This window comes from Pseudomonas sp. TWR1-1-3, assembly GCF_049896805.1.
GTDB lineage: Bacteria > Pseudomonadota > Gammaproteobacteria > Pseudomonadales > Pseudomonadaceae > Aquipseudomonas > Aquipseudomonas bubulae.
Genome location: NZ_JAFCUZ010000002.1, coordinates 793710 through 1024395, shown reverse-complemented (window position 1 = coordinate 1024395; position 230686 = coordinate 793710). Strand labels below are relative to the sequence as shown.

203 protein-coding genes, 7 tRNA genes and 1 pseudogene (2 of these 211 only partly in view) are annotated in these 230686 nt (G+C 58.4%); 120 read left to right on the top strand and 91 right to left on the bottom strand.

The genetic code is table 11. The features are described 5' to 3' along the window. The 10 genes and pseudogenes from ACP7BE_RS12215 to exaC form a co-directional block, all read right to left on the bottom strand. Positions 1–1435, bottom strand: partial view of a type I restriction-modification system subunit M gene (locus ACP7BE_RS12215; RefSeq protein WP_426105978.1) — the 5' portion only. 1058 nt of this gene lie to the left of the window's left edge; only the first 1435 of its 2493 coding nucleotides appear in the window; it begins with the start codon at positions 1433–1435; the stop codon falls past the left edge of the window. Positions 1436–1824: 389 nt separating this feature from the next. Next, positions 1825–2631, bottom strand: a pseudogene (locus tag ACP7BE_RS12210) (integrase domain-containing protein); the annotation flags it as partial. Positions 2632–3039: 408 nt separating this feature from the next. Further along, positions 3040–3774 (bottom strand): LexA family transcriptional regulator, encoded by a 735-nt coding sequence (locus ACP7BE_RS12205; protein ID WP_095019059.1) that lies wholly within the window; start codon positions 3772–3774, stop codon positions 3040–3042. Positions 3775–3981: 207 nt separating this feature from the next. Next, positions 3982–4509 carry an inorganic diphosphatase gene (ppa, locus tag ACP7BE_RS12200; RefSeq protein ID WP_016779241.1) on the bottom strand — a complete coding sequence of 176 codons (528 nt, stop codon included), beginning with the start codon at positions 4507–4509 and terminating at the stop codon, positions 3982–3984. Positions 4510–4610: 101 nt separating this feature from the next. Continuing rightward, positions 4611–5423 carry a zinc-dependent peptidase gene (locus ACP7BE_RS12195; RefSeq protein WP_094999456.1) on the bottom strand — a complete coding sequence of 271 codons (813 nt, stop codon included), beginning with the start codon at positions 5421–5423 and terminating at the stop codon, positions 4611–4613. Between the two features lie 15 nt (positions 5424–5438). Then, positions 5439–6092, bottom strand: a complete 654-nt coding sequence (locus tag ACP7BE_RS12190; RefSeq protein ID WP_094999455.1) for a DedA family protein — start codon at positions 6090–6092, stop codon at positions 5439–5441. A 212-nt stretch (positions 6093–6304) separates the two neighbouring features. After that, on the bottom strand, positions 6305–7102 hold the full coding sequence (gene eutC / locus ACP7BE_RS12185; protein ID WP_094999454.1) for an ethanolamine ammonia-lyase subunit EutC: 798 nt from the start codon (positions 7100–7102) through the stop codon (positions 6305–6307). 2 nt (positions 7103–7104) lie between these two features. Beyond that, a complete protein-coding gene (locus ACP7BE_RS12180; RefSeq protein WP_094999453.1) occupies positions 7105–8505 on the bottom strand; it encodes an ethanolamine ammonia-lyase subunit EutB in 1401 nt (466 codons plus the stop codon). A 52-nt stretch (positions 8506–8557) separates the two neighbouring features. Beyond that, on the bottom strand, positions 8558–10003 hold the full coding sequence (gene eat / locus ACP7BE_RS12175) for an ethanolamine permease (RefSeq protein WP_094999452.1): 1446 nt from the start codon (positions 10001–10003) through the stop codon (positions 8558–8560). Positions 10004–10196: 193 nt separating this feature from the next. Further along, entirely contained in the window at positions 10197–11717 is a 1521-nt protein-coding gene (gene exaC / locus ACP7BE_RS12170; RefSeq protein WP_095020958.1) for an acetaldehyde dehydrogenase ExaC, read from the bottom strand. 346 nt (positions 11718–12063) lie between these two features. Here exaC and ACP7BE_RS12165 point away from each other — a divergent pair, with 346 nt between their 5' ends. From ACP7BE_RS12165 to ACP7BE_RS12150, 4 genes are all read left to right on the top strand, one after another. After that, positions 12064–13944, top strand: coding sequence for a sigma-54-dependent Fis family transcriptional regulator (locus ACP7BE_RS12165; protein ID WP_426105973.1), 1881 nt, complete (start codon positions 12064–12066; stop codon positions 13942–13944). A 189-nt stretch (positions 13945–14133) separates the two neighbouring features. Next, a complete protein-coding gene (gene mpl / locus ACP7BE_RS12160; RefSeq protein WP_271350547.1) occupies positions 14134–15483 on the top strand; it encodes a UDP-N-acetylmuramate:L-alanyl-gamma-D-glutamyl-meso-diaminopimelate ligase in 1350 nt (449 codons plus the stop codon). Continuing rightward, positions 15480–16109 carry a flavin prenyltransferase UbiX gene (ubiX, locus tag ACP7BE_RS12155; RefSeq protein ID WP_094999448.1) on the top strand — a complete coding sequence of 210 codons (630 nt, stop codon included), beginning with the start codon at positions 15480–15482 and terminating at the stop codon, positions 16107–16109. The genes mpl and ubiX overlap by 4 nt, the downstream gene beginning before the upstream one ends. Beyond that, complete coding sequence (locus ACP7BE_RS12150; protein WP_094999447.1) at positions 16102–16389, top strand: YceK/YidQ family lipoprotein; 288 nt, start codon at positions 16102–16104, stop codon at positions 16387–16389. The genes ubiX and ACP7BE_RS12150 overlap by 8 nt, the downstream gene beginning before the upstream one ends. A 16-nt stretch (positions 16390–16405) precedes the next feature. Here ACP7BE_RS12150 and ACP7BE_RS12145 read toward each other — a convergent pair whose 3' ends face one another. Both ACP7BE_RS12145 and ACP7BE_RS12140 read right to left on the bottom strand, forming a co-directional pair. After that, positions 16406–17047, bottom strand: a complete 642-nt coding sequence (locus ACP7BE_RS12145; RefSeq protein ID WP_094999446.1) for an oxidoreductase — start codon at positions 17045–17047, stop codon at positions 16406–16408. 49 nt (positions 17048–17096) lie between these two features. Continuing rightward, a complete protein-coding gene (locus ACP7BE_RS12140; RefSeq protein WP_271350546.1) occupies positions 17097–18779 on the bottom strand; it encodes a C13 family peptidase in 1683 nt (560 codons plus the stop codon). Between the two features lie 166 nt (positions 18780–18945). Between ACP7BE_RS12140 and ACP7BE_RS12135 the strand changes: the two genes are divergently transcribed. From ACP7BE_RS12135 to ACP7BE_RS12125, 3 genes are read left to right on the top strand one after another with little or no spacing between them, the layout of a single operon-like run. Beyond that, positions 18946–19308, top strand: a complete 363-nt coding sequence (locus ACP7BE_RS12135; protein WP_094999444.1) for a CidA/LrgA family protein — start codon at positions 18946–18948, stop codon at positions 19306–19308. After that, positions 19305–20021, top strand: a complete 717-nt coding sequence (locus ACP7BE_RS12130) for an LrgB family protein (RefSeq protein WP_271350545.1) — start codon at positions 19305–19307, stop codon at positions 20019–20021. The genes ACP7BE_RS12135 and ACP7BE_RS12130 overlap by 4 nt, the downstream gene beginning before the upstream one ends. Before the next feature lie 10 nt (positions 20022–20031). Next, positions 20032–20622 (top strand): LON peptidase substrate-binding domain-containing protein, encoded by a 591-nt coding sequence (locus tag ACP7BE_RS12125; protein WP_094999442.1) that lies wholly within the window; start codon positions 20032–20034, stop codon positions 20620–20622. A 2-nt stretch (positions 20623–20624) separates the two neighbouring features. On the opposite strand, the gene ACP7BE_RS12120 is transcribed toward ACP7BE_RS12125, so the two are convergent. Together ACP7BE_RS12120 and ACP7BE_RS12115 are read right to left on the bottom strand one after the other, a co-directional pair. Further along, complete coding sequence (locus ACP7BE_RS12120; protein WP_095020956.1) at positions 20625–21941, bottom strand: bifunctional DedA family/phosphatase PAP2 family protein; 1317 nt, start codon at positions 21939–21941, stop codon at positions 20625–20627. A gap of 161 nt (positions 21942–22102) precedes the next feature. After that, positions 22103–22771: a DNA-3-methyladenine glycosylase gene (locus ACP7BE_RS12115; protein WP_095031804.1), complete on the bottom strand. Its 669-nt coding sequence runs from the start codon at positions 22769–22771 to the stop codon at positions 22103–22105. A 176-nt stretch (positions 22772–22947) separates the two neighbouring features. Between ACP7BE_RS12115 and ACP7BE_RS12110 the strand changes: the two genes are divergently transcribed. The 13 genes from ACP7BE_RS12110 to ACP7BE_RS12050 all read left to right on the top strand — a co-directional run bounded on the left by ACP7BE_RS12110 (position 22948) and on the right by ACP7BE_RS12050 (position 35353). Then, a complete protein-coding gene (locus ACP7BE_RS12110) occupies positions 22948–24219 on the top strand; it encodes a glutamate-5-semialdehyde dehydrogenase (protein WP_271350544.1) in 1272 nt (423 codons plus the stop codon). Beyond that, the gene (nadD, locus tag ACP7BE_RS12105; RefSeq protein WP_232527619.1) at positions 24188–24910 is read left to right on the top strand and encodes a nicotinate-nucleotide adenylyltransferase; all 723 of its coding nucleotides are present in this window, start codon (positions 24188–24190) and stop codon (positions 24908–24910) included. Before ACP7BE_RS12110 ends, nadD begins: the two co-directional genes overlap by 32 nt. Before the next feature lie 72 nt (positions 24911–24982). Next, positions 24983–25477 carry a ribosome silencing factor gene (gene rsfS, locus ACP7BE_RS12100; protein ID WP_016779261.1) on the top strand — a complete coding sequence of 165 codons (495 nt, stop codon included), beginning with the start codon at positions 24983–24985 and terminating at the stop codon, positions 25475–25477. Between the two features lie 9 nt (positions 25478–25486). Next, positions 25487–25954 carry a 23S rRNA (pseudouridine(1915)-N(3))-methyltransferase RlmH gene (gene rlmH, locus ACP7BE_RS12095; RefSeq protein ID WP_003444191.1) on the top strand — a complete coding sequence of 156 codons (468 nt, stop codon included), beginning with the start codon at positions 25487–25489 and terminating at the stop codon, positions 25952–25954. A 12-nt stretch (positions 25955–25966) separates the two neighbouring features. Then, entirely contained in the window at positions 25967–27862 is a 1896-nt protein-coding gene (gene mrdA / locus ACP7BE_RS12090) for a penicillin-binding protein 2 (protein ID WP_426105966.1), read from the top strand. A gap of 31 nt (positions 27863–27893) precedes the next feature. Further along, on the top strand, positions 27894–28997 hold the full coding sequence (gene rodA / locus ACP7BE_RS12085) for a rod shape-determining protein RodA (RefSeq protein ID WP_165484550.1): 1104 nt from the start codon (positions 27894–27896) through the stop codon (positions 28995–28997). 17 nt (positions 28998–29014) lie between these two features. Further along, positions 29015–30025: a lytic murein transglycosylase B gene (gene mltB / locus ACP7BE_RS12080; RefSeq protein ID WP_094999436.1), complete on the top strand. Its 1011-nt coding sequence runs from the start codon at positions 29015–29017 to the stop codon at positions 30023–30025. Next, on the top strand, positions 30025–31014 hold the full coding sequence (locus ACP7BE_RS12075; protein ID WP_094999435.1) for a septal ring lytic transglycosylase RlpA family protein: 990 nt from the start codon (positions 30025–30027) through the stop codon (positions 31012–31014). The genes mltB and ACP7BE_RS12075 overlap by 1 nt, the downstream gene beginning before the upstream one ends. Positions 31015–31190: 176 nt before the next feature. Beyond that, on the top strand, positions 31191–32348 hold the full coding sequence (locus ACP7BE_RS12070; RefSeq protein WP_094999434.1) for a D-alanyl-D-alanine carboxypeptidase family protein: 1158 nt from the start codon (positions 31191–31193) through the stop codon (positions 32346–32348). 79 nt (positions 32349–32427) lie between these two features. Next, positions 32428–32703, top strand: coding sequence for a DUF493 domain-containing protein (locus ACP7BE_RS12065; RefSeq protein WP_016779266.1), 276 nt, complete (start codon positions 32428–32430; stop codon positions 32701–32703). After that, positions 32703–33356 carry a lipoyl(octanoyl) transferase LipB gene (gene lipB / locus ACP7BE_RS12060; protein ID WP_094999433.1) on the top strand — a complete coding sequence of 218 codons (654 nt, stop codon included), beginning with the start codon at positions 32703–32705 and terminating at the stop codon, positions 33354–33356. Before ACP7BE_RS12065 ends, lipB begins: the two co-directional genes overlap by 1 nt. A gap of 1 nt (position 33357) precedes the next feature. Beyond that, positions 33358–34398, top strand: a complete 1041-nt coding sequence (gene lipA / locus ACP7BE_RS12055; protein ID WP_094999432.1) for a lipoyl synthase — start codon at positions 33358–33360, stop codon at positions 34396–34398. 4 nt (positions 34399–34402) lie between these two features. After that, positions 34403–35353: a S66 peptidase family protein gene (locus ACP7BE_RS12050; RefSeq protein WP_153380259.1), complete on the top strand. Its 951-nt coding sequence runs from the start codon at positions 34403–34405 to the stop codon at positions 35351–35353. A 38-nt stretch (positions 35354–35391) separates the two neighbouring features. On the opposite strand, the gene ACP7BE_RS12045 is transcribed toward ACP7BE_RS12050, so the two are convergent. From ACP7BE_RS12045 to leuS, 5 genes are all read right to left on the bottom strand, one after another. Continuing rightward, entirely contained in the window at positions 35392–36702 is a 1311-nt protein-coding gene (locus ACP7BE_RS12045) for a lytic murein transglycosylase (RefSeq protein ID WP_426105961.1), read from the bottom strand. A gap of 50 nt (positions 36703–36752) precedes the next feature. After that, positions 36753–36902: an alternative ribosome rescue factor ArfA gene (gene arfA / locus ACP7BE_RS12040; protein WP_003444166.1), complete on the bottom strand. Its 150-nt coding sequence runs from the start codon at positions 36900–36902 to the stop codon at positions 36753–36755. A gap of 174 nt (positions 36903–37076) precedes the next feature. Continuing rightward, positions 37077–38114 carry a DNA polymerase III subunit delta gene (gene holA / locus ACP7BE_RS12035; protein ID WP_426105959.1) on the bottom strand — a complete coding sequence of 346 codons (1038 nt, stop codon included), beginning with the start codon at positions 38112–38114 and terminating at the stop codon, positions 37077–37079. 42 nt (positions 38115–38156) lie between these two features. Then, on the bottom strand, positions 38157–38762 hold the full coding sequence (gene lptE, locus ACP7BE_RS12030) for an LPS assembly lipoprotein LptE (protein ID WP_094999428.1): 606 nt from the start codon (positions 38760–38762) through the stop codon (positions 38157–38159). A gap of 89 nt (positions 38763–38851) precedes the next feature. Beyond that, entirely contained in the window at positions 38852–41458 is a 2607-nt protein-coding gene (gene leuS / locus ACP7BE_RS12025) for a leucine--tRNA ligase (RefSeq protein WP_094999427.1), read from the bottom strand. Positions 41459–41693: 235 nt separating this feature from the next. Here leuS and ACP7BE_RS12020 point away from each other — a divergent pair, with 235 nt between their 5' ends. Together ACP7BE_RS12020 and ACP7BE_RS12015 are read left to right on the top strand one after the other, a co-directional pair. Next, positions 41694–41978: a hypothetical protein gene (locus ACP7BE_RS12020; RefSeq protein ID WP_094999426.1), complete on the top strand. Its 285-nt coding sequence runs from the start codon at positions 41694–41696 to the stop codon at positions 41976–41978. 157 nt (positions 41979–42135) lie between these two features. Next, complete coding sequence (locus ACP7BE_RS12015; RefSeq protein WP_095019046.1) at positions 42136–42897, top strand: YdcF family protein; 762 nt, start codon at positions 42136–42138, stop codon at positions 42895–42897. Between the two features lie 147 nt (positions 42898–43044). Here ACP7BE_RS12015 and lnt read toward each other — a convergent pair whose 3' ends face one another. The 5 genes from lnt to miaB all read right to left on the bottom strand — a co-directional run bounded on the left by lnt (position 43045) and on the right by miaB (position 48464). Beyond that, on the bottom strand, positions 43045–44568 hold the full coding sequence (gene lnt, locus ACP7BE_RS12010; protein ID WP_094999424.1) for an apolipoprotein N-acyltransferase: 1524 nt from the start codon (positions 44566–44568) through the stop codon (positions 43045–43047). Between the two features lie 21 nt (positions 44569–44589). After that, positions 44590–45429, bottom strand: coding sequence for an HlyC/CorC family transporter (locus ACP7BE_RS12005; RefSeq protein WP_016779277.1), 840 nt, complete (start codon positions 45427–45429; stop codon positions 44590–44592). Between the two features lie 38 nt (positions 45430–45467). Next, the gene (gene ybeY / locus ACP7BE_RS12000; protein ID WP_016779278.1) at positions 45468–45929 is read right to left on the bottom strand and encodes an rRNA maturation RNase YbeY; all 462 of its coding nucleotides are present in this window, start codon (positions 45927–45929) and stop codon (positions 45468–45470) included. Further along, on the bottom strand, positions 45922–46941 hold the full coding sequence (locus ACP7BE_RS11995) for a PhoH family protein (protein ID WP_094999423.1): 1020 nt from the start codon (positions 46939–46941) through the stop codon (positions 45922–45924). Before ACP7BE_RS11995 ends, ybeY begins: the two co-directional genes overlap by 8 nt. A gap of 194 nt (positions 46942–47135) precedes the next feature. After that, positions 47136–48464, bottom strand: coding sequence for a tRNA (N6-isopentenyl adenosine(37)-C2)-methylthiotransferase MiaB (gene miaB / locus ACP7BE_RS11990; RefSeq protein WP_094999422.1), 1329 nt, complete (start codon positions 48462–48464; stop codon positions 47136–47138). Positions 48465–48596: 132 nt separating this feature from the next. Here miaB and ACP7BE_RS11985 point away from each other — a divergent pair, with 132 nt between their 5' ends. Next, positions 48597–48923 (top strand): DUF1820 family protein, encoded by a 327-nt coding sequence (locus ACP7BE_RS11985; RefSeq protein WP_016779282.1) that lies wholly within the window; start codon positions 48597–48599, stop codon positions 48921–48923. Between the two features lie 35 nt (positions 48924–48958). On the opposite strand, the gene ACP7BE_RS11980 is transcribed toward ACP7BE_RS11985, so the two are convergent. From ACP7BE_RS11980 to ACP7BE_RS11940, 9 genes are all read right to left on the bottom strand, one after another. Beyond that, entirely contained in the window at positions 48959–50077 is a 1119-nt protein-coding gene (locus ACP7BE_RS11980; RefSeq protein WP_150628951.1) for a succinylglutamate desuccinylase/aspartoacylase family protein, read from the bottom strand. Between the two features lie 10 nt (positions 50078–50087). Then, positions 50088–50798 (bottom strand): ABC transporter permease, encoded by a 711-nt coding sequence (locus tag ACP7BE_RS11975; protein ID WP_426105952.1) that lies wholly within the window; start codon positions 50796–50798, stop codon positions 50088–50090. Next, positions 50795–51487, bottom strand: a complete 693-nt coding sequence (locus tag ACP7BE_RS11970; RefSeq protein ID WP_153327101.1) for an ABC transporter permease — start codon at positions 51485–51487, stop codon at positions 50795–50797. Before ACP7BE_RS11970 ends, ACP7BE_RS11975 begins: the two co-directional genes overlap by 4 nt. Next, positions 51484–52281 (bottom strand): transporter substrate-binding domain-containing protein, encoded by a 798-nt coding sequence (locus ACP7BE_RS11965; RefSeq protein WP_426105949.1) that lies wholly within the window; start codon positions 52279–52281, stop codon positions 51484–51486. Before ACP7BE_RS11965 ends, ACP7BE_RS11970 begins: the two co-directional genes overlap by 4 nt. 86 nt (positions 52282–52367) lie before the next feature. After that, a complete protein-coding gene (locus tag ACP7BE_RS11960; protein ID WP_095024984.1) occupies positions 52368–54422 on the bottom strand; it encodes an FAD-dependent oxidoreductase in 2055 nt (684 codons plus the stop codon). Between the two features lie 800 nt (positions 54423–55222). Continuing rightward, positions 55223–55771: a tetratricopeptide repeat protein gene (locus tag ACP7BE_RS11955; RefSeq protein ID WP_094999416.1), complete on the bottom strand. Its 549-nt coding sequence runs from the start codon at positions 55769–55771 to the stop codon at positions 55223–55225. 223 nt (positions 55772–55994) lie between these two features. Beyond that, a complete protein-coding gene (hemL, locus tag ACP7BE_RS11950) occupies positions 55995–57278 on the bottom strand; it encodes a glutamate-1-semialdehyde 2,1-aminomutase (RefSeq protein WP_095019041.1) in 1284 nt (427 codons plus the stop codon). A 31-nt stretch (positions 57279–57309) separates the two neighbouring features. Next, positions 57310–57933 carry a thiamine phosphate synthase gene (gene thiE / locus ACP7BE_RS11945; protein ID WP_094999414.1) on the bottom strand — a complete coding sequence of 208 codons (624 nt, stop codon included), beginning with the start codon at positions 57931–57933 and terminating at the stop codon, positions 57310–57312. 17 nt (positions 57934–57950) lie between these two features. Then, positions 57951–58748: a hydroxymethylpyrimidine/phosphomethylpyrimidine kinase gene (locus tag ACP7BE_RS11940; protein ID WP_094999413.1), complete on the bottom strand. Its 798-nt coding sequence runs from the start codon at positions 58746–58748 to the stop codon at positions 57951–57953. A 285-nt stretch (positions 58749–59033) separates the two neighbouring features. On the opposite strand from ACP7BE_RS11940, the gene ACP7BE_RS11935 reads away from it, so the two are divergent. The 4 genes from ACP7BE_RS11935 (at position 59034) to ACP7BE_RS11920 (ending at position 65542) form a co-directional block, all read left to right on the top strand. Next, positions 59034–61412: a hybrid sensor histidine kinase/response regulator gene (locus ACP7BE_RS11935; RefSeq protein WP_426105945.1), complete on the top strand. Its 2379-nt coding sequence runs from the start codon at positions 59034–59036 to the stop codon at positions 61410–61412. A gap of 74 nt (positions 61413–61486) precedes the next feature. Then, positions 61487–63136: an acyl-CoA dehydrogenase family protein gene (locus ACP7BE_RS11930; RefSeq protein ID WP_095039141.1), complete on the top strand. Its 1650-nt coding sequence runs from the start codon at positions 61487–61489 to the stop codon at positions 63134–63136. 230 nt (positions 63137–63366) lie between these two features. Continuing rightward, positions 63367–64839 (top strand): AMP nucleosidase, encoded by a 1473-nt coding sequence (gene amn / locus ACP7BE_RS11925; RefSeq protein ID WP_153327098.1) that lies wholly within the window; start codon positions 63367–63369, stop codon positions 64837–64839. A 136-nt stretch (positions 64840–64975) separates the two neighbouring features. Then, the gene (locus tag ACP7BE_RS11920; RefSeq protein WP_426106085.1) at positions 64976–65542 is read left to right on the top strand and encodes an rRNA large subunit pseudouridine synthase E; all 567 of its coding nucleotides are present in this window, start codon (positions 64976–64978) and stop codon (positions 65540–65542) included. Here the strand turns inward: ACP7BE_RS11920 and ACP7BE_RS11915 are convergent. Together ACP7BE_RS11915 and ACP7BE_RS11910 are read right to left on the bottom strand one after the other, a co-directional pair. Next, positions 65537–65746 (bottom strand): DUF2788 domain-containing protein, encoded by a 210-nt coding sequence (locus ACP7BE_RS11915; protein ID WP_016779292.1) that lies wholly within the window; start codon positions 65744–65746, stop codon positions 65537–65539. The genes ACP7BE_RS11920 and ACP7BE_RS11915 overlap by 6 nt on opposite strands. 349 nt (positions 65747–66095) lie before the next feature. Beyond that, positions 66096–66593, bottom strand: a complete 498-nt coding sequence (locus tag ACP7BE_RS11910; RefSeq protein WP_016779293.1) for an Lrp/AsnC family transcriptional regulator — start codon at positions 66591–66593, stop codon at positions 66096–66098. Between the two features lie 397 nt (positions 66594–66990). On the opposite strand from ACP7BE_RS11910, the gene ACP7BE_RS11905 reads away from it, so the two are divergent. Next, entirely contained in the window at positions 66991–67827 is an 837-nt protein-coding gene (locus ACP7BE_RS11905; RefSeq protein ID WP_094999408.1) for a DUF6515 family protein, read from the top strand. A gap of 11 nt (positions 67828–67838) precedes the next feature. On the opposite strand, the gene ACP7BE_RS11900 is transcribed toward ACP7BE_RS11905, so the two are convergent. Together ACP7BE_RS11900 and ACP7BE_RS11895 are read right to left on the bottom strand one after the other, a co-directional pair. Next, entirely contained in the window at positions 67839–68741 is a 903-nt protein-coding gene (locus ACP7BE_RS11900) for a cation diffusion facilitator family transporter (protein WP_094999407.1), read from the bottom strand. Positions 68742–68770: 29 nt separating this feature from the next. Then, positions 68771–69190 carry a polyribonucleotide nucleotidyltransferase gene (locus ACP7BE_RS11895; protein ID WP_094999406.1) on the bottom strand — a complete coding sequence of 140 codons (420 nt, stop codon included), beginning with the start codon at positions 69188–69190 and terminating at the stop codon, positions 68771–68773. A gap of 79 nt (positions 69191–69269) precedes the next feature. On the opposite strand from ACP7BE_RS11895, the gene hrpB reads away from it, so the two are divergent. Beyond that, positions 69270–71789, top strand: a complete 2520-nt coding sequence (hrpB, locus tag ACP7BE_RS11890; RefSeq protein ID WP_426105940.1) for an ATP-dependent helicase HrpB — start codon at positions 69270–69272, stop codon at positions 71787–71789. Positions 71790–71892: 103 nt separating this feature from the next. Here the strand turns inward: hrpB and ACP7BE_RS11885 are convergent, their stop codons facing one another. The 3 genes from ACP7BE_RS11885 to ACP7BE_RS11875 all read right to left on the bottom strand — a co-directional run bounded on the left by ACP7BE_RS11885 (position 71893) and on the right by ACP7BE_RS11875 (position 75355). Then, positions 71893–73338 carry an aldehyde dehydrogenase family protein gene (locus ACP7BE_RS11885; RefSeq protein ID WP_426105938.1) on the bottom strand — a complete coding sequence of 482 codons (1446 nt, stop codon included), beginning with the start codon at positions 73336–73338 and terminating at the stop codon, positions 71893–71895. Positions 73339–73521: 183 nt separating this feature from the next. After that, complete coding sequence (locus tag ACP7BE_RS11880; protein ID WP_426105936.1) at positions 73522–74604, bottom strand: endonuclease/exonuclease/phosphatase family protein; 1083 nt, start codon at positions 74602–74604, stop codon at positions 73522–73524. Between the two features lie 91 nt (positions 74605–74695). Beyond that, positions 74696–75355: a YciC family protein gene (locus ACP7BE_RS11875; RefSeq protein ID WP_094999402.1), complete on the bottom strand. Its 660-nt coding sequence runs from the start codon at positions 75353–75355 to the stop codon at positions 74696–74698. Between the two features lie 175 nt (positions 75356–75530). Here ACP7BE_RS11875 and ACP7BE_RS11870 point away from each other — a divergent pair, with 175 nt between their 5' ends. The 5 genes from ACP7BE_RS11870 (at position 75531) to ACP7BE_RS11850 (ending at position 79879) form a co-directional block, all read left to right on the top strand. After that, positions 75531–76199 (top strand): DUF2076 domain-containing protein, encoded by a 669-nt coding sequence (locus ACP7BE_RS11870; RefSeq protein ID WP_094999401.1) that lies wholly within the window; start codon positions 75531–75533, stop codon positions 76197–76199. Positions 76200–76323: 124 nt separating this feature from the next. Continuing rightward, positions 76324–76800, top strand: coding sequence for an NYN domain-containing protein (locus ACP7BE_RS11865; protein ID WP_094999400.1), 477 nt, complete (start codon positions 76324–76326; stop codon positions 76798–76800). Positions 76801–76828: 28 nt separating this feature from the next. Then, entirely contained in the window at positions 76829–77440 is a 612-nt protein-coding gene (locus tag ACP7BE_RS11860) for a 3'-5' exonuclease (protein WP_095018408.1), read from the top strand. Between the two features lie 143 nt (positions 77441–77583). After that, complete coding sequence (yedA, locus tag ACP7BE_RS11855; protein ID WP_094999398.1) at positions 77584–78474, top strand: drug/metabolite exporter YedA; 891 nt, start codon at positions 77584–77586, stop codon at positions 78472–78474. 67 nt (positions 78475–78541) lie between these two features. Continuing rightward, a complete protein-coding gene (locus ACP7BE_RS11850; protein WP_094999397.1) occupies positions 78542–79879 on the top strand; it encodes a DEAD/DEAH box helicase in 1338 nt (445 codons plus the stop codon). Positions 79880–79965: 86 nt separating this feature from the next. On the opposite strand, the gene ACP7BE_RS11845 is transcribed toward ACP7BE_RS11850, so the two are convergent. Then, the gene (locus ACP7BE_RS11845) at positions 79966–81207 is read right to left on the bottom strand and encodes a TIGR03862 family flavoprotein (protein WP_426105931.1); all 1242 of its coding nucleotides are present in this window, start codon (positions 81205–81207) and stop codon (positions 79966–79968) included. Between the two features lie 223 nt (positions 81208–81430). Continuing rightward, positions 81431–82351, bottom strand: a complete 921-nt coding sequence (locus tag ACP7BE_RS11840; protein ID WP_095018406.1) for a histone deacetylase family protein — start codon at positions 82349–82351, stop codon at positions 81431–81433. A 91-nt stretch (positions 82352–82442) separates the two neighbouring features. On the opposite strand from ACP7BE_RS11840, the gene ACP7BE_RS11835 reads away from it, so the two are divergent. The 3 genes from ACP7BE_RS11835 to ACP7BE_RS11825 all read left to right on the top strand — a co-directional run bounded on the left by ACP7BE_RS11835 (position 82443) and on the right by ACP7BE_RS11825 (position 84554). Next, complete coding sequence (locus ACP7BE_RS11835; protein WP_095031771.1) at positions 82443–83012, top strand: GNAT family N-acetyltransferase; 570 nt, start codon at positions 82443–82445, stop codon at positions 83010–83012. 85 nt (positions 83013–83097) lie between these two features. Continuing rightward, a complete protein-coding gene (tesB, locus tag ACP7BE_RS11830; protein ID WP_094999393.1) occupies positions 83098–83967 on the top strand; it encodes an acyl-CoA thioesterase II in 870 nt (289 codons plus the stop codon). Further along, complete coding sequence (locus ACP7BE_RS11825; RefSeq protein ID WP_095018403.1) at positions 83964–84554, top strand: HAD family hydrolase; 591 nt, start codon at positions 83964–83966, stop codon at positions 84552–84554. Before tesB ends, ACP7BE_RS11825 begins: the two co-directional genes overlap by 4 nt. 166 nt (positions 84555–84720) lie before the next feature. Here the strand turns inward: ACP7BE_RS11825 and ACP7BE_RS11820 are convergent, their stop codons facing one another. After that, the gene (locus tag ACP7BE_RS11820; RefSeq protein ID WP_095021301.1) at positions 84721–85707 is read right to left on the bottom strand and encodes an alpha/beta fold hydrolase; all 987 of its coding nucleotides are present in this window, start codon (positions 85705–85707) and stop codon (positions 84721–84723) included. Continuing rightward, positions 85708–86601, bottom strand: a complete 894-nt coding sequence (gene ypfJ / locus ACP7BE_RS11815; protein WP_094999390.1) for a KPN_02809 family neutral zinc metallopeptidase — start codon at positions 86599–86601, stop codon at positions 85708–85710. 201 nt (positions 86602–86802) lie between these two features. Here ypfJ and pcaQ point away from each other — a divergent pair, with 201 nt between their 5' ends. From pcaQ to pcaG, 3 genes are all read left to right on the top strand, one after another. Beyond that, entirely contained in the window at positions 86803–87732 is a 930-nt protein-coding gene (gene pcaQ / locus ACP7BE_RS11810) for a pca operon transcription factor PcaQ (protein WP_094999389.1), read from the top strand. A 98-nt stretch (positions 87733–87830) separates the two neighbouring features. Then, positions 87831–88550 (top strand): protocatechuate 3,4-dioxygenase subunit beta, encoded by a 720-nt coding sequence (pcaH, locus tag ACP7BE_RS11805; protein ID WP_094999388.1) that lies wholly within the window; start codon positions 87831–87833, stop codon positions 88548–88550. An 11-nt stretch (positions 88551–88561) separates the two neighbouring features. Next, positions 88562–89167 (top strand): protocatechuate 3,4-dioxygenase subunit alpha, encoded by a 606-nt coding sequence (pcaG, locus tag ACP7BE_RS11800; RefSeq protein WP_426105926.1) that lies wholly within the window; start codon positions 88562–88564, stop codon positions 89165–89167. Between the two features lie 65 nt (positions 89168–89232). Here pcaG and ACP7BE_RS11795 read toward each other — a convergent pair whose 3' ends face one another. Both ACP7BE_RS11795 and ACP7BE_RS11790 read right to left on the bottom strand, forming a co-directional pair. After that, the gene (locus tag ACP7BE_RS11795; RefSeq protein WP_083369763.1) at positions 89233–90117 is read right to left on the bottom strand and encodes a DMT family transporter; all 885 of its coding nucleotides are present in this window, start codon (positions 90115–90117) and stop codon (positions 89233–89235) included. A gap of 23 nt (positions 90118–90140) precedes the next feature. Continuing rightward, positions 90141–91469: an MFS transporter gene (locus ACP7BE_RS11790; protein WP_094999385.1), complete on the bottom strand. Its 1329-nt coding sequence runs from the start codon at positions 91467–91469 to the stop codon at positions 90141–90143. Positions 91470–91713: 244 nt separating this feature from the next. Here ACP7BE_RS11790 and quiC point away from each other — a divergent pair, with 244 nt between their 5' ends. The 9 genes from quiC to ACP7BE_RS11745 all read left to right on the top strand — a co-directional run bounded on the left by quiC (position 91714) and on the right by ACP7BE_RS11745 (position 104248). Next, positions 91714–93624 carry a 3-dehydroshikimate dehydratase QuiC gene (gene quiC, locus ACP7BE_RS11785; protein ID WP_095023436.1) on the top strand — a complete coding sequence of 637 codons (1911 nt, stop codon included), beginning with the start codon at positions 91714–91716 and terminating at the stop codon, positions 93622–93624. Positions 93625–93691: 67 nt separating this feature from the next. Then, complete coding sequence (locus ACP7BE_RS11780) at positions 93692–94369, top strand: TetR/AcrR family transcriptional regulator (protein ID WP_095021298.1); 678 nt, start codon at positions 93692–93694, stop codon at positions 94367–94369. A gap of 103 nt (positions 94370–94472) precedes the next feature. Beyond that, positions 94473–94979 (top strand): RNA polymerase sigma factor, encoded by a 507-nt coding sequence (locus tag ACP7BE_RS11775; RefSeq protein WP_094999382.1) that lies wholly within the window; start codon positions 94473–94475, stop codon positions 94977–94979. Positions 94980–95068: 89 nt separating this feature from the next. After that, positions 95069–96067: a FecR family protein gene (locus ACP7BE_RS11770; protein ID WP_426105922.1), complete on the top strand. Its 999-nt coding sequence runs from the start codon at positions 95069–95071 to the stop codon at positions 96065–96067. A gap of 128 nt (positions 96068–96195) precedes the next feature. Beyond that, complete coding sequence (locus ACP7BE_RS11765) at positions 96196–98976, top strand: TonB-dependent receptor (RefSeq protein WP_094999380.1); 2781 nt, start codon at positions 96196–96198, stop codon at positions 98974–98976. A 106-nt stretch (positions 98977–99082) separates the two neighbouring features. Then, positions 99083–99712, top strand: a complete 630-nt coding sequence (locus ACP7BE_RS11760) for a heme acquisition protein HasA (RefSeq protein ID WP_150628301.1) — start codon at positions 99083–99085, stop codon at positions 99710–99712. 149 nt (positions 99713–99861) lie between these two features. Then, positions 99862–101607: a type I secretion system permease/ATPase gene (locus ACP7BE_RS11755; protein WP_426105919.1), complete on the top strand. Its 1746-nt coding sequence runs from the start codon at positions 99862–99864 to the stop codon at positions 101605–101607. Next, complete coding sequence (locus ACP7BE_RS11750; RefSeq protein WP_426105917.1) at positions 101604–102932, top strand: HlyD family type I secretion periplasmic adaptor subunit; 1329 nt, start codon at positions 101604–101606, stop codon at positions 102930–102932. Before ACP7BE_RS11755 ends, ACP7BE_RS11750 begins: the two co-directional genes overlap by 4 nt. Before the next feature lie 29 nt (positions 102933–102961). Next, entirely contained in the window at positions 102962–104248 is a 1287-nt protein-coding gene (locus ACP7BE_RS11745; RefSeq protein WP_426106083.1) for a TolC family outer membrane protein, read from the top strand. A gap of 118 nt (positions 104249–104366) precedes the next feature. Here ACP7BE_RS11745 and trmA read toward each other — a convergent pair whose 3' ends face one another. Both trmA and ACP7BE_RS11735 read right to left on the bottom strand, forming a co-directional pair. Next, positions 104367–105455, bottom strand: coding sequence for a tRNA (uridine(54)-C5)-methyltransferase TrmA (gene trmA, locus ACP7BE_RS11740; protein WP_094999375.1), 1089 nt, complete (start codon positions 105453–105455; stop codon positions 104367–104369). Next, positions 105452–106747 carry an NCS2 family permease gene (locus ACP7BE_RS11735; RefSeq protein WP_094999374.1) on the bottom strand — a complete coding sequence of 432 codons (1296 nt, stop codon included), beginning with the start codon at positions 106745–106747 and terminating at the stop codon, positions 105452–105454. The genes trmA and ACP7BE_RS11735 overlap by 4 nt, the downstream gene beginning before the upstream one ends. Before the next feature lie 210 nt (positions 106748–106957). Here ACP7BE_RS11735 and ACP7BE_RS11730 point away from each other — a divergent pair, with 210 nt between their 5' ends. Further along, a complete protein-coding gene (locus ACP7BE_RS11730; protein WP_094999373.1) occupies positions 106958–107395 on the top strand; it encodes a DUF4879 domain-containing protein in 438 nt (145 codons plus the stop codon). Positions 107396–107497: 102 nt separating this feature from the next. On the opposite strand, the gene ACP7BE_RS11725 is transcribed toward ACP7BE_RS11730, so the two are convergent. After that, a complete protein-coding gene (locus ACP7BE_RS11725; RefSeq protein WP_095018390.1) occupies positions 107498–108727 on the bottom strand; it encodes an MFS transporter in 1230 nt (409 codons plus the stop codon). A 392-nt stretch (positions 108728–109119) separates the two neighbouring features. On the opposite strand from ACP7BE_RS11725, the gene ACP7BE_RS11720 reads away from it, so the two are divergent. From ACP7BE_RS11720 to ACP7BE_RS11710, 3 genes are read left to right on the top strand one after another with little or no spacing between them, the layout of a single operon-like run. After that, positions 109120–110559, top strand: coding sequence for a cytochrome ubiquinol oxidase subunit I (locus tag ACP7BE_RS11720; RefSeq protein WP_094999371.1), 1440 nt, complete (start codon positions 109120–109122; stop codon positions 110557–110559). 3 nt (positions 110560–110562) lie between these two features. Then, positions 110563–111570 (top strand): cytochrome d ubiquinol oxidase subunit II, encoded by a 1008-nt coding sequence (gene cydB / locus ACP7BE_RS11715; RefSeq protein ID WP_095018389.1) that lies wholly within the window; start codon positions 110563–110565, stop codon positions 111568–111570. A gap of 57 nt (positions 111571–111627) precedes the next feature. After that, positions 111628–111795: a DUF2474 domain-containing protein gene (locus ACP7BE_RS11710; protein WP_016779358.1), complete on the top strand. Its 168-nt coding sequence runs from the start codon at positions 111628–111630 to the stop codon at positions 111793–111795. Positions 111796–111974: 179 nt separating this feature from the next. On the opposite strand, the gene ACP7BE_RS11705 is transcribed toward ACP7BE_RS11710, so the two are convergent. Together ACP7BE_RS11705 and ACP7BE_RS11700 are read right to left on the bottom strand one after the other, a co-directional pair. Then, positions 111975–113099 (bottom strand): methyltransferase, encoded by a 1125-nt coding sequence (locus ACP7BE_RS11705; protein ID WP_426105913.1) that lies wholly within the window; start codon positions 113097–113099, stop codon positions 111975–111977. A 152-nt stretch (positions 113100–113251) separates the two neighbouring features. After that, positions 113252–113965 (bottom strand): helix-turn-helix transcriptional regulator, encoded by a 714-nt coding sequence (locus ACP7BE_RS11700; protein ID WP_426105911.1) that lies wholly within the window; start codon positions 113963–113965, stop codon positions 113252–113254. 367 nt (positions 113966–114332) lie between these two features. Between ACP7BE_RS11700 and ACP7BE_RS11695 the strand changes: the two genes are divergently transcribed. Further along, positions 114333–115109, top strand: coding sequence for a ferredoxin--NADP reductase (locus ACP7BE_RS11695; protein ID WP_094999367.1), 777 nt, complete (start codon positions 114333–114335; stop codon positions 115107–115109). A 70-nt stretch (positions 115110–115179) separates the two neighbouring features. Here ACP7BE_RS11695 and mscL read toward each other — a convergent pair whose 3' ends face one another. Then, on the bottom strand, positions 115180–115593 hold the full coding sequence (gene mscL / locus ACP7BE_RS11690) for a large-conductance mechanosensitive channel protein MscL (RefSeq protein ID WP_094999366.1): 414 nt from the start codon (positions 115591–115593) through the stop codon (positions 115180–115182). A 266-nt stretch (positions 115594–115859) separates the two neighbouring features. Here mscL and katB point away from each other — a divergent pair, with 266 nt between their 5' ends. The 6 genes from katB (at position 115860) to yjiA (ending at position 123026) form a co-directional block, all read left to right on the top strand. Then, positions 115860–117401, top strand: a complete 1542-nt coding sequence (gene katB / locus ACP7BE_RS11685; protein ID WP_095018387.1) for a catalase KatB — start codon at positions 115860–115862, stop codon at positions 117399–117401. A 71-nt stretch (positions 117402–117472) separates the two neighbouring features. Beyond that, positions 117473–118003 carry an ankyrin repeat domain-containing protein gene (locus ACP7BE_RS11680; RefSeq protein ID WP_150628297.1) on the top strand — a complete coding sequence of 177 codons (531 nt, stop codon included), beginning with the start codon at positions 117473–117475 and terminating at the stop codon, positions 118001–118003. A 45-nt stretch (positions 118004–118048) separates the two neighbouring features. Continuing rightward, the gene (gene radA, locus ACP7BE_RS11675) at positions 118049–119416 is read left to right on the top strand and encodes a DNA repair protein RadA (RefSeq protein WP_083369766.1); all 1368 of its coding nucleotides are present in this window, start codon (positions 118049–118051) and stop codon (positions 119414–119416) included. 215 nt (positions 119417–119631) lie between these two features. Continuing rightward, on the top strand, positions 119632–121698 hold the full coding sequence (locus ACP7BE_RS11670; RefSeq protein ID WP_094999363.1) for a carbon starvation CstA family protein: 2067 nt from the start codon (positions 119632–119634) through the stop codon (positions 121696–121698). Between the two features lie 15 nt (positions 121699–121713). Continuing rightward, positions 121714–121911: a YbdD/YjiX family protein gene (locus ACP7BE_RS11665; RefSeq protein WP_007937254.1), complete on the top strand. Its 198-nt coding sequence runs from the start codon at positions 121714–121716 to the stop codon at positions 121909–121911. A gap of 146 nt (positions 121912–122057) precedes the next feature. Beyond that, entirely contained in the window at positions 122058–123026 is a 969-nt protein-coding gene (gene yjiA, locus ACP7BE_RS11660) for a GTPase (RefSeq protein ID WP_153400103.1), read from the top strand. Between the two features lie 100 nt (positions 123027–123126). Here the strand turns inward: yjiA and ACP7BE_RS11655 are convergent, their stop codons facing one another. From ACP7BE_RS11655 to ACP7BE_RS11645, 3 genes are all read right to left on the bottom strand, one after another. Then, on the bottom strand, positions 123127–123681 hold the full coding sequence (locus tag ACP7BE_RS11655) for a hypothetical protein (RefSeq protein ID WP_426105906.1): 555 nt from the start codon (positions 123679–123681) through the stop codon (positions 123127–123129). Positions 123682–123823: 142 nt separating this feature from the next. Continuing rightward, positions 123824–125077 (bottom strand): serine hydroxymethyltransferase, encoded by a 1254-nt coding sequence (gene glyA, locus ACP7BE_RS11650; RefSeq protein WP_088378929.1) that lies wholly within the window; start codon positions 125075–125077, stop codon positions 123824–123826. Positions 125078–125175: 98 nt separating this feature from the next. Beyond that, positions 125176–129039 carry a sensor domain-containing protein gene (locus tag ACP7BE_RS11645; protein WP_094999966.1) on the bottom strand — a complete coding sequence of 1288 codons (3864 nt, stop codon included), beginning with the start codon at positions 129037–129039 and terminating at the stop codon, positions 125176–125178. A 256-nt stretch (positions 129040–129295) separates the two neighbouring features. On the opposite strand from ACP7BE_RS11645, the gene ettA reads away from it, so the two are divergent. After that, positions 129296–130963, top strand: coding sequence for an energy-dependent translational throttle protein EttA (gene ettA, locus ACP7BE_RS11640; RefSeq protein ID WP_094999360.1), 1668 nt, complete (start codon positions 129296–129298; stop codon positions 130961–130963). A gap of 283 nt (positions 130964–131246) precedes the next feature. Continuing rightward, on the top strand, positions 131247–132584 hold the full coding sequence (gdhA, locus tag ACP7BE_RS11635) for an NADP-specific glutamate dehydrogenase (RefSeq protein ID WP_095024965.1): 1338 nt from the start codon (positions 131247–131249) through the stop codon (positions 132582–132584). A gap of 46 nt (positions 132585–132630) precedes the next feature. Here gdhA and ACP7BE_RS11630 read toward each other — a convergent pair whose 3' ends face one another. The 3 genes from ACP7BE_RS11630 to ACP7BE_RS11620 form a co-directional block, all read right to left on the bottom strand. Continuing rightward, positions 132631–132924 (bottom strand): chorismate mutase, encoded by a 294-nt coding sequence (locus tag ACP7BE_RS11630; RefSeq protein ID WP_095021253.1) that lies wholly within the window; start codon positions 132922–132924, stop codon positions 132631–132633. Positions 132925–132938: 14 nt separating this feature from the next. Beyond that, the gene (locus ACP7BE_RS11625) at positions 132939–134792 is read right to left on the bottom strand and encodes a DUF4105 domain-containing protein (protein WP_095021254.1); all 1854 of its coding nucleotides are present in this window, start codon (positions 134790–134792) and stop codon (positions 132939–132941) included. A gap of 79 nt (positions 134793–134871) precedes the next feature. Continuing rightward, complete coding sequence (locus tag ACP7BE_RS11620; RefSeq protein WP_029611228.1) at positions 134872–135360, bottom strand: DUF3015 domain-containing protein; 489 nt, start codon at positions 135358–135360, stop codon at positions 134872–134874. A 273-nt stretch (positions 135361–135633) separates the two neighbouring features. Here ACP7BE_RS11620 and ACP7BE_RS11615 point away from each other — a divergent pair, with 273 nt between their 5' ends. Together ACP7BE_RS11615 and ACP7BE_RS11610 are read left to right on the top strand one after the other, a co-directional pair. Then, positions 135634–138072: a Lon protease family protein gene (locus tag ACP7BE_RS11615; RefSeq protein WP_271350656.1), complete on the top strand. Its 2439-nt coding sequence runs from the start codon at positions 135634–135636 to the stop codon at positions 138070–138072. Between the two features lie 258 nt (positions 138073–138330). Continuing rightward, entirely contained in the window at positions 138331–138642 is a 312-nt protein-coding gene (locus ACP7BE_RS11610; RefSeq protein WP_094999355.1) for a hypothetical protein, read from the top strand. A gap of 8 nt (positions 138643–138650) precedes the next feature. On the opposite strand, the gene ACP7BE_RS11605 is transcribed toward ACP7BE_RS11610, so the two are convergent. Beyond that, entirely contained in the window at positions 138651–140483 is a 1833-nt protein-coding gene (locus tag ACP7BE_RS11605) for a hypothetical protein (protein WP_095023420.1), read from the bottom strand. Positions 140484–140625: 142 nt separating this feature from the next. Here ACP7BE_RS11605 and ACP7BE_RS11600 point away from each other — a divergent pair, with 142 nt between their 5' ends. Together ACP7BE_RS11600 and ACP7BE_RS11595 are read left to right on the top strand one after the other, a co-directional pair. Further along, complete coding sequence (locus ACP7BE_RS11600) at positions 140626–141114, top strand: TIGR00645 family protein (protein ID WP_016779412.1); 489 nt, start codon at positions 140626–140628, stop codon at positions 141112–141114. 124 nt (positions 141115–141238) lie between these two features. Next, on the top strand, positions 141239–141856 hold the full coding sequence (locus ACP7BE_RS11595; RefSeq protein WP_016779413.1) for an FKBP-type peptidyl-prolyl cis-trans isomerase: 618 nt from the start codon (positions 141239–141241) through the stop codon (positions 141854–141856). A 62-nt stretch (positions 141857–141918) separates the two neighbouring features. On the opposite strand, the gene ACP7BE_RS11590 is transcribed toward ACP7BE_RS11595, so the two are convergent. From ACP7BE_RS11590 to ACP7BE_RS11580, 3 genes are all read right to left on the bottom strand, one after another. Continuing rightward, complete coding sequence (locus tag ACP7BE_RS11590) at positions 141919–142191, bottom strand: hypothetical protein (protein WP_426105901.1); 273 nt, start codon at positions 142189–142191, stop codon at positions 141919–141921. A gap of 190 nt (positions 142192–142381) precedes the next feature. Then, on the bottom strand, positions 142382–142723 hold the full coding sequence (locus ACP7BE_RS11585) for a zinc ribbon domain-containing protein YjdM (RefSeq protein WP_094999352.1): 342 nt from the start codon (positions 142721–142723) through the stop codon (positions 142382–142384). Positions 142724–142845: 122 nt separating this feature from the next. Beyond that, entirely contained in the window at positions 142846–143814 is a 969-nt protein-coding gene (locus tag ACP7BE_RS11580) for a polyprenyl synthetase family protein (protein ID WP_094999351.1), read from the bottom strand. Positions 143815–144054: 240 nt separating this feature from the next. Here ACP7BE_RS11580 and rplU point away from each other — a divergent pair, with 240 nt between their 5' ends. The 5 genes from rplU to ACP7BE_RS11555 all read left to right on the top strand — a co-directional run bounded on the left by rplU (position 144055) and on the right by ACP7BE_RS11555 (position 147821). Further along, entirely contained in the window at positions 144055–144369 is a 315-nt protein-coding gene (rplU, locus tag ACP7BE_RS11575) for a 50S ribosomal protein L21 (protein ID WP_007901869.1), read from the top strand. 34 nt (positions 144370–144403) lie between these two features. After that, positions 144404–144679: a 50S ribosomal protein L27 gene (gene rpmA / locus ACP7BE_RS11570; protein WP_003443913.1), complete on the top strand. Its 276-nt coding sequence runs from the start codon at positions 144404–144406 to the stop codon at positions 144677–144679. 197 nt (positions 144680–144876) lie between these two features. After that, on the top strand, positions 144877–146103 hold the full coding sequence (gene cgtA, locus ACP7BE_RS11565; protein ID WP_094999350.1) for an Obg family GTPase CgtA: 1227 nt from the start codon (positions 144877–144879) through the stop codon (positions 146101–146103). Between the two features lie 123 nt (positions 146104–146226). Beyond that, a complete protein-coding gene (gene proB, locus ACP7BE_RS11560; RefSeq protein WP_019824017.1) occupies positions 146227–147345 on the top strand; it encodes a glutamate 5-kinase in 1119 nt (372 codons plus the stop codon). Between the two features lie 14 nt (positions 147346–147359). Next, the gene (locus tag ACP7BE_RS11555; protein ID WP_094999349.1) at positions 147360–147821 is read left to right on the top strand and encodes a CreA family protein; all 462 of its coding nucleotides are present in this window, start codon (positions 147360–147362) and stop codon (positions 147819–147821) included. Between the two features lie 323 nt (positions 147822–148144). Here ACP7BE_RS11555 and rpsT read toward each other — a convergent pair whose 3' ends face one another. Then, positions 148145–148423, bottom strand: coding sequence for a 30S ribosomal protein S20 (gene rpsT / locus ACP7BE_RS11550; protein ID WP_003443902.1), 279 nt, complete (start codon positions 148421–148423; stop codon positions 148145–148147). A gap of 250 nt (positions 148424–148673) precedes the next feature. Here rpsT and murJ point away from each other — a divergent pair, with 250 nt between their 5' ends. The 6 genes from murJ (at position 148674) to ispH (ending at position 156063) form a co-directional block, all read left to right on the top strand. Continuing rightward, positions 148674–150212, top strand: a complete 1539-nt coding sequence (gene murJ, locus ACP7BE_RS11545; RefSeq protein WP_426105897.1) for a murein biosynthesis integral membrane protein MurJ — start codon at positions 148674–148676, stop codon at positions 150210–150212. A 118-nt stretch (positions 150213–150330) separates the two neighbouring features. After that, positions 150331–151281, top strand: a complete 951-nt coding sequence (gene ribF, locus ACP7BE_RS11540; protein WP_094999347.1) for a bifunctional riboflavin kinase/FAD synthetase — start codon at positions 150331–150333, stop codon at positions 151279–151281. Then, positions 151278–154109 (top strand): isoleucine--tRNA ligase, encoded by a 2832-nt coding sequence (ileS, locus tag ACP7BE_RS11535; protein WP_094999346.1) that lies wholly within the window; start codon positions 151278–151280, stop codon positions 154107–154109. The genes ribF and ileS overlap by 4 nt, the downstream gene beginning before the upstream one ends. Then, a complete protein-coding gene (gene lspA, locus ACP7BE_RS11530) occupies positions 154102–154620 on the top strand; it encodes a signal peptidase II (protein WP_094999345.1) in 519 nt (172 codons plus the stop codon). Before ileS ends, lspA begins: the two co-directional genes overlap by 8 nt. Continuing rightward, positions 154613–155050 (top strand): FKBP-type peptidyl-prolyl cis-trans isomerase, encoded by a 438-nt coding sequence (gene fkpB / locus ACP7BE_RS11525; protein WP_086795845.1) that lies wholly within the window; start codon positions 154613–154615, stop codon positions 155048–155050. The genes lspA and fkpB overlap by 8 nt, the downstream gene beginning before the upstream one ends. A gap of 65 nt (positions 155051–155115) precedes the next feature. After that, positions 155116–156063: a 4-hydroxy-3-methylbut-2-enyl diphosphate reductase gene (ispH, locus tag ACP7BE_RS11520; protein WP_094999344.1), complete on the top strand. Its 948-nt coding sequence runs from the start codon at positions 155116–155118 to the stop codon at positions 156061–156063. Here ispH and ACP7BE_RS11515 read toward each other — a convergent pair. Continuing rightward, positions 156060–156581: a GspH/FimT family pseudopilin gene (locus ACP7BE_RS11515; protein ID WP_426105893.1), complete on the bottom strand. Its 522-nt coding sequence runs from the start codon at positions 156579–156581 to the stop codon at positions 156060–156062. The two genes, ispH and ACP7BE_RS11515, sit on opposite strands and share 4 nt — an antisense overlap. Positions 156582–156815: 234 nt before the next feature. Here ACP7BE_RS11515 and pilV point away from each other — a divergent pair, with 234 nt between their 5' ends. The 5 genes from pilV to thiO are packed head-to-tail and all read left to right on the top strand — an operon-like array spanning position 156816 to position 159837. After that, positions 156816–157058, top strand: a complete 243-nt coding sequence (gene pilV / locus ACP7BE_RS11510; protein ID WP_094999343.1) for a type IV pilus modification protein PilV — start codon at positions 156816–156818, stop codon at positions 157056–157058. Beyond that, complete coding sequence (locus ACP7BE_RS11505; RefSeq protein ID WP_150628294.1) at positions 157055–157738, top strand: PilW family protein; 684 nt, start codon at positions 157055–157057, stop codon at positions 157736–157738. Before pilV ends, ACP7BE_RS11505 begins: the two co-directional genes overlap by 4 nt. 10 nt (positions 157739–157748) lie before the next feature. Continuing rightward, complete coding sequence (locus ACP7BE_RS11500) at positions 157749–158291, top strand: pilus assembly PilX family protein (protein ID WP_426105891.1); 543 nt, start codon at positions 157749–157751, stop codon at positions 158289–158291. 10 nt (positions 158292–158301) lie between these two features. After that, positions 158302–158703: a type IV pilin protein gene (locus ACP7BE_RS11495; RefSeq protein ID WP_095018373.1), complete on the top strand. Its 402-nt coding sequence runs from the start codon at positions 158302–158304 to the stop codon at positions 158701–158703. Positions 158704–158736: 33 nt separating this feature from the next. After that, a complete protein-coding gene (gene thiO, locus ACP7BE_RS11490) occupies positions 158737–159837 on the top strand; it encodes a glycine oxidase ThiO (protein ID WP_094999339.1) in 1101 nt (366 codons plus the stop codon). 154 nt (positions 159838–159991) lie between these two features. Here thiO and ACP7BE_RS11485 read toward each other — a convergent pair whose 3' ends face one another. Then, entirely contained in the window at positions 159992–160222 is a 231-nt protein-coding gene (locus ACP7BE_RS11485) for a PP0621 family protein (RefSeq protein WP_094999338.1), read from the bottom strand. 118 nt (positions 160223–160340) lie between these two features. Then, positions 160341–161354: an outer membrane protein assembly factor BamD gene (locus ACP7BE_RS11480; protein ID WP_094999337.1), complete on the bottom strand. Its 1014-nt coding sequence runs from the start codon at positions 161352–161354 to the stop codon at positions 160341–160343. A gap of 148 nt (positions 161355–161502) precedes the next feature. On the opposite strand from ACP7BE_RS11480, the gene rluD reads away from it, so the two are divergent. The 9 genes from rluD (at position 161503) to ACP7BE_RS11435 (ending at position 166889) form a co-directional block, all read left to right on the top strand. Continuing rightward, positions 161503–162465 carry a 23S rRNA pseudouridine(1911/1915/1917) synthase RluD gene (gene rluD, locus ACP7BE_RS11475; RefSeq protein WP_094999964.1) on the top strand — a complete coding sequence of 321 codons (963 nt, stop codon included), beginning with the start codon at positions 161503–161505 and terminating at the stop codon, positions 162463–162465. Further along, positions 162462–163196, top strand: coding sequence for a peptidoglycan editing factor PgeF (gene pgeF, locus ACP7BE_RS11470; protein ID WP_094999336.1), 735 nt, complete (start codon positions 162462–162464; stop codon positions 163194–163196). The genes rluD and pgeF overlap by 4 nt, the downstream gene beginning before the upstream one ends. A 120-nt stretch (positions 163197–163316) precedes the next feature. Further along, complete coding sequence (clpB, locus tag ACP7BE_RS11465; protein WP_094999335.1) at positions 163317–165884, top strand: ATP-dependent chaperone ClpB; 2568 nt, start codon at positions 163317–163319, stop codon at positions 165882–165884. Between the two features lie 306 nt (positions 165885–166190). After that, positions 166191–166266, top strand: a tRNA-Asn gene (locus tag ACP7BE_RS11460). 9 nt (positions 166267–166275) lie between these two features. After that, positions 166276–166352, top strand: a tRNA-Pro gene (locus tag ACP7BE_RS11455). Between the two features lie 5 nt (positions 166353–166357). Then, positions 166358–166433, top strand: a tRNA-Lys gene (locus ACP7BE_RS11450). A gap of 92 nt (positions 166434–166525) precedes the next feature. Then, positions 166526–166602, top strand: a tRNA-Pro gene (locus tag ACP7BE_RS11445). Between the two features lie 119 nt (positions 166603–166721). Then, positions 166722–166797, top strand: a tRNA-Asn gene (locus ACP7BE_RS11440). 16 nt (positions 166798–166813) lie between these two features. Next, positions 166814–166889, top strand: a tRNA-Lys gene (locus ACP7BE_RS11435). A gap of 118 nt (positions 166890–167007) precedes the next feature. On the opposite strand, the gene ACP7BE_RS11430 is transcribed toward ACP7BE_RS11435, so the two are convergent. Then, complete coding sequence (locus tag ACP7BE_RS11430) at positions 167008–168540, bottom strand: amino acid permease (RefSeq protein WP_095001626.1); 1533 nt, start codon at positions 168538–168540, stop codon at positions 167008–167010. Positions 168541–168555: 15 nt separating this feature from the next. Beyond that, positions 168556–169509: a glutaminase A gene (glsA, locus tag ACP7BE_RS11425; protein WP_095001625.1), complete on the bottom strand. Its 954-nt coding sequence runs from the start codon at positions 169507–169509 to the stop codon at positions 168556–168558. A gap of 171 nt (positions 169510–169680) precedes the next feature. Between glsA and ACP7BE_RS11420 the strand changes: the two genes are divergently transcribed. Further along, entirely contained in the window at positions 169681–171078 is a 1398-nt protein-coding gene (locus ACP7BE_RS11420) for a glutamate decarboxylase (protein ID WP_095001624.1), read from the top strand. Between the two features lie 147 nt (positions 171079–171225). Here the strand turns inward: ACP7BE_RS11420 and ACP7BE_RS11415 are convergent, their stop codons facing one another. The 4 genes from ACP7BE_RS11415 to ACP7BE_RS11400 form a co-directional block, all read right to left on the bottom strand. Beyond that, complete coding sequence (locus ACP7BE_RS11415; RefSeq protein WP_095001623.1) at positions 171226–172527, bottom strand: NAD(P)/FAD-dependent oxidoreductase; 1302 nt, start codon at positions 172525–172527, stop codon at positions 171226–171228. 66 nt (positions 172528–172593) lie between these two features. Continuing rightward, entirely contained in the window at positions 172594–172767 is a 174-nt protein-coding gene (locus ACP7BE_RS11410; protein ID WP_095001622.1) for a DUF3094 family protein, read from the bottom strand. Between the two features lie 54 nt (positions 172768–172821). After that, positions 172822–173349 carry an MOSC domain-containing protein gene (locus ACP7BE_RS11405; RefSeq protein ID WP_095001621.1) on the bottom strand — a complete coding sequence of 176 codons (528 nt, stop codon included), beginning with the start codon at positions 173347–173349 and terminating at the stop codon, positions 172822–172824. After that, positions 173346–173975, bottom strand: a complete 630-nt coding sequence (locus ACP7BE_RS11400; RefSeq protein ID WP_426105884.1) for a DUF1780 domain-containing protein — start codon at positions 173973–173975, stop codon at positions 173346–173348. The genes ACP7BE_RS11405 and ACP7BE_RS11400 overlap by 4 nt, the downstream gene beginning before the upstream one ends. A 109-nt stretch (positions 173976–174084) precedes the next feature. Here ACP7BE_RS11400 and ACP7BE_RS11395 point away from each other — a divergent pair, with 109 nt between their 5' ends. Further along, a complete protein-coding gene (locus ACP7BE_RS11395) occupies positions 174085–174774 on the top strand; it encodes an energy-coupling factor ABC transporter permease (protein WP_095001619.1) in 690 nt (229 codons plus the stop codon). Positions 174775–174886: 112 nt separating this feature from the next. Here ACP7BE_RS11395 and yacG read toward each other — a convergent pair whose 3' ends face one another. From yacG to ACP7BE_RS11375, 4 genes are read right to left on the bottom strand one after another with little or no spacing between them, the layout of a single operon-like run. Further along, positions 174887–175090: a DNA gyrase inhibitor YacG gene (gene yacG, locus ACP7BE_RS11390; RefSeq protein ID WP_016779444.1), complete on the bottom strand. Its 204-nt coding sequence runs from the start codon at positions 175088–175090 to the stop codon at positions 174887–174889. Further along, positions 175087–175710 carry a dephospho-CoA kinase gene (gene coaE / locus ACP7BE_RS11385; RefSeq protein WP_095018262.1) on the bottom strand — a complete coding sequence of 208 codons (624 nt, stop codon included), beginning with the start codon at positions 175708–175710 and terminating at the stop codon, positions 175087–175089. Before coaE ends, yacG begins: the two co-directional genes overlap by 4 nt. Before the next feature lies 1 nt (position 175711). Continuing rightward, the gene (locus tag ACP7BE_RS11380; RefSeq protein ID WP_426105881.1) at positions 175712–176578 is read right to left on the bottom strand and encodes a prepilin peptidase; all 867 of its coding nucleotides are present in this window, start codon (positions 176576–176578) and stop codon (positions 175712–175714) included. Next, positions 176575–177792 (bottom strand): type II secretion system F family protein, encoded by a 1218-nt coding sequence (locus ACP7BE_RS11375; RefSeq protein WP_095020321.1) that lies wholly within the window; start codon positions 177790–177792, stop codon positions 176575–176577. Before ACP7BE_RS11375 ends, ACP7BE_RS11380 begins: the two co-directional genes overlap by 4 nt. A 211-nt stretch (positions 177793–178003) precedes the next feature. Between ACP7BE_RS11375 and ACP7BE_RS11370 the strand changes: the two genes are divergently transcribed. The 6 genes from ACP7BE_RS11370 (at position 178004) to trfA (ending at position 181981) form a co-directional block, all read left to right on the top strand. Next, positions 178004–178411, top strand: coding sequence for a pilin (locus tag ACP7BE_RS11370; protein WP_095001615.1), 408 nt, complete (start codon positions 178004–178006; stop codon positions 178409–178411). A 157-nt stretch (positions 178412–178568) separates the two neighbouring features. Further along, a tRNA-Thr gene (locus tag ACP7BE_RS11365) sits at positions 178569–178644 on the top strand. Between the two features lie 164 nt (positions 178645–178808). Next, complete coding sequence (locus tag ACP7BE_RS11360; protein WP_047292065.1) at positions 178809–180026, top strand: tyrosine-type recombinase/integrase; 1218 nt, start codon at positions 178809–178811, stop codon at positions 180024–180026. Beyond that, the gene (locus ACP7BE_RS11355; protein ID WP_133144168.1) at positions 180023–180772 is read left to right on the top strand and encodes a hypothetical protein; all 750 of its coding nucleotides are present in this window, start codon (positions 180023–180025) and stop codon (positions 180770–180772) included. Before ACP7BE_RS11360 ends, ACP7BE_RS11355 begins: the two co-directional genes overlap by 4 nt. A 118-nt stretch (positions 180773–180890) precedes the next feature. After that, the gene (locus ACP7BE_RS11350) at positions 180891–181094 is read left to right on the top strand and encodes a helix-turn-helix transcriptional regulator (protein ID WP_047292068.1); all 204 of its coding nucleotides are present in this window, start codon (positions 180891–180893) and stop codon (positions 181092–181094) included. After that, positions 181094–181981, top strand: coding sequence for a plasmid replication initiator TrfA (trfA, locus tag ACP7BE_RS11345; RefSeq protein ID WP_426105878.1), 888 nt, complete (start codon positions 181094–181096; stop codon positions 181979–181981). Before ACP7BE_RS11350 ends, trfA begins: the two co-directional genes overlap by 1 nt. Before the next feature lie 224 nt (positions 181982–182205). Here the strand turns inward: trfA and ACP7BE_RS11340 are convergent, their stop codons facing one another. Then, entirely contained in the window at positions 182206–183129 is a 924-nt protein-coding gene (locus ACP7BE_RS11340; RefSeq protein WP_426105876.1) for a phage integrase N-terminal domain-containing protein, read from the bottom strand. A 2053-nt stretch (positions 183130–185182) separates the two neighbouring features. On the opposite strand from ACP7BE_RS11340, the gene ACP7BE_RS11335 reads away from it, so the two are divergent. Then, the gene (locus ACP7BE_RS11335; protein WP_133144167.1) at positions 185183–186001 is read left to right on the top strand and encodes a hypothetical protein; all 819 of its coding nucleotides are present in this window, start codon (positions 185183–185185) and stop codon (positions 185999–186001) included. Positions 186002–186294: 293 nt separating this feature from the next. Beyond that, a complete protein-coding gene (locus ACP7BE_RS11330; RefSeq protein WP_133144166.1) occupies positions 186295–186726 on the top strand; it encodes a hypothetical protein in 432 nt (143 codons plus the stop codon). A gap of 375 nt (positions 186727–187101) precedes the next feature. Here the strand turns inward: ACP7BE_RS11330 and ACP7BE_RS11325 are convergent, their stop codons facing one another. Further along, complete coding sequence (locus ACP7BE_RS11325) at positions 187102–188394, bottom strand: carbohydrate porin (RefSeq protein WP_133144165.1); 1293 nt, start codon at positions 188392–188394, stop codon at positions 187102–187104. Between the two features lie 671 nt (positions 188395–189065). On the opposite strand from ACP7BE_RS11325, the gene ACP7BE_RS11320 reads away from it, so the two are divergent. Further along, on the top strand, positions 189066–191465 hold the full coding sequence (locus ACP7BE_RS11320) for a membrane-bound PQQ-dependent dehydrogenase, glucose/quinate/shikimate family (protein ID WP_088500413.1): 2400 nt from the start codon (positions 189066–189068) through the stop codon (positions 191463–191465). 496 nt (positions 191466–191961) lie between these two features. Here ACP7BE_RS11320 and ACP7BE_RS11315 read toward each other — a convergent pair whose 3' ends face one another. Beyond that, positions 191962–192873 carry an AraC family transcriptional regulator gene (locus tag ACP7BE_RS11315; protein ID WP_017735116.1) on the bottom strand — a complete coding sequence of 304 codons (912 nt, stop codon included), beginning with the start codon at positions 192871–192873 and terminating at the stop codon, positions 191962–191964. A 110-nt stretch (positions 192874–192983) separates the two neighbouring features. Here ACP7BE_RS11315 and ACP7BE_RS11310 point away from each other — a divergent pair, with 110 nt between their 5' ends. From ACP7BE_RS11310 to ACP7BE_RS11295, 4 genes are all read left to right on the top strand, one after another. Next, positions 192984–193325 carry a carboxymuconolactone decarboxylase family protein gene (locus ACP7BE_RS11310; RefSeq protein WP_016779377.1) on the top strand — a complete coding sequence of 114 codons (342 nt, stop codon included), beginning with the start codon at positions 192984–192986 and terminating at the stop codon, positions 193323–193325. A gap of 177 nt (positions 193326–193502) precedes the next feature. Further along, entirely contained in the window at positions 193503–194078 is a 576-nt protein-coding gene (rclC, locus tag ACP7BE_RS11305; RefSeq protein ID WP_017735115.1) for a reactive chlorine resistance membrane protein RclC, read from the top strand. Positions 194079–194792: 714 nt separating this feature from the next. Beyond that, positions 194793–196283 carry an AlkA N-terminal domain-containing protein gene (locus ACP7BE_RS11300; protein ID WP_426105872.1) on the top strand — a complete coding sequence of 497 codons (1491 nt, stop codon included), beginning with the start codon at positions 194793–194795 and terminating at the stop codon, positions 196281–196283. Between the two features lie 2 nt (positions 196284–196285). Next, positions 196286–196777, top strand: a complete 492-nt coding sequence (locus ACP7BE_RS11295) for a methylated-DNA--[protein]-cysteine S-methyltransferase (protein WP_426105870.1) — start codon at positions 196286–196288, stop codon at positions 196775–196777. A 122-nt stretch (positions 196778–196899) separates the two neighbouring features. Here ACP7BE_RS11295 and nadC read toward each other — a convergent pair whose 3' ends face one another. Further along, positions 196900–197748: a carboxylating nicotinate-nucleotide diphosphorylase gene (gene nadC, locus ACP7BE_RS11290; protein WP_095001607.1), complete on the bottom strand. Its 849-nt coding sequence runs from the start codon at positions 197746–197748 to the stop codon at positions 196900–196902. Positions 197749–198150: 402 nt separating this feature from the next. On the opposite strand from nadC, the gene ACP7BE_RS11285 reads away from it, so the two are divergent. From ACP7BE_RS11285 to ampE, 3 genes are all read left to right on the top strand, one after another. Further along, the gene (locus tag ACP7BE_RS11285; protein ID WP_370824315.1) at positions 198151–199593 is read left to right on the top strand and encodes a DUF1631 family protein; all 1443 of its coding nucleotides are present in this window, start codon (positions 198151–198153) and stop codon (positions 199591–199593) included. 83 nt (positions 199594–199676) lie between these two features. Next, entirely contained in the window at positions 199677–200240 is a 564-nt protein-coding gene (gene ampD, locus ACP7BE_RS11280; RefSeq protein ID WP_095001605.1) for a 1,6-anhydro-N-acetylmuramyl-L-alanine amidase AmpD, read from the top strand. Next, the gene (gene ampE / locus ACP7BE_RS11275) at positions 200237–201073 is read left to right on the top strand and encodes a regulatory signaling modulator protein AmpE (RefSeq protein ID WP_095001604.1); all 837 of its coding nucleotides are present in this window, start codon (positions 200237–200239) and stop codon (positions 201071–201073) included. Before ampD ends, ampE begins: the two co-directional genes overlap by 4 nt. 57 nt (positions 201074–201130) lie before the next feature. Here ampE and ACP7BE_RS11270 read toward each other — a convergent pair whose 3' ends face one another. Both ACP7BE_RS11270 and cra read right to left on the bottom strand, forming a co-directional pair. Continuing rightward, on the bottom strand, positions 201131–201913 hold the full coding sequence (locus tag ACP7BE_RS11270) for a TatD family hydrolase (RefSeq protein WP_426105866.1): 783 nt from the start codon (positions 201911–201913) through the stop codon (positions 201131–201133). Between the two features lie 2 nt (positions 201914–201915). Beyond that, the gene (gene cra, locus ACP7BE_RS11265; protein WP_095001602.1) at positions 201916–202911 is read right to left on the bottom strand and encodes a catabolite repressor/activator; all 996 of its coding nucleotides are present in this window, start codon (positions 202909–202911) and stop codon (positions 201916–201918) included. Between the two features lie 339 nt (positions 202912–203250). Between cra and ptsP the strand changes: the two genes are divergently transcribed. Genes ptsP through ACP7BE_RS11250 form a run of 3 tightly spaced genes read left to right on the top strand, consistent with a single transcriptional unit; the run spans position 203251 to position 208801 of the window. Then, complete coding sequence (gene ptsP, locus ACP7BE_RS11260; protein ID WP_426105864.1) at positions 203251–206112, top strand: phosphoenolpyruvate--protein phosphotransferase; 2862 nt, start codon at positions 203251–203253, stop codon at positions 206110–206112. Beyond that, positions 206112–207053 (top strand): 1-phosphofructokinase, encoded by a 942-nt coding sequence (gene pfkB / locus ACP7BE_RS11255; protein ID WP_426105862.1) that lies wholly within the window; start codon positions 206112–206114, stop codon positions 207051–207053. Before ptsP ends, pfkB begins: the two co-directional genes overlap by 1 nt. 11 nt (positions 207054–207064) lie before the next feature. After that, entirely contained in the window at positions 207065–208801 is a 1737-nt protein-coding gene (locus ACP7BE_RS11250; protein ID WP_095018269.1) for a PTS fructose-like transporter subunit IIB, read from the top strand. Between the two features lie 454 nt (positions 208802–209255). Here the strand turns inward: ACP7BE_RS11250 and ACP7BE_RS11245 are convergent, their stop codons facing one another. Further along, the gene (locus ACP7BE_RS11245; RefSeq protein WP_426105860.1) at positions 209256–211802 is read right to left on the bottom strand and encodes a PepSY domain-containing protein; all 2547 of its coding nucleotides are present in this window, start codon (positions 211800–211802) and stop codon (positions 209256–209258) included. A 118-nt stretch (positions 211803–211920) separates the two neighbouring features. Further along, positions 211921–214221 (bottom strand): TonB-dependent receptor, encoded by a 2301-nt coding sequence (locus ACP7BE_RS11240; RefSeq protein ID WP_095001597.1) that lies wholly within the window; start codon positions 214219–214221, stop codon positions 211921–211923. Positions 214222–214439: 218 nt separating this feature from the next. On the opposite strand from ACP7BE_RS11240, the gene ACP7BE_RS11235 reads away from it, so the two are divergent. The 4 genes from ACP7BE_RS11235 (at position 214440) to ACP7BE_RS11220 (ending at position 218335) form a co-directional block, all read left to right on the top strand. Further along, positions 214440–215120, top strand: coding sequence for a Fe2+-dependent dioxygenase (locus ACP7BE_RS11235; protein ID WP_095001596.1), 681 nt, complete (start codon positions 214440–214442; stop codon positions 215118–215120). Positions 215121–215123: 3 nt separating this feature from the next. Then, complete coding sequence (locus ACP7BE_RS11230; RefSeq protein WP_426105857.1) at positions 215124–215885, top strand: tetratricopeptide repeat protein; 762 nt, start codon at positions 215124–215126, stop codon at positions 215883–215885. A 155-nt stretch (positions 215886–216040) separates the two neighbouring features. Continuing rightward, positions 216041–217306, top strand: coding sequence for an alpha-xenorhabdolysin family binary toxin subunit A (locus tag ACP7BE_RS11225; protein WP_340068245.1), 1266 nt, complete (start codon positions 216041–216043; stop codon positions 217304–217306). A 15-nt stretch (positions 217307–217321) separates the two neighbouring features. Then, positions 217322–218335, top strand: coding sequence for an alpha-xenorhabdolysin family binary toxin subunit B (locus tag ACP7BE_RS11220; protein WP_426105855.1), 1014 nt, complete (start codon positions 217322–217324; stop codon positions 218333–218335). 37 nt (positions 218336–218372) lie between these two features. Here ACP7BE_RS11220 and ACP7BE_RS11215 read toward each other — a convergent pair whose 3' ends face one another. Further along, positions 218373–219536 carry a type III PLP-dependent enzyme gene (locus ACP7BE_RS11215; protein WP_095001593.1) on the bottom strand — a complete coding sequence of 388 codons (1164 nt, stop codon included), beginning with the start codon at positions 219534–219536 and terminating at the stop codon, positions 218373–218375. 413 nt (positions 219537–219949) lie between these two features. Continuing rightward, positions 219950–222184 (bottom strand): TonB-dependent siderophore receptor, encoded by a 2235-nt coding sequence (locus tag ACP7BE_RS11210; protein ID WP_095018274.1) that lies wholly within the window; start codon positions 222182–222184, stop codon positions 219950–219952. A 184-nt stretch (positions 222185–222368) separates the two neighbouring features. On the opposite strand from ACP7BE_RS11210, the gene ACP7BE_RS11205 reads away from it, so the two are divergent. From ACP7BE_RS11205 to ACP7BE_RS11190, 4 genes are all read left to right on the top strand, one after another. Further along, positions 222369–223127, top strand: coding sequence for a response regulator (locus tag ACP7BE_RS11205; RefSeq protein ID WP_095001591.1), 759 nt, complete (start codon positions 222369–222371; stop codon positions 223125–223127). Positions 223128–223146: 19 nt separating this feature from the next. Then, the gene (locus ACP7BE_RS11200) at positions 223147–224553 is read left to right on the top strand and encodes an ATP-binding protein (RefSeq protein WP_169916833.1); all 1407 of its coding nucleotides are present in this window, start codon (positions 223147–223149) and stop codon (positions 224551–224553) included. A 181-nt stretch (positions 224554–224734) separates the two neighbouring features. After that, complete coding sequence (locus ACP7BE_RS11195) at positions 224735–225610, top strand: alpha/beta fold hydrolase (RefSeq protein WP_095001589.1); 876 nt, start codon at positions 224735–224737, stop codon at positions 225608–225610. Between the two features lie 39 nt (positions 225611–225649). Further along, positions 225650–226558 carry a LysR substrate-binding domain-containing protein gene (locus ACP7BE_RS11190; protein WP_204936311.1) on the top strand — a complete coding sequence of 303 codons (909 nt, stop codon included), beginning with the start codon at positions 225650–225652 and terminating at the stop codon, positions 226556–226558. A gap of 21 nt (positions 226559–226579) precedes the next feature. Here the strand turns inward: ACP7BE_RS11190 and leuD are convergent, their stop codons facing one another. The 5 genes from leuD to ACP7BE_RS11165 all read right to left on the bottom strand — a co-directional run. Continuing rightward, entirely contained in the window at positions 226580–227194 is a 615-nt protein-coding gene (gene leuD / locus ACP7BE_RS11185) for a 3-isopropylmalate dehydratase small subunit (protein WP_150628283.1), read from the bottom strand. Beyond that, positions 227191–228612, bottom strand: coding sequence for a 3-isopropylmalate dehydratase large subunit (gene leuC / locus ACP7BE_RS11180; protein WP_095018277.1), 1422 nt, complete (start codon positions 228610–228612; stop codon positions 227191–227193). Before leuC ends, leuD begins: the two co-directional genes overlap by 4 nt. Before the next feature lie 167 nt (positions 228613–228779). Next, positions 228780–229937 (bottom strand): betaine/proline/choline family ABC transporter ATP-binding protein, encoded by a 1158-nt coding sequence (locus ACP7BE_RS11175; RefSeq protein ID WP_095001585.1) that lies wholly within the window; start codon positions 229935–229937, stop codon positions 228780–228782. After that, on the bottom strand, positions 229934–230587 hold the full coding sequence (locus tag ACP7BE_RS11170; RefSeq protein WP_095001584.1) for an ABC transporter permease: 654 nt from the start codon (positions 230585–230587) through the stop codon (positions 229934–229936). Before ACP7BE_RS11170 ends, ACP7BE_RS11175 begins: the two co-directional genes overlap by 4 nt. 14 nt (positions 230588–230601) lie before the next feature. After that, positions 230602–230686, bottom strand: partial view of a glycine betaine ABC transporter substrate-binding protein gene (locus ACP7BE_RS11165; protein ID WP_095001583.1) — the 3' end only. Its footprint extends 809 nt past the window's final position; only the last 85 of its 894 coding nucleotides appear in the window; its start codon lies beyond the right edge, outside the window — the gene reads right to left on this strand; its stop codon occupies positions 230602–230604.

Here is a 230686-nt window from a genome sequence, read left to right as displayed (position 1 = left end):
TCAGGTTGTAGCCATTATCGCGCAGGGTGGCGATGTCGACGATATCGGACAGGCCGTCGATCTGACGGAACTCATCGAAGGCGGTGGCAATCTTCTCGATATGCTCTGGCAGCAAGAAACTCTGTGCACGCCCCTCGAAATACTCCCGGTCGGCATTGATAAACAGCACTTTGCCTTGGCGTTCGGCTGGCTTGCCGCTGACGCGATTGGCCCCGTCCTGCCTCTGTTGGCGCAGAATCAGGATACAGGCAGGGATGCCGGTGCCGTAGAACAGGTTGGCTGGCAGGCCGATCACCGCTTCGAGCAGATCATCCTCGATGATACCTGCGCGTATACCTTTCTCCTCTCCGCCACGGAACAGCACTCCGTGGGGCAAAACTGTGGCGACCATACCTTCGTCGCGGCAGACGCCGAGCATGTGCTGAAGGAACATCAAATCGGCCTTCTTGGCACCCAACGGCACTTGTCCGTACTTGAAACGTTCCGGGTGCAGCGGATTCCAGGCTGGCTGGTCGTTGGCATCTTTCTCGGTATGGCCCCAGTTGATGGAGAACGGTGGGTTGGTGAGGATGCGGTCAAAGCGCAGCAGTTCGCCGCCTTCCAAATGTCGCGGATCGCTCAAGGTGTCTTCGTTCTCCAGCCAGGCCGTACTAATACCGTGCAGCAACATGTTCATCTTGGCGATGGACCAGACCGTACCGTTGAACTCCTGACCAAATAGGTTGGCCTTGCGACCATCCTCGCCATGCTCGTCGATATATTCCTTGGCGGCGATCAACATGCCGCCCGAGCCGCAGCAAGGGTCGTAGATGTCGTGTGCCAGCGTAGGCTTGAGCAGACGCACCATCAAGCGTACCACCGAACGCGGGGTGTAGAACTCGCCGCCCTTTTTGCCGGCAGAGTCCGCGAACTCGCCGATCAGGTATTCGTAGGCGGCGCCAAGCAGGTCGGGAAACTCGAAGTCAGAGTTGCGCAGGCGTACCTGGCCGAAGTGGCTGATTAACTGACGCAGCTTGAGGTCGGGAATCTTGCTCTGGCCGACCTTGCGGGTGAAGTCGATATGCTCCAGTACCCCATCAAGAGAGGTGTTGTTTTCCTCAATACCACCTAGCGCCTTATTGAGCAGATTGCCGACATTGATGTGCGCCTCGTTGAGCAGGTGCTTGAAGCGCGAGGCGCTGGGCACCCAAAAACCGCCATCGCGCTTGTACCAGCGGGGATTTTCGGCGGAGACAAAGGCTTCAGATTGGCTCTTTCCAGCCTTAAGTTCCTGTGCCACGACCTCGTCGTAACGCTCCTCGAACACATCAGAGCAGCGTTTGAGGAACAACATGCCGAAGATGTACTCCTTAAACTCCGAGGCATCCATCTTGCCGCGCAGAATATCGGCGGCCTTGAACAGGTGACGTTCCAGTTGCTGAAGCGTTAGGGGCATTACGGTTTTCCTTTTCGTCGCCTGCGAACGACGTATTTCCAGAGGATATAAATGATGGATGGGATTCTAACTCAGGATGCCTCAGCAAGCTGTCTGGCAGTACTGGAGGCGGTGTGTGCGGAAATGGCGGGCGGCTATCCACGATCAGCGGTCGGGCCTCACTGGCCGTCGTATAGTGTCGATGTTCGTTCAGGGAGGGCGGACTAGGCTTCGCTGCATTTCTCCAAGTGATGGTCAAAGAACCACATGAGGTGTTTTCGTCGCCACGTCCAAGGGTTATCGCGCTGCCAGTGGTTGTAGATCACCATATGGATAATCTTGGCTTGGCGGATATAGCGTAGGCGACTGGCATGTGAGCCATTGAGTTCGCCGCTAAGGAACAGCTCTGCTCATGCTCGACCGCCAATGTAAGCCGATACCACGTCGATACGGCCGTGCCCGAGCTCATAGCTGATTAGCACTCGGGCCTCCCGATCTAGATGTCGGTCGAGTTGATAGCAATGGCCACCGTTAATAGGCGCAGGATGATGGGTGATTTGCTCATAGCGCTCGCACGCATAGGCGGCTCGTAACTCGTGGAAGCCTTTGAGCTTGTGCTGATGGAGGATGGCTCGTGCGGGACGAACGATTCCCCGTTGGAAATCGAGGTAGCGTTCATCCGGTGCAAGCAGGTTGCGGCTGCCATCGGGTGAGACCTGTTCGGCAAACCTCAGCGCGTTTCGAATGTGTTCATCCACCTTGAGCCAGCGAGGTGCCGACGCACCGGAGCGGCCACCTTTCGTGCCGTCCTGGATGTTGATCTTGCCGTAGTGTTCGGCCTCACGTTTTAGACGTGGTAGGTCGGCCAAAATGGCCTCGCGTAAGCGCATGCCAGTGGCTCGAGCTAACTGCGCGATGGCCGCGGCGCGCGGCATTGGGTGTTCGCACAGCACCTCGACGATCCGCTTCACGTGTTCGCGGTCTTGGCCTTGCGGCACCGAGCGACGAACACTGGTGCGGCGCATTCCCAACGCCTTGCTCGGACTCGGCACTTTCACATATTGATCACCGCGAAGCGCCGCCATCGTTCGGTTCACGCTGGACAACCGATTTTGCGCGGTGGCGATGCAGATAGCCCCTTGTTCAACTTGCTGGCGCAGATGTCCGGCATAGTCCAACAAGCTCTGCCGATCTATCTGCCGCGAATCGTTATACCCAAATGCTCGACTTGCTTCGCGGTCAGCTTGCCCATTTTTCTACCCTCAGTTCCCCCACCGGTTCCCCCACTTCGCCGTGGAAGAGGGTGGATCAAAACGGAAGTCACAAGAACGAAAATAGGCCGAAACCCTTGATCTAGCAAGGTTGCAGAGGAGTTCAGTAGCTGAGAATGGCTTTCAGAAAGGCATTAAAAAGCCGGCTTGTGGCCGGCTTCTCGGGGGCGGGTTTGGCTTATTTTTGGTAAGCCGTACTCGCCTTCAATCGGGACATCCAGCGCGTTGTGGCTGGGTGTGGGGCGTAGCGGCTTTTTGCTGCCTGGCCCTGCATTCCGGCTCGCGTGCCGCGAGGGGGAGTGCACAAGTGCGACGAATCATACTGGGGTTTGAGTACTTTTCCCAGACCTAAGGTTATTCGTCCAGTTTGTAAGGCACTGGCGGGCGTCGCTGGCTAAGCGTGGACCACCAGAATACCCAGCCCAGTATCCGTATCTGCTGCGCATGGACTTCTGTTGCGTCAAAGACTTCGTCCGGATACTCCAGGCAGTTGTGGCTGCGGATGCGCAGGCCGTTGTTGGGCAGGCGGTAGAGGTATTTGATGCGCAGCATGCCATCCTGCTCGAGCGCGTAGATTTCACCGTCGACGATTTGGGTCAGGCTGCGGTCGATGGCGACTGTGGAACCATCCTGGATCCTGTGCGCCATGCTGTTGCCAATCATGGGTGCGCAAATGGCCTGGTCGGGGCTGACATCCAGGGCCTGCAGGGTCGAGCAACTGAGCCGCACGGTGCAATCAGGAATTTTCACCACATGGGTTTTGCCTGATCCGTCGGGGTGCAAGGTTTCGTTGTAGAAGGGCGCGTCAATATCGCAGGCATTAGCCGGTTTGGGCTGTCCGGTCTGGGCAGGCGATTTTTCATCGTTGCTGCTGACAAGGCCCGGATGCTTGACGCCCTCGCCGGTACGTAGCCAGCGGCTGTTGACGCACAGCAGTTCGGCGATTTCGTCCAGGCGAGCCATCGGAATGCCCCGTTTGAACCAGTTGTTGACGTGCTGCGGCGTAACGCGGCGATTGGCTGCGAAGTCCGAAGCGGTTAAATGGCACTCCCGCAGGAGGGCTTTCAGGCGATCACCGGATGTATTCATGAACACAGAGTCTACGGGCAAGCCAAGCCTGTTTAAATAAACTAAGCGTTCAAAAAAAAACGGTAAAACCAGAAAATTCCTAGGCTTGCAGCGATATTTCCTACTGGCATTGACTGGGCATTTTGCGCGCCGTAAACAGGCTGTTTTATTGCGTTTATGCAGGCATAAAAAAACCCCGGCGAGCCGAGGTTTTTTTTAACCGCTTGCTTAGCCTTTGTAGGCCGCAACCGATTTGGTGATTTCGGCACGGGCAGCTTCAGCATCGCCCCAACCTTCGATCTTCACCCATTTGCCTTTTTCGAGATCTTTGTAGTTCTCGAAGAAGTGCTGGATCTGCTGGATCAGCAGGGGTGGCAGGTCGGTGTACTCTTTCACGTCAACGTACAGCTGGGACAGCTTGTCGTGAGGCACTGCAACCACTTTGGCATCGCCGCCGCCGTCGTCAGTCATGTGCAGGATGCCAACCGGGCGAGCACGGATAACCGAGCCTGGAGCTACCGGGTAAGGGGTAACCACCAGCACGTCCAGCGGATCACCGTCGTCAGCCAGGGTGTTAGGGATAAAACCGTAGTTGGCCGGGTAGAACATCGGGGTGGCCATGAAGCGGTCAACGAACAGGCAATCGCTGTCTTTGTCGATTTCATATTTGATCGGCGCGTGGTTAGCCGGAATCTCGATAGCGACGTAGATGTCATTCGGCAGGTCTTTGCCAGCCGGAATCTTGCTGTAGCTCATTGGGCGGTGCCCCCGTTAGTAGGCCAGTTTGTTTGGCCGATTTGGCCAAAAAGTGGCGGCGATTATAGGCGTATTCCTATAAGGACGTCACCCTTGGGCGATCAGTGCTGCGCGCGGTATTCGGGGTGTTCGCTTTGCAGCTGCTTGAGGCGTGCCAGCGTGTCCTGACGATAAAACAGGCTCAGTTGTTGATAGACCAGCGGGTAGGCATGGTTCAACAGGTCGGGTGCGCTGAAAAAGTACTCGCTGGTGACCGCAAAGAACTCCGCCGGGTTTTCGGCGGCATAGGGGTCGATAGGCGCGTGGTCGGGGTTGTGGTGGTCGAGGTAGTGATTGAGATGGTCGTAGGCCTGTTGCATGGCCTGGGTCCAGTCACTGACATGCATGCTGCTGTGCAAGGGCGGCATGCCATTCGCGGCACCATTGAGCATGTCCAGCTTGTGCGCCAGTTCGTGGATGACCAGGTTGTAGCCTTCCCAGCCACCGCTAGCCAGAACGCCCGGCCATGCCAGAACGACCGGCCCATGCTGCCAGGCTTCACCGCTGTGATGGCCTTCCCATTCATGCTCTACACCGCTGGAATCGCGATGGCGCTGGGGGCTGACGAAGTCGTCGGGATAGAGCACGATTTCGTGAAAGCCCTGGTACCAGTCCAGGTCACCCAGGTTGAGCAGCGGCAATTGCGCCTGAGCGGCCAGCAACAGCCGGCCCTCTTCGGTCAGCTCAACCCCGGGCATGGGGGTGAGGTGCTTGGCTTGCAGAAACAATACGCTGCTGTCGCGCAGCCATTTGTCCTGCTCGTCATTCAGCCCGTCGAGAATGCTCAGATGCTGGCGCACGTTGTGCCATACGTCAGGCGTTACCGGGTGCTGCGCAAGGATTCGCTGGCGCCGCCATTCACTTAGAGACCACATGGTGGTGTCTCCCGATCAGGCTTTGGCTTTGGCTGGAGTACGGCCCAGACGGCTGCGGATCACGCCAATAATCATCGGTACCAGCGACAGTAGAATGATGCCCACCACCAGCAGCGACAGGTTCTTCTTGATAAATGGCACATTGCCGAAGAAATAACCCAGAGTGACCAGGCCGCCAACCCACAGGATGGTGCCGAATACGCTGAACATAAAGAAGCGCGGGTAGAACATGCGCGCCACACCGGCAACAAACGGAGCGAAGGTGCGGAAAATCGGCAGGAAACGGGCCATGGTTACGGTTTTACCGCCATGACGCTCATAGAAGTCGTGGGTTTTTTCCAGGTAGTCGCGACGGAAGATTTTCGAATTCGGGTTGCTGAACAAGCGCTCGCCTGCCGTTCGTCCAATAACGTAGTTGGTGCTGTCGCCCATGATCGCAGCCAGCATCAGCAAGCCTGCGAGCAGTACCGGGTCCATGCCGCCGCCGGCAGCTACGGCGCCCGCGATAAAGAGCAGCGAATCACCCGGCAAAAACGGCATGACCACCAGACCGGTTTCGCAAAAAATCACCAGAAACAGGATGGCGTAGATCCATGGCCCGTAATTGTTTACCAGCATGTCGAGGTACACATCGAGGTGCAGGATAATGTCGATCGGGTTGAAATCCATGTGAAGCACCTGTGTTGATGACCCGGCTCTGCAGGTCTGTGCGGGTAGGGATGCGTAGTTAACTACAACAATTGTAGTTTTTTCGTACTTTTTTGAAGAACCGGATTATACGGATTGAGACGAATTCTGCAGTGTGAGTTTGTAGCGAAGCGTGTATTGGTAGTCAAAAGCCGTAGCAGCAGCCTCGTTCCTTCGGCAGCTACTACGCAGAGTTAATCGCCCTTGAGCAGAAAGTTTTCGCTGGGCGCCTCGACATCCAGGGTCTGCACCTGGGCTTCATCCTTCAGATTCACTCCCGATAATTGCCGCCGGCAGGCTTCGCGCATCAGGTACGCCAGCCGATGAGCGGCCATGCCGTAGCTCAGGCCTTCAAGCCGTACATTGGAAATACAGTTGCGATACGCATCGGTCAGGCCGATTTTCGGCGCGTAGGTGAAGTACAGCCCCAGGCTGTCGGGGGAGCTGAGCCCGGGGCGTTCGCCGATCAACATCACCACCATGCGTGCGCCCAGCAGTTCGCCAATTTCATCGGCCACGGCAACTCGCCCCTGCTCTACCAGAATCACCGGCGACAGCGACCAGCCTTCAGTCGCCGTGTGCTCTTCCATGCGCGCCAGGAAGGGCAAGGTGTGGCGATGCACGGCCAGTGCCGACAAGCCATCCGCTACCACCACGGCGACATCGATGCCGCCGGGGTTGGCCGCTGCGTAGTCGCGCAATTGCTGCGCAGAGTCGTCGTTGAGCTTGCGTCCCAGATCCGGGCGTTGCAGGTAGCTGTGGCGGTCAGCCGCGGCACTGTGCAGCAGCAGGCTCTCGCGCCCGCGCTCGGTTAACTGTGCACTCAGGCCGGGGTGATCAAACGGCAAATGCACCGCATCCCGGGCTTGGGCATGGGCGAATTGAAAGTCGAGCTGGGCCTGGGTCGGCATGCTGGTGCCGGTGCGTCCCAGGGCAATACGTGCGGGGGTCAGGCGGCGCAGTTCCAGCCACGGGTTAAGGTTGTCGGCCATGCCTAGCGTCCTCCCAAATGAGCCAGCGCCTGGCGAAATGCAGGTGGCAGCTGATGGCCGAACTCGATGCGGCCATCGTTCTGAGTAAAAATGCCCACCTTGCTGAGCCACTGTTCAAACTCCGGGGCGGGTTTTAACCCCAGGGTTTTGCGGGCATACAGGGCGTCATGGAACGACGTGGTCTGATAGTTGAGCATGATGTCGTCCGACCCCGGAATGCCCATGATGAAGTTGATCCCGGCCACCCCCAGCAATGTCAGCAGGGTGTCCATGTCGTCCTGGTCCGCTTCGGCATGGTTGGTGTAGCAGATATCACAGCCCATGGGCACACCCAGCAGCTTGCCGCAGAAGTGGTCCTCAAGGCCGGCGCGGATGATCTGCTTGCCGTTGTACAGGTACTCGGGGCCGATAAAACCGACCACGGTATTGACCAGAAACGGCTTGAAATGCCGTGCCACGGCGTAGGCGCGGGTTTCACAGGTTTGTTGATCCACGCCGAAATGGGCGTTGGCCGACAGCGCGCTGCCCTGACCTGTTTCGAAATACATCAGGTTATTGCCCAGAGTCCCGCGATTAAGGCTCAAGCCTGCGTCATAGCCTTCCTGCAGCACATTCAGGTTGATGCCAAAACTGGCGTTGGCGGCCTCGGTGCCGGCAATGGACTGAAATACCAGATCCAGCGGCACGCCGCGATTGATGGCTTCGATCGAGGTGGTGACGTGGGTCAGTACGCAGGACTGGGTGGGGATTTCATAGCGCTGGATGATGGCGTCGAGCATGTTCAGCAGGTCGCAGATCGAGGCAATGCTGTCAGTGGCCGGGTTGATGCCGATCATGGCATCGCCGTTGCCGTAGAGCAGCCCGTCGAGAATGCTGGCGGCAATGCCGGCCGGGTCATCGGTGGGGTGGTTGGGTTGCAGGCGTGTCGAAAGTCGGCCGCGCAGGCCCATGGTGCCGCGAAACCGGGTAACCACACGGATCTTTTGCGCGACCAGAATCAGGTCCTGTACGCGCATGATCTTCGACACGGCGGCGGCCATTTCCGGGGTCAGGCCCGGCGCCAGGGCCCGCAGGCTGTCCTCGCTGGCTGCGTCGCTGAGCAGCCAGTCGCGAAAGCCACCGACGGTCAGGTGGCTGACCGGAGCGAAGGCTTGAAGATCATGGCTGTCGATAATCAGCCGGGTGACCTCATCGGTCTCGTAGGGGATCAGAACTTCTTGCAGAAAATAGGCGAGCGGGATGTCAGCCAGCGCCATTTGCGCGGCCACCCGTTCGCCGTCGTTTTGCGCAGCCACGCCGGCCAGAAAATCCCCGGAACGGGCCGGGCCAGCCTTGGCCATTACATCTTTAAGGCTATCGAAACGGTAGGTCTGAGTGCCAACCGCATGTGAGAACGTTGCCATACAGGGTGCTCCATGACGCCAGACGCAAGGCGTCTGGCGGGATTCTCAGCGGTCAGTGCAAGGCTTTTTCGGCCTGTTGAATAGCCGCGAATTCCTCTTCCGGCGTACCGGCCACCAAATGGTGCCGACTGTAAAAAGCGAAGTAGGCAATTAATACTCCATAGATCACCGCAGCGCCAATCACCACCCGCGGGTCAACCAGGAAGCCGGCCACCACCGCGACACAGGCAAGCACCAAAGCAGTGCCCGAAGTGAAAATCCCGCCCGGCGTGCGATACGGGCGCTCCATTTTAGGGCGGCGAATACGCAGGGTGATATGCGCGGCCATCATCAGCACATAGGAAATGGTCGCGCCAAATACCGCCACCAGAATCAGCAAGTCGCCCTGGCCGGTCAGTGACAGACCAAAACCGATAATGCCGGGGATGATCAAGGCCAGCACCGGCGCCTTGCTCTTGTTGGTTTCGGACAGTTTGCGCGGCAAATAGCCGGCGCGGGACAAGGCGAAGATCTGACGTGAATAGGCGTAAATGATCGAGAAGAAGCTGGCAATCAAACCGGCCAGGCCCACCAGGTTCACAAAGCCGCCCATCCAGGTCGAGCCGCCATACGCCTTGCTCAGTGCTTCGACCAGCGGATTACCCGATGCCATCAAGTGGTGCGCGCCGGCGCCGCCCGGGCCGATCACCAGAATCAGCAGGGCAAAGGTGGCCAGAACCAGCATGGCGCCAATCAGGCCGCGAGGCAGGTCACGCTTGGGGTTCTTGGTTTCTTCAGCAGCCAGCGGCACGCCTTCGACAGCGAGGAAAAACCAGATCGCATAAGGGATGGCTGCCCAGACACCGACATAACCGAAGGGCAGAAATGCGCTGGCGCCCTTGGCCTCGGTGACCGGGATATCCAGCAGGTTGGCGACGCTGAAGTGCGGCACCATCGCGACCAGAAACACCCCCAGGGCAATGGCCGCCACGGCGGTGATGATGAACATCAGCTTGAGCGCTTCCCCGACCCCGAAAATATGGATGCCGATAAAGATGATGTAGAACGCCAGGTAGATCATCCAGCCGCCAATACCGAACAGCGACTCGCAATAGGCGCCGATAAAACAGGCAATCGCGGCAGGGGCGATGGCATATTCAATCAGGATCGCCGTACCAGTGAGGAACCCGCCCCACGGCCCGAAAGCACTGCGGGCAAAGCCGTAGCCGCCACCGGCGGTGGGGATCATCGAGGACAATTCGGCCAGTGAAAAGCACATGCACAAGTACATGGTGGCCATCAGCAATGTGGCGATAAACATTCCGCCCCAGCCGCCCTGGGCCAGGCCGAAGTTCCAGCCGGCGTAGTCGCCGGAAATCACATAGGCCACGCCCAGGCCCACCAGCAGGACCCAGCCGGCAGCGCCTTTTTTCAGTTCACGTTGTTGGAAATAATCGGAGCCGACTTTTTCAAAATCGACAGAGGACGCCGCCGCAGCGGCAGTAGGTTCGCTAGGCATGGGAATTCACCTGTTCTTTTATAGTTTGAGAAAATATGACAGGGAGATAAGCAAGAGCTAGGCCAGAAGGCCCGGTGTAGAGCTATTGATGCCAGTTTGTGGGAGCGGGCTTGCTCGCGATGCAGGCGCTGCGGTCGTTCAGTACAGCGCAGCGATCCTTTCGCGAACAAGCCCGCTCCTACAGGGTTCTGGGTTAGAAGAAACCCAGCGGGTTGATGTCGTAGCTCACCAGCAGGTTTTTGGTCTGTTGGTAGTGGTCGAGCATCATTTTGTGGGTTTCACGGCCGACGCCGGATTTTTTGTACCCGCCGAACGCGGCGTGTGCCGGGTAGAGGTGGTAACAGTTGGTCCACACGCGACCCGCCTTGATGGCACGGCCCATGCGATAGGCGCGGTTGATGTCGCGGGTCCACAGGCCGGCGCCGAGGCCAAACTCGGTGTCGTTGGCAATCGCCAGCGCTTCGGCTTCGTCCTTGAAGGTGGTGATGCTGACCACCGGGCCAAAGATTTCTTCCTGGAAGACGCGCATTTTGTTGGTGCCCTTGAGCAGGGTCGGCTGGATGTAATAGCCGGTTGCCAGATCGCCTTCGAGCTTGGCTACGGCACCGCCGGTCAGCAGTTCAGCGCCTTCGTTCCTGGCAATTTCAAGGTAGGACAGGATCTTGTCGAATTGCTGTTCGGAGGCCTGGGCGCCGACCATGGTGTCGGTGTCCAGCGGGTCTCCACGCTTGATTGCCTCGACCTTGCGCATCACCACTTTCATAAAGTCGTCGTAGATCGACTCCTGCACCAGCGCCCGCGACGGGCAGGTGCACACTTCGCCCTGGTTGAAGAATGCCAGCACCAGACCTTCAGCGGCTTTTTCAATAAAGGCCGGCTCGGCCTGCATGATGTCTTCGAAGAAGATGTTTGGCGACTTGCCACCCAGTTCCACGGTCGACGGGATGATGTTCTCGGCGGCACATTTCATGATGTGAGCGCCTACAGGTGTGGAGCCAGTAAAGGCGATCTTGGCAATGCGTTTGCTGGTAGCCAGCGCTTCGCCTGCTTCTTTACCGAACCCCTGCACGACGTTGAGGACGCCCGGTGGCAGCAGGTCGCCGATCAGTTCCATAAAAACGGTGATGCTCAGCGGCGTTTGTTCAGCCGGTTTGAGCACGATGCAGTTGCCCGCCGCCAGTGCAGGGGCAAGTTTCCAGGCGGCCATCAGCAGCGGGAAGTTCCACGGAATGATCTGCCCGACCACGCCCAGCGGTTCGTGGATGTGATACGCCACGGTATTGCCGTCAATTTCGGCGGCGCTGCCTTCTTGAGCGCGGATGCAGCCGGCGTAGTAACGGAAATGATCCGCGGCCAGCGGCACGTCGGCGTTCAGGGTTTCGCGTACGGCTTTGCCGTTGTCCCAGGTTTCGGTAATGGCCAGCAGTTCGAGGTTTTGCTCAATGCGGTCAGCAATCTTCAGCAACACCAGCGAACGTGCCTGCACTGAGGTCGCGCCCCAGGCATCAGCAGCGGCGTGGGCAGCGTCGAGGGCTTTTTCGATGTCTTCGGCAGTAGAACGCGGGAATTCGGCAATGGCTTTGCCGTTGACCGGCGAGGTGTTGGTGAAATACTGGCCTTTGACCGGTGCCACGAATTCGCCGCCGATGTAGTTACCGTAACGGCTCTTGAACGAAACAATCGAGCCTTCAGTACCGGGTTGTGCGTAACGCATGGTGAGTGTCTCCTGGCTTTATTGTGCTTATGGGAGGACGCGCTGTGGCGCTGGCAAAAGTATGAGCAAGGGCTGGGCCATCTTTGTGCAGGCCTTGTCTTCCAAGGCTTTGCGGGTTTTACCCGGTCGTTGGGGAGAGGGGCTTGTGGCACACCTGATACAGCTGTGGTGACAATTTGTACCAGTCCTGGCACAACCGATGACCGGCCGGTCAGTTCGCGATTGCAAAGGCCGGTGAGCAAGAGGATGCTGGGCGTTCGGTTTGGACTGGATCTTTGTTGCCGCTGAGGGCGAGTTGCCTCTGTTGAGCACGGGACCACCGAGACAGAGCGGAGAACAATAAGAAATGCACAGCACCGATTTGCGCCGTCACGCACGGCAAGTCATTGATGTCACCCGCGGTCGCCCGCAAGGGTGTGACCCGTCCATCGTCCGTTCCTGGCAGCGTTGCCTGGAGGACTATCACCTCGATCCTGCGCAAACCGTAGCCCCGACCGTACTTGAGCAAGGCCGTATCCTTGAAGGCCGCGAGCGTTTGCAGCAGGTGCTGAAAATCGCCGGTCACGAAATGAACAGCCTGCATCAGCAACTCTCCGGTGCCGGGCACGCGGTGCTATTGACTGATGCCCGTGGCGTGATCCTCAACTGTGTCACTGCCCCCTCCGAACGCAAGGTGTTCGAGCAGGCGGGGCTGTGGCTGGGAGCCGACTGGAGCGAAGCCAGGGAGGGTACCAACGGCATCGGTACCTGCCTGGTCGAGCGTCAGGCACTGACCATCCATCAGGATGAACACTTTCGTGGCCGGCACACCGGGCTGACCTGCTCGGCCAGCCCGGTGTTCGATCCGCAGGGCGAGTTGCTGGCGGTGCTCGACGTGTCTTCGGCCCGCCATGAGGCTTCCCGTCAGAGCCAGTTTCATACGATGGCGCTGGTTAATCTGTCAGCGAAAATCATCGAAAACAGCTACTTCCTCGGGCACTTTCAGAATCAGTGGCTGCTGCGTTTTCATCTGCACGCCGAGTCTATCGGATTGTTCAGCGAAGGCATGCTGGCGTTTGATGGCGACGGAGTTATAGGCGCGGTTAACCAGAGTGCCCTGAACCTGCTAGGGCATGTGCGTGGCAGTTTGCTCGGGCAATCGGTCGACAGTGTTTTCGATTGCCCGCGGGATGAGCTTTTCAGTCGGGCCACCCTCCAGGCGAATGCCAGTTGGCCGCTGCATACCCGCGACGGGCGTCGATTATTTGCGGCACTGCGCGGCCAACCACGGAACGGGCCTGCCCCGGTCATGGTGCAAGCCGAACCACCGCGCCCGAGCAGCATCTGCCTGGGTGATGAGGCCCTGCAGACGGATTTTCGCCGGTCATTACGGGTGTTTGAGCGCGATGTGCCGCTGTTGGTCAATGGTGAAACCGGCTCCGGCAAAGAAGCCTTTGCCAAGGCTGTGCATCAAGCCAGCTTGCGCAGCAGCAAGCCGTTTGTGGCGCTCAACTGCGCGTCGATCCCCGAAAGCCTGATCGAGAGCGAACTGTTCGGCTATCGCGGTGGTAGTTTTACCGGGGCACGCAAGGAAGGCATGCAGGGCAAGTTGCAGCAGGCCGATGGCGGCACCCTGTTTCTGGATGAAATTGGCGATATGCCGCTGGCGTTGCAAACCCGGTTGTTAAGAGTGCTGGAGGACCGTGTGGTGGTGCCCATTGGTGGCGAGCCGATGGCGGTCAACGTGCGCATTATCAGCGCCACCCACCGTAACTTGCAGGAGCGCGTGGCGGACGGCAGTTTTCGTGAAGACCTGTATTACCGCCTTAATGGACTGGAAATCGGTTTGCCAGCGTTGCGCGAGCGCACGGACAAATCGCAGTTGCTGGACTTCTTGCTGGCCGAAGAGGCGGGAGGGCAGCGCCTGTTTATCAGCCCGGCGGCACGTGAGGCGTTGCTGGATTTTGCCTGGCCAGGCAACGTGCGTCAGCTGCGCAATGTGCTGCGAACCCTGGCTGCACTCTGCGAAAACGACGTGATCCAGTACGAAGATCTGCCGGCCACTATTCGCCTGGCTCCGCCCAAAGCCCCTGAAGCATGTGAATACCCGCTTGAGGATGCCGAAAAGCAGGCCTTGTTGCTGGCGCTCGAACTGCACCGCTGGCATATGACCCATACCGCGCTGCAACTGGGGGTGAGCCGCAACACCCTGTATAGAAAGCTGCGCAAGCATGGGATTGAGCGGTAATGCTTAAAAGCCCCTCACCCCAACCGTCTCCCGGAGAGTGAGGGGGCTGACCTGAGGCGTTGCGCAAATCCGCTTTTGCTTTTAGTCCCCTCTCCCTCAGGGAGAGGGCTAGGGTGAGGGTTTCAGAATCATCAGGTGCGAAAAGAACCTTGCTACGCTACCCTTCGCCGATGGTTTACGAGGTCAACTATGCACATTCATATTTTGGGTATTTGCGGCACTTTCATGGGGTCGCTGGCGGTTCTGGCCAAAGAACTGGGCCATCACGTTACTGGCTCAGACGCCAACGTCTATCCGCCGATGAGCACCCAGCTGCAGGCTCAAGGTATTGAACTAACCCAGGGCTATGACCCGGTTCAGCTCGATCCGGCGCCAGATGTAGTGGTGATCGGCAATGCGCTGTCCCGTGGCAACCCCGCAGTTGAGTACGTGCTCAACAAGGGCCTGCCTTACGTGTCCGGCCCGCAATGGCTGGCTGACCATGTGCTGCAAGGCCGCTGGGTACTGGCCGTGGCAGGTACCCACGGTAAAACCACGACCAGCAGCATGCTGGCCTGGGTGCTGGAGTACGCGGGCATGGCCCCGGGTTTCCTGATTGGCGGTGTGCCGCAGAACTTTGCCGTGTCGGCCCGTCTGGGTGATACGCCGTTCTTTGTGGTAGAAGCCGATGAATATGACAGCGCCTTTTTCGACAAGCGCTCGAAGTTTGTCCACTACCGTCCGCGCACGGCAATCCTCAACAATCTCGAGTTCGATCACGCTGATATCTTCCCGGACTTGCCGGCCATTGAGCGGCAATTCCACCATTTGGTGCGCACTATCCCGAGTGAAGGGCTGGTTATCCACCCGACCACCGAGCCTGCATTGCAGCGTGTAATCGAAATGGGCTGCTGGACGCCGGTACAAACCACGGGCGTCGATGGTCAATGGCAAGCCAGGCTGCTCAGTGATGACGGCTCTCGCTTTGAGGTGCTGTTTGACGGCGCGCTGCAAGGTACCGTCGATTGGAATATGACCGGCCAGCATAACGTGGCCAACGCCCTGGCGACCCTGGCCGCAGCGCGCCATGTCGGCGTGGTGTCGAGCATGGCGATAGATGGGTTGAGCGCTTTCAAAAGCGTGAAACGACGTATGGAGAAAGTCGCCGAAGTCCACGGCATTACCCTCTACGACGACTTTGCCCACCATCCGACTGCGATCGCGACCACCCTCGATGGCCTGCGCAAGCACATTGGTGACGCGCCCTTGATCGCGGTGATTGAGCCGCGCTCCAACTCCATGAAGCTCGGAGCCCACCGTGATGGCCTGCCGCAAAGCGTGGTGCAGGCGGATCATGTGGTCTGGTATGCCCCGGCCAATCTGGGTTGGGATCTGGCCGCGACGGTGGCATCGAGCCCGGTGCCGACCAAGGTGTGCGATTCGCTGGACGCCATCATTGCCGAGGTCAAGGCCCAGGTTAAGCCCGGTACCCATGTGGTGATCATGAGCAATGGCGGCTTCGGCGGGCTGCATGGCAAGCTGGCGGAAGCGCTGCAATGAGTGGCCCGGAACGCATAACCCTGGCGGTCACCGGTGCTTCCGGCATGCCGTACGCCTTGCGCCTGCTCGATTGCCTGGTGCGCGAAGACCGCGAAGTCCACTTCCTGATCTCCAAGGCCGCACAATTGGTCATGGCAACCGAAACGGATGTCAGCCTGCCGCCAAAGCCACAAGCAATGCAGGCTTTTCTGACTGAATACACGGGCGCTGCCGCAGGGCAGATTCGCGTATACGGCAAGGAGGACTGGATGTCGCCCGTGGCTTCGGGGTCGGGAGCACCCGCTGCGATGGTGGTGGTGCCGTGTTCCACCGGCACCCTGTCGGGGATTGCCACCGGCGCTTGCAACAACCTGATCGAGCGCGCCGCAGACGTGACGCTCAAGGAGCGTCGCCAGCTGATTCTGGTGCCGCGTGAGGCGCCGTATTCCAGTATCCATCTGGAGAACATGCTCAAGCTGTCCAATATGGGCGCGGTAATAGTGCCTGCATCGCCCGGCTTTTATCATCAACCGCAGACTATCGATGACCTGGTGGATTTTGTGGTGGCGCGCATTCTCAACCTGCTCAATATCCCCCAGGACATGCTCCCGCGCTGGGGCGAGTACCATGTGGGCGGCGATGAGTAAGGCGCTATTGGCCCTGCTGGTGGCGGCTCTGGTTTGTGGTTGCGCCAGCGTGCGAACGCTGGATGCGGCCAAACCGGGCGCTCCCGTTGTGTACTCGGGTACGCGGCTGGACGTGTATGCCCTTGAGGGCGGGTGCTGTGCCAAGGATCGCTTTGGCGCCGAGGCTCCGCGCTATCCGGGCCTGGACCTGCCCGCCAGCGCGTTGCTCGATACCGTGCTGTTGCCGTTGTCCGTGCTGACGGTGCTGGGTGTCGGGTTTCAGGCCAGCGGTGGTTTGTAGCCAGCAGGGCGGGTGACTATTTACCCAGCTTGCGCAACTCATCGGATTCGATCACCCGCACGCCGTCCTGTTCTTCCAGTGCCAGGCGCCACAGCGCACGGGCCAGCTGGCAGGCTTCGATACCGTGGTACTTGCCCGGAATCAGTTTGGACAGTGGCCCGGCGATCTGTTCGGCCAGACGTGGCTCGACGCGATCGCCCAGTAGCAGGGAAGGACGGGCAATGGTCAGTTGCGGCCAGTTTTGCGCGCGCAGCGACTGCTCCATTTCACCCTTGACCCGGTTATAGAACACCGAGGACTTGGGGTCGGCGCCGATGGCACTGACCACCACCAGATGGCGTGCGCCCATCTCCCGCGCGCGTTTGGCGAAAGCCACCACCATGTCGTGATCCACCGCGCGGAAGGCTGCCTCGGAACCTGCCTGCTTGATCGTGGTGCCCAGGCAGCAGAAGGCGACATCGACCCGGCCACTGAGTTGAGGCAGGAACACGGCGGGGTCACCTACCGGGTTTTCCAGGTGCGGATGCGCCGCCAGAGGCTTGCGTGAAGGGGCGAGCACGCGGGTGATGGTGGGCTCGTTGAGCAGGCGGTCAAGTAGCAGTTCGCCGGTAAGGCCGGTAGCGCCTGCGAGCAAAATATGTGAAGGCGTCAAGTGCATAATGTTTCTCCCTTGATACAACCAGCTTAGCCATTCCAGGGTTATTTGCTTACTGCAAAGCCTGTTTCGCTTGTTGTTGACGCAAGCGTTGCCAGTGGTTCAGAACGCCTTTTGGCGCCCAGATTTGCGGTTCGGATGGCTCGTAGCCATCCGCTTGTTCGCGTTCGGCCACGTACTGCCTGGCCAGTTTGAAGGCTTTTTGCAGGTCGTCGGTCTGGTTCAGCGCCTGAGCAAACAAGGCATTGCCGAAGTAGGTAAAGTCGGCTTCTTCAGAGCAGCCAAAAGACACGCGGTCAGCCTGGGATGCGGTCATGATCAGGGTTTTTTCATCCTTGAGCGCGGGGATAAAACCGCCTGAGTAGCAAGATGAAATTACGATAATCTTGTCGCGGTTTTTCAGTGGGGCCAAGGCTGCAGCCAGTTCGTCGGCGGGCAGGTCTGCCAGCTCCATGCGCGGTTGATCGAGTACCAGCTCGTGTTCCTGGGTGCCGTGGCTGGTCAGATAAATGAAAATCAGGTCTTCAGGGCCGGTGCGCCCGGCCAGGGTTTTTGCCGCGCGGTACAGGTTTTCGCGGGTGGCCATGGGGCGATCGAGCAGATGGTCGCGGTGGTTCACCAGGGTGATCCGGCCACGGCTGCCAAAACGGCTGGCCAGCATGTCGCTGACGTAATCGGCTTCGCGCTTGAACACGCTCTGCTTGCCGTCGCCCGCTAGCACCAGGCTGTACAGCTCGATTGCCGGGGTGGATGGGGCAACGCCGTCCAGTGCCTTGTTGAGCAATGTGCCCTGGTTGAGCAGCCCCAGCTCCAGCGGGTCGGGCAAGACTGTCCCTTTGGCATCGCGCACTCGCTGGCCGTTGAGCCAGTAGCCGCTTTGTACGGTACCGTCGCTCAGGGTCAGGGTGCCCTGGCCCTGATAGGTGTCTGCGGCGAACTCGCCAACATAGGTGCTGCCGTCGGGCAGGCTCAAATGGCCGGGACCATTGAAGCGCCACTCGTTGAACATGCCGCTGTAGTGGCTGCCGTCGATGCCTGTCAGTTCGCCCTTGCCGGTTAAAGCGCCGTCCTTGAAGTCGCCGCTCCACACATCGCCGTCGGCATTCTCATAGCGGCCCTTGCCGTTGAGCTGGTTGTGCTTGAACGCGCCCTCGTACTGGTCGCCGTCGGCGCTGTTGAAGATGCCGTTGCCTTCAAGTTCGCCATTGACGAACTCGCCGACGAACTCATTGCCGCTGGCATCGCTGCGCCTGCCGGTGCCGTGGGGTTTGCCGTGGGCAAACTGGCCCTGGTACTGGCTGCCGTCTTCCAGCTCCAGATGGCCATCGCCCGAGAACTGGTCATCCTTGAAGTCGCCGCGATAGTTCAGGGTGCCTTGCTTGAGCGTGCCCTCGCCCTCGCGGTTGCCCAGCTTGAACCCGCCCTCGTAGGTGCTGTCGTGGGTGGTCAGGCGGCCATGGCCGCTGTACAGGCCTTGCGCGAAACCGCCGCGATAGCTATCGCCATTGCTGGCGTGCCACTCGCCCTGGCCGTGCCACTGGCCATTTTTGAACTCCCCTGCGTACCAATTGCCATTCGGATAGTCGATACGGCCCTGGCCCTGCAGCAACCCGTTGACCACTTCGCCTCGATAGCGCCCGCCATCGGGCAGGCGTGCGTCGGGCGGTAACAGTGATTCACCGTCTCCACAGGCCGTCAGCAGCAGGGTCAAAGCAAGGGGGGCAAATGGGCGCATAACGGGATCCGGATAATTAAGCCACCGAGTATGCCGCAGCAATGGAAGCTGTCTATAGGCCCGGATGAAACATCGGCAGTTATTGTATGCCAAGGTGCAAGCCTGGGCCGTTGGTCGGTAGGACGTGCTTATAATGCGGCACAAAAATATTCGCTGGAGAGGTGAAATGTTGCTACGCGGCTTGACTTGGCTGGTGCTGTTTCAATTGCTCGGTACCGCCCTCAATCACTTGTTCGTCCCCGTATTGCCCGGGCCCATTATCGGATTGCTGCTGTTGTTGGGCTTCTTGATGGTGCGCGGTCAAGTCAGCGAGCCATTGAGTCAGGCTGCCGGCGGGTTGTTGCGTTATTTACCCTTGCTGTTGGTGCCGCCCGCAGTGGGCGTGATGGTGTACGCCGCCGATATTGCCGCTGACTTCTGGGCGATTGTCGGGGCGCTGGTGCTGTCGCTATTGATCTCGATGGCATTCGTCGGCGTACTGATGCAGCGTCTGCTCAAGAATCACAGCCATCCCGAGGAGCGGCCATGAGTCTGCAATGGCAGGGCGCCTGGGAGTCAGTCATCCATCATCCGTTGTTTGGTATCGGTATCACCCTGGGCGCCTATCAACTGGTGCTCGCCGCTTACGAGAAAACCCGCTGGCTCTTCCTGCAGCCGGTGCTGGCCTCGATGCTGCTGGTGATCGGTGTGTTGCTCAGTTGCGGCTTGAGCTACGCGGAATACCGCAAAAGCACCGATATTCTGAGTATTTTGCTGGGCCCCGCAACGGTGGCGCTGGCGGTGCCGCTGTACTTGAACCTGCGGCGGATCCGGCAGTTGTTCTGGCCCATTTTTACTACGCTGGTAATTGGCGGCGTGTTCGCCACTGCGTTGGTAGTGGGCCTGGCCTGGTGGTTCGGGGCCGAGCACATGATGCTGATGACCCTGGCGCCCAAGTCGGTGACCTCACCGATTGCCATGCTGGTGGCCGAGCAGATTGGTGGTGTGGCGGCGCTGGCAGCAGTGTTTGTGCTGATTACCGGGGTGATCGGCGCAATTTGCGGGCCGGGCCTGTTGCGCCTGCTCGGGGTTCACAGCCCGGAGGCCCGAGGTATGGCCCTGGGCATGACGGCGCACGCGGTTGGCACTTCGGTGGCCCTGCAGGAAAGTGAAGAGTGTGGCGCCTTCGCGGCGCTGGCGATGAGTCTGATGGGTCTGGGTACGGCGGTGTTCCTGCCGTTGGCCGTGACCCTCATGGTGTAAGGGTGAAGCTATGACATTGCCGCTGTTTCCTTTGAATACCGTGCTGTTTCCAGGTTGTGTGCTGGACTTGCAGATATTTGAGGCGCGCTACCTGGACATGGTTGCCCGCTGCATGAAGCAGGGCACAGGCTTTGGTGTGGTGTGCATCCTGGATGGCCGTGAGGTCGGCAATGCACCCCAAGGTATCGCCGGGATTGGCTGTGAAGCCCTGATTCGCGATTTTCAGCAGCAGGACAACGGCCTGCTGGGCATTCGCGTCGAGGGCGGGCGGCGCTTTGAAGTGCTGGGCACTGAGTTGCAGCGCGATCAGCTACTGCTGGCGCAAGTCGAGTGGCTGGATGACGCCCCCGAGCAGCCCCTGCAGGAAGAAGACCAGGACCTGCTGGCCTTGCTCAAGGCGCTGGCCGAGCACCCGATGGTGGCGGCCCTGAACATGAACACCGAGGTGGCGGGGCAACAGTCGCTGTCCAATCAACTGGCGTACCTGTTGCCCTTTGCCGAGGCAGACAAGATCGAACTGCTGCAGGTCAATGACCCGCAGCAGCGTCTGGACGGGATACAAGTGCTGCTCGATGAGATCCAGGGCGAAGCCCTCAACTGATCTCAGTAGGCGTAGCGCAGCAGTTCCCTGGACAAGTGCCCGAGCATGAAAAACCCGTAGAGCGCAGTGACTGACGGCAAGATCAGCCACCAGATTTTCTGCGGGACCGGCTCAAGGGGCATGTATCGCTGGCTTAACGCCAGAGCGAATGCGTTGACAGTGATGGCGAGCAGGGCCCCAGCGGTGATGTCCGTTGGCCAGTGAGCGCCCAGGTACACCCGCGACATCGCCACGGTGATCGCCAGCAGGCAACCCAGCAATACCCAGGTGACGCGCATGCGTTGTGGCTGGTTGCGCCCGGCCAGAATGGCCAGGGCGACAAAAAACGCAAACGCCCCCGAACTGTGGCCGCTGGGCATGCTGTAGCTGGTCAGCGGGTCCACCAGCACTTCGGGGCGCACCCGGGCGAAGAAGTGCTTGGTCGCGGTATTGGCCAGCGCGGTAAACAGCGTGATCCCGCCAAAGAACCACATTGCCCGCCATTGCCGGGTAAACAGCAGAATGACGCACACCAGGGCTGCCGCCAGAAACTGGGTACGGAAGTTGCCGATTTGCGTCACCAGCACGGCGGCGCTGTCCATGGCACTGCTGCGATGCTCTTGTACCAGGGCCGTGATGCCCTGGTCGAAGGCGGTCATGTGTGGATAACCGATAAAGACGGCCAGTAGCAGGGCGAAGCTGAGTGTGCCGATCAGCAGCGTGGCCCGGGGTTGGCGACGGATACTGGCATTGATGCTCAGGCCCAGCAGGGCGGCGAGGCCTGCGGCAACAATGGCGGCCTGTAGCCAGAAGCCTTCGGGCAGTGGCAGGCGAATGGCAGCACCGGTGGCCCAGCCCGGTAGCAGGTACGCCACCGACCAGCCTGCTCCGGCCAGCAGGCTGACGCCGATAAAGCGCGGGATCGGCATGTCGCACATCCCGGCCACCATCGGCAGCATGGGCCGCAGCGGGCCGATAAAGCGCCCGACCAACAGGCTGACAATACCGTAGCGATGGAAGTAGCTCTCGGCCCCGTTCATCCATTCGGGATGAGTGCGCAAGAGGGGTAAGCGGCGAATGTTCTGGTGGAAGCGCCTGCCCAGGGCGTAGGACACAGCGTCGCCGAGCAACCCGCCGAGAAAGCCCAGCAGCAGGGTTTGGCCCAGGGACAGGGCGCCGCTGCCGGCCATGACGGCAATGGCGAACAACAATACGGTGCCGGGAACAATGATGCCGGCAATTGCCAGACACTCCACGCAAGCCACAATAAACACCGCGAGGCCCAGCCACTGCGGGTTGGCTGTCAGCCAGCCGGTGATGCTATCGAGCCATGGGCCCATGTTCCGATTTCCTTGTCTGCTTATTAGGTTGTTTGTAGGCGCTACAGTCTTGAAGCTGGCCCGGCTCTAGTTATGGGAGTGGGTTTGCACGCGATGCAGGCCCCGCGGTCTGTCAGGACTATTGCGGCGATGCCATCGCGAGCAAACCCGCTCCCACAGGATCAGTTGTGCTCCAGGGTGATGAAATCCCGCCCCTCAACCTGCCCGCGACGCAGCGGATTACGCGTGCAATACGCAGCGTAGTCAGCATCGACAAAGCGGTACATCAAATGCTCGTCGCGCCCGTGGGGGATGCCCAGACGGGTGGTCTGGATAATTTTCGAAGGTTGTTCTCTGACGTCATCGACCCACAAGCGTTCGGGGTCGAAACATTTTGCATCCCATTCGCGCACCTTCAACCCCAGCGCTTTGCACAGCAGGGTTTGCCCCGCACACAGTTTGTGTTCGGGCCGGGGGTTGCCTTTGGCGTCCGGGTTGTTGCGTTGCATCTGCGCCAGGCTGTCCGGGCCCGCCAGCTCATCAAGCCAGGGATGGGCCGATTTGATCAGCACTGCGTTGCCGGGGCCGTGGGCGCTGAAATTCAGCGAGTCGCCGCCGCGGGCGTAATACATGTAGATATGCCCGCCATCGAGAAACAGCGCCTTGCGCTTGTCGGTATAGCCCAGCGAGGCGTGGCTGCCTTTGTCGGTGAGGTAATAGGCTTCGGTTTCGATAATCCGGGCGCTGAGCCACAGCCCGTTGACCCGATGGCGAATGACTTTGCCCAGCAGTTGGCAAGCAACAAGCTGGGCATCTCGATCGAAAAAGGCATCAGGCAGCATCATGGGCATGTGCAGGACGGTCAGTGGATAGCTGAAAAGGTGCAGATCATAGCAAGTCATGCTTAATCGGGGCTGAACGCAGTGTATTTGTGGTCCATTTCGACCATCCGCCTGCCACCGCTGTGCGTGAGGCGGCGGGACCGCTATAATCGGCCGCTTTCCTCCCTGCCAAGACCCTTGAGACCATGACTGAGTCCGTTCTTGACTACATGACCCGCCTGGGTCGCGCTGCTCGCGAAGCCTCCCGCGTGATCGGCCGTGCCAGTACGGCGCAGAAAAACCGTGCCCTGCACGGCGCTGCTGCTGCATTGGATGCCGCACGTCTGGAGCTGGTTGCTGCCAACGAACTGGACCTGGCCGCCGGCCGGGCCAACGGCCTTGAGCCGGCCATGCTGGAGCGCCTGGCGCTGACCCCTGCACGCATCGACAGCATGATTGTCGGTTTGCGTCAGGTGGCAAGCCTGCCAGACCCCATCGGCGCGATTCGCGACATGAGCTACCGCCCTTCGGGTATTCAGGTCGGCAAGATGCGTGTACCGCTGGGTGTAGTCGGAATCATCTACGAGTCGCGTCCTAACGTGACCATTGATGCTGCCAGCCTGTGCTTGAAGTCGGGCAACGCAACCATCCTGCGCGGTGGCTCCGAGGCGATTCACTCCAACCGTGCCATTGCAGTGTGCATCCAGCGCGGCCTGGCCGAAGCCGGTTTGCCGCCCGCCGTGGTGCAAGTGGTTGAAGTGACCGATCGTGCCGCTGTCGGCGCGCTGATCACCATGCCCGAGTACGTTGATGTCATCGTGCCTCGCGGCGGCAAGGGGCTGATCGAACGGGTCAGCCGTGATGCCAAGGTGCCGGTGATCAAACACCTGGACGGCATCTGCCATGTATACGTCAGTCCCCATGCCGATCTTGCCAAGGCGCAGCGCATTGCGTTCAACGCCAAGACCTACCGTTATGGCATTTGCGGCGCGATGGAAACCCTGCTGGTGGATCAGGCCGTCGCGGCAGAATTTTTGCCGGCAATGGCTGAACAATTTCGCGCCAAGGGCGTCGAACTGCGCGGTTGCGAGCGTACCCGGGAGTTGATCGACGTGGTTGCCGCCACTGAAGACGACTGGAACACCGAGTACCTGGACGCCATCCTGTCGATTCGTATCGTGGAGGGTCTGGACCAGGCGATTGAGCATATCAATCACTATGGCTCCCATCACACCGACTCGATCGTCACCGAACACCAGGGCGATGCCCGGCGTTTTATGGCCGAAGTGGACTCCAGTTCCGTGATGCTCAACACACCAACCTGCTTTGCCGATGGATTTGAATACGGATTGGGTGCGGAGATTGGCATTTCTACTGATAAGCTGCACGCCCGCGGCCCGGTGGGTCTCGAAGGTCTGACCTGCGAGAAGTACATTGTGGTCGGCGATGGCCAGTTGCGCGGTCAGGAGCCAGTCTGACTTGGTCAAGCTGAAAGCGTCAGCGCCGGCACCTGTGATCGACGTGTTACCCCAGCGCATAGGCGTACTGGGCGGAACCTTCGATCCGGTGCATATCGGTCATCTGCGTGGCGGGCTGGAAGTGGCGGAGATGATGGGGCTCGACGAGCTGCGTCTTACCCCCAATGCCAGGCCACCGCACCGTGACACCCCCCAGGTGTCAGCCCACGACCGTTTGGCGATGGTCGAGTGCGCTGTCGCAGGAGTGGCTACGCTGGTAGTGGACGCCCGGGAGCTGCAAAGGGACAAACCGTCCTACACGATCGATACACTGGAATTGATGCGGGCCGAGATGGCCGCGTATGACCAGTTGTTTTTACTGTTGGGTTGGGACGCGTTTTGCGGCCTGCCCACATGGCATCGCTGGGAAGAGTTGCTCCAGCATTGCCATATCCTGGTGCTACAGCGCCCGGATGCCGACAGCGAACCGCCGGATGCCTTGCGCAACCTGCTGGCAGCGCGCTCGGTAAGCGACCCGCTGGCCCTGAAGGGGGCAAGCGGACAGATTGCATTCGTTTGGCAGACGCCGCTCGCGGTATCCGCCACCCAGATCCGCCAACTGCTGGCCAGCGGTAAGTCGGTACGTTACCTGGTGCCCGACGCGGTCCTGGCCTACATCGATGCGCACGGGCTTTACCGTGCGTCGAACTGAAAAAGGGTGTGTTTCAAGGCGCCAATTGTCGTGTATTGAAACACCCGAACATACGAGCAAAACGAGTTTTATATGACTGACAAAGATGTAAGCAAAGTAAAGCGCAAAGGCACCTTCAAAAGCGCGCCATTGCCGGAAAAAACCTTCAGCGCCGAGCCTCTCAAGGGTGAAGAGCTGGTCAAGGTTGCTGTTGCCGCCCTGGAAGACGTCAAGGCCCAGGATATCCAGGTCATCGACGTGCGTGACAAGCACAGCATCACTGACTTCATGATCATCGCTACCGGTACTTCGAACCGTCAGATCGGTGCGATGCTCGACAAGATCCGCGAAGCGGTGAAGGCTCTGGGCGTCAAGCCGCTGGGCGAAGAAGGCAAGGGCGACAGCGACTGGGTTCTGCTGGACATGGACGACGTGATCGTTCACATGATGACCGCCAGTGCCCGTCAGTTCTACGACCTGGAGCGTCTGTGGGCCGGTGCTGAACAAAGCCGTGCAGGCAGCGCTGCTCACCACAGCCCGGAAAACACCCATGAGCACTTCCTGAAGCTCAACAAAGACCAAGAGTAAGGGTTCGCTGTGCGTCTGCGTTTGATCGCTGTCGGTTCGCGTATGCCCAAGTGGGTGGAAGAAGGCTGGCATGAATATGCCAAGCGTCTGCCATCCGAGCTGGCACTTGAACTGGTGGAAATACCGCTCAACACCCGTGGCAAGAATGCTGACGTGGCCCGCTTCATCCGCCAGGAAGGCGAAGCCATGCTGGCCAAGGTAGGCCCGGGCGAGCGCATCGTAACCCTCGAAGTGCACGGCAAACCGTGGAGTACCGAGCAGCTGGCGGTTGAGCTTGACCGCTGGCGCCTGGATTCGCGCACGGTGAACTTTATGGTCGGTGGCCCGGAAGGGCTGGCGCCGGAAGTCTGTGCCCGCGCTGACCAGCGCTGGTCGCTGTCGCCATTGACGCTGCCGCACCCGTTGGTGAGGATTCTGATCGGTGAGCAGTTGTATCGCGCCTGGACAGTGCTGTCCGGGCACCCGTATCACAAATAGTCAGCGCTCTGAATGACTCAGCCGATCCGCCTTAAAGACCACGAGAAAGACGCACGCCTTGTGCGCGGACGAGTCGTGGTCGGTGCGATTGTGGTCGTGACGCTGATTTGTGTGCTGCTCGCGCGGCTTTATTATCTGCAGGTGGTGCAGTACGACTACCACTCCACCTTGTCAGAGAACAACCGGGTGCATGTGCAGCCGATCCCGCCTACCCGCGGTCTGATTTTTGACCGTAATGGCGTGGTGATCGCAGACAACCGCCCCAGCTTCAGCCTGAGCATGACCCGCGAACGTTCTGGTGACTGGCAGCAAGTGCTCGACGTTATTGTTGAAGTGTTGCAGCTTGCGCCCGAGGATCGCGCCCTGTTCGAAAAGCGCATGAAGCAGGGGCGGCGGCCGTTTGAGCCGGTGCCCATTCTGTTTGAGCTCAACGAAGAACAGATCGCCCGGATTGCCGTAAACCAGTTCCGCCTGCCCGGGGTTGAAGTGGTTGCGCAACTGGTGCGGCATTACCCTCAAGGCGCGCATTTTGCGCACTCGGTGGGTTACATGGGGCGGATCAACGAAAAAGAGCTTAAAACCCTCGATCCGGTCAATTACAGCGGCACCCACCATATCGGCAAAACCGGCATCGAGCGTTTCTACGAAGCCGAGCTGCATGGCCAGGTGGGTTACGAAGAAGTCGAAACCAATGCCCGTGGCCGCGTGTTGCGAGTACTCAAGCGCACCGACCCGATCCCTGGCAAGGACATCGTGCTCAGCCTCGATATCAAACTGCAGGAAGCAGCTGAAGAGGCGCTGGCAGGGCGTCGTGGCGCAGTGGTGGCACTCAACCCGATGACGGGGGAAGTGCTGGCCATGGTCAGCCAGCCGAGTTTTGACCCCAATCTGTTCGTGACCGGCATCAGCTTCAAGGCGTATGCCGAGCTGCGTGATTCGATTGACCGACCATTGTTCAACCGCATCCTGCGCGGCCTGTATCCGCCGGGCTCGACGATCAAGCCTGCAGTGGCGATTGCCGGCCTGGACAGCGGCGTGATCACCGGCTCCTCGCGGGTGTATGACCCCGGCTATTACCAGTTGCCCAATTACGATCACAAATACCGTAACTGGAACCGTAGCGGTGATGGCTACGTCGATCTGGATACCGCAATCATGCGCTCCAACGACACCTATTTTTATGATCTGGCCCACAAGCTGGGGATTGACCGTCTGTCGAGCTACATGAACCAGTTCGGTATCGGCCGCAAGGTCTCGCTGGACATGTTCGAAGAGTCCGCCGGGCTGATGCCGTCCCGCGAGTGGAAACGTGCCACCCGACGCCAGGCCTGGTTCCCGGGCGAGACGCTGATTCTGGGGATTGGCCAGGGCTATATGCAGTCCACCCCCTTGCAACTGGCCCAGGCCACCGCGTTGATCGCCAGCAAAGGCAAGTGGATCCGTCCGCACCTGGCCAAGACCATCGAGGGCGTACCGCCGGTGGACCCGGACCCGGTGCCGGATATTGTCCTGCGTGACCCGTCCAGCTGGGCCAAGGTCAACCACGGCATGCAGCAAGTGGTGCATGGCGCTCGCGGCACGGCGCGGGTGGCGGGCGTTGGCGCGCAATACCTGATTGCCGGCAAGAGCGGTACGGCCCAGGTGGTGGCGATCAAGCAGGGCGAAAAATACGACCGTTCCAAGGTGCAGGAGCGTCACCGCGACCACGCCTTGTTCGTCGGCTTCGCGCCGGCCAACAACCCGCAGATCACCGTCTCGGTGATGATTGAAAACGGCGAAGCCGGCAGTCGTGTCGCCTCGCCCGTGGTGCGCAAGGTCATGGATGCCTGGTTGCTGGGTGAAGACGGCAAACTCAAACCCGAGTACGGCGGCCCCGTAAAGGCAGAGGTTCCGGCCAATGATGAGTAATTTTGACCGCATCCTCTCCAGTGAGGACGTGATGCGTCGCCGTGCCACGCTGCTTCAGCGTTTGCATATCGATGGCCCGCTGCTGATTCTGCTGCTGACCCTGGCGGCTGGCAGCCTGTTTGTACTGTATTCGGCCAGCGGCAAAAGCTGGGACTTGCTGAGCAAACAGGCGACTTCGTTCGGTATCGGGCTGGTATCGATGTTTATCATCGCCCAGCTGGAACCGCGATTCATGGCGCGCTGGGTACCGATCGGCTATCTGATCGGGGTGATGTTGCTGGTGGTGGTGGATGTCATGGGCCACAACGCCATGGGCGCCACTCGCTGGATCAATATCCCCGGGGTGATTCGCTTTCAGCCCTCCGAGTTCATGAAAATCCTGATGCCCGCGACCATCGCCTGGTACCTGTCCAAGCGAACCTTGCCGCCGCAACTCAAGCATGTGGCGGTCAGCCTGATGCTTATCGGGGTGCCTTTTGCCCTGATTGTGCGCCAGCCCGACCTGGGTACGGCGCTGCTGGTACTGGCAGGCGGTGCATTTGTATTGTTCATGGGCGGTCTGCGCTGGCGCTGGATCCTCAGCGTACTGGCAGCGACGGTTCCAGTGGCGGTGGCCATGTGGATCTTCGTGATGCACGACTATCAGAAGCAGCGCGTGCTGACCTTCCTCGACCCTGAAAGCGACCCGCTGGGCACTGGCTGGAACATTATCCAGTCCAAGGCCGCGATTGGTTCGGGCGGGGTGTTCGGCAAGGGCTGGCTACTGGGTACCCAATCGCACCTGGACTTCCTGCCCGAGAGCCATACCGATTTCATCATCGCGGTGATGGGCGAAGAGTTCGGTCTGGTCGGCATTTGCGCGCTGCTGCTTATTTATCTGTTGTTGATTGGTCGTGGCCTGGTGATCACTGCCCAGGCCCAGACCCTGTTCGGAAAATTGCTGGCAGGCAGTCTGACCATGACGTTTTTTGTTTATGTTTTCGTCAACATCGGTATGGTCAGTGGCCTGCTGCCGGTGGTGGGCGTGCCATTGCCCTTTATCAGTTACGGCGGCACTTCGCTCGTGACGCTGTTGTCAGCGTTCGGGGTTTTGATGTCGATCCACACACATCGCAAGTGGATCGCACAAGTTTGATTAAGGTGAATTATTCAATGCAAGCAATGCGTGGCTGGGCTGCTCGATACGCGTCGTGGGTAGGCCTGCTGGGTCTGTTCGGGACCGCACAGGGTGCGCTGGCCGGTGACTACGAAGGCTCGCCCCAGGTGGCTGAGTTCGTAGGCGAAATGACCCGTGATTACGGATTTGCCGGCGAGCAGCTGATGGGCGTGTTCCGCGAAGCCGAGCGCAAGCAAAGCATCCTCGATGCCATTTCGCGCCCGGCCGAACGGGTCAAGCAGTGGAAAGAGTACGGTCCGATGTTCTTGACCGACGCCCGCGTCGCCCGCGGTGTCGATTTCTGGCGCGAGCACGAAGCCGTTCTGGCCCGTGCCGAGCAGGAGTATGGCGTTCCGGCCCAGGTGATTGTGTCGATTATCGGCGTCGAAACCTTTTATGGTCGCAACACCGGTAACTACCGCGTGATCGATGCATTGTCGACCCTGGGTTTCGATTACCCGCCCCGCGCCGAGTTTTTCCGCAAGGAACTGCGAGAGTTCCTGTTGCTGAGCCGCGAAGAACAGGTTGACCCGCTGACCCTGAAGGGTTCCTATGCCGGAGCCATGGGCTTGCCGCAGTTTATGCCGAGCAGCTTTCGCGCCTATGCCGTGGATTTCGACGGTGATGGCCATATCAATATCTGGAGCAACCCGGACGATGCCATCGGTAGCGTTGCCAGCTACTTCAAACGTCATGGCTGGGTAGCCGGTGAGCCGGTGGTGATTCGCGCCGATGTGACCGGTGATCGCGCCGATGAAGGCCTGACCCAGGGCATTGAACCGGTCAAGACCGTCGGGGAGTTGCGAGCGCTGGGCTGGTCGAGTCATGATGCGTTGCGCGACGATATGCCGGTCACGGCGTTTCGTCTGGAAGGCGCCGACGGCCCTGAATACTGGATGGGCCTGAAAAACTTTTATGCGATCACACGCTATAACCGAAGCGTGATGTACGCCATGGCAGTGCATCAACTGTCCGATCTGCTGGTTCAAGCACGGGGCAACAAGTAATGCCGTTTCTAGCGACCCGTACACCTTTGAAACTCGCCGCCTGCGCCGCTGTTGCGTTGCTGCTGGTGAGCTGCTCGAGCAGTCGCTCGACGCCCCCGCAAACATCGACCGCGGTCAGTTCCAAGCCGGGCCTGGATATCAACCGTGCCCACAAGGACGGTGCGCCGTGGTGGGATGTTGACGTTTCGCGCATTCCCGACGCCACGCCGACCCTGCACACCGGGCCTTACAAGGCGGCGCCGTACTCGGTACTGGGCAAGACCTATTTCCCGATGCAAGAGTCCAAGACCTATGTGGCCTCGGGCACCGCGTCCTGGTACGGCACCAAGTTTCACGGCCAGAACACCGCCAATGGCGAGGTCTATGACCTGTACGGCATGAGCGCGGCGCACAAGACGTTGCCGCTGCCCAGCTACGTCAAGGTGACCAACCTGGATAACGGCAAGGCCGTGATCCTGCGCGTCAACGACCGTGGCCCGTTTTATTCGGATCGTATTATCGACTTGTCCTACGCTGCTGCCAAAAAGCTAGGCTATGCCGAAACCGGTACGGCCCGGGTCAAGGTTGAAGGTATTGACCCTCAGGCCTGGTGGGCTCAGCGCGGTCGCCCTGCGCCACTGATGCTCAACGAACCGAAAGTGGCCCAGAACACCGCCCCGACCGTGTCCACCGGCAAGGTTGAACAATGGACTCCGCCCGCACAGCAGCATGCTGCCGATGTGGTTCCGGTCAGTCCAATGGCCAAGGGCCAGGGTACCTACCTTCAGGTCGGTGCCTTTGCCAATCCGGACGCTGCCGAGTTGCTTCGTTCCAAACTCAGTGGCATGGTCAGTACCCCCGTGTTTATCAGTTCGATTGTGCGCAATCAGCAAACCTTGCACCGTGTACGCATGGGGCCAATAGCTTCGGCGGGTGAGGTGGCACAAACACAAAACAGCGTGCGCCTGGCCAATCTGGGCCAGCCGAGCGTTGTGACGTCGGATCAGTAACACCGAACAAAGCGTTGGGCCCTGAGCAGTCGGGGCCCAAACGCAGTTGCAGAGGTCAAGAATAAAAGCCCTTCCAGGGGCCGGGACTGCAACTGAATACGCGGCAGTCAGTCAAACGACTGCCTGTACAGTTTTGCCCGCGAGGGTAAGTTTCCATTAACAACTTCGAGAGACGGATGAACATCACCACCTTTGCCAAACGCCTGTGCCTGCTAGTACCGCTGATCGTCACTCCTGCCGCCTGGGCAGTCGAGATGATGCCGTCGCCACCACAACTTGCAGCCAAGTCCTATGTTCTGATGGATGCCAGCAGCGGTAACGTGCTGGTCGAGAACAACGGCGACCAGCGTCTGCCGCCAGCCAGCCTGACCAAGCTGATGACCGCTTACATCGCGACTCTGGAAATCCGTCGTGGCCAGATCGGCGAAAACGACCCGGTAACTGTCAGCGAAAACGCATGGCGCACCGGTGGTTCGCGGATGTTCATCAAGGTTGGCACCCAGGTGTCGGTCAGCGACCTGCTGCATGGCATCATCATCCAGTCGGGTAACGACGCCAGCGTCGCCCTGTCCGAGCACATTGCCGGCAGCGAAGACGCTTTTGCCGACATGATGAACAAGACCGCCGGTGAGCTGGGCATGTCCAACAGCCACTTCATGAACCCGACCGGCCTGCCGAACCCGGATCACTACTCGTCGGCTCACGACATGTCGTTGCTGGCTCGCGCCATCATCCACGAAGACCCGACTCACTACGCGATCTACTCGCAGAAAGAGTTCTTCTGGAACGGTATCAAGCAGCCTAACCGCAACCTGTTGTTGTGGCGCGACAAAACCGTTGATGGTCTGAAAACCGGTCACACCGACGAAGCCGGCTATTGCATGGTGTCTTCGGCCGTACGTGATGGCATGCGCCTGATCGCCGTGGTGTTCGGCACCAACAGTGAAGCGGCCCGTGCTGCAGAGACCCAGAAGCTGCTGACCTACGGTTTCCGTTTCTTCGAAACCCAGACCTTCTACCAGAAGGGCACCGAGCTGGCTCAGGCTCCGGTCTGGAAAGGCACCACCAACCAGGTCAAGGCTGGCCTGGCGGATGACCTGACCATGACCCTGCCAAAAGGCCAACTGAAAAAGCTGGCTGCAAGCATGACCATGAACCCGCAACTGATGGCCCCTATCGCCAAAGGCGATGTGATCGGCAAGGTTGAGGTCAAACTTGACGACAAGGTTGTGCACAGTGCTGACCTGATCGCCCTTGAGCCCGTCGAGGAAGGTGGTATTTTCCGACGCGTGTGGGATAGCATCCGTCTATTCTTCTACGGGCTGTTCAACTGATTGCACCCACCTGTGTGACCCCGCGCCTACCCTGCGCGGGGCCACCTTTGTTGTTCCGGGCTTACGAGGCCAATACGCCATGAGCGATACCGAAGTAAAGGCGCCAAAGATCGAATTCCCCAACGTGGATTACCCGGTTAAGGTGATCAGCGACACGGGTGTGGGCAATAAGGACAAAATCATCGATATCGTCAAGAAACACGCGACGGTCAACGATGATCGTGTCGATGAGCGCCAGAGCACCAACGGCAAGTACACGACGATCCAGCTGCATATCGTGGCAACTGATCAGGATCAGCTCTACAACATCAACAGCGAATTGCGAGCCACCGGCTTCGTACATATGGTGTTGTGATGTCGCAGGTCTTGGGTATTCGTGAGCTGGGCCAGCTTGATTACGAGCGCACCTGGCTGGCGATGCAGCGTTTCACCGATGAGCGCAAGCTTGTGCCGGACACGCAAGACGAAGTCTGGCTGGTGCAGCACCCGCCGGTGTTTACCCAAGGCCAGGCAGGCAAGGCCGAGCATCTGCTGCTACCGGGAGATATCCCGGTGGTGAAGTCGGATCGCGGTGGCCAGGTAACCTACCACGGCCCCGGCCAATTGGTTGCCTACCTGATGCTCGATGTGCGCCGGCTGGGCTATGGCGTACGTGAGCTGGTCACGCGGATGGAACAGTGCCTGATCGACTTGCTCGCCAGCTATGGCGTGAGCGCTGCAGCCAAGGCCGATGCGCCGGGCGTGTATGTCGATGGCGCGAAAATCGCCTCTTTGGGCCTGCGGATCCGCAATGGCTGCTCCTTCCACGGTCTGGCCCTGAATGTGGACATGGACCTGGAACCGTTTCGACGGATTAACCCCTGTGGCTATGCGGGGCTGGCGATGACCCAGCTGCGTGACCATGCAGGGCCGATTGAATTTGCCGAGGTTGGTGCCCGGCTGCGCTCGCAGCTCGTCAAACACCTCGACTATGCTGAGCAGACGACCCTGACGGGCGGAATCGATTGATATGACTACTGCGCAAGACGCTGTTCAAACCCTGATCCCAACGCTGGATATCTCAGAACGTGCGGCCCGCGCCAGCGAGGCCCGTTCCAAGGTTGAGACCGGCGTCAAGTTGCGCGGTGCCGAGAAGGTTGCGCGTATCCCGGTAAAGATCATTCCGACCACCGAACTGCCGAAGAAGCCTGACTGGATTCGCGTACGCATTCCGGTTTCTCCGGAAGTCGACCGTATCAAGTCCCTGCTGCGCAAGCACAAGCTGCACAGCGTGTGCGAAGAAGCCTCCTGCCCGAACCTGGGCGAATGCTTCTCGGGCGGTACCGCGACCTTCATGATCATGGGTGACATCTGCACCCGTCGTTGCCCGTTCTGTGACGTGGGCCACGGCCGACCGAAGCCACTGGACACCAATGAGCCGGAAAGCCTGGCGATTGCCATCGCTGATCTGCGCCTGAAGTACGTGGTGATCACCTCGGTAGACCGCGATGACCTGCGTGACGGTGGTGCCCAGCACTTTGCCGACTGCATTCGCGAAATCCGCAAACTGTCGCCGGGCGTGCTGCTCGAAACACTTGTTCCGGACTACCGTGGGCGCATGGATGTTGCACTTGAAATCACCGCAGCCGAGCCGCCAGACGTGTTCAACCACAACCTCGAAACTGTGCCGCGCCTGTACAAGGCTGCGCGTCCGGGCTCCGATTACCAGTGGTCGCTGACCCTGCTGCAACGCTTCAAGCAGATGATGCCGCACATTCCGACCAAGTCGGGCCTGATGCTGGGGCTGGGCGAGACAGACGAGGAAGTGATCGAAGTGATGAAGCGCATGCGCGAACATGACATCGACATGCTGACCTTGGGTCAGTACCTGCAACCGTCGCGCAACCACTTGCCGGTTCAGCGTTTCGTACACCCGGATACCTTCGCGTGGTTTGCCGAGGAAGGCTACAAGATGGGCTTTAAAAACGTGGCATCCGGTCCGCTGGTACGTTCTTCGTACCACGCTGATGAACAAGCCAAGCTGGTCAAATCCATGCTGGTGAGTGCCTGACTCCATGACTAACCGGCTCACCGCGCAAGTGTCCTTCAAGGCCCATAGCGCGGTGCCCGCGTTGCCCGCTGGCGGGGTGATCGCCCTGATCGCCCCGGCAGGCCCTGCCGAACTTGACCTGAACCTCGCGACCCAATGGATGCATGCACGCGGCTACCAGCTGCGGGTCTATCCGGGGGTGTGGCAGCGGGAGGGTTATCTTGCCGGTTCTGATGCAGAGCGTTTACGCGACCTGCATGAGGCTTTTGCCGATGACAGCATTGATGCCATTTTCTGCCTGCGCGGCGGCTATGGCAGCCCGCGCTTGCTCGATGGCATCGACTTTGAGCTGTTGCGTCGTCATCCCAAGCCGTTTGTCGGCTACAGCGATATCACCGCGTTGCATCTGGCGATCACTCGTTACGCGGGCTTTGTGACGTTTCACGGGCCAATGGTGAACGCTGATCTGCTGGGCAACAAACAACCGCCTACCGAAACTTCATTGCTGCGTATGCTCGGCGGGCAACAGCCGCCCGTGCTGGAGCATCCCGCGGCCTGGCCGTTGACGACCATTGCCCCGGGCTGCGCCAGTGGCCGTTTGCTGGGTGGCAATCTGTCGATGATCTGCGCGGTGATGGGCACGGCGTTTGAACTGGACAGCGAAGACATCATCCTGTTTATCGAAGACGTCAACGAACCGTTGTACCGGGTCGACCGTCTGCTGACGCATTTGCGCCTGGCGGGCAAGCTCGACAGGTTGCGCGGAGTGCTGGTGGGGGACGTGGCCGGAGTTGATGTTGCGGCGCTGGAACGGTTGCTGGCTCAGGAACTGGGCGGGCTGGGCATTCCGGTACTGTCTGGCTGGCGCAGCGGTCATTGCGACCCGAACCTGACCTTGCCGATGGGGGCGCAGGTCAGGCTGGATGCTGATCAGCAGTTGCTGGTGCTTGAGCAGGATGTAGTTGTAAGCGCCTGAACCTGAAGCCCCTCTCCCATAGGGAGAGGGTAGCAACCTCACCGATTACGCAAACTCTCCAGCAGCTTGTGGCTCGGATAGCCGTCTGCTGGCCAACCCATGGCCTGCTGCGCGCTGCGAATAGCCTTGCGGGTATTGGCGCCGATAATGCCGTCTGCATTACCCGCATCATAATTGCGCTGGCTCAGCAGCATTTGCAGTTCGACGCGCTCGGAACGGCTCAGCGGTCGGTCGTCTTTTGGCCAGTCGGCCAAAATGGTCCCGCCACCGTTGAAACGTTGCGACAACAAGCCCACGGCCAGTGCATAGGATGATGAGTTGTTGTAACGCAGGATGGCGCGGAAGTTATCCAGTACCAGAAACGCCGGGCCACGATAGCCTGCAGGGAGCAGCAGGGCAGCGCTTAACTGCTCTGAGCCTGCGGCGCTGGCAGGTACCTTGACTCCCAGTTTTTGCCATTCGGCAACGCTCTTTTTGATTGCGCCATCAGCCAGGGCGTAGTCGAACCCGGCAGGCAGCGTCACTTCAAAGCCCCACGGCTGGCCTTGCTTCCAGCCCGAGCTTTGCAGGTAGTGGGCAGTCGAGGCCAGGGCATCTGCCGAGCTGTTCCATATATCACGACGGCCATCACCATCGAAATCCACCGCGTGGGTTTCATAGGTGGTGGGGATAAACTGGGTCTGGCCCATTGCGCCCGCCCACGAGCCGAGCATTTTCTCGGGGCTTATATCGCCTTCCTGAATGATCTTCAGTGCAGCGATCAATTGGCTTTGAGCAAACTCCGGGCGCCGCCCTTCATAGGCCAGGGTCGCGAGGGAGCGAATGACTGACTTGTTGCCCTGGAACGAGCCAAAATTGCTTTCCATGCCCCAGACCGAAACCAGCGCCTGGCGATCAACGCCATAACGCTGCTCGATGCGGCCCAGCAGTTCGGCATTCTGCTCCAGCAAACGCTGGCCATTACGTACACGCAAAGGCGACAGGGCACCGTCCAGGTACTCCCAGACCGGGCGGCTGAATTCGGGCTGGCTGCGGTCGGCCTTGATCACGCTCATGTCTGGCGTAATGCCGGTAAAGGCGTTATCGAATACCAGCGGGTTGATTCCGGCTTTAAGCGCTTGGGCGCGGAAATCGGCTTGCCACTCGCTGAAGCTTTGAGTGGGCTGAACAAGAGGGGTGTCGGTGCCTGGCACTGGCACGCTGCTGATGACCGCAGGTGCCGGAGGTACCACAGGCAAGGTTTGAGCATCGGCTGCGGTCGGTTTCTCTACGCAGGCGACTAAAAGGATGACGCTGGAAGCAGCGATCAGTTGGCGCATCGGCCAACGGCGTGTATGACGTGAGAGCATGCGCAGGTCCAGGTAATGCAAAACAGAAGCAGACCTTATCATCCCCGCCGTCAGGCAGCCAGAAAGTAAAAAGCCTCCCGGTCTCTCGACTGGAAGGCTTCGCGGCGGTAGCTGCCTTTGCCTTTGGCGGGGCGTTCCTGGCGGCTGCGGAACAGGGGTTGGGCAACAATGGATTTGGCCTTGTTGGGGCGCTTGCTCATGGCATGTGCTCTCGCTTGAGTTGAACAAGCGCAAATCATCGGCCGGTTTTTTCGTATTGTCCACAGGATAGTGATCGGTGGGGGCGGGCTTGCTCGCGTTAGCATCAACGCTATCAGCCTGTCAGGCCGCGACGCCCGTATCGCGAGCAAGCCCGCTCCCACAGAAAGCAGTGTTTATTCAGCTGGCAGATTCAGGCGTTGCCCGCACATCAGCAGCACCAGACGACTCAGGCTGCTCCAGGCAGATCCTGCTGCCTGGCCCTTGATCTGGGCATCGATACGCTGCGCGTCCAACAACAATTGTGCCCAGCGCTGCGCCGAATAACGCTGCAAGGCTTTGCTCATCAACGGTTTGCGCTTGTCCCACACCGGTGGTCGCGCCTGGATGAAGGCCTTGTCCAATGGCGTGCCCTGGCTGTACTGCAGGGCAATATTGGCCAGTACCCGCAGCTCACGCGCCAGGGCCCACAAGATCACAGGAGGCTCTACGCCTTCACCGCGCAAGCCTTCGAGCATACGCAGGGCATGGGCAGCTTCGCCGTTAAGTACCGCATCCACCAGGCCAAACACATCAAACCGCGCACTGTCAGCCACTGCGGCTTGCACGGTTTCGACAGTGATTTGCCCGTCCTCAGCCATTAACTTGAGCTTTTCGATTTCCTGCGCAGCAGCCAGAAGATTGCCTTCGACCCGGGCTGCTATCAGTTCCACCGCATCATGGGTGGCCGACAGCCCGGCCTGCGACAAGCGCTGGCGAATCCATTGCGGCAACTGGTTGGCGTCCACCGGCCAGATCTGCACGAACTGGGTTTGCGCCCCTTCAATCAGCGCCTTGCCCCACTTGGTCTTTTGCGCACTGCCGTCGAGTTTGGGCAGGCTGATCAGCAGCAGGGTGTCTTCGGCAGGGCGCGAGCAGTATTCGATCAACGCCGCAGCACCCTTGTCGCCAGGTTTGCCCGAAGGCAGGCGCAGTTCCAGCAGGCGCTTTTCGGCAAACAGCGACATGCTGGCACCGGCTTGCAGCAGCGTGCCCCAGTCAAAGCTGGCGTCGGCGCTGAACACCTGGCGCTCATCGAAACCCTGCTTGCGGGCGGTACTGCGGATGGCGTCGGCGGTTTCCTGGCACAACAACGGGTCATCGCCGCTGATGATGTAGACGGGAGAAAGGGGGCCTTGCAGATGCTTGGCGAGTTGGGCGGGAGCGAGTTTCATAGGACCATAACGATAGCGGGGCGCTTGAGCGCCCCGTATGCCTTACTGGTTTTGCAGTTCGAGAGGCGACTGTTGAGGAGTTTCCTCTTGAGCCTTGCGTGCAGCTTCGATGGCATCGGCTTCAGCCTTGGCCTTCGCTTCGGCTTGCTGTTGCAGTACTTCCAGCTGGGCCGGGGTCAATTGCTCCAGGCGCAGAACCAGTTGCTGGATCAGGTCGCGGCGCATTTCCTTACGGATCATGTCGCCTTCCTGGGTGCTGCCTGCCACGTTACTGCCATCCTGCAGGTAGACTTTGTAGGCTTCAACCTTGTCGCTCAGCAGCGTCAGATGGCTCGGCCCCTGAATTTCGTATTTCACTACGTTGTTCAACTGATACTCGGCGGTACCCGAATTGCCGGTGTAGCTGGCAGAACGCTGGGTTTCCTTCTCGTCGGTCAGAACCAGTTTGTATGGTGCGTTGGCAGTGATTTTCACGCCGCTGTTTTCCAGCACCTGACGCAGCTGGCGCACAGTGTCGCCATAGGCGTTGCGCGCGCTGACATCGAGTTCGGTGATCGTCAGCTGGTTGGTGCCGGTACCGCGCAGTTGAAAGCCGCAGGCGCTCAACAGAACTGCGAGACCCATCACCAGCAAGTTGCGTTTGATCATGTGTTGCTCCCCTTGAAACCAGATGGGCCGACCACGCGGCCCTGAAGGTCTTGTTGGGCGCCCGCGCATGACGCGGGCGCCTGTTCCAGTTAGCTGGCGACGATATTGACCAATTTGCCTGGTACCACGATCACTTTGCGAATCGTCAGGCCTTCTGTAAAGCGCAGTACGTTTTCGTTGGTGCGGGCAGCAGCTTCAACCTCTTCACGGCTGGCAGCAGCTGGCATTTCAATATGCCCGCGCAGCTTGCCGTTGACCTGGATAACCAGTTGCAGGGTGTCTTGAACCAGCGCGCTTTCATCCAGGGTTGGCCATGCAGCGTCGATGATTGCACCTGCATGCCCCAACCGGTTCCACAGCTCATGGCTGATGTGCGGTGTGATCGGCGCCAGTACCAGAGCTACAGTCTCGAGACCTTCCTGCAGCAGGGCGCGGTCTTGTTCAGTCGCTTGCGGTGCTTTTTCGAGCACGTTCATCACGGTCATCACCTGGGCGACGGCGGTGTTGAACTTGTGGTGCTGGCCGACGTCCTGGCTGGCTTGCTTGATAGCCTGGTGGATGGCACGGCGAATGACTTTTTGCTCATCGTTCAGGCTGGCGATATCCAGCGCGCCCGGCAGGCCTTGGCCTACATGGGCATGGGCCAGGCGCCATACACGCTTGAGGAAGCGGTGGGAGCCTTCAACACCCGAGTCGGACCATTCCAGGCTTGCGTCAGGCGGTGAAGCAAACATCATGAACAGGCGGCAGGTGTCTGCGCCGTACTGTTCGATCATGTATTGCGGGTCAACACCGTTGTTGAGCGACTTGGACATTTTCTGCGTGCCGCCGATTTCCACCGGCAGGCCGTCACTCTTCAGCGTGGCGCCGATGATCTTGGCCTTGGCATCACGTTCGATTTCCACGTCGTCCGGGTTGAAGTAATCCTTGCCGCCGTTGTCCAGCGTACGGAAGTAGGTCTCGGCGATTACCATGCCCTGGGTCAACAGGTTCTTGAACGGCTCGTTGGAGCTGACCAGGCCTTCGTCACGCATCAGCTTGTGGAAGAAGCGCGCGTACAGCAGGTGCAAAATGGCGTGTTCGATACCGCCGATGTACTGGTCCACCGGTAGCCAGTGGTCTGCTGCCGATTTCTCGACCAGACCGCCTTCATAGTGCGGCGAGGCGTAACGTGCGTAGTACCACGACGACTCGACGAAGGTGTCCATCGTGTCGGTTTCGCGTTTGGCCGGTGCGCCACATTTAGGGCAGCTGCACTCGTAGAATTCAGGCATGCGTGCCAGTGGCGAACCGGCACCATCGGGTACGACATCTTCTGGCAAGACCACTGGCAACTGGGCTTCAGGTACTGGTACGTCACCGCAGGTATCGCAATGCACGATCGGGATCGGGCAGCCCCAGTAGCGCTGGCGGCTGATGCCCCAGTCACGCAGGCGGAACTGGGTGCGCGCCTGGCCCAGGCCTTTGGCAGTCAGGGCGGCTTCGATGGCGGCGAATGCGGCGTCGAAATCCAGGCCGTCAAATTCGCCGGAGTTGATCAGCGGGCCGTGCTCGTTGTAAGCGTCCTGCCACGGTGCCGGTGACTCGTCGCCAGCACTGGTACGCACAACCGGCTTGATCGGCAGGTTGTACTTGGTGGCGAATTCGAAATCACGCTCGTCGTGTGCTGGTACAGCCATCACCGCGCCGTCGCCGTAATGCATCAGTACATAGTTGGCGACCCATACAGGAAGCTTTTCGCCGGTCAGCGGGTGCTCGACGAACAGCGAGGTTGGCAGGCCCATTTTTTCCTGGGTTGCCATGTCGGCTTCTGCCACGCTGCCGCCTTTGCACTGAGCGATAAACGCTTGCAGCTCGGGGTTTCCCTGCGCTGCCTGGGTGGCGAGCGGGTGCTCGGCAGCCACAGCGACATAGGTCGCGCCCATCAAGGTATCAGGGCGGGTGGTGAAAACCTTGAGCGCGCCTGCTGAGCCGATGGACTCGACGTTGTAAGGGAACTGCACTTCCATGCCGCGGGATTTGCCAATCCAGTTGCGCTGCATGGTTTTAACCTGCTCGGGCCAGCCCGGCATGTCGTCGAGGCTTTCCAGCAGCTCATCCGCGTAAGCGGTGATCTTGAAGTAGTACATCGGGATTTCGCGTTTTTCGATTACCGCGCCCGAACGCCAGCCACGGCCGTCGATCACTTGCTCGTTGGCCAGAACGGTCTGGTCCACCGGGTCCCAGTTCACGGTGCCGTTTTTACGGTAGATCACACCTTTTTCGAACAGGCGGGTGAACAGCCATTGTTCCCAACGGTAGTAATCCGGCTTGCAGGTCGTGATTTCGCGCGACCAGTCAACGGCTAGACCCAGGCTGCGCAGCTGGGTTTTCATGTAGGCGATGTTTTCGTACGTCCATTTGGCCGGCGCGACCTTGTTTTTCATCGCGGCGTTTTCGGCCGGCATGCCAAAGGCGTCCCAACCCATGGGTTGCAGGACGTTTTTGCCGAGCATGCGCTGGTAACGGGAGATCACGTCACCGATGGTGTAGTTGCGCACGTGCCCCATGTGTAGCTTGCCGCTTGGGTACGGGAACATCGATAGGCAGTAGAACGTCTCTTTGCCTAGATCTTCGCTGACTTCGAAGGACTTTTGGTTGTCCCAGAATGATTGGGCGGCGGCTTCTATTTCACGGGGCTGATATTGTTCGTGCATGGCTACTTGTACTGATAAAGGGTGGCCTAATCCTCTTCAACATAGACCGGCGACAGTGTTGCCCGGTCAGGTTGGAGCAGGGGTTACAGGAAGTCCCGTAGCATACATGACCCCGCTCTATCGAGGGAAACCCTGATTGCCTCATCACTCCGTTGGTCGCAGCAGCACGCCGCTTTTACAAGCGCAGCTAAGCTCTCCTGTGGGGGAGATTCATTTCCTTAAATGAGGTGGACGGATGGCAGAGTTGCAACGCAGCGTAGCAACATCGCAAGTGTATGAGCGGCTGATTGATCGTTTGAGTGTGGCTCTTGATTCAGCAAAGACGGCTGTCCAATTACGTGATGAACGCCCAGTCGAGTTGGAATTGCGAGGCTTGAGTCATGCCGAGCTGGAGTTGATCAACCTCTATTTGAACCGGATCGGGCGTGAGGCAATTAAACGCTCGCAAGGCAGCGTGAACATGCAGGATGCCCCCAGGGCCAAGGTTATCTGGCTTAAAGACAGGGTGCAGGGAGCTTAGGCCATACGGCGATTCAAGCCCGGCCTTCAACAAAGCCGCATCAAGAAAGTTGTACCTCCGGGTTGATGCATTACACGTTTGTGTTTGGGTTTCTCACCTGCGTTGTTGATGCGCTCAATCAACCCCCTTAGGCTTCGGGCATCTTTGGAGATGCTCGATGCCTATTCGATACTTTTTAAAACAGCTTCTATTACCCCCTGGCATTTTTCTGTTGCTCCTGGCGCTTGCCTGGTGGCTACGGCGTTCGCGCCCGCGAGTGGCGGGTGTGTTGTTTGCCCTGGGGCTGGGCGGCTTCTGGCTGATGAGTTTGCCAATAATGGTGGAGTGGGGCGCCCGTGTGCTGGAGCGCGAACCACCGCTGGCGCAGAGCGAGTGGTCGACGCTGGCCGCGCGTGCCGATGCCATTGTGGTGCTGGGCTCGGGGCGTGAGCGGGGGGATCCGGCCTGGGGCAGCGATCAGCCCACCGGCATCGGTCTGGAGCGCCAGCGCTATGCCGCCCGACTGGCGAAGGCTTCGGGCTTGCCGGTGTTGACCACTGGCGGTTTGCACTACGGCTCGCCGCCCAGTGAGGCGCAGTTGATGGCGGATTCATTGCGTGATGATTTCGGCGTGCAAGTACGGTGGAAAGAAGAGCAAAGCCGCACAACGTGGGAAAACGCCAAAATGACCGCAGACATTCTGCTGCCGCTGGGGGTCAAGCGGGTGGTCGTGGTGACGCACGGCTGGCATATGTCGCGTTCGGTGTGGAGTTTTGAAAAGGCTGGTTTTGACGTGGTGCCTGCGCCGGTCGGTTTTTTCAGTGCCGACAATGCGCGGCCGCTGGGGGGCTGGATGCCTGAGTACAAAGCGTTCTGGCAGTCCGGGCTATTGATCAATGAAGCGGTAGGGCAGGTTGCCTATCCGTTGTTTTATCGCTGACCCATTAAGCAAAAGCCCCTCACCCTGGCCCTCTCCCGGAGGGAGAGGGGATTAAAGGCAAAAGCAGCTCTACGCAACACTACCTGTCAGCTCCCTCTCCCTCCGGGAGAGGGTTGGGGTGAGGGTAGAAGACGCAGAAGCACAAGGTTAGACCGTCTTGGCAATCCGGCTGGTGACCAGGGCCCAGCCAATCAGCAGGCTGCACAGGATGATCAGTGGCCATGAGCGCCATTGCAGGTAAGGCGTGAGGTTGTGCATGGGCACCACTTCGCCGTACATGATGCCTTGCTCGAACTGCGGAATTTGCGTGGTGATTTGCCCAAACGGGTTAATCAATGCCGTGACGCCATTGTTGGTGGCCCGAATCATCCAGCGCCCGGCTTCCAGGGCACGCATCTGCGCCATTTGCAGGTGTTGCAGCGGCCCAATCGAGGTGCCGAACCAGGTGTCATTGCTGATGGTCAGCAGGATATCGCTCTGGGCAGCAAGCCCGGCCACGAAGTCCGGATACACCACTTCATAGCAAATCAATGGCGCTATTTGATAACCCTTGGCCTGCAACATGGCCTGGTCCGCCGGGCCGCGGGCAAAGTCCGACATTGGCAGATCAAAAAATGCGATCAGGCCGCGCAGTACATCCTGCAGCGGCACATATTCGCCAAATGGCACCAGCTTCTGTTTCAGGTAAACACCATCGCCCTCGCCCACAGCGGTGATGCCGTTGAAGTAGCGCGGTTCATGTCGCACTTCCTGGCGGATCGGCACGCCGGTAATCAGCGCTGAGTTACGATCGGCGGCAAACCGGCCCATCATGCTCAAAAAGCCTTCAGCGTTCTCTTTGAGGACAGGGACAGCGGTTTCCGGCCAAACGATCAGGTCGACACGTTTGGAACTGAAGGTCATGTCACGGTAAAGGGCCAGCTGTGCATTGACCTGGGCCGGGTCCCATTTCATGCTTTGTTCGATATTGCCCTGGATCGCCGCCACGCTCAGCGGGTCACCTGAAGGGCTGGTCCAGGCGTGGTGCTTGAGGGCCTGGCCGACGGCCCAGGGGCCGATCAGCAAGACCACCCCTGCGGCGACAAAAGCCTTGCGTCTGGCCTTGATCAGGCGTGGCAAATTGCACAGCAGGGCAGCGGTCAGGGCCAGAGTGAAAGACACCAGCCACATGCCGCCCAACGGTGCGAGCCCGGCCAAAGGGCCGTCCAGCTGGCTGTAACCGGAATACAGCCATGGGAAACCGGTGAGGAACCAGCCGCGGAACGCCTCTTGAGCAACCCATAGCGCGGCAAATGCCAGGGTATCGGCCAACGGCGCTTCATTGCGACGGATCCAGCGCGCCCACACCCAGGCGGGCAGGGCAAAGAACCAGGCGATGGCTGCCGTGAACAACAACATCAGGAAACCGGCCAGCAGCACCGAAGCGCCGCCGAAGTGGTGGATGCTGTAGTAGATCCAGCTGGTGCCCGCGCCAAACAGGCCAAAACCGAAACACCAGCCTCGGCCCAGCGCCTGTTTTGGCGACAGGTCGCGCAAACCGAGATAGAACAGGGCCAGGGCAACCAGTGCCAATGGCCAGATATCGAAGGGGGCCAACGCCAGGGTTGTCAGTGCGCCGGCCACCACGGCCAGCAAGTTACCGGGCCAGCCGGGGGAGGTTATCCAGCGCATTTCAATCCTTGGTATTGAGATTTAGCGGGCAATAGGCGTGAGACGAATCAGATGGATCCGGCGGCTGTCAGCATTGAGGATGCGGAAGCGGTAGGGGCCGATTTCAGTGGTTTCGTTGCGTTTGGGCAAGTGCCCGAATGCGCTCATGACCAGGCCGCCCACGGTGTCGAACTCGTCGTCGGAGAATTCGGTGTCGAAGAACTCGTTGAAGTTCTCGATCGGGGTCAGGGCCTTGATCAGGAAGTCACCGCTGGGCAACGGCTTGATGTAGCTGTCTTCTTCGACGTCGTGCTCGTCTTCGATGTCGCCGACGATCTGCTCGAGAACGTCTTCAATCGTCACCAGACCCGCAACGCCGCCGTATTCGTCAATCACGATGGCCATGTGGTTGTGGTTGGCGCGGAACTCGCGCAACAACACGTTAAGGCGCTTGGACTCGGGGACAAATGTCGCCGGACGCAGCAAATCCTTGATGTTGTACTTGTCGCCGTTCTCTTGAAGGATCAGCGGCAGCAGGTCTTTGGCCAGGAGGACGCCAAGGACGTCGTCGTGGCTTTCGCCGATCACCGGGTAGCGCGAGTGCGCCGCGTCAATGATCGCCGGGAGAAATTCGCGGGGGGTCTGGGTTGCCTTGATGCTGATCATCTGCGAGCGAGGAACCATGATGTCCCGTACCTGCAGGTCAGCCACTTGAATGGCACCTTCGACGATGGCCAGCGCTTCACTGTCCAACAGTTTGTTCTGGTGTGCTTCGCGCAGCAGCTCAAGCAGCTCCTGGCGGTTTTTCGGCTCATGGGCAAAGGCCTGGGTCAGCTTACCTAACCATGACTTTTGCCCGTTGCTCGATCGGTCTTCGCTCATAGCGATTTACTCGTATCCCTTGGTAGTTTCAGTGGGTGTTATTCGGTTTCGTCGTCTGCATACGGGTCAGGATGACCCAGTTCTGCAAGCAACGTTCGTTCCAGTGCTTCCATTTCTTCGGCTTCTTCGTCTTCTATATGGTCGTAACCCAGAAGATGCAAGCAACCGTGTATCACCAGATGGGCCCAGTGGGCCTCAAGGCTTTTGCCTTGTTCGGCGGCTTCGCGCTCGACCACGGCCACGCAAATCACCAGATCGCCCAGTAGCGGGATATCGAGGAACTCATCAGGCACGTCTGCGGGGAAGGACAGCACATTGGTGGCGTAGTCTTTTTGGCGCCAGGTGTGGTTCAGTTCACGACCTTCGGGTTCGTCTACCAGACGAATGGTCATTTCCGAATCGGCGCTGCGCTGGCGCAAAGCCAGTTCACACCATTGGCGGAACTGGGCTTCGCTGGGGGCACTGGCGTCAGTCGCCAGTTGCAGGTCAAGCTCAAGCATCGTGGCGGTAATCCTTTGCAGCGGGCAGCGCGGCCAGCTTGTCGGCGGCTTCCTGTTCGTAGCGACCGTAGGCCTCGACGATGCGCTGCACCAGCGGGTGGCGCACGACGTCCTTGGACTGGAAGTGGGTAAAGCTGATGCCCGGCACGTCCTTGAGCACTTCAATGACATGGTTCAGCCCCGATTTCGTGCCTTTGGGCAGGTCGATCTGGGTGATGTCACCGGTGATCACGGCGGTCGAGCCGAAGCCGATGCGGGTCAGGAACATTTTCATCTGCTCGACCGTGGTGTTCTGGCTTTCGTCGAGAATGATGAAACTGTTGTTCAGCGTGCGGCCGCGCATGTAGGCCAGTGGCGCGACTTCGATCACCTGGCGCTCGATCAGCTTGGCCACGTATTCAAAACCAAGCATTTCGTACAGTGCGTCGTAGAGCGGGCGCAGGTACGGGTCTATTTTTTGCGACAGGTCACCCGGCAGGAAACCGAGCTTCTCACCGGCCTCAACCGCCGGGCGCACCAGCAGGATGCGGCGGATCTGCTCGCGTTCCAGGGCATCAACTGCGCAGGCCACAGCCAGATAGGTTTTACCCGTACCCGCCGGGCCAATGCCGAAGTTGATGTCGTTGCCCAGGATCTCTTTGACGTAACGCTGCTGGTTGATCCCGCGAGGGCGGATCATGCCCTTTTTGGTGCGCAGCGAAACACTGGCTTCAGCCACCGGGTTGCTGGCGAGGTCTTGTACCGCAGACTCTTGCAGGAACAGGTGAACCATGTCCGGCGAAAGCTCGGTGGCCTTGGTTTCGCGGTACAGGCGGCGCAGCAGGTTTTCTGCCGAAGAAGTGATTTTCGGGTCGCCGATCAGCTCGAACTGGTTACCGCGATTGCGGATTTCGATCGTCAGGCGTTGCTCGATCAAGCGCAGATGCTCGTCGAATTGCCCGCACAGATTGGCGAAACGGCGGGCCTCAAAGGGCTCGAGAAGGAAGCGATGTGGTTCGATGGGTGCGTTCAAGGTCGTATTTAGCCGCCCTTAGGCAATTGATATGAAATTAAGGATAACGCTAGCAGGTCAAGCGTGAAAGGACTTCACCAAATGTTTGATGTGGGAGCGGGTTTGCTCGCGATTGCACCACCGCACTCATCCAGTCGGACCGTGTTGCGTGCATCGCGAGCAAGCCCGCTCCCACAAGGGACGATGGCGTGTGGTCAGTTCAGCAGCGAGCCCCGCAACGAGTGCGGCTGGGCCGCATCAATATGCACATCGGCGAATTGCCCGATCAACTGCGGGTTGTCGCAGCGGAAGTTGACGATGCGGTTGTTCTCGGTCCGGCCCTGCAACTCGCCCGGGTCTTTTTTCGAGTAGTCGGTTACCAGGATCCGCTGGGTCGACCCTACCATCTGGCGGCTGATCTCGAAGCCCTGTTGGTTGAGACGATGTTGCAGCGCGTTCAGACGCTCTTTCTTGCGCTCTTCCGGGGTATCGTCCGTCAGGTCTGCTGCCGGGGTGCCCGGGCGCTGGCTGTAGACAAAAGAGTAGGAAAAGTCGAAACCCACGTCTTCGATCAGCTTCATGGTCTGTTCAAAGTCTTTTTCGGTTTCGCCCGGGAAGCCGACAATAAAGTCGGAGCTGATGCAGATCCCCGGTACGGCAGCGCGCAGTTTGCGCAGCTTGGACTTGTACTCCAGCGCCGTGTGATTGCGTTTCATCGCCGACAGAATGCGGTCGGAGCCCGATTGCACCGGCAGATGCAGGTGTTTGACCAGTTCCGGGACTTCGGCGTGGGCCTGGATCAGGCTGTCGGAAAACTCCAGCGGGTGGGAGGTGGTGTAGCGGATACGCTCGATACCGTCGATCGCCGCAACCACACGGATCAGCTCGGCAAGGTCGGCGAGGCGGCCACCTTCGGTCAGGCCGCGATAGCCGTTGACGTTCTGGCCAAGCAGGGTCACTTCACGCACGCCGTTTTCAGCCAGGTGGATCACCTCGGCCAATACATCATCGAAGGGCCGGCTGACTTCTTCGCCGCGGGTGTAAGGCACCACGCAGAACGTGCAGTACTTGCTGCAACCTTCCATGACCGACACGTAGGCGCTTGGGCCGTCGATGCGAGGCTCTGGCAGGTGATCGAATTTCTCGATTTCAGGGAATGACACATCAACCTGCGGCAGTTTGGTGATGCGCGCGGCGTCAATCATTTCCGGCAGGCGGTGCAGGGTTTGCGGGCCGAATACCACGTCCACATACGGGGCGCGATCGCGGATCGCCGCGCCTTCCTGGCTGGCCACGCAACCGCCCACGGCGATAACCATGTCGGGGTTGGCCAGTTTCAGTTCGCGCCAGCGACCCAGTTGGGAGTACACGCGGTCCTGGGCACGTTCACGGATTGAACAGGTATTCAGCAGGATGACATCAGCGTCTTCGGCGCGCGCTGTGACTTCCAGGGCCTGATGTTCACCCAGCAGGTCGACCATGCGCGAGCTGTCGTACTCATTCATCTGGCAACCGTGGGTTTCGATGTAAAGCTTCTTGGCCATGGGTGTTCATCAAGTGGTTCAAAGAACCGCACATTATAGGGGTCATAGCCGTTGCTTCCTAGCGTTGTGCGTCTGATGGCTATGCTATAGTTCGCGCCCTCTTTTTTACCTTCAGATGCTTACCCGCCCACCATGACCAAACGTGAAGCTCCAATCTACAAGGTGATTTTCCTCAACCAGGGCCAGGTGTTCGAAATGTACGCCAAGCAGATCTATCAAAGTGATCTGTGGGGGTTTCTGGAAGTAGAGGAATTCGTCTTCGGTGAGCGCACACAAATGGTTGTCGACCCCAGCGAAGAAAAGCTCAAGGCTCAGTTTGAAGGTGTGGTGCGCAGCTTTGTGCCGATGCACTCGATTGTCCGTATCGATGAGGTTGAGCGGCTGGGCACGCCTAAAATCAGTGAAGCCCGTGGTGTCAGCAATGTGATGCCGTTTCCGTTTCCGATGCCGGACAAGTAGGGGCTTTTCTTTCCCTTCCCGCGCTCGCAATCCCTTCATGGCGACAGCAAGTCCCCTTGTCGATACGCCTGCGCCCCGGCGACATGGGCAATGGTCATTCCCGCAGTCGCCATGCGCCGCAATGAGCGGACATAGAGCAAGCCTTCGCGTTGACAGACCACTGGAGTAATACGGTCCGTGATGGGGTCAATGATGTCTGCCACCACAGCCCCCGCCTGCAGGTAGTCACCCACTTGCGCATAAAACACCAGCAAACCCCCCGTGGGGCTGTTCAACGGCTCGACGCCCGCTAGCGGGGTCGGCGGGTTGAGCAATGCCGGAAGTGCTTTTGGCTGCCCTTCGACTGCACCCGCATGGATCAAGTAGTCGATCAGCGCCTGGCTATCGTCACGCGCCAGTTCGTGGGTCACATCCGCCACCCCTCGCAGCTCAACGGTCACGGCAAAGCTGCAGCACGCCAGGGGGAAACGTGGCGCAAAGCGCGCTTGCATCTGCGCCCAGAACAGGGTGAACCATTCATCGAAGGACTGCCCGCCCGACTCGGTGGCCATAAAGCAGGCTCGGGCCCCCAGGTAACGGGCCAGGGGCTCTACCTGCGGCCAGAAGGCCGGGGCCAGGTACAGGTGTTGTACAGCTTCGAAGTCGCAGTGCAGGTCCAGGACCATATCGGCATCGCACGCCAGGATCTGCAGGGTCTGACGCAGGGCCTGCACGTGGGTCAGCGGCTGCGTGGCGACCAGAACACGGCGCAAGGCCGAGCGAATCAGTTGCGTATTGTGCTCTGGATCCTGGGTCAACTGGCCCTCGACACTATCGCCCACCTCCTGACTGACATCCACAAAGAAGCGGTTGAAATTCTGTCGGCTTTCGTTATCAAAACGCCCCTGGGGCACGTCCATAAGCACCTGCTCCAGCCCCGCCGGGTTGGCCACGGGCACCAGCACTATGTGCTTGCGCAACAGGCCGGCCTGCTCGAGCTCCAGCATGCGCTGCTTGAGATGCCAGATCACCAGCATTCCCGGCAGCTCGTCCGCGTGCAGCGACGCCTGGATATAGATTTTCCCGTGCTCTGGCGCTGGTCCGTAATGAAAACTATGGATTTGCCGACAGGTGCCCGGTACGGCGGCCAGCACATCATGACGTTGGTGGTGCATGGGGGTTCTCCTATCGGCGCGGGCCGAGAAATGCCAGCCAGCGCCGCTCGGCCAGGCGAAACAGTCCCACCAGGGCAAAGGTGGCGATAAGGTACAGCCCGGCAGCGATGACAAACGAAGGGAAGGTCTGAAGGGTGGCCGCGTTGGCATCCCGGGCGACTTTGAGAATGTCAGGGATCGTGGCGGTGAAGGCCAGGGTGGTGGAGTGCAGCAACAGGATCACTTCGTTGCTGTAAACCGGCAAGGCGCGGCGCAGTGCCTGGGGCATGACGACGCGGCGGTAGAGCTTCCAGCCATTGAAGCCATACGCCCGGGCAGCTTGTACCTCCCCCCTGGCGATTGAACGGATCGCACCGGCGAAGATTTCCGTGGTGTAGGCGCACGTATTGAGGGTGAAGGCCAGCAGGGTGCAGTTGATGGCATCGCGAAAAAATGCGCCCAGCAACGGCTGCGACTGAACGGCGGCAAGGCTGTAGATGCCCGAGTAGCAGATCAACAGCTGGATATACAGCGGCGTGCCGCGAAACAGGTAAGTAAAGCCATGCACCGGCCAGCGCACCCAGCGGTTTTCAGAAACCCGGGCAATGGCCAGCGGGATCGAGAGTACAAAACCCATGCCGATGGAAGCAGTGGTCAGCCACAAGGTCATGGCCAGACCGCTGATCTGCTGGCCATCGCTATACAAAAAAGGCTGCCAATACGACAGCAATACTTCGATCATCGCGCACCCCGCTCGAACCCCACGGCGAAGCGCCGCTCAAGCCTGTGCAATACGCTGTTGGAGGCAACGGCTATCAGCAGGTAGATCACTGCCGCCAGCACCAGGAAGTTAAACAGTTGAAAACTGCTTTTTCCCGCGTCGCTGGCTGCCTTTACCAGCTCGGCCAGGCCGATGATCGACACCAGCGAGGTTGCCTTGAGCAGCACCAGCCAGTTGTTGCCCAACCCCGGCAGCGCAAAGCGCATCATCTGCGGGAACAGCACACGACAAAAACACTGCATCGGGCTCAGGCCGTAGGCCCTGGCAGCCTCAATCTGCCCAAAGGGCACTGCGAGAATGGCGCCGCGCAAGGTTTCGGTGAAGTAAGCGCCGTAGATAAAGCCCAGGGTCATCACCCCGGCAGTGAAGGCATCTATCTCTAAATAGGCCCAGCCCAGCCTGTCCGTGAGTTGGCCGAGCCAGGTTTGCAGGCCGTAGAAGATCAGCAGCATCAGCACAAGGTCGGGCACGCCGCGGATCAGGGTGGTGTAAAGCCGGGCCATCCATCGCGCCGCACGGCTTGTGGATAACTTGGCTCCTGCGCCCAGCAGCCCCAGAAACAGGCTCAGCAGCAGTGATATCAGCGCCAGCTTGATCGTCATCCAGGTGCCCAGTGCCAGCAATGGCGCGTAAACCTGAAGGCCGCTCATTTATTGCTGTACAGAACAAGATCCCCGAAATACTGCTTTTGCAGCCGTGCGTAGGTGCCATCGGCATGCAGTTGGGCGAGGCCTTTATCGAGCAGAGCCTTGAGTGCTTGATTGCCCTTGAGGATGCCAATGGCGCTGGTGCCCGGCATCAGGTCGCTTTCAATCGCCTTGCCGGCCTCAAAGGCAGCGCCCTGGGGAGAGCGCAAAAAGCCCAGCTCGGCTTGAACCAGATCCTGGAGGGCCGCGTCCAGTCGCCCGACTTGCAGATCAGCGTAGGCCCGATCCTGATCCGGGTATGCCACGAGTTTCGCCCCGGCCTTGGCCAGCACCGCTTTGGCATAGACCTCCTGGGTGCTGCCCTGCAGGTAGCCGATGGCTTTGCCTTTTACCGCCTGCAGGCTGGCATCCAGGCCAGCGCCTTTTTTGAACACCAGCGCATTGGGCGTGGTCATCACCTCGGACGAGAAATCAATGACCCTTTGCCGCGCCGCCGTCACCGCCATAGTGGCCAGAATGCCGTCGATCTTGCGAGCATTGAGGCTGGGGATCATGCCGTCAAAATCGATTTCGACCCACTTGCAGCTCGCCTGCACGCGCTCGCACAGGGCGTTGCCCAGGTCAATTTCAAAGCCCACCAGTGAGCTGTCGGCACTTTTCGAGGCAAAGGGCGGGTAGGTCGGGTCGGTGCCAAAACGTATGACTTGGTAATCCTTGGCCAGCGCCGGGGCAATGACTACGACACACGCCAGCACGGCCACCACCAGCAGTGCCAGCATCCACAGTATCTTTTTCATGGGTTGATTCCTTATTGTTGTTGTAATAACCGCCCGTCGGGTCGCTATTGCCCGTCGGGCGACAGGTTGACCACTCAAGAAAGAATTCAAGGCGCCGGCCAGTCTTCCAGCGCCACCAACTCCCGGCGCATGCGAAGCAACCCGGGGGGGGCGTCGAACTCCCGGGCAAAGCGATGCCCGGAGTACACCGCGGCAGCAATTGTGCCCGGAGCCAGGCAATCACCGATCTGGATCACCTGCTGCACACCCCGGGACTCGGCCTGCAGGGCGTCGAACAGACCCTGCTCAGGCTCGCGGGAGGTCACCAGCAGCACCCCTGCGGCAGGAATGAAACGCGGGCGCCCGGTGTAGGTGCACGCTGCCTGTACACCGTACGGCGTGAGGCTGCACAGCGTATGGGAGGTGATGATGGTGACATCCAGTTCCAGCAAGCGGCGCTGGATCCGGTGCTGTTCAAGGGTATTGTGGGTCCAGGGGGCAACATCTGCGGCCGGGGTGACATACAGCACCTCGACTCCCCGGGCAATCAGGCTCTCGGCCAGTACGCTGCCCATGTAGTAGTGGTCATCGTCGAACACCACCACGGGCGAAGGCAGCACAGCGCCTGCCATCACATCATCCGGCGTGAATACGGGCAGGTTTTCCAGCCCAGGGAGAGGCTGGCGCAACACACGGCCCAGGCCATCGTTGCGCCAACGCGAACCGGTGGCGACAAACACGTGGCTGGCTTCAATGTCGAGAACGTCCTGCACTTCAAGGCGGCTTTCACGGTAGATCTCGACATTGCCCAGACGGCTCAAGGCATCCACCCTGTAATCGACCACCCGCGACCAGCTCGCCAGCCCCGGTAGCCGGGACTCGCTGGCCACGCGTCCGCCCAGGGTGCGAGTGGCTTCAGCCAGCATCACTTCCAGGCCGCGAGCGCCGAGAACCCGGGCACACTCAAGACCGGCAGGGCCTGCGCCGATTACCAGCGCTCGCCCCTCGGCACGCCGGACCGGAACCTGCTCCGGATGCCAGCCGCGTCGCCATTCCTCGCCCATAGTCGGATTTTGTGTGCAGCGCATTGGCGTGCTGGTGTGATCGCCGCTGACGCAAACATTGCAGCCGATGCACTCGCGAATTTCGTCGGTGCGCCCCTGGTCGATTTTGTTGGGCAGGAAAGGATCGGCTATAGAAGGGCGGGCCGCGCCGATCAGGTCCAACACCCCGCGGCGCACCAGCGAGGCCATGGTATCGGGCGAGGTGAAACGTCCTACACCCACCACCGGCTTGCTGGTCAAGGCCTTGAGCCCGGTGAGGAATGCCTCCTGATAACCCTCTGGGGCAAACCGCGAGGTCACGCTGTCATTGGCCCAGTCGGCAACATTGATATCCCAAAGATCCGGCAGCTCGGCCAGCATGGAAAACACTTCGACGCCTTCGCTGTCCCGGGTCAGGCCGGCGCTGCCCTGCTGCTCGTCAACGGCCAGGCGCACGGCAACGGCGCAGCGGTCACCGACGGCATCCCGGGTGTCTTCAATCAACTCGCGCAGCAGGCGCACACGATTGAACAGCGCTCCGCCATATTCATCCGTGCGGCGATTGTTGCGTTGCGTCAGAAAGTGGAACGGCAAGCCCAGATCATGGCCAGCGTATACATAAATGATGTCAAACCCTGCATCACGGGCACGCAAGGCCGCAGCCCTGTGCAACTCGCGCAGTTGCTTGATGTCGGCGCGGCTCATGGCGCGGGCCTGCACCGGGTCGTAGCCGCGCACGGGGGTATTGGAGGGGGCCCAGGGGATTTCGCGGCTGGTGCGATTGGGCGCGGAATAGCCATTGAAGGCCAGTTCCACACCCGCCAGGCTACCGTGCCGGTGAACCGCGTCACACATGCGAGCCAGCGCCGGTATGTCGCGCTTGTCCCACAGGCGTGCTTCGATATAAGGCGAGAATTCGCTCAAGGGGCTGATTTCGCACTCTTCCGTGCAGACAACACCCCACCCGCCCTCGGCCTTTATTGCGCGCATACGTGCCATAGCCGAAGGATGTACATGCCCCATGCCATTACAGTGCGGTACCTGGTAAAAACGATTGCGCGTACGCACGGGCCCTATCTGGACCGGCTCAAACAAAATGTCATATCTCGGATCACGCACAGGTATTCCCCCGTGCCCAAATAGATCGACGCATTTGATACAAAAACAAAGAACAGCGCGTCAATCAAATGAGCACACTATTGCCACGTTTAAAGAGTGAACTGCGTGATGACACGCCAATAGCTACTGCGCAGCGCAAGACCGTGGGCAGCGAGAGGAAATCATGAGTTGTTTCTTGTAACGGGTCAAACCCGTTAAATCGAGGGTCGCGGCCTATCATCATATTCTGTTCAAGGCTCTAAAACAGGGCTTTGAACAATGATGGGCATAATAATCATGGGTGAAAACAACGTAATCAAGTTAACTTAAGCTTAAGTAAGGTTAATCTTTATTTGGCGTAAGAATAATTACCTAGATATATATTTAACAGCTTCAAGCTGCAGCGCTCAGCCCATGAATCACCCCGTGTGCATAATGCATAAGACGAGGTTGGTCTTCACGTAGCGTTTGAGGTTGTGCAGGCGCAGCATTAAGTTGAGTTGGGTAAAAAATGTTTTCGGTGCAGGGTTAAGTGATGCGCTATGAAAAATTCATGCGTCGCTCTATTAGTGCCACTCACCATCAGTCGAGTCATGCCCTATTACGGAATAACATTCTTGCGGACTTTGGTGGCTCACAAGCACGCGAGTGACCTGGCGTTGATTTCGTATGTGCTGGCGATTTTTTCTGTAGTGGCCGTGATGCTTTCAATGTCATTGGGGGCGACGGGTAATTTAATCGCTGAACATTCGGATGACATCCAGGAAAAGCCGTATCCGGCACAGGCACGTTGTCGCCAGCAAACCAGTAAGGGTTTGAAATCAGGGCAATGGTGAAAACGGCGAGCGGGCGTCGGTAGATTGCAGCTCCTGCAAATACTTGCGGAAGATCTGTCCGAGTATCTGGGTAGCCGTTTCGAGCTGGTCGCGCGGCATTTGCTCGGCCACCATGTCGGCGGTGTCCAGGGCGTCTTCGGCGCCGTTGACCGCAGCCATTTTCAGCACGATATAGGCCTGAATGTTGTTGGCCGGCACGCCTTCGCCTTTGAAAAACATGGTGCCGAGCTGGAACTGGGCCATGGCGTGGCCTTGCAGCGAGGCTTTTTCGAAGTAGCTCAGCGCCTTGTTGAAGTCTTGCGGGGTGTTTTTACCGTCGTAATAGAACTCGCCCAACTCGTATTCGGCTTCTGCATCCCCGGCTTTGGCCGCCTCTTCACAGGCTGCAAGCGCCTCGGCGAGGTCCTCAGGCTGAGTATTGAGGGTGCAGCGACCCATCGCTGGGATCAACAACGAGTTACCGCCTGCCTGGGCAAGCAACGGCTGTAGGAGCAACAGGCAGCCCAGTGCAAGGGCGCGGCCGGTGCGGTTCATGGGAATCGACGTACCTCTGGATGACGGGTTAACCCGATCATGGGATGTATAGGCGCGCATTATGAAATAAGCAGAGGCAACCTTACAAAGTCTTTACTCGTTTTTCTGCTGCCTGAGCGCGATATCCATTGATTTAAGACGATTATGGACGGGTGGGCTAAAAGATCTGCTCATTACTGGCATAAAAAAACGGCAAGGGCGCTCGCCCTTGCCGTTTCTTGGATTATTTCAGTGCAGCAAATGCGCGTTCTGCGGCGTCCAGGGTCAGTTGCAACTCGGCTTCGCCGTGGGCGATCGAGGTGAAACCGGCTTCGAAGGCGCTGGGTGCCAGGTATACGCCTCCTTCGAGCATCAAATGGAAGAAGCGCTTGAACAGGTCGGCATCGCTGGCCATGACGTCGTCAAAGGTGACAATGTCATCGGCGCCGCTGAAGTACAGGCCAAACATACCGCCGGCCTGTGTGGTCACGAAGGGGATGCCGGCCGCGTCGGCGCGCTGTTGCAGGCCATCGAGCAGGCGGGTGGTGTAATCGCTCAGCTCGGCGTGGAAGCCCGGGCGGCTGATCAGGCGCAAAGTGGTCAGGCCGGCGGCCATGGCCAGCGGGTTGCCGGACAGGGTGCCCGCCTGGTAAACCGGGCCCAGCGGCGCGATGTGCTGCATGATCTCGCGTTTGCCGCCAAAGCAGCCGACGGGCATGCCGCCACCGATGATCTTGCCGAAGGTACTCAGGTCCGGAGTCACGCCGTAGTGGGCTTGGGCACCGCCGAGGGCGACGCGGAAGCCGGTCATCACTTCGTCAAAGATCAGAACCACGCCGTGCTGGTCGCACAGGCTGCGCAGACCTTCAAGGAAGCCTGGCGCAGGCGGCACGCAGTTCATGTTGCCGGCAACCGGTTCGACGATGATGCAGGCCACGGTGTCGCCGACTTCGCTCAGCAGCTGTGCAACCGCGTCGATATTGTTGAACTCGGTGGTCAGGGTGTGCTTGGCGAAATCTGCCGGCACGCCAGCCGAGCTTGGCACGCCCTGGGTCAGCAGGCCGGAACCGGCTTTTACCAGCAGGCTGTCGGAGTGACCGTGGTAGCAGCCTTCAAACTTGAGGATATTGTCGCGGCCAGTGAAGCCACGGGCCAGACGGATCGCGCTCATGGTCGCTTCAGTGCCGGAGCTGACCATGCGCACCATTTCCATTGACGGTACGATGGAGCACACCAGATCGGCCATTTCGGTTTCCATGGCGGTCGGGGCGCCGTACGACAGGCCGTGCTCCAGTTGCGCACGTACTGCGTCCAGCACGTCAGGGTGGCTGTGCCCAAGAATCATCGGGCCCCACGAGCCGACGTAATCGACATAACGCTTGTCGTCCTCGTCAGTCACGTAGGCGCCTTCGGCGTGTTTGAAGAACAACGGCGTGCCGCCCACGCTTTTGAAGGCACGCACTGGCGAGTTCACGCCACCGGGAATGTGTTTCTGGGCGTTGGCAAACAGGGTTTCGGAACGAGACATGGTGGGCTCTCTCAGAATCAGGATTCGGTATTTAAATAGACAACAAGGTGTTGAAGGCCTTGGCGCGCAGGGTGACTTCCCGGGCACTTTCGGCGCCAAACAGGCCATGCACCACGGCCAGCAGGTCGGCACCGTGGGCCACCAGCGGCGCGGCATTGTCCAGGGTAATTCCGCCTATCACACAGATCGGCAGGCTGAGGCGGGCGCGGGCCTGGTCCAGGGTCTCAAGGGTAGCGGTTGGCGCCCCGGGTTTGGTGCTGGAATTGAAAAAGCGGCCAAAGGCGACATAACTCGCACCTTCTTTAGCGGCTTGCTCGGCCAGTTCGACCTGGCTGTGGCAGGTCGAACCGATAATTGCCTGTGGCCCCAGCAGGGCGCGGGCAGGGGTCAGCGGGCCGTCGGTCTGCCCCAGGTGCACGCCGACCCCCAGGCGGGCGGCCAGCTCGCCATCATCGTTGATGATCAGGTGTGCCTTGTAGCGTTCGCACAACCCGCGCAAGGCTTCGGCCTCGCGCAGTCGGCGGGCGTCGTCAGTGCTTTTGTCGCGATATTGCAACAGGGTCAGGCCGCCATCGAGGGCCGCCTCCACATAGGGCAGCAGTTTGCCAGCCAGCAACTGGCTATCAGTGATCGCATACAGGCCGCGAAGCGTCATGGGGTGAGCCTCATTGGTTACGAGCAAAAATCCAGCGGCAAGCGGCGCGGTACAAATTGCCCTTGCCCCAGTTGCTCTGCATCACGCAGGGTGCGCCATGTGTAATTGAGCGCGGTTTGCACGGCGCTGACCAGTTCTTCACCGATGGCCAGGCGCCCGGCCAACGTGCTGGCCAGGGTGCAACCCGAGCCGTGGTAACTGCCCGGCAAGCGATGGCAGGTAAAGGTGTGGCGGCTGCCGTCGCGGCTGTACAGGCGGTTATGCACTTCGTGCTCATCACCGTGACCGCCGGTGATCAGCAGGTGCCGACAAAATGGCAGGAGTTTTTCAGCGCACTCATCGGCGCTGCCATCGGGCAGTTCGGCCAGGATGCGGGCTTCGGGAAGGTTGGGGGTGGCAATGGTGGCCAGGGGGAGCAGGCGTTCGCGCATGGCGTAACCCACTTCGTCCTTGCCCAGTCGTCCGCCACCGCCTGCACGCAGCACAGGGTCACAGACCATCGGCAGATGCGGATTGGCCTGAAGCAGTTCGACTACGGTATCGACCATCTCCAGTGAACCGAGCATGCCCAGCTTGACCGCCGCAACGGTGGAGTCGCCGAGCACGGCATCGGCTTGCGCCAGTACCCACTCGCGATCCAGCACGCGGAAGTCGCGGACATTGACAGTGTTCTGCACAGTCAGGGCGGTCACTACCGGGGCGGCGTGACAGCCTTGAGCCAGCAGGGCTTCGATATCTGCCTGCAAGCCGGCACCACCACTGGGGTCATGGCCGGAGAGACAGAGGACAACGGGGCGAGAACTGTAGATATTCATGGTGCGCGAGCTTACCACCAAACAGTTTTTGCGGGCGCTTGCTCGGTGTCAGGTTAGTGGAAGTTTGTAAGCCGTTGCCTGGCCTTAAGAATCTTCGGCCTCAGCGCTTATTTAGCTCTGTAATGCCCGTACTAGAGCCTTTGTGATGAATTGTTAGATGGTGTGTATGTGCCATTAATGGCTATGTTAAAGTGCCTTCAAATTATTAACCGGTCATTCGGTCGACGCGATCTCAAAGGGAATATGGGGTTGCCCGCGTCTTCGAGTGAGCTACGTTGGGGCTGTATGCGCTATTTGCTGATGATGTTGTTGGGCTGGCTACCGATGCTGGCCAGCGCAGTCGCTTTTGACGAATCCACACAAAGCCTGCCCTTGGGCCGCGTGATGCAGGTGTTCGAAGACGCGGGCGGCGAAGCGACTCTGGCAGATGTCACCGCACACGGCGAACTGTTCGAGCCCCATACCAAAGACACGCTGAACAAGGGCTACTCGCACTCGGCCTTCTGGATCAAAGTGGATTTGCACTATCAGCCACAAGACCCGCAGGTGCATCGCACCTGGCTGCTGGAGCTGGCATACCCGCCGCTTGATTCCATCGAGCTTTACCTGGCAGACGCCGCGGGCAATTACCGGCTGGCCGAGCGAACGGGTGATGCACTGCCCTTCGACAGTCGTCAGATCAAAGAAAATAATTACCTGTTTGAGCTCAACTTCAGCCCGGGGCAAAGCCAGACGGTGTACCTGCGTCTGGCCAGCCAGGGTTCGGTTCAGGCGCCGCTGACGCTATGGTCGGCCCAGGCCTATCTTGAAGAGCAGCCCGTGCGGATTTACATCCTGGGCCTGATTTATGGCGTGTTGCTGGGGATGCTGGTCTACAACCTGTTTATTTACCTCAGCGTGCGTGACACCAGCTACCTCTACTACATCTTTTATATTGCCTCGTTCGGCCTTTACCAGCTGTCGGTCAACGGTGCGGCAGTGCAGTACTTCTGGCCTGACAGCCCGTGGTGGGCCAATGCCTCCACCCCGTTCCTGATTGGTGCATCGGCGTTTTTTGGTTGCCAGTTCGCCCGCTCCTTCTTGCACACCGCCTCCCACAGCCGCTGGCTTGACCGGGCACTGATGTTGCTGATGGGCGTGGGTGCTCTGGTGATGGTGCTCGCACTGACCACCAGCTATGCCGTGTCGTTGCGCCTGGCCACCGGCCTGGCGCTGGCGTTTATTGTCACCATTTTTACCGCTGGTGTGGTGGCATGGGTACGTGGCCTGCGGGTCGCGCGTTATTTTGTGATCGCCTGGTCGGCCTTCCTGCTCGGGGGGCTGGTCAATACGCTGATGGTGCTGGGTTACCTGCCGAACGTTTTCCTGACCATGTACGCCAGCCAGATAGGTTCGGCAATCGAGGTGGGGCTGCTGTCGCTGGCGCTTGCCGACCGGATCAACGCCATGCGTGACCTGCAGGCGCGTACGCTGCAGGAATCGGGACAGAAACTGGCCGCCATGAACCAGCAACTGGCCCGTACCAACCAGCTCAAAGACGAGTTTCTGGCAACCGTTACCCATGAATTGCGCACGCCCATGAACGGTGTCATAGGCTCGCTGGAATTGATCAAAACCCTGGACATGAGCCCTGAGCTGGAGCAGTACACCAAGACTGCGCAAGGTTCAGCACGAGAAATGATGCACATGGTCAATGGCATCCTGACCCTGACCGAACTGCAGGCCGGACGACTGGTCGCGCAACCCCGGCCCTTCAGCCTGAATGAACTGCTGCAGGGGCTGAGCGATCAGTTCAGGCCGGCGGCACGCAGTAAAGGGCTGGAGTTTTCGTACGAAGTGGGCCGCAACCTGCCGGATCAATGGGTAGGTGATGCGGATAAAATTCGCCAGTGCATGGAGTGCCTGCTGGATAACGCGATCAAGTTCACCCGTGAGGGCGGGGTGATTTTGCGTGTTACCGGTAAACCCGCAGAGACCGGGCGCTGGGCGCTGGCGTTCAATGTAATCGACAGCGGCATTGGTTTTGTTCACCAGGAAGAGGCCGAACTTTATCAGCACTTCTTTCAGGTTGATGGCTCCATGACCCGTGAATATGGCGGCCTGGGTATCGGCCTGGCGATTTGCCGGCGCCTTGTGGAACTGCTCGGCGGGCGCCTGACCCACCATTCCCAGCCGGGGCAAGGCTCACAGTTCCAGCTGTTGCTGGAGCTCGAACCCTCGGTGCAAACCCCGTCGCACACGACTCCTTCGGCGTTGCAGCTGAGGGCGCCCGGGGAGTGTGTGGTCTTGCTGGTAGAAGGCCCGGAAAACCCTGTGGTAGTGCGCGCCATGTTGCTCAAACTGGGTTATCGCGTGCTCGGCGTTGACACGGGGCAGGCGGCCATAGAAGCGTTGCGCCGCGAACGAGTCGATGCGGTGCTGCTGGCGTGCCCGTTGGCCCAGGTCTGTGCTACGTCGATGGGCAGCCAGCTGCTGACATTGGCCGCCTGTGCGCAGTTGCCCGTGCTGGCGCTGTTCGAGTCGCAAGCTCAGGCGCAGCAAGCTCGCGAGCAGGTCGACGGGATCACGGATTATCTGCTGAAACCGCTGCGTTTTGAGGACTTGCAACAGACCTTGGCGCAACGCCTGCTGATCGACAATAACGATAAAAACGCCGAGTTTTAGGCGTTTATGCCCCTTGTTTAGCCGCAGATGCGTGCTTCACTGGCTCATTGGTACGATCCCAAGGAGCCCGCGCAATGAACTTGCATCAATACGCAGAAACCCATCAGGTGACCAATCAACCGCCGTCAATGGACGGCGTGAACCTGTACCGCATTGACCTGCCGTTGCAGTATTGGAGCCAGCATTTCGGCGCGGGATGGGCGCAGGCGCGGATTGACGAGTACGGTGCCCTGGCGGGCGGCCCGCTGATGGCTGCGGGTTTTCTGGCCAATGAAAACAAACCGCAGTTTGTCAGTCATGACCGTTTTGGGCATCGTATTGATCTGGTGGAGTTTCACCCGGCTTACCACGAACTGATGCGCACGGCGATTGAGCATGGTTTGCCGTCCTTGCCCTGGGCCCACCCGCAACCCGGTGCCCATGTGGCCCGCGCATCCATGACCTACCTGCACAGCCAGGCCGAAGCGGGCAGCGGCTGCCCCTTGACCATGACCTTCGCCAGCGTGCCGGCCTTGCGTCTGCAACCGGACCTGGCTGCCATCTGGCTGCCCAAAGTGCTGGCCACTGAATATGACCCGCGTAATGTCGATATCAGCCAAAAGGCCGGCGTGACCCTGGGCATGGCCATGACTGAAAAACAGGGCGGCACCGATGTGCGTGCCAATACCACGCGGGCTTACCCCGTAGGGGCCAAAGGGCCGGGGCAGGCCTATGAACTGCTGGGGCACAAATGGTTCTGCTCGGCACCCATGTGTGACGGCTTTCTGACCCTGGCCCAAACCGAAAAAGGCCTGAGCTGCTTTTTGCTGCCGCGCCATCGTCCGGATGGCAGCCGCAACCAATTCTATATTCAGCGCCTGAAGAACAAACTGGGCAATAGCTCCAACGCCTCCAGTGAAGTTGAGTTTCGTGGGGCATTGGCCTGGATGATCGGCGAAGAAGGTCGTGGCGTGCCGACCATTATTGAAATGGTCGCCATGACCCGGTTCGACTGCATGGTCGGCTCCAGTGCCTTGATGCGTCAGGCGCTGACCCAGGCCAGCCATCATTGCGCCCATCGACTGGTGGGCGGTCGGGTGTTGGCAGACCAGCCACTGATGCAGAACGTATTGGCTGACCTGGCGCTGGAAAGCGAGGCGGCACTGGCCCTGAGCCTGCGCATGGGGCGGGCGCTGGACAATCCGGATGACCCGCATGAGGCCAGGTTTTCCCGGTTGGTCACAGCGGTGGGCAAGTACTGGATCTGCAAGCGGGCTCCAGCCATGATCAACGAAGCGGCCGAATGCATGGGGGGCGCAGGTTATGTCGAAGACAGCATCCTGCCGCGCCTGTATCGCGAGGCCCCGGTCAATTCGACGTGGGAAGGGTCGGGTAATGTGCAGTGCCTGGACGTGTTGCGAGCCTTGTCCAAAGAGCCGGGCGTGCTCGATGCGCTGTTTGCCGAGTTGGGCGACGGGCATGGCGATGTGCGCCTGGGGCAGCACATTGTGCAGCTTAAGGCGGCGCTCAACGACACTGACGATATCCAGTATCGCGCTCGCCAACTGACAGAAGACATCGCCCTTGGCCTACAGGCAAAACTGCTGCTTGAGGCTGGTAACAGCGATGTCAGCGACGCCTTTATCGCCAGCCGGCTACAGGGCAGCGGCCGGGTTTACGGCACATTGCCGCGGGGTTTGAATGTGGCAGCCATCGTTGCCCGCGCCACCCCGCAGGTTGCCTGAATATCCCCAACCCTGTGGGAGCTGGCTTGCCTGCGATGCAGACGACGGGTTTTATCTGCCAGACCCGGTCGATGCCATCGCGGGCAGGCCCGCTCCCACACGGATTTGCGTGAGGCAGCCGATATTCTGTTTATCCCCAGCAGCCACAGGAAATCTTCGGCAGGCAATTTTGTAGCTGCCTTTAGCCATCGATACAGGCAAGATAAAGGCCTGCCCGCTCAGAAGACAGGATGCTTATCGTGACCGAAGCTTTTATTGTCGTTTCCACCGCTGAAGAGGCCGTTGACCGGCTTGCTGCCTTGCACGAGCGCGCAACCACGGCCTTGAGTCAGGCACTCAAGCGTTATCTCAAGGATCGGGTTGAACCCTCTGCGCAAGAACGCGCGCTGTTTCGCTACCCCGAACTGCGTTTGACCTACCGTATCAACGGTGAAGTGCCGACCACCACCCGTGCTTATGCCAAGGTCCAGTTACCGGGCACCTACAGTGTGACCGTCACCCATCCCGCCTCTTTCCGTAACTACCTGCTGGAACAGCTGGTGCCCTTGATGCGCGACTTCACCGTTGAAGTAGAAGTCGGCGTCAGTGAGCAAAATATTCCTTACCCTTATGTGGTCGAGCAAGGTGATGAACTGGCCGGCTCCGGCGTTACCGCTGCTGCGCTGGCGCGGGTGTTTCCGAGCACCGACCTGTCTGCTGCCACCGACGGCATCGCCGATGGCCTGTACGACTGGGAAAACACCGATCCGTTGCCCCTGGCGCTGTTCGACGCCGCGCGGGTCGACTTCTCCCTGCGCCGCCTGGTGCACTACACCGGCAGCGACTGGCGCCATGTGCAGCCGTGGATTCTGCTGACCAACTACCATCGCTATGTTGACCAGTTCATCCTCCATGGCCTTGAGCAATTGCGCGACAACCCGCGCTTTGTACGCATGGTGATGCCGGGCAATGTGATCATCGAAAAATCAATGGACTACGGCGAGGCCCAGGCCATCGCGGCGGGGGTGGTGTGGCATCGCTACCAGATGCCGGCGTATCACTTGCAGGCCAGTGATGGTCATGGCGTGACGCTGGTCAATATTGGTGTCGGCCCGTCCAATGCGAAAAACATTACCGACCACCTGGCCGTGCTGCGTCCGCATTGCTGGCTGATGATTGGTCACTGCGGCGGTCTGCGCCAGTCGCAGACCATTGGCGATTATGTGTTGGCCCATGCCTACATGCGTCGTGACGGCATTCTTGACCGGGTCGTGCCGCCGAACATTCCGATTCCGGCCCTGGCTGAAGTCCAGCTGGCACTGCAGGAGGCTGCCGCACAGGTTACCGGTGAGCGCGGCGATGAGCTGAAAAAACGCCTGCGTACCGGCACCGTACTGACCTATGACGATCGCAACTGGGAGCTGCGCTGGGCTCAGGAACGTCCGCTGATCAACCTGTCCCGTGCTGTTGCCGTGGACATGGAAAGCGGCACCATTGCTGCCCAGGGTTATCGCTTGCGCGTCCCGTATGGCACGCTGTTGTGTGTGTCGGACAAGCCGCTGCACAGTGAAATCAAACTGCCAGGTTCGGCCAATGCCTTCTATGAGCGCGCGGTCAGCCAGCATTTGAAAATCGGTATTGCTGCCGTGGACTTGATGCGCAGCCAGCTCAACTCCCTGCATTCGCGCAAGCTGCGCAGCTTTGATGAACCGCCGTTCCGTTGATCGGTGATGGTCATTTAGCGATCGGGGGACTAGCATTGCCAGCCCTGATCGCTAGATAGCCTTTTTTGTCATGTCTCGTCCCGCCCCACGCCGCCCGGCCTCGAAAAGCCTCACCGCGCCAGCTGCCAATCGCCGCGTGGCCAAAGCGCCGCCGTCTGATCCCAAGCTGTACCTGTTCAATAAACCCTTCGATGTGCTGACCCAGTTCAGCGACGAAGGCGGGCGCGCCACGCTCAAGGACTTTATCCCGATTCCGGGCATCTACCCGGCCGGGCGACTGGACAGGGACAGTGAAGGTTTGCTGCTGTTGACCAATGATGGCCAGTTGCAGGCGCGGATAGCCGACCCCAAGCACAAATTACCCAAGACCTACTGGGTTCAAGTTGAAGGCGAGCCCACTGAGGAGCAACTGCAGCAGTTGCGTGATGGCGTTGAACTCAATGACGGCAAGACCCTGCCTGCCGAAGCGCGTGCCCTGGACGAGCCGCAGCTATGGCCGCGCAACCCGCCGGTACGCTTTCGCAAAAGTATCCCGACCGCCTGGCTGGAACTGGTGATCCGTGAAGGTCGCAACCGTCAGGTGCGGCGCATGACGGCTGCAGTGGGCTTGCCGACCTTGCGCCTGGTGCGGGTACGCATTGGTGACTGGAGCATTGAAGGGCTGGAGCAGGGGCAGTACCGGGAAGTTCCGGCGCGGCTATAGGGCTCCGGATTCGATCAGGCCGATGACCACGCTTTTGATGATAAACGCGGCAACGCCCAGGCCGAGGACGAAAAACAGGATCATGGAGCCGAAGCGTCCAGCTTTGGACTTCTTCGCCAGATCCCAGACGATAAAGGCCATGAAAATGATCAGCACGCTGACCAGAATCGTCATCATCCATTCTTCAAGTACGGCAGGATCCATCGGTATTCTCCGGCGACATCGTGGGAAAAAGCCGTAGGAGTATACGCCAGGGGAGCGGGGGGATATTGATCTGGGTAGTGAGAGGATGTCGCTATACCCGTAGCAGTTGCTGAAGGCACGAAGCTGCGTTCGATTGTGAAGCAATCGCAAGATCAGAGTGCGCGTTACAACTGAAGAATCGCGTGTGCTGATTTTACGACTGCTTCGCAGCCGAACGCAGCCTTCGTTCCTCGGCAGCTGCAGGAACACTGCAACTGTGGGAGCGAGCCTGCTCGCGAAGGTCGTTCGCGAGCAGGCTCGCTCTCACAATAGGGCTTGACCTGCAACAGAGTATCTACAGGTTCTATTTTTACGTGCGCAAATGGGTCAGCGGCAGCTCGGTGCTGTTGAGCACCTGATTGAGCACAAAGCTCGAACGCACGCTGGTTACGCCTTCGATACGGGTCAATTCACCCAGCAGCAGCTTCTGGTAGTGGTCCATGTCGGCAACCACCACTTTCAGTTGGTAGTCGGCGTCCATGCCGGTCACCAGGCTGCATTCCAGCACCTGCGGCAGGGCGCGGATGCAGGCTTCGAAGTTCTCGAAACGCTCTGGTGTATGTCGGTCCATTCCGATAAGCACGTAGGCTGTAAGGCTCAAGCCCAGCAGTTTGCGGTCGAGCAGCGCCACCTGACGGCTGATGTAGCCGTCATCCTCAAGCTGTTTAACGCGGCGCGAGCAAGGAGATGGCGACAGGCCAATACGTTCGGCCAGTTCCTGGTTAGAGATGCGTGCGTCACGCTGCAATTCCGCCAAAATGCTCAGGTCATACCGGTCGAGTTTGCTCACGAAGTTACCCTTTGTCATAACTATTGCGTGAAAGTATCCACCTTAAGTCAAAAATTGCGCAAGTAATGTTTTATCGAGCAATCTTCGCAATCGCCTGCCGCGGCCAAACGCCTATTCTTTAAACCAGAATCACTGCCCGGACATAGAGTCCACTGCGGCCCGCCGAATCAGGCCAGCCGCGGCCGCCAACCCCACAGGGTTGCCCCGGCCCCCGGGCTACGCACTGTCCAGAAGACGGAGCGAGGTGAGCCAACATCACAAGTGTTGAGCCAGGACAGAAAATTCAAGGGGCGACCGACGGGTCGCCCTTTTTTCGTCTGGCAAAAAATAAGTTGCGTTATGCACTGCCTGGCGTAGAACCGCTTCCTGAAACCCCAGTCTTATCTATAAGCCCTGTCCTTCAGTGAGAAACAGCATGAAATCGCGTATCTGGCGTTTGGCTACAGTTGGCGTGCTCTTTGTGAGCGTCAGCGGCCAGGTGTTGGCCGATGAGCGTGGTGATGGCGGCTGGCAAGGTCGGCCACAGGGTGCAGACAATCATCAGCCGCGGCCGAATCAACAAGGTAATAACCTGCCGATCCAGCCGCGCCCCGACAGGGTTCAGCAGACTCAGTCGCCGAACCGGGGCGGCAATCAGAATTGGTATGGCGGCGGTTACGCTCCTGGCCCGAATAACCGTCATCCCAACGACCAGCGCTGGGCCGGTCGCCCGTCCGGGCATGGCAATGGCTGGGGCCCGGGGCCGCAATATCGCCCGGGTAATGTGGTAGAGCGGTTCCCCGGTCAGCACTGGCAAGTGCCGTATCGCGGCCAGAATTACTACTTTTCAGGCGGCTACTGGTATCGCCCTCAAGGCCCGCGTTACATCGTGGTGCAGCCACCTTATGGACTGCGCGTAGGGTTTTTGCCTGATTACGCTAGGGAAGTGTGGTTTGGCAGTACCTTGATGTTTCTCGCGGCGGGGGCGTATTACGCCTATCAACCTGCAACTCGCGATTACATCGTGGTCCAGCCGCCGACGGTCTACCAACAGCCCGCGAGCAACAACTATGAGATGGTGGCTTACCCGATGAACGGTCAAAGCCCGGCCCAAATCGGTCAGGACCGTTATGACTGCTATCGCTGGGCTGTGGAGCAAAGCGGCTTCGACCCTGCCAAGGCGACATACGCCCCAGCGGCGCAAGTGGTGCAAGCCTATCGGCAGGCGCAGGGCAGTTGCCTGAGCAGTCGTGGTTATCAAGTGACGTATTGATCTGAAGCCTGCTAAGGAGCCTTGCTCAGCCTCGGTTTGACCACTTCCTTCGGGTCTGCATGCACCAGCACTTCGGCCCGCGGATAGACCTGTTCAATGGCTTCAGCCGCGCGGTCACAGATGCTATGGGCTGCGGACAACGTCAGTTCACCCGGCAGCTCCAGGTGAAACTGCACAAACCAGGTATTGCCCGAGATCCGTGTGCGCAGGTCGTGGGCGCCGAGCACGCCGGGCACGCTGCAGGCCAGATTCAGCATGTTTTCACTGACATCCGTGGGTAACTCCTGATCCATCAACACGGCAAAACTCTCACGGGCGATCTGCAGTGCGCTCCACAGGATATACACCGCAATCCCCAGGCCAAACCAGGCGTCCAGCTGCGGGAAACCCACACTGGCCAGCACCAGCGCCAGCAAAATACTGCCATTGAGCATCAGGTCCGAGCGGTAATGCAGCGAGTCGGCGCGCACCGCGTTGGACCCCGTGGCCTTGATCACCCGGTGTTGCAGCACCAGCAGTGCCACGGTCATCAGCAACGAAAAGACAATGACGCCAATTCCGATCCACGGTGCGCCTACCGGCTCCGGGTTTTTCAGCCGTTCCACCGCCTGAAAGGCAATCAGCACTGCACTCACGCCAATAAACAGCGCTTGCGCCATGCCCGCCAGGGACTCGGCTTTGCCGTGACCATATCGGTGATCCTCATCGGCGGGACGCAGCGCGTAATGCACGGCCAGCAAATTGAGAAACGAAGTTACGCCATCGAGCAGCGAGTCGGTCAGGCCGGCGAGCATGCTGATCGAGCCACTGAGCCACCACGCGATGGCCTTGGTTACGATCAACAGGCTGGCCACCGCCACTGATGCGCGGGTAGCCAGACGTAACAGGCGGGCGTGTTCCGGGCTGCTGGTCATGGTGCTTTCCTGATGAATGATGACGTGCTTCAGGCTGCTGGCTGCAAACCATACATAGCCAGTTGCTGGGCGCTGCCCCGGTGCTGGATCAGGCGTGGATCGTTCAGCGGGAAGCTGCGGCCCAGTTCGCTTTCAAGGATGGCCTGGAGCTTGGCGTTATCCACCTTGCCGTCTGCGCCGATGGCTTCGCGCAGTTTTTCCGGAGCGATTTGTGCGGTCTTGCCCGGCGGGAAATAAATTGCGCCGGTGGCGAAGTCGACACCGAAGGCGATCAGCCCCGGGATCACATAAAACAGCAGGCCCACGGCATCCAGTACGACGATCATGGGGTCGATCTTGCCGTCGATCTGGCCGCGGCGGTCTGGAAAGAAAATACTGCCGCAAGCAGTCAATTGGGTGAACAGTGCCGCAACCACGACACCGCCGATTACTCGCGAAGGCATACGCATACTTAAAACCTCAAACATGTTCAAAGGACTGGATCATTACTGTTCGCCGTTATACTCGCCGCTCTGTTCTGGAGCCACCATGATTTCTTTGCCGATTGATGAAGTTTTACCTGCGCTGCGCCTGGCCCTGGCCGAGCGCCATGAAACCGTGCTCGAAGCGCCGCCCGGCGCCGGTAAAACCACCCGTGTGCCGCTGGCCCTGCTCAACGAGCCCTGGCTGGCCGGGCAGAAGATCCTGATGCTCGAACCCCGGCGCCTGGCGGCCCGTGCGGCGGCCGAGCGGCTGGCCAGTGAACTGGGTGAAAAAGTCGGCGAAACCGTAGGTTACCGTATACGCCTCGACAGCAAGGTCGGCCCCAACACCCGTATCGAAGTGGTCACCGAGGGCATCCTTACTCGCCGTCTGCAGCACGATCCGTCGCTGGAAGGGGTGGGCCTGCTGATTTTTGACGAGTTCCATGAGCGTAGTCTGGATGCCGATCTGGCGTTGGCCTTGAGCCTCAATGGGCGTGAGCTGTTTCGGGATGAACAGCCGCTGAAAATTCTGCTGATGTCCGCCACTCTTGAGGGCGAACGACTGGCGAGCATTCTCGACGATGCGCCGATCTTGCGCAGTGAGGGCCGCATGTACCCGGTGGCGATGCGCTGGGGGCGGCCGTTTGTGCCCGGTGAATTTATCGAGCCGCGAGTGGTGCAGACCGTACTTGATGCCATCAACGATGAAAGCGGCAGCCTGCTGGTGTTCCTGCCCGGGCAGGCGGAGATTCGCCGGGTCAATCAGCAACTGGCCGACGCGCTGGGTTCGCGCAGCGATATTCTGCTGTGCCCTTTGCATGGAGAACTGGATCTGACGGCCCAGCGTGCGGCCATCGAGCCTGCGCCAAAAGGCCTGCGCAAGGTGGTGCTGGCCACCAATATTGCCGAGACCAGCCTGACTATCGACGGCGTGCGCGTGGTGATCGATGCCGGGCTGGCGCGTGTTCCGCGGTTTGACCCGGGCAGCGGCATGACCCGCCTTGATACCCAGCGCATTTCCCGCGCCAGTGCCACCCAGCGTGCCGGCCGCGCCGGGCGTCTGGAACCGGGTGTGTGTTATCGGCTGTGGTCCGAGGACCAGCACGCGCAGTTGGCGGCCTATGGCAGTGCGGAGATCCTGCAGGCTGATCTGGCCGGGTTGGCGCTGCAACTGGCACGCTGGGGTGTCACTCCCGAGCAACTGATCTGGCTCGATATGCCGCCCTCGGCCAGTTATGCACAGGCCCGACAATTGCTCGATCGGCTGGGTGCCTTGCACGGAGCAAAACTCACCCCCCACGGCGAAGCGATGGCTGAACTGCCTGCACATCCGCGGATTGCCCATCTATTGCTGCGCGGTCAGGACCTTGGGCTGGCCGACATGGCCTGTGATATCGCGGCGTTGTTGGGGGAGCGCGATATCCTGCGCGGCGTCGGAGCGGACCTGCATAGCCGGCTGGCCCTGCTGTCAGGCGTAAGCCGCGCCGCACGGGGCGGGCAGGGCGGTGTGCAGCGGACCAAACAACTGGCCCGGCAGTATCGCGGGTACTTGCGTGGCAAGGCCAGGCAGCTGGTCGCCGACCCCGACCACCCGCGCTGGGTGGGTGCCTTGCTGGCGCTGGCCTACCCCGATCGGGTCGCCCAACAGCGTAAACCCGGTGGGGCGGAATATCGTCTGGCCAATGGCCGTGCGGCGTTGTTCAGCGAAGTGGATGGCCTGATGAAACAGCCCTGGCTGGTCATCGCCGATTTGGGCAGCCGTCAGGGGCAACGTGAAGAACGCATTTATCTGGCGGCCGAGTTTGATCCTGCCTTGCTCGAGGGTGTCTTGAGCGAGCAGGTCAGCGTTGTTGATCAACTGGACTGGGATGAGCGCGAGGGCGTGCTGCGTGCCGAGCGCCAGCGCAAGGTCGGCGAGCTGGTCCTCAGTCGCGAGCCATTGACCGGGCTCGACGAAGCGGCCCGTACGCAAGCGCTGATCAATCTGGTGCGACGCAAGGGGCTGGAGCTGTTGCCGTGGACGCCCGAGCTGCGCCAGTGGCAGGCGCGGGTAGCGTTGTTGCGTCAACTGGACCTGCAGATCCAGGGGCACAGTGAATGGCCCGACGTCAGCGATGCCGCCTTGCTGGCCGGGCTTGAAGACTGGTTGGGGCCGTATCTGGGGCGTGTGTCGCGGCTCAGTCACTTTGCCAGCCTCGACCTGTCGAGCATTGTGCATAACATGCTCAAATGGCCGTTGCCCCAGCGCCTGGACGAACTGGCGCCCCACCATATCAAGGTGCCTTCAGGGTCTTCGGTGCGGCTGGACTACAGCGAACACCCGCCGATTCTGGCGGTGCGCCTGCAAGAGTTGTTTGGGCTGGCGGACACCCCGCGTATTGCGGGCGGGCGCCAGGTGGTCAAGTTGCACCTGCTTTCTCCGGCAAGGCGTCCGGTGCAAGTAACCCAGGATCTGGCCAACTTCTGGCGAAGTACCTATGCCGAGGTGAAAAAAGATTTGAAGGGGCGCTACCCCAAGCATTACTGGCCCGATGATCCGCTGGTGGCCGAAGCCACGGCGCGGATCAAGCCGCGGAAGCCGTAGCGACCGGGCGTACGCATCGCGAGCAAGCCCGCTCCCACAAAAATTGCGCAGTTCTTGTGGGAGCGGACTTGCTCGCGATGGCATCAACGCGGTGAGTAGAGCTTCACGACCCGATATAGCTGGTCTTGACCACGGTGTAGAATTCTTGCGCATAGCGGCCCTGCTCGCGCGAGCCATAGGACGAGCCTTTGCGCCCGCCAAACGGCACGTGGTAATCCACCCCCGCCGTGGGCAGGTTGACCATCACCATCCCTGCCTGGGAATGACGCTTGAAGTGATTGGCATATTTGAGCGAGGTCGTGGCAATACCCGCCGACAAGCCAAACTCGGTGTCATTGGCCATCGCCAGGGCGGCTTCGTAGTCTGCAACCTTGATGATATTGGCCACCGGGCCGAACACTTCTTCGCGGCTGATGCGCATGTCGGCCGTGCTGTCGGCAAACAAGGCCGGGGCCAGGAAATAACCCTCGGTATCGCAGGTCACCAGGCTGCCTCCGGCAACCAGGCGGGCGCCTTCGTTGCGGGCGATGTCGATGTAACCCAAATCCTGGTCGAGCTGCGCTCGGGACACCACCGGGCCGATATCAATCCCGGCCTGCAAGGCATGCCCGACCTTGATCGAACGCATGCGCTCGGCCATCGCCTCGACGAATTTGTCGTGGATGCCCGCGGTAACAATCAGGCGGCTGGAGGCGGTGCAACGCTGGCCGGTGGAGTAAAACGCACTCTGCACCGCCAGTTCGACCGCTTGCTTGAGGTCGGCATCGTCGAGGATGACCTGTGGGTTTTTACCGCCCATTTCCAGCTGCACCTTGGCCTGGCGCGACACACAGCTGATGGCGATCTGGCGACCGACGCTCACCGAGCCGGTAAAGCTTATACCGTCCACTTTCGGGCTGTTGACGATAGCGTCGCCGACCACGCGGCCGCTGCCCATCACCAGGTTGAACACGCCTGCCGGGAAGCCTGCGCGAGCAATGATCTCGGCCAGTGCCCAGGCGCAACCCGGTACCATATCGGCCGGCTTGAACACTACACAGTTGCCATAGGCCAGGGCCGGGGCGATCTTCCAGGCGGGGATGGCGATGGGGAAGTTCCATGGCGTGATCAGGCCAACCACGCCCAGGGCTTCACGGGTGACCTCCACATGCACGCCCGGGCGTACCGAGGGCAGGTAATCGCCCGACAGGCGCAGGCATTCACCGGCGAAAAACTTGAAGATATTGCCGGCACGGCTCACTTCACCGATGGCTTCGGGCAGGGTCTTGCCTTCTTCGCGAGCCAGCAGTGTGCCCAGTTCTTGCTTGCGGGCGAGGATTTCGCTGCCGACCTTGTCCAGCGCATCGCTGCGCGCCTGGATGCCGGAGGTCGACCAGGCAGGGAACGCAGCCCGTGCCGCATCAATGGCAGTCTGGACCTGGGCGACGTCAGCCTTGGCATATTCGCCAATCACATCGCTCAGGTCGGAGGGGTTGATATTGGTGCTGTATTCAGTGGCTGTTACCCACTCGCCACCGATGTAATTGTCGAAACGCTTTGAACCAGTCATCAAATTTCTCCACACGTGGACAGGCATCGATTTCCTGTAGTTATACGTCATCGTACGACTTCAGGCAAAAACAATCGGCGCGGCGAAACTGAGCGAGGGAGGGAACCGTCTGATTGGGTTTCAACTGTGGGAGCGAGCCTGCTCGCGAAGACTGTATTCGCGAGCAGGCTCGCTCCCACAGGGTCAGTCTGCAGGCAGCAGCAATCGGGCCAGCACCGGCAGGTGGTCGGAGATGGTCTGGGTGTCTTCCTGGCGCACATAGCCTTCGATGCGCTGCAGCTTGGGGCTGTGGAAGAGGTAGTCGAGCGTACGGTCGGGCTCGTCCGCGTCGGGGAGATTGGGAAAGTGGGTCAGCCACAGTTCGCAGTCGATGCCGGTAGCTTCAGGGTTGCTGGGGATCATCGGGTACTTTTCCCAGAGCAGGTGCAACTCGCTGTCTTGCGAGTAGCCCTGGCGCAATGGCTCGGGCAGGCGCAAGTACTGGCCGATGGGCAGCAGGTTGAAGTCCCCGCCGATCAACCACGGCGTGCCCTGGCCTTCCAGCTTGTCGGCCAGTTCGGCGACAGTCTGCATTTGCAGGCGCAGGTTGCTGTTGTTGGCGGAGGGCGCATCCAGTTGTGTATTGATTGCTGCCAGTTGCCCGCCATCATTGAGCGGCAGGTAGTTGACCAGCAGCGCGGGCCTTGGCTGGAACTGACGGCTGAGAAAGTTGGTATCGGCCAGGGGCAATTGCAGACGTTCTGCGTGTTCGATCTGGAAGCGGCTGAGGGTGACCAGAGAGCGTCCGACACTGCCGAAAATATGCCAGTCGGGCACAAAGTCGGCCTTCCAGGTAAAGGCCTGGGTGCTGCAGGGGTAGAGGTCGATCAGGCGTTCTTGCAGCAGGGCCAGCTGGTTCTGGTAATCGCTGGCCTTGGCGTTGTCATCGACTTCCTGCAACAGCACGAGATCCGGGCGTTCGTCACGTATGACCCGCGCTACCTCATCAAGGCTGAAGGCCATGTCTTCCCGGGTGGGGCGGGTGTCAGGGCCGCTGCCGTCAGCCAGGTTGTACCAGAACACATAGCGCTTGCCGGCCAGGTACTGGATGTTCCACGTCATTACCTTGAGCGCCTGGCCTGGCACCAGCACCGGGGCGGTGCCAGGGCACGTCAGGGGCAGCACCTCGCGGGCACCGGGCCGCCATGTAACGCTATAAACCAGACATGCCAGCAGCGCTGAGATCAGCAGCAAACCTGATGCGGTGCGGCGTAATAAACGTGACATGAGCTCGACTTAATAACGTTACAGGGAAGGCTCGAACATACCCGACGGCAGTGCGGCCTTCCAAGGTTCTTTGTGTAGGAAATTTCTGTTTTTATAGTTCTGACTTTTCGCTGATCAACATAAATAAACGAAACAGTACGACGGAAACAAACAACTGCAAGAAGCTGTTGGCGCTATCGAGTGCCAGCGATAGCAGTGTGTTGTCGTCCTTGGAAAACAGGGTGTAACTGAATTCCTTGAGCAACATCAGCGGGCCCAGTACGGCCAGTATGCAAACGAAAATCCGCCAGAAATGCCCGCGGGTCAGGGTGAAGCTCGACTTCATGGCCGCCAGCGGAGCATCACCACGCAATACCAGTCGGTACTCGGAGAAGGCCAGTACCACGGTGAGGAAAATGCCCGGAATAAAAAACATCGACAGCCCCAGCACGATCAGCAGCGTGCTGATTGCCGAGAGCAGGGCGAATTTGGGCCAAAGATTAACCGCCGAGGCCAGCAGGTCGCGGTTGCGCGGGCTTTCGCCCTGGCTGCGGGCATCGAGAAACAGGATCAGGGCGGCGGTGTACAGAGGGTACAGCAGCAGTCCGACAACCAGGCCATAACCGGGCGATGCATCCGGGCCTGCGGCGTTGTCGACAATGTGCTGCAGTACAGCTTCAAGGATGACCAGCGGCAGGCACAGCGTCACGATCTGGCTCAGATTGCGCTGGAAGAAGTACAGGGAGTCGCGAAGAACAGTCAGCGGATTCATTGGCAGTTGTCAGCAGTCAAGAGCGGTGCGTCACTTTAACCGATGAGACGCCAAGATGAACAAAAGTTCACGCAGGCCTGATGCTGTTGAAACGGGTTGTAGTGCCCCAATAACGCGTTTGAGCTTCTGCGTAATGCAAGGGGCAGGTTTCTATCTGCAATCGAAAGAGGTTGTCATGAACAGCGAAGAGCAAAGCCTGATTGACGGGTTGTTTACACGGTTGCAGCAGGCCGAGGCAGGATCAGCCCCGCGCGATGCCCAGGCCCAGGCGCGGATCAATGAACATCTGGCGCGTCAGCCTGCGGCAACGTACTACATGGCTCAGGCGCTGCTGGTGCAAGAGGCTGCGCTCAAGCAACTCGACCAGCAGAACAAGCAATTGCAGGCAGAACTGGCTCAGGCGAAGGCTGCTGCGGCACCTGCGCCATCTGGGGGGAGCTTTCTGTCGGGACTTTTTGGCGGTGGCGATCGGGTATCGGCCCCCACGCCCGGCCCAACGTCGGGCACCGGGGGCTGGCGTGATGGCCCGGCAGCGGCTCCTGTCGTGGCCCCTCAACCAGCAGCAGCGGCGCCGGCCCCAGCATTGGGCAGCGGCTTTTTGGGCGGAGCCCTGAAAACGGCAGCGGGTGTGGCGGGCGGCGTGATGCTGGCGCAAGGCATCAGTAGCCTGTTCCACCACAATCAGCAGCCGCAGATTGTCGAGGAGATCATCGAACAACCAGGTTCTGTCAGCGACGCTGGCTGGGGCAGCGGCAACCAGCAGTACGCCAATAGCGGCTCGGGAATTGAAGACGTCGGCCTGGACGATGACGGCTTCTTTTCTGACGACGACTCCTACGTTTGACTTCATCGCCCGGTGCCTTATTGCACGCCGGGCGGTTTATCCGCGCAAACCCCCGGCAGGCTGGCATACTGCAGCCTTGTTTTTCAGTCGCGTGCCCGCTGCCCGGGCGCCATGAGGTTTGCCGGTGAAAAAAATTGCGGTCTTCGCGGATGTGCAGAACCTTTATTACACGGTTCGCCAGGCCTATGGCTGCCATTTCAATTACGCCGCCCTGTGGGCTGATATCAGCAAGCGCGGTGAAATTGTCGAAGCCTATGCCTATGCGATTGACCGGGGTGACAGCAAGCAGCAGCAGTTTCAGCAGATCCTGCGCAACCTCGGTTTTATCGTAAAACTTAAACCCTATATCCAGCGCAGCGATGGCTCGGCCAAGGGCGACTGGGATGTGGGCATTACCATCGATATCATGGACTCGGCAGCCAATGTCGACGAAGTGGTACTGGCCTCGGGTGACGGTGATTTTGACCTGCTCCTGGAGCGTATTGCCAGCAAGCATGGGGTTGAAACCGTGGCCTACGGTGTGCCCGGTCTGACGGCCAATTCATTGATTCGCGCTGCCAGCCGCTATGTGCCGATTGAAGGCAATTTGCTGCTTAAGTAACCCTTATTTTTTACAGGATTGACCAGGTTTGGAACGCATCGCGGTAATTGACTTTGAGACCACCGGCATCTCCCCGAGCAGCACCTGCCGGGCCACTGAAATTGCCGTGGTGATTCTTGAGCGCGGTCGCATTGTCGAGCGTTATCAAAGCCTGATGAATGCCGGTGTGCGGGTGCCTGGGTTTATCGAGCAGTTGACCGGCATCAGCAACGCCATGTTGCGCACCGCGCCGTCGGCTGAGCAGGTGATGAACGAGGTCAACGAGTTCGTCGGCATTACCCCGTTGCTGGCGCACAATGCTGCGTTTGACCAAAAGTTCTGGGATTTTGAAATGGGCCGCATCAAGCGCACCCGTTTACAGAACTTCGCCTGTTCATTGTTGCTGGCGCGTCGCCTGATGCCTGCGGCGCCTAACCACAAGCTGGGCACGCTGACCACCTTTGCCGACTTGCCCCACACCGGCAAAGCTCACCGGGCCATGGCCGATGCGGAAATGGCGGCCAACTTGACGGCTCACCTGGCTGAGCAACTGCGCCAGAAGCACGGGTTACGTGAATTGAACCACGACCTGTTGTGCAGCTTGCAGAAAGTCCCGGCGGCGAAGATCAATGAGCATCTCAAGCGGTATCGCGGGTTTTAAAAGCGACCCTCTCCCTTTGGGAGAGGGCTATTTGATCTCCATCGAAAAGTGTACGGCCCCTTTTGGTGCGTTCTGTTACTTATTATTTCCCGGCGCCCTGTCTAAACTCTCCAGTCCCCTGCCTCTGCCCTTGAGCTGCCTTCATGCCTGCCGCACGTCGTTTTCCGCTACAACTGATCGGTGCTTTTTTTGCCTTGTACATCATTTGGGGCTCGACTTATCTGGCTATCCGCATCGGTATTGAGTCCTGGCCGCCGTTGATGATGGCTGGTGTGCGCTTCCTGATTGCGGGCAGCCTGATGTATGGCTTTATGCGCTGGCGCGGTGCCCCCGCACCCACTGCCGTGCAATGGCGTTCGGCAGCCATGATCGGCTTTCTGTTGCTGGCGTGCGGCAACGGCGGTGTGACCCTGGCCGAACACTCGGGCGTAGCTTCCGGCGTCGCCGCCCTGGCCGTAGCCACCGTGCCCCTGTTCACCCTGCTGTTTGGTTACTTCTGGGGCAACCGCAACACCCGCCTGGAATGGGCCGGGATTGTCCTGGGGCTGATCGGCATCGGCATGCTCAACCTGGGCTCCAACCTGCAGGCCAGTCCAATGGGCGCGGCGATGGTGATCTTTGCCGCCGCGGCCTGGGCCTTTGGTTCGGTGTGGAGCCGCCACTTGCCACTGCCAGCCGGGCCAATGGCCAGCGCTGCGGAAATGCTCACCGCCGGTGCCGTATTGCTGGCGGGCAGCCTGCTCAGTGGCGAGCGCATGACTCAAATGCCCACCGCTGCAGGCTGGGGTGCGCTGCTGTATCTGGTGTTCTTCGGCTCGATCATCGCCTTCAGCGCCTATATGTACCTGCTTAAGAATGTGCGTCCGGCGGCGGCCACCAGCTATGCCTACGTCAATCCGGCGGTGGCGGTCATGCTGGGGATTGCCTTTGCCGGCGAGAGCATCGGTTTTGAGGAGTGCCTGGCCATGGCGGTCATCATCAGCGCGGTGGTGTTGATCGGTTTGCCACAGTGGCGCAAGCAGAAACCGGCCTGAATTAGGGTAAACTGCGCGCCATTGCAACTTATGCACCCACGCGCTGACCTTTTTCGACGGTATCCCCATGACATTCGCCACCCTTGGCCTGATCGAACCCCTGCTGCGCGCCCTTGAGACGCTCGGCTACAAGACCCCAACCCCGGTTCAGGCCCAAGCGATTCCCGCAGTACTGGCTGGTCGCGACCTGATGGCTGCGGCCCAGACCGGTACCGGCAAAACTGGCGGTTTCGCTTTACCGTTGCTGCAGTCGCTGACCATGGAAGGCCCGAAAGTGGCCAGCAACTCGGTGCGTGCACTGGTGCTGGTGCCGACCCGCGAACTGGCCGAACAGGTTCACGAAAGCATTCGCCAGTACGCCGAACACCTGCCGTTGAGCACCTACGCGGTGTACGGCGGTGTCAGCATCAACCCGCAAATGATGAAAATGCGCAAAGGCGTTGATGTACTGGTGGCCACACCGGGCCGTCTGCTGGACCTCTATCGCCAGAAAGCGATCAAGTTCAACCAGCTGCAAACCCTGATCCTCGACGAAGCTGACCGCATGCTCGACCTGGGCTTCTCCGAAGAACTGCGTGATATCTACCGCGCCTTGCCGAAAAAGCGTCAGACCCTGCTGTTCTCGGCGACCTTTTCTGACGCGATCCGCCTGTTGGCCGAGCAGATGCTCGACAACCCGCTGAGCATCGAAGTCAGCCCGCGCAACGTGGCGGCCAGCAGCGTCAAGCAGTGGGTCATCCCGGTCGACAAAAAGCGCAAGGCCGAGCTGTTTTTGCACTTGTTGCGCACCCAGCACTGGAAGCAGGTCCTGGTGTTCGCCAAGACCCGCAACGGTGTCGACGAATTGGTAGGCAAGCTGCAAGGTCTGGGGATCAACGCTGACGGTATTCATGGCGACAAGCCACAGGCCACGCGCCAACGGGCGCTGGACCGCTTCAAGGCCAGCGAAGTGCAGATTCTGGTGGCTACCGATGTGGCTGCCCGTGGCCTGGACATCGAAGACCTGCCGCTGGTGGTCAACTTCGACCTGCCCATCGTGGCCGAAGACTATATTCACCGTATTGGTCGCACCGGTCGTGCCGGTCAGAAGGGCGAAGCCATTTCGCTGGTCTGTGCTGATGAAGTGAACATGCTGTCGGCGATCGAGATGTTGACCCGTCAGACGTTGCCACGCCACGAAGAGCAGGATTTCGAGCCTGAGCACCGAGTGCCTGAAACTGATGCTTCGGGGCAGGTGATCAAAAAGCCGAAGAAGCCGAAAAAACCTAAAACCTCGGGCGGTGGCGGCAAGCGCAATCTGGGCAAATGGGTGGATAGCGGCGAAGCAGCACCCGCCGAGCCATCGGTAAAGCCGGTGCGCAAAGTGCCTGTATTCAACACCGGCCCGCGCAAGCGCAAGCCGTAAGCCCGGTCGAGGCTAAAAACTCCAACTGTGGGAGCGAGCCTGCTCGCGAACGGCCTTCGCGAGCAGGCTCGCTCCCACAGGGACGGTCAGCGTTTAGCCTTCAACCAGCTTAATACCCCTAACCCTGCGGCACGACCACTGGCAAAACAGGCCGTGAGCAGGTAGCCGCCGGTGGGTGCTTCCCAATCCAGCATCTCGCCTGCACAGAACACGCCGGGTAATTGCCTGAGCATCAGATTTTCATCCACAGCCTCGAACCGCACGCCACCGGCGCTGCTGATGGCTTCGTCCAAGGGGCGGGCTTTTATCAGCTTCAACGGTAGCGCCTTGATGGCCTGAGCCAGTTGCGCCGGGTCATTGAAGCATTCTGCAGGCGCCAGCTCGCGCAACAGCGCCGCTTTTACCCCATCAATCCCCAGCTGGCTGTGCAAATGCTTGCTCATCGAACGTGAGCCGCGGGGTTTGGCCAAGGCTGCCTGGATTTTATCCACAGGCTTGCCCGGCAGCAGGTCGATCAGGATCGTCGCTTCACCCTGTTGATTGATCGCTTCACGGATCGGCGCCGACCAGGCGTAAATCAAGCTGCCTTCAATGCCTGTGGCGGTAATCACGCATTCGCCCAAGCGCGGCGTGCTGTGTTCCAGGGCAATGGCGATGTTTTTCAGCGGGGCGCCGGCGAACTTGCTGCGCAGCACCTCGCTCCAGCCCGCCACATCAAACCCGCAATTGCTCGGCTGCAAGGGGGCCAGGTCAACGCCGCGCTCAGCCAGCAAGGGCATCCAGGCACCGTCCGAGCCCAGTCGCGCCCAACTGCCACCGCCCAGGGCCAGCAGCACCGCGTCGGGGTTGAGCTGCTTTTGGCCTTCGGGACTGTCCACCAGCAACTGGCCATCGGCCTGCCAACCCAGCCAGCGGTGGCGGGTGTGGATAACTACACCGGACTCGCGCAGGCGCTTGAGCCATGCGCGCAGCAGCGGCGCGGCTTTCATATCGGTGGGGAACACCCGGCCGGAACTGCCGACAAAGGTTTCGATCCCCAACTCATGAATCCACTGGCACAACGCATCGGCATCGAAGGCGCGCAGCAACGGTGCCATCTGCGGTGCGCGTTCGGCGTAGCGCGACAGGAAAGCCGGGTAGGCTTCGGAATGGGTGATATTCATGCCGCCGACCCCGGCCAGCAGAAACTTGCGGCCCACCGACGGCATGCCATCGTAGAGATCGACCTTCACCCCAGCCTGACTCAACACTTCGGCGGCCATCAAACCGGCGGGGCCACCGCCAATAATGGCGACGTGACGGGAAGGGAGTGTGGAGGGTTCAGTCATGGCAGGGCTGCAAATCGGCGAAATAGGCCGGGCATTCTACCTGACTGGGCGGAGCAGATCCCCTGTAGCAGCAGCCTTCGTCCCTCGGCAGCTGCTACAGAGATAGCGATGGCTGTACGAAAAACATACAGCCTTCTGGAGGCCATGTTCTCTGTGCCCTGCAGGCGCTTTCACTCAGGTTATCCACAGGCAGTTCCACAGGCATTGTGGGTAAAATCACACCTCAGTGACAACCTGATGACAGCCAGACCTTCTGTGCACTGTGATGCAATATCCCGTGGCGGCGCGCCAGGGCCTTGCGATCCTTGCTGTATCCGCCGCCAATCACCCCGACCACCGGTATGTCGCGACCCAGGCAGTGGCGCATCACGCTCTCGTCACGGGCCGCCACACCTTCATCGGTGAGCTTCAAATAGCCCAGGGCGTCGTCTTTATGCACATCGACCCCGGCGTCATACAGCACCAGATCCGGTTGATACAACGGCAGCAGGTAATTGAGCGCCTCGTCCACCACTTGCAAATATTCAGCATCGCCCATACCCATAGGCAGGCCGATGTCCCAGTCGCTTTGCGCCTTGCGTGCCGGAAAGTTTTTTTCGCAGTGCAGGGAAACGGTAATGGCATCCGGCGTATGTTCAAGAATTCGCGCAGTACCGTCGCCCTGATGCACATCGCAGTCAAAAATCAGTACGCGGTTTACCCGGCCGCTTTCCAGCATATAGCGGCTGATGATCGCCAGATCGTTGAAGATGCAAAAACCCGCCGGGTGATCGTAGTGCGCGTGATGAGTGCCGCCCGCCAGATGGCAGGCCAGGCCGTGCTCAAGCGCCTGCTCGGCGGCCAGCAGAGATCCGCCCACGGCGCGAACGGTACGTCGCGCCAGTGCCTCGCTCCAGGGCAGGCCCAGGCGGCGTTGATCTTCGCGGGCCAGCTCGCCTGCCATATAGCGCTCGATATAGCTGCGGTCATGGGCCAGGGCGAGGATATCCACAGGGCATAATTCGGGACGCAGCAGCTCTGCATCAAGGGTCAGCCCGGAGTCGACCAGGTGATCGCGTAACAGGCGGAACTTATCCATAGGAAAACGATGCTCCGCTGGGAACTGCGGGCTGTAGTCATCGTGGTAAATCAGCGGCACTGGCATAGGGATTTTCGCGTCGTAACGAGCGCTGGATATTACCAGCGCTGTACACTCTCATCATATGTAAAGCCCGGTAACAAATCGGAGAGGACGGATGGAGCAGATCAAAGAGCTCGAAAGTGCCCGTTTGCACTTGCGCCCCTGGCGTGACACAGACTTGCCCGAGTTCGCTGCCATGTGCGCCGACCCTCAGGTGATGCGCTATTTTCCGGCGCCCCTGAGCCGCCTTGAAAGCGCCGCGCTGATTGGCCGGGTTCGTGGTCACTTTGCCGAATATGGCTACGGGGTATGGGCATTGGAGCGCAAGGACACCGGTGCCTTTATCGGCTTTACCGGGCTGATGAATGTGTCGTTCGAGGCGCCGTTTACCCCTGCCGTAGAAATCGCCTGGCGTCTGGCTCCCGAACACTGGGGCCTGGGTTACGCCAGTGAGGCGGCCTGGGCCGCGTTGCGCTGCGCCTTTGATCGCCTGGCCCTGGACCAGGTGGTGTCGTTTACCAGCGAGCTGAACCTGCCCTCGCAAAAAGTCATGCAGGCGATTGGCATGCAGCACGATGTCGACGGTGATTTTGAACACCCCTTGCTGCCCGCAGGCGACCCGCTCAGACCCCATGTGCTGTACCGGATCACGCGGGCACAGTGGCTGGAAACCCTGCACGGCTAGGCGGTGTGTTTAGCGGCGCAAGCCGAAAATTTTGACCTGCGTAACGAAGATTACGACGGTAATGCTCTGTGTGAGGAGAATCTGAATGAGCCAAGTGTTGGATGATCTGGTCAATTTGCTGACCCTGGAACCGATCGAAGAGAACCTCTTTCGCGGCAGCAGTCAGGACTTGGGCTTTCGCCAGTTGTTCGGTGGTCAGGTGCTCGGTCAATCGCTGTCGGCCATGAGCCAGACGGTTGAAGACGCCCGCCATGTGCATTCCATGCACGGCTATTTCCTGCGCCCTGGTGATGCCGGTTTGCCCGTGGTGTATCAGGTTGATCGCGTGCGGGACGGCGGCAGCTTCAGCACGCGCCGGGTGACCGCGATCCAGAAGGGCCAGCCGATTTTTACCAGCAGCGCCTCGTTTCAGTACGACGAAGGCGGTTTTGAACATCAGACGACTATGCCCGACGTTGTGGGCCCTGAGAATCTGCCCTCGGAACTGGACATGATGCGCCTGCGTGCGCACCTGATCCCCGAGTCGATGCGGGAAAAACTGCTGTGCGCCAAGCCTATCGAGTTCCGCCCGGTGGTAGGAGAAGACCCGTTCAATCCCAAGGTCACGGATCCGATCAAGTACGTGTGGTTTCGCGCCGACGGCACCTTGCCCGATACCCCGGCGCTGCATAAGTACCTGCTGGCCTACGCCTCGGACTTCGGCTTGTTGACCACGTCCTTGCTGCCCCATGGCAAAGGGGTATGGCAAAACGATATGCAGGTCGCCAGCCTTGATCACGCACTGTGGTTCCATGCCGACCTGCGTGCCGATGACTGGTTGCTCTACGCCATGGACAGTCCATGGGCGGGCAATTCCCGTGGATTCTCCCGTGGCAGTGTCTACAACCGCGCTGGCCAACTGGTGGCTTCGGTCACGCAGGAAGGGTTGATCCGCCATCGCAAGGACTGGGCATGACACTCAAGGACGTCAAACACTGGGTTTTCGACATGGACGGCACCCTGACTGTTGCCGTGCATGACTTTGCCCTGATCCGCCGTGAGCTGGAGATCCCGGCGGATGCCGATATTCTCACTCATCTCAACGGCCTGCCCACCGAGGTGGCGGCGGCCAAACACGCCTGGCTGCTGGAGCATGAACGCGAGCTGGCACAGGCCTCCACCGCCGCGCCGGGCGCGGTTGAGCTGGTGCGCGACCTGGCGGCTCGTGGCTGTCGTCTGGGGATACTGACCCGAAATGCCCAGGAACTGGCGCATATCACCCTCAAGGCCATTGGCCTGGGCGAATGCTTTGCGCCCGAGGATGTACTGGGCCGGGACAACGCGGCGCACAAACCCGACCCGGACGGCCTGCTGCAACTGGCGCGGGCATGGGATGTAGCAGCGGCGAACATGGTAATGGTGGGGGATTACTACTTTGACCTGGCGTGCGGCCGCGCGGCAGGCAGCAAAACCGTACTGGTCAATGTTCCTGAAAACCCGTGGCCGGAACTGACCGACTGGCATGCCAAAGACTGCTACGCGCTGCGCCGGTTGCTCGGTTAACGAAATACGCGTAGCAGCTGCCGAAGGAACGAGGCTGCGTTCGACGGCGAAGCCGTCGTAAATCCAGGCAGCGCGGAGAGTCAGTTAAACCGTGCACTCAGACTTCACGATCGCTTTGCAATCGAACGCAGCCTCGTTCCTTCGGCAGCTGCTACACAGGGTGCTCTTACTCGCCAAACAACGCCTTCTGACCTTCAGGCGAGGTAAACATCTGATCGCCGTTGTGCCCCACCCCGGGCACTTCAATCAACCGTTGATTGAGCCCTTGTGGATGGCGCTGGGTCAAATACTCAAAGTAGTTCTTGCCCCTTACCAGCCTGAACGCCCCCTGGGCCTCGGCTTCGCAGCCTTTATCAAGCGCCGGGTGGTTGGGGTCGATGTCCTTGGCGCCTAGCAGATAGGTAATGTCGCGCTCTATATAGGCCTGTTCCAACTGTCGGTGTTTTTGCCCATCTGCGTAGGCTGGCAGATCCTTGAGCCCGTATTTCCAGGTATTGAAGCCCGGGCAGTTTGCAGCATCAAAGGTCGGAATCGGTCGCTGTGCATTGAAGTAGGCATAAGAAGACGGGTTGGCCACTACATAGCGCACCTTGATCCCGTCTGCCTGCAAGGCCTTGTCGGCCTGGGTGGTCAGGGCATAGCGCTGCACCACTTGGGCGCCGCCGGAGTGCCCGGCAATCACCACCTCGCGCAAGGCCGGGAAGCGCTTGCGGTCATCAAGACGCTCAAGGATCTGATCCAGTGCCGCGTAGGAACTCAGTGCCTGGGGGCTCACAGCAGGGGCACCGGCCATCCATTCATTGGCATGCCAGCGCAGCACATTGTCGGGCAAGGTATGGCGGGAGCCATCGCTTTCATTGAGGAACTGCGGTGCAATGACCAGGGTTGTGGACAGCTGCCCGGCCTGCGTCGCGGCTTGCTCGGCGCTGTGTAAATACGTCTGGGCGTTGCGCAGACGACCATGAATCACGATCAGTGCGCGTTGCACCTGAGGCAGTGGCTGTTTCCAGTCCTGACTCACCCCGACACTCAACTCGCCGGGGCCGATCTTGAGATGTTCGGGGCTGAGTTCTTTAACTCCGTGCTCGGCTGCTTGAACCACAGAGCAGGCCAGCATCAGGCCCATTAATGAAGCGATAGAGCGTATTCCCATTTAAAGCCTCGCTGCCGAGAAGGTATCGCACTGGTTGATATTGCCTTGGGCAAAACCGGTCTTGAACCACTTCACCCGTTGTGCCGATGTGCCGTGGGTAAAAGAGTCCGGCATCACACGGCCCTGGCTTTGCTGCTGCAAGCGATCATCGCCAATGGCATTGGCGGCGTTCAAGGCCGATTCTATATCGCCTGCTTCCAGCCAATTGTGACGTTTTTGCGCAAGGTTGGCCCACACCCCGGCCAGACAATCGGCCTGCAACTCCTGGCGCACCAGCAAGCCACCATCGCCTTCCATACGCTTGCCTTGTTGACGGGCCATCTGCATTTTCGACGACACACCCAGCAAGGTCTGCACATGATGGCCAACTTCGTGAGCGATCACATAAGCCTGGGCAAAATCGCCAGCAGCCTTGAAGCGTTGGGCCATTTCCTGGAAGAAACTCATATCCAGATAGACCTTCTGGTCGGCCGGGCAATAAAACGGCCCGCTGGCAGCTGTTGCAAAGCCGCAGGCCGAATTGATCTGGCCGCGAAACAGCACCAGGGTCGGGTCTTTATAGCTGCGTCCGGCTTGCTGAAACACTTGGCGCCAGGTGTCCTCTGTGTCACCCAGAATCGCCCGTACAAAATCGGCCTGCTCGTCATTGGCCGCCGGTGCGCGACCGGCTGGCTGGGTGACCTGAGGCGAAGACTGTTCGGTGAGCTGGCCGCTTAACTGTCCGAGGATCTGCATGGGGTCCTGCCCGGTCAACAAACCGATGCCAACAATCACCACCACGGCCATCAAACTCAGACCTTTGCCGCCGCCAAACCGCATCCCGCCACCACCACCGGTGCCTTGATCGCGTACGTCTTCGACATTATCGCTACGTCGACCTTTTTTCCAAAGCATGGGGGAGTCCTCTGATAAATCGTGTGTTCAAGTGTTGTTGCTGAGTCGGGACAATGCCAGCCCGGCTGTCAGACGTTTCTTGGGTGGGGGGCGAGTATGGCATTGCCCTAAAAAGACCTGAACGCCTTAATACAGTTCCGGGCATCGGGCTGAAGTGGTTGAATACGCCACGCCAATCCCCGCCCCGGAGTTGTTAGCCCTGTGAATATCGATACCCGTATCAAGTACCGCCACCTCGTATGCTTTTTGGAGATGGCGCGCCAGGGCAGCCTGGCGCGGGCGGCGGATGTGCTGGCGGTAAGCCAGCCAGCGATGTCAAAAACCCTCAAGGAGCTTGAGGAGTTACTGACGGTCAGCCTGTTTGTACGCAGTAAAAGCGGGGTCACCCTGACCGAGGCCGGGGTGGCCTTTCTGCGTTATGCGACACCTTCGGTGCAGGCCTTGCGGGAAGGTGTGAATGCTCTGCGGGGTGGCGAATACGTGGGCGGTACGGTGCGTCTGGGGGTGTTGTCGACGGTAGAAAGCCTGCTGATACCCGAGTTGGTGCAGCGCCTGCACGCCAGGCATTCGTCGCTGGTGGTGAGCGTCGTGACCGGGCCCAGCGCCTATCTGTTATCGCAGTTACGGGTAGGCGATGTCGATTTGGTAGTGGGGCGCATGACCGATAGCCCGGAAATTCAGGGTATGAATTTTGAGCATCTCTACAGCGAATCCATGACCCTGGTGGTGCGCGCAGATCACCCCTTGATCCGGGGACCGCTGGACCGCAGCCAGCTGGAAAACTACCCGCTGGTTTTGCCATTGGCCAACACCACCATTCGCACCTTTGCCGACAGCCTGTTTGTGCAGTGCGGCATCAGCCAGTCCCGCCAGCGCCTGGAAACCCTGTCGATCACCCTCAGCCGGCGTTATGTGCTGCGCAACGATGCGGTGTGGATCGCCCCGCTGGATGCCGTGCGCCTGGACCTGGCCAGTGGCGAGCTGCAAGAAATCGACCTGGGCCAGCGTGAGCCGGGCGGTTCGATCGGTATTTGCAGCAACGCCCATGTGCCGATGTCGGTGGCAGCGCAAGGGTGTGTCGAGGTTTTGCGTGAATTGGGCCAAGCTTACGGCGAAGGCATTTATCCATAACCATTTGGTTATGGATTGGCCTGGCCTTTTCAATAGTCGTTACGCCCCTGTTGGTTAAAACTGGCGCCCAGCCTTTATAAAAACAACAGGAGATCGACATGTCTGATGCAGACAGCCGGCGCTTTATCATCCGTGACCGCAACTGGCACCCCAAAGCTCTGACCCCTGACTACAAGACTTCCATTGCCCGTTCCCCGCGTCAGGCGCTGGTGAGCATCCCGCAATCGGTGAGTGAGACCAGCGGGCCTGACTTTTCCCACCTTAAGTTAGGCAAGTTCGACAACGACTTGCTGCTGAATTTCAATAATGGTGGTTTGCCGATAGGCGAGCGAATCATCCTGGCAGGTCGCGTGCGCGATCAATATGGCAAGCCGATTCCTCATACCTTGGTGGAAATCTGGCAGGCCAACGCAGGCGGTCGGTATCGTCACAAGAACGACCGCTACCTGGCGCCGCTGGACCCAAACTTCGGCGGCGTAGGCCGCACCTTGACCGACAGTGAAGGTTATTACAGCTTTCGCACTGTCAAGCCAGGGCCCTACCCGTGGCGCAACGGGCCAAACGACTGGCGCCCGGCGCATATCCACGTTTCCATCAGTGGCCCCTCGATTGCCACGCGCCTGATTACCCAGCTGTACTTCGAAGGTGATCCGATGATCCCCATGTGCCCGATCGTCAAATCGATTACCAACGCCGATGCCGTGCAGAGCCTGATTGCCCGGTTGGACATGGGCGCGGCCAATCCGATGGATTGTCTGGCCTATCGTTTTGACATTGTGCTGCGCGGTCAGCGCCAGACTCACTTCGAAAACTGCTGAGGAGCCCCGTCATGCCTATCGAACTGCTACCGGAAACCCCATCGCAAACTGCTGGCCCCTACGTGCATATCGGCCTGGCGCTGGCTGCGGCCGGCAACCCGTCGCGTCCAGAGGAAATCTGGAGCGAAATGGCCAGACCCGATGCTGCGGGCGAGCATATTGTGCTGTTTGGCAACGTTTATGACGGTAATGGCCACCTGGTGCGCGACTCTTTTCTGGAGCTTTGGCAAGCCGACCATAAAGGGGTCTATGACGAAAACTTCGACTCGGAAAAAGCCTTCAACAGCTTTGGTCGCACCGCCACCACCTTCGATGCGGGTGAGTGGACACTCAATACCATCAAGCCGGGCGTGGTGAGCAACGCAGCTGGCGTGCCGATGGCGCCGCATATCAACGTGTCGCTGTTTGCCCGGGGTATCAACATCCATTTGCAGACGCGGCTGTACTTTAGCGATGAGCCAGAAGCCAATGCCAAGTGCCCGGTGCTTAACCTGATCGAACAGCCGCAACGGCGTGAAACCCTGATCGCCCAGCGTTGCGAAGTAAATGGCAAAACGGCCTATCGGTTTGACATCCGCATTCAGGGCGAAGGCGAGACGGTGTTCTTCGACTTTTAAAAGGATATGAGGCAAATGCAAAATCTGTAGCAGCTGCCTCGTTCCTTCGGCAGCTGCTACGGGAGTTATGTGCGGCCGCGTCTTTGCTGCCACGCCGCCGCCAACCCGCTGGCACAGATAATCGCAATACCGACCCGGCTGGCCAGATCTGGTGTGTGGTCAAATAGCAACCAGCCCAATATCCCCGAGAATACGATCTGGCAGTAACTGAATGGCGCCAGCAATGCCGGTGCGGCAACGCGAAACGATTGGGTCAGCAGCAAGTGCGCAGTCATGCCCAGGCTGCCCAATGCCAGCATTTGCAGGCCGTGGGTCAGGGTTGGCGTTTGCCAGAAAAAAGGCACCAGCGCACTCATCACCAGCACATTGAACAGCCCGGCAAAAAAGTTGCTGGTGGTAGGGCTGTCGTACGCGCTGAGTTTGCGCGTGAGGATTTGATAGCAGCTAAAGCACAACGCCGCCGCCATCGGCAGTAACACCGCTGGGGTAAACAGTTCGCCACCCGGGTGGATGATGATGACCACGCCGATAAAGCCGCACACCACCGCCAACCATTGCCCGCGCGTGACCGTCTCGCCCAGCAGCGGCCCGGACAAGGCCGCCACCAGCAGCGGTGCCAGAAAGTTGACCGCGGTATTTTCAGCCAGCGGGATAAACAGCAAGCCATAGGTGAAGAACAGGCCCGAGCCCAGCAGGCAGATAGCCCGCAACACCTGAAGCAAAGGCCGTTTGCTGCGCAGTACACGCAACCCCGACTGCGGCAGAAAGATCCCTGCCATCAATACGGTATGCACCAGGTAACGTGCCCACACCACCATCACCACCGGGTAAAAACCACTGAGGTACTTGGACAGCGCATCATGGCTGGAGAACAGCGCTGTGGCCGTCACAATCAGCAAGATGCCCTTCAAGGGTTGGTTCACCCCCGAAAGGGGTGTGGGTAATGTCATCGAATACCTCGGTGTTCTATGCGCTAAACCTGCGGGATTTTTCGCGGTGCCATGAAGTACATCCACACTAACGCAATGAAGTACATCGCTGGAATCATGGTGAACAGCAAGGTGTAATTATTGTTGGTGACCGTCAGCACATAGCCCACGAACTGGGTCATAAACATCCCGCCGATCGCAGCGCACATGCCGCCAAAGCCGAACACGGTGCCCATCATATGTTTGGGCGTGTAGTCCATCACCATGCTCCACACGTTGGCCGTCCAGGCCTGGTGCGCACCCAGGGCCAGGGCAATGGCGCCCACGGCGACCCACAGCTGGCTGGAGCCTGCGGCCATGACCACGCCGATGATGCTGATGGCACACAACAGCATCGACACCAGGCGCGCCTTGACTGCCGCCATGCCGCGTTTGATCAGAACCGATGACAGGATCCCGCCGCCCACACTGCCGAAATCGGCAGTGATGTAGATGATGATCAGCGGGATGCCCATTTGCGTCACGCTGATGCCCAGGTTGTATTGCTGGTTCAGGAACGGCGGCAGCCAGTACAGGTAGAACCAGAACACCGGTGCCGTCATGGCGTAGGACAAGGCGAATGCCCATGTGCCGCGCATCTTGAGGATGGTGCCGAACGAGACGGTGGTTTGCTCAGGCTCTTTCTCTTGTTGGATGTAGTCCAGCTCGGCCTTGGTGACGGTCGGGTGCTCTTCCGGGTTGTAGTACTTCAAACCCCAGAAGATCAGCCAGATACCGCCCAAGGCTGCCATGCACAAAAAGGCCGCCTGCCAGCCCCACACATGCAGTACCAGCGGCAACATCATCGGCGTGAACATGGCGCCTACGTTGGTGCCGGCGTTGAAGATGCCGCTGGCCACGGCGCGCTCGCTGGCCGGGAACCACAGGCGCGTGGTTTTTACGCAGGCCGGGTAATTGGCGGCTTCAGTGATGCCTAAAATAAAGCGGCAGATCATAAAGCCCACCGCCGAAGTGGCCAGGCCATGGGCGCCGGTGGCCAGGCTCCACAGCAACACGGCGCAGAAGAACACGCGCTTGACCCCGACACGGTCGATCAGTCGGCCTTGCAGCACGAAGCCGATGGCGTAGCCCACCTGAAACCAGAAGTTGATGTTGGCGTAATCCATCGCCGTCCAGCTCATCTCCTTGGCCAGGATCGGTTGCATTACGCCCAGGGCAGCACGGTCGATAAAGTTGAGGGTGGTGGCGAAAAACACCAGTGCGAGCATGCCCCAACGGGTTTTGCCAGTCGCCAGGGTGCCGCGAATCTTGTCACCGATTCCTGCGTTTGGAGCATGGGCAGAAGTGGTGCGTGCAGTCGGAGAAGGGACCATGGATGTTTACCCGTTTCTTGGAATTTTTATGTGGTGTTGCACAACAAGTGACGCAGGGAGTACGGGCTTGATGGTGGCGAGTGGACAAAAAGTCGTCAATTCAAGATAGGCCATATTGTTCGATAATCGCACGCAAAACTAACCGGTTGGTACAGATTGGTTGCTCAATAATAGGGCGCCCTTAATAATCAAGCCATTAAGAAATGCCGTCGCCTGCAGGCTGCGCCAATCCTGGGAGTTATAAATGAAGCGTTCGATCGCCACGGTTTCCTTGAGCGGCACCCTGCCGGAGAAGCTCGATGCCATTGCGGCGGCAGGTTTTGACGGGGTCGAAATTTTTGAAAACGACCTGCTGTATTATGACGGCAGCCCCCGAGAGGTGCGTCAGATATGTACCGATCTGGGGTTGGAAATAAGCCTGTTTCAGCCGTTTCGTGATTTTGAAGGCTGCCGCCGCGACCGTTTGGCCCGCAACCTCGACCGCGCCGAACGCAAGTTTGACCTGATGCAGGAGCTGGGCACCGATCTGGTGCTGGTGTGCAGCAATGCCGCAACGGATTCGGTGGGTGACCGGCAGATTCTGCTCGATGACCTGAGCCTGCTCGCCGAGCGCGCCGGGGCGCGCAATCTGCGTATTGGTTACGAAGCCCTGGCCTGGGGCCGTCACGTAAACACCTGGCAACAGGTCTGGGACCTGGTGCGCGAGGTCGATCACCCCAACCTCGGCGTATTGCTCGACAGCTTCCACACCCTGTCCCTCAAGGGTGACCCGAGTGGCATTGCGCAGATTCCCGGTGACAAAATCTTCTTTGTACAGATGGCAGACGCCCCGATTCTGGCGATGGATGTGCTGGAGTGGAGCCGTCACTTCCGCTGTTTCCCGGGGCAGGGCGAGTTCGATCTGCCAGGCTTCCTGGCACCGATCATACAAAGTGGCTACACCGGGCCGCTGTCGCTGGAGATCTTCAACGACGGTTTTCGCGCCGCTCCGCCCCGCGCCAATGCGGCCGATGGCTTGCGTTCTTTGCTGTATCTGGAAGAGAAAACCCGCGAGCGGCTTGCCCTGCAAAATCCCCCGATCGCTACCCTGGAGCCATTGTTCGCCCCGCCCGCTGCCAGCACGTACGACGGCATCGAGTTTCTCGAATTTGCCGTGGATGAAAGCCAGGGCGCGCAACTGACCCACTGGCTTGAGCGCCTGGGTTTCAGCAAGGCCGGGCAGCACCGCTCAAAAAATGTGAGCTTGCTGCGCCAGGGTGATATCAACCTGATCCTCAACGCCGAACCCTATTCTTTTGCCCATAACTTTTTTGAAGCCCACGGTCCGTCTTTATGTGCCACTGCCATTCGGGTGCAAGACAGTGCCAGCGCACTGGCCCGTGCCGTGGCCTACAAGGGGCAGCCTTATCGCGGGCTGGTCGGCCCTAACGAACTGGAGCTGGCGGCAGTGCGTGCGCCCGATGGCAGCCTGATTTATCTGGTGGACAAAGACGCTACCGGCAAGCCGTTGTATGAATCTGACTTCAACCTCACGTCAGCCCCATCACCCCAGGGCGGCCTTAAACGCATCGATCATATGGCGATGGCATTACCCGCCGACAGCCTCGACAGCTGGGTACTGTTCTATAAGAGCCTGCTGGATTTCGAAGCCGATGACGAAGTGGTGCTCCCCGACCCCTATGGTCTGGTAAAGAGCCGCGCGCTGCGTAGTCGTTGCAGCTCGATTCGCTTGCCGCTGAATATCTCCGAGAACAGAAACACCGCCATCTCACATGCTCTGTCGAGTTATCGCGGCTCGGGTGTGCACCATATAGCCTTTGAGTGTGACGACCTGTTCGCCGAAGTCAGTCGCGCCAAAGCCGCAGGCGTGCCGCTGCTGGATATCCCGCTCAATTATTACGACGACCTGGCTGCACGCTTTGATTTTGATGACGAATTCCTGAGCAAACTGGCCTATTTCAACGTGCTGTATGACCGCGATGCCCAGGGTGGCGAGCTGTTTCATGTGTACACCGAGGCGTTTGAAGGACGGTTTTTCTTCGAGTTGCTGCAACGCAAAAATGGCTATGCCGGGTATGGCGCGGCGAACGTTGCGGTGCGCCTGGCGGCGATGGCCAAGTCACGCAGTGGTGCGGTGCGTCAGGCAAAGTTGTAGGGCGACTTCCTTCATGGGGCGGGGCGCCCCATAATCCCGGGCACTCCAACCTGGCCGTGAGCCTTAAATGACCAATACTCCAGAAGTCGATACCGGCGCCACGGCACCGGTAGTCGAACCGCGCAAAAGCCGTAAGAACAACCCTGAAAAGACCCGGGAAAATATCCTGCAAGAAGCCATTGTCGAGTTTGTCGAACAAGGCCTGGCGGGGGCGCGGGTGGATGCGATTGCCGAGCGCACTAAAACCTCCAAGCGCATGATCTATTACTACTTCACCAGCAAGGAGCAACTCTACGTCGAGGTGCTGGAGAAGTTGTACGGCGAAATCCGCAGCATCGAAAGCTGCTTGAATCTGGATCAGCTTGAGCCGGTTCTGGCGATTCAACGACTGGTGGAGTTCACCTTCGACCACCACGACATGAATGCGGATTTTGTGCGTATCGTCAGCATCGAAAATATCCACAAGGGTGAATACATCAAGCGCTCCGAAGGCATCAAGGCCATGAACGACACGATCGTGCAGGCACTTGAAAACATCCTGCAGCGCGGCGTTGAACAACGGGTGTTCCGTGCCGGGCTCAACCCGCTGGATGTGCATTTGCTGGTCAGCTCATTCTGTTTTTACCGCGTATCAAATCGCTACACCCTGGGTGAAATTTTCCAGGTCGACTTCTCTGATCTGCAGGTCAAGCAGCGTCAGCGCGACATGATGTGTGATGCCGTATTGCGCTATTTGCAGGCGTGAACAGGCGGCACACTTTGTACTAATGAAACACAATACCAATTGAAAATCATTCTCGACAAAAAGTAAGATAGCGGCCCCTTTCCTTCATGCTCAGGGAGTCGGTTTGTTGGATACGGATCTCAAGGGCTTGTTCCTCAAGCATGCCAGTACCCTGCGCGGGTATCTGGCGCGCAAGGTACGAGACCCACAGCTGGCCGCGGACCTGGTGCAGGAAAGTTTTCTGCGCATGGCCGAGCGTGGCCGCAAAGAGCACATCGACAACTCCCCCGGTTACCTCTATCGCATTGCTGGCAACCTGCTGGTCGATCATATCCGCCAGGAAACCCGGCGCAAGACCGATACGGTCGCCCATGAAGCACTGGCCGAAATCGAAGACGAAATGGCAGGGCTGGAGGCCCAGGCGATGGCTGAACAACAGCGCATGGCTCTAAAGCAGGCATTGTCCGAGTTGCCCGAAAGGACTCAGGAAATCTTCCGTCTCAACCGCATCGAGGGCATGACCCATGCTCAAGTTGCGCGCCATCTTGAAATTTCCGACAGCTCAGTGCAGAAGCATCTGTCGAAAGCTTTGGCTTACGTCATGCAGCGTCTACAAGAGCCCGAGAAATAACTTTCAAATATGTGGATGAACGGCTTACTGAGTTTTAGCCGGCGAGACGTCACTGCTTATATATAACGAGAAATAGAGATTCACACCTGATGAGCCAAGGCCCCGAACAGCAGAGCATTACTGAAGCGGCCGCCGAGTGGGCGGTGCGTCTGCACGCGGGTGCGTTGAGCGAGGAGGCGCAGGCGCAACTGGAGCAGTGGCTGGCGGCCGATAAGCGCCATCCAGAGGCCTTGCGCTTTGCCGAGCAGACCTGGGCAGCGCTGGGGGATTTGGCGCTGGAGCCGCGGCCTGTAGCCCATCGCCAGCGACCAGCAGAAGCCCGACCCGCGCCGGTGAGCCGACGTCGACGGCCGTTGCGCTGGGCCGGACGTGCGGCAGTGCTGTCGTTGGTAGTCGCAGTTGGCTGGTTTAGCGGCCCGACGATACTGATGCAGATGCAGGCCGACTACCGCACAGGTGCGGGAGAAATCCGCACGGTTCAGCTCGACGACGGCAGCTCGGTACAGCTGGATGCCTCCAGTGCCATCAGCATCGACTACGACACTGGCGAGCGGCGTATCAGCCTGCTGGCGGGTTCGGCGGTGTTTGACGTGGCGCCCATGGGCGAAGCCGAAACCCGGCCTTTTGTGGTGCAAAGTGCGGGCGGGCGCACCCGAGCGCTGGGCACGCAATTTGTGGTGGGCCGCGAAAGCCGCGATCAGGCGTGGGTCGGCGTGCTGCAACACAGCGTTGCCGTGAGCCTGCAAGCGCCGCCGGCCCAAGGCGCAGCGCAGCAAACCCTTGAGGAGGGCCAGAGCGCCCGCTACAGCGCAGCGCAGGGTGTAGAAAAACTGCCCGGTTTCGACTTGAGCGCAGCCACCAGCTGGCGCCGTGGTGTGCTGGTATTTGACCGCCAGCCATTGGGCCATGTGATCGAGCAGCTCAACCGCTATCGCCCCGGCCAGATCATCTTGGCCAACCCGGCCCTGGCCAGTCGACAGGTCAGCGGCGTATTCCGCCTCGAAATGCTCGACAGCGCCCTGCACACCCTCACCCAGGAGTTGCAGGTGCAGCGCGTCGAACTGGCGGGCGTGAGCCTGGTGTATTGAGCCACCACAAAGCTCTGCAGCGCTTTTTGAAAATTAATCGCAAAAACCTTTACTGACTTTTCCCCCATCTTACGTCTTGCTATTGAGATTCATTCGCAAAGCAGCTCGTAAGCCTGGGGAAAATAAAAATGATGGGTAGTCAGCGCAAAGGGGTGCAATCCGCAAGTCGGTTAGCCTTTGCAGTTCATGTCGGGATTTTCGCCCTGTTGGCGGCGCAAATGCCGGTGCAGGCCGCAAATAAGATCAGCAGCGCCGTTCAGCAAGAATTTATTGCTTTCCATATTCCGGCCCAGCCGCTGGACAAGGCCGTACTGATATTTGCCGAGCAGGCCGGCCTGCAAGTGCTGTTTGACAGCCAGATGCTGCGCGGCCTGAACTCCGTAGCGCTGAACGGTGACCTTGGCGTACAGGAAGGCCTGGCGCGCTTGCTGGGCAACAACCCGGTGGAGTATCGCTTTACCGGCGAACGCCAGATCACCCTGACCCGCGTCAGCGGCGAACACAACGGCGCCCTGGCCCTGGGCACTACATCGGTGACGGCCAGTGAGGGTAATACTGCGGATTGGGTGTACCAGACCCCATCCTCCGTCGCTGTCATTACCCGTGAGCAAATCAACAAGCGTGCCCCCCGTCATGCCGCTGACATGCTTGAAGAAACCGCGGGCGTGTACACCGCCGTCAACCAGCGTGACCAGGGCCTGTCGGTCAATATCCGCGGGATTCAGGACTATGGCCGGGTCAACATGAACGTTGACGGCATGCGCCAGAACTTCAATGTCAACGGCCACCAGCAACGCAATGGCGTGATGCTGATCGACCCGGAAATGGTCTCCAGCGTTGAAATCGACAAAGGTGCCCAGTCCGGTATGGGCGGTGCTGGCGTATTGGGAGGCATTGCCAGCTTTAACACCCTGCAAGCCAGCGAGTTCCTGAAAGACGGCAAAGAGTACGGCGGGCGCATCCGGGCTGGCAGCGGTATCGGTAAATTGGGTAATGGCACCTATTTCAATGGCGGTGGCGTCTTCGCATTTGGCAATGATCTTGGCGATGTTTTGGTCGCTTATAGCGAACGCCATTTTGGTGACTACCGTACCGGTCGGCAAAACGCCGATAACCTGGGCGTAAATATTCTCAGCAAGAACAAATATCGCGAAGCCTGGAAAGACTGGCTGTCCAGTGAAGTAGGCGATACCGGCAGTGTGACCCGTTCGCAGATGGTCAAGTTCGGGCTGAACCTGCCCAACGACCAGCGAGCGCAGTTCACTTACCTGGAAACCGACAGCGATAGCGCTGACGCATGGACCAACCTCAATGCGACGAAGGATGGTTATGACTATGTTCGTACCGGTAAAAGCAATATCAATACCGGCAACCTGGCGCTGGACTACAGCTACAACCCGGATAACGAGCTGATCGACTTCAAAAGTAAACTTTATTACGTCAATACGCAGCTTGATCGACGTAATGCCCCCCACAAAGCGTCGGCTGATAGTGGTAATGCATTTGATGGTTACGAAGATGAGTTTCGCACCAGTACATGGGGCTTTCAGGTAGAAAACACGTCCCGGTTTGACTTCAACAACTACGGGCAACTGAGCTGGAACTATGGCCTGGAGAGTTATCAGGACATCTTTAAGTCCAAGAACAATCTGGTGCCTGCAGAGAATGAGACCGATCTGCCCTGGGTTGAGGGTGCTGACCCGGAAGGTAAACGTACCATGGCCAGCCTGTTCAATAACCTGCACTACCAGTACAGCTATTGGCTGACGCTGGATGCCGGGTTGCGTTATGACCGCTATCGTCTGGAAGGCAAGACAGGCATGAGCTTATGGCAAGCGCCAGTCACTCCAGGGGAGAATGGTGGCGAGGTGATGACATCGGGGAGTTCTGTAAGAAATGTTTATTTCTATGATTCCGATCGTGAAGAAGGCAAGTTTTCTCCGACGTTTGGTATAGGGGTAAAACCCGGAGTTGACTGGTTGCAGTTTTATGGGCGGTGGGGTCAGGGCTGGCGCCCGCCGGCGGTGACTGAGGTGTTTATGACCGGGCGGCCCCATGGGGGGAATGCGCCGGAGCGGGTTTACCCCAATCCATACCTGAAAGCTGAGGAAAACCAGGAATGGGAGTTCGGGTTAAATATCTTTAAAGAATCCCTGTTCTTTAATAATGATCGGCTCGGGGTGAAAGTTGCTTACTTTGATAACAACATCAAGAACTTCTCGTTTTTAAATTATGGCGTCTCTCTACCAGGTTCGGACGACATTTCCACGCCGGGTCGTTCGGCATATGTGAATAACCTGGCTGAGACCCGTTTTCGAGGTGTCGAATATCAGTTGAACTACGACATGGGGCGGTTGTATACCAATCTGAGTTATACGCATATGATTGGCAGTAATGACTTTTGCTCAAATGAATTCTATATGGGTGGGGCCAAAAAAAGGGGTGAGGTTATTAAGATAATCAAAGTGCCCTATACCCGGCCTAATGGCACGATTGGCTACACCAATACTCGAGTCTCTGAATGGCTCGATGACCCTGACAGAAACAACGCAATCACTTGCGGGGCTATCATGGGAAATGCGGCGCATATACCCGCAGATCGAGGGTCTCTAACGGTCGGAGCTCGTTTTCTTGAGCGGCGCCTGGACACTGGGATACGCTTGCGCTACAGCCCTGGTAATGACGCGAGCTTGAATGAGTGGAGTTACAACGGTATAGAGCAAGCACTCTGGCCTAAATACAGCGTGTACGACCTGTATGCAAGTTACTGGCCGACGAACACGTTGAATATTACCTTGTCGTTAGAGAACGCTACCGACGAAGCCTACTTTGTGGCCATGGGAGATGCCAGCAACTTGAGCATGGCGCGCGGTCGGACATTGAGCGGCATGCTCGAATATAAATTCTAAATAACGGACTGTTTGCTTCGTTATATAAAAGATTGCTCGTTGTGAGCAAAGGCGTGCATCGCTGTACGCCACTTCACTGAAACTATCTAAGGAAGAAACTCAAGTCATGACTATTTCGATTAACTACAGCTCGTTTATTGGTTCTGATTCGATTGGTGACGTACTCAGCGACTGGGCTCAAGGTTTTAAAACTGCGGGTCACGGTCTAAGTAATACCGGTGGTTTCAACAGTGGTGTTAGCGCTCAAGATGGTGAGCAGTATGCGACGCATGGTGCCAATAAGTCGGACTACGCCTTTATCGCAGGAAGCGATACCAACAATGGCCTGCATTATGTGTATGACCCTAAAGTCTCTGCTGGCGACAACATGAACCACTACCTGTGGGGTGAACTGGACAGCGTGAGTTTGGGTGAAGTGCTGACTGGCGGCTCGGGTAGCGCGTTTGGCCTGGGCGACTACACCGTCTCCTTCAACGGCCTCGACCTGTCTGCCGCCAGCGATGCCGGCCGTGCGGGCAACGCTGTTCAGGACGTGATCTACGGCCTGATGAAAGGCGACGTATCGGGTCTGGAAGGCGTGCTCAACAACCTGCTGAGCGGGTTCGGCCTGTCTACCGATTCGACCTTCGACCAACTGGCTGCGGCCGGCCTGGCTCACGCCGATGCACCACTGGCGGCTGATATCAGCCTGGTGGGCGTGCTGGATGTGGCTCAGGACTGGGCACTGGCGGCGTAACTCCCGCCCACCTCAGTGAACTCCAATCCTGTGGGAGCCGGGCTTGCCCGCGATGGCATCGGCATGGTCTGGCAGTCAGACCGCGCCGCTTGCATCGCAGGCAAGCCAGCTCCCACAGGGTTTTCGGCCCATATCCTCGGAATCTTTCCATGACCCGGCCCAAAGCCAACGAGATGCTGGCTGCCTTGACGGCCTACAAACGTGCTTTTTTCAATATCGGCCTGTTCTCGGCCGTGATCAATTTACTGATGCTGGCCCCGGCCCTGTACATGCTGCAGGTATATGACCGGGTGTTGGCATCGGGCAATCAAATGACCCTGTTGATGCTGACGCTGATGATCCTCGGCCTGTTTGGCCTGATGGGGGCGTTGGAGTGGGTGCGTAGCCAGGTGGTGATCCGCCTCGGCACGCAGATGGACATGCGCTTGAATCAGCGCGTCTACGACGCCGCTTTCGAGGCGCAATTGCGCACCGGCAGTCCGGCAGCAGGGCAGGCGTTGAATGACCTCACCAGCCTGCGCCAGTTCGCGACGGGCAATGCGCTGTTCGCGTTTTTCGACGCGCCGTGGTTTCCGGTGTATCTGTTTGTGATCTTTATGTTCAGCCCCTGGCTGGGGCTGTTGGCCCTGGGCGGCGCGGTGCTGTTGATGCTGCTGGCGTGGGTCAATCAGCGCGTTTCCCAAGCGCCGCTCAAGGCCGCCAGCGAGTTGTCGGTGCAGGCCACCCAGCAGGCCAGCGCGCATCTGCGCAATGCCGAGGCCATTGAAGCCATGGGCATGCTCGACACCTTGCGCGGGCGTTGGCTGGCGCAGCACACGGCCTTTTTGGCGCAGCAGAATCTGGCCAGCGAAAAAACCGCCACCGTCAGTGCCTGGTCCAAGGGCGTGCGTCTGGCCCTGCAATCCCTGGTGCTTGGCCTCGGTGCCTTGCTGGCGGTGCAGGGGCAGATCACGGCCGGGATGATGATTGCCGGCTCCATTCTGATGGGCCGGGTGTTGAGCCCCATCGATCAGTTGATCGGCGTGTGGAAACAGTGGAGTTCGGCGCGGCTGGCCTATCAGCGTCTCGAAGCCTTGCTGCACAGCTATCCGGCTCGGGCGCAACGCATGGCTTTGCCCGCGCCACGGGGCGAGCTGGCGGTGGAGCAATTGAGCGCCAGTGCGCCCGGTACCCGTCGCGCCACCCTGGCCAACCTGAGTTTTACCCTGCCGGCCGGGCAGGTGCTGGGGGTGATCGGGCCTTCTGGTTGCGGCAAGTCAACCCTGGCCCGGCTGCTGATCGGCGTATGGCAGCCGCTGGCGGGCAAGGTGCGGCTGGACGGTGCCGAGCTGTCGCAGTGGGACAAACACCAGCTTGGCCCGCACTTGGGTTATTTGCCCCAGGACATTCAGCTGTTTGCCGGCACCATCGCGCAAAACATCGCACGCTTTGCCGAGGTGGATGCCGATAAGGTACTGGCCGCCGCGCAACTGGCGGGTGTGCATCTACTGATTCTGCAATTGCCCGACGGTTATGAAACGCGCCTGGGCGAGGGTGGCGCTGGTTTGTCCGGCGGGCAGAAGCAGCGCATCGGCCTGGCCCGCGCGCTGTACGGTCTGCCTGCGGTGATCGTGCTCGACGAACCCAACTCCAACCTCGATGAAGCCGGGGAGCAGGCCTTGTTGCAGGCCATTACCCAGCTCAAACAGCACAAGCGAACCCTGATTTTGATCACCCACAAACCCAATGTGCTGACCCTCACCGACCAACTGTTGATCCTGCGCGAAGGCCAGCTACAAGCCTTTGGCCCCACGGCCAAGGTGCTCGGCGCGCCCGCTGCAGCTAAACCTGCGGCGCCCAAGCCGGCGATGAACGTGAGCTACCGACTCGGTACGGCAGAGGCGAACAAGGCATGACGCAGTTAAATGCCAAGGCCGTTGGCGACAGCAATGTGCTGCAACTGGATGACACCCGATATGCGCGCCTGGGCTGGTTGTTGATGCTCGGCGGCTTTCTCGGATTTCTCGGCTGGGCCGCATTGGCACCGCTGGATAAGGGCGTTGCGGTGTCGGGCAAGGTGATGGTTTCGGGCCATCGCAAAGTGGTGCAACACCCCAGCGGCGGGATTGTTGAGCGCATCGATGTGCGCGACGGCGACAAGGTGGTCGCAGGCCAGGTACTGATTCGCTTGAAGGAAACCCCGCTGCTGGGTCAGGCCCAATCCTTGCGCAGCCAGTTTTATGGCTCGCTGGCCAGTGAAGCGCGGCTTAATGCCGAGCGCGACGGTGTGGCCAGTGTGAGCTTTCCCACCGAGTTGACGGCATTGGCGAGCGAGCCGGAGGTGGCGTCCAATCTGGCTTTGCAACGGCAATTGTTCGATAGCCGGCGTCAGGCGTTGCTGCTGGATCAGCAAGGCATCGATGAAAGCATCGCGGGCGCCGAGGCGCAGTTACGTGGGGTGCGTGACTCCCAGGCCAGCAAGGTGCTGCAGCGCACGGCCCTGGCCGAGCAGTTACAAGGTTTGCGTGAGCTGGCCCGTGAAGGCTATATCCCGCGCAATCGCCTGTTGGACAGCGAGCGGGTGTACGCCCAGGTGCTGGGTTCGATCAGTGAAGACTACGGTCGCATCGGCCAATTGCAGCGACAAGTGCTGGAGATGCGTCTGAAAATTCGGCAACTGGCCGAGGAGTATCAAAAGGAAGTGCGTACGCAACTGGCCGATACCCGGATACGAACAGAGGACCTGCGCAATCGGCTGGCGTCGGCCGAGTTTGAACTGGCCAACAGCCAGCTGCGTGCGCCGGTGGCCGGGATTGTGGTGGGCCTGGATGTGTTTACCGAAGGTGGGGTGATCAAGCCCGGTCAGGCGCTGATGGAAATCGTGCCCCAGGGCGAGCCCCTGCTGGTCGAGGCCCGGGTGCCGGTCGAGCTGGCCGACAAGGTGCACGCCGGGTTGCCGGTGGAGCTGATGTTTTCGGCCTTTAGCCAGAGCACCACGCCGCGGGTGGCGGGGGAAGTGATGCTGGTGTCGGCGGATCGCCAGGTCGATGAACGCACGGACGAGCCGTTTTACACACTGCGTGCCCAGGTCACTGAAGCAGGCATGGCCCAGTTGGCAGGGTTGCAGATTCGCCCGGGCATGCCGGTTGAGGCATTTGTGCGCACGGGCGAGCGCTCGATGCTCAATTACCTGTTCAAACCGCTGCTCGACCGTACTCACATGGCATTGGTGGAAGAATGACCGTGCGCCAGTTTGTATGTGGATTATTGATGGTGTGCACGGGGCCGGTGCAGGCATTGGGGTTGCTGGACGCCTACGATCTGGCCGTGCGCAATGACCCGACCTTCCAGGCCGCCATCGAAGAGCGTGCCGCCGGCGAGGAGAACCGTGCCCTGGGCCGCTCCGCCTTGCTGCCGACCCTGTCGTGGAACTACAACAACTCACGCAACGAGTCTGAAGTCACCCAGGCCAGCACCCGGACCGATCGCGACTACCGCAGTTATGCGGCAACCTTGACCTTGCAGCAACCGCTGCTGGACTACGAAGCCTACGCACGATTCCGCCAGGGCGCGGCGCAGGCGTTGTTTTCTGATGAACGCTTTCGCAGCAAAAGCCAGTATCTGGCGGTGCGGCTGCTTAATGCCTATAGCCAGGCCTTGCTGGCACAGGAGCGCATTGAACTGAGCCGTGCGCAAAAGCGTGCTTTTGCCGAGCGTTTGCAGCTTAACCAGCGATTGCTCAAGGGCGGCGAGGGCACCCGCACAGATGTGCTGGAAACCCAGGCGCGCCTGAGCATGGCGGTGGCCGAAGAAATCGAGGCGCAAGACAATCAGGACGCTGCCCTGCGGGAGCTGGAGGCGATGCTTGGCGAGCCGTTGCAGATCGGGCAGCTGGCCCCGCTGGCGGCGCACTTTGTGATTGCGCCGCTGGAGCCGCAGCGCTTTGAAAGCTGGCGCGAACTGGCACTGGCCAATAACCCGGAACTGGCCTCGCAGCAGCATGCGCTGACCTCGGCTGAGTACGAGGTGGAGCGCAAGCGGGCCGGGCACTTACCCAAACTCAGCTTGTATGCCAGCAGCCGTCAGACCAGTTCTGACTCCGAAAGTACCTATAACCAGAAATACGACACCAACAGTGTCGGCATTCAGCTCACCGTGCCGTTGTTTGCGGGGGGATCGGTGTCGGCATCGACCCGCCAGGCCGCGCGGCAATTGTCCCAGGCCCAGTATGAACTGGACGCACAAACAGCCAGCACGCTGGTGGACCTGCGCAAGCAGTACAACCTCAATAGCAGTGCCGCGGCCAAGGTGCGGGCCTATGAAATGGCGGTGGAGTCCGCCGGTGCCCTGGTGCAGGCGACGCAGAAAAGCGTGAGTGGCGGCGAGCGGGTCAATCTGGATGTGCTGGATGCCGAGCAGCAGTTGTTCAGTGCCAAGCGGGATCTGGCCGAGGCACGCTATGCGTATTTATTGGCACGGGTACAGCTCAGGTATTACGCGGGGGTATTAAACGAAGGGGATTTACGGCAGGTGGCAGGGTATTTTCGGGCCCATTAAACATGGCCATATTGCGGCGTTACCATCGCGGGCAAGCCCGCTCCCACAGGTATTGCGCTGATCCTGTGGGAGCGGGCTTGCTCGCGATTCGGTCGACACGGTGTATCAGAACCTGTGTTTACCGACGAACCAGCAACACACCCGATTCCATATGGTGCGTCCACGGAAACTGGTCAAATACCGCGCAGCGCTCGATACGGTGAGTATCGTGCAGTTGGGCGATATTCTCGGCCAATGTCGCCGGGTTGCACGAGATATACAGGATGTTGTCGAAACGGCGGGTCAGCTCACAGGTGTCCGGGTCCATGCCCGCGCGAGGCGGGTCGACGAAGACGCTGCCGAACTCGTAGCTTTTCAGGTCGATGCCCTGCAAGCGACGGAACGGACGTACTTCGTTCAGGGCTTCGGTCAGCTCTTCGGCCGACAAGCGTACCAGCGTGACGTTATCCACAGCGTTGTCGCGCAGGTTGTTCAACGCGGCGTATACCGACGTCTTGCTGATTTCGGTGGCAAGTACCTTACGCACACGGGTAGCCAGCGGCAGGGTGAAGTTGCCGTTGCCGCAATACAGCTCCAGCAGATCATCCGAACGCTCGCCCAGTGCGTCGTATGCCCAATTGAGCATCTTCTGGTTGACCGTACCGTTTGGCTGGGTGAACGCGCCTTCAGGCTGTTGATACGTGAAGGTGCGGCCTGCCACTTCCAGCTTCTCGACTACATGATCGCGGCCAATCACAACACGTTTGCCCTTGGAGCGACCGATCACGCTGATATCCAGGTCTTTGGCCAACTGCTCGGCGGCGGTTTGCCAGTGCTCGTCCAGCGGGCGGTGATAGCACAAGGTGACCATTGCATCGCCTGCCAGGGTGGTCTGGAACTCCACCTGGAACAACTTGTGGCTCAGGGCCGAACTGGCTTGCCAGGCAGCCTTGAGCTGGGGCATCAGTTGGTTGATGCGCAGGCTGGCGATCGGGAAGTCTTCGATCAGGATCGGTGTGCGCTTGTCGTCCTGGGCAAACATGGCGTAGTGCCGCTCACCACCCTCGCGCCACAGACGGAACTCGGCCCGCAGGCGAAAGTGCTTGAGCGGCGAGTCGAACACCTGCGGCTCAGGCGCATCGAAGGGCGCCAGCAGCTCACGCAGACGGTTGGCCTTGGCTTCAAGCTCAACGGCGTAGGTAGCAGAATCAAACGGCAAGGCACTCATGCGTTAAACCAACCCAGCTTGACCACAAACAGAACCGACAAAATGATCAGCGGTGCATTCAACTCGCGGGCACGGCCCGACAGCAGCTTGATCACGGTCCAGGAAATAAAGCCGAAGGCGATGCCATTGGCGATGGAGTAGGTGAACGGCATGGCCAGGGCGGTGATTACCACCGGGGCGGCGACAGTTACGTCGTCCCATTCGATTTCTGCCAGGCCGCTCATCATCAGTACGGCCACGAACATCAGCGCAGGCGCGGTGGCGAAAGCGGGAACGCTGGCTGCCAATGGCGAGAAGAACAGCGCCAGCAGGAACATGATGCCAACCACAATGGCGGTCAGGCCGGTACGGCCACCGGCGCTCACGCCCGCTGCCGACTCGATGTAGCTGGTGGTGGTCGAAGTGCCCAGCAGCGAACCGGCCATGGCCGCGGTGCTGTCGGCGATCAGGGCGCGGCCCATTTTCGGCATGTGGCCGTCCTTGCCCATCAGCCCGGCGCGCTTGGCAACGCCGATCAGGGTGCCGGAGTTGTCGAACAGGTCAACAAACAGGAAGGCAAAGATCACGCTGATCAGGCCGATATCCAGCGCGCCTTTGATATCCAGCTGCAGGAAGGTCGGAGCCAGGGAGGGCGGCATCGACACGACACCACCGAAATCGGTCACGCCCATGGCAATCGAGGCAATGGTCACGGCCAGGATGCCAATCAGCACCGCCCCGCGCACTTTCATCGCTTCAAGGGCCACGATCAGGGCAAAGCCCAGGGAGGCGAGGATCACTTTTGGCTGAGCCAGATCGCCCATACCTACCAGGGTAGCCTTGTTGGCAACCACGATACCGGCGTTGCCCAGGGCGATCAGCGCCAGGAACAGGCCGATACCGGCGGCAATGGCCGAGCGCAGCGGTAGCGGGATGCTGTTGATGATCCATTCGCGGATGCGAAAGATCGACAGCAGGAAGAACAGCACTGCCGAGATAAACACTGCGCCCAGCGCGACCTGCCAGGTATGGCCAAGGTGCAGCACCACGGTGTAGGTGAAAAAGGCGTTCAGGCCCATGCCCGGTGCCAGTGCAATCGGGTAGTTGGCGATAATGCCCATGGTGGCTGAACCGATGGCGGCCGCCAGACAGGTGGCAACAAACACGGCGCCCTTGTCCATGCCCGTTTCACCGAGGATGCTCGGGTTTACGAACAGGATATAGGCCATCGCCAGGAAGGTGGTGATACCCGCAAGTATCTCGGTACGCACATTGGTGTTGTGTGCTTTGAGTTGAAACAGCCTTTCCAGCATGCCAGTCCCCGTGGCGCCAAATGCGCCGTGATTAAATCGTTTTCAACAGCAAAGCACAGACGCGGACCGCCTGAAGATTTTCTGTCTGTCGGAAAAAGCCGCGCATCATACCAGCAGCTCGTGGATATGGCTGCTTTGGTTACCTTGCGAGGCCATGTTTTATAACCTTGATGTGGCAGGCATACTGCGTGCCAGTTTTCGGAGGGACCCATGAAGCACTTCATCAAACCTGTTTCAGCCTGTTTTGGCCTCTTTATAAGTGCCGCTGTCAGCGCTGCGCCTGCCATGCCTTTGAGCACTGTCGAGATCCTCAAGGTAGCGTCTGTTTCCTGTGCGGTGGAGGATGTGTCCGATGGTCGCGAGCAGACCCGCTGCGACCATAACGGCCCCCATATCAAGGTCTATGTGCTGGAACGCGGTTACGGCGGCCAGCCGAATGTGACTCTGGACGGCCAGGAAGTGGATGGCGTACGGGCGCCGGTATGCAATCAGGGCGAGGGGCTGGTGGCCTGTAACGGTTCAGGCACCACCGTGGGGCACTTGTACACCTTTGATCTGGGTAACAAGAACGGTGGCTGGTTCGAGTTCAGTAACAGTTCGCTGGTACCGCCGCACAATCGGCTGGGTGTGAAGCTATATATAAGGTAGCAGCGGCTACAGAAAACCTCCGCCGTGGGAGCGAGCCTGCTCGCGAACGCTTTTCGCGAGCAGGCTCGCTCCCACGGAAGGGCTTGATCGGGAACAGAATATCTAGAGGGTATTGCGCTCTTCCACCATCCGGTCCCGATTGGCCAGCCCCGGGAACAGTTTTATCCACAGCCCGGTAACAATCAGCGTACCGACGCCGCCCAGCACGACAGCAGGCACTGTGCCCAGCCAGTGAGCCGTGGCCCCGGATTCAAACTCCCCCAACTGGTTGGACGCGCCGATAAACAGACCGTTAACCGCGCTCACCCGGCCACGCATCTCGTCCGGGGTCTCCAGTTGCACAAACGAAGCGCGAATCACCATGCTGATCATGTCCGCCGCGCCGAGTACCACCAGTACCGCCAATGAAAACCAGAACGAGGTCGACAGGCCGAAGGCGATGGTCGCAACGCCGAAGACCCCCACAGCGGTGAACATCACGCGCCCCACCTTGCGCTCCACCGGGAATCTGGCCAACCACAGTGACATCAGCAAGGCGCCGATCGCCGGTGCCGAACGCAACATGCCCAGACCCCAGGGGCCGGTCAGCAGAATATCCTTGGCAAACACCGGCAGCAGCGCCGTGGCCCCGCCCAGCAGCACGGCAAACAGGTCCAGGGAGATAGCGCCCAGCACGTCCGGGCGACTGCGAATAAAACGAATGCCCGCCAGCAATGAGTCCAGCGTGGCCTTGGCCTTGTTCAACGGCAACTGACGGGCTGGCAGGTTGCTCATCAGCAGTGCCGCAATCAGGTACAGCGCCACGCTCGGGCCATACACCCACACGCTGCCAAAGGCATACAACAGGCCGCCAAACGCCGGTGCGACGATGGTGGCCGATTGCTGTGCCGCTTGTGCCGCCGCCACGGCCCGGGGAAACAGTTCAACTGGCACGATGGAAGGTAGCAGCGCCTGGGTGGCAGGCATTTCGAAGGAGCGGGCCGCGCCGAGCAAAAACGCGAGGATAAAGATCATTTCCCGGGTGATATGGTCGCTGGCACTGCTAATGGCCAGTGTCAGGGCAATCATCGCCTGCAGTGACTGGCACACGGCGGCCACCCTGCGGCGGTCATAGCGGTCGGCCACATGCCCGGTGTGCAGCATGAACAGCAGGCGTGGAGCGAACTCGATCAAGCCCACCCAACCCAGGTCCATCACGTTGCCGGTGAGCTGATAGAGGTTCCAGCCGATGGCCACTGTCAGCATCTGAAATGCACTGGCGGTGAAGATGCGGGCAAACCAGAAGGCCACAAAGGGTCGGTGATGGCGTAGCAGAAGGGGCTGGCTGGTCATGTGGGAGGATCGTGCTGAAGGGGTGGGGGAGGCCGAGATTATCACTGTTTTGTAACAAATAATGACTCAAAACATCATGATCTCCGGGAGCCTGATAAGGGATTTCTGCGATTCCCTGCACTTCTTGCAACGGTCTATATCAAGGGCTGAGGCATCGTGTCACGCGACAACAAACCACATTAGCCGTGTGTCAGGAATGGACTACTCTTTCCACCATGCTTGATCCAGATCAAAACCTCTCCGGTTTTGTCTGAGTGGCCAGTCGGCCAGATCCCTTTTTGTTGTGGTTAAAAAGCGAGCAGCGATTCGCAGCGGCCATGGCTTGCGGGGAAGTTGGATCCGGGCGCGACGCTCGGGTCCTCAACGACCTGATACCTGATAGAGGAAGACTTATGTTCGGTTTGGAGGCTCTCGATCTCGCCCGAATTCAGTTCGCGTTTACCGTGTCGTTCCACATTCTTTTTCCCGCCATTACCATCGGTCTCGCCAGTTATCTCATGGTGCTCGAAGGCATGTGGCTGAAAACCCGTGACGACACCTACCGCGACCTGTACCACTTTTGGTCGAAGATATTCGCCGTCAACTTTGGGATGGGCGTGGTGTCGGGCCTGGTCATGGCCTATCAGTTCGGTACCAACTGGTCGAGGTTCTCGGACTTCGCCGGTGCTGTTACCGGGCCGCTACTGACCTATGAAGTACTCACCGCATTCTTCCTTGAAGCAGGTTTTCTGGGGGTCATGCTGTTTGGCTGGAACCGCGTCGGTCGCGGGATGCACTTTTTCTCGACCGTCATGGTGGCCATCGGCACACTGATCTCGACCTTCTGGATCCTGGCCTCCAACAGCTGGATGCAGACCCCGCAAGGTTTTGAAATCATCGATGGCCGAGTCATTCCGGTGGACTGGCTGGCGGTGATTTTCAACCCGTCGTTCCCTTACCGTCTGGCGCACATGGCCACGGCCGCCTTTGTTGCCACGGCATTTTTCGTCGGTGCCTCGGCCGCCTGGCACCTGTTGCGCGGTCGCAATACACCGGCCATTCGTCGCATGTTCTCGATGGCGATGTGGATGGCCCTGGTGGTTGCGCCGGTGCAGGCCTTTATTGGTGACGCCCACGGCCTGAATACCCTTGAGTATCAGCCGGTGAAAATCGCCGCGATCGAAGGTCACTGGGAAAACAAGCCGGGTGAACCGACGCCGCTGATTCTGTTCGGCATTCCCAACATGAAAACCGAGACCACGGACTACAAGATCGAGGTGCCATACCTGGGCAGCCTGATCCTGACCCATAGTCTGGACAAGCAGATCCCGGCCATGAAGGACTATCCGGCAGCGGATCGTCCGAACTCGACCATCGTGTTCTTCACCTTCCGCATCATGGTTGCGCTGGGCATGTTGATGATCTTTATCGGCCTGTGGAGCGTGTGGCTGCGTAAACGCGGCACCCTCTACGAGAACCGCTGGTTCTTGCGCCTGGTGCTGTGGATGGGGCCATCGGGCCTGATCGCGATCCTCGCGGGCTGGTTTACTACCGAGATTGGTCGTCAACCGTGGGTGGTCTACGGGCTGATGCGCACGGCTGATGCTTCGTCCAACCACAGCGTCACGCAAATGAGCATCACGCTGGTCATGTTTGTCGTGGTGTATTTCTCGCTGTTCGGTGTAGGTCTGGGCTACATGATGCGTCTGGTACGCAAGGGTCCGATCACCCACGAAGGCGATGACGAAACCCACGGTGGCCCAGGCCAGCAACGCACGCCTGCCCGTCCTCTGTCTGCAGCCCATGAGGGTACAGATGAAGGCCACAGCGACAGCCTGACGAAGGGGAATTGAGTCATGGGTATTGATCTGCCACTTATCTGGGCAATCATCATCATCTTCGGGATCATGATGTATGTGGTCATGGATGGTTTCGATCTGGGGATCGGCATCCTCTTTCCCTTTATCAAGGGCGAGAAAGATCGCGATGTGATGATGAACACGGTCGCCCCTGTCTGGGACGGTAACGAAACCTGGCTGGTACTGGGCGGCGCGGCGCTGTTCGGTGCCTTCCCGCTGGCCTACTCGGTCGTGTTGTCGGCGTTGTACCTGCCACTGATCCTGATGCTGATGGGCCTGATCTTCCGCGGCGTGGCCTTTGAGTTCCGCTTCAAGGCACGCCCGGAAAAACGCCATATCTGGGACAAGTCCTTTATCGGCGGTTCGCTGGTGGCGACGTTCTTTCAGGGCGTGGCATTGGGGGCCTTTATTGATGGCCTGCCGGTCGTCAATCGCCAGTACGCCGGTGGCGGGCTGGACTGGCTGTCACCGTTCACGGTGTTCTGCGGTATTGCCCTGATCGTGGCGTACGCCCTGCTGGGTTGCACCTGGCTGATCATGAAGACCGAAGGCGAACTGCAAGAGCGCATGCACAAACTGGGTCGCCCGCTGGCACTGGCCGTACTGGTGCTGATGGGCATTGTCAGCCTGTGGACGCCGCTGGCCCACACAGACATCGCGGCCCGCTGGTTTACCCTGCCTAACCTGTTCTGGTTCCTGCCGGTGCCGATCCTGGTGCTGGTGACCATGTACGGTCTGCTCAAAGCAATCGCGCGCAAGGCCCACTACACGCCGTTCCTGCTGACCCTGGTGCTGATATTCCTGGGTTACAGCGGCCTGGGCATCAGCCTGTGGCCGAATATCATTCCGCCTTCGATCTCGATCTGGGACGCGGCGGCACCGCCGCAAAGCCAGGGCTTCATGCTGGTGGGCACCCTGTTTATCATCCCGTTCATTCTGGGCTACACCTTCTGGAGCTACTACGTGTTCCGCGGCAAGGTGACCCACGAAGACGGTTATCACTAGTAGCAAGTGCCGCTGTGGCCTGAGGGCCACAGCCTTTTCCCCAAGAGGAGGCCCCACATGGCTGGCAAGGATTATCTACACGACGTGCAAGAATGCGAAAAGAAGCCTTTATGGCAACGCATAGGCTGGCTGCTGGTGATCTGGACCGGCAGTGTGGCCACCCTGGCAGTATTTGCCTGGCTGATCCGCATGTTCATGACGGCGGCAGGCATGAAAAGCCACTGACTTCCCATCCCGTTGCCTTGCGGCTACGGTTTTATGACCCGCTTCGGCGGGTTTTTTTTGTACTGTATTCTGTGGGAGCGAGCCTGCTCGCGATACAGGCGCTGCGCGCTTGTCGGTTCAATCGAGTCGGCGCTTTCGCGGGCACGCCCGCTCCCACAAGGGGCTTGCAAGGATTAGGTTTACTTGCGCGCCTTGAGGACCACGAACTTGGGCGTGGCGGCCACTTGCTCGACGCCACGGAACAGCTTGGCCAGCTTGCTGTGATAGCCCAGGTGGCGATTGCCGACGATATACAGCGCTCCGCCCACCACCAGCGCTTCACGCGCCTGCTGGAACATGCGCCAGGCCAGAAAATCCCCCACCACCTGTTGCTGGTGAAACGGCGGGTTGCACAGCACCACGTCCAGTGAGTCCGGTGCCTGGCTCGCCAGCCCGTCATCGGCCCGCACTGTCACTTCGCGATCACCCAGGGCCGCTTGCCAGTTTTCCCGGGCGGACTGCACGGCCATAAACGACTCGTCGACCAGCGTGTACTGCGCCTGCGGGTTGGCCAGTGCGCTGGCAATGGCGAGCACGCCGTTGCCGCAGCCCAGGTCGGCAACCCGGGCCGAGCCCAGGTTTTTCGGCAGGTGGGGCAGGAACGCCCGGGTACCGATATCCAGGTCTTCGCGGCAGAACACGTTGGCATGGTTGAGCAGCTCGATGGCCGGCTTGTCCAGTCGATAGCGGGTAGGGTAGGGCGAGGTAAATGGTCCCAGGCCCTGTGCTGTGGCGATCAGCAGCCGGGCCTTCTTGACCGCCAGCGAGGCATGCATCGGGCCGATATAACGCTCCAGCAAATCGCCAGCAGCCCGCGGCAGGTGCTTGACCATCGCGCCCGCGATCACTTGGGCACCCGGTGCCAGCTGACCTTGCAGGCGGATCAGTTGTTCTTCAAGCAAGGCCAGGGTCTTCGGCACGCGTACCAGCACGCAGTCGAATGGCCCTGCCAGTGGTTCACTGGCCGGAATGATCGAGACCGCATCGTAGGCATGGCCGTTGCGCACCAGGTTTTTTTCCAGCGCTTGCATGGCCAGGAAGGAGTCACTGCTGCTGGTGACCTGCATTGTGCCCACCAGGCTGATCGCCAGGGCCCCAAAGCTGTCATTGAGCACCAGCACCCGGCTGTTTGCGGGCAGCGCCTGTTCGGCCAAGTGATTAAGCAAATACTCATCCGCCGCATCAAAGGCCTGCAAGGGCTCGTTCTGCTGCTCGGGTTGGCGGATCAGGCGAAGTTGGGCGAAAGGGCTTTCTAGCACGGGCATTTATACAAACTCTGAGGAATCAACTGTTGCATGGCCTGCCCCTGAGGGCGTCTGGCAAGCAGAAGCGTCCGTGGGTTTTACAGGTGGCGGTGATTTTACTTTTATTTACCGAAGATTACCTGATGGGTTTATTGCCGCTGCGCAGGTCAGGCCTACAACAGGCCTGACTTGGCCGCCATGACCACCGCGGAGGTTTTGTTGTTGGCCCCCAGTTTTTTCATGGCGCTGCTGATGTGAAAGTTCACGGTACGGGTGCTCAGGCCCAGAATCATGCCGATGTCGGAAGCGATTTTACCTTCGGCAGTCCATTTCAATATCTCCAGCTCGCGACAAGACAGGCGGATGATATGAATCTCCAGCCGGTGATGAAGGTGGCAGCGCTCGAGCATGGCACTGTGCAGTTGGTTGCAGAGCCACAACACATTGGCAGCCTTATCTGAAAACTCGTCCTCGGTGACTGGCGTGCTTTTTCTGGCGAGGCTCAACATGCTCACAGCGCCATTGGGGTCGTGTACCGATTGCGACCAGCCATAGGTCAGCCCGCAGTTTTGCGTGGCTCTCCACTGGTCAGGCGTCTCACGAAAGACATCAGAACTCCAGATAATGGGCAGGATCGATAACTGGCAGTGGGTCAGCAGAGGGTTTTTTTGCGAGAGGTGACCTTTTTCATATCTATCGACATAATCATTTGGATAGTTTGTAATTACTTTGCTATTCGTTGTGATGTTTCCAAGGCGAGGAATCATTCGAAAGAAGAAAAAGTCAAAGCCGTATTCTTCTATTTGTTTGAGTGTGTTTGAACAGAGTTCAGCCTCGCTTATGCAAGAAAGGTAATGGTTTTTACTGATTGAATGATGTGCGGTCATAAGGCGCTCCTGCGGCCCGGCAGTAAGTAAGCGGTGTTGTGAGATGGCCCGTTAAGAAGATTTTAGGTGCTGTTTCGAATAATGCTAATTATTCGAAAGTAGGGGTTGGTATGTGAAAACTTTGTTAGTTGTAGATGTGGGTGCTCATGTAATAACAGTATCTAATTATACGTTTTCGGGTGTTTCTATATAGCAGTTGCGTGGGGTTAACGGCACCGGATCCAAAAGCTCAATGCAAAGCTATCTTTCCGGCTGCAGTCCGGGCGGTGTTTGCGATGCGGCTGGATGCCGTAAAGCCATCACAAACCATCGGTTTTTCTCAGGCCCTCTTTGCGCGACACTAGGGCATTCGCCATTGGAGTGCCCCATGACTGCCACTGCAGAAAAATTCACCCAACAGACGCTTCTCGACGTCACACCGCTGACGCCCAGCCTGTTCACGTTGCGTACCACACGTGATCCGGGTTTTCGCTTTCGCGCAGGGCAATTCGCCAGGCTGGGGGTGACCAAGGCCGATGGCAGCACGGTGTGGCGCGCCTATTCAATGGTCTCTTCCCCCCATGACGAGTTTCTGGAGTTCTTTTCGATCGTGGTGCCAGGCGGGGAATTTACCAGTGAGCTCAGTCGCCTGGAAGTGGGTGACACCTTGTTGGTGGAGCGTCAGGCCTACGGCTTCCTGACTCTTGACCGCTTTGTCGACGGTCGTGACCTGTGGCTGTTGGCGACCGGCACTGGCATCGCGCCTTTCCTCTCGATCCTGCAGGATTTTGAGGTGTGGGAAAAGTTCGAGCGCATCGTGCTGGTTTACAGCGCCCGCCATGCCTGCGAAATGGCCTATCAGGAACTGATCGCCGGGCTATGCAGCCGTGAATACCTGGCCGACTATGCGCACAAATTTATCTACATACCGGTGGTTACCCGGGAGCAGGTACCCGGTGCATTGAACGGGCGCATTACTGCATTGATCGAAAATGGCGAACTTGAACACGCCGCAGGTATTGAATTGAGCAGTGAGCACTCACGGGCCATGTTGTGCGGTAACCCGCAAATGATCGATGACACGCGCAAGTTGCTCAAGGCACGGGACATGCAGTTGAGTCTGAGCCGCCGGCCAGGTCAAGTTGCTGTTGAGAACTATTGGTAGTTGTTTTGTATTGTGTGTGACATGGAAAAACAAAGGCGCCCCTGAGGGCGCCGTTGTTTTTATTGAGCACTTATGGCCGGTTATTTTGAACTTTGAGCAAGTCGCGAATTTCGCCCAGTAGTTCCTCTTCTTTAGAGGGCAGCGGTGGTACGCTCGGAGCGACCGCCTCTTCGCGTTTCAGGCGGTTGATTGCCTTTACACCCATAAAGATAGCGAACGCGACGATGATAAAGTCGATCACGCTCTGGATGAATTTGCCGTAGGCCACAACCACTGCTGGCGCATCGCCAACGGCGGCTTTCAGCGTAATGGCCAGGTCACTGAAGTCGACTCCGCCAATCAGCAACCCCAGTGGTGGCATGACCACGTCCCCCACAAAGGACGAAACGATTTTGCCGAATGCCGCGCCGATAATGATACCGACGGCCATATCGACCACGTTCCCTTTGACCGCGAAGGCCTTGAACTCACTTATCACGCCCATAGGTTATTCCTTGTTACAGATGAGGTTGGTGGGTGCAGTGTAAATCAGCATGGCTGATCTTGCCCGTACAGCTGTTTGCGGGTAAGCAATCGACCCGTTTGGCCGTGAGAAGTTTTCTATTGGCTTTCACTACGCGATTGAATGGCGCAATACCAGACCTTTTTCTCAATGGCCGGCTTGAGACCTTTCTATTTAGAGTTTGCGTTGCATGCCTCTAGCCTTTGGTCAGCGCTCCATTGCGCAACCAATAACCAGAGGACTTACGCATGACCACCCCCCTAGGCTTCGGCGCGCTTTCACAGCGCCGCCTGCTGTGTGTATTAAGCGCCAGCCTGCTGTCGGTTACAGCCCAGGCCGCCACACTGACCCGTGACAACGGTGCCGCTGTCGGTGACAACCAGAACTCCCAGACGGCAGGGGCCAATGGTCCGGTTCTGCTGCAAGACGTGCAGCTGCTGCAAAAGCTGCAGCGTTTTGATCGCGAGCGTATCCCGGAGCGAGTTGTTCACGCTCGTGGCACAGGCGCACACGGCACGTTTACAGTCACCAATGACTTGAGCGACCTGACCAAGGCCAAAGTATTTGCCAAAGGCGAAACCACCCCGGTGTTTGTGCGTTTCTCGGCCGTGGTACACAGCGCCCACTCACCAGAAACCCTGCGTGACCCACGGGGTTTTGCCACCAAGTTCTACACCGCGGACGGCAACTGGGACCTGGTGGGTAACAACTTCCCCACCTTCTTTATCCGTGATGCGATCAAGTTCCCGGACATGGTTCACGCCTTCAAGCCTGACCCGCGTACCAACCTGGATGACGACTCGCGCCGTTTCGACTTCTTCTCTCACGTACCGGAAGCCACACGCACCCTGACCGAGCTGTACTCCAACGCGGGTACCCCCGCCAGTTACCGGGAAATGGATGGTAACGGTGTACACGCCTACAAACTGGTCAATGCCAAGGGGGACGTGCGCTATGTGAAGTTTCACTGGAAGAGCCTGCAGGGGTTGAAAAACCTTGATCCGAAACAAGTGACGCAGGTTCAGGGCCAAGACTACAGCCACATGACCAACGATCTGGTTACGCATATCAATAAGGGTGACTTCCCCAAGTGGGACTTGTATGTGCAGGTCCTCAAGCCTGAAGACTTGAAAACCTTTGATTTCGACCCGCTGGATGCCACCAAGATCTGGCCTAACGTGGCTGAGCGAAAAGTCGGGCAAATGGTCCTGAACCGCAACCCGGCCAATGTCTTCCAGGAAACCGAGCAGGTCGCCATGGCCCCGGCCAACCTGGTACCAGGTATCGAGCCTTCCGAAGACCGTCTGTTGCAGGGCCGGGTGTTCTCCTATGCCGATACGCAGATGTACCGCCTGGGTGCCAATGCCATGCAATTGCCGATCAACGCCCCCCGGGTCGCGGTAAACAATGGCAACCAGGACGGCGCGATGAACCTGGGCCACACCACGTCGGGGGTGAACTACCAGCCAAGCCGCTTGATGCCGCGTGAAGAGCCGCAAGCTGCGCGCTACAGCGAAATGCCATTGGCGGGTACTACCCAGCAAGCGAAGATTCAGCGTGAGCAGAACTTCAAGCAGGCCGGTGATCTTTACCGTTCATTCAGCCAGAAAGAGCGTCAGGATTTGATTGAAAGCTTCGGTGGTTCGCTGGCAACTACAGACGATGAAAGCAAGCACATCATCCTGTCGTTCCTTTACAAGGCCGACCCTGAGTACGGCACTGGCGTAGCCAAAGTGGCCAAGGGCGATCTGAGTCGGGTCAAGGCGCTGGCTGCCAAGCTGGCGGATTAACCCGCAGCCCTCACCCCGATCCTCTCCCTTTTGGAGGGTCGGGGTGAGGGCTTTTGATTCAGGAGAGAAGCATGCGAACGTTTATTTCCCTGGCCTTGCTGTTTTTCAGCGGCCTGAGCCTGGCCGATGGGGCCGACACCCGGGGCCAGCTTCAGGATTACTTTTTTGATGCCGCCCGTCGTGGCGATGTGCCAATGCTCGAGACCTTTATCGAATCCGGCTACACCCTCGATATTCAAGACAGCAAAGGCTATACCGCGCTGATTCTGGCTGCCTATAACGGCCAGCCCAAGGCGGTGGAGCATTTGCTCAAGGCAGGTGCCAATGCCTGCGTGCAGGACAAACGCGGTAACACGGCCCTGATGGGGGCGATTTTCAAGGGTGAACTCAAGATTGCCCACCGCCTGATGGCAGCCGACTGCAACCCTGATCAGCGCAATGGTGCAGGGCAGACGGCAGCCATGTATGCGGGCCTGTTCCAGCGGGTTGAGCTGCTGGGGGAGTTGTCGCGCAAAGGCGCCGACCTGAATGCTGAAGATGCATCGGGCAACAGTGCCGCCCGGCTGGCCGATGGCGAAATCCGCATGCCGGTGACGCGCTGATCCAGGCTCAGTGGGCTATCATCGCGGTTTTTCCGTGGAGTTCAGATGGCCAAGCCCAAGCGCATTTACGGCTGCACCGAGTGCGGCGCAACTTTCCCCAAGTGGGCCGGGCAGTGCGGCGAGTGCGGCGTCTGGAACACCCTGGTGGAAACCATCGTTGAAAGCGGGGCTGCGGCGCCGCCCAGCGGCCGTACCGGCTGGACCGGACAACAGGCCCAGCTCAAGACCCTGGCCGAAGTCAGCATCGAGGAACTACCGCGCTTCTCCACCGCTTCTGGCGAGCTGGATCGGGTGCTTGGCGGCGGTCTGGTGGATGGCTCGGTGGTGTTGATCGGTGGCGATCCGGGGATCGGCAAATCCACCATCCTGCTGCAAACCTTGTGTCAGATGGCTACACGCATGCCTGCGTTGTACGTCACCGGCGAGGAGTCCCAGCAGCAAGTGGCCATGCGCGCCCGGCGCCTGGGGCTGCCGCAGGATCAGCTCAAGGTGATGACCGAAACCTGCATTGAAAGCATCATCGCCACTGCCAAGCTGGAAAAGCCCAAGGTCATGGTCATCGACTCGATTCAGACCATCTTTACCGAGCAACTGCAATCAGCACCGGGCGGCGTGTCGCAAGTGCGTGAAAGTGCGGCCTTGCTGGTGCGTTATGCCAAGTCCAGCGGCACGGCGATTTTCCTGGTGGGCCATGTGACCAAAGAAGGCGCATTGGCCGGGCCGCGGGTGCTGGAGCATATGGTGGATACCGTACTGTATTTCGAGGGTGAATCCGACGGGCGGCTGCGCTTGCTGCGGGCAGTGAAAAACCGTTTTGGCGCGGTCAACGAGCTGGGCGTATTCGGTATGACCGACAAAGGCCTGAAGGAAGTTTCCAACCCTTCCGCAATTTTCCTTACCCGCGCCCAGGAAGAAGTCCCTGGCAGTGTGGTGATGGCCACCTGGGAAGGGACTCGCCCGATGCTGGTGGAGGTGCAGGCGCTGGTGGACGACAGCCATATGTCTAACCCGCGGCGGGTGACCCTGGGCCTGGACCAGAATCGTCTGGCCATGTTATTGGCCGTATTGCACCGACACGGCGGTATTCCAACCCACGATCAGGATGTTTTCCTGAACGTGGTGGGCGGGGTCAAGGTGCTGGAAACCGCATCGGACCTGGCGCTGATGGCCGCCGTGATGTCCAGCCTGCGTAATCGTCCGTTGCCCCATGATCTGCTGGTGTTCGGTGAAGTCGGCCTGTCGGGTGAGGTGCGCCCTGTGCCAAGCGGCCAGGAGCGGCTCAAGGAAGCGGCCAAGCACGGTTTCAAGCGCGCCATCGTGCCCAAGGGCAATGCGCCCAAGGAGTCGCCGCCGGGGCTGAAAGTCATTGGCGTTACCCGTCTGGAACAGGCGTTGGATGCGTTGTTCGAATAAGCGTTCAAAGGTGTAAAAAATCTGCAAGGGTTGGGCGCGGTATCGGGCTGACAGCCTGGGACAGACAGCGGCGTTGCACGAAAAAAATGTGCAGCACCGCCTGCCAAAAAACCGCAAAAGAAGGCTCTAGACCAATGTTGGGGGCTGGTCTTTAAAGCCAGTAGCGCTAAACTCCGGGTGCAGTCTTTCTTGTCCAACTGGCCGGAATTAAAAAAATGAATAATAAAAATAGCCTGCTCCGCCACATCCCGTGGCTGGTGCTGGCAATTGTAGGAGCCTGCGCCCTTGGCGTAGTGGCATTGCGCCGGGGCGAGGCGATCAACGCCTTGTGGATTGTTGTGGCAGCTGTTGCCATTTATCTGGTTGCTTACCGTTATTACAGCCTGTTTATCGCCACCAAGGTGATGCAACTGGACTCCAGCCGCGCAACACCTGCGGTGCTCAACAACGACGGTCTGGACTATGTGCCGACCAACAAACACATTCTCTTTGGTCACCACTTTGCCGCCATTGCTGGCGCTGGCCCTCTGGTCGGGCCGGTATTGGCCGCGCAAATGGGTTACCTGCCGGGCACACTCTGGCTGATCGCCGGCGTGGTACTGGCCGGTGCGGTGCAGGACTTCATGGTCCTGTTCATGTCCACCCGCCGCAACGGTCGCTCCCTGGGCGATATGGTGCGTGAGGAAATGGGCAAGATCCCGGGCACCATCGCGCTGTTTGGCTGCTTCCTGATCATGATCATCATCCTCGCGGTGCTGGCGCTGATCGTGGTCAAGGCCCTGGCCGAGAGCCCGTGGGGCATGTTCACGGTGATGGCGACCATCCCGATCGCGATGTTCATGGGCATTTACATGCGCTACATCCGCCCGGGCCGCATAGGTGAAATCTCCATCGTCGGTGTGCTGCTGCTACTTGGCTCCATCTGGCTGGGGGGCCAGATTGCGGCGAGCCCCGAGTGGGCGCCGGTGTTCACCTTTACCGGTACGCAAATCACCTGGATGCTCATCGGCTACGGCTTTGTTGCGGCGGTTCTGCCGGTATGGCTGGTACTGGCACCTCGTGACTATCTGTCGACCTTCCTCAAGATCGGCACTATCGTTGCGCTGGCCATCGGCATCCTGGTCACCATGCCCGAGCTGAAAATGCCCGCGCTGACCCAGTTCACCGACGGCACCGGCCCGGTCTGGAAAGGCGGCCTGTTCCCGTTCCTGTTCATCACCATTGCCTGCGGTGCGGTATCGGGCTTCCATGCGCTGATTTCTTCGGGTACTACGCCAAAACTGCTGGATAACGAAAGCAACGCCCGTTATATCGGTTACGGCGGTATGCTGATGGAGTCCTTCGTGGCCATTATGGCGATGGTTGCTGCTTCGGTGATCGAGCCGGGTGTGTACTTCGCCATGAACAGCCCGGCAGCGATTGTCGGCGGTGACGTGGTTACCGTTGCGCAAAACATCACCAACTGGGGCTTTGCCATTACCCCGGATGCGTTGACCGCGCTGGCCAAGGACATCGGTGAAACCACCGTCCTGGCACGTGCCGGCGGTGCACCGACCCTGGCGGTGGGTATCGCGCAGATCCTGCACAACGTGTTGCCGGGTGAAAACACTATGGCGTTCTGGTATCACTTCGCCATTTTGTTCGAAGCCCTGTTTATCCTGACCGCAGTTGACGCCGGTACCCGTGCCGGTCGCTTTATGCTGCAAGACTTGCTGGGCAGCTTTGTGCCTGCACTCAAACGTACCGAGTCCTGGGGCGCCAACTTGCTGGCCACCGGCCTGTGTGTGGCGATGTGGGGCTACCTGCTGTATCAGGGCGTGATCGATCCACTGGGCGGCATCAACACCCTGTGGCCGCTGTTCGGTATCTCCAATCAGATGCTGGCGGGTATCGCGCTGATGCTGGCAACCGTTGTGCTGATCAAAATGAAGCGCCAGCGCTACATTTGGGTGACCATGCTGCCAGCCGTCTGGCTGCTGATCTGCACCACCGTGGCAGGCTTTATCAAGCTGTTCGACGCCAACCCGGCAGTGGGCTTCCTGTCCCTGGCCAACAAATACAGCACTGCGCTGGAAGCCGGCCAAGTGATTGCCCCGGCGAAAAACATCGACCAGATGCAACATGTGATCATCAACGCCTACACCAACGCCGGTCTGACCGTGCTGTTTCTGTTCGTGGTGTTCAGCATTCTGTTCTTTGCGATCAAAGTGGGTGTCGCTGCATGGGGCAGCAAAGAACGTACGGATAAAGAGTCGCCGTACCAAGCCATGCCAGATGCTTGATAGAGGGTTGCAACCATGTTCAATGACCTGAGTCGCCTCGGTAAATACCTCGGTCAGGCCGCACGCCTGATGGTCGGCATGCCCGACTACGACAACTACGTCGAGCATATGCAAACCAAGCACCCGGACAAGCCGGTGATGAGCTACGAGGCGTTCTTTCGTGAACGCCAGGAAGCGCGTTACGGCGGCAAGGGCGGGCCCAAGTGTTGTTAACCCGTCAGGGCTGAGCTGTATCTGACTGTGGGAGCGGGCTTGCTCGCGATAAGAACGGCGCGGTGTGTCAGTGACACCGTGTCGCCTGAATCGCGAGCAAGGCCGCTCCCACATTTGTTTTTGCGTTATGTTTAAGGAGGCACTGCATGACCTCTCCAATCCCCGTCACCATTCTCAGCGGCTTCCTGGGGGCCGGTAAAACCACCTTGTTGCGTTATTTGCTCAAGGCAGAACACGGCCTGAAAATCGCCGTGATCGAAAACGAATTCAGCGATGCCGGGATCGACACCCAACTGTTGGGGGACGAGCCGGTGCAAGTCATGACCCTGGCCAATGGCTGTGTGTGCTGCACCATCCACACCGACCTGACCAAGGCGCTGTTCCTGCTGCTTGAGCGTCTGGACAATGGCGAAATTGCCTTCGACCGCCTGGTGATCGAGTGCACCGGCCTGGCCGACCCGGCACCGGTGGCGCAAACCTTCTTTATCGATGAAGAGCTGCGCGAGCGTTATCTGCTGGACGGCATTATTACCCTGGTGGATGCAGCCCACGCCGATGTGCATTTGAGTCAGACCATTGCCCAGGCGCAGATCGGTTTTGCTGACCGCTTACTGGTGAGCAAGCGCGATCTGGTGGATGACGCCACCTTTGATGCCTTGAGCGAGCGTTTGACCCGTATCAACCGCCGGGCGCCGATCCGCGTGGTTGAGCACGGCAAGATCGATCTGGCCGAATTACTGGATGTGCGCGGGTTTAACCTCAACGCAGACTTGGGGGGTGGCCTGAGCTTGCGCCCGGTACAGCCTGCGGCTTCTATCGATCGTATCTCCAGTCTGGTGCTACGCACCGATAAGCCGCTGGATATCGACAGCCTTAGCGCCTTCATGAACGAGCTGCTGGAAGAGCACGGCAAGCAATTGCTGCGCTACAAAGGCGTGCTGAGCATTGCCGGTGAAGATCGCAGGCTGGTGTTTCAGGGGGTGCTCAAGTTGTATGGCTTTGATTGGGACACCGAGTGGGCCGAAGGTGAAGCCCGTGAAAGTGTGATGGTGTTTATTGCCGATGATTTGCCAGAGGCCAAGATTCGCGAGGGTTTTGCCCGGCTTGGGGTTTGAGTGATAGCTGACCCTCTCCCTCCGGGAGAGGGTCAGGGGCTTTTGATTTTTTTGTCTTACTGCAATAACAGGTGTTTCGCACAACTTCACGGTTGTAAAATCAATAGGGCACATTTCTTTCAATAATATTTAAAAGAAATACCATTTTTTTATGTTCGGCTGTTTCACCAAGATAGTAATGAGGTGAGCCTTTGGCTTTTCTTACGCCGATATACTTGTTGTTATGGGTTTTAAGTGTGATAAGGGTATGGGGTTCACTCAAGTTCCTCTCTGTCACTGTTCGGTTGTTTTGATCGAGTAGTGTGAAGGCAAGTGGATGCTTTAGTGTCGGACTTCTCGCATAGAGTATATCCATATGGTTCATGGCCAGCCGGTGCCGGTCATACTGGCCAGGGTGTTTGATATGTATTTCATAGCCCTTGGCGGTATGCCGGAAATAAAGCTTGAGCGTAGCCTTGATCCCGCCTGTGGCGTGGGCTTGAATGCCCATGGCTGCGGAGTCGTCCCTCCACTGTGGTTTGCCGGAGAAGACACCGCCACTGCCCAGCAAGTCAGTTACTATGACCGACTGGCCATGAAGAGCCCCTAAAAGATGAAGGTTATGGTTCGGTATATGCAAGGTGGCGATAAAGGAGTGTTGCGAATCGTTAGTCATTGTCTGAACTCTGCAGTTGGTAAGAATGCATAAATTCAGACTAGGCTGTTATTGTTCGGGGGGAGCGGCCAAGTGTTTCAAAATAACAGATGCAATAAAAAGCCCGGCTTGAAAGCCGGGCTTTTTATTCAGCTATTTGCGATCAGTTGCCGTATACCGGCAGCTTGGCGCAGATGGCTTTGACTTTCTCGCGAACGGCGTCGATAACGGCTTCGTTGTTGATATCTGCCAGGATGTCGCAGATCCAGCCAGCCAGCTCACGGCACTCTTCAACTTTGAAGCCGCGAGTGGTGACAGCTGGAGTACCGAAACGCAGACCCGAAGTGACGAACGGGGAGCGTGGATCGTTTGGTACGGAGTTTTTGTTTACGGTGATAAAGGCTTTGCCCAGAGCCGCGTCGGCGTCTTTACCGGAGATTTCCTGCTTGATCAGCGACAGCAGGAACAGGTGGTTTTCAGTACCGCCCGAAACCACGTCAAAACCGCGCTCGATAAATACCGAAGCCATGGCCTGAGCGTTTTTTACCACTTGTTGCTGGTAAGCCTTGAACTCTGGTTGCAGAGCTTCTTTGAAGCACACGGCCTTGGCCGCGATAACGTGCTCCAGCGGGCCGCCTTGCGAACCCGGGAAAACAGCCGAGTTCAGCTTTTTCTCGATGTCGGCGTTGGCCTTGGCCAGGATCAGGCCACCACGTGGACCGCGCAGGGTCTTGTGGGTAGTGGTGGTCACTACGTCAGCGAATGGAACCGGGTTCGGGTAAACGCCAGCAGCCACCAGACCGGCTACGTGTGCCATGTCCACGAACAGGTAGGCGCCAACCTTGTCCGCGATAGCGCGGAAACGTGGGAAGTCCAGAACCTGCGAGTAGGCAGAGAAGCCAGCCACGATCATTTTTGGCTTGTGCTCAACGGCCAGGCGCTCAACTTCGTCGTAGTCGATCAGGCCATTGGCGTCGATGCCGTACTGGATGGCGTTGTACAGCTTGCCCGAAGACGAAACGCTGGCACCGTGGGTCAGGTGACCGCCGTGAGCCAGGCTCATGCCCAGGATGGTGTCGCCAGCCGACAGCAGGGCCAGGTAAACGGCGCTGTTGGCCTGGGAACCGGCGTGCGGTTGAACGTTGGCGTAATCGGCGCCGAACAGTTCTTTTGCACGGTCGATAGCCAGTTGCTCTACCACGTCTACGTATTCGCAGCCGCCGTAGTAGCGCTTGCCAGGGTAGCCTTCGGCGTATTTGTTGGTCAGAACCGAGCCTTGAGCTTCCATCACCGCTGGGCTGGTGTAGTTTTCCGAAGCGATCAGCTCAATATGTTCTTCCTGGCGCTGAGCTTCTTGCTCCATGGCGGCAAAAAGGTCGGCGTCGAACTTGGCAAGTGTCAAATCACGGCTGAACATGGCGGTCCTCAAGGATCGGGGGCAGAAAAGGAGGGCATTCTAACTCAATGGGTTTTATCTGGCATATGAATGCGATTCACGGTGAGCAACTATGAGCTTCAAGCTTGTAGATCCGCGCTTGCCGCTTGCAGTTGCTCCACCAATTGGCCCGCCGGCATCGGTCGCCCGAACAGATAGCCTTGCACTTCGTCGCAACCGTGTTCACGCAAGAAATCCAGCTGCTCGTGGGTCTCTACACCTTCGGCGATTACCGCAAGGTTCAGGCTGTGGGCCATGGCGATAATGGCCCTGGCGATTTGCGCGTCCTGCTCGCCGGAGGGCAGGCCGTCGACAAAGGTACGGTCGATTTTCAGTACGTCGATGGGGAATTGCTTGAGGTAGTTGAGCGACGAATAACCGGTGCCAAAGTCGTCCACGGCAATGCTCAGGCCGAGGTTTTTCAGGCTGGCCAGGATATGCAGCGCTTCGCTGACCTCGCGCATGAGGATGCTTTCGGTCAGCTCAAGCTCCAGGCAGGCCGGGGACAGGCCGGTTTCCTTGAGGATATTGGCAATGCGCGTACCCAACTGGCCGTCGGAGAACTGGCGCGCTGATATGTTGACCGAGACTTTGGGCACGCGAACCTTGGCCTGATGCCAGAGCTTGAGCTGGCGACAGGCCTCGGCCAGCACCCAGTCGCCGACTTCGACCACCAGCCCCAGTTCTTCGAGTACCGGGATAAAGTCGCCGGGTGGCACCAGCCCGCGCCTTGAGTGATTCCAGCGCAACAGTGCCTCAACGCCGGTCAGACGTTTGCCGTCGCCGCTGAACTGCGGCTGGTAATAAAGAATGAATTCCTGCTGCTCCAGGGCATGACGCAGGTCGCTTTCCAGTTCAAGGCGCTCAAGAGCGCTGGCGTTCATGTCTGCCTGGTAGAACTGGAAGTTGTTTTTGCCGCGCTCCTTGGCGTGATACATCGCGGTATCGGCGTTTTTCATCAACTGGCTGAGTTCGTTGCCGTCTTGCGGGCTCAAGGCAATACCAATACTGGCGGTTACAAAGAACTCGCGGCTTTCGAGTACAAAGGGCTTTACCAGACTGGCGAGGATCTGTTCGGCCACATTGATAGCGCGGTTCAAGGCCTTCTGACGGGTGGTGCGAGGCTGCAGAAGCAGGGTGAACTCGTCACCGCCCATGCGCGCCACAGTATCGTCGTCACCCACACAGGCAAGCAGGCGGATGGCCATGTCCTTGAGCATGCGGTCGCCGGCTGCGTGGCCCAGGGAGTCGTTGATCGGTTTGAAGCGGTCGAGGTCAAGAAACATCAGCACCACCCACGACTTGTTGCGCTCGGCCTGTTGCAGCGCGGTGTGCAGACGGTCCTGGAACAGGGTGCGATTGGGCAGGTGAGTCAGGGCGTCGTAGTAGGCCAGGCGGTGGATTCGCTGTTCGCTGGCCTTGCGCTCGCTGATATCACTGAAGAAGCACACATAGCTGGCCAGATCGCCTTCATCATCGAGCACTGCCGTGATGCCGACCCAGGCCGGGTAGTGTTCGCCGTTCAGGCGCTTGAGCCAGACTTCACCCTCCCATGTGCCGTGCAAATGCAGTTGCTTGAGCACATAGGCGAGGTGTGCGCGTTGTTGGTCATCGACAGTGAGCATGCTTGGTAGCTGGTCGAGGACTTGTGCGACGGCGTAACCGCTGACCCGGCTGAAAGCCTCGTTGGCTTGCACGATATAGCCTGCAGGGTCGGTAATAAGGATGGCCGAGGTGGAGTGTTCAAAAACCGTGGCGGCCATGCGCAGGTCTTTTTCGGCACGGCGTTGCTGGCTCATGTCGCGACCAACACCCAGAATGCCTTCAAAACCGTCGTCTTCATCCCATACCAGCACCAGGCGCAGTTCGATGGGCACCTTGTGCCCGTCAGCGCGCAGGCAGTCGAACAGAAACAGCTGGGTTTGCACCTGAGCACGCAAAGCCGACAGTTGCTGGGGCTTGTGCAGTGCGCCACGGATACGCTCGATCAGGTTGTAGATACCCTCCAGCTGTTGCGGCGTGGCAATAATAGACTGCCAGCCATTGTCGAATACCCATTGTGCGTCATAGCCCAGTACAGTCTGTATGGAGGGGCTGAGGTAGTTCATGCGCAGCGAGCTGTCAGTGGAGAAAATCACGTCGCTGATGCTTTCGGCCAGCATCCGGTAGCGTTGCTCGCTGTCGCGCAATGACTCGCTGGCTTCAATCTGGTCGGTGATGTCCTTGGCCACCCCTACAATTCGCGAGACTTGATCACCGGTATGACGGGCAAAGGCTTGCTCACGGATGTCAAAGCGCCGCCAGGTACCCTGCTGATGGCGAAACCGCAGTTGGCATTGCATCAGTTGCTTGTAGCCGTTTTCCTGCTGCTCTTTGCGCAACTGGTGATAGCGCTCGGCGTCTTCAGGGTGCAACAGCAACTCCCAGAAGTAAGCGCCCATTTCCTGCAGTTCAACAGCGCTATAGCCCAGGGTCTGGCCAAGGTGATGGTTGCTGAAAATGATCCGCTGGCTGATTACATTTTGTACATAAAGATGGTCGGGAACGGTTCGCACCACATCGGACCAGAAGCTTTCGCGCTCTTGCAGGGACAGTTCGATCAACTTGCGGCTGGTGATATCACTGATGCTCAAAATGACGGCATGGTAGTCCTGCTGATCCACAGGCAGACGCAGCACCAGCCATAAGTGCTGGTCGCGACCGCTGGCATCGGTCAGTTTTATTTCCAGCTCAAGCTGTTGCTGCTGGTCGAGCACGGCCTCGACGACCTGATAGCCAATGGCTGAACTGCTCAGCGGGCAGCCGTTGATCAGCTTGTGCCAGGCACCTTCTCCTGAATCGACCTCCAGCAGCTGCATGGCTACCTGGTTGACTTCGGTGATGCGCAGTTGCTCGAATAACTGGCGACGATGTTCCGGATGATCGCTGAGCCAATGCTTGAGGGCATCAGTGTCATGGAGTTTTTCGCGCTCAAGAAACCCTGGCAGGCTGGACAGGTCGAGCACGCAGAGGGCGACCCCGGTGCCTTCAAAAATATCGTGGTAACGCCGGCGGCCTTCATGCAACTGGCGCTGGCGGCGGCGCATGTTTAACAGCGCCATAATGGGCAGCAACGAAAACACCAAGCCGAGCAGGCATTTGCCGATCAGTCCGGGCAGCAGCTGCTCGATTGCCTGGCGGTCATTGAACAGCCCGCGCAGTTGCCAGTCGCTGTGGCTGATAGCTGCCAGCAGTACGGTGTCGTCTTCATCGCGCTGGCTCAGGGCCGAGGGGGGCGAGACGTTTTTATCCGCGCGGCTGAGTACCTTGCGGGTCTGGCTGTTTTCCACCAGCCACTGCGGCCGGTTGCTGCTGTTGGCGTTCTGATGCGTGAGGTTTTGCAGCAGGTCCGGGCTCATGCGCAGCAGCCAGTAGCCGTCGATGGCGCCGCTGGGCTGGCGCAGCAACAGGTAGATGATGCTGGCATCACTGTTGTTGCTGAAGTAGTAACCTTCAGTGCGGTTGCGCGACGGGCTGCGTTTGACCCAGTCGGCCAGATACGCAGCGTCGGGGCTGGTCCCGGTACTGTCGAGCAACACTTCGCCGGCCGGACTGAGCAGGGCCAGGCTTTGCAGGGATGGCAAGGACTGGCCCAGTTGCTTGACCAGCGCCTGTTGCTGGCGCTGGTTTCTTGGCGACTTGTCTACGGGCAGCAGATTGAGCGCGGTTTCGGCCCGCAAGGCCATGCTCAGGCCGATATGGTCGGCCAGGTCGGCGCTGTAGTTGATGCTGGTCTGGCGCTCTTGCTGCAGGGTTTCCTGAAACTGCTCGACCAACAGCCAGAACAGCATCGCCAGCAGCAGTAAAACCAGGGTCGCCAATGCACTTTTCAACGTTCCGCGCACAGGTGTCCCGAGTAATTGGCTGGACGCTTTGACACGAGTGGGCGGGGTGACATTGGGCAACTTGTGATCCTGCGATTTGGCGGCAATGGCGCGAGGCCCCCTAAAGGCGCCAAGCATGCCTTGGGTTGTGGCAAAGTGCCAGTCCTCTGGTCTGCGCTGGTTTGCCCTGCATCACGCATTCAGGTAGATTCTGGGGTCTACATTTGTGCTTTTTCTGCGAGCAGGCATTGATCTCGATCAGTCCCTGACTTTCTGCTATGGCCTGATCCGGGCATTGCTCGCGCCTTATTCACCCGTCACTGACCCTAGGTTATCCATGGCTCAATACGTTTTCACCATGCATCGGCTGAGCAAAGTTGTTCCGCCGAAGCGGGAAATCCTGAAAAACATCTCCCTGTCGTTTTTCCCGGGGGCCAAAATCGGCGTACTCGGCTTGAACGGTTCGGGTAAATCCACCCTGTTGAAAATCATGGCAGGCGTTGACACCGAGTTCGACGGCGAAGCCCGTCCGATGCCGGACCTGAACATCGGTTACCTGCCGCAGGAACCGCAGCTGGATCCGAGCAAAACCGTACGCGAAGTGGTTGAAGAAGCCGTTAGCGTGATCAAGGACGCTCAGGCGCGTCTTGATCAAGTGTATGCCGAATATGCCGACCCTGATGCCGACTTCGACAAGCTGGCCGCAGAACAGGCCAAGCTCGAAGCGATCCTGCAAGCAAGCGACGGGCACAACCTTGAGCGCCAGCTGGAAGTTGCAGCCGATGCGCTGCGCCTGCCGGCCTGGGATGCCAAGGTAGAGCACCTGTCGGGTGGTGAGAAGCGCCGTGTTGCCCTTTGTCGCCTGCTGCTGTCGGCCCCGGACATGCTGCTGCTCGATGAACCGACCAACCACCTGGATGCCGATTCGGTCGCCTGGCTGGAGCACTTCCTGCACGACTTCCCGGGTACCGTGGTTGCGATTACGCACGACCGTTACTTCCTGGATAACGTAGCGGGCTGGATTCTGGAGCTTGACCGCGGTGCGGGCATTCCTTACGAGGGCAACTATTCGGGCTGGCTGGAAGCCAAGTCCGATCGTCTGGCCCAGGAATCCAAGCAGCAGTCGGCCCATGAAAAGGCCATGAAAGACGAGCTGGAATGGGTTCGCAAAGGTGCCAAGGCGCGTCAGTCCAAGTCCAAGGCCCGTCTGCAACGTTTCGAAGAACTGCAGTCGCAGGAATTCCAGAAGCGCAGCGAAACCAACGAAATCTACATCCCGGCCGGTCCGCGCCTGGGTGACAAGGTTATCGAGTTCAAGAACGTCTCCAAGGGTTACGGCGATCGCGTGCTGATCGACAACCTGTCGTTCGCCATGCCCAAAGGCGCCATTGTTGGCGTGATCGGTGGTAACGGTGCCGGTAAATCGACCCTGTTCCGCATGCTGATGGGCAAGGAACAGCCGGATTCGGGCAGCATCGAAATCGGTGAAACCGTGCAACTGGCGTGCGTTGACCAGAGCCGTGACGACCTGGATGGCAGCAAGACGGTGTTCCAGGCGATTTCTGACGGTTCCGATGTGATCCGTATTGGTAACTATGAAATCCCGTCGCGTACCTATGTAGGTCGTTTCAACTTCAAAGGTGGCGATCAGCAGAAGTTCGTCAAGGATCTGTCCGGTGGTGAGCGTGGTCGCCTGCACCTGGCCCTGACCTTGAAAGAGGGCGCCAACGTGCTGCTGCTCGACGAACCGTCCAACGACCTTGACGTTGAGACATTGCGTTCGCTTGAAGAAGCACTGCTGGACTTCCCTGGCGCCGCCATTGTGATCTCTCACGATCGGTGGTTCCTTGACCGCGTCGCGACTCACATCCTGGCGTACGAAGACGACTCGCAGGCGATCTTCTTCGAAGGTAACTACACCGAGTACGAAGCTGACCGTAAAAAGCGCCTCGGCGAAGCGGCTACCCTGCCGCACCGTGTGCGTCACAAAAAACTGGCCCAGTAAGGGCAGTTTGCATAACAGAACGGCGCCTTCGGGCGCCGTTTTTTTTGCGCATCACAAACCTTTTCCCCCTCCCACAATGGGATTTTGGCGTTTATAAGTTGGTGCGAAACTGGGTACAAGAAGTATTTTTTTGGTGCGCAAAAGCCCGATAAATCGGTGCTATTTATATAAATGCACCATTTAAATTCATAACTGCGACATTTTGCGCTGTCGCGGTGCCACATGAATTGATAAAGTTCCGGTCAATCTCCGTTTAACGACAATAAATTTGCCGAGACTTACCATGATCGAATCCGTCGACCAGTTCCTTGCCCGCCTGAAAAAACGTGACCCTGACCAACCAGAATTCCACCAGGCAGTGGAAGAGGTCCTTCGCAGTCTGTGGCCGTTTCTTGAAGCCAATCCGCATTATCTGACTTCAGGGATTCTTGAGCGCATTTGCGAACCAGAGCGTGCGATCGTGTTCCGCGTTTCGTGGGTAGATGACGAAGGCAAAGTGCGGGTCAACCGCGGCTTCCGTATCCAGATGAACAGCGCCATTGGTCCGTACAAGGGCGGTCTGCGTTTTCATCCGTCGGTGAATCTGGGCGTCCTCAAGTTTCTGGCCTTTGAGCAAACCTTCAAGAACTCCCTGACCTCGTTGCCCATGGGCGGCGGCAAGGGCGGTTCGGACTTCAATCCCAAGGGCAAGAGCGACGCCGAAGTCATGCGTTTCTGCCAGGCCTTTATGAGCGAGCTGTATCGCCATATCGGTTCGGATGTTGATGTGCCAGCAGGCGACATCGGTGTCGGCGCCCGCGAAATCGGCTTTATGTTTGGTCAGTACAAGCGCCTGAGCAACCAGTTCACCTCCGTGTTGACCGGCAAAGGCATGAGCTACGGTGGCAGCCTGATCCGTCCTGAAGCTACCGGCTTTGGTTGTGTGTACTTCGCCCAGGAAATGCTCAAGCGCAGCGGCCAGCGCATCGACGGCAAGCGCGTGGCGATTTCGGGCTCGGGCAACGTGGCGCAATACGCCGCGCGCAAGGTCATGGACCTGGGCGGCAAGGTTATTTCGCTGTCGGATTCCGAAGGCACGCTGTATTGCGAAGCCGGTTTGAGCGAAGAGCAGTGGGAAGCGCTCATGGAACTGAAAAACGTCAAGCGCGGCCGTATCAGCCAGTTGGCGGGGCAGTTCGGGGTTGAATTCCTGGCAGGGCAGCACCCGTGGAGCCTGGCGTGTGATATCGCGCTGCCATGCGCTACCCAGAATGAGCTGGACGCTGAAGCGGCCCGTACGTTGCTGGCCAATGGCTGCGTGTGCGTGGCTGAAGGTGCGAACATGCCGACCACCCTGGAAGCGGTCGATCTGTTTATCGAAGCAGGTATTTTGTTTGCACCGGGCAAGGCATCCAACGCCGGTGGCGTGGCGGTGAGCGGGCTGGAAATGTCGCAAAACGCCATGCGTCTGCTGTGGACGGCCGGCGAAGTGGACAGCAAGTTGCACAACATCATGCAGTCGATCCACCACGCTTGCGTGCACTACGGCGAGGAAAACGGGCGGATCAACTACGTAAAAGGCGCGAACATTGCCGGTTTCGTCAAAGTTGCCGACGCAATGCTGGCCCAAGGCGTGGTGTAACCCCATCCTGTGGGAGCGGGCAAGCCCGCTCCCACATTGGGGCTGTCTATTTTGCAAGCGTCTTGTGTTCAGCCAGTTCCTGTTCGATAAAGGCCGCGATCATGGCGCGGTAGACGCTTTCAGTGACGTCCGGGTTGGCGCCCAGCTCATCGGCCAACGTCCGCACCTTGCCAATCACCTGCTCAACCCGCTGCGGCGCCCTGACCGCATCGCTGTCTTTTTTAAACCGCGCCGCCTGCGATACGTAAGCCCCGCGCTCGGCGATCAGGCCGACAATCTGGTGATCCAGCCCGTCGATTTTCTCGCGCACCTGCTCGAGGGAATCACAATTAACAACCATGTCTTGAAAACTCCTTAGTAGTGATACCACTTCAGCTCCAGCATCACTTCGTTGATAGGGGTGGTCAGTTTGCTGAACTCACGCTGTGCGCTCAGGCGCAGACCAAGATTTCGCGAAACTTCCCATTGCTGATTAAGGCTCAGGCTACGACGGACTTCACCGTTGGTGAAGTAGTCGCCCTTGGCTTCCAGGCTCAGGTTGCCCACCGGGTTACGCCAAAGAAGCCCGGTATTGAAGCCCGCTGCCGGTGACACAAACGCCGCGAAGTCGTTGTTGTGCTCGATGCGTACCGTACCGAGAGCGAAACCGAGCATATTGTCCGCCAATTGCCAGGTGCCGCCTGCACCGCCATTGACATGACTGACCAGGTTTTCGTCGCCATGTTTGCCGAGTACCCGTTCCAGCCCGCCGCCCACTTGCCATGACCAGGGTTGCAGCAGGTCATTGCGCGGGGTCAGGGAGCGGATATTGGCCAGGTCCAGTTGTTGCACTTGCCACTTGTTGCCTTCGTACTGGCGCAGTTTCAGTTGCAGAATTTCAATCTGCGCGCCCAGGGGAAAGCCCGGTGCGTTGTCGTTGAGGTCGTGGTAAGCCATGCGCAGGCCATATTCGGCAAAGGCCTTGTCGTCACGGCTACCGGCGCCCAGCTGCCAGGTGCGCGACTCGTGGCCGTTTTCAGGCAGTTCGGGTTTGTCGACTTGCAGTTCTGGCGCGGGGTTCTGATTGATCGCCCGTAGCAGTTCGAAACTGCGCTGCGAGCGTGCAGGATCGCGCTCAAGGCCATTGGCCCGGTACCGCTCAAGCCGGTAAGCCGCGTCGATAATCAACGCCTGGCGCGCTTTGGGCAGAGCCTTGAAGGCCGGGGTTTGCAATTGGGCTTGATCGGCGCTGACCTGCAATACCCATTGCTGCTCTTCTGGATCGAGGGCCTTGGCCCGGTCCAGCAGCTCCCGTTCGCGGGACGGGCGGTACTCGATACTTTCAACCAGTCCGGCTTCCTTGACCGCTTTCACGGTGTCGGTGGGGATCGCGGTCAGCGGAAACTGGGTGGTCAGTTGCAGGCCCGGGCGGGCCACTTGCAGCAGCTCCAGCAGGCGGTAGGAGCAGTTTTCGTCAAAGAAGAAATAGTCGAACTGGATCTGTTTGAGTTCCCACACATGTTCAACCATGCGTTGGGTTTCTTCGGGTGTCAGATTAAGGCGGTATTCCCACAGGTCGCGGTTTTCAAGGCTCCGGTACTCCGAGAGTTTCTCCTGATAGGGCACCAGGGCGAACAGCCCCGGATAGCCACCGGCCAGGCCCTTCCAGGCGTACAGGATGCTGTTGTCGGAACCCTCGATATAGGCGCCGAAGTTGATCGCGTAGCTGAGCAGGGCGGTCTTGTTGTCCTGCACATCGGCCTGGTCGATGCGTAACAGGGTATGGCCGAACATGGAGGACGGGCTGTTGAGGTAGGCCGCCGGGAAAATCATCACCGTGCTGTGGGGTGCCACGTCCTTGAACCATTGGCTGAACTCTGCGCATTCGGCCTTGGGCAGGTCGGTCAGATTCAGTTGGGCCTTGAGCCAGCGGGTACGGGCCGGGTACACGCACTGCGGGTGTTTGTCGCCCAGGCTCAAGGGCGCATACAACGCCTCAACCGTGGCACGCAGTTCGGCATCAGGGTGATGGGCGCCCTGGGCGGCGAGAAAGAATTTGTCGTCGCTGACATAGCTTCGCCAGCCGCTCAGCTTGCCGGCTTCGTAGTGCCCCAGCGAAATCCAGAAAGGGTCGTTGGCCAACTGTTGCACACGTTGATCGTCGATATGGGGTGCGGCATACAGCGGGGCGCAGGCACAGAGCGCCAGATAGGCAAGGCGTTTGAGCATGTTCGGCAACTGTTGTCAGACGAAGAGAAGTGAAGCAGGAGAATACCCGCTCCGAGAGGAGCGGGCGGGTCTCATTTACTTACGCCGCGGTGGCGTATTTGGCCAGGCGTGCATCGCCCTTGAGGATGGCCAGAGTATTGCTGTGTACGTCTTCAGCCGTGACATCGGCTTTGCTGAAGATTTGCTGGAAGTGCTCGTGGGTGACGGCGGCGAAATGCTCGCGGTCTTCAGGGGCGACGCCCAGTACCACCGCGTAGGTGGTCAGTGCTTCGCCATTGCCTTTGGCCATGTCTTCGGACAGCTCGTTCATCATGCCATTCATGGCAATCCACGATTTGCCGCCGTAAGTCAGGGCGTCCTTGGTGGTACAGCCGTTGGTGCCGGAGGTCATGCCGAAGGTGGCGTTGCCGGACGTGCCGTTTGTGGTGGATGCCAGGAAGTGGGCAGGAGTGCCGCGCTGGCCTTCAAACAGCATGTTGCCCCAACCGCAGTTAGGGCCGCCCGGTGCCTGGGCCATGGCGTTGAGGGAAACAACTGTAAAGAGAGTACCAAGAAGAATCCGTTTCATAAGCTTTGTTCTCTATAGGTATGCAACCAATGGACAAGGGTTTCTGGCCCTGAAGCGCCAGTACGGGCCGGTTATACCGTCCAGCCGCGTAACAGCTTGGAGTCTAGGCACGTTCGGGGGGTTCCGTGGCTTTTTGTAAAACAATCGCTGTTGCTGCACATTTTTGGCCCCTAAACATTGGGGGGCGTGCTTTCCCGTGTTGTTCGCCTTGCCAGTGATGTGCAGCCAGCGCCAGAATGCTGCCATCTGCCCCGCCCGATGTAAGGAAGCCCGATGCCTGATTCTGTTGCCACCAGCTTGCGTCTAGCGCCTGATGCGCTAACCCGTCCTTTTTCTGCTGAACAGTTCAGCTTCTCGAACACCAATGATCTGGAGCCTTTTCGCGGCATTCTCGGCCAGGAACGTGCGGTCGAGGCCTTGCAGTTCGGCGTGGCCATGCCACGTCCGGGTTACAACGTTTTTGTCATGGGCGAGCCGGGAACCGGTCGTTTCTCGTTCGTCAAACGCTACCTCAAGGCCGAGGGCAAGCGCCTGAAGTCGCCGAGCGACTGGGTCTACGTCAACAACTTCGATGAGCCCCGTGAGCCGCGAGCCCTGGAGCTGCCGTCCAGTAGCGCTGGTGCCTTTATTGGCGATATCAATCACTTGATCGACAACCTGCTGGCGACCTTCCCGGCAGTGTTTGAACACCCGACGTATCAACAACGCAAAAGCGCGATCGACCGCGGCTTCAATCAGCGTTACGACCGTGCGCTGGATGTGATCGAGCGTCTGGCCCTGGAAAAAGGCGTGGCGCTCTATCGCGACAGCAGCAACGTGGCATTTACGCCGATGAGTGATGGCAAGGCGCTGGATGAGGCCGAGTTTTCGCAATTGCCTGAGGCTGATCGCGAACGCTTCCATGAAGATATTTCCGAGCTGGAGGAGCGACTGAACGAAGAGCTGGCCAGTCTGCCGCAGTGGAAGCGTGAGTCGAACAATCAGCTGCGCCAACTGAACGAAGAAACCATCACCCTGGCCCTGCAGCCGTTGCTGTCGCCGTTGTCGCAAAAATACGCCGAAAATGCCGCGGTTTGCGGTTATCTGCAGGCGATGCAGGTTTACTTGCTGAAAACCGTGGTCGAGCAACTGGTCGACGACAGCAAGACCGACGCCCAGGCGCGCAAGCTGCTTGAAGAGCAGTACCTGCCGAGCCTGGTGGTAGGGCAGCCGCTAAGCGGCGGTGCGCCGGTAGTGTTCGAGCCGCACCCGACCTACGACAACCTGTTTGGCCGTATCGAATACAGCACCGACCAGGGCGCGCTCTACACCACTTATCGGCAGTTGCGTCCGGGCGCCTTGCACCGTGCCAATGGCGGCTTTTTGATTCTTGAAGCCGAGAAAATGCTCAGCGAGCCTTTTGTCTGGGATGCTCTCAAGCGTGCCCTGCAATCGCGCAAGCTGAAGATGGAGTCGCCGCTGGGCGAAATGGGGCGCCTGGCCACCGTGACGCTCAACCCGCAGGTCATCCCCCTGCAGGTCAAGGTCATCATCATCGGTGCCCGCCAGCTGTATTACACGCTGCAGGACCTGGATCCGGACTTCCAGGAAATGTTCCGGGTTCTGGTGGACTTCGACGAAGATATCCCGATGGTTGATGAGAGCCTTGAGCAGTTTGCCCAGTTGCTCACTACACGCACTTCGGAAGAAGGCATGGCACCGCTGACCGCCGGTGCGGTGGCGCGGCTGGCGACCTACAGCGCGCGTCTGGCCGAGCACCAGGGACGTTTGTCGGCGCGTATTGGCGATCTGTTCCAACTGGTCAGCGAAGCGGACTTCATCCGTCACCTGGCGGGCGATGAAATGACCGATGCGGGTCATATCGAGCGTGCGCTCAAGGCCAAGGCAACCCGTACCGGACGAGTCTCGGCGCGTATCCTGGATGACATGCTGGCGGGGATCATCCTGATCGATACCGATGGCGCGGCCGTGGGCAAGTGCAACGGCCTGACGGTGCTGGAAGTCGGCGACTCGGCCTTTGGTGTGCCTGCGCGGATTTCCGCCACGGTGTATCCGGGCGGCAGCGGTATTGTCGATATCGAGCGCGAAGTTAACCTGGGGCAGCCTATCCACTCCAAGGGTGTGATGATTTTGACCGGATACCTGGGCAGCCGTTATGCCCAGGAGTTCCCGCTGGCGATTTCGGCCAGCATCGCGCTGGAGCAGTCCTACGGTTATGTCGATGGCGACAGTGCGTCGCTGGGGGAGGCCTGTACGCTGATTTCGGCACTGTCAAAAACCCCGCTCAAGCAGTGTTTTGCCATTACCGGCTCGATCAACCAGTTCGGCGAAGTGCAGGCCGTGGGTGGGGTCAACGAGAAAATCGAAGGCTTCTTCCGACTCTGCGAAGCACGCGGGCTGACAGGCGAGCAGGGCGCGATCATTCCGCAGGCCAACGTGGCTACCCTGATGCTGGACGAGAAGGTGCTGCAGGCAGTGCGTGAGGGCAAGTTCCACGTCTATGCCGTGCGTCAGGCCGATGAGGCCCTGAGTTTGCTGGTGGGTGAGCCTGCGGGAGAGCCGGATGCAGAGGGACAATTCCCGGAAGGCAGCGTCAATGCCCGGGTAGTCGAGCGGTTGCGGGTGATTGCTGAAATGATCAACGACGACGATCTCAAGGAAGCCGAAAAGGAGTTGCTGGCGGAAGCCCTGGCAGCGAAAAAACCGGCCTGATCCCTTAAAGCGAAACCTGTGGGAGCGGGCTTGCTCGCGATGCGAACGACGCGGAGGAATGGTTACACCGCGGCAATCCAATCGCGGGCAAGCCCGCTCCCACAAATCTGCGATGCCAATCGACAAAGCCGTTGGTCATTGGTGACTTTTCATACGCAAATTTTCTTCTATTCTCAGGTCATGGACACCACTGTCGTCACCGGATCGATGCAGCCCGTAGTCTGCGGCTGAAGACAGACTCTACCGAGGGTCGCCGTCATGTCGCGCAACCTTTGCCTTACTCGCCAATGCTTGGGCCTGGTGACCCGTATTGAATGCAGCATTCGACCGCTGGCAGGCAACAACGGGATGTGGACACTGCTCTTCGCCGCCGGCCTGGCAGGCGAACAACCCTCAACGATCAAGGCGCAGGGCCCGTTCCCCGGGCCGTTCGTGGCCGAAACCATTCTTGAATCAATCGTTGAAAGCCTGACCCTGCATGGCTATGAACTCGCCAACGACCCGCAGATCTGGTGCCTGCATGTGCAGGCCCAGTTGCGGCAGATCAATGGTGGGCGTTGCCACGGCTAGGCAGCGTTTTATTGTGGCGTGCTGGCTTCAGGGGCTTTGTCGAGTTTGACTTCAAATCCGTACTCGACAGGGTTCAGCGCGGTGCGGGCATAGCTTTCCAGTCGGGTCGGCTGGCCATAAAAGTAGTGCACGTCAAATACGGCCGCCCCATCGGGTTCGCTGCTATGGCTGACTGCGGCCACTTCCTTCAGATAATTACCCGTGTCGTCCTTGGCATAAAAGCGCCAGGCCTCGGCCGGGAACACTTTTTGATCAACGATCAGGGCATTGCCCTTGAGTTCAAGGCCTTTGGGCAGGCGGGTGATATCCAGCTCTTGCTTGTCGATGTCGGCAATAAACAGGGGGATTGAGCCCACCGCATAGGCTGGCGTTTCGGGGAACAGGTTGAGGTCGTAGGTGATAACGCCTGCATGCGGGTCCACATCGAAGGCTTCGGCGGGCAGTTCCAGTGGCTCGCTGCGATTACCGTTGTCGTCTTCAGCAAAAAAGGTCACCGGCGCGTCAGACGTGTCCGGGAGCGTACCGAGCATTTCGCCGTTGAAAGTGGCAGGGTGGCTGAACTCAAGGGACGCGGCACTGGCATCGTCCACCGACTGGCTGATCACCACGCTTTTTTCCAGTTGCTCGGGTGCCAGCGTGGCGTCTTTCAAATAGTTGGCGGCCTGATCGTCATACACCACGACGTTGAGCGGCAGGGGCTGTATGTCTTTGCCCAGCACGTTTTTGTCCAGTGTACGCACAGGCAGGTCGAGGGACTTGCGGGTGACATTGGCGGTGGAGAAATCGAGCACGTTGATGTCGACATTTTCCACGGTACCGTTGAAGTACACCTTGCTGTAGTGATGCGGGTGCTGCTGATCGAAGGCCTTTTGCTCGTTATCCAGTTGTTGCTCGAAAGCGTCACTCCAGGCAGTTTGCTTGAGCATTTCGGCCAATTGCTGCTGATAAAACGCCAGTTGTTCGGCGTTTTCGTTGATTGAGCCTGAGCGTGTCAGGAACTGCCCGGTACGGTCGCGGGCCTGGATGATCAGCGGATTGAGCGGGGTGTCACGCACTTGTTCGGCCAGTGCAGCGCTGTTGACGATATCCACTTCGGCAAAGTTCTTGCCCAGTGCCAGCAGGGTTACGCTGATCGTGCCGTCGGTGCTGGTTTTACCCACGTCCTTGGCAGTGAGGTTGAAATTGACCACTTTGCCCGGCGCGATGACTTCGACTTTGCCGTGCAGTGTCAGGGGTTGAGGTTGTTGGGTGTTGGCGGTTTCAACCCCGTCGATATAGGGGTAAGTGACGGTCAGGTCGTCAGGGTTGCTCAGGTTGGCGCTGGAGGGGCTCAGCTGGATGCCGGGATCGCTCTCGGACCATTCCGGCGCAAAAGGCACCTCTTGCTTGTTGCTCAGGGTTACCGACTGCCATTCCAGCGCATGGGGGAACGGGAACTCGGATGCACTGTTAAGCGGGAACGGGAAGACCGGCTCCAGGTCCGTCAGGTAATCGGAACTTGTATTTTTGCGCAGTACAAACAAACCGTTGATATAGGTATCGGTAAGCGCCTGGCTGCTCGGGTAGTGCTTGAGCACCGCCAGGTCGTCGGCACCGTATTCGGTTTCTATCGGCTTGTCTTGCAGCTTGAGGCGTGCCCGTTCGAGCAACAACAAGGAGCCGCCGAGGTCGGCCACAGCATCCTTGAGCTGCTGATCCTTGATCCCGTCCAGGCTCTGTTCGAACGCTGCGCTGCGTTCCTCAAGGCTGGCCTGCTGATGTTCGTCGTCAGGAGAGCAGCCGCCGACAGCGAGCAAAGCCATCGAAAGCCCAAAACAAGCCAGGGGGAATCGCAGATCCATGGTTCGGTTTTCCTGTCCGTAAACAATGCTGAGAGGGTGGACACTAGCAGAAAATGTTTTTACAGGCTGTTTCCAAGCCTTTAACACAGTGCTTTTCGCACTGATATACTCGCGCCCATTTTGTAATAGCCTGTGAGATTCAATGGAACGCTTTATCGAAAACGCAATGTACGCCTCGCGCTGGATTTTGGCGCCTATTTACTTCGGGCTCTCACTGGGCCTGCTGGCTTTGGCATTGAAGTTCTTTCAGGAAGTGTTTCACGTAATCCCCAACGTGTTTGCGCTAACTGAGTCTGACTTGATCCTGGTCATTCTGTCGCTGATCGACATGGCGCTGGTAGGCGGTTTGCTGGTCATGGTGATGATTTCCGGTTATGAGAACTTTGTTTCGCAACTGGATATCGACGAGCACAAGGAGAAGCTCAGCTGGTTGGGCACCATGGACTCCACCTCGCTGAAGATGAAAGTCGCGGCATCGATTGTGGCCATTTCGTCGATCCACCTGCTGCGGGTGTTTATGGACGCGCGCAATATCGAGACCGAGTACCTGATGTGGTACGTGATTATTCACATGACCTTTGTGGTGTCGGCGTTTGCAATGGGCTATCTGGACAAACTGACCAAACACTGAAGCCAACCCCGGGCTGCGAAGGCTTTGGGGGCTGTGGTAGTCTGCTGGCCCTTTTTTGGTTCAGGGTGTTCGGGGTCGCGGTTGACGCGGCTTCTTTCCGGCCCCTCCACAGCGGAGCAGTGTTATGTCCGAAGTAAATCTGTCGACCGACGAAACCCGCGTCAGCTACGGCATTGGCCGCCAGTTGGGCGACCAGTTGCGCGACAACCCGCCACCTGGCATCAGCCTGGATGCAATCCTGGCTGGTCTGACTGACGCCTACGCAGGCAAGGAAAGCCGTGTAGGCCAGGAAGAAATGTCGGCTAGCTTCAAGGTGATCCGCGAGATCATGCAAGCTGAAGCCGCTGCCAAGGCAGAAGCTGCTGCGGGCGAAGGCAAGGCTTTCCTGGCTGAAAACGCCAAGAAAGACGGTATCACCACCCTGGCTTCCGGCCTGCAATTTGAAGTGGTAACCGCGGGTGAAGGCGCCAAGCCATCCCGTGAAGACACCGTACGTGTTCACTACCACGGCACCCTGATTGATGGCACTGTGTTCGACAGCTCCTACGATCGTGGTCAGCCGGCTGAATTCCCGGTTGGCGGCGTGATCGCTGGCTGGACTGAAGCCCTGCAACTGATGAACGCCGGTAGCAAATGGCGCATCTACGTGCCGAGCGAACTGGCCTACGGCGCCCAGGGCGTTGGCAGCATTGCTCCACACAGCGTGCTGGTATTCGACGTAGAGCTGCTGGACGTTCTGTAAGAACCCCGCGTTTTAACGTTGGCTGCGGGTTTGCTGGCAAACCCGCAGCTACACCGGTGCCGTCATATCTGTATCTTGGCGTGGTGCGGGTGAGCGTCAGTCGTGCCGCAAGGGCGCAATGCCCGGGCATAGCAGAACAGAAACAGATTGCGCACCAACTCCTTGAGCACCACCGGCTCGCTGGAATTGAGGCCGTTGAAATCCAGGTCGCCCTGATCCTGTAGCTCGCTTAGTGCTTCTTCTTCCAGTACCGCACAGACTTCCCCGGTTTCCCGATGCAGGATTCGCAGATAAGGGTGTGGACGGTCCAGCCAGGCATCAATTAAATAAGTCATGGTCGTCATCTCCTTGATGAATACCAATGAGAATAATTCTTATTCAATTAATAGCAAGTGCCTATTGGCGGATTTCTGATCTTTCTGCGTTAGAACTGCTGGGGATCAAGGTTGCTGGCTTTTTGATGTTGCTGGGCGGGGGAGGGTGTAGCACCTTCCTGCGCAGGGCACAGGAAGGCATGCAGCAGAATCAGACCTTGCGTACGAACTCGGATTTGAGTTTCATCGGGCCAATGCCATCGATCTTGCAGTCGATATCGTGGTCGCCGTCGCACAGGCGGATATTCTTGACCTTGGTGCCCACTTTAACCACCAGGGAAGTACCCTTGATTTTCAGGTCCTTGATCACGGTGATGGTGTCACCGTCGGTCAGTACGGTGCCTGCGGAGTCTTTGTAGACTTTCACGTCATCGGCTGTTTCAGCGTCGCCACTGGCAGACCACTCGTGGGCGCATTCCGGGCAGATCAGCTGGGCGCCGTCTTCGTAGGTGTATTCGGAATTGCATTTTGGGCAGGGTGGCAACGTGCTCACTCAAAGCTCCTTAAGAGTCAGGATGGCTAAAAGGCACGTATTGTATAGGGTTTTAGTGCGAGGCGGGTAATGGCGGGGCAGATTGACCCTGTGGGAGCGGGCTTGCCCGCTCCCACAGGCAGTCAGTGCGTGCGTGCTACAGCAAACTCGCTCAGTTCAACCAGCGCATCGCGGTATTCGCTTGGCGGCAAGGCTTCGAGGCACACAATGGCGCGGGCCACGAAGTCGCGAGCCAGCTGGGCGGTGTAGTCCAGGGAGCCAGAGGCCTCAACGGCTTCGCGAATGCTCTCCAGGTCCTCGATACCGCCTTTCTGGATCGCTTTGCGCACCAGGGCTGCCTGTTCAGGCGTGCCTTCACGCATGGTGTAGATCAGCGGCAGGGTCGGTTTGCCTTCGGCCAGATCGTCACCGACGTTCTTGCCCAGGGTTTCGGCATCGCCACGGTAGTCGAGCAGGTCGTCCACCAGCTGGAATGCCACGCCCAGGTGATCGCCAAAGGTGCGCAGCGCTTCGCTCTGTTCCGGCGTGGCACCGGCCAGCGCTGCAGCGCTGTGGGTCGAAGCCTCGAACAGCATCGCGGTCTTGCCGCGGATGACTTCCATGTAGGTTTCTTCAGTGGTGCTGGCGTCGCGCACTTTGGACAGCTGCAATACTTCGCCTTCGGCGATGATGCGGGTGGCTTGCGACAGGATTTTCATCACTGGCATCGAGCCCAGCTCAACCATCATCTCGAAGGAGCGCGAGTACAAAAAGTCGCCGACCAGTACGCTGGGGGCATTGCCCCAGGTAGCATTGGCAGTCTTGCGGCCACGGCGCATGCCCGACATGTCGACCACGTCGTCGTGCAGCAGGGTGGCGGTGTGCAGGAACTCAATGGTGGCGGCCAGCAGGCGCAAGTCGTCGCCTTCGCGACCCAGGGCCTTGCCACACAGCAACACTAATAAAGGACGCAGGCGCTTGCCGCCGGCCGAAGTAATGTAGTCGCCGATTTTTGAGACCAGCGGTACGCGTGAAGTCAGCTGCTTCTTGATGATGCCATCGACGGCGCTAAAATCGTCCGCCACCGCGCGGTAGAAAGCTTGGGGTTGCATCAGCGACAGGTGCTCCAGAAGGGTTGCGCGGCATGCTAGGTCGGGGGGCTGGGCCTGTCAAGGCGGATGGACGGCCCCTTGCAAGCCTGACTTGCCTTGCGTACAATCGCGCACCCTGAACTTCCTGGGCAGCACCTGCCTTACGCAATTGCATCTGGGCCGTTCCAGCCCCATGCAGCCATGCCAGCCAATACCTTTACCTATAAAGCGCTGGGTGAGCAGGATTATCGGAGAAATACCATGTCGTACGCAGTAATCGTTACTGGTGGCAAGCAATACAAAGTAGCTCCAGGTGAATACCTGAAGATCGAAAAACTGGAAATCGCTACCGGCGAATCCGTAACTTTTGATCGCGTTCTGTTGGTCGCCAATGGCGATGACGTGAACATCGGCGCTCCAGTTGTACCTGGCGCCACTGTTGTGGCTGAAGTGATCTCCCAAGGTCGTCACGATAAAGTCCGCATCATCAAGTTCCGTCGTCGTAAGCACCACATGAAGCGTATGGGCCACCGCCAGTGGTACACCGAGATCAAAATCACCGGTATTCAGGCTTAATTTCAGCCTAATTCCTCACTAGGAGAATTGACTCATGGCACACAAAAAAGCTGGTGGTAGTACCCGTAACGGTCGCGACTCAGAAGCCAAACGCCTTGGCGTGAAGATGTATGGCGGCCAGGCTATCATTCCGGGCAACATCATCGTGCGTCAGCGCGGCACCCAATTCCACGCTGGCTACGGCGTTGGTATGGGCAAAGATCACACCCTGTTCGCGAAAGTGGAAGGCGTGATCAAGTTCCAGGTTAAAGGCGCCTTCGGTCGTCGCTATGTAAGCATCGTTCCGAAGACTGCAGTCGTCGCGGCGTAATAGCTTGGTAGCTGGAAGAGCCCTGTCTTGCGACGGGGCTTTTTCGTTTGTGGGGTGAGTCTCTTGCAAAACTGTTTGTATGGGCTGCTGGCGCTGGATTTAACGGTCGTTGATTGAGGTCGCTGCGCTCATTTTTGCAAGAGTCTTATGTCTTGGTTTTTATCGGCTCGTCCTGATGACGAGAGGCGCGTTTTGTTATGAAGTTTGTAGATGAAGTATCGATCAAAGTAAAAGCAGGCGACGGTGGTAACGGTTGCATGAGTTTCCGTCGTGAGAAGTTCATCGAAAACGGTGGGCCAAACGGTGGTGATGGCGGTGATGGCGGCTCGATCTACATGGTCGCCGACGAAAACCTCAACACCCTGGTTGACTACCGTTACACCCGTCACTTTGACGCCCAGCGTGGCTCGAATGGCGGCAGTACGGATTGCACCGGTCGCAAGGGTGAGGATCTGGAGCTGCGTGTTCCGGTCGGCACTACCGTGATCGACGCTGGCACCCAGGAAATCATTGGCGACCTGACCAAGGCCGGCCAGCGTTTGCTGGTGGTGCATGGCGGTTGGCACGGTCTGGGTAATACCCGATTCAAATCCAGTACCAACCGTGCGCCACGCCAGACCACGCCGGGTAAGCCGGGTGAGCAGCGTGACCTGAAGCTGGAGTTGAAGGTGTTGGCTGACGTTGGCCTGTTGGGCTTGCCGAATGCCGGTAAAAGTACCTTTATTCGTTCGGTGTCTGCGGCCAAGCCAAAAGTGGCGGATTATCCGTTCACCACCCTGGTGCCAAACCTGGGTGTGGTCAGCGTGGATCGCTGGAAGAGCTTTGTGATCGCCGATATTCCGGGTCTGATCGAAGGGGCTTCCGATGGTGCTGGCCTGGGGATCCGTTTCCTCAAGCACCTGGCGCGTACCCGTCTGTTGTTGCACCTCGTTGACATGGCGCCGGTTGAGGGTAGCGAGAGCGCTGCTGATACCGCGGAAGTCATCGTTAACGAACTGACCAAGTTCAGCCCGTCGCTGGCTGAGCGTGATCGTTGGCTGGTGCTGAACAAGTGCGATTCGCTGCCACAAGACGAGCACGAAGCGCGCGTCAAGGAAGTGGTTGATCGCCTCGAGTGGACTGGCCCGGTTTACGTGATCTCGGCCATTGCCAAGATCGGTACCGAAAAGCTGTGCCACGACATCATGCGTTATCTGGAAGATCGTGCTGATCGTCTGGCTGCTGACCCTGCCTACAAGCAAGAGTTGGCCGAGCTGGATCAGCGTATCGAAGATGAAGCGCGTGCGCAGTTGCAGGCGCTGGATGACAAGCGTGCCCTGCGTCGCAGCGGCGTGAAGAGCGTCCATGACATCGGTGAAGATGACTGGGACGAAGAAGATGTTGATGATGAAGATGGTCCGGAAATCATTTACGTCCGCGACTGATTCGTTGCAGTAAACTACAGCGCCGCTCAATGAGCGGCGTTTTAGCATCTACGATTTGGTAATCAAAAATAATTCCATGGGTGGCGCTCGGTCGCGCTGCTCTCAGGCATAGGTTGGATGATGATGCGGAGCAAGGTGACGGGTGCGCAGCGCTGGGTCGTGAAGATCGGCAGCGCGTTGCTGACAGCGGATGGCAAGGGCCTGGATCGCGCGGCGATGGGCGTTTGGGTTGAACAGATGGTGGCGTTGCACGAGGCTGGCGTAGAGCTGGTGCTGGTGTCTTCGGGTGCGGTTGCGGCCGGAATGAGCCGCTTGGGCTGGACGGTGCGACCGAGTGCCATGCACGAGCTGCAAGCTGCTGCGGCTATTGGTCAGATGGGGTTGGTGCAGGCCTGGGAGTCGAGCTTTGCCGAGCATTCCCGGCATACCGCGCAGATCCTGCTGACCCATGACGATCTGTCTGATCGCAAACGCTACCTCAATGCCCGCAGCACCCTGCGTGCGCTGGTGGAATTGGGCGTGATCCCGGTCATCAATGAAAATGACACGGTGGTCACGGACGAAATCCGCTTCGGTGACAACGATACGCTGGCCGCGTTGGTGGCTAATCTGGTCGAGGCTGATCTGCTGGTGATCCTGACCGATCGCGACGGTATGTTTGATGCTGATCCGCGCAACAATCCTGATGCCAAGATGATCTACGAGGCGCGTGCCGATGATCCGGCGCTGGATGCAGTGGCAGGCGGTACCGGTGGTGCGTTGGGGCGTGGCGGCATGCAGACCAAGTTGCGTGCGGCGCGCCTGGCGGCGCGTTCCGGTGCGCACACGATCATTGTGGGTGGGCGTCTGGAGCGGGTGCTGGATCGTCTCAAGGCGGGCGAGCGACTGGGTACCCTGCTGTCCCCGGAGCGTGGCCTGCTGGCTGCGCGCAAGCAGTGGCTGGCCGGACACTTGCAGACCCGTGGCACGCTGGTGCTGGATGAAGGCGCTGTGGCGGCCTTGTCCAAGGGCAATAAAAGCCTGTTGCCTGTAGGGGTCAAGGCGGTTCAGGGCGGTTTCCGTCGTGGCGAGATGGTGGTGTGCGTCGCGCCGGACGGGCGGGAGATCGCTCGTGGCCTGGCCAACTACAGTGCTGCCGAGGCGCAAAAAATTATCGGGCAATCGTCGGATGCGATTGTCGGCTTGTTGGGTTATATGGCGGAACCTGAGCTGGTTCATCGCGATAACCTGATTCTGGTTTGAATTTGAGGTGTGGTATGCGCTTGATTGGCGGTTTATTGGGTTTGATGTTGGCGATGCCGCTAATGGCCTCGGCGGAAGAAATTGGCTCGGTGTCGACGGTCTTCAAATTTGTCGGGCCTAATGACCGTATCGTCGTAGAAGCATTCGATGATCCCAAGGTAGATGGCGTGACTTGCTACCTTTCTCGTGCCAAGACGGGTGGCATGAAAGGTGGTCTGGGTTTGGCTGAAGATCGCGCCGAGGCGTCGATTGCCTGCCGTCAGACCGGGCCGATCAGCTTCAAGGGTGACCTGAAAGAGGGTGATGAGGTGTTCAAGGAGCGGACTTCGCTGGTCTTCAAGACCATGCAGGTGGTGCGTTTCCTAGATAAAAAGCGTAATACGCTGGTGTATCTGGTGTACAGCGACCGCTTGATCGAAGGCAGTCCGCAGAATGCCGTAACGGCAATCCCGATTTTGCCGTGGCCGCACGAGTAACGTTGCTCAAGAAAAGCCGCGCTTGTCGCGGCTTTTTTTTGCCGTTTTTTCGCCACTTTGTAGCTTCTTCGTCCCTCTCCAGGAGGGAGAGGGGGCTGACTGCGCGCACCCTCAAGATCTCAGTTGATCAGCTCCCTCTCCCTTGGGGGAGGGTTGGGGTGAGGGGCTTTTGATTGCGCTGGGCTCTGAATTGTCGCGTCGTCGCGCCCGCTGGCAGGTGGGCCAGGTCTGTCGCAGAGTATCTACAGGGTTTTTCGTACGCTGATCAAATCGCAGGCAATAAAAAACCGACCCTAAGGTCGGTTTTTTAAAAAGCTTATCGCTTAAGCAGCAGTCGCAAGGTTCAACGCCTTGACGTGGCCATTCAGGCGGCTCTTATGGCGAGCAGCTTTGTTCTTGTGGATGATACCTTTATCGGCCATACGGTCGATAACAGGAACAGCCAGAACATAAGCAGCTTGCGCTTTAGCAGCGTCTTTTGCGTCGATGGCTTTAACTACATTCTTGATGTAGGTACGAACCATGGAACGCAGGCTGGCGTTGTGGCTGCGACGCTTCTCAGCCTGTTTTGCACGTTTTTTGGCGGAAGGTGTGTTGGCCACCGTCGAGCTCCTCGAAAGACTTTTGGGAAATAACAAACAAAATAGGCCGCGAATCATGCCGATGACGAGAACTCTTGTCAAGGGCGTTTGATGCGATCCGCTGAGTGGTGGATCGAGGCAGACGGGATATTTATTTCCGGCGCTTGACCTGTAAACTCGCGAGCTTGGCTCTGTGCTGTTGCGGCGCGCAGTATCGCATAAGTGGGCGCTTTGTTCGCCTGCTCTTTCTCTATAGGCAAAAACTCTTTCAATGAATTTGCTCAAGTCGTTGGCTGCCGTCAGCTCAATCACCATGATTTCCAGGGTTCTGGGCTTCATTCGCGACACCATTATTGCCCGTGCCTTCGGTGCCGGAATGGCCACGGATGCATTCTTTATTGCCTTCAAACTGCCAAACCTGCTGCGCAGGATCTTCGCCGAGGGCGCTTTTTCCCAGGCCTTTGTGCCGATTCTGGCTGAGTACAAAAGCCAGCAGGGCGAGGAGGCGACCCGCACTTTTGTCGCTTATGTCGCCGGGCTTTTGACCCTGGTGCTGGCCATTGTCACCGTGCTGGGCATGGTGGCGGCCCCCTGGGTCATCTGGGCAACGGCCCCGGGGTTCGCCACGACCCCTGAAAAATTCGAGCTCACCAGCGACATGCTGCGGGTCACCTTCCCTTATATCCTGCTGATCTCGCTGTCATCCCTGGCGGGGGCGATCCTCAATACCTGGAACCGTTTTGCGGTGCCGGCCTTTGTGCCGACCCTGCTTAACGTCAGCATGATTGTGTTTGCGTTGTTCCTGACGCCGTATTTCGATCCGCCGGTGATGGCTCTGGGCTGGGCCGTGCTGGTGGGTGGTCTGGCGCAGTTGCTGTTTCAACTGCCACACCTGAAAAAGATCGGCATGCTGGTGCTGCCAAGGCTCAATTTGCGCGATACCGGCGTGTGGCGGGTGATGAAACAGATGCTGCCAGCCATCCTTGGGGTCTCGGTCAGTCAGATCTCTCTGATCATCAATACGATATTTGCCTCATTCCTTGTGGCTGGATCGGTGTCATGGATGTACTACGCGGACCGTCTAATGGAGTTGCCTTCAGGAGTGCTGGGGGTGGCGCTGGGCACCATCCTGCTGCCAACCCTGTCCAAGACCTACGCCAACAAAGACCGTCAGGAGTATTCGCGTATTCTCGACTGGGGCTTGCGCCTGTGTTTTGTGCTGGTGCTTCCATGTTCCCTGGCGCTGGCCATCCTGTCCGAGCCGCTTACCGTTTCGCTATTCCAGTACGGCCAGTTCACGGCGCTGGATGCGGCCATGACCCAGCGTGCATTGATCGCTTATTCGCTGGGCCTGCTCGGAATCATCATTATCAAGGTGTTGGCGCCAGGCTTTTATGCACAGCAAAACATTCGCACGCCAGTCAAAATAGCGGTATTCACCCTGGTGGTGACGCAGTTGCTCAACCTGGTCTTTATCGTTCCGTTGCAGCATGCGGGGCTGGCGTTGGCCATCAGCGTAGGCGCCTGTATCAATGCCGGGCTGCTGTTCTGGCAGTTGCGCCGGCAAAAGCTGTTTGTCGCCCAGCCGGGCTGGACCAAATACCTGTTCAAGCTGGTGCTGGCCGTAGCCGTGATGTCGGCGGTATTGCTGGGCTTGATGCACATGATGCCGGCCTGGGATCACGGCAATATGCTGGAGCGCTTTATTCGTCTGGGCGGCTTGGTTGTCGCGGGCGTGCTGGCGTATTTCGGTATGCTGCTGCTGTTGGGGCTGCGTTTGAAGGATTTCGCCCGCAAGTCACTTATGTAAGCTAATGACGGGTCAGACGTCGATTTTGTCGAATTGACCCGATTTGCCTTGCGCTGTTGCCTGTCGTACTGGGCCGGGTGTGGTTATAATCGACCACTTTATGAGCAAGAAGCGCGTTATGCAGCTGGTTCTAGGCCTTCACAATCTGCGGCCCCAGCATCGGGGCTGTGTCGCCACTATTGGCAACTTTGACGGTGTACACCGTGGTCACCAGGCTATCCTGGGCCGGCTGCGTGAGCGTGCACTGGAGTTGGGCGTGCCCAGCTGCGTGGTGATTTTCGAGCCGCAGCCGCGCGAATTCTTCGCCCCGGATACGGCTCCTGCACGTCTGGCCCGGTTGCGCGACAAGCTGCAACTGCTGGCAGACGCCGGAGTCGACCGGGTGCTGTGCCTGGCGTTCAATCAACGTCTGTGCAAGCTCAGCGCCGCCGAATTCGTCGATACCATTCTGGTCGACGGCCTGGGCGTGCAGCATCTGGAGGTCGGTGACGACTTCCGTTTTGGCTGCGATCGCGTCGGCGATTTTGACTTTTTGCAGCAGGCTGGCCAGATGCAGGGTTTCACCGTCGAGGCGGCGCAAACGGTTGAGCTTGATGGCGTACGCATCAGCAGCACCAAGGTGCGTGATGCTCTGGCCAGTGCCGACTTCTCCCTGGCAGAGCGTTTGCTGGGGCGCCCTTTTCAAATCGCTGGCCGGGTATTGCACGGGCAAAAACTGGCGCGCCAGTTGGGCACGCCGACCGCCAATATCCAGCTCAAGCGTCGTCGTGTGCCGTTGACCGGGGTGTACCTGGCCAGCGTCGAGATCGACGGTAAAACCTGGCCCGGCGTCGCCAATATCGGCGTGCGGCCAACCGTAGCAGGGGATGGCAGCGCCCATCTTGAAGTACATCTGTTGGATTTCGCCGGCGATCTGTATGGTCGGCGTTTGAACGTGGCATTCCACCACAAGCTGCGTGATGAGCAGCGTTTCGCCTCCCTGGAGGCGCTCAAGACGGCGATCAATGCGGACGTCGCCGCCGCCCGAGCCTTTTGGCTGGGTCAACCGCTTAAAAAGAGCCTGAAATGACCGACTACAAAGCCACGCTAAACCTCCCGGACACCGCCTTCCCAATGAAGGCCGGCCTGCCACAGCGCGAACCGCAAATTTTGCAGCGCTGGGACAGCATTGGCCTGTACGGGAAGTTGCGCGAGATTGGCAAGGATCGTCCGAAGTTCGTACTTCACGACGGTCCTCCGTACGCCAACGGCACTATCCATATCGGTCATGCGCTGAACAAGATTCTGAAAGACATGATCATCCGCTCCAAGACCCTGTCGGGTTTTGACGCGCCGTATGTGCCGGGCTGGGATTGCCATGGTTTGCCGATTGAACACAAGGTCGAAGTGACCCACGGTAAAAACCTGAGCGCGGATAAAACCCGCGAGCTGTGCCGTGCCTACGCCACCGAGCAGATCGAGGGGCAGAAATCCGAGTTCATCCGTCTGGGTGTGCTGGGTGATTTCGCCAACCCGTACAAAACCATGGACTTCAAAAACGAAGCCGGTGAAATCCGTGCTTTGGCTGAGATCGTCAAGGGCGGTTTTGTGTTCAAGGGCCTCAAGCCGGTGAACTGGTGCTTCGATTGCGGTTCGGCCCTGGCTGAAGCTGAAGTTGAATACCAGGACAAGAAGTCTGCGGCCATCGACGTTGCCTTCCCGGTTGCCGACGAGGCCAAGCTGGCCGAGGCCTTTGGCCTGGCGGCACTGAGCAAACCTGCTTCGATCGTGATCTGGACCACCACCCCGTGGACCATTCCGGCCAACCAGGCGCTTAACGTACACCCGGAATTCACCTACGCGCTGGTCGACGTGGGCGACAAGTTGCTGGTACTGGCTGAAGAACTGGTCGAATCGAGTCTGGCGCGTTACAACCTGCAGGGTTCGGTCATCGCCACCACCACTGGCTCAGCGCTTGAACTGATCAACTTCCGTCACCCGTTCTATGACCGTCTGTCGCCTGTTTATCTGGCCGACTACGTTGAGCTGGGTGCTGGCACTGGTGTGGTTCACTCGGCTCCAGCCTACGGCGTAGACGACTTCGTGACCTGCAAAGCCTATGGCATGGTCAACGACGACATCATCAACCCGGTGCAAAGCAATGGCGTTTACGTGCCGTCGCTGGAGTTCTTCGGTGGCCAGTTCATCTGGAAGGCCAACCAGAACATCATCGACAAGCTGATCGAAGTCGGTTCGCTGATGTTCACCGAGACCATCAGCCACAGCTATATGCACTGCTGGCGCCACAAGACGCCGCTGATCTACCGTGCCACCGCCCAGTGGTTTATCGGTATGGACAAGCAGCCGACTGATGGCGATACCTTGCGCACCCGTGCGCTGCAAGCGATCGAAGACACCCAGTTCGTTCCGGCCTGGGGTCAGGCGCGCCTGCACTCGATGATCGCCAACCGCCCGGACTGGTGCATCTCGCGTCAACGCAACTGGGGCGTGCCGATCCCGTTTTTCCTGAACAAGGAAAGCGGCGAGCTGCACCCGCGCACCGTCGAAATGATGGAAGAAGTGGCCAAGCGCGTTGAAGTCGAAGGCATCGAGGCGTGGTTCAAGCTGGATGCTGCCGAGCTGCTGGGCGACGAAGCGCCGCTGTACGACAAGATCAGCGATACCCTCGACGTCTGGTTCGATTCGGGCACCACGCACTGGCATGTCCTTCGCGGTTCGCACCCGATGGGTCATGAAACCGGCCCACGCGCTGATCTCTACCTTGAAGGCTCCGACCAGCACCGTGGCTGGTTCCACTCGTCGTTGCTGACGGGTTGCGCCATCGACAACCACGCGCCGTACCGCGAGCTGCTGACCCACGGTTTTACCGTGGACGAAGCGGGCCGCAAGATGTCCAAGTCGCTGGGCAACGTGATTGCACCGCAAAAGGTCAACGACACCCTGGGCGCCGACATCATGCGTCTGTGGGTTGCCTCGACCGACTACTCGGGCGAAATCGCGGTTTCCGACCAGATCCTGCAGCGCAGTGCGGACGCCTACCGACGTATCCGCAATACCGCACGCTTCCTGCTGTCGAACCTGACCGGTTTCAATCCAGCCACCGACATCCTGCCTGCCGAAGAAATGCTGGCACTGGACCGCTGGGCGGTGGATCGTGCGTTGCTGCTGCAACGTGAGCTGGAGCTGCATTACGGCGAATACCGTTTCTGGAACGTGTACTCCAAGGTGCACAACTTCTGCGTTCAGGAGCTGGGCGGTTTCTATCTCGACATCATCAAGGACCGCCAGTACACCACCGGCGCCAACAGCAAGGCTCGCCGTTCGTGCCAGACCGCGCTGTTCCACATCTCTGAAGCGCTGGTGCGCTGGATCGCTCCGATCCTGGCGTTCACCGCTGATGAGTTGTGGCAGTACCTGCCGGGCGAGCGCAACGAATCGGTGATGCTCAACACCTGGTACGAAGGCCTGACTGAACTGCCGGAAGGCACCGAACTGGATCGCGCCTACTGGGAGCGAATCATGGCGGTCAAGGTTGCGGTCAACAAGGAAATGGAAAACTTGCGCGCAGCCAAGGCCATTGGCGGTAACTTGCAAGCAGAAGTGACCTTGTTCGCCGAAGATCAGCTGGCTGCTGATTTGTCCAAGTTGAGCAACGAGCTGCGTTTCGTGTTGATCACCTCCACTGCCAGCGTTGCGCCTTTTGCGCAGGCTCCAGCAGATGCCGTGGTTACCGAAGTGGCTGGCCTCAAACTCAAGGTGGTCAAGTCGGCCCATGCCAAGTGCGCCCGTTGCTGGCACTGCCGTGAAGACGTCGGCGTTAACCCCGAGCACCCTGAAATCTGCGGTCGTTGTGTAGACAATATCAGCGGCGCTGGTGAGGTACGTCACTATGCCTAATACCAGCACTACCGGGCGCTTCGGGCGCCTGGGCTGGCTCTGGTTGACTGTGCTGGTCCTGGTCATTGACCTGACCAGCAAGGTCTACTTCGACAATTCGCTGCAGATGTACCAGCAGATTGTGGTGATTCCCGACCTGTTCAGCTGGACCCTGGCTTACAACACCGGTGCGGCCTTCAGCTTCCTGGCGGACAGTGCCGGCTGGCAGCGCTGGCTGTTTGCCCTGATCGCGGTCGTGGTCAGTGCCGTGCTGGTGGTCTGGCTCAAGCGTCTGGGGCGCAATGACACCTGGTTGGCCATTGCCCTTGCCCTGATTCTGGGCGGCGCACTGGGCAATCTGTATGACCGTATTGTCTACGGTCATGTGGTCGATTTTATTCTGGTGCATTGGCAAAATCGCTGGTACTTCCCTGCGTTCAACTTCGCCGACAGTGCGATTTGCGTAGGTGCCGTGATGCTGGCGCTGGATATGTTCAAAAGTAAAAAGCCCGAGGAACCCGCTCATGACTGAGCAGCGTATTGGTCAGAACACGCAGGTCACTCTGCATTTTGCTTTGCGTCTGGAAAATGGCGACACCGTTGACAGCACCTTCGATAAATCCCCGGCCACCTTCAAGGTGGGTGATGGCAGCTTGCTGCCAGGGTTTGAAGCGGCTTTGTTCGGTTTCAAGGCGGGTGACAAGCGCACACTGGAGATTCTTCCGGAAAACGCCTTTGGCCAGCCTAATCCGCAAAATGTGCAGATCATTCCGCGTTCGCAGTTCAAGGACATGGAGTTGTCGCAAGGTTTGCTGGTGATCTTCAACGATGCGGCCAATACCGAGCTTCCGGGTGTGGTCAAAGAGTTCGATGACGAGCAAGTCACCATTGATTTCAACCATCCGCTGGCAGGTAAAACCCTGACCTTCGACGTGGAAATCAAAGACGTTCAAGCGCTGTAATCCAGTGCCCGGCTGCGGCCGGGCCTGATTGGCATTATTTTTCTGCGCGTCCCACGAGGCCCAGCATGCATATCAAACTCGCCAACCCCCGTGGCTTCTGCGCCGGGGTGGACCGTGCGATTGAAATCGTCAATCGTGCTCTGGAAGTTTTCGGTCCGCCTATCTATGTTCGCCACGAAGTGGTGCACAACAAATTTGTCGTTGAAGACCTGCGTTCCCGTGGCGCTATTTTCGTCGAAGAGCTGGATCAGGTGCCGGACGACGTCATTGTGATATTCAGTGCCCACGGCGTTTCCCAGGCCGTGCGTACAGAGGCTGCCGGGCGTGGTCTCAAGGTGTTCGACGCGACCTGCCCGCTGGTGACCAAGGTGCATATCGAGGTCGCGCGCTATAGCCGTGATGGCCGTGAGTGCATTTTGATTGGCCATGCCGGTCACCCGGAAGTCGAAGGCACCATGGGCCAGTACGACGCCAGTAATGGTGGCGCGATCTACCTGGTCGAAGATGAAAAGGATGTTGCGAACCTGCAGGTCAAAGACCCGGAAAAACTGGCCTTTGTAACCCAGACAACCTTGTCGATGGACGACACCAGCCGTGTGATCGACGCCCTGCGTTCGCGCTTCCCGGCCATTGGCGGACCGCGCAAGGACGATATCTGCTATGCCACGCAAAACCGTCAGGATGCGGTCAAGCAACTGGCTGATGAGTGCGATGTCGTGTTGGTAGTGGGCAGCCCGAACAGCTCCAACTCCAACCGCCTGCGCGAACTGGCGGAGCGTATGCAGACCCCCGCCTACCTGATCGACGGTGCTGAAGACCTGCAAAAAAGCTGGTTCGACGGCGTAAATAGCATCGGTATCACCGCCGGTGCATCGGCCCCAGAGGTACTGGTACGTGGCGTGATTCAACAGCTGCATGCCTGGGGCGCAACCGGTGCCGACGAGCTGGCCGGCCGTGAAGAGAATGTTACGTTCTCCATGCCCAAAGAGTTGCGCGTTCGCGCCATTACCTAAGCGTGCCTGCATAAGGCCTGTGCAGTTTTATCGCTGCGCAGGCTGATGCGCCCGCTCTTGGCCAGCACCACTTGATAGTGGCTCTGTGCAGTCCTTGCCTGACAAACATGCAGTGTCCCGGCTTGAAAGGCGCCTCCAACCAGTTGTGGCTCGCCCAGCGGGTTGAAGCGCACATACCGTTTAACCGATGTATTGCCCGCAATGGGTATGCGCCCACTGCCCTGTGACTCGACCAGCACCGGGTTGCCCTTGTCCAGATGGCCTTGGCCGCTCAAGTCCAGAATCGTCCTCCAGCCTCGGCTCCAATCTTCTTCGTACGGATAAACCACCACAAATTGTTGGCGTAGCAGTGCTTGTGCGCGTGCATTGCGCAGGCTGCTGGCCAGTTGTTCGGCAGTGATCTGGCGCTGATGATGCTCGACAAGGGCGCTATAGGCCGGGCTGGCAAAACGGGCCGTAAGCGCCACGATCGTCAGCGTCAGTAGCAGCTGGATCAGACTCATGCCACGTTGATGCATAGCGTCCTCCCTGGACGGTTCAAGTGTGTTTTCTCTGTATAGCGAACTCTGGCACTACAGGTTCACGGCAATGGTTTCATCATGTTTTCTGACCGTTAACAGCTTACGAAGTCAGGCGAAAAATCCGGCTGGTTTGCTTGGCTTCGTCCTGCCGTGCAGAGCAGCGGGGGAGGCTAGGCTTTTGTCTGGGCGGCACAGGGCGTGCCGTCGAACCCTCTGATATGGACGATTCGGATGCCTCGATTAGTTAAAAGTCGACAAGACGGGATGAGCTTGATCGAAGTGCTTATCGCGCTGTTGATTCTGTTTATCAGCCTGATGGGCTCTGCTGCTATGCAACTCAATGCCTTGAAACATACGGCAAGCGCGCTGATAAGCACCCAGGACAGTTTTATTGCCTACAGCAGGCTGGATCAGATGCGCGCGGAGGTCGTCCACCCCTTGTCGAGCGGTCATGCCGGGGCCGGGTCATCATGAGCAATCCCCGTTCAGGTTTTGGCCTGATCGAGCTGATGGTGGCTCTGGCGCTGGGAATGCTGGTAGTGCTGGGCATGACGCAGATTTTCTCAAGCAGCCGCGAGGCTTACTTAAGCCAGCGGTCGTCGGCAAGGCTGCAGGAGGATGCGCGTTATGTGCTGAGTAAACTGGCTCGGGAGATTCGCATGGCGGGCATGTTTGGCTGCCTGTCAGTCGATCGTATTGTTGATGCGCCCTCTGTTTTTAAAACACCGGTCTCCTGGCAGAGGGGGGTGTTGCGCATGATCAGTTCGGACGTGGCGCTTCAGGCTGCCAAGCCTGACTGGACTGTGGTCTCGGACTGCACAAGTTTCGCCCGGGCCTATCCCGGGGCAAGGTCGTTTTTGGCTCCCGGTGAAACGGCATTTCCCGTGCGTGAATTGTTTTACCGTCATGAGCACGGGCAGTTAAAGATCGGGCCCAATAAAGCGGTCCTGCTCGATAATGTGGCTGCCTTTGACGTGAGTTTTGGCGTGGCCGGGACGGCAGGTTCGCACTCCGTGCTGCGTTATGAGAGTCGTCTGGTCAATGGTTCCAGCCTGCGCAGCATCCGTATCGGCCTGACATTGCGAGACCGCGCCGGGCGGGTCAAGGACCAGGTCTATCAGTTGGAAATCGCTTTGCGTAACCGGCTGGCTTAGGGCACGCATCATGCCTTTGCCATTGATTTGTCAGCGCGGCATGGCACTGCTGGTCAGCCTGGTTTTCATGCTGTTGCTGAGCCTGATCGGGATGGCTGCAATGGTCAGTGCGACCCTTCAGGAAAAAATGTCTGCAGGCGTTCAACATGCCAACCACTCATTTCAGGCCGCAGAAGCGGCGCTTGGCAGCGGGGAGGCCTGGCTTCAGATCCAATGGGGCAGGGTATTGCCTTGCACTTCGCCAGCAAGCTGTAACCCGCCCCCAGAGGCGCGTACTCAGGCTGTGCCAGGCATCGATCCGGCCTCCGGGGTACGTTGGGTAAGCGTTGCGAACGGGCTGTATGGTGTTCAGAACCTTGGGCCAAGCATTACGCCAGCCCATTTGCCAGTGACCACCACTACCCGTTTGTATCGAGTTACCGGTATTGGCTGGCACGGGCAGTCGCGCACCGTACTGGAGAGTATTTATGCGCGTTATCAAGGGCCGGATAACGCTTCGCAAGAGCGTGTTGCCAGGGGTTTTCACCGGGTCATGTGGCGACAGCTGCAATAGGACGCACGAAATGTACAGGTATGCAGCAGGTTTTACCCTGATCGAACTGATGATCGTCGTGGTGATCACCGGTATCCTTGGCGCATTCGTTTATCCGTTGTACGGCGATTATGTAAAGCGGGCTTACCGCTCTCAAGTTGTTGTCCTGTTGACGGAGCAAGCCCAAAGTCTTGAGCGCTTTTACACAAAGAACGCGGTATATAGCGGTATGAAAGACCTTAGTTCAGGCAATCAGCACTACGACATCAGTGCCGATCTCGTCGACCACGGCTACTGGCTGAAGGCGACGCCCAAACAAGGTTCGGCAATGGCGGGGGATTCGTGCGGGAGCTTTACGCTGGCTCACACCGGTATGGCAACGATAACCCAGGCCGCCCCTGGCCTGACACTGCAGCAGTGTTGGGGGCGCTAACGATTGATTTTGAATGACGGGCTGGATTAACAGATGGCTAGGCAGCAACGGGTGGTGATTGTCGGGGGCGGTGTCATAGGCCTGCTGACTGCGTTTAATCTGGCGGCTGATGTAGAGCAGGTGATTGTGCTGGAGCGTGGCGGGGCGGGCCAGGAGTCCTCCTGGGCCGGCGGCGGTATTGTTTCGCCGCTTTATCCGTGGCGCTATAACTGTGCTGTAACGGCCCTGGCGCACTGGTCTCAGGACTTTTATCCGCAATTGGCCGAGCGTCTGTTTGCTTCGACGGGTATTGATCCTGAAGTACACACCACCGGGCTGTACTGGCTGGACCTGGACGATGAGGCTCAGGCGCTGGAGTGGGCCGGGCGCGAAGGGCGACCTCTGGGGGCGGTCGATATGTCGGCAGTCCATGATGCCGTGCCCGTGCTGGGCGGTGGTTATGCACACGCAATTTATATGGCTAATGTGGCCAATGTGCGGAATCCGCGGTTGGTGAAATCGCTGAAGGCTGCACTGCAGGCGATGCCGAATGTCACTGTGCATGAGCAGTGCGAGGTGCTCGGTTTTGTTCGCGAAGGCGAAAGAGTTTGCGGGGTCAATACGGCCCGGGGTGAGATCCGCGGCGATGAGGTGGTGTTGTCGGCGGGGGCCTGGAGCGGTGAGTTGTTGAGCGGGCTGGGGCTGGAGTTGCCTGTGGAGCCGGTCAAGGGGCAGATGATCCTGTACAAATGCGCATCTGACTTTTTGTCGTGCATGGTGCTGGCAAAAGGGCGTTATGCCATTCCCCGCCGCGATGGTCATATCCTGATCGGTAGCACGCTGGAGCATGAAGGCTTTGATAAAACCCCGACCCTTACGGCCCTTGAGAGCCTCAAGGCTTCGGCAGTCGAATTGATCCCGGCCCTGGCCGATGCGCAAGTGGTGGGGCACTGGGCCGGGCTACGGCCAGGTTCGCCCGAGGGCATTCCGTATATTGGGCGGGTGTCAGGTTTTGATGGTCTGTGGCTCAACTGCGGGCACTATCGCAACGGTCTGGTATTGGCACCGGCGTCCTGCCAATTATTCGCGGACTTGCTGCTGGGGCGTGAGCCGATTATCGACCCGACGCCTTATGCGCCAGAGGGGCGGATTTAAGCGGCTACAAACACAGAGGGATTTCTGTCGATACTCTGTTGTAGATCAAGCCCTATTGTGGGAGCGAGCCTGCTCGCGAACGACCTTCGCGAGCAGGCTCGCTCCCACAGTTGCCGTTTTCCTGTCGTAGCCTGCGGCAGCGACCACAGGTGGCTTAACCCCTTGGTTTTGGCCCTTGCTCCAGATGCTGCTGGGTGCAATACCACTCTTGTTGCTGGCTCAGGGCGCGGTCACGGGGCAGGTGTACGCCACAGTGGGCGCAGCGCACCATTGGCTGAGCGCTCGGGTCGACCGGTTTTTTGGTCGCGGCCATACCGGTCTTGTATTTGCGCCACAGCCAAACGCCTGCAGCAATCAGCGCTGCCCAGATCAGTAAACGAAGCATGGTAATTCGCTATTCGAGAAAAGATGCACCAGTTTAGCCAAGGACCTGGCAGGCGCACAGCGGTAAATCAAACATAAAAAAAGAGCTCCGAAGAGCTCTTTTTTTATGTGCTGAACGATCAGTCGAACAGGCCCAGGGTCATGTAGCTGAACCAGGAGCGGCTTTTACCTTCAGCTTGCGGCTCTTCGATGATGTCGCCATCCGCATCCTTTGGCTTCAGTTCTGCCGGGATTGCATCCTTGGCATCCTGGTACTGCTTCTGGATATCCATGTTTGCACGGGTTTCACCCGGTGGCAGCGGTGTGCTGGATTCGATCAGGCCCAATGTGGCCTTGCTCAGCCATGAACGGTTGTCCGACTCGGAAACCTGCGGCACAAACTGGCCGTCTACCAGGCTCGGGTGGTCCGGGTAGTTGGTCTTGAGCACTTCAAGGCTGGTGTTGGCCAGCTGGTCGAGATGCATGCGCTGGTAGGACTCAACCATTACCGCCAGGCCGTCGCCGACCGAAGGAGTTTCCTGGAAGTTTTCGACCACATAGCGGCCACGGTTGGCAGCGGCTACATAAGCCTGACGAGTCAGGTAGTAATCGGCTACGTGGATTTCATACGCTGCCAACAGGTTGCGCAGGTAGATCATGCGCTGCTTGGCGTCGGGTGCGTAGCGGCTGTTGGGGAAGCGGCTGGTGAGCTGGGCGAACTCGTTGTAGGAGTCGCGTGCAGCGCCCGGGTCACGCTTGCTCATGTCCAGCGGCAGGAAGCGCGCCAGCAGGCCAACGTCCTGGTCAAAGGAGGTCAGGCCCTTGAGGTAGTAGGCGTAGTCAACGTTCGGATGCTGTGGATGCAGGCGGATAAACCGTTCGGCAGCCGACTTGGCCGCTTCGGGCTCGGAGTTCTTGTAGTAGGCGTAAATAAGTTCAAGCTGGGCCTGGTCGGCGTAGCGACCGAACGGGTAGCGTGACTCAAGGGCCTTGAGTTTGGCGGTAGCACTGGTATAGCTGTGGTTGTCCAGGTCGGCCTGTGCCTGCTGGTACAGCTCCACTTCGCTGAGGTTTTCGTCAACGACTTCTTTAGTCGACGAGCAAGCGGCGGTCAGTGCGAGGATGGCGATCAGCAGCAGGTGTCTCACTTGCATGGCGGCTTGCGTCCCTATGACGGCCGCTGTCTTGGGCGGGTCCGTCCTGTTATGATGAGTGCCCCGTGAAAAGCCTCGGGGCAAAAGACGCCGTATTTAACCACAAGCGCGCAGCCGAAACCAAAGGCTTGGCGCGGTCCTGATGAGCATGTCCGAGAAAATTCAACTTCGCGAAGAGGTGCCGTCCGAACTGGGTGGCCAACGCCTCGATCAAGTCGCCGCACAATTATTCGCTGAGCACTCGCGCTCGCGCCTTTCCGCCTGGATCAAAGACGGCCGCCTTACTGTGGACGGAGCCGTCATACGCCCCCGTGACATCGTACACGGCGGTGCCATCCTGGAGCTGACTGCAGAGCAGGAAGCCCAGGGTGAGTGGATCGCTGAAGACATCCCCCTGGATATCGTCTACGAAGACGATGACATCCTGGTCATCAACAAGCCTGCGGGCCTTGTGGTGCACCCGGCTGCAGGGCATGCCAGTGGTACTTTGCTCAATGCCTTGCTGCACCACGTACCGGACATTATCAATGTGCCGCGTGCGGGGATCGTGCATCGCCTGGACAAGGACACCACCGGTCTGATGGTGGTCGCCAAGACCATTCAGGCGCAGACACAACTGGTTACACAGTTGCAGAGCCGCAGTGTCAGTCGTATCTATGAGTGCATCGTTATCGGTGTCGTGACCGCCGGGGGCAAGATCGACGCGCCTATCGGCCGTCACGGCCAGCAGCGCCAGCGCATGGCGGTAATGGAAGGCGGCAAGCAGGCGGTCAGTCATTACCGTGTGCTTGAGCGTTTCCGTTCCCACACCCATGTGCGGGTAAAGCTGGAAACCGGTCGTACGCACCAGATTCGTGTGCATATGTCTCATATCAACTTCCCGTTGGTCGGAGACCCTGCCTACGGCGGTCGCTTCCGTATTCCGCCGTCTGCCAGCGTGACGATGGTCGAGTCCCTGAAAAACTTCCCGCGTCAGGCGCTCCATGCCCGTTTCCTCGAGCTGGATCATCCGACGACCGGTAAGCGCATGAGCTGGGAATCAGCACTGCCTGACGACTTTGTCTGGCTGTTGACGTTGCTCAAGCAAGACCGTGAGGCATTTATCGGGTGAACACCTTCCTGATTCCTGACTGGCCAGCGCCGGCAGGCATCCGGGCCTGTGTGACCACCCGTGCGGGCGGCGTCAGTGTGGCGCCGTTCGACAGCTTCAACCTGGGCGACCATGTAGGCGACGACCCTGTTGCCGTTGCGCATAACCGCCATCGCCTTACCCATATTTTTGACGTACAGCCCGCCTGGCTTAGCCAGGTTCACGGGGTTGTGGTCGCACCTGCCAATCCCGAACTGATTGTTGAGGCCGATGCCAGCTGGACGGCCACCCCTGGTATTGCCTGTACGGCAATGACGGCGGATTGCTTGCCTGCATTGTTCTGCGATCGTGCTGGCACTCGTGTTGCGGCAGCCCATGCCGGTTGGCGCGGGCTGGCGGCCGGGGTGCTTGAAGCCGCCGCACTAAGCCTCAATGTTGCGCCACAGGAGCTGCTTGTGTGGCTGGGGCCGGCCATTGGCCCCAAGGCATTTGAGGTCGGGGCCGAGGTGCGGGAGGTCTTTGTAAAAGACATGCCCCAGGCCGAAGCCGCCTTTGTGCCCAGCATCAATGCCGGGCGTTTTATGGCCGATATCTATGAGCTGGCGCGTTTGCGTCTGGCCCGCTTCGGTATCACGGCTGTGTACGGCGGGGGTTTTTGCACCGTGACCGACCCGCGTTTCTTCTCCTATCGGCGCAGTCCCAATACTGGCCGCTTCGCATCACTGGTTTGGATCGAAAGACCGTCCAGCTGATCTGCGTCATTTTCCAAACGCTTGAAACTCTCGTAATCGCCCGCATCTACTATGGTATCTGGCAGGTTTCTTCATTCAGGAGTTTCCATCCCTCCGGCCTGCTCATAAGGAAGGTGACGAATGCGTATAGATAGATTAACCAGCAAGTTGCAATTGGCGTTGTCCGATGCTCAGTCATTGGCCGTTGGCCTCGATCATCCGGCCATCGAGCCTGCGCACTTGATGCAGGCATTGCTGGAACAGCAGGGCGGTTCGATCAAGCCGTTGCTGATGCAAGTCGGTTTCGATGTAAACAGCCTGCGTAAAGAGCTGACCAAAGAGCTCGATCAGCTGCCAAAAATTCAGAATCCGACTGGCGACGTAAACATGTCGCAGGATTTGGCACGTCTGTTGAACCAGGCGGATCGTCTGGCGCAGCAAAAAGGCGACCAGTACATCACCAGCGAAGTTGTATTGCTGGCGGCGATGGACGACAACAGCAAGCTGGGCAAGTTGTTGCTGGGTCAGGGCGTGAGCAAGAAAGCCCTGGAAAATGCCATCAACAACCTGCGTGGCGGCGAAGCGGTCAATGACCCGAACGTTGAAGAGTCACGCCAGGCGCTGGACAAGTACACCATTGACCTGACCAAGCGCGCCGAAGAGGGCAAGCTCGACCCGGTGATCGGTCGTGACGATGAAATTCGTCGCACCATTCAGGTCTTGCAGCGCCGTACCAAGAACAACCCGGTACTGATCGGTGAGCCTGGCGTGGGTAAAACCGCGATTGCCGAAGGTCTGGCACAACGGATCATCAATGGCGAAGTGCCTGACGGCCTCAAGGGCAAACGTCTGCTGTCCCTGGACATCGGTGCGTTGATTGCCGGTGCCAAGTTCCGCGGTGAGTTCGAGGAGCGCCTGAAAGCAGTGCTTAACGAGCTGTCGAAGCAGGAAGGGCAAGTCATCCTGTTTATCGACGAATTGCATGTCATGGTTGGCGCCGGTAAAGGCGAGGGTGCCATGGATGCGGGCAATATGCTCAAGCCTGCACTGGCTCGCGGTGAGTTGCACTGCGTGGGTGCGACCACGCTCAACGAGTACCGCCAATACATCGAGAAGGACGCAGCACTTGAGCGTCGCTTCCAGAAAGTACTGGTGGACGAGCCGAGCGAAGAAGACACCATTGCGATCCTGCGTGGCCTCAAAGAGCGTTATGAGGTTCACCACAAGGTAGCGATTACCGACGGTGCGATCATTGCGGCGGTCAAACTCAGCCATCGTTACATCACCGACCGGCAGTTGCCGGACAAGGCGATTGACCTGATGGACGAGGCTGCCAGCCGTATCCGCATGGAGATCGACTCCAAGCCTGAGGTACTGGACCGTCTTGAACGTCGCTTGATTCAACTGAAGGTTGAAGCCCAGGCGTTGAAGAAAGAAGAAGACGAGGCCGCGAAAAAACGCCTCGAGAAATTGCAGGAAGAAATCGAGCGTCACGAGCGCGAATATTCGGACCTCGAAGAGATCTGGACCTCGGAAAAAGCCGAAGTGCAGGGTTCTGCCCAGATCCAGCAGAAAATCGAGCAGGCGCGCCAGGAGCTTGAAGTGGCCCGCCGCAGCGGCAACCTCAACCGCATGGCCGAGTTGCAGTACGGGATCATCCCTGATCTGGAACGCAGCCTGCAGATGGTCGACGAGCACAGCGGCAAAACTGAAAACCAGTTGTTGCGCAGCAAAGTGACTGAAGAGGAAATCGCGGAAGTGGTATCGAAGTGGACGGGTATCCCGGTCTCCAAGATGCTCGAAGGCGAACGCGACAAGCTGATGAAAATGGAAAGCCTGTTGCATGAGCGCGTGATTGGCCAGGACGAGGCCGTAGTGGCTGTGTCCAACGCCGTGCGGCGCTCCCGTGCCGGCCTGAGTGACCCGAACCGTCCTAGCGGCTCGTTCATGTTCCTCGGCCCGACCGGTGTGGGTAAAACCGAGTTGTGCAAGGCGCTGGCCGAGTTCCTCTTTGATACTGAAGAGGCGATGGTGCGGATCGATATGTCCGAGTTCATGGAGAAACATTCCGTGGCTCGACTGATCGGTGCACCACCAGGCTATGTGGGCTACGAAGAAGGCGGTTATCTGACCGAAGCGGTACGGCGCAAGCCTTACTCGGTGATCCTGCTGGATGAAGTCGAGAAGGCTCACCCGGACGTGTTCAACGTGTTGCTGCAAGTGCTGGAAGACGGTCGCCTGACTGACAGCCACGGCCGTACCGTGGACTTCCGCAACACGGTGATCGTGATGACCTCCAACCTGGGCTCTGCACAGATCCAGGAGCTGGTGGGCGATCGCGAGGCACAGCGTGCAGCGGTGATGGATGCGGTCAGCACCCACTTCCGTCCGGAGTTCGTGAACCGGATCGACGAAGTGGTGATCTTCGAGCCTCTGGCCCGTGATCAGATTGCTGGCATCGCCGAAATCCAGTTGGGTCGTCTGCGCAGTCGTCTGGCTGAGCGTGACTTGAGCCTTGAGCTGAACCAGGATGCTCTGGACAAGCTGATTGCGGTTGGTTACGACCCGGTTTATGGCGCACGCCCTCTGAAACGTGCGATCCAGCGCTGGATCGAGAACCCGCTGGCACAACTGATCCTGTCCGGTCAGTTCTTGCCTGGCACCACCGTGACAGCCAGCGTGAAGGACGACGAAATCGTCTTCGCATAAGGTTTGAAAGCGGTGTTTTAAGAGAGGCCTCGCTTTGCGAGGCCTTTTTTTTCTAGGGTGTTGATCTGTAAGGAAAACGCTTGTAATATGCGCCCCGCAGCAAGCAACCCGTAATAGCGACTTGGCCCAAACCGAGAAGCCCGCTGGAAGAGCTAAGTAATTGTCTTCTAACGAAAAATAAGGGTTGACAAGGCTTTTAAAGCTTGTAGAATAGCCGACCTCAGAGACGCCAACGCAGCGATGCGAAGAACTCGAAGAGTGTTGCTAAGCAGTAAGGCAATAACGTTACAAATTGAAATATGTAGTTCCGCGATAGCTCAGTTGGTAGAGCAAATGACTGTTAATCATTGGGTCCCTGGTTCGAGTCCAGGTCGTGGAGCCATTTTCAAGCCGGGGTATAGCGCAGTCCGGTAGCGCGCCTGCTTTGGGAGCAGGATGTCAGGAGTTCGAATCCCCTTACCCCGACCATTTTTGGGTCGTTAGCTCAGTTGGTAGAGCAGTTGGCTTTTAACCAATTGGTCGTAGGTTCGAATCCCACACGACCCACCATTTTTGGCTCCAGTTCGCTGGGGTTAGATCTTAAGATCAGAGGCCAAAAGCACTGATCGAAGAAGGCGCCTCTTGAAGGTGCTTTTTTTTACCGGGGTATAGCGCAGTCCGGTAGCGCGCCTGCTTTGGGAGCAGGATGTCAGGAGTTCGAATCCCCTTACCCCGACCATTTTCTGCCCGGCAGTAATGGGTATAGAAAATAAGGCGCTGATGCCAGTTGCATCAGAGGCCATAAAAGAGCGTCCTTACGGACGCTTTTTTATTGTTGTAAAAGTTGAAATATGCAGTTCCGCGATAGCTCAGTTGGTAGAGCAAATGACTGTTAATCATTGGGTCCCTGGTTCGAGTCCAGGTCGTGGAGCCAGTTTCAAAGAATTTTTGGGTCGTTAGCTCAGTTGGTAGAGCAGTTGGCTTTTAACCAATTGGTCGTAGGTTCGAATCCCACACGACCCACCATGTTCGGCTCCAGTAGCCATAAAAAAAGCGTCCATTGGACGCTTTTTTTATGCCTGTAGGAAACGTAACCCTGTAGTCGCAGCCTTCGTTCTTCGACAGCTGCTACGAGGTTTTTGCTTCAGCTTGGGTTTGCAGCCTTGTTGTCCGCGTCCTGAAGATCCTGCAGCGCGGCCGAATACTGATCTGCTTCTGCCTTGGGCACCATCTGCCATGACGGCTTGCGCAATGCATAGAAGATAAACGGCGGCACGCCTGCGACGATCAATCCCAGCAACAAAATCCCCGCATATTCGAAAAACGGCATGCTGCTGAAACTGTTGGGCGGAATAAAGCCGAAAATCAGCGCCACGCAGGTTGAAAACAACCCCAGGTAGCACCAGCCATGCAGCCCCTTGAGCACATAGCCGCGTTTTACATTGGGCTGTGTTTTACGCAGTTTCATGGCCGCCATAAACATGAATACGTAGATGATCAGGTACATCAGCGCAGCCATCGCACTGATCATCCAGAAGGCATCGGATACATTGTCGAGAAAGATGTAAATCGTCGACAGCAGCGTGACGATAACGGCCTGTAAATACAGAATGTTTTTTTGCACACCTTTTTTGTTCACTTCCTGCATCACAGGTGGAAGCATTCCGGCCTTACCGACGAACAGCAAGCCGGTAGACGGCCCGGCAGTCCAGGCCAGTACCCCGCCCAACGCACCGATAATCAGCAAAATGGCCATGATCGGGGTTGCCCATGGCATGTCGAAGCCCTGGAAGAACGCAGCGTAAGCCTGGATAACCCCGGCGGTAAGGCTGGTTGAGTCAGCGGGTACCACCAGCGAAATCGCCACCGTGGGCGGGATAAACACCAGCAGGATCATAAAGAAGGCCAAGAGAATCGCCCGGGGCATTTCCTTTTGCGGGTTACGCAATTCACGGGCGTGAATGGCGTTCATTTCGATACCGGCAAACGCCAGGAAGTTACTCACAATCAGTACCAGGCCGGTAATGGCGCCGGTAAATTCCTGCCAGAAGTCCGGGTGCAGGTTGCGCGAGCCGGATTTGACTGTGGAGTGGGTATCGAAAATGGCCGGGATCAAGGCATCCCAAGTCAACGGGGTGGCTGATTTATGCCCCAGCACCAGCCAGGCGACGCCGAGCAAAACCAGCAGCGCGGCGGGTAATGCGGTGCCCAGCAGCATGAACCATGACGTCAGCTTCGACAGTGCTGTCAGCCCGTTAAGTGCCACAAATGTCGATAGCCAGTATAAAACGATGATGACGGCGGCAGTAAATACACCGCTTTTGGCCAGTTCAGGGTTGATAAGATACGCCATGGTGCTGGCGCCAAACCCGAGCACAATCGGGTACCAGACCACCACTTGTACCCACATGAACCACATGATGAAAAAGCCCGGGCGGTCGCCGTAGGCTTGTCTTACCCAGCCATAAATCCCGCCGTTCCAGCCTGTGCCCAGTTCAGAGGCGACCAGGGATACCGGAATGAAAAACAGCAGTGCGGGGATGACATAGAGAAAGACCGAGCCCAGGCCATAGACGGCCATGCTGGGTAACGAACGAATACTGGCAACAGCGGCAACCATCATAAAGCAGATGGTCAGCCAGGACATGTAGGTTTTAGCTTTGCTGGTGGTAGCCATAAGTATCCCGCTCCCTTACGCGAATTCGTGCAACAGGCTCAGATTGAGCGTGCGGCTAAGGTATTCGGCGGCCAGTTGACCGCGAACGCTGTTACCGGCTCCGTCCAGTGGCGGGGCAAAGGCGGCGATGGCGCACACCCCCGGAACCACCGCCAGAATGCCGCCGCCGACCCCGCTTTTTCCGGGCAGGCCGACTTTGTAGTACCAGTCCCCGGTGGTGTCATACAGGCCATTCAGGGTCATCTCGGAGAGGATTGGCGCCACGTTGTTGGCCCGAACCGCGCGTTTTCCGCTGATCGGGTTGACGCCACCATTGGCCAGGGTAGCGCCCATGGTCACCAGGTCATGGCAGGTGATCGCCACGGAACATTGACGGGTGTAGACGGCGCACACTTCCATCGGGTCGGCGTACATATAGCCGTAACTCTGCAACAGCCAGGCAATGCCGCGGTTGTGCTGGTTGGTCTTGGCTTCCGATTGATAAACCTCGTCGTTGACCGTCAGTTCACGCCCGGCGAAAAGGTTGTAAGTCGCCTGGATCTGGTCCCAGCGCGCTTGCGCCGTATCGGCTTCGAGGAGGCTGACAGTGGCCATGGCGCCTGCGTTTACAAAGGGGTTGAGCGGTCGGCCCTTATGCAGTTCCAGGGCAATCACCGAGTTGAACGGCTCACCTGTGGGGTCGCAACCGATCTTGCTGCGCAAGGCTTGCGGTCCCACTTCATCGAGTACATGGGCGAGGGTGAATACCTTGGAAATCGACTCGATGGCGAAGGCGTAATCGGTGTCGCCGACTTCTGCATGGGTACCGTCGCAGAACATGATGCTGATGCCGAACAGATGGGATGGCACTGAGGCCAGGTAAGGGATGTAGCTGGCGTTCTTGCCGTGCTGATTGCTGGCAAACCGTTGCAGGGACTGGTCCAGCGCCTGTTTTACCGTGCTGTCTACGGTCGTGGGTCTTTGCTTCATCGTGCTCGCTCCGTGAGTACTATCGAGAATCGAGACTATAGATCGGAAAATGCACGGTGGTCGGAAATCGGACGGCAGACCTCAAATGCTTGGCTATGCTGGCTGGGCCGAAGCTGAGCCAGAGTTGCAACGGCGGGCTCATAGATTGACCAATACTCAAGGAGAGTTCACATGGCACTGCACCGTATCAAGCGCAACAAGGACGTCGACCCCGTATTTGGTTCTTCTGCGCTGGCTCATGCCGCTGCAATCAAGCTGTTCCCCGAGGCTGAGCAAGCGCCGGGTGAGGTTTTCCAACTGGTCCACGATGAGTTGTATCTGGATGGAAACTCCAGGCAGAACCTGGCGACCTTTTGCCAGACGTGGGAAGAGGACGAGGTCCACAAGTTGATGGACCTGTCGATCGACAAGAACATGATCGACAAGGATGAGTACCCGCAGTCTGCGGAGCTGGAAAACCGCTGTATTCATATGCTGGCGGACTTATGGCATTCGCCGGAAGCGGCTACCACCATCGGTACTTCCACCGTAGGCTCCAGCGAAGCCTGCATGCTGGGTGGTCTGGCTGCATTGTGGCGCTGGCGTGCGGTGCGCAAGGCGGCAGGCAAGCCGACAACTACGCCGAATATGGTGTGCGGTCCGGTGCAGGTGTGCTGGCACAAATTTGCCCGTTACTGGGACGTCGAAATTCGTGAAGTGCCGATGTCGGAAGGGCATTGGTTTATGACCCCCGAGGACATGCTGGAGCGGGTCGATGAAAATACCATCGTCGTAGTGCCGACCTTTGGCCAGACGTTCACCGGGCTGTATGAAACCGTAAAGCCGTTATCCGATGCTCTGGATGACTTGCAAAAAAGCACGGGTCTGAATATTGATCTGCACGTCGACGGTGCAAGTGGCGCGATGCTGGCTCCGTTTTGTGCGCCGGATATTCTTTGGGATTTTCGCGTGCCGCGGGTCAAGTCCATCAGTACCTCCGGGCACAAGTTCGGCCTGGCTCCGCTGGGCGCGGGCTGGGTGGTTTGGCGGGATGAAAAGGAACTGCCTGAAGGGCTGGTGTTTCATGTGAATTATCTGGGGGGTGATATGCCTACGTTCGCCCTTAACTTTTCACGTCCGGCCGGGCAGATCATCTCGCAGTACTACAACTTCTTGCGTCTGGGGCGTGAAGGCTATGAGCGTATTCATTCAGCCTGCTACCAGACGGCACAGTTTCTTGCGGCTGAACTGGTCAAGGTCGGACCGTTCGAGATGCTCTACAACGGTGACCCGCAGTTGGGGATTCCGGCGTTGACCTGGCGTCTGAAGCCAGGGGCGAAAACTTCATATTCGCTGTATGACCTGGCAGACCGGTTGCGCACCCGTGGCTGGCTGGTACCTGCGTATAGCTTGCCGGCAAATGTCGAGAACGTAGTGGTGCAGCGGATTCTGGTGAAGCAGGGTATGTCGATCGACATGGCCAAGTTGTTGCTGGAGGACTTTGTGCGCGCGGTGAAATTCTTTGACGAGCATCAGCCCCACGGCTTTAAAGGCCGTGAAGCCGAGGCGGGTAATCACGCGGGGCGCTGATTACGCGGCGCTGTAGATACTCTGTTGTAGATCAAGCCCTATTGTGGGAGCGAGCCTGCTCGCGAACGACCTTCGCGAGCAGGCTCGCTCCCACAGTTGCAGTTTTTACTGTCGCAGCCTTCGGCAGCGACTACAGAGTAGTCGCACTTAGTGCAGTTTCAGGCGCGGCTCGGTGCCGCGTCCGATCCTGCTGCCCAGCATCAGCATCAAGGTGCGGAAGGTGCCGTACAGCGCCATCTGGTGCATGCGATATAGCGAGATGTAGAACATCCGCGCCAACCAGCCTTCCAGCATAACGGTACCCATCAGGCTGCCCATCAAGTTACCCACAGCCGAAAAGCTCGACAGGGAAATCAGCGAGCCATAATCGCGGTAGGTGTAGTCCGGCAGCTGAGTTTTACCTTCAATGCGCAATTTCAGCGACTTGGCCAGCAACGACGCCTGCTGGTGAGCAGCCTGGGCGCGAGGCGGCACCAGCTTGTCGGTGCCGGGTTGCGGGCAGGCGGCGCAATCGCCAAAGGCAAAAATATTCTCGTCACGGGTGGTTTGCAGGGTAGGGCGTACCACCAACTGGTTGATGCGGTTGGTTTCCAGCCCGGCAATTTCCTTCAAGAAGCCAGGTGCACGAATGCCCGCAGCCCAAACCTTCAAACTTGCAGGAATCACCTGACCATCTTTGGTTATCAAGCTGTCAGCAGTTACTTCGCTAACTGCGGAGTTGGTCAGCACGGTGACCCCGAGTTTTTCCAGGGTTTTATGCACAGGCCCGCCGATACGGTCCGGCAGGGCAGGCAATACCCGTGGGCCCGCTTCGATCAGGGTGATATGCATGTTTTCCGGCTTGATCCGGTCCAGGCCATAGGCTGCCAGTTCGTGGGCGGCATTGTGCAGTTCGGCAGCCAGCTCGACTCCGGTTGCACCTGCGCCGACAATGGCCACGCTGATCTGTTCGAGCGTATCGCTTTGCCCTGCGTGGGCACGCAGGTAATGATTGAGCAGTTGCTGATGAAATTTCTCGGCCTGCTTGCGGGTATCGAGGAACAGGCAGTGTTCGGCCGCGCCTTTGGTACCGAAGTCATTGGTGGTACTGCCCACCGCAATCACCAGGGTGTCGTAACCCAACTCGCGGGCAGGTACCAGTTCCTGGCCGTTTTCGTCGAGAGTTGCCGACAATGAGATCTTTTTCAGTTCACGATCCAGCCCGCTCATGCGGCCCAGCTGGAACTGAAAGTGATTCCATTTGGCCTGGGCGACGTAGTTGAGCTCGTCTTCCGATGAGTTCAATGAGCCGGCAGCAACTTCATGCAGCAGCGGTTTCCAGATATGGGTCAGGTTGGCATCGACCAGCGTGACGCTGGCCTTGCCGCGCTTACCCAGAGTCTTGCCCAGGCGGGTCGCCAACTCCAGGCCGCCGGCGCCGCCGCCGACGATAACAATACGATGGGTCATGGATATCACTCACAAGGCTTGAAAAAAATTCTGTGCCTGAGTGGCCCCGGGCGAGCGCAATGCAGCTCATAGCGCCAGGTAACTCAGGAAACGGCTCAAAAGGCCCATGCCGATCACCGCGATCACCACTATGGCAAGGAGCAGCCAGGGCCTGAAAGGGCGGCGCTCAACCTGATTTTGTGGCAATTGAAGGTACTCTTCGACACGCTTCAGATCATCGGGGTTCAGGCGACTGGGCATATTTTTGGCCTCGTCAAATAGACGTTGCTGGGTATGTAAAAGCTACAGCATTGATCAACCGGGATGAAATGAAGCATAGCCGTGCGGGCCTAACGGCTCGACCCGCAGTTCGTCGTCTAGACGAATGATCCCGCTTTCGATTACCCGGGCCGTGATCCCGCCGTGGCCACGTACCGCCTGAAAAGTCCCCTGGCCCAGACGCTGCTCCAGTCGGGCACAAGGCTGACACCAGCCAGTGGTTTCGAAAATGGCCTGGCCAACCTTGAAGCGCCGGCCTTTGAGGCTGAACAGGTTGATTCCGCGGATCACCAGGTTGCGGCGCAAGTCCTGCGCCAGGATCGGTTGATCCGCCGTGCGCCCCAGCAGTGAGCTGATAACGGCCAGGTGTTCCCATTGTATCAGCGTCACCTGGCGGGCATTGCGGGCGCCGGGCCGGGCATGATCTCCGGTCAGCCCGGCTTCGCGGCGGGCTTCAACCGCGTCGAGTTCGAGCATGTCTGCCCGGGACTCGGGGCGTACGCCGATCCAGCACACGCGCCCGGTTTGCGGCACATTGGCAATAAGCTCCTGCAACGGGCTCACAGGCTGATACCCACATCAAAAATAATGCTGCGTCCCAGGTTGTTGCGCAAAAAATCCGGTGCGTCCGGTTGGGCAAACAGCACCCGGGCAAAGGTCGGCCCTACCAGCGACAGCGAGCGCCAGCCCTGGCGCAAATATTCAGTCGGCGGCGGAAAGTGGCTGTTAAGGTCCAGCACTTCGCGCTTGAGGCTTGAAAACGCAATGATATCCAGCTGCCCCAGGTCGATATCGCGCTCTTTGTAGTTAGTGGCTTTTTTATGCAGGGTGGGGCCCAGCCGCTGCAACAGCTTGCTCGCCGGAATCCGTTTGGGCCGTGCTTCGCGACGGACCAATTGGCTCAGGGAGTAGGCGCTGCGCCTGCGCTGCAGTTCCGCGCGGCATTCATCGTTCAGGCGCCGGCCCTCATCGAGGACAAAGAACACCTCAAAGCGTGCATCGCCGAACAGCACATCGGGAGGCTCCTGGCCCGCCTGCCGGAAGTCTTCACTGTGGTAGGGGATATTCAGGCCTTGCAACAGGCGCTGGCAGACCCAACGCTCACGCTCCCATTTGCGGGCATTGGATAAAAAGGCATTGGCTTGCTCGGCCTGAATGGTGAGCAGGCGTAAATAATCTGAGTCGTCCATGCACGCAGCTTAGCCTTGAAACAGGTGTTACTGAAAGTCCGGGTGTAGACTCAGTCGCATCCGACAGGGAGGGTTGAACGGTGTGTTTTGACAAGGCAGGGCAAGGCCGATGATAAGTACACAGGTGTTATCCACACAAACGCTGGTCATCGGCTGGCTGATCTATGTTCCCGTTGTGCTGTGGGCCATCTGGCGTGCTCCCTGGGTTGAGCTGTTTACCGATACGCGGCGCCAGCACCTGTTGTTTGGCACGGTGTTCGGGCTGTTTTTGCTCTGGCTGGTACGGCGTGACTTTGAAGGCGGGGTGTCTTACCACTTTATTGGCCTGACGGTGGTCACGTTACTGCTCGACTGGCCGCTGGCAGTCGTCGGTGCGCTTCTGGCGCAAGTCGGACTGGTGTTGCTGGGGCGTCAGGAGTTGGCCGCGATGGGTGTCAACGGCGTGCTGCTGATTCTGTTGCCGATAGCAGTGACCGAAGGGTGTGCGCGTATGGTTGAGCGTGCGCAACCGCGTAACCCCTTTGTGTATATCTTTTGCTCGGGTTTTTTTGCCGCAGCGTTGGCGGCGTTGCTGTGCATAGGGGCGGTGCTGGGTGTGTTGTGGCTGGACGGGTTGTTCGTCATGCCGTATTGGCTGGAGGACTTTGTCGGCTATCTGTGGCTGATCATCTTTCCCGAAGCGTTTATCAACGGGATGCTGGTAACCGCACTGGTGGTGTTCTGCCCGGAGTGGCTTGAGACCTTTAACCGCACCCGCTACCTGGCGGCGCCATGGAAGGATGATGGAGAAAAGCCGTAATCGCCGACGCAGGCTGCGAGATGGACCGCAGGGCCTGTGCTCTTTAAAAGCACGACCCCTTCGGGCTCGATCGCAGCCTTCGTACCTCGTCAGCGACTACAGGATTTGGCTTTTAATGTAAGCGCTCGCTCAGATCCTCGGAAAACAGATCATCTTCAGCATCCGGGCTGACCGGGATCTTGTGTTCCTCGCTGGCCCAGGCACCCAGGTCGATCAGCTTGCAGCGGTCCGAGCAGAACGGGCGAAAAGCGTTGGTGGTATCCCATTGCACGGCTGTGCCACAGGTCGGGCAGTCGATGGTCATAGGTTTGGTCATGGTTGGCCTCCACGCAAAGTTAAATAAAAGTGATGCAGGCGCTCGACCTCAGTCTGCAGCGCCTTCAGATCCTTGTCATTGACCAGCACATCGTCAGCGTGACGAAGGCGATCTTCGCGGCTGGCCTGTGCCTTGAGAATGGCCTGGACTTGCTGTTCGGTGGTGTTGTCACGCACAAGGGTGCGCTGCATCTGCAGGGCTTGCGGTGCATCGATCACCAGTACACGTTGAGTTGTGGTGTATTGGCCGGACTCGATCAGCAGCGGCGAAACCAGAATGGCGTAAGGCGATTTTGCCTGTGCCAGATTGTTTGCGATCTCTTCACGAATCAGTGGGTGCAGCAGTGCTTCAAGCCAGCGGCGTTGCTCGGGGTCGGTGAAGATCAGATGGCGCAATGCGCCACGATTGAGTTGCCCGTCGGCTTGCAGCACCTGTGCTCCAAAGTGTTCGGCAATACTGGCCAGCGCCGGGCGTCCCGGCTCAACGACCCAGCGCGCCGCATGATCGGCGTCCACCACATGTATGCCCAACGCGGCAAAGTGCTCGGCAGCGGCACTTTTACCACTGCCGATACCGCCGGTAAGCCCGAGAATCCAGGGTTTGGAGGGTGGAGTCATCATGTCAAACCGAAACCTGCCAATAGAAGCCGGTTATTTGACCACCCCAGAGCAATGCAATCCAGCCGGCAATTGCCAGATACGGCGCAAAGGGGATCGGGGTACTGGTTTTGGCCCGCCGCATGGCCAAAAGCCCCAGCCCCACCGTCGCCCCCAGCAGTGAAGAGAGCAGGAGGGTTAGCGGCAGAACCGCAACCCCGCCCCATGCCCCGAGTAGGGCCAGCAACTTGAAATCGCCGTAGCCCATGCCGTCCTTGCCGGTGACCAGTTTGAATATCCAGAACACCGACCACAGGCTTGCATAGCCAAGCGCGGCCCCCCATACGGCCTGCCCCAAAGTGGTGAACAGGGAGAAGCTGTTGAGCAACAATCCCAGCCACAGCAGAGGGAAAACCAGCACGTCAGGCACGATTTGATGCTCGATATCGATCAGGCAAATGCCGAATAACCCCCAGGTCAGCAGAAGCATCCAGCCCGCCTGGGTGCCAAAACCGAAATGCCAGGCGACAAAAGCCGACAATACCGCGCAGGTCAGTTCCGTAAGGGGATAGCGCAGGCTAATGGCACTTTTGCACTGCGAGCATTTGCCACGCAAAAACAGGTAGCTTAGTAGCGGGATGTTCTCCCGGACGCGCAGCGAATGCCGGCAATTGGGGCAGTGAGAGCGCGGGCGCAGCAAGTTATACACAGGGCCTTTGGCTGGCTCGGGCAAATCCAGCACCTCGCGGGCCTGGGCTTGCCATTCCTGTTCAAGCATTTTTGGCAATCGCCACGCCAGCACATTGATAAAACTGCCAACCAGCAAGCCGAGTATCAGCGCGCAGGCAATAAAAGCGTCGGGGTGACGGCTCAGCAAATCAATCATGCTCATATTACCCGGCCAAGGTTGAATATCGGCAAGTACATGGCGATGACCAGCCCGCCAACCATGACTCCAAGTACCACCATGATTATCGGCTCCAGCAAGGTTGTCAGGTTGTCGACCAGAGTGTCGACCTCGCTTTCATAATAGGCGGCAACCTGGTCAAGCATGCTGTCCAATGTGCCGGATTCTTCGCCAATAGCTGTCATCTGGATTGCCATGCCCGGGAATACTCCGGCAGCGGCCATGGCCACATGGATCTGGCTACCCGTTGCAACCTGCTTCTTCAGTCGTAGCACCGCGTCTTTGTACAGGCTATTGCCAGTGGCGCTGGCTACGGAGTTCAGCGCTTCGAGCAATGGCACGCCGGCAGCCAGGGTCGTCGACAGCGTGCGGGCAAAACGGGCCATGGCTGACATGTGCAGCAGATTGCCCATGACGGGCAGTTTCAGAAGCCAGCGATCAACACGCTGGCGCCAGGTTGCGCAGTGCTTGTAGCGATGGTGAAGGCCTGCAAGGGTGATGCCGCAAAAAAACAGGAGCCACAGGCCATGCGCCTGAAGGCTGTCAGACAGGCCGATCACCCACAATGTAAGCACTGGCAGTTGCGCGTCGAATGAGCGGAAAACGCCCTGGAACTGCGGAACCACTTCGATCAACAAAATGCCGCACACCGCCAGCGCGACCACGAGCACGGCGCTGGGGTAGGTCATGGCTTTTTTGATTTTCTTTTTCAGAGTGGCGGTCTTTTCCCTGTAGGTCGCCACCCGTTGCAGCAACACGTCCAGAGCCCCGGCCAGTTCGCCAGCTTCGACGAGGCTGCAAAACAGAGGATCGAAATGTGCCGGTTTTTTGCGCAGCGCCGCCGACAGGCTGGTGCCTGCGCCGATGTCTTGCTGGAGTTCGGTGACCTGCTGGCGCATGGCACGGCTCTCGAAACCGTTGGCGATAACCTTCAGAGCTTGCTGCATAGTTATGCCCGCGCTGATCAGGGTAGCCAGTTGGCGGGTGAACAGGGTGATATCCAGTGCCGTGACCGATTTGCCCGCATTCAGTGTGTGACTGTAATGGCGGCGGATTTTACTAACGGTAATACCTTGGCGGCGTAGCTGGACCCGAATCATTGTGTGGTGTTCCGCCGTGATTTGCCCGCTGGTTTTAATGCCATTTCGATCGGTGCCTTCCCACCGGTAAAGGCTGTTTTTAACGGCCTGTGTTGCCATGCATCGATCCTTGGAGCGCGGCGCGCCCGGCTGTGCTGTAAGCCCAAAGACTAGATGCACCGAGCCTTGACCCGGCAAGTTGAGAGTGACCAGAAGTGTCAGCGATGCAGTTGTGGAGCAACGGCCCACTAACCTTGATAGCCTGTGCGCACTTTTTTGCCTGCACAGCACTGCCTGGCACCTGTGGGTGCCCCTTTTCTGGAGACTTCATGTGAAACAACAACAAGGCTTCACCCTGATCGAACTGATGATTGTGGTTGCAATTATCGGTCTGATTGCTTCGTTCGCATTTCCGGCTTACCACGAGCACGTGATGAAGACCCGTTTTGCCGAGGTGAACACCATCAGCAATACCTACAAGACTGCCGTCGCCCTGTGCTACAGCCAGACCAATGATCTGATGGCCTGTGATGCGGGCACCAACGGCATCCCGGGGCCGGCCGAAGCGACGGAAAACCTGGCAGCGGGCATGACGGTAGTCGATGGTGTGATTACCATGGCGGGGACCCAGGCAGCAGGCGGCTGGGTCAGCGTATTGGTGCCGACCCCGAGCAATTCGGGGGGCACCCTGAACTGGACGCAAAATGGCACCTGCCTGGCCAGCGGTGCGTGCAAATAACCCGTGATGGTCGTAATGCCGAGTGTGTGAAGCCTGGGCGCCAAGGGCTCAAGAATATCGCGATTTACTAACAACCTTGGTCAGCAGGCCCGCTCCTGCAGCGGCACACATGCGGCAATTGCCGGTTTTTGCCAGCGCTGCTAGTTTTACTGATACCGCCGGTGTAGCTCAGTCGGTAGAGCAGCGCACTCGTAACGCGAAGGTCGCAGGTTCGATTCCTGTCTCCGGCACCATTTAATAGGTTCAGGCAGTGCCAGGCAGTATCATGTAGCTCCAAGAAGCCCGCTTAATGCGGGTTTTCTGTTCAGGCTGGTGCCATCCAGTCCAGTCCGAGCGCTTGTCTTATTAGTGCCCTTGCGAGTACCTTAAGTGGTTCAATAATCTATGGGTACTCAGGATGTCTTTGACGGCTTTGCAGGTAAAGAATGCTGCGACGCGCGAGAGGGACTATGGCCTTGCCGACGGCGGTGGTCTCTTCCTATGGATTCGCACGGTGGGCGGTAAGTCTTGGCGTTTGCGATTCCGTCTCGATGGCAAGCAGTCGCACATTTCTCTTGGCACTATCGATAAGGTAACCCTCGCACAGGCGCGGCAGCTTGCTTCTGACGCTCGCCAGCTTGTGGCACAAGGGCGGCATCCTGGGGTCGAGCGTAAGGCTACGCGAGCCCAAGCCGCAATCTCTCGCGCCAATACGTTCAAGAGCCTTGCGCTGGAGTGGCATCAACATAAGTCGCCACGCTGGTCAGCAGGTTATGCTGATGACGTTATAGAAGCTTTTGAGTTAGATATTTTCCCCCATGTGGGAAGTTTCCCCTTAGCCGAAATCAAGCCCATGCAGTGGCTACAGGTTTTTCGCCGCATAGAGTCGCGAGGTGCTTTGGAGAAGCTGCGCAAGGTCCGGCAGCGCTGCCAGGAGGTCTACCGCTTCGCGATTGCCACTGGTCGCGCGGACTACAACCCAATCGCAGACATCGGAGGGGCTCTTCAAACCCCTATATCTCGACACTATCCCTTCTTGCCTATTTCAGAAATCCCGGCGCTCATACGCAGTTTTCAAGGTTGCTCTGGTCATGACGTAGTTAAGATCGCAACCCGCCTGCTAATTCTCACTGGAGTGCGCACGGCTGAGCTCAGAGGCGCACCTTGGTCGGAGTTTGATCTCGACAAGGCGCTGTGGCTGATTCCAGCTGTGCGTATGAAGATGCGCCGCGCCCATCTGATACCGCTCTGTAAACAGGCAGTAGCTGCACTGCGTGAGTTGGAAAGCATTACTGGTGGTTACACGCTCGCATTCCCTGGCCGTAACGATCCGGCCAAGCCTATGAGTGAAGCTGCGATCAACCAACTGCTGAAGCGTTCTGGATATGATGGGCGTGCTACTGGCCATGGATTCCGTCACACGATGTCCACCACACTACATGAGCAGGGATATCGAAGTGAGTGGGTCGAAACCCAGCTTGCGCATGTAGACAAAAATAGCATTCGCGGCACTTACAACCACGCACAGTACCTAGAGGGGCGCCGCGAAATGCTTCAGTGGTACGCCGACCATCTGGATATATTGCCGCACAGTAATTCCGAGTCCTCCATTACAAGCATGGAGGAGATCGTGTGAGCGATGATGTGATACGCCTATCTGATTTGGTGCCGGAGTACGCTCGCCACTATAAAGCTAGTCCTCAAGAGGCTTCATATGCTCTTCATGAGCTGATTTTAGATTTATACTCCGAATACCATGTAAAGCGGGAGGAAATGGTAGTTCCTCATCACATATTTTGGGTTGGAAGAGTCGGTGGCTCGCAATTATCAACAAAGAGTTATAAGCTGTTTTTTAATGGATTGATTGACTACTTCAATAATTTATTCAGTCCGCTGCCAGAGGTTGATGATGGTCTGGTTCGTTGCTACTGTGTGAGCGATAGTGGCGCTAAAGATATTCCAGCAGGCATCGTATACTTATCGAGGGCGGCACTCGGTAAGTGGGTTCTTGATGCAGGGATTGAGCCCCCGGATTTCATATTAAGTACTAATGCGGGTGAAGGTGCAGAGAAGGATAAAAGGTGGAGTGAATTTAAGGGGCAAGAGCTGGGAACCATTAGTAAAATCATGAATGGCTTGGTTGATCTCATTAAGGAAGTTGATAAGGCTCATCGTGAACCGCCAACTGATTCCTTCGGCAGGAAGCGCGCAGAGAAAATTAAGATTCATGCCTCTAGGCTCAACAATCCTCCACGCAAAAACTTCGATATGTACTCTGCTTTGATATCTTTCGCTGAGGATGCAGAAGTTGATATACCCACAGATCATCAAACATTGAGAAAATACATGCGTGCACAGTCCAAACCCAATAGAAGTGCATGAATTTTTAAAGCGAAAATTTTGGGGATCCCTATGAGAATTTGGGGATCCTCATGACTCCCCACTTGAGGTGCCATTAAATCCCTAGCCATCCAATCCGGTTCTTAGGAGACCCGTCCAGATGGCTACTCAATTCGCCTCACCTTTACTGCTTCGCCTTCCTGGTGTCTGTGCCCAAGTGGGGCTGAGCAAATCTCAAATTTATCGGCTGATTCGGGCGGGCGAGTTTCCCGCTGGGATTTCGCTCGGGGCGAATTCTGTAGCATGGCCTTCTGAGCAAGTTAATGCCTGGGTTGCTGAAAAAATCAGTGCATCCATTCGTTAATGATGGCTACCAATATGCCAATCCCTCGCCGTATTTATGCCCTGCTAGATGAGAATCACAGGCGCTCTCGTATAAAACCCCAAGACGTTGAGGGTGAACATGTTCGTAGCCTATTGCCGAACTGGTCAGACTCAGTTCGGCGTGTGCCGAACTTTGTTCTTCGTTCAGCGCTATTTAGTGCTGTGGGCAAAGGGCCGCGCCCATACGTGGAGCAAAGTGAAATCCATGCGCTAGGTGGAATCAGTATCCTATACACAGGGGTTCTGCTCGATCAGCTTGATTTGGATGCATGGGAGGCCATTCTGCACATGGCGCGGCTTCAGGAACTCGGCGCAGAGTGTAGGATAACAGCCTATCAGCTACTGAAAGCGCTCGGTAAAACTGATTCGGGGAAAAACCGTGAAATCCTTGGTGGGCAACTTAGCCGACTGACCGCGACCGCGCTACAGCTAAGAGTCGGTGACTACTCGTATGAGGGAAGCCTGATTAATGAGATATATCGCGACCACGGAGCTCGTGTTAAAAGTTATGTGATTCGCTTGAATCCAAAGCTCCTTAAATTATTTGAGGCTGACCACTTCACTGATGTGGATTGGTCTATTCGTCAGGAACTGCGTGGAAAACCAATTGCGAAGTGGTTGCATGGTTTCTATGCATCCCATGCTAATCCATTTCGATTAAAAATCGAAACTCTGCACCGACTATGTGGGAGTAGAGCCAAATCTCTAGATGACTTCAAGACGGATCTGGTCAAAGCTCTCGATTCCTTGGCACGAGCAAGCAACGCCGCAGGTCAGCCCTTCAGCTATGCAATTGAGGGTGCCTTGGTGCGAGTCAAAACTACTCCGAGCTCTTCGCAGCGTCGACACCTGGCCAATAAGTGCTGATGCCGTTCCAGCGCCCGTTCGATACCGTTCTAGCACCCGCGACTACCGTTCCAGCACTCCGACAATACAGTTCTTGCCCCCCTATGGTTACCGTTCCAGCACTCCTGTATCACGGTGCTGAGATCGGTCCGGAGCCCAGTAGGAATAGGCGTTGTACAGATTTTTGCAGAAGGCACTAATCAGTTTTTAATCATTCTTAATCTTCAGTCCCTGAAGCGCTATTTCTAACGTCCGAGATAATACGTGGACACGTCCTCACGAGAGTGTCCCAATTCTTCGACAACCGCCATGCGTGCAAAACGATCCAACTCCCAGTTATGGGATCTGAGGTTTCCTCCTTCAATCGGTGAGCTGCTACCTGAGTAGTGGGTATAACGCTCATTGGCGAAGGCGTGACGCAGGCCATGTGAGGTAACGCCAAGCTGAGCCTTGGTCAGCCCAGCTTTGGCGACAATACGGCTGTAGTGGCCCAGCGCTTGTTTCAACGACTTGCTTGGATCGGAAGTGCTCGCGGTACGGCGATCTGCATAAGCCTTAGCTCTATCAATCAGCTCTCTGCGCTCAGGAGTATCGATGGGTACTGTGCGGTCCCGACCGCCTTTCGTGCCGATGCTGACAGCCAAGTAGCTGCCCTTGTCCGCCAGGTGAGGGCGCAGCATGATTGATTCCTTTACCCTGAGACCAAACCGGAGCTGAAGCTCCACCTGAAGTGCTACACGTTCATCCAGGGCGCGTAGGTCATCCAGTTTTTGCGTCGCACTCACTCCGTTTGCCTCCCAACTCTTGTCCTGAGTATTGATCGAAGTTCTGGCTGCCTCATGGTTCGGAAAATAACGCTCGGTGCTCTCCACCATGCCTTCTTTACCAATCCAGGAGGTGAATGTTCTTAGGGTGGAGAGGCGGTTTTGCAGGGTTGAGGAGGAAAGTTCCCTGCTCAGCCAGTGTCGGGTCAGCGCCTCCACATGACGGCCTTTGAGCTGACTGACACTGTCGAGCTTGTAGCCCATTTCTCTCAGATCGGTGAATACCTGATAAAGCACGGTCGAGCGCTTGTGCTGCGTCTCATGACTGGCAACTGTCCCATCCGAGGCCTTGATGCTGTTGTGCTCTTTGAGCACGGATGCCAGTGAGGATTTCCATCCGGCCATAACTGCTCCTGGTGTTTCCAATGAATATGTAGTTGCGCGCAGGGGGATACGTGAAAGCGAACTTGCTGCCAGTAGCACGGTTTCCCGCACACAAAGGCACCCCGGAGGGCGGACAACCCATTTTGGGTTCCGGCCAGCCTGCTGGGCTGGTTTTGCATCGTTGATACGGTCTGCGGTGTGACGAACCCTGTTGCGTCATCATCGAGCCGTGAGCAATGCTCAAAACGTGCAACGATGAAAAGCGCGATGGGGATTGCCAGCACCCTAACTTCGCACCTGGATGCGGTTACTGCTATTTACGTAACGTGCGCTCCAGGACTCCAACCGCCCTGGTCGTGACGTGATGTGTGCCAGTGAAGCAAGTACGGATTGCACCCACGTTCACTGTCTGCCCCCACTGGCAGACCACACCTTGGGCGGGAAGCGCCAGGCGCTCTCAATGGATCATCATTACTGCATCAAGCTCGAACCGAGATCCCAAGCCAAGCGTTGAGAACCACCTCCTTCGTAGATTGGCACCCGTCCAAACTACGACGCCAAGGGCGTTGGTACGGACGCCTTTGGTCTGTAGTTGCAGGTCAGGCTGATGACAGCCTCAACCCACATCGACCCCGGCTCTCACTGCGATGACGCGGTGAGAGCGAAGGCGGTTGTTCCAGAGAATCAAACAACCTGTAGCACGAGACTCGTTGTCGCGAGTTTCGCCCTTTGCAGGGCTCATCAGTCGTGCGCGAAAATTTTCTTCACCTGCTGTGATCATTTCTCGCAGACCATCAAGCCCAGTGCAACCGAACTCGGTGCAGTTGCTACACCCCACTCTCTTTTCTGGCTTTCAGCTCAGAAAAGAGAGTGGGTGAACCCACACGACGCGCGATGATGGTGATGAGCACATAGGGGCTCAGTAGAGGCAGACCGGACGCTCGTTATCTCGGCTGGTCAGATCAACAATGATGGGACACCATAAGCAGGGTTTTCTCCCCGCCAAAGGCATCGGGTTCTAGATAGGCTTCCTCAGCGATTTGGGTGCACGCGGACTAGTCATCAATCGATGCAGGAGAGCATGTGAATATGTTTGGTGTAGTGTTCTACAACTCACACGACGCGCACTCAGGCGGAGAGTAAAAGTTCAGAGCCTTCAGAGTTGAAGGGCGAATAGTTTCAGGGCAGGAGGGGCGGCAGCGACCGCCCTGGTGTCGGCGTTGACGTCAGATAGTTGGGGCTCGCCGGCACGGCCCACCATATCCAGAAACCTCAGAAACCTCAGAAACCTAACGGCAAACCGCTCGGTAGCATCGTACTGCTTCTGCGCGGCTGCAGAAATGCACTGAGAAATACTGCATTCACACTTCCCTGACGCTGGGAGTGCATCGTGAATCCGCCGCAGCATCCTGGCGAAAATTCCCCCAGCCATTGGGAAACCCGCAAAAACCACTGAGAAGTAAGCGGCCTTCACTGCTTCACCATCAGGGTGCCGTGGTTATTCCCTTCAACCCCGCTGCGGCGCTTTCAGATCCCAGTGCGGGAGCCGACGATTTTTCCCTGCTTCTCGATGACACATAGGGACCACGGGGTAGCGTGGCGACTCATTACGAGTGGAGGTGACCTGTATGGGGCGAGTTTTTGTGGGTGTTGCCTGCGTAGGCGCGGGCTTATGGTTGGGCTCCTATCGTCTGGTGCCGTTGTGGGCGATCTTGGTGTTGGCCTTTATCGGAGCTGGCCTGTGGTTGCTGGCGATATGGCTAGAGCGGCGGGAGAGTGACCGATGATGCGGGCTGATCTTGATGAACTGATGGTCGTTAGCTGTCTGTGTCCTGGTATGAAGTGGTCGTCCTCCGTGACGCGGCCTGTACTCATCTCTAGAGAAGGTAACGTCCTGCGCCTGTACTGGATGCCCTTATTACTGTGGATGGATGAATATCGCGCCGGAATTTTCATCGGGGAGCTCAACCGCAATGGAGTCGCCTCAGCTTAGTGAGTGGGGGCAGCTTGATGTCAATTTATAGGTGCAAATCACTGTTGCTAAAAGACGATATAAAACCAACGGAAGGACGTCATGCGTACGCTAATTAAATTCGCCACAGCCGCTGTTGCTGGAACTCTTCTCTCTGGCTGCGGCGGTGAAGATTTCACTGGTGCATACCGATTCAAAGACTCAAGCATGAACGGAACCATGGTTCTCAATATTCATGGCTCTGAAGCAGAAGTCTTCGGGGACTTTGGGAAGGACGGCATCAAACCGCTCGGTAAAATGAAAGTGTCGGTTAAAGATGAAAAGCTACTTCTTGATGCTGTGAGTGGCACGACTCGTCTGGTTATGAAGCGTAATGTCGATGAGCGAAATCTTGACTGCCTTAATTGCAAGGTTCTAGGCATGAGTGCGGATGAGCATGTTTGGCAGTATGACCCCAAAGGGCCGTATGACGTGGGTCAGATGCTTGAGGAGCAAGCCCGTAGAAAAGAGGAAACTCTGAATGTCGAGTTGGAAAAAATGCAGAAGAAAACCCTGGATAAGATACGCCGGGATTCAGAGGCCCCGAAGCTGACACCATATGAAGGTGATTGGGTTTATCAGCGCACTACGAAGTATGATCCTTTAACCATAATGGGCATCTGGCGTGCAAAACAGATTAGAGTCTGGTCGTTCAAATTTGAGAATATGGATCGACTGGGGTATGAGGCTCCAGAATTTGAGGTGACGGATACTGGCTTGAAGGTCGGAGCTGGTTCTAGCGCTGCCCTGTATACCCTTAGCGCGGACAAAAATGTACTGATCTGCATGGGCTGTAGTAAACCAGTGAGCTGGGTCAAGGCTGATCCGAAGAAGGATCTCAGTGATCGTTATTACGCCCGGAAGATAGCTGGAAACCCGTAGTAACACTTCTAGGTGACCGGCGTCGGTGAATGCTTGCGGGAGCTCGCCGACGTCAGATTAACCCAAGGTACGCAGGTAGATTGGGGGCAATTCAACTACTTTGCCCCATCCGCTGCCCATGCCCATTGACCTATCTCTGCCAGTGCCGGTTGGTACTAGATGCTGGTCGAACTGCGGCAATCTGACGCGAACTCGTGGGTGTGCCGCCGAGCACACGAAACTGCATCAAGTTCGGTGGAGGGCAAGAAGGAAAGTTGATAGGGTTATTTTTACAAATAACTGTGAGGTTTATAATGCTTTTACTACCTATCGATTATGCCGGTTGTATTGAAAATCCTCATTTTTCAAGTATGGATAGACAGTATTATAAAAGAGGTTGGAGTGCTCTTGTTCATAGACCAAATGCAAGAGTAAAGATTGCAGCATTCCTGCCAAAGGATAAAGAAGGATTAAAAATAAATGTTGTTGGACTTCAGCAAGGTTTGTATGTCGCTTTTGGTGCCACTGATGGTTCGGAAAAGTTACGCTCGTTATATGTCGTGGAAACGGTTACTGCTACTGAGATTTCGCTCAAGCCTGTAGAGGAATGCAATGTGCCAGCTATCTACGAAATAGATATTGCTGGGCGATACAGTCTGTATTTGTTGGAAGCCAAGCAGGCTATGCTTGAGGCGCAAATTAACGATATTAGGAAGTGGTTGTTAGAATACAAGGGGAACAAATAGCGAAATGGATTTGTTTTTCCTAGAGGTTTTTTCGTCTGATTTAAAGCTAATGTGTAAAAGTAAACTGCTATTTATAGAATCAAAGCAATCAGGACGAGTAGGGCTGCTGATTTAGATTGTATGAGCCGTACGAAGGCATCACTAATCTATCGCAGAACGAAGAACCTACGGGCGGTTCAGTTGCTGCTCGGCCATACGAAGCTGGAGAGCACTGTTCGATATCTGGGGATTGAGGTTGATGACGCCCTGGAGATGGCGGAAGAGACTGAGGTTTGATTATGCATAGCGACGGTCGAAGTCAAGCCGTCGCTAACCGGCCAAAAGCAGCCGCTCAAAGTTATCTAGGAAAGCCGGGGCGATTCAAACTCCATTTGTTTAAAACGTCGCTTTGATCTGTAAGCCCACGGCCAAAGCGTTGCCTCTTTTTTTGCCGGAGAACGCTCCAGGCTCAATGTAGTACTGCAGGTCAGGACGCAGCAGCAGCCAAGGGGTGACCTGCGCGCCATAGTTAAGCTCAATCATCTGCTCGCCATTGTCGAGGTTGGCAATCATCTCGTATTCGCCGAAGCTGGTCGCCGCCGCTTCTTGTACATCACGCGTACGGGAGTTGAGCACGGCCCGGCCATAACCCAAAGCAATGCTGTCATGCGGGCGGCTGGCAAAAGGCTTTTGCTTAACCAGGCCGACCGAGTACCAGCGACGCATTGGTGAGGTGGCTGCGTTGCTGGTGGCTGCCTGGCCGAAGAGGCGTAGCACCCTTTCAGGGTCTTGCTCATCCCTCCAGATTGCCTGGTCCATCAACACGTAAGCCCCGGTGCGATTGCTGCTTTTTTCTGTGCTGCCAATTTTTTGCGAGTTAGAGCTGTCGTAGTACCAACCGACTTTGTATTGGCCATTGAGAAAGGCGTTATTATTGAAGATGGCTTCCAGAGGCAGAATGGCCCCGGTGGAGTCGTGGCTGGGCATGGAAAACGCTTCAGAGGGAAGGCTGTTGTGCTCTGGGTTGACCTGGAATACCGCGGTTTGCAGCGTCAGTGAGTCGTTGACGTCGTAACGCAACTCTCCACCCCAGTGGGCCGTCGGGTAGTTGCCCCACCCGCTGCCGCTGGACATGGTCAATGGGTGTGCACAAAAGCCGGCGCTCACAAAGTTGGTCAGGATCGGCATGCCACCAAAATCGGTGCCCATCACCATGTAACCGATTTTGGCAGACACGTCCCGAGAAAACAGATTGCGCTGGTAACTGAACTCGGTCAGTCGCGTGTATTCGCCACCGTAGTTTTCTTGCGCAGAAAGGCGGTTGCCGAGCAAGTCTTCCGTGGCGCTGTGGCCGCGACGGTCGTTAACCAGAATTTGCACAAATCCGGCGTCCGGGGTGTCCAGCAGTTTACTCAGATCAAACTTGGCGCCCACGCGTATTTGTTGCGCATAGCGCGTACCTCGCTTGATCCCGCCATGCAAGTTGGAAATCGTTTCAGAGCTGTAGTCACCGGTCAGTGTGATGCCCTTGTCCACCAGTTTTTGGCGCTCCCCCCCCCAATCGCCGGTTAGTGTCGAACGACTCATCAGGTCGGAAGTGTCAGCCAGTGCTGAGGTCGGGCTCAAGATACACAGCGACAAACCGCTGCACAGGCTGGTGGTCAGCAGCGCGCGGAAAGAAAAAAACATTGGGGTGTGCTCCGTTGCAAAAAATTTTGGTGTATCGCTCAACGACACGCTGGCACGGCAGGAAACTGGCCCGCTTTAGCTTTTCTGGCCTGATACCGTCTTGAGAACTGCGGTGTCATAACCTGAACCCGGGCCGAGTTGATCCCTCCTTGGCTGTGCAAGAGGGTGTCCATGAGCGGGTATATGACGGGGGTGCGGGTGCTCGAAACCGTTCGGATGTTCGCTTCACATGACTAACAGGCCCTGAAAGTGGCAGGGCTGGTGAATGTCATCCCGTGTGAGCCGTAAGGCTAAGTTTATGTCGATATTTTTTTCAGATAAATCCAGGGAACTAAGAAACATTATTGGGGAGACAGTAATAATCGCGGTGGCGATATCCGGCCTTTCGCTTGCAGAAACGGCGATCGTTAGTGTTCAGCGCTTATTGCTTTTGAGGTCACTCGCAGGCATATTCATTGCGACTGCAGCAACCTGCTGCACTGATTGCCGGTGCTCGCTTGCTGTCGGCAGGGCGGTAGTTCTGATTCCAACACCTGCCATGCCCAGTCCTGTTCGGGTTGAACTGAACATTTGACCCAGCTGTTCGCACAGCGTGCGGGCAGTTTTGTATTCCCCCATAGAGCATTCACTAAATGACGAATGACCAACCATCTCAAACTTCAAGACGCTCAATGAGCACTATCGCGAGGGTACTCTTTTCCCTATTTGTATTTGCCGTGGCACTAGCTTTGATTTATGGCGGGGTCAAACTAGTGGCGCTGGACGGGTCAAGTTATTACTTGATCGCAGGCTTGACTTATCTCGTACTGGCGGCACTATTTCTGTTTCGCAAGCGTTCGGGTATTACTCTCTCTGTTGCCATATTCCTTGCGACCTGTGCCTGGGCCTTTTATGAAGTGGGTCAGTTCAGCTATTGGGAACTGCTTCCACGCTTGGTCATTCCTGCCATCATCCTGACACTCAGCCTGTGGGTCGGCGCCGCATTGCCGGACACGTCCTTGAGCACCCGGCGCGCCGCTAACCGGTTCGGGTTTGCCGTATTCCTGGCACTGGTCGCGACATTTATTGCTGCGTTCTACCCGCACGGCGGGATCTCGAACCCGGTCGCCGCCACTGACGCACCCAAGGCAGAAGAGCCCTCCAACGTCCCTGAAAACTGGGAGTTCTTTGGGCGTAATGCCTCGGGAACACGGTTTGCTCCTTACACGCAAATCACCTCGGACAACGTCAAGGACCTGCAGGTTGCCTGGACCTACAGAACAGGTCGTCGCACCACAGGTGCCGGCGCGGGTGTAGATGAAAATACACCGTTGCAGATCGGCAATGTTCTGTACTCGTGCACACCGGAAAACCTGATTACCGCCCTGGACGGTGATACCGGGACCCCGCTCTGGAAATTCGATCCCAAAGCCAAAAGCGAAGAGCACGTGACTTGCCGCGGCGTGGGTTATTACGACATCGATAAAGACGACAGCCTAAGCGCTGAAGTCAAGGCGTCATATGGCAATGAGCAGCAGTGCCGCCAGCGTATACTGGTGTCGTCTGTGGATGCCCGTTTGTTTGCGGTTGATGCGCATACCGGCACCCTGTGCCCGAGCTTTGGCGACAACGGTTATGTCGATCTCAAGAAAGGCATGGGCCCGACTGAAAACAGCAAGCGCTATCACCCCACCTCGCTGCCGGTTGTCATGGGCCACCTCACCGTGGTCGGCGGCTGGGTACGGGACATTGTGGCGGGCGAACCTTCCGGTGCCGTACGCGCATTCGACGTTCTGACAGGTGCGTTGGTGTGGGCCTGGGATGTAGGTGCACCCGAGGGCAAGAACGCAGTGGCAGACGATCATCAGTTCGCTCTGGAGACGCCTAACGTCTGGACAATTCCGACCTACGATAAAGAGTTGAATCTGGTCTACCTGCCTACGGGCAATGGCCCGCCCGACTACTGGGGTGGTGATCGCAACCAGGTTAAAGAGAAGTTTGGTACGGCCGTTGTTGCAGTCGATGCATCAACCGGTAAAGCCAAATGGGTTTATCAGATCGTTCACCACGACGTCTGGGACTATGACCTGCCTTCGCAGCCTGTGCTCTATGACATCAAAAACGCCCAGGGTGAGAAGACTCCGGTCTTGATCCAGACCAGCAAGACAGGCAACATTTTTGTGCTGGATCGCCGTACCGGCAAGCCGGTTACAGAAGTTGAAGAGCGTGCGGTTCCTACCTCTCCAGCAGCAGAAGGCGAGCACCTGTCGCCTACCCAGCCGTTCTCGGTCGGGATGCCGACCATTGGTGTCGACCCGCTGACCGAGAAGTCGATGTGGGGCGTGACAACTTTCGACCAACTGTATTGCCGGATCATGTTCAAAGACTCCGTCTACCTGGGTCCGTTTACACCGCCAAGTGAAAAACCGTACATCGAATGGCCTGGCTTGCTGGGCGGTATGAACTGGGGTGGTATCTCCATCGACGAAAACACCGGCATGATGTTCGTCAATGACATGCGCATGCCGCTGCGGATGTCACTAGTCAAAAAGGAAGACACCAAGAAGTTCAACGTGTCGACCGATGAAGTCCCGGGTTTCATGGGAACCATTCGCCCACAAGTCGCCGGTATCTATGGCGGGGTGAAAATCGACATTCTGCAGTCGCCACTGGGCGTACCGTGCAACACACCTCCCTTCGGCAGCATGAGCGCCATTGACCTCAACACCCAGAAACTGGTCTGGCAGGTTCCGTTGGGCACCGTCCAGGACACTGGCCCTCTGGGGATCAAAACGCACATGCCAATCCCGCTGGGCATGCCAACACTGGGTGGCCCGACCTCAACGGCATCTGGCCTGGTGTTCTTCGCCGGCACCCAGGACTACTACCTGCGAGCGCTGGATTCGGCCACCGGTAAAGAAGTCTGGAAAGCCCGCCTGCCGGTTGGCGCGGTTGCAGCCCCGCTGATCTACAAATCACCCAATACCGGGAAGCAGTACGTAGTCATCTCCGCAGGTGGCATGAGCCACTCGCCTGATGTCGGTGACTACATCATTGCCTATGCATTGCCGGACAGCATCATCCAGAAATAACCTCTTAATTGACGTTAACTCAAATGGCCCGCCTGCTCTCCAACAGGTGGGCTTTTTTGTTCTATACCAGTTGTTGTTCGGCTTCGGCCTAAATAACGCATTAAATTTTGTGCTTGTTACGAGAAGAGGACTTCGACTGATCTCATAGGTCCGGTAGTCTGCTTTCGGCCCAGGCTGTGTAAAAACGTTTTTCGGTGCGAAAGTTACTCAAAACCAGACTGGAAACCGCGCTTCTACCCCAAATCCACATCTGCTGATGTGCTGATGAATTTCAGATTTAACGCAGAAGCGCGCACTTCGAATTTGGCGACTCGTTTTTACACACTCTGGGCCATAAGCAGTCGCTCAAATGTTTCTATGAAACCAGGGGCGATTCAATCCGAATGAATCGCCCCTTGATTGTAGGCATACCCAATCGTCCGCTTTTGGCCGCTCTCCGCCGATCACAACAGGCAGAAAACGGCCATCTCTGGTCACCCCTACCTAAGTGACAGCTCTAAATTCTGCGGCGCATTCTCCCTGGAGGCGCCCCATAAACCTCCTTAAATTTTTTGCTGAACGCCGCCTGCGATTGGTAACCAACCTGCAAGGCAATATCTTTTAATCCCAGATGTGAATGACTCAGCAGGCTGAACGCCAATTCCATACGGACTTGCGTAAGCAATACCCATGGCGACACACCAGCCACACGAACGAACGCCCGCATGAAAGATGCTCGGGACATGCACGCGATATCTGCTAGATTTTGGATGGTCCACTCGTGCGCAGGATCAGCCAACATCGCCTGCCATACGGGGCCCAGACGTTTATCGCTGAGCAAGGCGAGCGTGCCGATGTCTTGGCCATGGCTAGATAGATGGGCGCGAAGGATCAGGGTGAATAACGCCTGAGAAAGAGCATCGAGCAAAAATTTTGCTCCGATCTGATCGCCGTCTGCTTCCCCGCGTAATAAATCGACCAGAGACTGTAATGGTCCATCCGCTGGGAGCGTGCCGCTGGGTATCAACAGGTAGTCAGGTAATGAAGCAAATAGCAACGAAGTTCGGTTGAAGTGAAAGCAGCCGCATAGCATGTCCAGATCCGCACTCACGCCGCCAATGCGATGTATGGGCAATATGCCAGCGTCGATACGCTTTGCCGATACCAATGTTGGCGCAACAGTTTTGCCCGGACTATGCAGCACATGCGGCGCACCACCCGGCAGGAGCAGAACGTCGCCGGCGCGCATAGAAAGACGCTGCCCGCTTGGAAGCTCCACCCGACACTCACCCGACAGCACCACGTGGTATGGCGCTTTGCCCAGCGCTTCCTGCTCATGCTCCAGGGACCAGTCACCCTGAAATTGGCAACGTAAATCCAGACTGCCACGAACATTGGCGAGGCTGATGAGCTTGTCGATCGAATTCATTTGAGCGCATCGCAGAAAAAACAGAGCGTATCGAACTAATCAAAATAGGACTAGGGCATACACTAAACAAGGTTAAACATTACACCCAACCCCCCTCAGGAGTTACCGCAATGTTCATTAACTGGTCCGAATTATTACCCTCCATCCAGAAAGCTTTCGGCGCGCTGGGCAAAAGTAATCCAAAAATGGTCAAAGCCTACATGGCCCTCGGAGAAGCCTCTGCCGAAAACGATGTGCTCGACACCAAGACCCGCGAATTGATCTCCATTGCAGTCGCCATCACTACACGCTGCGACGGCTGTATTGCAGCTCACACTGATGCGGCCATTAAGGCTGGTGCGAGCCGCGAGGAAGTGGCTGCGACCTTGGCCACTGCGATCTCGTTGAACGCAGGCGCCGCTTATATTTATTCACTGCGCGCTCTTGAGGCGTACGACACCTTGAAAAAATAGCTCTTTCGCCATAACTCCACCGGCCCCGCACACTTAAACGTGCCGGGGCTTACCTGATACATCCAGACGTCAGCCACTTGTTGAGACGATCGAACAATAACTTGAGCATGACGCACAAAAGCGTCTCGCGGCTAAGCCTCAGACTGGTTTCACATTCCAAATATTCGGATAAGTCTGATGCTCGCTTCATTCACTACATGGCTGCAATTCATCAGCAAACTCGACACCCTTGGCACACACCTCATGAGACTGGCGATCGCCGTAGTTTTCTTGTGGATCGGGGCGCTCAAATTCGCGCCTTACGAAGCCGATAGCATTACCCCATTTGTCGCCAATAGCCCGTTTATGTCTTTTTTTTATGAACATCCCGAGGATTACAAGGCACACCTGACTCACGAGGGTGAATTGAATGCGGAAAAGCGCGTTTGGCAGGCCGCAAATAACACATACATCTTTTCCAACGGCCTGGGCTTAGTAGAAATTCTGATCGGTCTGCTGGTGCTTTCCAACCCGATCTCGCGACGCGCCGGTCTGCTTGGTGGGGCGCTGGCCTTCGGTACACCGCTGGTGACCTTAACCTTCCTGCTCACCACACCTGAAGCCTGGGTACCGGATCTTGGTGATGATGAACATGGCTTTCCATTTCTGTCTGGTGCAGGACGCCTAGTGCTCAAAGATCTCTTGATGCTGGCCGGCGCTCTTCCGGTGATGGCTGATTCCGCCCGTCAGTTATTGCAAGAGCGGCGCCCCTAGTTTTCTTTTAAAGCCTTGAAATCTGAATCGCCTCAAGCTTCGTAGATACCTCCGAGAGGCTGCTTGTGGCCGATTCTGTTGAAAAAGTCGACCCGGCCTGGTTACCCATGCATTGAGCGCTAAAATCGCCCTTTTGGCACGCTGCTACGTCAAATCTGAGCCCTGCACCTTTTGCGTAAAACACGGATTTCAATCTCCGACGCGTACTTTTCTGCCGTGGAAACCGAAGCCGACTTTTTCAACAGAATCGGCCGGAAGCGGTCGGTCATGAGCGTCCGCTTCTGGCCGATTGCTGCCAGTCGTAACGACTAACAAACAACCGCTTGGAGCGAAGCAAGCGCCAAGGTCGATCCGTGGCATGCCGATAAGATACGGAATCGCTAGGATGACGAACACATGCGCAGCCTGACCGTGATGATGGAGCAGCAGCACAAGTGCAGCAGCTGGACAAAGCATATGTGCCTCACCAGTTAAGAGCTGGCGGTAGACCTTGGTTTTTGCTGAGTCCCTTAATGAGTACCTATTTCGTTTTTGTAGCTACAAGTATTTAAGCTTTACTGGGCTTGGTTAAATTAGTTCGATTCCTGTCTCCGGCACCACTTAAAAAGCCATCCGGTCAATGCCGGGTGGCTTTTTCGTTCAGGGGCAGCACCAGGCACTTTGACGTCCGAAAATGGCGAGAATCGGCCAAAACGCGGTGCTATTCTGCGGACCATGAATACAGATAACCGCCTGTCAACGCCCAGTACCGCTGCCTGCGAAATCGCTCGCTTGAGCCGTGATGCGCGGTTTGACGGGGTGTTTTTCACTGCCGTACTCAGCACCCGGATCTACTGCCGCCCCGTATGTCCGGCCCGTGCGCCAAAAGCCGAAAACGTGGTTTATTACCCCAGCGCGGCAGCGGCTCAGGCCCAAGGCTTTCGCCCCTGTTTGCGTTGTCGGCCCGAGCTGGCACCGGGTAATCAGCTTTGGTTGCAGGGCGAGCATCTGGTGTCGCGCGCCTTGACGCTGATTAATGAGGGTTACCTGGCAGAGCACTCGCTGGAAGAGTTGGCTGAGCGCATGGACATCGGTGCGCGGCAATTGCGTCGTCTGTTTGTTCACTATCTCGGGGCACCGCCGATGGCCGTGCATTCCACCCGGCGCCTGCTGTTTGCCAAGCAACTATTGACCGAAACCGACCTGTCGATCACTGAAGTGGCAATGGCTTCCGGCTTTGGTAGTCTGCGTCGTTTCAATGCGGCTTTTGCCGAAGCCAATCATGCCGAGCCCCGTGCCTTCAGGCGCAGCCCGAAGGCACGGGCAGACAAGGCGCTGGTGTTGCGCCTGGGCTATCGCCCGCCTTACGACTTTGCAGCCTTGCTGGGCTTTCTGCAGACCCGGGCCTTGCCCGGTATTGAACAGGTCGATGGCCACAGTTATCAGCGGGTGTTTGGCAGCCCTGAAGCTCCCGGCTGGCTGAGGGTCAGCGCCTGGCCGGGTGAGCAGCATGCATTGCAGCTGGAGCTGCGCAATGTGCCACCGGGGCAGATGTTGGCGGTGGTCACGCGGATTCGGCGCATGTTCGATCTGGATGCCGACCCGCTGGCCATCGCCCGTACCTTGAGTGCCAGCCCGCTGCTGGCGCCTGTGATCGGGCGTTATCCGGGGCTGCGATTGCCGGGGGGCTGGGACGGTTTTGAAGTGGCGGTGCGGGCCGTGCTCGGGCAGCAAGTCAGTGTGGCTGCAGCGCGCACCCTGGCCAGTCGAATCGTGCAGCGCCATGGCGTTGCCATTGAAGCCGACAAGGGCTCGGGGCTGGATCGGCTGTTTCCCGGCCCTGAGCAGCTGGCGCAAGCCGATCTTGGGCAAATGGGCATAACCCAGGCGCGCATCAATACGATCCAGGGCATAGCCCGCGCACTTGCAGAAGGCCGAGTCGACTTTGCCGTGGAGCAACCCCTGGAACGTTTTATCGAGCGCTGGGTGCAACTGCCCGGCATTGGCGAATGGACCGCGCATTACATCGCCATGCGCGTGCTCAAACACCCAGATGCATTTCCGGCCGCCGATCTGATTCTGCGCCGTGAAGCCAACCCCCAGGGTGAGCCGTTAAGTACCAAAGCGCTGCAGGCACTGGCTGAAAGCTGGCGCCCGTGGCGGGCCTATTCCGTGATGTATTTATGGCGCGCAGCTACCGATTCGATTACAGCGCGCAAGGTGTGAACATGACGCAGATTTACTACGAACAAATGCCATCACCGATTGGGCCACTGTTTCTGGTCGCTGATGATGAAGGGTTGCGCGAAGTGCGTTTCGAGCTGGATCGCCGGCCCCATGTACCACAGGACGGGTGGGTGCATTTGCCACCAAAGCTTGCCGAAGTTCGCCGTCAACTGGAGGAGTATTTTGCGGGTGAGCGTCAGACGTTCGACCTGTTTCTCAAGCCGCTAGGCACCGACTTTCAGCAGTCGGTATGGCAGGCCCTGATCACCATTCCCTTTGCGGTAACCACCAGTTACGGCCAGATTTCACAGCAGATCCATCGGCCCAAGGCGTCCCGGGCAGTGGGAGCGGCGAACGGGCGCAATCCGATCCCGATCATCATCCCGTGCCATCGGGTGATTGGCAGCAATGGCACCTTGACCGGTTTTGCCGGAGGTCTGGCAGCCAAGCAATGGCTGCTAGAGCATGAGATCAAGTGCCGCCGGCACGGCTGATGCAAAACCTGTGCTTTTTGTGGGAGCGGGTTTGCTCGCGATGCGGGCACCGCGGTGTATCAGGCGAACCCCAGTGATGCCATCGCGAGCCAGCCCGCTCCCACAGCAAAGGTGTGCAGGGCTTACAGGCTCAACCGCATCGACAGATCCACCGCCTTCACATCCTTGGTCATGGCGCCAATCGAGATGTAGTCCACGCCGGTTTCGGCGATCGGACGCAAGGTCGACTCGTTGATACCGCCGCTGGCTTCCAGCATGGCCTTGCCCGCGTTCAGGCGTACCGCTTCGCGCATGTCATCCATGCTCAGTTCGTCGAGCATGATGATATCCGCACCTGCCGCCAGCGCTTCATTCAGTTCTTGCAGGCTTTCCACTTCGATTTCAACCGGCTTGCCAGGGGCAATCTTGTGCGCGGCACTGATGGCTTGCGCGATACCGCCGCAGGCAGCGATATGGTTTTCCTTGATCAAAAAGGCGTCGTACAGACCAATACGGTGATTGTGGCAGCCACCACAGGTTACTGCGTACTTCTGCGCCATACGCAAACCCGGCAGGGTCTTGCGTGTGTCCAGCAGCTTGACCCGCGTATCGGCCACCTGATCAGCGAGGTGCTGGGCATGGGTGGCGACGCCCGACAGCATTTGCAGAAAGTTCAGCGCGCTACGTTCACCGCTGAGCAGCGAGCGGGCCGGGCCTTCAAGATGAAACAGTACCTGGTCGGGGCTCACGCGATCGCCATCGGCCACCTGCCAATGCACGGCAACCCGAGGGTCAAGCTGGCGGAACACAGTGTCGACCCAGGCTGTGCCGCTGATCACTGCTGCTTCACGGGTAATGATCGTGGCTTTGGCCAGGCGCTCGGCCGGGATCAGCCGTGCAGTGATATCGCCGCTGCCAATATCTTCGGCTAACGCACGGCGCACGTTGGCTTCTATTTCGGCAGTGAGGTCGGCCAGGCGTAAATTCGGCATAACGAGCTCCACAAACAAAGTGCGCCGATTATAGGGGCATGCCACCGGTGAACCCAAGGTGTGCGAAGAGTCACATGCAAATACCTGCAATGTGCTGTTTTCGGCACTTTGAACATTAATTTGCACCTGCAATCACTCAAATGAAGAGTCCGCTGGTACAAGCGCCATCTTTTACAAGATAATCCGCCTTGCTATTGGCGCCATAGCTTTGACGTGCTGCCATTGCCCTAAATTCCGATTCACCGGCCAGTGCCCAATGCACTCGCCGGTTTCTGTTAGTGAGCGGCAAAAATGGCTCTGACCACGCGCGTTCACTGGCAAACGAAGAAATCCTTCCGGGAGGCCAGGATGCAAAATGACGGGAAAGTGGGGCCTGGGAGCAGGACCACTAAGGAGTTGGCGATGCACTCGCCGCTTACCCGCCTGCCTGTGATCCTGCTGCAGGTGCATGACAAGGCTGCGCAGCAGTTGCGCAACGAACTGCAGGTGCTGTTCGAAAATGCCGACCAGACCCTGTTTGAAATGGCCGACAAGGCGCAGAGCGATACCGATCAGAGCCTGTTCTTTGAGGCCATGCGCGATGTGCGGCTCAAACGAAAAAGCATTGAACGCGGTTTTCTTGAGCGTCTGTTCGATGCCTTTATCCGTCTGACCCTGCCTGATGTCAGTGAGCCAGCCCTGCAGGTCGTTCCCGCAGGGCATGCGGTGTTCTCGCTGATGGCCGATAACATTGAGCGCGCTCAAGTAACCAATGCAATGGTGACGAAGGTCCTGAGCCGCAACCAGCTGGCTTTGTGCCAGTTGAGCACACGCCTCAACACCCTGAGCTGCATGCCACTGGATGAACAGAACAACCCGCTGGGGCCGGCGATGCTGTGCGAATATTTTTTGCAGGCCGAACGTGACCAGGGCATGGACATCAAGGTCAAGCTGATCATGCTGCGCCTGTTCGACAAGTACCTGCTCAGTCAGACCGGGCAGCTGTACGCCGACGCCAACCAGCTGTTGATTGCCACCGGAGTGCTGCCAGATCTGTCGGACAGGGAGTCGTGCTGCGCCGCCAAAGCCGATATCCATGCCCAGGAGTTGCCAGGGGCGGGTGAGGATGCGAGTAACCTGATCGGGCTTTTGTTCGACTACATCAGCGATGATCGCAACCTTTCGCAGCCTTTGAAAAAACTGCTGGGCTTGTTGCGTGAACCCATGCTCCAGATCGCCCGGCGTGATCAGAACTTCTTCAGCTGTGACAGCCATCCGGCCCGGCGTCTGCTCAATGTCATGGCCGATGCAGCCATTGGCTGGGACGCCGGTGCCAATAGTTGCAACGATCCGCTGTACCGCAAGGTCGAGCACGTGGTGCTGCAATTGGCCCGGTACGCGGGCAATAATCCGGCGCTGCTTGAGTCGTTGCTGCATGATTTTTCGATGTTTACCCGCGGCGAGCGCAGCCGCACCGAGCTGCTTGAGCAGCGCACCCGTGATGCCGAACAGGTGCGCTGCCGCCCTGCGGTGCAGCGCAACCCGGTGCGCTCATGGCCTTCACCGGTTCTCGATGAGCAAGCTCAGTTGGGGTTGTTGTTGGTCAGTCAGTTGCGGGTTGGGGCCTGGATCGAACTGCAAGAAGATGAGACCACCCGCCTGCGTTGCAAGCTGATTACGATTCTTGAGCCGGACGGTACGCATATCTTTGTAAACCGTATCGGGGCCAAGGTGCTGGAAAAAAGCCGCAACGATTTAATCGTGCACCTGCGCAATGGCAGTATCCTGCTGGTCGATGACCGCCTGTTGATTGATCGGGCTCTGGAGTCGGTGATAGACAGTTTGCGTCAGGCTGGCGGCGAGTAATCGCGTATAGCGCAGATTGCTCCCCATCGATGCGCGCATCGCGGCATACTGGGCCTTTGGTTTTGCCTGTTAAAGGAGCCTGTATGCAGATGGACCCCGCGAGCGGCTGGTTTCAAGGCGTGCGCCATTGCCCGTCACCCAACTTCAATGCGCGCCCGGGTGATGAAATCTCCCTGCTGATCATTCATAACATCAGCTTGCCGCCGGGGCAGTTCGCCACCGGTAAGGTCCAGGAATTCTTCCAGAATCGACTGGACGTCACAGAACATCCTTACTTTGAAGGTATAAGTGCCCTGCGCGTGAGCGCACATTTTCTGATCGAGCGTGACGGCACTGTTACCCAGTTTGTCTCCTGTTTTGATCGCGCATGGCATGCTGGCGTTTCGAGCTTCGAAGGACGTGAGACCTGCAATGATTTTTCTCTGGGCATTGAACTTGAGGGCACCGATGAGCTGCCTTTTACGGATGCCCAGTATCAGGCTCTGACAACCTTGACCCGACAGTTGCAGATGCAGTTTCCTGCCATTACCCGGCACAGGATTTGCGGCCATAGCGACGTGGCGCCGGGACGCAAGACGGACCCGGGACCGGCTTTTGACTGGACGCGTTTTCGCAGCGCGTTGCAGCACACAGGAGATAAACAATGAGTTTTGTGGTGTTACTGCTGGCGATTGTGGTCGAGAAATTCTCGGGGCTGCGTCAGCGTCTGCAGCGTGATGGCGGCTGGTTGCGCGAGTTGCACAAACTTGAAACCAGCCCAAGGCTTGGCAACAAGCCATGGTGGGTGTTGTTTATCCTGATTGCCTTGCCTGCGGCGGTGCTGGGCTTGCTGCTGGTGGTACTGCATCCGGTGGCTTATGGCCTGTTGGCACTGCCGATACATTTACTGGTGGTGATCTACAGCCTTGGGCGTGGAGACTTGCTGGGGGGGCTCGGGCCGTTTCGTGATGCCTGGCGTCGTGGTGATTTGCAGGCCGCCGCCCATGTTGCCGAGCGTGACCTGAGCATAAATGCGGACAGCGGTGAGCAATTGCTGGAGAGGGTGCAGGGGCATTTGTTATGGCAGGCCTACCAGAGCTTCTTTGCGGTTATTTTCTGGTACTTCCTGCTGGGGCCGGTGGTGATCCTGAGCTATCGCCTGCTGGCCCTGGCGCAGGAGCACAGCCAAAACCCGGCGCTGGTGGAGCGTGCCGGGCAATTGCGCCATGCTTTTGACTGGTTGCCGGTGCGGTTGCTGGCCGCGAGTTTTGCCCTGGTGGGTAATTTTGCAGCGGTTAGCCGGGTGATGTTGCATGAGTTGCTGAGCTGGGACATCAGTGCTGCGCAGCTGATCAACAAAGCCGGCTGCGCAGCTGCTGAAATCCCTGCGCCACAGGCCGGGCCTGAGGGCGTGAGCAGCCTCGACACCCTGTGGGCCTTGCTGCTGCGGGCGGCGGTGTTGTGGTATGCGTGCTTCGCGGTGTGGGCGTTGTTGCTCTGAGATTACACAAGATCTGTAGCAGCCTCGCTCCTTCGGCAGCTGCTACAGGGGTATAAGTCAGCGCTTCCAGCCAAAGACTTCGCAGGCATTGGCTGTTGTCACCTTTGCCAATTGCTCGGGGCTGATGCCCATTATCTCGGCCAGCGCCCGGCAAATATCCGGCAGGTACTGCGGGCTGTTGCGCTGGTTGGGGTACATGGCCGGGGCCATGCCGGGGGCATCGGTTTCCAGCACGATGGCGTCCAGCGGCAGATCAGGTAGCACTTTGCGCAAGCGCAAGGCTTGTGGCCAGGTGGCAGCCCCCCCCAGGCCCAGCTTGAATCCCAGTTTTATATATTCACGGGCTTCTTCGCGACTGCCTGAAAAGGCATGAACAATCCCGCCACGCTGAAGCTTGAAACGCTTGAGGGTGGCGATTACCTGCGCATGGCTGCGCCGAACATGAAGCAGGGCGGGCAGATTAAAGTCGTCGGCCAATTGCAATTGGGCTTCAAACAACTGTTGCTGGATCTGGCGGTCCAGCTCGGGCAGAAAGTAGTCCAGGCCGATCTCGCCCACAGCACACACCTGAGGATGCCCTGCCAGGCGGCTCAGCCATTGCCCCAGTTCAATCATATGCTCGGGGCGATGCTCATTGATGTACACCGGGTGCAGGCCAAACGCGGCATACAGTTGGCTGTCGGTTTGGATCAAGTCCCATACGCTCTGCCAATTACTCTGATAAACCCCCAGAACCACCATGCTTTCAACCCCCAGTGCCCGACTGCCCGCCAGTACCTGTGGGCGGTCGGCGTCGAACTCAGGGAAGTCGAGGTGAGTGTGGGTGTCGATCAGTTGCATACTCAGGCCTGGTGGATGCGCTGTTTGAAGTTACGGGCAATGGCATGGATGCCGGGTACGTAGTTTTGCTCTTCAATCGCCGCCAGGGCCAGGTTCAGGGCTGTTTCGGCAATCAGCTTGTGTTGTTGGCCCATAGCATTGACTGGCAGCGGCAGGAAGTCCAGCAACTGGGTGTCACCAAACGTGGCAAGGCGCAATGGCGGGCGCTGGGTCGGGTGCTCCAGCAACGCGTCGAACATCCCTTGCAAGAGCACATATGAAGTGGTGATCAGCGCTTCGGGGAAGTGGCCCTGGCGTGCCAGCAAATCATCAATGATCCGCCGTCCACATTCACGGCTGAACGCACTGCCGTGTTCGATCAGGACCTCGCCCTTGAACCCTTCGACCGCTTGCTTGAAACCCGCTTCACGGGCCTGGCTGACGCTCAGTTCGGGGCGCGCACCGATCAACACAATCTGGCGCGGCAAAGGCTGCAACAGACTGCGGGTCAATTGCAGGCTGGCTTCGCAATCATCACTGATTACCGAGCAGAAGCGCTCCGGCTCCAGGGTCCGGTCGATGGCGATGATGGGCATGCCCAGGTCCTGCAACTGGCGGTAGCTGTCATCTTCTGCGGGCAAGCAGCTGGCTACGAACAGGGCATCGCAGCGACGGGCACGAAACAGCTTGAGCAATTGGCGCTCACTGTCCGGTGCATCGTCGGAGCTGGCGATCAGCAACTGATAGCCGCGGGCACGGGCGCCTTGTTCGAGCTGCTTGGCCAGGCGCGCATAACTCGGGTTTTCGAGGTCCGGCAGGATGAACCCCAAGGTGCGCGTGTGTCGGCTGCGCAGCCCGGCTGCCTGCGGGTTGGGAGTAAAGCCGTGCTCCTCGACCACCGCACGTACGCGCTCGACCGTGCTGCTGCTGATGCGCTGCTGTTCGGCTTTTCCATTGATGACATAGCTGGCAGTCGTTACGGAAACACCTGCCAATTGAGCGATATCACTGAGTTTCACGCCGAAAATTCCTTATTTTTTGTAGTACATGTCGACATTGTGAACAATCCTAACCGATAAAGGCAGCCGACCATCGTCTGTCATGGGTGCGCTGTATTTATTTGCGACATCTACCCGCTGCCGCCAGGCAATACGACAAGTTGGACTTCAAGCGCGGGCAATTATGCAGTAACGTGCCGGGTATTCTTGATTAAACGTTTCAGCCTGCGCATTTAAAGGCCTCGAACCCGGCAGTGATGTGCTTGCCACGCATCAACTGACGCAGCACGGGAAGAGCGACCTAAGCTGACTTAATTCAAAACAATACCGGTTGCCATTGAGTACCGGAAAGGAGAACGCATGCTCGAGCTCACCATAGAGCAGATATCCATGGGCCAGACGGCTGTGGACAAGTCTGCGGCGCTGCAATTGCTTGCCGATAAACTGGTCGCCGATGGCTTGGTAGCCGAAGGCTATCTGAGTGGCTTGCAAGCGCGTGAGGCTCAGGGTTCGACCTTTCTGGGTCAGGGCATTGCCATCCCCCACGGCACGCCCGAAACACGTGAGCTGGTGTTCACCACGGGCGTGCGCCTGTTGCAGTTCCCCGAGGGGGTGGACTGGGGTGATGGCCAGATGGTGTACCTGGCCATCGGTATTGCCGCAAAGTCCGACGAACATTTACGTTTGCTGCAACTGCTGACCCGTGCCCTGGGCGAAACCGATCTGGGTGAGGCCCTGCGTCGCGCCAGCTCCGCCGAAGCCTTGCTTAAACTGCTGCAGGGCGCACCACAGGAACTGGCGCTGGATGCACAGATGATCGGCCTGGGTGTGTCTGCCGATGACTTTGAGGAACTGGTATGGCGTGGTGCCCGTCTGCTGCGCCAGGCTGATTGCGTGAGCAATGGCTTTGCTGCCGTACTGCAGCAAGTCGATGCGCTGCCGCTGGGCGATGGCCTGTGGTGGCTGCATAGCGAGCAAACCGTCAAACGTCCGGGGCTGGCGTTTGTGACACCGGACAAACCGATGCGCTATCTGGGCCAGCCGCTGAGCGGTCTGTTTTGCCTGGCCAGTCTTGGCGAAGCGCATCAGGCCTTGCTGGAACGTTTGTGCGCGCTGCTGATCGCCGGCCGCGGTCACGAACTGGGCAGTGCCACCAGCCGCCGCGCCGTGCTGGAAGTGCTGGGTGGCGAACTGCCGGCTGACTGGCCAAGTGCCCGTATTCCCTTGGCCAACGCCCACGGCCTGCACGCGCGGCCGGCCAAAGTGCTGGCGCAACTGGCGAAAAGTTTTGAAGGCGAAATCCGCGTCCGGATCGTCGATGGCCAGGATTCGGCGGTGTCGGCCAAGAGCTTGAGCAAGCTGCTGAGCCTGGGTGCCCGTCGCGGTCAGGTGCTGGAATTTGTCGCTGAGCCGAATATCGCCAACGATGCGCTGCCTGCACTACTGGCTGCGGTCGAGGCGGGTTTGGGTGAGGAAGTCGAGCCGTTGCCAGCATTGGCTGAAGCTGTGCCCGGTGTCGCCGAAATTGCCACGGTGCTTACCGCCCCGGAGGCTGGTAGCCTGGTGCAGGCGATTGCCGCATCGCCCGGCATTGCCATCGGCCCGGCCCATATACAGGTGCTGCAAACGTTCGATTACCCGCTGCGTGGCGAGTCTTCCGTGGTCGAGCGCGAGCGTCTGCAAAAAGCCCTGAGCGAAGTGCGCAAGGACATTGAAGGCCTGATTACGCGCAGCCAGTCCAAGGCCATTCGCGAGATTTTCATCACCCACCAGGAAATGCTCGACGACCCTGAACTGACCGATGAAGTGGATTCGCGCCTCAAGCAGGGCGAAAGCGCCGAAGCGGCGTGGATGTCGGTGATCGAGGCCGCTGCGCGTCAGCAGGAGTCCTTGCAGGATGCGCTGCTGGCCGAGCGGGCAGCGGACCTGCGGGATATCGGCCGTCGCGTGCTGGCCCAGCTGTGTGGCGTCGAAACCCCGGCCGAGCCTGACCAGCCTTATGTGCTGGTAATGGATGAGGTCGGCCCTTCAGATGTGGCTCGCCTTGATCCGGCGCGGGTGGCAGGCATTTTAACCGCCCGCGGCGGTGCGACCGCGCACAGCGCCATTGTCGCCCGCGCGCTCGGTATTCCGGCCCTGGTTGGCGCGGGCGAAGCGGTGCTGCTGCTGGCGCCGGGCACTGAATTGTTGATTGATGGCCAGCGCGGTCGCCTGCACGTCTCCCCGGATGCCGACGCCTTGCAGCGTGCCACCCAGGAGCGCGACAGCCGTGAGCAGCGTTTGCTGGCAGCCTCTGCCCAGCGCCACGAACTGGCCGTGACCCAGGATGGTCATGCGGTTGAAGTGTTTGCCAATATCGGTGAGAGCAAGGGCGTCGCCACGGCAGTGGAGCAGGGCGCCGAAGGCATTGGCCTGCTGCGCACCGAACTGATTTTCATGGCTCATTCGCAAGTACCGGACGAGGCGACTCAGGAAGCCGAATACCGTCGTGTACTCGACGGCCTGGCTGGCCGGCCGCTGGTGGTACGCACGCTGGACGTGGGCGGCGATAAACCGCTGCCGTACTGGCCGATCGAGAAAGAAGAAAACCCGTTTTTGGGTGTACGTGGCATTCGTCTTACGCTGCAACGGCCGCAGATCATGGAAAGTCAGTTGCGCGCCTTGCTACGTTCAGCCGACAACCGCCCGCTGCGTATCATGTTCCCGATGGTGGGCAGCGTGGCCGAGTGGCGTGCCGCCCGTGACATGACCGAGCGTTTGCGCCTGGAAATTCCAGTGGCTGACCTGCAATTGGGGATCATGATCGAAGTGCCGTCGGCTGCCTTGCTGGCGCCCGTGCTGGCCAGGGAAGTGGACTTTTTCAGCGTCGGCACCAACGACCTGACCCAATACACCCTGGCCATCGACCGTGGCCACCCGACCCTGTCGGCCCAGGCTGACGGCTTGCACCCCGCGGTATTGCAACTGATCGATATCACCGTGCGTGCGGCCCATGCCCACGGCAAATGGGTGGGCGTGTGCGGCGAACTGGCGGCTGATCCGCTGGCCGTGCCTGTGCTGGTGGGCCTGGGCGTGGATGAGCTGAGCGTTTCGGCGCGCAGCATCCCCGAGGTCAAGGCGCGGGTACGCGAGTTGAGCATGGATCGTCTGAAAACCCTGGCCGCCGAAGCGTTGAGCGTGGGCAGCCCGGATGAAGTTCGTGCGTTGGTGGAGGCGCTCTGATGGCCCGTATTCTGACTGTCACCCTCAACCCGGCACTGGACTTGACCGTGCGTCTTGGGCAACTGGTACCGGGGGAGGTTAACCGTAGCCCGCTGATGCTGACCCATGCTGCCGGCAAGGGCCTGAACGTGGCGCAAGTACTGGCCGATCTGGGCCACACGCTGACGGTAAGTGGCTTTTTGGGTGAGGACAATGCACAAGCATTCGATGCCCTGTTCAAGCGTCGCGGTTTTGTCGATGCCTTTATCCGTGTGCCGGGCGAAACCCGCAGCAATATCAAGCTGGCTGAAGACGATGGCCGCGTCACCGACCTCAACGGGCCGGGGCCGCAGGTTGACGCACAGGCGCAGCAAACCTTGCTCGATACCCTTGAGCGCATTGCTCCCGGGCATGACGCGGTCGTGGTGGCTGGCAGTTTGCCCCGAGGCGTCAGCCCGCAATGGCTGCACGATCTGCTGCTGGGCTTGAAGGCTCAGGGCCTGAAAGTGATCCTGGACACCAGCGGCGAGGCCTTGAAGCAGGGCCTGGCAGCGGGGCCGTGGCTGATCAAGCCCAACACCGAAGAACTCAGCGATGCTTTGGGCCGCGATATCAGCGACCTTGCAACCCAGGTTGCAGCCGCAACCGCTTTGCAGGCACAGGGCGTTGAGCACGTGGTGATTTCCCACGGTGCAGAAGGCGTGAACTGGTTCAGCCGTGGGCCGGCCTTGCAAGCGTTGCCGCCCAAGGTCAGCGTCGCCAGCACGGTGGGTGCGGGCGACTCGCTGCTGGCGGGCATGGTCCACGGTTTGCTCAGCGGCCATAGCCCCGAGCAGACCCTGCGCACCGCCACTGCCATTGCGGCAATGGCGGTGACTCAGATCGGTTTTGGTATCAGCGATGCAGCGCACCTGGCGACGCTCGAAAGCGGCGTTCGCGTTCGCCCCCTGACAGAAGAATAAAAGGAATCCACATGAAATTAGCCATTGTGACGGGCTGCCCCAACGGCATGGTGACCAGCGTGCTGTGCGCCCGTTTGCTTGATGCGGCGGCTCAGCGTCAGGGCTGGAGCACCAGCGTTGAAGTCCACGACCCCAAGCACCCTGAACGTCAGTTATCGGCGGCGACCATCGATGAAGCCGAGTGGGTGTTGCTGGTCAGCAGTACGCCGCTGGATATGCAGCGTTTTATCGGCAAGCGTGTGTTCCAGAGCACGCCGGCCCAGGCCCTGCAAGATGTAGAGGCGGTGTTGCAGCGTGGCGTGGAGGAGGCCGAGGTCTACGTTGCACCTGCGCCAACAGCTGCAGTTGAAAACGCGCAGAAAGCTCCAAAAATCGTCGCCATCACCGCCTGCCCGACAGGCGTGGCCCATACCTTTATGGCAGCCGAAGCCTTGCAGCAAGCGGCCAAGCGTTTGGGCTACGACTTGCAAGTCGAGACCCAGGGTTCGGTAGGCGCGCGCAACCCGTTGAGCGCCGAAGCCATTCGCGACGCCGATGTGGTGTTGCTGGCGGCGGATATCGAAGTGCCGACCGAGCGTTTTGCCGGCAAGAAAATCTACCGTTGCGGCACAGGCATCGCCCTCAAGCAAGCCGAAGCCACCCTGAACAAGGCGTTGAGCGAAGGCAAGCAGGAGAGTGCCGCCGCTGCGGGCGGGGCGCCTGCCAAGCAGGAGAAGGCCGGGGTCTACAAGCACCTGCTGACGGGCGTGTCCTTTATGCTGCCGATGGTGGTGGCAGGGGGGCTGCTGATCGCGCTGTCTTTCGTATTTGGCATTGAAGCTTATAAAGAGCCCGGCACGCTGGCGGCGGCGCTGATGCAGATTGGTGGCGATGCCGCATTCAAATTGATGGTGCCGCTGCTGGCGGGATACATTGCCTATTCGATTGCCGACCGTCCGGGCCTGGCGCCGGGGATGATCGGCGGCTTGCTGGCGAGCACCCTGGGTGCGGGCTTTATCGGTGGGATTATTGCCGGTTTCATCGCCGGTTACTGTGCCAAGGCGATCAACCGTTATGCGCGCTTGCCGCAGAGCCTTGAGGCGCTGAAACCGATTTTGATCATCCCGTTGTTCGCCAGCCTGTTTACCGGTCTGGTGATGATTTACGTGGTGGGCAAGCCGGTTGCCGGAATGCTTGAAGGCCTGACCCACTTCCTCGACAGCATGGGCACCACCAACGCCATCCTGCTGGGTGTATTGCTGGGCGGGATGATGTGCGTTGACCTGGGTGGGCCGATCAACAAGGCGGCCTATGCGTTTTCGGTGGGGCTGCTGGCTTCGCAAAGTTATGCACCGATGGCGGCAACGATGGCGGCGGGCATGGTGCCGCCGATTGGCTTGGGTATTGCCACGTTCCTGGCGCGCCGCAAGTTCGCCCAGACTGAGCGTGAGGCGGGCAAGGCGGCGCTGGTGCTGGGGCTGTGCTTTATTTCCGAAGGTGCCATTCCATTTGCTGCCAAGGACCCGCTGCGGGTGATTCCGGCGAGCATCGTGGGGGGCGCGTTGACGGGGGCATTGTCGATGTACTTCGGTTGCAAGCTGATGGCACCGCACGGTGGCTTGTTTGTATTGCTGATTCCAAACGCGATCAACCATGCGCTGCTGTACTTGTTGGCGATCGTGGCGGGCAGCTTGGTGACGGCGGTGGTGTACGCGGTGATCAAGCGTCCGGAGCCGGTTGAGATGGCGCTGGAGACGGCCAAAGCATAAATCAATCCCCGCTCCCACAAAATGTCACCGCAAATCCAGTGGGAGCTGGTTCGCCTGCGATGCAGGCACTGGGGTCTGTCAGGCAAACCGTGGCGATGCCATCGCGAGCAAGCCCGCTCCCACAATGTCACCGCAAATCCAGTAGGAGCTGGTTCGCCTGCGATGCAGGCACTGGGGTCTGTCAGGCAAACCGTGGCGATGCCATCGCGAGCAAGCCCGCTCCCACAATGTCACCGCAAATCCAGTGGGAGCTGGTTCGCCTGCGATGCAGGCACTGGGGTCTGTCAGGCAAACCGTGGCGATGCCATCGCGAGCAAGCCCGCTCCCACAATGTCACCGTAAATCCAGTGGGAGCTGGCTTGCCTGCGATGCAGATACTGGGGTCTGTCAGGCAAACCGTGGCGATGCCATCGCGAGCAAGTCCGCTCCCACAAGAGCTGAGCAGCTTGTCCGACTAGTACACATCCCGCCGATAACGCCCTTGCTCGATCAGCTTCTCTACCGCTTCTGCCCCCAGCATGTCGATCAGCGCTTGATCCACACCCGCCGCCATTCCCTGCAAACTGCCACAGATATAAATCGCCGCGCCTTCAGCCAGCCATTGACGTACTTGCTCGGCAGATTCGCGCAAGCGGTCCTGCACATACACTTTCTGCGCCTGATCCCGTGAAAACGCCAGATCCAGCCGCGCCAGATCGCCACTGGCCAACCAGCCCTGCAGCTCATCGCGGCAATAGAAGTCGTGCTCGGCATTACGCTCGCCAAAGAACAGCCAGTTGCGCTGCTGGCCCTGGGCAATCCGAGCCTTGAGCAAGCTGCGCAGCCCTGCCAGGCCGGTACCATTGCCGAGGAGAATCATTGGCACCGGTTCGGCCGGCAAATGAAAACCGCTGTTGCGGCGCACGCGCAGGCTGATCGCCGAGCCGACTGCGGCATGTTCGGTAAGCCAGCCCGAACCGATGCCCAGGCTGCCATCAGCATGCCGCTCCTGACGTACGATCAACTCCAGCAGACCGTCCTGCGGGATCGAGGCAATGGAGTATTCGCGCATGTTCAACGGGATCAGTGCGTCCACCAGTGCCTGGGCGTGCATGCCCACAAGATGGCCGCGATTTTCCGGCAGTTGTCGGCCAGCCAGGGCCTGAGCCAAAGTTTCCTGCAGGCCATCGAGTTGCACCGGAGTGTCAGCCGACAGCCCCAGCCCCTCCAGGAAGTGCTCAACCGCCCAGCTCGATTGCCGCGGCATCACTTCCACCAGATCACCGGCCTGCCACAGGCTGTTGGTGTCAGGCGCGCTGAGCCCCAACAGGTACACCCCCGAGCCACTGCTGCCGGGGTTGAGCAGCTTGCGTTCAGTCAGGGGCCAGTTGTTGTAACCAGGCGCCTGCCAGTTGGCATTCGGCGTGCCTCCGGTCAGTTGGCTAAGCTGCTGTTGCCATTGATGCAGGGCCTCGGCATCGCCGCTGTCCACCTGCACCGGGCTGAACAACGCTTGGGCACCGCGCTCGCTCAGCCAGTGCTGGATCCGCGTGGCAAAACCGCAAAAGTGCGGGTATTGACGATCGCCCAGTGCCAGCACCGAGTACTTGAGGCGGTTCAGTCCCAGAGGCTGGCCGAGGATCTTGCGTTCAAAGCCCCGCGCGCTATCAGGCGCTTCGCCATCGCCAAAGGTGCTCACCACAAACAGCGCGTTGCTGGCCTGTTGTAAATCGTTTTCGCTCAGGGCGGCCAAGGGCTGCACCCGTACCGGCAATCCGGCGGCTTGCAATTGCCCGGCGGTCTGCCAGGCCAGTTGCTCGGCAAAGCCGCTCTGGCTGGCAAAGCCGATCAGCCATGACGATGCATCGCTGCCAGTGTCGGCAAAACCCTGGCGTGCCTGCTTGATCTGACGCTTTTTACGTCGACGGTCCAGATACAGCAACCAGCCGGTAATAAAGAACAGCGGCATGGTCAGGCTGGCTACGGTTACCAGCACGCGCCCGGTAATGCCCCAGTAACTGCCTGTGTGCAGCGCGTAAATGCTGGTCAGCAATTGTGCCTTGTAGGACTTGTCGTCATAACGATCGACTTTTTTGACGGCACCGGTGGCCGGGTCGAGCACAATCTGGTTGAACGCGCGCTCATGGGGTGAGGTGTTCAACAGGTAGAACACCGTGGCAGGCTGGCCGGCCACTGGCGGCATACGCACGTTGTACATGCTCAACTCAGGCCCGGCGGTTTTCTGGATGCTGGCCCAAATGGCATCGTAATCGGCGACCGGAGCTGGCCCGGCTGGCCCGCCCTGACCACGGGGGCCGCGACCGCCGCCCTGGCGCTGCTCGCCGCTCGGGGCATCGGACAGGAGTTTTTGCAGGCCCTGGTTGTACCACTCATAGGACCACGACAAGCCGGTCAGTGCGGCCAGCAGATAAAAGACCATGCACCAGGTGCCCGCCACGGCGTGCAGATCCCAGTTGAAGCTGCGACCTTTTTTCGCCCAGTCCAGGGTCAGCCAGGTGCGCCAGTTAAGCGCCTGGCGCGGCCAGCGCAGGTACAGGCCCGAGAGGCAGAAGAACACCAGCATCAGGGTGCAGGCGCCGGTGATCTGGCGACCGCTCTGGCCCATGGCCAGGAAACGGTGCAATTGCAGCATCAGGTCGAAAAAGCCCTGGCCGTTGGCCTCGCCCTGATAGGTACCGGTATAGGGGTCAACATAACGCAACTGGCCACGACGCTCGCCCGGTGGCGGGGTGAAGAAGATGCGTGCAGCGGTGCCGCTGTCCACGCCCACCCAGAGCATGGCGACTTGCTTGCCCTCGGTGGCCTCGACCCTGCGCACCAGCTCGGCCGGTGGCAGCACGCCGCTGTCGAGTTTCTCGACCTTGAGCACTGAAGGGTTGAGCAAGTTCAGCAGCTCGTCCTGAAACGACACCGTGGCACCGGTTATCCCCATCAGGGCCAGAACCAGCCCGGCGGTTATGCCGAAAAACCAGTGCAGCTGAAACAGTGTTTTCTTAAACACAACGACCGCCTTGCTTGCTCAATTGAATTCATCACGGCGCAGTATGCCGTGTACGTCTTTTTACACACAAAAGCCCCGACCATTGAATGGACGGGGCCTGGTTCAGCTCAACTTCGAGTTAGAAGTGGAAGCTGGTGGTCAACAGGGCGGTACGGCCTGCGGCCTGGCTGGCGAAATGCGCAGCGTAGGCTTTGTCGTAGTAGGTCTTGTCGGTCAGGTTTTGTACGTTCAGTTGCAGGTCGATGTTTTTGGTCAGCTTGTAGCTGGCCATTGCGTCGTAGCGAGTGTAAGCCGGCACGTAAACGGTGTTGGCCGTGTCGCCGTAGACTTCGTCAACATAGAACGCGCCGCCGCCGATGGTCAGCTTTGGCATCACTTCATAGGTTGTCCACAGGCTAAAGCTGTTTTTCGGGGTGTTCGGCATTTCGTTGCCTTTGTCCGAAACCGCTGCGGTATTGATAGTGCCGTTACGGTTGGCTTTCTGGCCTGGATCAACCAGCTCGCTTTTCAGGTAGCTGTAGCCTGCAAACACTTGCCATTTGTCAGTGATTTTACCGCTGGCCGACAGTTCCAGACCGTCAACGCGGGATTCACCGGCGTTTTCGTAGGTGAACGAGTCAGTCAGGACGCGAGTGTTTTTCTTCTCGGTACGGAAGATGGCTGCTGTCAGCGACAGGCGATCGTGGAACACGTCCCACTTGGTGCCCAGTTCGTAGTTGACGGTTTCTTCCGGCTTCAGGTCGCTGGTGATGGTGCTGCCTGGGGCAACCAGGCCGTTGCCTTCAACGCCTTCACCCACCACGCCGCCTGGCGGTGTAGCCGAGGTCGCGTAGGACAGGTAAACGCTGCCGTTATCCAGTGGCTTCCAGACCAGGCCGGTCTGCCAGTTGAAGAAATGGCTGTCGTTTGAGGCCTTGGTACGACCGCTCGCCGCATTGGTATTGGCGGTGGTGCTGAATGCGTCGTAACGCAGGCCGGCGTTCAACAGCCACTTCGGATCAAGCTCGATGGTGTCGAATACGTAGGCAGCTTTGGTCACACCCACGGTGTTGGTGCCGTAGTAGTTACGCGCTTCAGTACCGGTCCACACATCGTTCGGGTTCGGGTTGGACAGCGAGGTGCACTGGCCGCCGCTGTTACCGACTTTATCCGGTGTACAGTTGGGGTTGCTGTTCGGGGTCACGGTGTAACCGCTGGCCCGAGTCTCTTCACGAGTGAATTCAACACCTGTGGAGTAGTTGTTCTTGAAGCCCATGACCTGGAAGTTGCCGAACAGATCGGTCTGGTTGGTAGTGGTTTCAGTGGTCGAAACCCGGGTGTTGGCGCGACGCCATACGGTACCGTACTGGTTGACGTTGTGCTGGCTGTCGTCCGGCTGGGTGAGAATGTAGTCCTGGCCGGTGTTGCCGTGACGGAAGGTGTTTTTCAGGGTCATCGCATCGTTGAAGTCATGCTCGAACGAGATGGTGCTGATGTCCACGCGGGTCTTGCGGAAGTCACGGTCTTTCAAGCCGTAGAAGTTTTTGCTGTCGCCGCCATCGTCCGGTTTGTCGTGGGCGTGAACAGCGGTCTTGGAGCTGTTGCTGTAGCCGTATGGAATGCCCGAGTCCGGCAGGTCGTTGCTTTCCAGGTGGTAATAGCTGACGTTCAGGCGGTTTTCAGTGCCCAGGCCGAAGGTCAGCGATGGCGCTACGCCCCAGCGATCGTAGTTGACCGACTCACGGCCAGCGACATTCTGCTCGTGGCTCATCAGGTTCAGGCGGAACGCTGCGGTGTCCAGGAACTGGCGGTTTACATCCAGGGTGTAGCGGCGGGTCTGGTCGGAGCCGTAGGTGAAGCCGCCGTTGAGGAAGTCACCCGCCTTGGCGGTCTTGCTCACCATGTTCAGGCTGCCGCCAGCCGAGCCACGACCACCAAAGGTGGAGTTCGGGCCTTTGCTGACTTCGATCGATTCGATGTCGAAGATTTCCCGGGTCTGGCCGCCAGCATCGCGCACGCCGTCCAGGTACATATCGGATTGTGCGTCAAAACCACGGATAAATGGACGGTCGCCCTGTGGGTTGCCGCCTTCGCCTGCGCCGAAGGTGATGCCCGGTACGGTGCGCAATGCATCCTGCAGCGAAGTGGCTGCGGTGTCCTGCAGTACTTGCTGTGGGATCACGGTGACAGAGCGCGGGGTATCTACCAGGGGCGCTGTGTATTTTTGGGAGCTGGCTTTTTCGGTTTGATAAGACTGCTCGGTCTGTTCACCGGTAACCGTGGTCGCGCCAAGGGAAATACTGCTGCCCTGTGCCTTGCTGTCAGTGCTCTCGGCAGCCTGAACCATATGGCCTGCCGAGGTCGCGGTAATCGCGACACCGATGGCCGAAGCCAGTAAACGCGGTGAGCTGACGGGTATTTTTATTTGTTGGCGCGACATTTGAAGATCCCTTCCCCCAGAATTTGAGCCGCGAAATATATGGCAAACAATTCTGACTATCAATTGAGAGGCATTACTATTTGCGCTGAATTTACATTCTTTACAAATTGCCTTTACGGTTTTTTCACACTCGTTCGTCTACAGGACTCTTAACAAAGTTTTACACAGACAATAAGAATCAATACCATTGCCATCCCTTTGCTATCAGGTATTGCGTCATGTTGCTGCATATCCCCGGCTTGTTCTCCCGTGAAGAGGTGCAGCGCATCCGTGAGGCGCTGCAGCAGACGCAATGGGCTGACGGTAAAATCACAGCCGGCTTTCAATCGGCCAAGGCCAAGCACAATCTGCAACTGCCCGAAGACCATCCCCTCGCCAAGGAGATCGGCGCGGCGATGGTAGACAGGCTGTGGAAAAATCCGCTGTATATGTCGGCGGCCCTGCCACACAAGGTCTTCCCGCCGTTGGTGAACTGCTACACCGGGGGCGGCAGTTTCGACTTCCATATCGACAATGCCGTGCGCCAGCCCAAGGGCAGCCCTGAACGGGTGCGTACTGATCTGTCGGCGACCCTGTTTTTCAGTGACCCCGAGGAGTACGACGGCGGCGAACTGGTGATTCAGGACACCTATGGTGTGCAGCAGGTCAAACTGCCTGCTGGCGATATGGTCTTGTACCCCGGTACCAGTTTGCACAAGGTCAATGCCGTTACCCGTGGGGCACGTTTTGCGTCGTTCTTCTGGACTCAGAGCCTGGTACGCGAGGACAGTCAGCGCACGTTGCTGTTTGAAATGGACGGCGCGATCCAGCAACTGACCCGTGACGTTCCTGATCATCCTTCGCTGATCCAGCTCACCGGCACTTATCACAACCTGTTGCGTCGCTGGGCCGAGGTGTAATTCATGAGCTTTCAATTACGCCGCGAAGAAGTACTCAATGGTGACCAGCTGAGCGCCATGTTGAGCGAGAACCCGGCCAAAGCGGCCCAGGCCATTTTGATGGCGGCCAAAGAGGGCATCGTCGATGGTCAGGCGTTGCTGGGGCAGATCCTGCTCGACGGCCAGGGCATCGAGCGCGACCCGGTGCTGGCCAAGCGCTGGTTTCAGATTGCGGCCAATGCCGGCCACTTGATGGCCCGCAACATGCTGGGTCGCTGCTGGGAGCATGGTTGGGGCGGGCCCGTCGACTGCACCCTGGCAAGCCTGGAATATCGACAAGCCGCTGAAGCTGGACTGGATTGGGCGCTCTACAACTACGCCAACTTGCTCGCTACCGGTCGCGGCGTAACCCAAGACCAGAACGCGGCGTACCAGCTGTACCGGGTGGCGGCACAGGCGGGCCATGCCAAGTCGATGAACCTGCTGGGGCGTTACCTCGAAGAAGGCGAGCATTGCCCGGCCGACAAAGCCGAGGCCTGTCTCTGGTACGAGCGCTCGGCACGCAGCGGTGATTTTCGTGGCCAGTTCAGCCATGCCTCGGTACTGGCCGAAGACGGCAATATTGATGACGCGTTGCGCTGGTTCGAGCGTGCCCTGAATGGCGGCAATCTGAACTTCTTGCGGGTGACCCTGGGCACCCTGCTAGAGGCTCGGGAACCCCGTATCCGGGCACTGAGCGCTGCCTGGCAAGTGCGTATCGATGCCTTGCAGGGCAACAACGGCTGACCGTGATTACACCGTCAAAGGTAATGCTCGTACGCGGCTTTCAAGCGTGTCCTAACCAATAACTGTTTATTCGGGTAATTATTCATTTTTAATTTTGTCCCGGTCTTACAGGTACTCGGGTAGTTCGGTTATTGATGGATGCTCTTTGAGAAGTGATGCTGTTCGAACAGGATCATTTTTTAAAGGGAATTAATATGCAGGTTGATAATAAGGCGTTCAGCAACAGTGCTGAGGAGGCCAGATCGCTTGAGAAAATGAGCGCTCTGGAAGCGGCTATCTATTTGCCATCGCATTATATTCAAATGCTGGCCGGTGAAAAAGATTCCGCTGTTTCAAAGGAAGAATTGGGTTTTATTATCCGGCGCAGTGATATTCACAGTGTTCGAGCCTATGTGAGTGAGTCACGCAAGTTACCCGTGGATTACAACAAGATTGTGGCTTGGTTTGGTCTGGACACTACAAGTGTTCCGGGGCTAGAACCCGCCAGTATTCAGTCTTTTCATCAACGCGTCGTGCAGCATGCCGGCAGCTGGTCGGCGCTCGAGCGGGAAACAAAGGAACTTGCTCGCCAACTGAACCGGTTCTCGGACAGTTTCATTACCCATGCCAATGGCATCATTGAGTTAATAAACAGGCTGGATTCCGATCGGCTGTTCTCTGGTGGGCTGGACGATCTGACGGCCGCGGAAACCGCGCAGTTGGCTGATGGGCTTAGCTCTACAGAGCTCAAGGCAGTCACCATCATGCGCGAACATGTAAAGTCGATCAAAAGCAGCACCGAGTCCTATATAAAAAGAGCCTACGCAGTGGGGGCATTGGCGGCCGAGTTTGAGCGCGTCCTGTCCGATGAATTGACTCATGAAGTCAATGCCAAACTGGATGCCTATGCCAAAGCGGGCCTTTCCAGGGACCGTGAAACACTGACTGCGCGCATCAAAGAGCTGGACAGCGAAATCGAGCGATTGATAAGGGATTACAGGTCTCAGGTTTTGTACGGGCACTCAGGGATTTTTCTGGGGCCTATCGGCTTGGCTGTCACAGGCGGGATATTCGGGGTAAAGGCCGAAGCAATACGCACACGAAAAAACAAACTGATTGCCGAGCGTGACATTGCCAGGCAAGGCAGCCAGGAGCAAGAGCAACTCGCGATGGTGCTGGATGCCACCCAGCAGCGTTTTACCGACTTGCGCAGTCGCATGCTGGGAGCGGAAGAGGGCGCCAAGCGTCTGGCGCAAGTATGGAGCTATATCAGTAACTACCTGGATGAAGTTGATCATGAATTGGGGTACGTGGATTCTTTTGGTCGCTTATACAAACTTAAAGTTGATTTTGCACAGCTGCTGAATCCGTGGAAGCGTGTTAAGGATTACAGCGTGCAAATATCCAATGCATTTAATGAGATTATTGAAAAGCGTATTTGAAAAGGAAGTCACAATATGAATGCGGGCGTCGATGAAGTGGAGTATGAAAACCCGGATATGCCAGGTGTTTTCAGCGGGCTAAAAAAGTTTAATGCTGTGGCGGTCAGTCATGAATACGATTTTATTCCATCGTTGCAGGAGCGTTTAAGCCTGGCGGCCAGATGCTTGAGTCGTGGTGCGCGCAGTATTGTCGACAAGGTGCGTAGCCTTGAAGTAATGGTGGACAGTGCGGGTTTTGATGAACTGGCGGAACAATGGGCAGCCATTCACACTCATGGCCCATTAACGCCAGAGGCTCGCACCTCTGCAATCCATATTCTGAATGAAACTTTCACTCAGCGAAGCCGGCGCCTGGTGAGTGCTGTTGCGGCGGCCAAAGCGCAAATAGCATTGCGTACTGCCGAAGGCGAGGGACTGAATCTCGAACACTATTCCGATCCGCTGCTGGCGTATGACGTGGCCAGGCTGGATGAACTGGAGCAACAGGCGATTACGCTGCAACTTGAAGAAGATCAATTGCGTGCGGACAAACAGGTTGTCGTCGCGGCTCTGGAGATCCTTCAGTCCAGGACCTGGCTTGATCATGCAAGGGATTTGCTGCCTGGTATTGAACAAATTCAGGTACTTGTGACAACAGCTGCAGTGGGAAAGGTCGAGGCGGATGTGGTGACTGCCGCCATTGAGCGTATAACGCAGTACCTGGGTTTTATTGACAGTGGGTACAGGATGTTTTCGCTGATTGAAGCGCGCAACAAAATCACCGACAAACTGGCTGATTTGAGCATGCGTAAATCCAGGGACAAGTCAGACAGGCGCGTGCTCAAGGAGCGCGCTGAAAAAATAAGGCGTCACGCAGAGCTGGTTGAGGCGCGGGCGTACTGGGTCGACAACATGAAGCGGATTGCCAACGGGTTGACCGTGTTTTCCACTCGGGTCAATACAACCATTGCTGCAAATGAGCACTCGATGGTGCAAGCCTCGGCAGAGCTGGCGGGTTTTCTGCGTTTCTTACGGCACATCAGCCGATAGGGGCTGCCCCCCGCACGCTTGCGCGGGGGGCCAGTTGTTACAGGTAGAACGATTTCAGCGGCGGGAAGCCATTGAACTCAACGGCGCTGTAGCTGGTGGTATAGGCACCGGTCGACAACCAGTACAGGCGATCGCCGATGGCCAGGTTCAGGGGCAGGCCGTATTTGTAGTTTTCGTACATGATGTCGGCGCTGTCACAGGTTGGGCCGGCGATGACCACTTCTTCCATCTCGCCTTTCTTTTCAGTCCAGATCGGGAACTTGATGGCTTCGTCCATGGTTTCGATCAGACCAGAGAATTTGCCCACATCGGTATACACCCAACGCTCGACGGCGGTGCGCGATTTACGTGCGACCAAAACCACTTCACTGACCAGGATGCCTGCGTTGGCGATCAGCGAACGGCCCGGTTCCAGAATGATTTCTGGCAGGTCGTCACCGAAGTCTTCTTTCAGGAAACGAATGATTTCTTCGGCGTAGGTTTCCAGGCTGTTGGTACGGGTGATGTAGTTGGCCGGGAAGCCGCCGCCCATGTTGATCAGCTTGAGGACGATGCCGTCTTCTTCTTTCAGACGCTCGAAGATCACCTTGACCTTGGCGATGGCTGCGTCCCACACGCTAATGTCACGTTGCTGCGAACCTACGTGGAACGAAATGCCGTAAGGCACCAGGCCCAGGTCACGGGCCAGAATCAGCAGGTCCATGGCCATATCGGTCTGGCAGCCGAATTTTCGCGACAGAGGCCAGTCAGCGGTGGTCGAACCTTCGGTAAGGATGCGCACGTAAATCTTGGCGCCCGGCGCGGCCTTGGCAATGTTGCGCAAGTCGGCTTCGGAGTCGGTGGAAAACAGACGCACGCCTTTCTCGTAGAAATAACGAATGTCTTTGGATTTCTTGATGGTGTTGCCGTAGCTGATGCGGTCCGGGCTGACGCCGCGGTCCATGACTTTATCCAGCTCATAGATCGACGCGATATCGAAGCTCGAACCTTTGTCGCGCAGCAGATCAATGATTTCGACGGCCGGGTTGGCCTTCACCGCGTAATACACCTTGGCGAATTCGAAGCCTGCGCGCAGGTCATCGTAAGCCTTGCTGATCATGGCGGTATCGATCACCACGAACGGTGTTTCTTGGGTGTCAGCGAACGCCTTCATTTTGTTGAAGGTGTCGCGCGCGTAATAGTCTTCGACCTGGATCGACATGCTGGGGAACTCCTGTGGCAAACGTCATCAATAAATGGGTGCAGCTGAACATCCTCCGTATCCCCACTTTGGTTCGCCTACTTCCCAAGGCATGTCCGCCGAAAGCAAATAAGGTAAATGGACCTTGCTGTCTCGTCGTCAGTACTTGAGCCGGATGGATCGTTTCCAGCATGGATGTTCGGCGCGAACTTTAGGGCGTGACTGCGCTTAGATCAACAAAAAATGTCGCAATTTTATAAGCCTTCGTCGTGGGGCCAAAGTGAGCCATTTAAGTAACCGACCTTGATGACGGTGTGATGTTCCCCCGGTGGCTTTTTTGGCCGTTGCCAAACAGACGAAGCCCGCCATTGGGCGGGCTTCGGTAGTTGCATGTTGAAGCAGGGCTTACCTTGGGGGAAGGAACAGGCCAGGTCTCAAAATGCAGTACTCAGGGTCAACGACAGGCTGCGCGGATCACCGTATATGGCGCCAGCGTAGAAGCCGTAGCGGGTGTAGTAGGTTTTGTCGAAGAGGTTGTTGGCGTTCAGGGTAACGGCCGTATCTTCGGTGAGGTCGTATTTGGCCATTGCGCTCCAGATGGCATAACCTGCCCAGGTCACATCGGTGGGGCCGCGGCTTACACCGTCTGTGGGAATGCCTGCCGGAGTAGAGGTGGCGCGAATGCTGGTTTGCGCGGTGACACCGGTACCCACGGTCAAGCGATCAAGAGCACCCGACAGGCGGTAGGTGGTTGAAGCCTTGAACAGGTGCGACGGGTCACTTTGGCCGTCGGCGTTAAGGCGACGAAAGTGCAGATAGGTGTAGCCACCGTAGACATTCCAGTTGGGCGTCAACGCGCCGGAGACTTCGAGGTCGATACCTTCTGTCTCTACGCCGGTGCCGGTCGTGTAGGCCTGGGCTCCGGTGGGCGTCAGGTTGGCGCCATCGGTCACTGCCTTGTTTTCCTGGCGGGTCAGGAAGTAGGCCGCTTGCGCATTGACCTGACCGTCAAACCATTCTCCTTTAATACCGGTTTCATAACTCTGGCCGCGAATCGGCTCGAGCTTGTTGCCGCTGGCGTTTTCTTCGCTTTGCGGGCTGAAGATATCGGTGTAGCTGGCGTACAGCGAGTAGGTGTCGTTGAGGTCATACACCGCCCCCAGGTAAGGCGTGACGATACCGTTTTGTTGCTGATTGCTGCGCACTCCGGCGGTCGACACCGTGGTGCTGCTGTAATCGCTGATGCGCGCGCCCAGGATCACCGACAACGGGTCGGTAATGCTCAGGCGGGTGGCCGCATACATGCCTTGCAGGCGGGTGGTGGTTTTGCTGTGCAGGCCGGTTTTGTAAGCGTTGATCCGGTAGTCGCTATCGACCCCGTTGTGCCAGTCGGTAATCGGGAAACCGTTGTTTGCCCGGAACTGGCACCCCAGCGCGCTAGGGCTGGTGCGGTCATCGCTGACCATATTGCAACGATATTGAGGTGACCAGGCGACGGTGCGACTGTCGTTGTAGCCGAACATGGCCTGGTGGGTGCGTCCGAACAGGCTGAAAGGTCCGGTCACGTCGACTTGTGCCGATTGCTGGGTCGTGTCGGTGGAGCTGTGCAGGCCATTGAGAATGGCCCCGCTACCATCCTGGTTCCAGTAACCGCCGAATGCGCCGCCACCTTTGGAGTTGACCTTGGCCAGCCCGCGGTGATTCAACGCATCGGTGGTGCTTTGCGCCGCTTTGACGTTGAGGGTCCAGTCATTATCAAAGCGATGCTCCAGCGAGCCGAACGCTGTACGCGTGGTGTACTCACCAAAACTCCAGCTGGGCACCACGTTGGTGCTGCGCGGCAAGCTTGTTTTACTGCCATCGCCGTACCAGATAGGGATGTTCGCGCCCCAGCCGCCGCCCACGATCTTGTAGTACTCATATTGATAGCCGGCACCGAGGGTCGTGGCATCCGTCAGGTCAAACTCGACATTGGCCAGCGCGGCCCGCGAACGCTCGGACTGTTGATCGCGGAAAGAGTTGGCGTCCTCTTGCGTCATGACCAGACGAGAGCGCAATCGGCCATCTTCAGACAAGGGCAGGTTCAGGTCAGCGCCCAGGCGTCGCTTGTCCCAACTGCCATAGGTGGCGTATGCACTGCCGCCGAACTCGTAGCCAGGGCGTTTGCGGATCAGGTTGACGGTGGCCGATGGGTCGCCGGTGCCGCCCAGCAAGCCATTGGCGCCGCGTACGATGTCGATACGCTCGTACATATCCATGTTCAGCGAGCTGCCTGCGCCACTGAAGTCCGAGCCGCCCTGAAACTGCAGGCCGTCGGTTTTCCAGTTGGTAATCGGATAGCCGCGTGCGCGGTACTCGGTGCGTCCGCCCACTTCTGACTTGCTCATGGTGACGCCGGGTGCGCTGTCCAGCGCTTGCTCGATATTGGTGATCTGGCGGTCTGCCATTTGTTCCTGGGTGATGGTGGTGACCGATTGTGGCGTTTGGCGCGGGGTGAGTTTCATGCCCGTAGAACTGGTGGTGCTCTTGACGGTGTAACCCAGTTGGCCGGTGTTTTCATCGGCTGATGGCTGGGTACCTTCGACATTCAGGGGGTCCAGTTCAATCGTCCCCGCTATTGCCGGTTGGCTGGCCAAGCCGACCATGGCGCTGAGGCTGATAGCGGCCATGAGGGCGGCCTGGTTGCGGGGTGCATTTCGGCAAGCCGGGGTGGTTAGCATCAAAGGTCGTGCTGAGAGATCCGTCATCATGCCCTGCGTTGTCATTGGTAATACTTCGTATTTGCAGATAATGTTTGGTAGCATTTTAGGTATCACGCCGCCAGGCACTATTACGGATATGTGTGGGTATGTAATGGAATGTAATGAGCGCCATGTTTTACCCACGTCAAAACCTCCCGTGGCCGCCAAAACGCTGTTGGTGGTGGATGACGATGATGAAATTCGCGAGTTGTTATGTGATTACCTGAGTGAGAACGGCGACCATGTGCTGGCAGCAGCCGATGGCCTTGAGATGTGGGCGCAGTTGGAGCGCCAGGCTGTCGATCTGGTCGTGCTCGACGTCATGCTGCCGGGAGAAGACGGCCTGAGTCTGTGTCGCCAGCTTCAATCGCGCCCCGGCCTTAGCGTGATCATGCTTTCCGCCAAGGGATCAGCGCTGGATCGCATCATTGGCCTGGAGGTTGGTGCCGACGATTATTTGACCAAGCCTTTCGAGCCCCGTGAGCTGGTGGCCAGAATCAAGGCGGTGCTGCGCCGGCAAGCACGGGCCGAGCCCATCGCGGATCGCCCGGTCACGACCCACCGCGACTTCGTCGGCTATCGCCTCGATTATGTAAAGCGCCTGTTACACACCCCGGGTGGCCAGACCCTGACCTTGCCGCGCTCCGACTTCAGGGTGTTGCGTGATTTGCTCCAGGCCCGTGAACAAGTGTTGTCGCGTGATCAATTGACACTCAGTGCGATGGGACGAGAATACTCGCCCGACGACCGCTCGATCGACATGTGCATCAGCCGTCTGCGCCAGCATTTCAAGGAGGGGCACGTCCAGATACTGACCGTGCGTAATGAAGGTTACCTGCTAAGTGTCTACAGCCCTGAAGCGGCGGTTTAACCAGGTGCGCGATGCTCTGGTGCGGGGGGTGATGCGCCTGTGGCCCAAAACCCTGTTCGGCCAACTGACGCTGATTCTGGTCAGCGGCACGCTGGCTATTCAATTGTTATCGAGCAGCATCTGGTTCGATGTGCGCTATGCGCAAGTCCTCGAAGCGCCTGTCCGGTTGATGGCCAGCCGAACGGCACAATTGATTAACCAAGACCGTTGCATTGCGGGGCAACCCCAGACAGCACCGGCCAATTACACGGCCAGGTGCCTGGCCACGAAACCCGATACTCAACCCGGCAATGATCGCGCGGCCCGACGCACGGCTTTGCTGTTGAAACAGGCACTGGCGTATGAGTTGGGCTACGCGCCAGCGATTGAGATGATAGAGGTCGACCTGACCGATGCATCCGGTCAGCCGCTGGTCTGGCGCAGCCTTTTTGGCCTGCAAACGGCCACCGCCCATGTGGATTTCGCCGTGCCCCTGGCCGATGGTCATTGGTTGAGCATCGAGGGGCACGAGTTGCAGGGCTGGAGCGGCGAGTCAGCATGGGCGTTAATTGCCGACTACATTCTGCGGGTCTATGTGGTGCGAATTATTGGCGTCATAGGGATGTGCTGGCTGGCTGTGCGACTGTGCCTGCGCCCTCTAAAACGGCTCAGTGACGCCGCCAATGCGTTGGGCGATAACCTTGATCAGACGCCGTTGGCGATTGAAGGGCCTCTGGAAGTCCGCCAGGCCGCCCAGATGTTTAACACCATGCAGAAACAGATTGTCGCGATGGTCAATGACCAGAGTTTTTTTCTGGCGGCAGTGTCCCACGATCTGCGAACGCCCTTGACCCGCATGCGTTTACGCATTGAGCGGTTGAGCGATCTCGATCAGCGTGAGCGCTTGAAGCAAAACATTTATCAAATGGACAAGATGATTACTCAGGTACTCGTCTATCTGCAGAGTGCCAACCAACACACATGCCAGTTTATTGATCTCGACAGCGTATTGCGCAACCTGTGTACCGAGTTGTCGACACCCGCCGAGCCATTGCCAGTCAGCGGCCGGGGCGGGATGCTCTACGCAAACGGCGTGTTGCTGCACCGTTGCTTGCAGAACTTGCTGGTGAACGCGCAGGCCTATGCCCGGGAAATAACGATTGAGGTCGAGCGCTCGTCAAGCGGTGTGACGTTGCGAGTCAATGATCGCGGGCCTGGTATAGCGCAATCTGTTCTGCATTCAGTCACCGATCCGTTCGTACGTGCGGATACCTCACGCAATGATCAATCTGGCGGTTTTGGACTGGGGCTTAGTATCGCCAGGCGTATTGCCGTCAGCCATAAGGGCAGCCTGGTGCTTGGCAATCGTGAAGGGGGAGGTTTGACCGCCTGTATTTTCTTGCCGCTCAGGGAGGGTGAGGGCGCAAGCGCTCAGGCAAAGGCTTGAGAGCAACTCAACACGTCGGAACTTCAAAAGCCTTGACCCGGGGGTAGAGAGATCTATTTGAGTCACCGACCTTGATGCCGAGCTGATGTACCACACTTCATGAATCGAGCCGCCACGGTTTGGCCCTTGTCGCCGAATCTGGGAGCTCTAGCATGGGCTGACCATTAGAAGGAGCAGCCTCATGTTCGCCGGTTTTAACACAGTACAGCGCCAGGTCAATGGCGTGCAGATTGCCTTCCGGGTCGGCGGTCACGGGCCGGGGTTGCTGTTGATTCACGGGCACCCGCAGACGCATGTGATCTGGCACAAGGTTGCCGGGCAATTGGCCGAGCACTTCACAGTGGTCGTGGCCGATTTGCGTGGCTACGGTGACAGTGAAAAGCCCGAAGCGGTAGCCGACCATAGCAACTACAGCAAGCGTGAAATGGCCCGTGACTCGCTGAGGCTGATGAGCAGCCTGGGTTTCGAGCAGTTTTCGGTACTGGCCCATGACCGTGGCGCGCGAGTTGCCCATCGTCTGGCGCTGGACCATCCGCAGGCGATTACCCGCCTGGTCATGCTCGACATTGCGCCGACGCTGGCCATGTATGCGCAAACCAATGAGGCCTTTGCCCGTGCTTACTGGCACTGGTTCTTCTTGATTCGCCCGGCGCCGTTGCCTGAACGCCTTATCGAGGCCGATCCTGAGCAGTACCTGCTCAGCGTGATGGGCAGCCGCAGTGCGGGCTTGCAACCGTTTACGGCCCAAGCGCTGGCTGAATACGTGCGCTGCATCAAACTGCCGGGCGCGGCGCGAGGGATCTGCGAAGACTATCGTGCCAGCGCCGGGATTGACCTTGAGCATGACCGCGAGGACATTGCTGCGGGTCGGTATTTGAATATGCCCGTGTTGCTGTTGTGGGGCGCGGAGGGCACGGTGGGGCGTTGTTTCGACCCGCTTGGCGAATGGCAGAAAGTCGCGACCGATGTGCGTGGCCAGGCGTTGCCGTCCGGGCACTACATTGCCGAAGAAGTCCCTGAACTGCTGCTTGAACATGTGCTGCCTTTTCTGCGCTGAGCTATTCTGTACGCTCTTGCCGCCAAGCCGCTCATGACCATGCCGCCAATAAAATACAGTGCGCCGTTGCCTGAAGACCTGCGGGTCTTCCTCACGGTGGTGCGCAAAGGCGGCTTTGCCGCAGCGGCAGAAGAGCTGGGGTTGTCTCCAGCCTATGTCAGCAAACGTATTCAAATTCTCGAAACTACCCTGGGCAGTCGCTTGCTGCATCGCACCAGCCGCCGTATCGCGCTGACCGATGACGGCGAGCGGGTGCAGCGCTGGGCGGTACGGATTCTGGATGATGTTCAGCAGCTACAGGATGAGCTGTCCGAAGCGCATTCGGCCCCGCGTGGACGCTTGCACGTATGCAGTACTTTCGGTTTTGGCCGCAACCATGTGGCGCCTGCCATTTCGTTGCTGGCCGAGCAGTACCCCGAGCTGGAGATTCGCCTCGACGTATTTGATCGAGTGGTGAATATCGTCCATGAAGGCTTCGATCTGGAGATTCATGTGGGCGATGACATTCCGGGCCAGCATATCGGGCGCCGGCTGGTGACCAACAATCGCGTGTTGTGCGCTTCCCCTGACTACCTCAAGCGCCGGGGTGTACCTCAACATCTGGAAGACCTGGGGCAGCACGATTGCCTGGTGCTTAAAGAGCGCGACAACGCGTTTGGTGTCTGGCAACTGCAAGGCCCGGAAGGCGAAGCCAGCGTGCGCGTCAGCGGGCCGTTGTCGTCTAACAGTGGCGAGATAGTGTTGCAGTGGGCACTGGACGGGCGTGGCGTGTTGCTGCGCTCGATGTGGGATGTCAGGCCACTGTTGGAACAGGGCAGGTTGGTGCAGGTACTGCCTGAATACTGGCAAAGCGCTGACGTGTGGGCGGTGTACCCGACACGGCTGGCTAACTCGGGCAAGCTGCGGGTGTGTGTGGAGTTTTTGCAGACGCAGTTGGGGCGGTTGTGACCTCTGCCGTGAGGGCGCTTTTCAGCTCAACCAAGGGTTGGCCTGCAAGTGCCGCTCTTGGAACTCGCGAATCTGCCGACTGCGTTGCAAGGTGCTGCCAATGGCATCCAGTCCCTGCAACAGCGCGGTTTTACGCAGACCGTCGATCTGGAACTCAACCGTTGAACCATCGGCCAGACAAATGCTTTGGCTCGGCAGATCAACGGCAATTTCAGCCATATCTGCGTGGCTGACAGTGTGCCCTAGCGCCTGCACCTGCGCCTCTTCCAGGGTAATCACCAACACCCCGTTACGCTGGCAGTTGTCATAAAAGATCCCGGCGAAGCTGCTGCCAATCAAGGCCCGGATACCGAGTTGCTTCAATCCCCAGACTGCATGTTCCCGGCTGGAGCCACAGCCAAAATTCGGCCCGGTGACTAAAAAGCGTGCCTCTTTCCAGCCCGGCTGATTAAGGACGAACGCCGGGTTCGGCTCGCCCGAAGGCAGGAAACGCAGGTCAAAAAACAGACCGCGATCCAGTCCGTTGCGATCAATGCCTTTAAGAAACTGCTTGGGCATGATCACATCGGTATCGATGTTGGCCGCGAGCATCGGTGCTGCCTTGCCGCTGACGGTGGTGAAAGGTTGCATGCTCAGACTCTCCCTGACAGTTGGCGAACGTCGACCAGATGGCCGGTAATGGCGGCGGCCGCGACCATCGCCGGGCTCATCAAATGGGTGCGTGCCCCGGCGCCCTGGCGGCCTTCGAAGTTGCGATTGGTACTGGAGGCGCAGCGGTCGCCGGGGGCGAGTACGTCATCATTCATGGCCAGGCACATGGAGCACCCGGACTGGCGCCACTCAAAACCGGCGTCGATAAAGATCGCGGCCAACCCTTCGGCCTCGGCCTGATCACGCACCTGAGTCGACCCCGGCACGATCATCGCCCGCACATGCGTGGCCACTTTCTGGCCGCGCACCACCTGTGCGGCGTCACGTAAATCTTCAATGCGGGCGTTGGTGCACGAACCGATAAAGGCATGGCTGATCACCACTTCATTGAGCGGCGTGCCAGCCTCCAGGCCCATGTAGTTCAAGGCCCGGCGCATGTCCTGACGCAAGATCAAGTCGCTGATCGCCTGCGGGTCCGGCACGCGGCTGCCAATGGCGGCGGCCTGATCGGGGCTGGTGCCCCACGTGACCATCGGTTGCAGGTCAGTGGCGTCCACTTGCACCTCTTGATCGAACTGCGCGTCGGGGTCGCTATAAAGCAGGCACCAATGCTCAACCGCTTGTTCCCACAACTCGCCTTGTGGGGCACGGGGTTTGTCTTTGAGGTAGGCGTACACCTTGTCATCGGGCGCCATAAAAGCACCGCGGGCACCGGCTTCCACGGCCATGTTGCAGATGGTCATGCGCGCTTCGACGCTCAATGCATCGATGGTCGAGCCGGTAAATTCAATGGCATAGCCGGTGGCGCCTGAAGCGCCGATTTTGGCGATCAGGGCCATGATCAGGTCTTTTGACGTCAGCCCCAGGCCCAGCGCGCCCTGGACGGTCACTCGCATGCTTTTCAGACGTTTGTAGACCAGTGTCTGAGTGGCCAGCAGGTGCTCGATTTCAGAGGTGCCGATACCAAAGCCGAAGGCACCCAGCGCGCCATAAGTCGTGGTGTGACTGTCGCCTGCGGCGATCATCATGCCGGGCAGGATGAAGCCTTGCTCGGGGGCGATAACGTGTTCGATCCCCTGGCGCTGGTCGAGCACATCGAACAGCTCGATGCCAAACTTTTCGCAGTTCTGTTGCAGATACGACACCTGCAAAGCGCCGCCTGCATCGGCCATGGCGGCCACGCGCACGGGGGCGGTCGGGTTCACATGGTCAACCACCGCCAGGGCGGTTTCCGGGCGCCACACTTCGCGCCCGGCTTCACGCAAACCACTGAAGGCTTGCGGGCTGGTGTATTCGTTAATGACCTGACGGTCTATGTATAGCAAGACGTGACCTTGATCATCGAGCGCGCACACGGTGTGCGCATCAATGTGCTTGTCGTAGAGGGTTTTGGCATGGGGCATGGTGATAGCTCGCAGCGGGAGGCGTGCGAACCATCATAAGGACGCGGGGAGCACCATCAATGGCGATGCAGTGATGGCTCAGAACATGATTCGTGTTGGATACAACAGGTTGTAGCCGCTGCCGCAGGCTGCGCAACCCAGCGCAGTCTGCGGCAACGGCTGCAGGGTCAAGCGGAAGCTATTTCAGCCGGTGAAACAATGCTGGTCTTGGCGCCACGCGAACGACCCGAACTCAGGTACGCCGCAATCGATTCTTGCGTCACCTCACCCTGGAACACGCGTTCGGCGTCCATCACCGGCAACCACGAGCGGTTGAACTCGTACATGCGCGACAGCAGGATGCGCAAATGTTCTTCCGACGCAGCGGTCGCGGTGAACTCCCGCAGGAACTGGCCACAGGTGCCTGTCTGACGATGCAGGTCACGACGACGTACATACCCCAGTGCCTTGTTGTCGGCACAGGTGACCACCACGTAGCGACGGTCCAGTTCGTCCATCAGTTCCAGGGCTTCGGCCACCGGGGTTTCCGGGCTCACCGATGGCGCGTTGTCTGCGGCATCTTCGGCCTTGACCAGCAGCAGGCGCTTGAGGGTGCTGTCCTGGCCGACAAAGTTGCTCACGAAGTCGTCCGCCGGGTGAGCGAGCAGGGTATCCGGGTGGTCCATTTGCAACAGTTTGCCGCCACGGAAGATGGCGATCTTGTCGCCCAGTTTGATGGCTTCGTCGATGTCGTGGCTGACCATGATTACGGTCTTGTTCAGCGCGCGCTGCATCTCGAAGAATTCGTTCTGGATCATCTCGCGGTTGATCGGGTCCACCGCACCAAACGGTTCATCCATCAGCAGCAGCGGCGCATCGGCCGCCAGGGCGCGAATCACGCCGATTCGTTGCTGCTGACCACCAGACAGTTCGCGCGGATAACGGTTGAGGTATTGCTTGGGCTCCAGCTTGATCATGCTCATCAGCTCGCGGGCACGGTCATGGCACTTTTGCTTGTCCCACCCCAGCAGGCGCGGAACGATGGTGATGTTCTCCTCGATGGTCATGTTGGGGAACAGGCCGATCTGCTGGATCACATAACCAATATTGCGACGCAGGGTTACCGGGTCGAGGTCAGTGGTGTCTTCGCCATTGATAAGGATCTTGCCTGACGTGGGCTTGATCAGACGGTTGATCATTTTCAGCGTGGTGCTTTTGCCGCAGCCCGAAGGCCCGAGGAATACGCAGATTTCGCCTTCATTGACGGTCAGGTTTACCGAGTCCACGGCCTTTACATCTTTGCCGTTGCTTTGGAATGTTTTGCTGAGGTTTTGAAGTTCGATCATTTGAGCAGTCCTTTTGGAGTCAGCGAGCGTTGCAGCCATTGCAGAAGCAGGTCGGCGATGATGGCCAGAACACTGACCAACACGGCGCCTACGATCAGCATCGACATGTCGCTACGGCTGATTGCAGCAAGAATAAGTACACCCAGACCACCGGCACCGATGGTGGCGGCAATGGTCATGACGCCGATGTTCATGACCACGGCGGTACGCACACCGGCCAGAATCACCGGCACGGCGATGGGCAGTTCAACCATGCGCAGGCGCTGGCTGAAGGTCATGCCGATACCGCGAGCGGCTTCGCGAATACCCGGTTCCACGCCGGTGAGGGCCAGGAAGGTGTTACGCATGATCGGCAGCAGTGAGTACAAAAACACGGCGGTAATGGCCGGCATAGGGCCAAGGCCCTGGCCGAACTTCGAGTAGAACGGCAGCAGCAGGCCGAACAGGGCAATTGACGGAATGGTCAGCAGCACCGTGGCGCTGGCTTGCAGCGGGCCGGCCAGTGACGGAAAGCGTGTCATCAGCACGCCCAGCGGCACGCCGATCAGGATTGCCAGAATCACGGCAATGCCGACCAGGGTGATGTGCTGCAAGGTCAGATGCAGAACAAGCGACCAGTCCATGTGGGAAAAGGCGTTTAAAAATTCCATGTCTTCTCCTCTTTTCAGTTCAGTGGATGCTGGCGCAGAAAGTCTGCGGCGACTTTGGACGGGCTTTCGTGGTTTACATCGACCCGGGCGTTGAGTTGA

Excerpts from the sequence above, each read along its gene's own strand:
- leuS (WP_094999427.1), bottom strand. The coding sequence starts at position 41,458 with ATGCACGAACAATATCAGCCCCGTGAAATAGAAGCCGCCGCCCAATCA.
- ACP7BE_RS11845 (WP_426105931.1), bottom strand. The coding sequence starts at position 81,207 with ATGACTGAACCCTCCACACTCCCTTCCCGTCACGTCGCCATTATTGGC.
- ACP7BE_RS12050 (WP_153380259.1), top strand. The coding sequence starts at position 34,403 with ATGACTAACCGGCTCACCGCGCAAGTGTCCTTCAAGGCCCATAGCGCG.
- ACP7BE_RS11175 (WP_095001585.1), bottom strand. The coding sequence starts at position 229,937 with ATGATCGAACTTCAAAACCTCAGCAAAACATTCCAAAGCAACGGCAAA.
- ACP7BE_RS11420 (WP_095001624.1), top strand. The coding sequence starts at position 169,681 with ATGGCACTGCACCGTATCAAGCGCAACAAGGACGTCGACCCCGTATTT.
- eat (WP_094999452.1), bottom strand. The coding sequence starts at position 10,003 with ATGCCTAGCGAACCTACTGCCGCTGCGGCGGCGTCCTCTGTCGATTTT.
- ACP7BE_RS11935 (WP_426105945.1), top strand. The coding sequence starts at position 59,034 with ATGCGCTATTTGCTGATGATGTTGTTGGGCTGGCTACCGATGCTGGCC.
- ACP7BE_RS12065 (WP_016779266.1), top strand. The coding sequence starts at position 32,428 with ATGAGCGATACCGAAGTAAAGGCGCCAAAGATCGAATTCCCCAACGTG.
- ACP7BE_RS12140 (WP_271350546.1), bottom strand. The coding sequence starts at position 18,779 with ATGCGCCCATTTGCCCCCCTTGCTTTGACCCTGCTGCTGACGGCCTGT.
- rluD (WP_094999964.1), top strand. The coding sequence starts at position 161,503 with ATGTCCGAGAAAATTCAACTTCGCGAAGAGGTGCCGTCCGAACTGGGT.
- ACP7BE_RS11870 (WP_094999401.1), top strand. The coding sequence starts at position 75,531 with ATGAACAGCGAAGAGCAAAGCCTGATTGACGGGTTGTTTACACGGTTG.
- ACP7BE_RS11755 (WP_426105919.1), top strand. The coding sequence starts at position 99,862 with ATGACCCGGCCCAAAGCCAACGAGATGCTGGCTGCCTTGACGGCCTAC.
- ACP7BE_RS11665 (WP_007937254.1), top strand. The coding sequence starts at position 121,714 with ATGTTCAATGACCTGAGTCGCCTCGGTAAATACCTCGGTCAGGCCGCA.
- ACP7BE_RS12075 (WP_094999435.1), top strand. The coding sequence starts at position 30,025 with ATGCCGTTTCTAGCGACCCGTACACCTTTGAAACTCGCCGCCTGCGCC.
- ACP7BE_RS11765 (WP_094999380.1), top strand. The coding sequence starts at position 96,196 with ATGATGGGTAGTCAGCGCAAAGGGGTGCAATCCGCAAGTCGGTTAGCC.
- lipB (WP_094999433.1), top strand. The coding sequence starts at position 32,703 with ATGTCGCAGGTCTTGGGTATTCGTGAGCTGGGCCAGCTTGATTACGAG.
- ACP7BE_RS12205 (WP_095019059.1), bottom strand. The coding sequence starts at position 3,774 with ATGAATACATCCGGTGATCGCCTGAAAGCCCTCCTGCGGGAGTGCCAT.
- ACP7BE_RS12015 (WP_095019046.1), top strand. The coding sequence starts at position 42,136 with ATGCCTATTCGATACTTTTTAAAACAGCTTCTATTACCCCCTGGCATT.
- ACP7BE_RS11320 (WP_088500413.1), top strand. The coding sequence starts at position 189,066 with ATGAGCACTATCGCGAGGGTACTCTTTTCCCTATTTGTATTTGCCGTG.
- ACP7BE_RS11270 (WP_426105866.1), bottom strand. The coding sequence starts at position 201,913 with ATGCAACTGATCGACACCCACACTCACCTCGACTTCCCTGAGTTCGAC.
- ACP7BE_RS11295 (WP_426105870.1), top strand. The coding sequence starts at position 196,286 with ATGACGCAGATTTACTACGAACAAATGCCATCACCGATTGGGCCACTG.
- ACP7BE_RS11220 (WP_426105855.1), top strand. The coding sequence starts at position 217,322 with ATGAATGCGGGCGTCGATGAAGTGGAGTATGAAAACCCGGATATGCCA.
- ACP7BE_RS11720 (WP_094999371.1), top strand. The coding sequence starts at position 109,120 with ATGTTCGGTTTGGAGGCTCTCGATCTCGCCCGAATTCAGTTCGCGTTT.
- ACP7BE_RS11695 (WP_094999367.1), top strand. The coding sequence starts at position 114,333 with ATGACTGCCACTGCAGAAAAATTCACCCAACAGACGCTTCTCGACGTC.
- ileS (WP_094999346.1), top strand. The coding sequence starts at position 151,278 with ATGACCGACTACAAAGCCACGCTAAACCTCCCGGACACCGCCTTCCCA.
- ACP7BE_RS11515 (WP_426105893.1), bottom strand. The coding sequence starts at position 156,581 with ATGCATCAACGTGGCATGAGTCTGATCCAGCTGCTACTGACGCTGACG.
- ACP7BE_RS11930 (WP_095039141.1), top strand. The coding sequence starts at position 61,487 with ATGAACTTGCATCAATACGCAGAAACCCATCAGGTGACCAATCAACCG.
- ACP7BE_RS11170 (WP_095001584.1), bottom strand. The coding sequence starts at position 230,587 with ATGGAATTTTTAAACGCCTTTTCCCACATGGACTGGTCGCTTGTTCTG.
- coaE (WP_095018262.1), bottom strand. The coding sequence starts at position 175,710 with ATGATGACTCCACCCTCCAAACCCTGGATTCTCGGGCTTACCGGCGGT.
- ubiX (WP_094999448.1), top strand. The coding sequence starts at position 15,480 with ATGAGTGGCCCGGAACGCATAACCCTGGCGGTCACCGGTGCTTCCGGC.
- pfkB (WP_426105862.1), top strand. The coding sequence starts at position 206,112 with ATGGCCCGTATTCTGACTGTCACCCTCAACCCGGCACTGGACTTGACC.
- ACP7BE_RS11730 (WP_094999373.1), top strand. The coding sequence starts at position 106,958 with ATGAAGCACTTCATCAAACCTGTTTCAGCCTGTTTTGGCCTCTTTATA.
- ACP7BE_RS11285 (WP_370824315.1), top strand. The coding sequence starts at position 198,151 with ATGCACTCGCCGCTTACCCGCCTGCCTGTGATCCTGCTGCAGGTGCAT.
- thiO (WP_094999339.1), top strand. The coding sequence starts at position 158,737 with ATGGCTAGGCAGCAACGGGTGGTGATTGTCGGGGGCGGTGTCATAGGC.
- ACP7BE_RS11700 (WP_426105911.1), bottom strand. The coding sequence starts at position 113,965 with ATGACCGCACATCATTCAATCAGTAAAAACCATTACCTTTCTTGCATA.
- ACP7BE_RS11325 (WP_133144165.1), bottom strand. The coding sequence starts at position 188,394 with ATGTTTTTTTCTTTCCGCGCGCTGCTGACCACCAGCCTGTGCAGCGGT.
- ACP7BE_RS11710 (WP_016779358.1), top strand. The coding sequence starts at position 111,628 with ATGGCTGGCAAGGATTATCTACACGACGTGCAAGAATGCGAAAAGAAG.
- ACP7BE_RS11500 (WP_426105891.1), top strand. The coding sequence starts at position 157,749 with ATGCCTTTGCCATTGATTTGTCAGCGCGGCATGGCACTGCTGGTCAGC.
- ACP7BE_RS11680 (WP_150628297.1), top strand. The coding sequence starts at position 117,473 with ATGCGAACGTTTATTTCCCTGGCCTTGCTGTTTTTCAGCGGCCTGAGC.
- radA (WP_083369766.1), top strand. The coding sequence starts at position 118,049 with ATGGCCAAGCCCAAGCGCATTTACGGCTGCACCGAGTGCGGCGCAACT.
- mltB (WP_094999436.1), top strand. The coding sequence starts at position 29,015 with ATGCAAGCAATGCGTGGCTGGGCTGCTCGATACGCGTCGTGGGTAGGC.
- ACP7BE_RS11395 (WP_095001619.1), top strand. The coding sequence starts at position 174,085 with ATGATAAGTACACAGGTGTTATCCACACAAACGCTGGTCATCGGCTGG.
- miaB (WP_094999422.1), bottom strand. The coding sequence starts at position 48,464 with ATGGCCAAGAAGCTTTACATCGAAACCCACGGTTGCCAGATGAATGAG.
- mpl (WP_271350547.1), top strand. The coding sequence starts at position 14,134 with ATGCACATTCATATTTTGGGTATTTGCGGCACTTTCATGGGGTCGCTG.
- ACP7BE_RS11600 (WP_016779412.1), top strand. The coding sequence starts at position 140,626 with ATGGAACGCTTTATCGAAAACGCAATGTACGCCTCGCGCTGGATTTTG.
- ACP7BE_RS11905 (WP_094999408.1), top strand. The coding sequence starts at position 66,991 with ATGAAATCGCGTATCTGGCGTTTGGCTACAGTTGGCGTGCTCTTTGTG.
- pcaG (WP_426105926.1), top strand. The coding sequence starts at position 88,562 with ATGCCTATCGAACTGCTACCGGAAACCCCATCGCAAACTGCTGGCCCC.
- ACP7BE_RS12120 (WP_095020956.1), bottom strand. The coding sequence starts at position 21,941 with ATGGGCCCATGGCTCGATAGCATCACCGGCTGGCTGACAGCCAACCCG.
- ACP7BE_RS11620 (WP_029611228.1), bottom strand. The coding sequence starts at position 135,360 with ATGAAACGGATTCTTCTTGGTACTCTCTTTACAGTTGTTTCCCTCAAC.
- ACP7BE_RS11915 (WP_016779292.1), bottom strand. The coding sequence starts at position 65,746 with ATGGATCCTGCCGTACTTGAAGAATGGATGATGACGATTCTGGTCAGC.
- quiC (WP_095023436.1), top strand. The coding sequence starts at position 91,714 with ATGAAGCGTTCGATCGCCACGGTTTCCTTGAGCGGCACCCTGCCGGAG.
- exaC (WP_095020958.1), bottom strand. The coding sequence starts at position 11,717 with ATGCGTTACGCACAACCCGGTACTGAAGGCTCGATTGTTTCGTTCAAG.
- ACP7BE_RS11330 (WP_133144166.1), top strand. The coding sequence starts at position 186,295 with ATGCTTTTACTACCTATCGATTATGCCGGTTGTATTGAAAATCCTCAT.
- ACP7BE_RS11300 (WP_426105872.1), top strand. The coding sequence starts at position 194,793 with ATGAATACAGATAACCGCCTGTCAACGCCCAGTACCGCTGCCTGCGAA.
- ACP7BE_RS11195 (WP_095001589.1), top strand. The coding sequence starts at position 224,735 with ATGTTCGCCGGTTTTAACACAGTACAGCGCCAGGTCAATGGCGTGCAG.
- yedA (WP_094999398.1), top strand. The coding sequence starts at position 77,584 with ATGCCTGCCGCACGTCGTTTTCCGCTACAACTGATCGGTGCTTTTTTT.
- ACP7BE_RS11480 (WP_094999337.1), bottom strand. The coding sequence starts at position 161,354 with ATGCAAGTGAGACACCTGCTGCTGATCGCCATCCTCGCACTGACCGCC.
- mscL (WP_094999366.1), bottom strand. The coding sequence starts at position 115,593 with ATGGGCGTGATAAGTGAGTTCAAGGCCTTCGCGGTCAAAGGGAACGTG.
- nadC (WP_095001607.1), bottom strand. The coding sequence starts at position 197,748 with ATGCCGAATTTACGCCTGGCCGACCTCACTGCCGAAATAGAAGCCAAC.
- arfA (WP_003444166.1), bottom strand. The coding sequence starts at position 36,902 with ATGAGCAAGCGCCCCAACAAGGCCAAATCCATTGTTGCCCAACCCCTG.
- rplU (WP_007901869.1), top strand. The coding sequence starts at position 144,055 with ATGTCGTACGCAGTAATCGTTACTGGTGGCAAGCAATACAAAGTAGCT.
- ACP7BE_RS11820 (WP_095021301.1), bottom strand. The coding sequence starts at position 85,707 with ATGGGAATACGCTCTATCGCTTCATTAATGGGCCTGATGCTGGCCTGC.
- ACP7BE_RS11875 (WP_094999402.1), bottom strand. The coding sequence starts at position 75,355 with ATGAATCCGCTGACTGTTCTTCGCGACTCCCTGTACTTCTTCCAGCGC.
- ACP7BE_RS11410 (WP_095001622.1), bottom strand. The coding sequence starts at position 172,767 with ATGCCCAGTCGCCTGAACCCCGATGATCTGAAGCGTGTCGAAGAGTAC.
- rsfS (WP_016779261.1), top strand. The coding sequence starts at position 24,983 with ATGACTGACAAAGATGTAAGCAAAGTAAAGCGCAAAGGCACCTTCAAA.
- ACP7BE_RS11230 (WP_426105857.1), top strand. The coding sequence starts at position 215,124 with ATGAGCTTTCAATTACGCCGCGAAGAAGTACTCAATGGTGACCAGCTG.
- ACP7BE_RS12150 (WP_094999447.1), top strand. The coding sequence starts at position 16,102 with ATGAGTAAGGCGCTATTGGCCCTGCTGGTGGCGGCTCTGGTTTGTGGT.
- rpmA (WP_003443913.1), top strand. The coding sequence starts at position 144,404 with ATGGCACACAAAAAAGCTGGTGGTAGTACCCGTAACGGTCGCGACTCA.
- ACP7BE_RS11190 (WP_204936311.1), top strand. The coding sequence starts at position 225,650 with ATGCCGCCAATAAAATACAGTGCGCCGTTGCCTGAAGACCTGCGGGTC.
- ACP7BE_RS11630 (WP_095021253.1), bottom strand. The coding sequence starts at position 132,924 with ATGGTTGTTAATTGTGATTCCCTCGAGCAGGTGCGCGAGAAAATCGAC.
- ACP7BE_RS11980 (WP_150628951.1), bottom strand. The coding sequence starts at position 50,077 with ATGCACCACCAACGTCATGATGTGCTGGCCGCCGTACCGGGCACCTGT.
- ACP7BE_RS11215 (WP_095001593.1), bottom strand. The coding sequence starts at position 219,536 with ATGTCGATCCAGGTCGAAGACTATTACGCGCGCGACACCTTCAACAAA.
- ACP7BE_RS11430 (WP_095001626.1), bottom strand. The coding sequence starts at position 168,540 with ATGGCTACCACCAGCAAAGCTAAAACCTACATGTCCTGGCTGACCATC.
- ACP7BE_RS12180 (WP_094999453.1), bottom strand. The coding sequence starts at position 8,505 with ATGGCAACGTTCTCACATGCGGTTGGCACTCAGACCTACCGTTTCGAT.
- lipA (WP_094999432.1), top strand. The coding sequence starts at position 33,358 with ATGACTACTGCGCAAGACGCTGTTCAAACCCTGATCCCAACGCTGGAT.
- ACP7BE_RS12130 (WP_271350545.1), top strand. The coding sequence starts at position 19,305 with ATGAGTCTGCAATGGCAGGGCGCCTGGGAGTCAGTCATCCATCATCCG.
- ptsP (WP_426105864.1), top strand. The coding sequence starts at position 203,251 with ATGCTCGAGCTCACCATAGAGCAGATATCCATGGGCCAGACGGCTGTG.
- ACP7BE_RS12165 (WP_426105973.1), top strand. The coding sequence starts at position 12,064 with ATGCACAGCACCGATTTGCGCCGTCACGCACGGCAAGTCATTGATGTC.
- ampE (WP_095001604.1), top strand. The coding sequence starts at position 200,237 with ATGAGTTTTGTGGTGTTACTGCTGGCGATTGTGGTCGAGAAATTCTCG.
- cydB (WP_095018389.1), top strand. The coding sequence starts at position 110,563 with ATGGGTATTGATCTGCCACTTATCTGGGCAATCATCATCATCTTCGGG.
- ACP7BE_RS11900 (WP_094999407.1), bottom strand. The coding sequence starts at position 68,741 with ATGACCAGCAGCCCGGAACACGCCCGCCTGTTACGTCTGGCTACCCGC.
- ACP7BE_RS11335 (WP_133144167.1), top strand. The coding sequence starts at position 185,183 with ATGCGTACGCTAATTAAATTCGCCACAGCCGCTGTTGCTGGAACTCTT.
- rclC (WP_017735115.1), top strand. The coding sequence starts at position 193,503 with ATGCTCGCTTCATTCACTACATGGCTGCAATTCATCAGCAAACTCGAC.
- ACP7BE_RS11895 (WP_094999406.1), bottom strand. The coding sequence starts at position 69,190 with ATGCGTATGCCTTCGCGAGTAATCGGCGGTGTCGTGGTTGCGGCACTG.
- ACP7BE_RS11745 (WP_426106083.1), top strand. The coding sequence starts at position 102,962 with ATGGTGTGCACGGGGCCGGTGCAGGCATTGGGGTTGCTGGACGCCTAC.
- ACP7BE_RS11590 (WP_426105901.1), bottom strand. The coding sequence starts at position 142,191 with ATGACTTATTTAATTGATGCCTGGCTGGACCGTCCACACCCTTATCTG.
- leuC (WP_095018277.1), bottom strand. The coding sequence starts at position 228,612 with ATGCCCCATGCCAAAACCCTCTACGACAAGCACATTGATGCGCACACC.
- ACP7BE_RS11555 (WP_094999349.1), top strand. The coding sequence starts at position 147,360 with ATGCGCTTGATTGGCGGTTTATTGGGTTTGATGTTGGCGATGCCGCTA.
- ACP7BE_RS11835 (WP_095031771.1), top strand. The coding sequence starts at position 82,443 with ATGGAGCAGATCAAAGAGCTCGAAAGTGCCCGTTTGCACTTGCGCCCC.
- ACP7BE_RS11725 (WP_095018390.1), bottom strand. The coding sequence starts at position 108,727 with ATGACCAGCCAGCCCCTTCTGCTACGCCATCACCGACCCTTTGTGGCC.
- ACP7BE_RS11375 (WP_095020321.1), bottom strand. The coding sequence starts at position 177,792 with ATGGCAACACAGGCCGTTAAAAACAGCCTTTACCGGTGGGAAGGCACC.
- ACP7BE_RS11400 (WP_426105884.1), bottom strand. The coding sequence starts at position 173,975 with ATGGACGACTCAGATTATTTACGCCTGCTCACCATTCAGGCCGAGCAA.
- ettA (WP_094999360.1), top strand. The coding sequence starts at position 129,296 with ATGGCTCAATACGTTTTCACCATGCATCGGCTGAGCAAAGTTGTTCCG.
- ACP7BE_RS11955 (WP_094999416.1), bottom strand. The coding sequence starts at position 55,771 with ATGAACCGCACCGGCCGCGCCCTTGCACTGGGCTGCCTGTTGCTCCTA.
- ACP7BE_RS11235 (WP_095001596.1), top strand. The coding sequence starts at position 214,440 with ATGTTGCTGCATATCCCCGGCTTGTTCTCCCGTGAAGAGGTGCAGCGC.
- ACP7BE_RS11705 (WP_426105913.1), bottom strand. The coding sequence starts at position 113,099 with ATGCCCGTGCTAGAAAGCCCTTTCGCCCAACTTCGCCTGATCCGCCAA.
- lnt (WP_094999424.1), bottom strand. The coding sequence starts at position 44,568 with ATGCGCTGGATAACCTCCCCCGGCTGGCCCGGTAACTTGCTGGCCGTG.
- ACP7BE_RS11210 (WP_095018274.1), bottom strand. The coding sequence starts at position 222,184 with ATGGCCGCTATCAGCCTCAGCGCCATGGTCGGCTTGGCCAGCCAACCG.
- ACP7BE_RS11610 (WP_094999355.1), top strand. The coding sequence starts at position 138,331 with ATGTCGCGCAACCTTTGCCTTACTCGCCAATGCTTGGGCCTGGTGACC.
- hrpB (WP_426105940.1), top strand. The coding sequence starts at position 69,270 with ATGATTTCTTTGCCGATTGATGAAGTTTTACCTGCGCTGCGCCTGGCC.
- ACP7BE_RS11850 (WP_094999397.1), top strand. The coding sequence starts at position 78,542 with ATGACATTCGCCACCCTTGGCCTGATCGAACCCCTGCTGCGCGCCCTT.
- ACP7BE_RS11495 (WP_095018373.1), top strand. The coding sequence starts at position 158,302 with ATGTACAGGTATGCAGCAGGTTTTACCCTGATCGAACTGATGATCGTC.
- thiE (WP_094999414.1), bottom strand. The coding sequence starts at position 57,933 with ATGACGCTTCGCGGCCTGTATGCGATCACTGATAGCCAGTTGCTGGCT.
- pilV (WP_094999343.1), top strand. The coding sequence starts at position 156,816 with ATGCCTCGATTAGTTAAAAGTCGACAAGACGGGATGAGCTTGATCGAA.
- ACP7BE_RS11580 (WP_094999351.1), bottom strand. The coding sequence starts at position 143,814 with ATGCAACCCCAAGCTTTCTACCGCGCGGTGGCGGACGATTTTAGCGCC.
- ACP7BE_RS11790 (WP_094999385.1), bottom strand. The coding sequence starts at position 91,469 with ATGGTCCCTTCTCCGACTGCACGCACCACTTCTGCCCATGCTCCAAAC.
- ACP7BE_RS11940 (WP_094999413.1), bottom strand. The coding sequence starts at position 58,748 with ATGAATATCTACAGTTCTCGCCCCGTTGTCCTCTGTCTCTCCGGCCAT.
- ACP7BE_RS12190 (WP_094999455.1), bottom strand. The coding sequence starts at position 6,092 with ATGGATTTCAACCCGATCGACATTATCCTGCACCTCGATGTGTACCTC.
- hemL (WP_095019041.1), bottom strand. The coding sequence starts at position 57,278 with ATGTCTCGTTCCGAAACCCTGTTTGCCAACGCCCAGAAACACATTCCC.
- ACP7BE_RS11735 (WP_094999374.1), bottom strand. The coding sequence starts at position 106,747 with ATGCTGGAAAGGCTGTTTCAACTCAAAGCACACAACACCAATGTGCGT.
- ACP7BE_RS11975 (WP_426105952.1), bottom strand. The coding sequence starts at position 50,798 with ATGATCGAAGTATTGCTGTCGTATTGGCAGCCTTTTTTGTATAGCGAT.
- ACP7BE_RS11770 (WP_426105922.1), top strand. The coding sequence starts at position 95,069 with ATGAGCCAAGGCCCCGAACAGCAGAGCATTACTGAAGCGGCCGCCGAG.
- fkpB (WP_086795845.1), top strand. The coding sequence starts at position 154,613 with ATGACTGAGCAGCGTATTGGTCAGAACACGCAGGTCACTCTGCATTTT.
- lptE (WP_094999428.1), bottom strand. The coding sequence starts at position 38,762 with ATGATCAAACGCAACTTGCTGGTGATGGGTCTCGCAGTTCTGTTGAGC.
- ACP7BE_RS11415 (WP_095001623.1), bottom strand. The coding sequence starts at position 172,527 with ATGACCCATCGTATTGTTATCGTCGGCGGCGGCGCCGGCGGCCTGGAG.
- ACP7BE_RS11750 (WP_426105917.1), top strand. The coding sequence starts at position 101,604 with ATGACGCAGTTAAATGCCAAGGCCGTTGGCGACAGCAATGTGCTGCAA.
- ybeY (WP_016779278.1), bottom strand. The coding sequence starts at position 45,929 with ATGCTTGAGCTTGACCTGCAACTGGCGACTGACGCCAGTGCCCCCAGC.
- ACP7BE_RS12125 (WP_094999442.1), top strand. The coding sequence starts at position 20,032 with ATGACATTGCCGCTGTTTCCTTTGAATACCGTGCTGTTTCCAGGTTGT.
- eutC (WP_094999454.1), bottom strand. The coding sequence starts at position 7,102 with ATGGCCGACAACCTTAACCCGTGGCTGGAACTGCGCCGCCTGACCCCC.
- ACP7BE_RS11760 (WP_150628301.1), top strand. The coding sequence starts at position 99,083 with ATGACTATTTCGATTAACTACAGCTCGTTTATTGGTTCTGATTCGATT.
- ACP7BE_RS11595 (WP_016779413.1), top strand. The coding sequence starts at position 141,239 with ATGTCCGAAGTAAATCTGTCGACCGACGAAACCCGCGTCAGCTACGGC.
- ppa (WP_016779241.1), bottom strand. The coding sequence starts at position 4,509 with ATGAGCTACAGCAAGATTCCGGCTGGCAAAGACCTGCCGAATGACATC.
- clpB (WP_094999335.1), top strand. The coding sequence starts at position 163,317 with ATGCGTATAGATAGATTAACCAGCAAGTTGCAATTGGCGTTGTCCGAT.
- pcaH (WP_094999388.1), top strand. The coding sequence starts at position 87,831 with ATGTCTGATGCAGACAGCCGGCGCTTTATCATCCGTGACCGCAACTGG.
- ACP7BE_RS11340 (WP_426105876.1), bottom strand. The coding sequence starts at position 183,129 with ATGGCCGGATGGAAATCCTCACTGGCATCCGTGCTCAAAGAGCACAAC.
- ACP7BE_RS11795 (WP_083369763.1), bottom strand. The coding sequence starts at position 90,117 with ATGACATTACCCACACCCCTTTCGGGGGTGAACCAACCCTTGAAGGGC.
- ACP7BE_RS11225 (WP_340068245.1), top strand. The coding sequence starts at position 216,041 with ATGCTGTTCGAACAGGATCATTTTTTAAAGGGAATTAATATGCAGGTT.
- ampD (WP_095001605.1), top strand. The coding sequence starts at position 199,677 with ATGCAGATGGACCCCGCGAGCGGCTGGTTTCAAGGCGTGCGCCATTGC.
- ACP7BE_RS11970 (WP_153327101.1), bottom strand. The coding sequence starts at position 51,487 with ATGAGCGGCCTTCAGGTTTACGCGCCATTGCTGGCACTGGGCACCTGG.
- ACP7BE_RS12005 (WP_016779277.1), bottom strand. The coding sequence starts at position 45,429 with ATGAGCGAAGACCGATCGAGCAACGGGCAAAAGTCATGGTTAGGTAAG.
- proB (WP_019824017.1), top strand. The coding sequence starts at position 146,227 with ATGCGGAGCAAGGTGACGGGTGCGCAGCGCTGGGTCGTGAAGATCGGC.
- ribF (WP_094999347.1), top strand. The coding sequence starts at position 150,331 with ATGCAGCTGGTTCTAGGCCTTCACAATCTGCGGCCCCAGCATCGGGGC.
- trfA (WP_426105878.1), top strand. The coding sequence starts at position 181,094 with ATGATGGCTACCAATATGCCAATCCCTCGCCGTATTTATGCCCTGCTA.
- ACP7BE_RS12195 (WP_094999456.1), bottom strand. The coding sequence starts at position 5,423 with ATGTGGTCTCTAAGTGAATGGCGGCGCCAGCGAATCCTTGCGCAGCAC.
- ACP7BE_RS11240 (WP_095001597.1), bottom strand. The coding sequence starts at position 214,221 with ATGTCGCGCCAACAAATAAAAATACCCGTCAGCTCACCGCGTTTACTG.
- ACP7BE_RS12110 (WP_271350544.1), top strand. The coding sequence starts at position 22,948 with ATGACTGAGTCCGTTCTTGACTACATGACCCGCCTGGGTCGCGCTGCT.
- trmA (WP_094999375.1), bottom strand. The coding sequence starts at position 105,455 with ATGAGTGCCTTGCCGTTTGATTCTGCTACCTACGCCGTTGAGCTTGAA.
- ACP7BE_RS12020 (WP_094999426.1), top strand. The coding sequence starts at position 41,694 with ATGGCAGAGTTGCAACGCAGCGTAGCAACATCGCAAGTGTATGAGCGG.
- mrdA (WP_426105966.1), top strand. The coding sequence starts at position 25,967 with ATGACTCAGCCGATCCGCCTTAAAGACCACGAGAAAGACGCACGCCTT.
- ACP7BE_RS11825 (WP_095018403.1), top strand. The coding sequence starts at position 83,964 with ATGACACTCAAGGACGTCAAACACTGGGTTTTCGACATGGACGGCACC.
- ACP7BE_RS11965 (WP_426105949.1), bottom strand. The coding sequence starts at position 52,281 with ATGAAAAAGATACTGTGGATGCTGGCACTGCTGGTGGTGGCCGTGCTG.
- holA (WP_426105959.1), bottom strand. The coding sequence starts at position 38,114 with ATGAAACTCGCTCCCGCCCAACTCGCCAAGCATCTGCAAGGCCCCCTT.
- ACP7BE_RS11670 (WP_094999363.1), top strand. The coding sequence starts at position 119,632 with ATGAATAATAAAAATAGCCTGCTCCGCCACATCCCGTGGCTGGTGCTG.
- nadD (WP_232527619.1), top strand. The coding sequence starts at position 24,188 with ATGGCCAGTTGCGCGGTCAGGAGCCAGTCTGACTTGGTCAAGCTGAAA.
- ACP7BE_RS11985 (WP_016779282.1), top strand. The coding sequence starts at position 48,597 with ATGACCAAACGTGAAGCTCCAATCTACAAGGTGATTTTCCTCAACCAG.
- ACP7BE_RS11310 (WP_016779377.1), top strand. The coding sequence starts at position 192,984 with ATGTTCATTAACTGGTCCGAATTATTACCCTCCATCCAGAAAGCTTTC.
- ACP7BE_RS12115 (WP_095031804.1), bottom strand. The coding sequence starts at position 22,771 with ATGCCCATGATGCTGCCTGATGCCTTTTTCGATCGAGATGCCCAGCTT.
- ACP7BE_RS11350 (WP_047292068.1), top strand. The coding sequence starts at position 180,891 with ATGGCTACTCAATTCGCCTCACCTTTACTGCTTCGCCTTCCTGGTGTC.
- ACP7BE_RS12135 (WP_094999444.1), top strand. The coding sequence starts at position 18,946 with ATGTTGCTACGCGGCTTGACTTGGCTGGTGCTGTTTCAATTGCTCGGT.
- amn (WP_153327098.1), top strand. The coding sequence starts at position 63,367 with ATGCTTATCGTGACCGAAGCTTTTATTGTCGTTTCCACCGCTGAAGAG.
- ACP7BE_RS11880 (WP_426105936.1), bottom strand. The coding sequence starts at position 74,604 with ATGTCACGTTTATTACGCCGCACCGCATCAGGTTTGCTGCTGATCTCA.
- rodA (WP_165484550.1), top strand. The coding sequence starts at position 27,894 with ATGCGTCGCCGTGCCACGCTGCTTCAGCGTTTGCATATCGATGGCCCG.
- ACP7BE_RS11360 (WP_047292065.1), top strand. The coding sequence starts at position 178,809 with ATGTCTTTGACGGCTTTGCAGGTAAAGAATGCTGCGACGCGCGAGAGG.
- ACP7BE_RS11485 (WP_094999338.1), bottom strand. The coding sequence starts at position 160,222 with ATGCTTCGTTTACTGATCTGGGCAGCGCTGATTGCTGCAGGCGTTTGG.
- ACP7BE_RS11625 (WP_095021254.1), bottom strand. The coding sequence starts at position 134,792 with ATGCTCAAACGCCTTGCCTATCTGGCGCTCTGTGCCTGCGCCCCGCTG.
- ACP7BE_RS12045 (WP_426105961.1), bottom strand. The coding sequence starts at position 36,702 with ATGCTCTCACGTCATACACGCCGTTGGCCGATGCGCCAACTGATCGCT.
- glsA (WP_095001625.1), bottom strand. The coding sequence starts at position 169,509 with ATGAAGCAAAGACCCACGACCGTAGACAGCACGGTAAAACAGGCGCTG.
- ispH (WP_094999344.1), top strand. The coding sequence starts at position 155,116 with ATGCATATCAAACTCGCCAACCCCCGTGGCTTCTGCGCCGGGGTGGAC.
- ACP7BE_RS11615 (WP_271350656.1), top strand. The coding sequence starts at position 135,634 with ATGCCTGATTCTGTTGCCACCAGCTTGCGTCTAGCGCCTGATGCGCTA.
- ACP7BE_RS11250 (WP_095018269.1), top strand. The coding sequence starts at position 207,065 with ATGAAATTAGCCATTGTGACGGGCTGCCCCAACGGCATGGTGACCAGC.
- cgtA (WP_094999350.1), top strand. The coding sequence starts at position 144,877 with ATGAAGTTTGTAGATGAAGTATCGATCAAAGTAAAAGCAGGCGACGGT.
- ACP7BE_RS11380 (WP_426105881.1), bottom strand. The coding sequence starts at position 176,578 with ATGAGCATGATTGATTTGCTGAGCCGTCACCCCGACGCTTTTATTGCC.
- ACP7BE_RS11840 (WP_095018406.1), bottom strand. The coding sequence starts at position 82,351 with ATGCCAGTGCCGCTGATTTACCACGATGACTACAGCCCGCAGTTCCCA.
- ACP7BE_RS11205 (WP_095001591.1), top strand. The coding sequence starts at position 222,369 with ATGGAATGTAATGAGCGCCATGTTTTACCCACGTCAAAACCTCCCGTG.
- ACP7BE_RS12145 (WP_094999446.1), bottom strand. The coding sequence starts at position 17,047 with ATGCACTTGACGCCTTCACATATTTTGCTCGCAGGCGCTACCGGCCTT.
- ACP7BE_RS11605 (WP_095023420.1), bottom strand. The coding sequence starts at position 140,483 with ATGGATCTGCGATTCCCCCTGGCTTGTTTTGGGCTTTCGATGGCTTTG.
- ACP7BE_RS11505 (WP_150628294.1), top strand. The coding sequence starts at position 157,055 with ATGAGCAATCCCCGTTCAGGTTTTGGCCTGATCGAGCTGATGGTGGCT.
- ACP7BE_RS12070 (WP_094999434.1), top strand. The coding sequence starts at position 31,191 with ATGAACATCACCACCTTTGCCAAACGCCTGTGCCTGCTAGTACCGCTG.
- ACP7BE_RS11910 (WP_016779293.1), bottom strand. The coding sequence starts at position 66,593 with ATGACAAAGGGTAACTTCGTGAGCAAACTCGACCGGTATGACCTGAGC.
- ACP7BE_RS11315 (WP_017735116.1), bottom strand. The coding sequence starts at position 192,873 with ATGAATTCGATCGACAAGCTCATCAGCCTCGCCAATGTTCGTGGCAGT.
- murJ (WP_426105897.1), top strand. The coding sequence starts at position 148,674 with ATGAATTTGCTCAAGTCGTTGGCTGCCGTCAGCTCAATCACCATGATT.
- lspA (WP_094999345.1), top strand. The coding sequence starts at position 154,102 with ATGCCTAATACCAGCACTACCGGGCGCTTCGGGCGCCTGGGCTGGCTC.
- ACP7BE_RS11655 (WP_426105906.1), bottom strand. The coding sequence starts at position 123,681 with ATGACTAACGATTCGCAACACTCCTTTATCGCCACCTTGCATATACCG.
- yacG (WP_016779444.1), bottom strand. The coding sequence starts at position 175,090 with ATGACCAAACCTATGACCATCGACTGCCCGACCTGTGGCACAGCCGTG.
- gdhA (WP_095024965.1), top strand. The coding sequence starts at position 131,247 with ATGATCGAATCCGTCGACCAGTTCCTTGCCCGCCTGAAAAAACGTGAC.
- katB (WP_095018387.1), top strand. The coding sequence starts at position 115,860 with ATGACCACCCCCCTAGGCTTCGGCGCGCTTTCACAGCGCCGCCTGCTG.
- yjiA (WP_153400103.1), top strand. The coding sequence starts at position 122,058 with ATGACCTCTCCAATCCCCGTCACCATTCTCAGCGGCTTCCTGGGGGCC.
- ACP7BE_RS11885 (WP_426105938.1), bottom strand. The coding sequence starts at position 73,338 with ATGACTGGTTCAAAGCGTTTCGACAATTACATCGGTGGCGAGTGGGTA.
- glyA (WP_088378929.1), bottom strand. The coding sequence starts at position 125,077 with ATGTTCAGCCGTGATTTGACACTTGCCAAGTTCGACGCCGACCTTTTT.
- ACP7BE_RS11780 (WP_095021298.1), top strand. The coding sequence starts at position 93,692 with ATGACCAATACTCCAGAAGTCGATACCGGCGCCACGGCACCGGTAGTC.
- ypfJ (WP_094999390.1), bottom strand. The coding sequence starts at position 86,601 with ATGCTTTGGAAAAAAGGTCGACGTAGCGATAATGTCGAAGACGTACGC.
- tesB (WP_094999393.1), top strand. The coding sequence starts at position 83,098 with ATGAGCCAAGTGTTGGATGATCTGGTCAATTTGCTGACCCTGGAACCG.